General features: G+C 47.4%; 199 protein-coding genes, 4 tRNA genes, 3 rRNA genes and 3 pseudogenes (1 of these 209 only partly in view). 96 read left to right on the forward strand and 113 right to left on the reverse strand.

Going from position 1 to position 230,686, the window contains the following annotated elements; genetic code table 11:
• The 8 genes and pseudogenes from ACO6V5_RS18810 to ACO6V5_RS18845 all read left to right on the forward strand — a co-directional run.
• Positions 1-92, forward strand: the 3' portion of a protein-coding gene (locus tag ACO6V5_RS18810) for a hypothetical protein (RefSeq protein WP_422139493.1). The gene continues 43 nt to the left of window position 1, outside the view; 92 of the gene's 135 nt are visible here — the last part of the coding sequence; its start codon lies off the left edge, out of view; its stop codon occupies positions 90-92.
• A gap of 129 nt (positions 93-221) precedes the next feature.
• Positions 222-347, forward strand: a complete 126-nt coding sequence (locus ACO6V5_RS18815; protein ID WP_422136249.1) for a hypothetical protein — start codon at positions 222-224, stop codon at positions 345-347.
• 72 nt (positions 348-419) lie between these two features.
• Positions 420-770, forward strand: a pseudogene (gene rhuM, locus ACO6V5_RS18820) (RhuM family protein); the annotation flags it as partial.
• 163 nt (positions 771-933) lie between these two features.
• On the forward strand, positions 934-2,211 hold the full coding sequence (locus ACO6V5_RS18825) for an AhpA/YtjB family protein (protein WP_422136248.1): 1,278 nt from the start codon (positions 934-936) through the stop codon (positions 2,209-2,211).
• 91 nt (positions 2,212-2,302) lie between these two features.
• A complete protein-coding gene (locus ACO6V5_RS18830; protein WP_422411931.1) occupies positions 2,303-3,091 on the forward strand; it encodes a hypothetical protein in 789 nt (262 codons plus the stop codon).
• Positions 3,045-4,898, forward strand: a complete 1,854-nt coding sequence (locus ACO6V5_RS18835; RefSeq protein ID WP_422411944.1) for a TrlF family AAA-like ATPase — start codon at positions 3,045-3,047, stop codon at positions 4,896-4,898. The genes ACO6V5_RS18830 and ACO6V5_RS18835 overlap by 47 nt, the downstream gene beginning before the upstream one ends.
• Complete coding sequence (locus ACO6V5_RS18840) at positions 4,877-6,031, forward strand: RNA-binding domain-containing protein (protein WP_422411929.1); 1,155 nt, start codon at positions 4,877-4,879, stop codon at positions 6,029-6,031. The genes ACO6V5_RS18835 and ACO6V5_RS18840 overlap by 22 nt, the downstream gene beginning before the upstream one ends.
• A 17-nt stretch (positions 6,032-6,048) precedes the next feature.
• A complete protein-coding gene (locus ACO6V5_RS18845; protein WP_422136245.1) occupies positions 6,049-7,059 on the forward strand; it encodes a hypothetical protein in 1,011 nt (336 codons plus the stop codon).
• Between the two features lie 50 nt (positions 7,060-7,109).
• Here the strand turns inward: ACO6V5_RS18845 and hisF are convergent, their stop codons facing one another.
• The 5 genes from hisF to ACO6V5_RS18870 form a co-directional block, all read right to left on the reverse strand.
• Positions 7,110-7,883 carry an imidazole glycerol phosphate synthase subunit HisF gene (gene hisF, locus ACO6V5_RS18850; RefSeq protein ID WP_422411927.1) on the reverse strand — a complete coding sequence of 258 codons (774 nt, stop codon included), beginning with the start codon at positions 7,881-7,883 and terminating at the stop codon, positions 7,110-7,112.
• 41 nt (positions 7,884-7,924) lie between these two features.
• On the reverse strand, positions 7,925-8,281 hold the full coding sequence (locus ACO6V5_RS18855) for a DUF4870 domain-containing protein (protein ID WP_422136243.1): 357 nt from the start codon (positions 8,279-8,281) through the stop codon (positions 7,925-7,927).
• A 66-nt stretch (positions 8,282-8,347) separates the two neighbouring features.
• On the reverse strand, positions 8,348-8,992 hold the full coding sequence (hisH, locus tag ACO6V5_RS18860) for an imidazole glycerol phosphate synthase subunit HisH (protein ID WP_422136242.1): 645 nt from the start codon (positions 8,990-8,992) through the stop codon (positions 8,348-8,350).
• Between the two features lie 113 nt (positions 8,993-9,105).
• The gene (gene hisB / locus ACO6V5_RS18865) at positions 9,106-9,699 is read right to left on the reverse strand and encodes an imidazoleglycerol-phosphate dehydratase HisB (RefSeq protein WP_422136241.1); all 594 of its coding nucleotides are present in this window, start codon (positions 9,697-9,699) and stop codon (positions 9,106-9,108) included.
• 146 nt (positions 9,700-9,845) lie between these two features.
• Positions 9,846-10,589, reverse strand: a complete 744-nt coding sequence (locus ACO6V5_RS18870) for a hypothetical protein (RefSeq protein WP_422136240.1) — start codon at positions 10,587-10,589, stop codon at positions 9,846-9,848.
• 248 nt (positions 10,590-10,837) lie between these two features.
• Between ACO6V5_RS18870 and ACO6V5_RS18875 the strand changes: the two genes are divergently transcribed.
• The 5 genes from ACO6V5_RS18875 to ACO6V5_RS18895 all read left to right on the forward strand — a co-directional run bounded on the left by ACO6V5_RS18875 (position 10,838) and on the right by ACO6V5_RS18895 (position 17,913).
• Positions 10,838-12,580, forward strand: a complete 1,743-nt coding sequence (locus ACO6V5_RS18875) for an SPOR domain-containing protein (protein WP_422411924.1) — start codon at positions 10,838-10,840, stop codon at positions 12,578-12,580.
• A 108-nt stretch (positions 12,581-12,688) separates the two neighbouring features.
• Positions 12,689-14,785 carry an AsmA family protein gene (locus ACO6V5_RS18880; RefSeq protein WP_422411922.1) on the forward strand — a complete coding sequence of 699 codons (2,097 nt, stop codon included), beginning with the start codon at positions 12,689-12,691 and terminating at the stop codon, positions 14,783-14,785.
• A 218-nt stretch (positions 14,786-15,003) separates the two neighbouring features.
• Positions 15,004-16,242 (forward strand): hypothetical protein, encoded by a 1,239-nt coding sequence (locus ACO6V5_RS18885; RefSeq protein WP_422411920.1) that lies wholly within the window; start codon positions 15,004-15,006, stop codon positions 16,240-16,242.
• The gene (locus tag ACO6V5_RS18890) at positions 16,226-17,140 is read left to right on the forward strand and encodes a metal ABC transporter substrate-binding protein (RefSeq protein WP_422411918.1); all 915 of its coding nucleotides are present in this window, start codon (positions 16,226-16,228) and stop codon (positions 17,138-17,140) included. The genes ACO6V5_RS18885 and ACO6V5_RS18890 overlap by 17 nt, the downstream gene beginning before the upstream one ends.
• Complete coding sequence (locus ACO6V5_RS18895; protein ID WP_422139483.1) at positions 17,140-17,913, forward strand: metal ABC transporter permease; 774 nt, start codon at positions 17,140-17,142, stop codon at positions 17,911-17,913. Before ACO6V5_RS18890 ends, ACO6V5_RS18895 begins: the two co-directional genes overlap by 1 nt.
• A gap of 87 nt (positions 17,914-18,000) precedes the next feature.
• Here ACO6V5_RS18895 and ACO6V5_RS18900 read toward each other — a convergent pair whose 3' ends face one another.
• Both ACO6V5_RS18900 and tnpA read right to left on the reverse strand, forming a co-directional pair.
• A complete protein-coding gene (locus tag ACO6V5_RS18900; RefSeq protein WP_422411916.1) occupies positions 18,001-20,055 on the reverse strand; it encodes a hypothetical protein in 2,055 nt (684 codons plus the stop codon).
• A gap of 452 nt (positions 20,056-20,507) precedes the next feature.
• Positions 20,508-20,912, reverse strand: coding sequence for an IS200/IS605 family transposase (tnpA, locus tag ACO6V5_RS18905; protein WP_422136233.1), 405 nt, complete (start codon positions 20,910-20,912; stop codon positions 20,508-20,510).
• 115 nt (positions 20,913-21,027) lie between these two features.
• Between tnpA and ACO6V5_RS18910 the strand changes: the two genes are divergently transcribed.
• Positions 21,028-21,921, forward strand: coding sequence for an IS110 family transposase (locus ACO6V5_RS18910; protein ID WP_422136232.1), 894 nt, complete (start codon positions 21,028-21,030; stop codon positions 21,919-21,921).
• A gap of 356 nt (positions 21,922-22,277) precedes the next feature.
• Positions 22,278-22,760 carry a hypothetical protein gene (locus tag ACO6V5_RS18915; protein ID WP_422139481.1) on the forward strand — a complete coding sequence of 161 codons (483 nt, stop codon included), beginning with the start codon at positions 22,278-22,280 and terminating at the stop codon, positions 22,758-22,760.
• Positions 22,761-23,144: 384 nt separating this feature from the next.
• Here ACO6V5_RS18915 and ACO6V5_RS18920 read toward each other — a convergent pair whose 3' ends face one another.
• From ACO6V5_RS18920 to ACO6V5_RS18930, 3 genes are all read right to left on the reverse strand, one after another.
• Positions 23,145-24,890, reverse strand: coding sequence for a hypothetical protein (locus ACO6V5_RS18920; RefSeq protein WP_422412673.1), 1,746 nt, complete (start codon positions 24,888-24,890; stop codon positions 23,145-23,147).
• Between the two features lie 536 nt (positions 24,891-25,426).
• Positions 25,427-27,499, reverse strand: a complete 2,073-nt coding sequence (locus tag ACO6V5_RS18925; RefSeq protein WP_422412671.1) for a hypothetical protein — start codon at positions 27,497-27,499, stop codon at positions 25,427-25,429.
• Between the two features lie 234 nt (positions 27,500-27,733).
• Complete coding sequence (locus ACO6V5_RS18930; protein ID WP_422139478.1) at positions 27,734-29,830, reverse strand: hypothetical protein; 2,097 nt, start codon at positions 29,828-29,830, stop codon at positions 27,734-27,736.
• 238 nt (positions 29,831-30,068) lie between these two features.
• Here ACO6V5_RS18930 and ACO6V5_RS18935 point away from each other — a divergent pair.
• Positions 30,069-30,215: pseudogene (locus ACO6V5_RS18935) on the forward strand (A/G-specific adenine glycosylase); the annotation flags it as partial.
• Between the two features lie 169 nt (positions 30,216-30,384).
• Here the strand turns inward: ACO6V5_RS18935 and ACO6V5_RS18940 are convergent.
• Together ACO6V5_RS18940 and ACO6V5_RS18945 are read right to left on the reverse strand one after the other, a co-directional pair.
• The gene (locus ACO6V5_RS18940) at positions 30,385-32,469 is read right to left on the reverse strand and encodes a hypothetical protein (RefSeq protein WP_422412669.1); all 2,085 of its coding nucleotides are present in this window, start codon (positions 32,467-32,469) and stop codon (positions 30,385-30,387) included.
• A gap of 222 nt (positions 32,470-32,691) precedes the next feature.
• Positions 32,692-33,675, reverse strand: coding sequence for a TDT family transporter (locus ACO6V5_RS18945; RefSeq protein WP_422136226.1), 984 nt, complete (start codon positions 33,673-33,675; stop codon positions 32,692-32,694).
• Positions 33,676-33,968: 293 nt separating this feature from the next.
• Between ACO6V5_RS18945 and mutY the strand changes: the two genes are divergently transcribed.
• Together mutY and ACO6V5_RS18955 are read left to right on the forward strand one after the other, a co-directional pair.
• Positions 33,969-35,069: an A/G-specific adenine glycosylase gene (mutY, locus tag ACO6V5_RS18950; RefSeq protein WP_422412667.1), complete on the forward strand. Its 1,101-nt coding sequence runs from the start codon at positions 33,969-33,971 to the stop codon at positions 35,067-35,069.
• Positions 35,070-35,150: 81 nt separating this feature from the next.
• Positions 35,151-36,065, forward strand: coding sequence for an acyltransferase (locus tag ACO6V5_RS18955; RefSeq protein ID WP_422139473.1), 915 nt, complete (start codon positions 35,151-35,153; stop codon positions 36,063-36,065).
• Between the two features lie 88 nt (positions 36,066-36,153).
• Here the strand turns inward: ACO6V5_RS18955 and ACO6V5_RS18960 are convergent, their stop codons facing one another.
• The gene (locus ACO6V5_RS18960) at positions 36,154-37,191 is read right to left on the reverse strand and encodes a hypothetical protein (protein ID WP_422412665.1); all 1,038 of its coding nucleotides are present in this window, start codon (positions 37,189-37,191) and stop codon (positions 36,154-36,156) included.
• A 266-nt stretch (positions 37,192-37,457) separates the two neighbouring features.
• On the opposite strand from ACO6V5_RS18960, the gene ACO6V5_RS18965 reads away from it, so the two are divergent.
• The 5 genes from ACO6V5_RS18965 (at position 37,458) to ACO6V5_RS18985 (ending at position 39,831) form a co-directional block, all read left to right on the forward strand.
• Positions 37,458-38,924: a protein adenylyltransferase SelO gene (locus ACO6V5_RS18965; protein ID WP_422412663.1), complete on the forward strand. Its 1,467-nt coding sequence runs from the start codon at positions 37,458-37,460 to the stop codon at positions 38,922-38,924.
• Positions 38,925-38,980: 56 nt separating this feature from the next.
• Complete coding sequence (locus ACO6V5_RS18970) at positions 38,981-39,253, forward strand: oxidative damage protection protein (RefSeq protein ID WP_422136221.1); 273 nt, start codon at positions 38,981-38,983, stop codon at positions 39,251-39,253.
• 20 nt (positions 39,254-39,273) lie between these two features.
• Positions 39,274-39,492 carry a hypothetical protein gene (locus ACO6V5_RS18975; protein ID WP_422136220.1) on the forward strand — a complete coding sequence of 73 codons (219 nt, stop codon included), beginning with the start codon at positions 39,274-39,276 and terminating at the stop codon, positions 39,490-39,492.
• A 146-nt stretch (positions 39,493-39,638) separates the two neighbouring features.
• A tRNA-Phe gene (locus ACO6V5_RS18980) sits at positions 39,639-39,714 on the forward strand.
• Positions 39,715-39,755: 41 nt separating this feature from the next.
• Positions 39,756-39,831, forward strand: a tRNA-Phe gene (locus tag ACO6V5_RS18985).
• A gap of 86 nt (positions 39,832-39,917) precedes the next feature.
• On the opposite strand, the gene ACO6V5_RS18990 is transcribed toward ACO6V5_RS18985, so the two are convergent.
• Positions 39,918-40,577 carry an XRE family transcriptional regulator gene (locus tag ACO6V5_RS18990; protein WP_422412660.1) on the reverse strand — a complete coding sequence of 220 codons (660 nt, stop codon included), beginning with the start codon at positions 40,575-40,577 and terminating at the stop codon, positions 39,918-39,920.
• Positions 40,578-41,193: 616 nt separating this feature from the next.
• On the opposite strand from ACO6V5_RS18990, the gene ACO6V5_RS18995 reads away from it, so the two are divergent.
• Entirely contained in the window at positions 41,194-42,963 is a 1,770-nt protein-coding gene (locus tag ACO6V5_RS18995; RefSeq protein WP_422140061.1) for a DEAD/DEAH box helicase, read from the forward strand.
• A gap of 69 nt (positions 42,964-43,032) precedes the next feature.
• Here the strand turns inward: ACO6V5_RS18995 and ACO6V5_RS19000 are convergent, their stop codons facing one another.
• The 3 genes from ACO6V5_RS19000 to ACO6V5_RS19010 all read right to left on the reverse strand — a co-directional run bounded on the left by ACO6V5_RS19000 (position 43,033) and on the right by ACO6V5_RS19010 (position 47,220).
• The gene (locus ACO6V5_RS19000; protein ID WP_422136217.1) at positions 43,033-44,163 is read right to left on the reverse strand and encodes a hypothetical protein; all 1,131 of its coding nucleotides are present in this window, start codon (positions 44,161-44,163) and stop codon (positions 43,033-43,035) included.
• Between the two features lie 204 nt (positions 44,164-44,367).
• A complete protein-coding gene (locus ACO6V5_RS19005; RefSeq protein ID WP_422411990.1) occupies positions 44,368-45,507 on the reverse strand; it encodes an ankyrin repeat domain-containing protein in 1,140 nt (379 codons plus the stop codon).
• A gap of 78 nt (positions 45,508-45,585) precedes the next feature.
• Complete coding sequence (locus tag ACO6V5_RS19010; protein ID WP_422492140.1) at positions 45,586-47,220, reverse strand: IS1634 family transposase; 1,635 nt, start codon at positions 47,218-47,220, stop codon at positions 45,586-45,588.
• Positions 47,221-47,732: 512 nt separating this feature from the next.
• Between ACO6V5_RS19010 and ACO6V5_RS19015 the strand changes: the two genes are divergently transcribed.
• A complete protein-coding gene (locus ACO6V5_RS19015; protein WP_422136216.1) occupies positions 47,733-48,170 on the forward strand; it encodes a hypothetical protein in 438 nt (145 codons plus the stop codon).
• A 100-nt stretch (positions 48,171-48,270) separates the two neighbouring features.
• On the opposite strand, the gene ACO6V5_RS19020 is transcribed toward ACO6V5_RS19015, so the two are convergent.
• From ACO6V5_RS19020 to efp, 8 genes are all read right to left on the reverse strand, one after another.
• Positions 48,271-49,083: a formate/nitrite transporter family protein gene (locus tag ACO6V5_RS19020; protein WP_317144287.1), complete on the reverse strand. Its 813-nt coding sequence runs from the start codon at positions 49,081-49,083 to the stop codon at positions 48,271-48,273.
• A gap of 271 nt (positions 49,084-49,354) precedes the next feature.
• Positions 49,355-49,470, reverse strand: a 5S ribosomal RNA gene (gene rrf / locus ACO6V5_RS19025).
• A 210-nt stretch (positions 49,471-49,680) separates the two neighbouring features.
• Positions 49,681-53,147 (reverse strand): 23S ribosomal RNA (locus ACO6V5_RS19030).
• 329 nt (positions 53,148-53,476) lie between these two features.
• Positions 53,477-53,552, reverse strand: a tRNA-Ala gene (locus ACO6V5_RS19035).
• 17 nt (positions 53,553-53,569) lie between these two features.
• A tRNA-Ile gene (locus tag ACO6V5_RS19040) sits at positions 53,570-53,646 on the reverse strand.
• A 152-nt stretch (positions 53,647-53,798) separates the two neighbouring features.
• Positions 53,799-55,354: ribosomal RNA gene (locus ACO6V5_RS19045) — 16S ribosomal RNA — on the reverse strand.
• Together the 16S, 23S and 5S rRNA genes with 2 tRNA genes alongside form the textbook arrangement of a ribosomal RNA operon.
• Before the next feature lie 598 nt (positions 55,355-55,952).
• The gene (epmA, locus tag ACO6V5_RS19050) at positions 55,953-56,942 is read right to left on the reverse strand and encodes an EF-P lysine aminoacylase EpmA (protein ID WP_422492141.1); all 990 of its coding nucleotides are present in this window, start codon (positions 56,940-56,942) and stop codon (positions 55,953-55,955) included.
• A 116-nt stretch (positions 56,943-57,058) separates the two neighbouring features.
• Positions 57,059-57,628: an elongation factor P gene (efp, locus tag ACO6V5_RS19055; protein ID WP_252177617.1), complete on the reverse strand. Its 570-nt coding sequence runs from the start codon at positions 57,626-57,628 to the stop codon at positions 57,059-57,061.
• 29 nt (positions 57,629-57,657) lie between these two features.
• On the opposite strand from efp, the gene epmB reads away from it, so the two are divergent.
• The 3 genes from epmB to ACO6V5_RS19070 all read left to right on the forward strand — a co-directional run bounded on the left by epmB (position 57,658) and on the right by ACO6V5_RS19070 (position 60,870).
• Positions 57,658-58,713 (forward strand): EF-P beta-lysylation protein EpmB, encoded by a 1,056-nt coding sequence (gene epmB, locus ACO6V5_RS19060; RefSeq protein WP_422139469.1) that lies wholly within the window; start codon positions 57,658-57,660, stop codon positions 58,711-58,713.
• Positions 58,714-58,806: 93 nt separating this feature from the next.
• Positions 58,807-60,483, forward strand: a complete 1,677-nt coding sequence (locus ACO6V5_RS19065) for a hypothetical protein (RefSeq protein ID WP_422136213.1) — start codon at positions 58,807-58,809, stop codon at positions 60,481-60,483.
• A gap of 132 nt (positions 60,484-60,615) precedes the next feature.
• Positions 60,616-60,870, forward strand: coding sequence for a hypothetical protein (locus ACO6V5_RS19070; RefSeq protein WP_317144109.1), 255 nt, complete (start codon positions 60,616-60,618; stop codon positions 60,868-60,870).
• A 76-nt stretch (positions 60,871-60,946) separates the two neighbouring features.
• Here the strand turns inward: ACO6V5_RS19070 and ACO6V5_RS19075 are convergent, their stop codons facing one another.
• Positions 60,947-61,810, reverse strand: coding sequence for a YicC/YloC family endoribonuclease (locus ACO6V5_RS19075; RefSeq protein WP_422136206.1), 864 nt, complete (start codon positions 61,808-61,810; stop codon positions 60,947-60,949).
• Between the two features lie 317 nt (positions 61,811-62,127).
• On the opposite strand from ACO6V5_RS19075, the gene rph reads away from it, so the two are divergent.
• Both rph and ACO6V5_RS19085 read left to right on the forward strand, forming a co-directional pair.
• Positions 62,128-62,847, forward strand: coding sequence for a ribonuclease PH (rph, locus tag ACO6V5_RS19080; RefSeq protein ID WP_422136205.1), 720 nt, complete (start codon positions 62,128-62,130; stop codon positions 62,845-62,847).
• A 359-nt stretch (positions 62,848-63,206) separates the two neighbouring features.
• The gene (locus ACO6V5_RS19085; RefSeq protein ID WP_422411974.1) at positions 63,207-64,574 is read left to right on the forward strand and encodes a hypothetical protein; all 1,368 of its coding nucleotides are present in this window, start codon (positions 63,207-63,209) and stop codon (positions 64,572-64,574) included.
• A 190-nt stretch (positions 64,575-64,764) separates the two neighbouring features.
• Here ACO6V5_RS19085 and ACO6V5_RS19090 read toward each other — a convergent pair whose 3' ends face one another.
• Positions 64,765-65,541 carry an exodeoxyribonuclease III gene (locus tag ACO6V5_RS19090; protein WP_422136203.1) on the reverse strand — a complete coding sequence of 259 codons (777 nt, stop codon included), beginning with the start codon at positions 65,539-65,541 and terminating at the stop codon, positions 64,765-64,767.
• Between the two features lie 912 nt (positions 65,542-66,453).
• Between ACO6V5_RS19090 and pyrE the strand changes: the two genes are divergently transcribed.
• The gene (gene pyrE, locus ACO6V5_RS19095) at positions 66,454-67,098 is read left to right on the forward strand and encodes an orotate phosphoribosyltransferase (protein ID WP_422411971.1); all 645 of its coding nucleotides are present in this window, start codon (positions 66,454-66,456) and stop codon (positions 67,096-67,098) included.
• A 144-nt stretch (positions 67,099-67,242) separates the two neighbouring features.
• Here pyrE and slmA read toward each other — a convergent pair whose 3' ends face one another.
• From slmA to ACO6V5_RS19120, 5 genes are all read right to left on the reverse strand, one after another.
• A complete protein-coding gene (gene slmA / locus ACO6V5_RS19100) occupies positions 67,243-67,833 on the reverse strand; it encodes a nucleoid occlusion factor SlmA (protein WP_422136201.1) in 591 nt (196 codons plus the stop codon).
• Between the two features lie 119 nt (positions 67,834-67,952).
• On the reverse strand, positions 67,953-68,858 hold the full coding sequence (argB, locus tag ACO6V5_RS19105; RefSeq protein ID WP_422136200.1) for an acetylglutamate kinase: 906 nt from the start codon (positions 68,856-68,858) through the stop codon (positions 67,953-67,955).
• A 105-nt stretch (positions 68,859-68,963) separates the two neighbouring features.
• Positions 68,964-69,419, reverse strand: coding sequence for a dUTP diphosphatase (gene dut, locus ACO6V5_RS19110; protein WP_317144117.1), 456 nt, complete (start codon positions 69,417-69,419; stop codon positions 68,964-68,966).
• Positions 69,416-70,660 (reverse strand): bifunctional phosphopantothenoylcysteine decarboxylase/phosphopantothenate--cysteine ligase CoaBC, encoded by a 1,245-nt coding sequence (coaBC, locus tag ACO6V5_RS19115; RefSeq protein WP_422136198.1) that lies wholly within the window; start codon positions 70,658-70,660, stop codon positions 69,416-69,418. The genes dut and coaBC overlap by 4 nt, the downstream gene beginning before the upstream one ends.
• 281 nt (positions 70,661-70,941) lie before the next feature.
• Positions 70,942-71,163 (reverse strand): hypothetical protein, encoded by a 222-nt coding sequence (locus ACO6V5_RS19120; protein WP_422411968.1) that lies wholly within the window; start codon positions 71,161-71,163, stop codon positions 70,942-70,944.
• A 177-nt stretch (positions 71,164-71,340) separates the two neighbouring features.
• Between ACO6V5_RS19120 and ACO6V5_RS19125 the strand changes: the two genes are divergently transcribed.
• The 8 genes from ACO6V5_RS19125 (at position 71,341) to ACO6V5_RS19160 (ending at position 77,874) form a co-directional block, all read left to right on the forward strand.
• The gene (locus tag ACO6V5_RS19125) at positions 71,341-71,907 is read left to right on the forward strand and encodes an RING finger protein (protein ID WP_422411966.1); all 567 of its coding nucleotides are present in this window, start codon (positions 71,341-71,343) and stop codon (positions 71,905-71,907) included.
• 423 nt (positions 71,908-72,330) lie between these two features.
• Positions 72,331-73,335 carry a hypothetical protein gene (locus ACO6V5_RS19130; protein ID WP_422139459.1) on the forward strand — a complete coding sequence of 335 codons (1,005 nt, stop codon included), beginning with the start codon at positions 72,331-72,333 and terminating at the stop codon, positions 73,333-73,335.
• Between the two features lie 252 nt (positions 73,336-73,587).
• The gene (gene radC / locus ACO6V5_RS19135; RefSeq protein ID WP_422136194.1) at positions 73,588-74,283 is read left to right on the forward strand and encodes a RadC family protein; all 696 of its coding nucleotides are present in this window, start codon (positions 73,588-73,590) and stop codon (positions 74,281-74,283) included.
• Between the two features lie 404 nt (positions 74,284-74,687).
• Complete coding sequence (gene rpmB, locus ACO6V5_RS19140; RefSeq protein ID WP_422136193.1) at positions 74,688-74,924, forward strand: 50S ribosomal protein L28; 237 nt, start codon at positions 74,688-74,690, stop codon at positions 74,922-74,924.
• A 20-nt stretch (positions 74,925-74,944) separates the two neighbouring features.
• Complete coding sequence (gene rpmG / locus ACO6V5_RS19145; protein ID WP_034834535.1) at positions 74,945-75,112, forward strand: 50S ribosomal protein L33; 168 nt, start codon at positions 74,945-74,947, stop codon at positions 75,110-75,112.
• A 52-nt stretch (positions 75,113-75,164) separates the two neighbouring features.
• Positions 75,165-76,637 (forward strand): AAA family ATPase, encoded by a 1,473-nt coding sequence (locus tag ACO6V5_RS19150; RefSeq protein ID WP_422411962.1) that lies wholly within the window; start codon positions 75,165-75,167, stop codon positions 76,635-76,637.
• A gap of 53 nt (positions 76,638-76,690) precedes the next feature.
• Positions 76,691-77,149 carry a hypothetical protein gene (locus ACO6V5_RS19155; protein WP_422411960.1) on the forward strand — a complete coding sequence of 153 codons (459 nt, stop codon included), beginning with the start codon at positions 76,691-76,693 and terminating at the stop codon, positions 77,147-77,149.
• Positions 77,150-77,163: 14 nt separating this feature from the next.
• Positions 77,164-77,874, forward strand: a complete 711-nt coding sequence (locus tag ACO6V5_RS19160; RefSeq protein WP_422136190.1) for a DUF47 family protein — start codon at positions 77,164-77,166, stop codon at positions 77,872-77,874.
• A 38-nt stretch (positions 77,875-77,912) separates the two neighbouring features.
• Here the strand turns inward: ACO6V5_RS19160 and ACO6V5_RS19165 are convergent, their stop codons facing one another.
• The 11 genes from ACO6V5_RS19165 to ACO6V5_RS19215 all read right to left on the reverse strand — a co-directional run bounded on the left by ACO6V5_RS19165 (position 77,913) and on the right by ACO6V5_RS19215 (position 96,391).
• On the reverse strand, positions 77,913-78,344 hold the full coding sequence (locus ACO6V5_RS19165) for a hypothetical protein (RefSeq protein ID WP_422136189.1): 432 nt from the start codon (positions 78,342-78,344) through the stop codon (positions 77,913-77,915).
• 48 nt (positions 78,345-78,392) lie between these two features.
• Complete coding sequence (locus ACO6V5_RS19170; RefSeq protein WP_422136188.1) at positions 78,393-79,061, reverse strand: epoxyqueuosine reductase QueH; 669 nt, start codon at positions 79,059-79,061, stop codon at positions 78,393-78,395.
• Positions 79,062-79,566: 505 nt separating this feature from the next.
• Positions 79,567-81,285, reverse strand: coding sequence for an F-box/WD repeat-containing protein (locus ACO6V5_RS19175; RefSeq protein ID WP_422411957.1), 1,719 nt, complete (start codon positions 81,283-81,285; stop codon positions 79,567-79,569).
• 237 nt (positions 81,286-81,522) lie between these two features.
• Positions 81,523-83,364: an F-box/WD repeat-containing protein gene (locus ACO6V5_RS19180; protein WP_422136186.1), complete on the reverse strand. Its 1,842-nt coding sequence runs from the start codon at positions 83,362-83,364 to the stop codon at positions 81,523-81,525.
• 596 nt (positions 83,365-83,960) lie between these two features.
• The gene (locus tag ACO6V5_RS19185) at positions 83,961-85,811 is read right to left on the reverse strand and encodes an F-box/WD repeat-containing protein (protein ID WP_422139452.1); all 1,851 of its coding nucleotides are present in this window, start codon (positions 85,809-85,811) and stop codon (positions 83,961-83,963) included.
• Positions 85,812-86,048: 237 nt separating this feature from the next.
• Entirely contained in the window at positions 86,049-87,890 is a 1,842-nt protein-coding gene (locus tag ACO6V5_RS19190; protein WP_422136184.1) for a hypothetical protein, read from the reverse strand.
• Positions 87,891-88,119: 229 nt separating this feature from the next.
• Positions 88,120-89,967: an F-box/WD repeat-containing protein gene (locus ACO6V5_RS19195; RefSeq protein ID WP_422139450.1), complete on the reverse strand. Its 1,848-nt coding sequence runs from the start codon at positions 89,965-89,967 to the stop codon at positions 88,120-88,122.
• A gap of 215 nt (positions 89,968-90,182) precedes the next feature.
• Positions 90,183-92,033, reverse strand: coding sequence for a WD40 repeat domain-containing protein (locus ACO6V5_RS19200; protein ID WP_422413656.1), 1,851 nt, complete (start codon positions 92,031-92,033; stop codon positions 90,183-90,185).
• 234 nt (positions 92,034-92,267) lie between these two features.
• Positions 92,268-94,118 (reverse strand): F-box/WD repeat-containing protein, encoded by a 1,851-nt coding sequence (locus ACO6V5_RS19205; protein ID WP_422413658.1) that lies wholly within the window; start codon positions 94,116-94,118, stop codon positions 92,268-92,270.
• 193 nt (positions 94,119-94,311) lie between these two features.
• Positions 94,312-95,874: an FAD-dependent oxidoreductase gene (locus tag ACO6V5_RS19210; protein ID WP_422413660.1), complete on the reverse strand. Its 1,563-nt coding sequence runs from the start codon at positions 95,872-95,874 to the stop codon at positions 94,312-94,314.
• 337 nt (positions 95,875-96,211) lie between these two features.
• A complete protein-coding gene (locus ACO6V5_RS19215) occupies positions 96,212-96,391 on the reverse strand; it encodes a hypothetical protein (protein ID WP_422136178.1) in 180 nt (59 codons plus the stop codon).
• Between ACO6V5_RS19215 and ACO6V5_RS19220 the strand changes: the two genes are divergently transcribed.
• Positions 96,378-96,728, forward strand: a complete 351-nt coding sequence (locus ACO6V5_RS19220; RefSeq protein WP_422442045.1) for a hypothetical protein — start codon at positions 96,378-96,380, stop codon at positions 96,726-96,728. The genes ACO6V5_RS19215 and ACO6V5_RS19220 overlap by 14 nt on opposite strands.
• Before the next feature lie 281 nt (positions 96,729-97,009).
• Positions 97,010-98,527: an IS1182 family transposase gene (locus ACO6V5_RS19225; RefSeq protein WP_422132798.1), complete on the forward strand. Its 1,518-nt coding sequence runs from the start codon at positions 97,010-97,012 to the stop codon at positions 98,525-98,527.
• Between the two features lie 125 nt (positions 98,528-98,652).
• Here ACO6V5_RS19225 and ACO6V5_RS19230 read toward each other — a convergent pair whose 3' ends face one another.
• Positions 98,653-99,786 (reverse strand): glycerate kinase, encoded by a 1,134-nt coding sequence (locus tag ACO6V5_RS19230; RefSeq protein WP_422442044.1) that lies wholly within the window; start codon positions 99,784-99,786, stop codon positions 98,653-98,655.
• 306 nt (positions 99,787-100,092) lie between these two features.
• Between ACO6V5_RS19230 and ACO6V5_RS19235 the strand changes: the two genes are divergently transcribed.
• Positions 100,093-100,788 (forward strand): endonuclease, encoded by a 696-nt coding sequence (locus ACO6V5_RS19235; RefSeq protein ID WP_422410142.1) that lies wholly within the window; start codon positions 100,093-100,095, stop codon positions 100,786-100,788.
• Between the two features lie 87 nt (positions 100,789-100,875).
• Positions 100,876-103,161, forward strand: a complete 2,286-nt coding sequence (parC, locus tag ACO6V5_RS19240; protein WP_422410140.1) for a DNA topoisomerase IV subunit A — start codon at positions 100,876-100,878, stop codon at positions 103,159-103,161.
• Between the two features lie 93 nt (positions 103,162-103,254).
• On the opposite strand, the gene ACO6V5_RS19245 is transcribed toward parC, so the two are convergent.
• The 5 genes from ACO6V5_RS19245 to trxA form a co-directional block, all read right to left on the reverse strand.
• Positions 103,255-103,905, reverse strand: coding sequence for a TetR/AcrR family transcriptional regulator (locus ACO6V5_RS19245; RefSeq protein ID WP_422139444.1), 651 nt, complete (start codon positions 103,903-103,905; stop codon positions 103,255-103,257).
• A 169-nt stretch (positions 103,906-104,074) separates the two neighbouring features.
• Positions 104,075-104,809, reverse strand: a complete 735-nt coding sequence (locus ACO6V5_RS19250) for an NAD(P)H-flavin reductase (RefSeq protein WP_422410138.1) — start codon at positions 104,807-104,809, stop codon at positions 104,075-104,077.
• A gap of 314 nt (positions 104,810-105,123) precedes the next feature.
• Positions 105,124-106,590 (reverse strand): 4-hydroxy-3-polyprenylbenzoate decarboxylase, encoded by a 1,467-nt coding sequence (ubiD, locus tag ACO6V5_RS19255; protein WP_422410136.1) that lies wholly within the window; start codon positions 106,588-106,590, stop codon positions 105,124-105,126.
• A 65-nt stretch (positions 106,591-106,655) separates the two neighbouring features.
• Positions 106,656-107,915 carry a transcription termination factor Rho gene (gene rho / locus ACO6V5_RS19260; RefSeq protein ID WP_257276489.1) on the reverse strand — a complete coding sequence of 420 codons (1,260 nt, stop codon included), beginning with the start codon at positions 107,913-107,915 and terminating at the stop codon, positions 106,656-106,658.
• A gap of 591 nt (positions 107,916-108,506) precedes the next feature.
• On the reverse strand, positions 108,507-108,830 hold the full coding sequence (gene trxA, locus ACO6V5_RS19265; protein ID WP_422136170.1) for a thioredoxin TrxA: 324 nt from the start codon (positions 108,828-108,830) through the stop codon (positions 108,507-108,509).
• Positions 108,831-109,318: 488 nt separating this feature from the next.
• Between trxA and ppx the strand changes: the two genes are divergently transcribed.
• On the forward strand, positions 109,319-110,815 hold the full coding sequence (gene ppx, locus ACO6V5_RS19270; protein ID WP_422136169.1) for an exopolyphosphatase: 1,497 nt from the start codon (positions 109,319-109,321) through the stop codon (positions 110,813-110,815).
• Here ppx and ACO6V5_RS19275 read toward each other — a convergent pair.
• Positions 110,801-112,645 carry a Na/Pi cotransporter family protein gene (locus ACO6V5_RS19275; protein ID WP_422136168.1) on the reverse strand — a complete coding sequence of 615 codons (1,845 nt, stop codon included), beginning with the start codon at positions 112,643-112,645 and terminating at the stop codon, positions 110,801-110,803. The two genes, ppx and ACO6V5_RS19275, sit on opposite strands and share 15 nt — an antisense overlap.
• A 265-nt stretch (positions 112,646-112,910) precedes the next feature.
• On the opposite strand from ACO6V5_RS19275, the gene ACO6V5_RS19280 reads away from it, so the two are divergent.
• On the forward strand, positions 112,911-113,105 hold the full coding sequence (locus tag ACO6V5_RS19280; RefSeq protein ID WP_422136167.1) for a hypothetical protein: 195 nt from the start codon (positions 112,911-112,913) through the stop codon (positions 113,103-113,105).
• Between the two features lie 81 nt (positions 113,106-113,186).
• On the opposite strand, the gene ACO6V5_RS19285 is transcribed toward ACO6V5_RS19280, so the two are convergent.
• Entirely contained in the window at positions 113,187-114,446 is a 1,260-nt protein-coding gene (locus ACO6V5_RS19285; RefSeq protein WP_422410133.1) for an FAD-dependent monooxygenase, read from the reverse strand.
• Positions 114,447-114,879: 433 nt separating this feature from the next.
• Between ACO6V5_RS19285 and ACO6V5_RS19290 the strand changes: the two genes are divergently transcribed.
• On the forward strand, positions 114,880-116,139 hold the full coding sequence (locus ACO6V5_RS19290) for a hypothetical protein (protein ID WP_422410131.1): 1,260 nt from the start codon (positions 114,880-114,882) through the stop codon (positions 116,137-116,139).
• Here the strand turns inward: ACO6V5_RS19290 and ACO6V5_RS19295 are convergent.
• On the reverse strand, positions 116,136-116,414 hold the full coding sequence (locus ACO6V5_RS19295; RefSeq protein ID WP_422136164.1) for a hypothetical protein: 279 nt from the start codon (positions 116,412-116,414) through the stop codon (positions 116,136-116,138). The genes ACO6V5_RS19290 and ACO6V5_RS19295 overlap by 4 nt on opposite strands.
• Before the next feature lie 573 nt (positions 116,415-116,987).
• On the opposite strand from ACO6V5_RS19295, the gene ACO6V5_RS19300 reads away from it, so the two are divergent.
• Positions 116,988-118,775, forward strand: coding sequence for a hypothetical protein (locus ACO6V5_RS19300; RefSeq protein ID WP_422410129.1), 1,788 nt, complete (start codon positions 116,988-116,990; stop codon positions 118,773-118,775).
• A gap of 148 nt (positions 118,776-118,923) precedes the next feature.
• Here ACO6V5_RS19300 and ACO6V5_RS19305 read toward each other — a convergent pair whose 3' ends face one another.
• The gene (locus tag ACO6V5_RS19305; RefSeq protein ID WP_422136162.1) at positions 118,924-119,412 is read right to left on the reverse strand and encodes a DUF29 domain-containing protein; all 489 of its coding nucleotides are present in this window, start codon (positions 119,410-119,412) and stop codon (positions 118,924-118,926) included.
• 52 nt (positions 119,413-119,464) lie between these two features.
• Between ACO6V5_RS19305 and ACO6V5_RS19310 the strand changes: the two genes are divergently transcribed.
• Positions 119,465-119,809, forward strand: a complete 345-nt coding sequence (locus tag ACO6V5_RS19310) for a hypothetical protein (protein WP_422410127.1) — start codon at positions 119,465-119,467, stop codon at positions 119,807-119,809.
• Here the strand turns inward: ACO6V5_RS19310 and ACO6V5_RS19315 are convergent.
• The 3 genes from ACO6V5_RS19315 to ACO6V5_RS19325 are packed head-to-tail and all read right to left on the reverse strand — an operon-like array spanning position 119,806 to position 121,274.
• Positions 119,806-120,294, reverse strand: a complete 489-nt coding sequence (locus ACO6V5_RS19315; protein ID WP_422410125.1) for a DUF29 domain-containing protein — start codon at positions 120,292-120,294, stop codon at positions 119,806-119,808. The two genes, ACO6V5_RS19310 and ACO6V5_RS19315, sit on opposite strands and share 4 nt — an antisense overlap.
• Positions 120,287-120,784 carry a DUF29 domain-containing protein gene (locus ACO6V5_RS19320; RefSeq protein WP_422410123.1) on the reverse strand — a complete coding sequence of 166 codons (498 nt, stop codon included), beginning with the start codon at positions 120,782-120,784 and terminating at the stop codon, positions 120,287-120,289. Before ACO6V5_RS19320 ends, ACO6V5_RS19315 begins: the two co-directional genes overlap by 8 nt.
• Complete coding sequence (locus tag ACO6V5_RS19325) at positions 120,777-121,274, reverse strand: DUF29 domain-containing protein (protein WP_422410121.1); 498 nt, start codon at positions 121,272-121,274, stop codon at positions 120,777-120,779. Before ACO6V5_RS19325 ends, ACO6V5_RS19320 begins: the two co-directional genes overlap by 8 nt.
• A gap of 52 nt (positions 121,275-121,326) precedes the next feature.
• On the opposite strand from ACO6V5_RS19325, the gene ACO6V5_RS19330 reads away from it, so the two are divergent.
• The 3 genes from ACO6V5_RS19330 to ACO6V5_RS19340 all read left to right on the forward strand — a co-directional run bounded on the left by ACO6V5_RS19330 (position 121,327) and on the right by ACO6V5_RS19340 (position 123,923).
• Positions 121,327-121,515, forward strand: a complete 189-nt coding sequence (locus ACO6V5_RS19330) for a hypothetical protein (RefSeq protein ID WP_422410119.1) — start codon at positions 121,327-121,329, stop codon at positions 121,513-121,515.
• A 20-nt stretch (positions 121,516-121,535) separates the two neighbouring features.
• Complete coding sequence (murI, locus tag ACO6V5_RS19335; RefSeq protein ID WP_422139436.1) at positions 121,536-122,357, forward strand: glutamate racemase; 822 nt, start codon at positions 121,536-121,538, stop codon at positions 122,355-122,357.
• A 177-nt stretch (positions 122,358-122,534) separates the two neighbouring features.
• The gene (locus tag ACO6V5_RS19340) at positions 122,535-123,923 is read left to right on the forward strand and encodes a hypothetical protein (RefSeq protein WP_422410117.1); all 1,389 of its coding nucleotides are present in this window, start codon (positions 122,535-122,537) and stop codon (positions 123,921-123,923) included.
• Positions 123,924-123,996: 73 nt separating this feature from the next.
• Here ACO6V5_RS19340 and ACO6V5_RS19345 read toward each other — a convergent pair.
• Positions 123,997-124,107 (reverse strand): annotated as a pseudogene (locus ACO6V5_RS19345) (IS701 family transposase); the annotation flags it as partial.
• Positions 124,108-124,140: 33 nt separating this feature from the next.
• On the opposite strand from ACO6V5_RS19345, the gene ACO6V5_RS19350 reads away from it, so the two are divergent.
• Positions 124,141-124,572 carry a hypothetical protein gene (locus ACO6V5_RS19350; protein WP_422410115.1) on the forward strand — a complete coding sequence of 144 codons (432 nt, stop codon included), beginning with the start codon at positions 124,141-124,143 and terminating at the stop codon, positions 124,570-124,572.
• A gap of 165 nt (positions 124,573-124,737) precedes the next feature.
• On the opposite strand, the gene uvrD is transcribed toward ACO6V5_RS19350, so the two are convergent.
• Positions 124,738-126,891 carry a DNA helicase II gene (gene uvrD, locus ACO6V5_RS19355; RefSeq protein ID WP_422139434.1) on the reverse strand — a complete coding sequence of 718 codons (2,154 nt, stop codon included), beginning with the start codon at positions 126,889-126,891 and terminating at the stop codon, positions 124,738-124,740.
• Between the two features lie 280 nt (positions 126,892-127,171).
• Between uvrD and ACO6V5_RS19360 the strand changes: the two genes are divergently transcribed.
• Both ACO6V5_RS19360 and znuA read left to right on the forward strand, forming a co-directional pair.
• Positions 127,172-127,351, forward strand: coding sequence for a hypothetical protein (locus ACO6V5_RS19360; RefSeq protein WP_317144168.1), 180 nt, complete (start codon positions 127,172-127,174; stop codon positions 127,349-127,351).
• A gap of 698 nt (positions 127,352-128,049) precedes the next feature.
• Entirely contained in the window at positions 128,050-129,021 is a 972-nt protein-coding gene (gene znuA, locus ACO6V5_RS19365) for a zinc ABC transporter substrate-binding protein ZnuA (protein WP_422136152.1), read from the forward strand.
• A 68-nt stretch (positions 129,022-129,089) separates the two neighbouring features.
• On the opposite strand, the gene ACO6V5_RS19370 is transcribed toward znuA, so the two are convergent.
• The 5 genes from ACO6V5_RS19370 to ACO6V5_RS19390 form a co-directional block, all read right to left on the reverse strand.
• A complete protein-coding gene (locus ACO6V5_RS19370; RefSeq protein WP_422136151.1) occupies positions 129,090-129,359 on the reverse strand; it encodes a hypothetical protein in 270 nt (89 codons plus the stop codon).
• 136 nt (positions 129,360-129,495) lie between these two features.
• Complete coding sequence (locus tag ACO6V5_RS19375; protein ID WP_422410112.1) at positions 129,496-131,145, reverse strand: hypothetical protein; 1,650 nt, start codon at positions 131,143-131,145, stop codon at positions 129,496-129,498.
• 32 nt (positions 131,146-131,177) lie between these two features.
• Positions 131,178-131,765, reverse strand: a complete 588-nt coding sequence (locus ACO6V5_RS19380; protein WP_422139431.1) for an FGGY-family carbohydrate kinase — start codon at positions 131,763-131,765, stop codon at positions 131,178-131,180.
• Complete coding sequence (locus ACO6V5_RS19385; protein WP_422139430.1) at positions 131,737-132,180, reverse strand: FGGY family carbohydrate kinase; 444 nt, start codon at positions 132,178-132,180, stop codon at positions 131,737-131,739. The genes ACO6V5_RS19380 and ACO6V5_RS19385 overlap by 29 nt, the downstream gene beginning before the upstream one ends.
• Positions 132,177-132,458 carry an FGGY family carbohydrate kinase gene (locus tag ACO6V5_RS19390; protein ID WP_422136147.1) on the reverse strand — a complete coding sequence of 94 codons (282 nt, stop codon included), beginning with the start codon at positions 132,456-132,458 and terminating at the stop codon, positions 132,177-132,179. The genes ACO6V5_RS19385 and ACO6V5_RS19390 overlap by 4 nt, the downstream gene beginning before the upstream one ends.
• Before the next feature lie 160 nt (positions 132,459-132,618).
• Here ACO6V5_RS19390 and def (ACO6V5_RS19395) point away from each other — a divergent pair, with 160 nt between their 5' ends.
• Complete coding sequence (def, locus tag ACO6V5_RS19395) at positions 132,619-133,227, forward strand: peptide deformylase (protein WP_422139429.1); 609 nt, start codon at positions 132,619-132,621, stop codon at positions 133,225-133,227.
• A gap of 5 nt (positions 133,228-133,232) precedes the next feature.
• On the opposite strand, the gene ACO6V5_RS19400 is transcribed toward def (ACO6V5_RS19395), so the two are convergent.
• From ACO6V5_RS19400 to ACO6V5_RS19430, 7 genes are all read right to left on the reverse strand, one after another.
• Positions 133,233-133,574 (reverse strand): hypothetical protein, encoded by a 342-nt coding sequence (locus ACO6V5_RS19400; RefSeq protein ID WP_422136145.1) that lies wholly within the window; start codon positions 133,572-133,574, stop codon positions 133,233-133,235.
• A gap of 10 nt (positions 133,575-133,584) precedes the next feature.
• Positions 133,585-134,166, reverse strand: a complete 582-nt coding sequence (locus tag ACO6V5_RS19405; protein WP_422136144.1) for a hypothetical protein — start codon at positions 134,164-134,166, stop codon at positions 133,585-133,587.
• A complete protein-coding gene (locus ACO6V5_RS19410; protein ID WP_422410108.1) occupies positions 134,156-134,770 on the reverse strand; it encodes an NUDIX domain-containing protein in 615 nt (204 codons plus the stop codon). Before ACO6V5_RS19410 ends, ACO6V5_RS19405 begins: the two co-directional genes overlap by 11 nt.
• An 8-nt stretch (positions 134,771-134,778) precedes the next feature.
• The gene (locus ACO6V5_RS19415) at positions 134,779-135,342 is read right to left on the reverse strand and encodes an adenylyltransferase/cytidyltransferase family protein (protein ID WP_422136142.1); all 564 of its coding nucleotides are present in this window, start codon (positions 135,340-135,342) and stop codon (positions 134,779-134,781) included.
• Positions 135,339-136,211 carry an endonuclease/exonuclease/phosphatase family protein gene (locus ACO6V5_RS19420; protein ID WP_422410106.1) on the reverse strand — a complete coding sequence of 291 codons (873 nt, stop codon included), beginning with the start codon at positions 136,209-136,211 and terminating at the stop codon, positions 135,339-135,341. Before ACO6V5_RS19420 ends, ACO6V5_RS19415 begins: the two co-directional genes overlap by 4 nt.
• A gap of 65 nt (positions 136,212-136,276) precedes the next feature.
• Positions 136,277-136,972 carry a thiol:disulfide interchange protein DsbA/DsbL gene (locus ACO6V5_RS19425; RefSeq protein WP_422136140.1) on the reverse strand — a complete coding sequence of 232 codons (696 nt, stop codon included), beginning with the start codon at positions 136,970-136,972 and terminating at the stop codon, positions 136,277-136,279.
• Between the two features lie 318 nt (positions 136,973-137,290).
• Entirely contained in the window at positions 137,291-137,899 is a 609-nt protein-coding gene (locus tag ACO6V5_RS19430; protein WP_422410104.1) for a c-type cytochrome, read from the reverse strand.
• A 437-nt stretch (positions 137,900-138,336) separates the two neighbouring features.
• On the opposite strand from ACO6V5_RS19430, the gene yihA reads away from it, so the two are divergent.
• Positions 138,337-138,960: a ribosome biogenesis GTP-binding protein YihA/YsxC gene (yihA, locus tag ACO6V5_RS19435; RefSeq protein ID WP_422136138.1), complete on the forward strand. Its 624-nt coding sequence runs from the start codon at positions 138,337-138,339 to the stop codon at positions 138,958-138,960.
• Between the two features lie 709 nt (positions 138,961-139,669).
• On the opposite strand, the gene polA is transcribed toward yihA, so the two are convergent.
• Positions 139,670-142,408 (reverse strand): DNA polymerase I, encoded by a 2,739-nt coding sequence (polA, locus tag ACO6V5_RS19440; protein WP_422410102.1) that lies wholly within the window; start codon positions 142,406-142,408, stop codon positions 139,670-139,672.
• A gap of 158 nt (positions 142,409-142,566) precedes the next feature.
• Here polA and ACO6V5_RS19445 point away from each other — a divergent pair, with 158 nt between their 5' ends.
• The 5 genes from ACO6V5_RS19445 (at position 142,567) to znuB (ending at position 147,191) form a co-directional block, all read left to right on the forward strand.
• On the forward strand, positions 142,567-142,977 hold the full coding sequence (locus ACO6V5_RS19445; protein ID WP_422136136.1) for a DUF2782 domain-containing protein: 411 nt from the start codon (positions 142,567-142,569) through the stop codon (positions 142,975-142,977).
• A gap of 172 nt (positions 142,978-143,149) precedes the next feature.
• A complete protein-coding gene (locus tag ACO6V5_RS19450; RefSeq protein ID WP_422410099.1) occupies positions 143,150-144,847 on the forward strand; it encodes a C2H2-type zinc finger protein in 1,698 nt (565 codons plus the stop codon).
• 229 nt (positions 144,848-145,076) lie between these two features.
• Complete coding sequence (locus tag ACO6V5_RS19455; protein WP_422136134.1) at positions 145,077-145,562, forward strand: Fur family transcriptional regulator; 486 nt, start codon at positions 145,077-145,079, stop codon at positions 145,560-145,562.
• Positions 145,563-145,636: 74 nt separating this feature from the next.
• Positions 145,637-146,416 (forward strand): zinc ABC transporter ATP-binding protein ZnuC, encoded by a 780-nt coding sequence (znuC, locus tag ACO6V5_RS19460; protein WP_422137055.1) that lies wholly within the window; start codon positions 145,637-145,639, stop codon positions 146,414-146,416.
• Positions 146,409-147,191, forward strand: a complete 783-nt coding sequence (gene znuB / locus ACO6V5_RS19465; RefSeq protein WP_422136133.1) for a zinc ABC transporter permease subunit ZnuB — start codon at positions 146,409-146,411, stop codon at positions 147,189-147,191. Before znuC ends, znuB begins: the two co-directional genes overlap by 8 nt.
• 42 nt (positions 147,192-147,233) lie before the next feature.
• Here the strand turns inward: znuB and ACO6V5_RS19470 are convergent, their stop codons facing one another.
• From ACO6V5_RS19470 to ACO6V5_RS19510, 9 genes are all read right to left on the reverse strand, one after another.
• Positions 147,234-147,896: an SCO family protein gene (locus tag ACO6V5_RS19470; RefSeq protein WP_422136132.1), complete on the reverse strand. Its 663-nt coding sequence runs from the start codon at positions 147,894-147,896 to the stop codon at positions 147,234-147,236.
• A gap of 92 nt (positions 147,897-147,988) precedes the next feature.
• Positions 147,989-148,906 carry a heme o synthase gene (gene cyoE / locus ACO6V5_RS19475; RefSeq protein WP_422136131.1) on the reverse strand — a complete coding sequence of 306 codons (918 nt, stop codon included), beginning with the start codon at positions 148,904-148,906 and terminating at the stop codon, positions 147,989-147,991.
• Entirely contained in the window at positions 148,903-149,988 is a 1,086-nt protein-coding gene (locus ACO6V5_RS19480; RefSeq protein WP_422136130.1) for a COX15/CtaA family protein, read from the reverse strand. The genes cyoE and ACO6V5_RS19480 overlap by 4 nt, the downstream gene beginning before the upstream one ends.
• A 16-nt stretch (positions 149,989-150,004) precedes the next feature.
• Complete coding sequence (locus tag ACO6V5_RS19485) at positions 150,005-150,610, reverse strand: SCO family protein (protein ID WP_422410095.1); 606 nt, start codon at positions 150,608-150,610, stop codon at positions 150,005-150,007.
• A gap of 27 nt (positions 150,611-150,637) precedes the next feature.
• On the reverse strand, positions 150,638-151,846 hold the full coding sequence (locus ACO6V5_RS19490) for a diacylglycerol/lipid kinase family protein (RefSeq protein WP_422410093.1): 1,209 nt from the start codon (positions 151,844-151,846) through the stop codon (positions 150,638-150,640).
• 194 nt (positions 151,847-152,040) lie between these two features.
• A complete protein-coding gene (locus tag ACO6V5_RS19495; RefSeq protein ID WP_422136127.1) occupies positions 152,041-153,219 on the reverse strand; it encodes a diacylglycerol/lipid kinase family protein in 1,179 nt (392 codons plus the stop codon).
• Between the two features lie 152 nt (positions 153,220-153,371).
• Positions 153,372-154,709 carry a diacylglycerol/lipid kinase family protein gene (locus tag ACO6V5_RS19500; protein ID WP_422410091.1) on the reverse strand — a complete coding sequence of 446 codons (1,338 nt, stop codon included), beginning with the start codon at positions 154,707-154,709 and terminating at the stop codon, positions 153,372-153,374.
• A gap of 154 nt (positions 154,710-154,863) precedes the next feature.
• Positions 154,864-156,024: a diacylglycerol/lipid kinase family protein gene (locus tag ACO6V5_RS19505; RefSeq protein ID WP_422136125.1), complete on the reverse strand. Its 1,161-nt coding sequence runs from the start codon at positions 156,022-156,024 to the stop codon at positions 154,864-154,866.
• Entirely contained in the window at positions 156,021-156,803 is a 783-nt protein-coding gene (locus tag ACO6V5_RS19510; protein WP_422136124.1) for an SURF1 family protein, read from the reverse strand. Before ACO6V5_RS19510 ends, ACO6V5_RS19505 begins: the two co-directional genes overlap by 4 nt.
• A gap of 139 nt (positions 156,804-156,942) precedes the next feature.
• Here ACO6V5_RS19510 and ACO6V5_RS19515 point away from each other — a divergent pair, with 139 nt between their 5' ends.
• Entirely contained in the window at positions 156,943-157,158 is a 216-nt protein-coding gene (locus ACO6V5_RS19515; RefSeq protein ID WP_422136123.1) for a twin transmembrane helix small protein, read from the forward strand.
• A 50-nt stretch (positions 157,159-157,208) separates the two neighbouring features.
• On the opposite strand, the gene ACO6V5_RS19520 is transcribed toward ACO6V5_RS19515, so the two are convergent.
• Genes ACO6V5_RS19520 through coxB form a run of 4 tightly spaced genes read right to left on the reverse strand, consistent with a single transcriptional unit; the run spans position 157,209 to position 161,482 of the window.
• Positions 157,209-158,105 (reverse strand): cytochrome c oxidase subunit 3, encoded by an 897-nt coding sequence (locus ACO6V5_RS19520; RefSeq protein WP_422139418.1) that lies wholly within the window; start codon positions 158,103-158,105, stop codon positions 157,209-157,211.
• A 10-nt stretch (positions 158,106-158,115) separates the two neighbouring features.
• Positions 158,116-158,745 carry a cytochrome c oxidase assembly protein gene (locus ACO6V5_RS19525; protein WP_422442043.1) on the reverse strand — a complete coding sequence of 210 codons (630 nt, stop codon included), beginning with the start codon at positions 158,743-158,745 and terminating at the stop codon, positions 158,116-158,118.
• A complete protein-coding gene (gene ctaD / locus ACO6V5_RS19530) occupies positions 158,685-160,286 on the reverse strand; it encodes a cytochrome c oxidase subunit I (protein ID WP_422136120.1) in 1,602 nt (533 codons plus the stop codon). The genes ACO6V5_RS19525 and ctaD overlap by 61 nt, the downstream gene beginning before the upstream one ends.
• An 11-nt stretch (positions 160,287-160,297) precedes the next feature.
• Positions 160,298-161,482, reverse strand: a complete 1,185-nt coding sequence (gene coxB, locus ACO6V5_RS19535; RefSeq protein WP_422411755.1) for a cytochrome c oxidase subunit II — start codon at positions 161,480-161,482, stop codon at positions 160,298-160,300.
• Positions 161,483-162,744: 1,262 nt separating this feature from the next.
• Between coxB and ACO6V5_RS19540 the strand changes: the two genes are divergently transcribed.
• Positions 162,745-163,395: a hypothetical protein gene (locus ACO6V5_RS19540; protein WP_422136119.1), complete on the forward strand. Its 651-nt coding sequence runs from the start codon at positions 162,745-162,747 to the stop codon at positions 163,393-163,395.
• 135 nt (positions 163,396-163,530) lie between these two features.
• Here ACO6V5_RS19540 and ACO6V5_RS19545 read toward each other — a convergent pair whose 3' ends face one another.
• Together ACO6V5_RS19545 and prlC are read right to left on the reverse strand one after the other, a co-directional pair.
• Positions 163,531-163,788, reverse strand: a complete 258-nt coding sequence (locus ACO6V5_RS19545; protein WP_422411752.1) for a YheV family putative zinc ribbon protein — start codon at positions 163,786-163,788, stop codon at positions 163,531-163,533.
• A 116-nt stretch (positions 163,789-163,904) separates the two neighbouring features.
• Positions 163,905-165,953, reverse strand: coding sequence for an oligopeptidase A (prlC, locus tag ACO6V5_RS19550; protein ID WP_422136117.1), 2,049 nt, complete (start codon positions 165,951-165,953; stop codon positions 163,905-163,907).
• 277 nt (positions 165,954-166,230) lie between these two features.
• Between prlC and ACO6V5_RS19555 the strand changes: the two genes are divergently transcribed.
• From ACO6V5_RS19555 to oppF, 10 genes are all read left to right on the forward strand, one after another.
• Positions 166,231-166,521 carry a DUF2442 domain-containing protein gene (locus ACO6V5_RS19555; RefSeq protein WP_422411750.1) on the forward strand — a complete coding sequence of 97 codons (291 nt, stop codon included), beginning with the start codon at positions 166,231-166,233 and terminating at the stop codon, positions 166,519-166,521.
• A complete protein-coding gene (locus ACO6V5_RS19560) occupies positions 166,518-167,057 on the forward strand; it encodes a gamma carbonic anhydrase family protein (RefSeq protein ID WP_422411748.1) in 540 nt (179 codons plus the stop codon). Before ACO6V5_RS19555 ends, ACO6V5_RS19560 begins: the two co-directional genes overlap by 4 nt.
• A 119-nt stretch (positions 167,058-167,176) precedes the next feature.
• Entirely contained in the window at positions 167,177-167,398 is a 222-nt protein-coding gene (locus ACO6V5_RS19565) for a hypothetical protein (RefSeq protein WP_422136114.1), read from the forward strand.
• A gap of 66 nt (positions 167,399-167,464) precedes the next feature.
• On the forward strand, positions 167,465-167,896 hold the full coding sequence (locus ACO6V5_RS19570) for a hypothetical protein (protein WP_422136113.1): 432 nt from the start codon (positions 167,465-167,467) through the stop codon (positions 167,894-167,896).
• A gap of 159 nt (positions 167,897-168,055) precedes the next feature.
• Positions 168,056-168,646 (forward strand): YhgN family NAAT transporter, encoded by a 591-nt coding sequence (locus tag ACO6V5_RS19575; RefSeq protein WP_422136112.1) that lies wholly within the window; start codon positions 168,056-168,058, stop codon positions 168,644-168,646.
• 663 nt (positions 168,647-169,309) lie between these two features.
• Positions 169,310-170,956: a peptide ABC transporter substrate-binding protein gene (locus tag ACO6V5_RS19580; protein WP_422411745.1), complete on the forward strand. Its 1,647-nt coding sequence runs from the start codon at positions 169,310-169,312 to the stop codon at positions 170,954-170,956.
• A gap of 176 nt (positions 170,957-171,132) precedes the next feature.
• Complete coding sequence (gene oppB, locus ACO6V5_RS19585) at positions 171,133-172,059, forward strand: oligopeptide ABC transporter permease OppB (protein WP_422139414.1); 927 nt, start codon at positions 171,133-171,135, stop codon at positions 172,057-172,059.
• Positions 172,060-172,101: 42 nt separating this feature from the next.
• Positions 172,102-173,022 (forward strand): oligopeptide ABC transporter permease OppC, encoded by a 921-nt coding sequence (gene oppC, locus ACO6V5_RS19590; protein ID WP_422137053.1) that lies wholly within the window; start codon positions 172,102-172,104, stop codon positions 173,020-173,022.
• 1 nt (position 173,023) lies between these two features.
• Positions 173,024-174,019 (forward strand): ABC transporter ATP-binding protein, encoded by a 996-nt coding sequence (locus ACO6V5_RS19595; protein WP_422411742.1) that lies wholly within the window; start codon positions 173,024-173,026, stop codon positions 174,017-174,019.
• Positions 174,016-175,041: a murein tripeptide/oligopeptide ABC transporter ATP binding protein OppF gene (oppF, locus tag ACO6V5_RS19600; protein ID WP_422411740.1), complete on the forward strand. Its 1,026-nt coding sequence runs from the start codon at positions 174,016-174,018 to the stop codon at positions 175,039-175,041. The genes ACO6V5_RS19595 and oppF overlap by 4 nt, the downstream gene beginning before the upstream one ends.
• Positions 175,042-175,084: 43 nt before the next feature.
• Here oppF and ACO6V5_RS19605 read toward each other — a convergent pair whose 3' ends face one another.
• Positions 175,085-175,567, reverse strand: a complete 483-nt coding sequence (locus ACO6V5_RS19605) for a DUF29 domain-containing protein (RefSeq protein WP_422411739.1) — start codon at positions 175,565-175,567, stop codon at positions 175,085-175,087.
• Between the two features lie 78 nt (positions 175,568-175,645).
• Between ACO6V5_RS19605 and ACO6V5_RS19610 the strand changes: the two genes are divergently transcribed.
• Positions 175,646-175,801, forward strand: a complete 156-nt coding sequence (locus ACO6V5_RS19610; RefSeq protein WP_422136106.1) for a hypothetical protein — start codon at positions 175,646-175,648, stop codon at positions 175,799-175,801.
• Positions 175,802-175,830: 29 nt separating this feature from the next.
• On the opposite strand, the gene ACO6V5_RS19615 is transcribed toward ACO6V5_RS19610, so the two are convergent.
• Positions 175,831-177,135, reverse strand: a complete 1,305-nt coding sequence (locus ACO6V5_RS19615; protein WP_422411738.1) for an ATP-binding protein — start codon at positions 177,133-177,135, stop codon at positions 175,831-175,833.
• Positions 177,136-177,601: 466 nt separating this feature from the next.
• On the opposite strand from ACO6V5_RS19615, the gene speE reads away from it, so the two are divergent.
• Genes speE through speB form a run of 4 tightly spaced genes read left to right on the forward strand, consistent with a single transcriptional unit; the run spans position 177,602 to position 182,315 of the window.
• Complete coding sequence (speE, locus tag ACO6V5_RS19620; RefSeq protein ID WP_422411737.1) at positions 177,602-178,480, forward strand: polyamine aminopropyltransferase; 879 nt, start codon at positions 177,602-177,604, stop codon at positions 178,478-178,480.
• Positions 178,473-180,455, forward strand: coding sequence for a biosynthetic arginine decarboxylase (gene speA / locus ACO6V5_RS19625; RefSeq protein WP_422136103.1), 1,983 nt, complete (start codon positions 178,473-178,475; stop codon positions 180,453-180,455). Before speE ends, speA begins: the two co-directional genes overlap by 8 nt.
• Positions 180,455-181,384: an adenosylmethionine decarboxylase gene (locus ACO6V5_RS19630; protein WP_422136102.1), complete on the forward strand. Its 930-nt coding sequence runs from the start codon at positions 180,455-180,457 to the stop codon at positions 181,382-181,384. The genes speA and ACO6V5_RS19630 overlap by 1 nt, the downstream gene beginning before the upstream one ends.
• A gap of 4 nt (positions 181,385-181,388) precedes the next feature.
• Complete coding sequence (speB, locus tag ACO6V5_RS19635) at positions 181,389-182,315, forward strand: agmatinase (protein ID WP_422411736.1); 927 nt, start codon at positions 181,389-181,391, stop codon at positions 182,313-182,315.
• 12 nt (positions 182,316-182,327) lie between these two features.
• Here the strand turns inward: speB and ACO6V5_RS19640 are convergent, their stop codons facing one another.
• From ACO6V5_RS19640 to ACO6V5_RS19690, 11 genes are all read right to left on the reverse strand, one after another.
• Entirely contained in the window at positions 182,328-182,993 is a 666-nt protein-coding gene (locus tag ACO6V5_RS19640; protein ID WP_422136100.1) for a YiiX/YebB-like N1pC/P60 family cysteine hydrolase, read from the reverse strand.
• A gap of 159 nt (positions 182,994-183,152) precedes the next feature.
• Complete coding sequence (locus ACO6V5_RS19645; protein WP_422411735.1) at positions 183,153-183,494, reverse strand: type II toxin-antitoxin system ChpB family toxin; 342 nt, start codon at positions 183,492-183,494, stop codon at positions 183,153-183,155.
• A complete protein-coding gene (locus tag ACO6V5_RS19650; protein WP_422139407.1) occupies positions 183,491-183,718 on the reverse strand; it encodes an AbrB/MazE/SpoVT family DNA-binding domain-containing protein in 228 nt (75 codons plus the stop codon). The genes ACO6V5_RS19645 and ACO6V5_RS19650 overlap by 4 nt, the downstream gene beginning before the upstream one ends.
• Before the next feature lie 235 nt (positions 183,719-183,953).
• Positions 183,954-184,277, reverse strand: coding sequence for an RING finger protein (locus tag ACO6V5_RS19655; RefSeq protein WP_422136097.1), 324 nt, complete (start codon positions 184,275-184,277; stop codon positions 183,954-183,956).
• Positions 184,278-184,800: 523 nt separating this feature from the next.
• The gene (gene aroE, locus ACO6V5_RS19660; RefSeq protein WP_422136096.1) at positions 184,801-185,637 is read right to left on the reverse strand and encodes a shikimate dehydrogenase; all 837 of its coding nucleotides are present in this window, start codon (positions 185,635-185,637) and stop codon (positions 184,801-184,803) included.
• 31 nt (positions 185,638-185,668) lie between these two features.
• Complete coding sequence (gene hemF, locus ACO6V5_RS19665) at positions 185,669-186,649, reverse strand: oxygen-dependent coproporphyrinogen oxidase (RefSeq protein ID WP_422442041.1); 981 nt, start codon at positions 186,647-186,649, stop codon at positions 185,669-185,671.
• Positions 186,650-186,706: 57 nt separating this feature from the next.
• Positions 186,707-187,252, reverse strand: coding sequence for an L-threonylcarbamoyladenylate synthase (locus ACO6V5_RS19670; RefSeq protein WP_422411734.1), 546 nt, complete (start codon positions 187,250-187,252; stop codon positions 186,707-186,709).
• Positions 187,253-187,329: 77 nt separating this feature from the next.
• Entirely contained in the window at positions 187,330-188,469 is a 1,140-nt protein-coding gene (locus tag ACO6V5_RS19675) for a 5-(carboxyamino)imidazole ribonucleotide synthase (protein WP_422139403.1), read from the reverse strand.
• 4 nt (positions 188,470-188,473) lie between these two features.
• Complete coding sequence (gene purE / locus ACO6V5_RS19680) at positions 188,474-188,959, reverse strand: 5-(carboxyamino)imidazole ribonucleotide mutase (protein WP_317144230.1); 486 nt, start codon at positions 188,957-188,959, stop codon at positions 188,474-188,476.
• A 312-nt stretch (positions 188,960-189,271) separates the two neighbouring features.
• On the reverse strand, positions 189,272-190,402 hold the full coding sequence (gene dprA / locus ACO6V5_RS19685) for a DNA-processing protein DprA (RefSeq protein WP_422413502.1): 1,131 nt from the start codon (positions 190,400-190,402) through the stop codon (positions 189,272-189,274).
• Positions 190,403-190,408: 6 nt separating this feature from the next.
• Positions 190,409-191,437, reverse strand: a complete 1,029-nt coding sequence (locus tag ACO6V5_RS19690; protein ID WP_422136090.1) for a LysM peptidoglycan-binding domain-containing protein — start codon at positions 191,435-191,437, stop codon at positions 190,409-190,411.
• A gap of 297 nt (positions 191,438-191,734) precedes the next feature.
• On the opposite strand from ACO6V5_RS19690, the gene ACO6V5_RS19695 reads away from it, so the two are divergent.
• On the forward strand, positions 191,735-192,169 hold the full coding sequence (locus ACO6V5_RS19695) for a DUF29 domain-containing protein (RefSeq protein ID WP_422413500.1): 435 nt from the start codon (positions 191,735-191,737) through the stop codon (positions 192,167-192,169).
• Positions 192,170-192,260: 91 nt separating this feature from the next.
• On the opposite strand, the gene ACO6V5_RS19700 is transcribed toward ACO6V5_RS19695, so the two are convergent.
• Positions 192,261-193,169: an SPRY domain-containing protein gene (locus ACO6V5_RS19700; RefSeq protein WP_422413498.1), complete on the reverse strand. Its 909-nt coding sequence runs from the start codon at positions 193,167-193,169 to the stop codon at positions 192,261-192,263.
• Between the two features lie 169 nt (positions 193,170-193,338).
• Between ACO6V5_RS19700 and ACO6V5_RS19705 the strand changes: the two genes are divergently transcribed.
• The 10 genes from ACO6V5_RS19705 to ACO6V5_RS19750 all read left to right on the forward strand — a co-directional run bounded on the left by ACO6V5_RS19705 (position 193,339) and on the right by ACO6V5_RS19750 (position 205,928).
• On the forward strand, positions 193,339-194,772 hold the full coding sequence (locus tag ACO6V5_RS19705; RefSeq protein ID WP_422413504.1) for an extracellular solute-binding protein: 1,434 nt from the start codon (positions 193,339-193,341) through the stop codon (positions 194,770-194,772).
• Between the two features lie 280 nt (positions 194,773-195,052).
• Positions 195,053-195,562 (forward strand): peptide deformylase, encoded by a 510-nt coding sequence (gene def, locus ACO6V5_RS19710; protein WP_422136086.1) that lies wholly within the window; start codon positions 195,053-195,055, stop codon positions 195,560-195,562.
• A 126-nt stretch (positions 195,563-195,688) separates the two neighbouring features.
• Positions 195,689-196,636, forward strand: coding sequence for a methionyl-tRNA formyltransferase (fmt, locus tag ACO6V5_RS19715; protein ID WP_422136085.1), 948 nt, complete (start codon positions 195,689-195,691; stop codon positions 196,634-196,636).
• Entirely contained in the window at positions 196,636-198,012 is a 1,377-nt protein-coding gene (rsmB, locus tag ACO6V5_RS19720) for a 16S rRNA (cytosine(967)-C(5))-methyltransferase RsmB (RefSeq protein ID WP_422413496.1), read from the forward strand. Before fmt ends, rsmB begins: the two co-directional genes overlap by 1 nt.
• A complete protein-coding gene (gene trkA / locus ACO6V5_RS19725) occupies positions 198,009-199,382 on the forward strand; it encodes a Trk system potassium transporter TrkA (RefSeq protein ID WP_422136083.1) in 1,374 nt (457 codons plus the stop codon). The genes rsmB and trkA overlap by 4 nt, the downstream gene beginning before the upstream one ends.
• Positions 199,383-199,728: 346 nt before the next feature.
• Positions 199,729-201,177 carry a TrkH family potassium uptake protein gene (locus tag ACO6V5_RS19730; RefSeq protein ID WP_422136082.1) on the forward strand — a complete coding sequence of 483 codons (1,449 nt, stop codon included), beginning with the start codon at positions 199,729-199,731 and terminating at the stop codon, positions 201,175-201,177.
• Positions 201,178-201,397: 220 nt separating this feature from the next.
• The gene (glyQ, locus tag ACO6V5_RS19735; protein WP_422413029.1) at positions 201,398-202,363 is read left to right on the forward strand and encodes a glycine--tRNA ligase subunit alpha; all 966 of its coding nucleotides are present in this window, start codon (positions 201,398-201,400) and stop codon (positions 202,361-202,363) included.
• Entirely contained in the window at positions 202,363-204,480 is a 2,118-nt protein-coding gene (gene glyS, locus ACO6V5_RS19740; RefSeq protein WP_422136080.1) for a glycine--tRNA ligase subunit beta, read from the forward strand. The genes glyQ and glyS overlap by 1 nt, the downstream gene beginning before the upstream one ends.
• 130 nt (positions 204,481-204,610) lie before the next feature.
• Positions 204,611-205,171, forward strand: a complete 561-nt coding sequence (gene gmhB / locus ACO6V5_RS19745) for a D-glycero-beta-D-manno-heptose 1,7-bisphosphate 7-phosphatase (protein ID WP_422136079.1) — start codon at positions 204,611-204,613, stop codon at positions 205,169-205,171.
• Between the two features lie 16 nt (positions 205,172-205,187).
• The gene (locus ACO6V5_RS19750) at positions 205,188-205,928 is read left to right on the forward strand and encodes a lysophospholipid acyltransferase family protein (protein WP_422413026.1); all 741 of its coding nucleotides are present in this window, start codon (positions 205,188-205,190) and stop codon (positions 205,926-205,928) included.
• Positions 205,929-205,999: 71 nt separating this feature from the next.
• Here the strand turns inward: ACO6V5_RS19750 and lpcA are convergent, their stop codons facing one another.
• From lpcA to dnaA, 5 genes are all read right to left on the reverse strand, one after another.
• Positions 206,000-206,578 carry a D-sedoheptulose 7-phosphate isomerase gene (gene lpcA / locus ACO6V5_RS19755; protein ID WP_422136077.1) on the reverse strand — a complete coding sequence of 193 codons (579 nt, stop codon included), beginning with the start codon at positions 206,576-206,578 and terminating at the stop codon, positions 206,000-206,002.
• A gap of 145 nt (positions 206,579-206,723) precedes the next feature.
• The gene (gene gyrB / locus ACO6V5_RS19760; RefSeq protein WP_422136076.1) at positions 206,724-209,138 is read right to left on the reverse strand and encodes a DNA topoisomerase (ATP-hydrolyzing) subunit B; all 2,415 of its coding nucleotides are present in this window, start codon (positions 209,136-209,138) and stop codon (positions 206,724-206,726) included.
• On the reverse strand, positions 209,131-210,285 hold the full coding sequence (gene recF / locus ACO6V5_RS19765) for a DNA replication/repair protein RecF (RefSeq protein WP_422413023.1): 1,155 nt from the start codon (positions 210,283-210,285) through the stop codon (positions 209,131-209,133). Before recF ends, gyrB begins: the two co-directional genes overlap by 8 nt.
• Before the next feature lie 121 nt (positions 210,286-210,406).
• Positions 210,407-211,510, reverse strand: a complete 1,104-nt coding sequence (dnaN, locus tag ACO6V5_RS19770) for a DNA polymerase III subunit beta (RefSeq protein WP_422136074.1) — start codon at positions 211,508-211,510, stop codon at positions 210,407-210,409.
• 85 nt (positions 211,511-211,595) lie between these two features.
• Positions 211,596-213,131, reverse strand: a complete 1,536-nt coding sequence (gene dnaA / locus ACO6V5_RS19775; RefSeq protein WP_422413021.1) for a chromosomal replication initiator protein DnaA — start codon at positions 213,129-213,131, stop codon at positions 211,596-211,598.
• Between the two features lie 869 nt (positions 213,132-214,000).
• Between dnaA and rpmH the strand changes: the two genes are divergently transcribed.
• From rpmH to mnmE, 5 genes are all read left to right on the forward strand, one after another.
• A complete protein-coding gene (gene rpmH, locus ACO6V5_RS19780; RefSeq protein ID WP_252177766.1) occupies positions 214,001-214,135 on the forward strand; it encodes a 50S ribosomal protein L34 in 135 nt (44 codons plus the stop codon).
• Between the two features lie 13 nt (positions 214,136-214,148).
• On the forward strand, positions 214,149-214,517 hold the full coding sequence (gene rnpA, locus ACO6V5_RS19785) for a ribonuclease P protein component (RefSeq protein WP_422136072.1): 369 nt from the start codon (positions 214,149-214,151) through the stop codon (positions 214,515-214,517).
• A gap of 250 nt (positions 214,518-214,767) precedes the next feature.
• Positions 214,768-215,013 (forward strand): membrane protein insertion efficiency factor YidD, encoded by a 246-nt coding sequence (gene yidD, locus ACO6V5_RS19790; protein WP_422492210.1) that lies wholly within the window; start codon positions 214,768-214,770, stop codon positions 215,011-215,013.
• The gene (yidC, locus tag ACO6V5_RS19795) at positions 214,989-216,668 is read left to right on the forward strand and encodes a membrane protein insertase YidC (protein ID WP_422139390.1); all 1,680 of its coding nucleotides are present in this window, start codon (positions 214,989-214,991) and stop codon (positions 216,666-216,668) included. The genes yidD and yidC overlap by 25 nt, the downstream gene beginning before the upstream one ends.
• A 124-nt stretch (positions 216,669-216,792) precedes the next feature.
• A complete protein-coding gene (gene mnmE, locus ACO6V5_RS19800; protein ID WP_422136070.1) occupies positions 216,793-218,169 on the forward strand; it encodes a tRNA uridine-5-carboxymethylaminomethyl(34) synthesis GTPase MnmE in 1,377 nt (458 codons plus the stop codon).
• A 20-nt stretch (positions 218,170-218,189) separates the two neighbouring features.
• On the opposite strand, the gene ACO6V5_RS19805 is transcribed toward mnmE, so the two are convergent.
• From ACO6V5_RS19805 to ACO6V5_RS19840, 8 genes are all read right to left on the reverse strand, one after another.
• Positions 218,190-219,074 (reverse strand): sterol desaturase family protein, encoded by an 885-nt coding sequence (locus ACO6V5_RS19805; protein WP_422410701.1) that lies wholly within the window; start codon positions 219,072-219,074, stop codon positions 218,190-218,192.
• Positions 219,075-219,160: 86 nt separating this feature from the next.
• Positions 219,161-219,601: a DUF1499 domain-containing protein gene (locus ACO6V5_RS19810; protein WP_422136068.1), complete on the reverse strand. Its 441-nt coding sequence runs from the start codon at positions 219,599-219,601 to the stop codon at positions 219,161-219,163.
• A 104-nt stretch (positions 219,602-219,705) separates the two neighbouring features.
• Entirely contained in the window at positions 219,706-220,305 is a 600-nt protein-coding gene (locus ACO6V5_RS19815) for a nucleotidyltransferase family protein (RefSeq protein ID WP_422139388.1), read from the reverse strand.
• Positions 220,292-221,293: an XdhC family protein gene (locus tag ACO6V5_RS19820; RefSeq protein ID WP_422136066.1), complete on the reverse strand. Its 1,002-nt coding sequence runs from the start codon at positions 221,291-221,293 to the stop codon at positions 220,292-220,294. The genes ACO6V5_RS19815 and ACO6V5_RS19820 overlap by 14 nt, the downstream gene beginning before the upstream one ends.
• A gap of 116 nt (positions 221,294-221,409) precedes the next feature.
• Positions 221,410-223,671 (reverse strand): molybdopterin cofactor-binding domain-containing protein, encoded by a 2,262-nt coding sequence (locus tag ACO6V5_RS19825; protein ID WP_422410698.1) that lies wholly within the window; start codon positions 223,669-223,671, stop codon positions 221,410-221,412.
• Positions 223,668-224,207: a (2Fe-2S)-binding protein gene (locus tag ACO6V5_RS19830; RefSeq protein ID WP_422136064.1), complete on the reverse strand. Its 540-nt coding sequence runs from the start codon at positions 224,205-224,207 to the stop codon at positions 223,668-223,670. The genes ACO6V5_RS19825 and ACO6V5_RS19830 overlap by 4 nt, the downstream gene beginning before the upstream one ends.
• Before the next feature lie 350 nt (positions 224,208-224,557).
• Positions 224,558-225,616 (reverse strand): ABC transporter ATP-binding protein, encoded by a 1,059-nt coding sequence (locus ACO6V5_RS19835; RefSeq protein WP_422136063.1) that lies wholly within the window; start codon positions 225,614-225,616, stop codon positions 224,558-224,560.
• On the reverse strand, positions 225,613-227,331 hold the full coding sequence (locus ACO6V5_RS19840; protein WP_422139386.1) for an ABC transporter permease: 1,719 nt from the start codon (positions 227,329-227,331) through the stop codon (positions 225,613-225,615). Before ACO6V5_RS19840 ends, ACO6V5_RS19835 begins: the two co-directional genes overlap by 4 nt.
• Before the next feature lie 184 nt (positions 227,332-227,515).
• Here ACO6V5_RS19840 and ACO6V5_RS19845 point away from each other — a divergent pair, with 184 nt between their 5' ends.
• On the forward strand, positions 227,516-227,788 hold the full coding sequence (locus ACO6V5_RS19845; protein WP_422136049.1) for a type II toxin-antitoxin system Phd/YefM family antitoxin: 273 nt from the start codon (positions 227,516-227,518) through the stop codon (positions 227,786-227,788).
• A gap of 380 nt (positions 227,789-228,168) precedes the next feature.
• The gene (locus tag ACO6V5_RS19850; RefSeq protein WP_422410694.1) at positions 228,169-230,685 is read left to right on the forward strand and encodes an ATP-binding protein; all 2,517 of its coding nucleotides are present in this window, start codon (positions 228,169-228,171) and stop codon (positions 230,683-230,685) included.
• Position 230,686: the final 1 nt, after the last annotated feature.

Consider the following 230,686-nt stretch of genomic DNA (forward strand, 5'->3'; position numbering starts at 1 on the left):
TACCCCGAGAAATTGAGCTGCGCCAAAAGCAGTACGAATACTACCGTGACCTGCTGCTAAGCTTCCCAAAGCCAGAAGAGAGGGCAGCCTGACATGAGCCATAAAAACCTGAGCCTGCAAGACCAAACCACCAAATTCCTGCTTTATACCGCTCCCGGTGGAGATGTAAAGGCAGAGAGGTCCTGCTGAACAATGAGACCCTATGGCTAACCCAGAAGCGTATGGCTGAACTGTTTGGCGTGGGTGTTCCAGCTATTTCCAGGCATCTGGAGAATATCTACTCCAGTGGCGAATTGGATCAAAAAGCAACTATTTCCATTTTGGAAACAGTTCAACAGGGAGGGTAAGCGGGAGGTAAAACGCAAGCTCGAGTACTACAACCTGGATGCCGTCATTTCCGTAGGCTAACCCAAGCCACACAGTTCCGCATTTGGGCGATAGCCTTAATCAAGGAATACATCATCAAGGACTTTGCCATGGATGATGAACGTTTAAAAAATGGTCGGTATTTTGGTAAGGATTACTTTAAAGAGCTGCTGGAGCGGGTGCGTTCCATCCATGCCAGTGAGCGGCGTATTTACCAGCAGATTACCGATATCTTTGCCGAGTGCAGTATCGACTATCATCCCAAATCAGACACCACTCGTTTGTTTTATGCCCATGTGCAAGACAAATTTCATTTTGCTATTACCGGTCATACGGCAGCGGAAATCATCGCTTTAAAAGCCGATGCCGACCAACCGCTGATGGGCACTAATGACCTTATTTAAACAAACGTGCGTGTTTGAAAGTCAGGTTTTAACCACATTCTCTGTTAGAATCGTGCCTATTGGCACCCAATGCGTACTTCAATGCACAAAGCTCCGCGTGATCGGCACTCTGGCAGAACAGTTCAATGGAAGCGCCTGACATAACACCTTAGGAGGTTCGGCCTTGTCATTGCCGAAAAAAATCATCACCCTGTTTGCCAGACAATCAGAAGCTCTGTCCCTTCGCCAACAACTATTGTTGCTGTTTGGCGTGCTTTTCACAGCCCTGACTCTGTCTACCGGCTTTCTGGTCAGCAGCGAGCTGGAGTCTGCCAGCCGTCATCAGGCTGACTCCATCGGAAGCCTGCTGAGTGCCCAGACAGCCAGTGCGGCCACCGATATGCTGGTCACAGGAGACAGGCTCAGTCTCAACGTATTGCTGGGACAGCTGGTGCAAAACCCTTACGTGGCCAAGGCCGCCATATACAGCATTGATAATCGTGAAATAGCCTCTTCAGAGAGCGATGAGGTCGGTGAGAAGGGTGAAACTTATTCGTCACCGATACACTATCAGGACGTAATTGCAGGCTATGTCCGCCTGCAACTGGACAGTGAGTTACTGACCCGAAATTCCGGCGATGCTCTGACACTGATCATTACGATCAGCATCATTCTCCTGATCAGTGGATTGTTGTTGCTCTCCTTTTTCGCCTCCAATATCACTTCCCGACTTAAGCTTATTGAAAGGCAGTTGCATTCTATTCTGCAATCCCCGGCCAATCCGGTCTCCTTTAGAAATGAAGTACTTCGACTCTCTGGTTTTGTGGAAAAACAACTGACTGAAAAACTGATGGACTCCATTGAGCCGGAACCCGAGGAAGAGGAAAAAGAGGAAATCTCGGCCATTATCAGTGTCCGCAATAAAAACCTGTCCCGATTGCGGCAACTGCTGGCCCCCCACGATCTGATGAACATTATTGAGACTCAGAGCGAAGCGCTCAGGTGTGCCACTCAACATTACCAGGGCGAGTTAAGTTACACACCAGATGGCACCGGGTATATTCACTTTTCCAGTCTGGAAAGTGCTTCTTTTGCCATGGATGCCCTGAGTTGTGCCCTGTTAATACAAAGTCTTAACAGGGTGGTTGGCGAGCAGAACATCGCTTCGCTGGAGATGGGATTGGGTATCTGTATCAGTGACGGTATCTGTGATTTCCCCGGTAGCGAGCATCCCTCACAATCCGACAATGCCGCCAGTCATGCGTTGATGCTGGCGAGTCTTCCTGACTCGGAAGGTATTCACATGTTTCGTGATCAGCTCAACTGGCTGCCAGCCGGAGAGCCCGAAATAAAACTCAGTGAACAGGGCGAAGATATTGTGGAGGTCACCGGTTTACCTGCAGAACAGCAGCAAGCCATTGCACAGGAGGCTTATTCCATCAGCCGGGAGCTGGAGCGATAGTCAACGCCTACTGTTTTCTTCGCTCATAGCTGTTTAGAATCTACTCAGGAGGGTGGTCAATGACTCTAAACCGATTTCAAAATGGCAGTCAATGGTTTTAAAGGCCGATTTTCATCTGCACACACGCGCAGATAAAGAATTCAGCTATAAGGGTGAAGATAATGATTATCTTAATCAATATATAGAAGCCCTGCTGGTTGCAGACATTGGTCTTGGAGTCATTACCAACCACAACAAATTTGATCTGAATGAATTCAAAGCTCTGCGCAAAAAAGCCAAAAAGTCCGGCATTGGTTTATTGCCGGGTATTGAGCTGTCAGTCAAAGATGGGCAATCAGGTGTACATACTCTGGTCGTATTTTCTGATGAGTGGTTTAACAACAAGGAGCAAACTAACCATATACAAAGTTTCTTAAGCCTGACGTTTGCGGGTATTGCCAACTTTGAAGATGAAAATGCTCGCTCTAACCATGACTTGGTAGACACTGTTCGGGAATTGGATAAATTCCAAAAAGACTATTTTTTGGTTTTTGCTCATGTCGAAGCACCCAATGGTTTGTGGGGTGGACTATCACCCGGGCGTGTTAAAGAATTATTTGATACTACTGCTGTTCAGCACAGAGCCCTGGCTTTCCAGAAGGTTCGGTCCCGCGATACTCGAGATAAGATGAAGCAAGCATTGGGTAAGCTCTATCCAGCGGAAGTCGAAGGAAGTGATGATAAGCAGCTGGCGGATATGTCCGCCAGAAAAGAGTCCTGTTTTTTAAAGCTGGGGGCTTTTAGTTTTGAAGCAGTCAAGTGCCCTCTGGGACAAGGAAGCCAGGGTTCGCCCTGTGCAACCAGGATACACTCACTCATATATCCGGAAAGTCAGCTTTGAAGGTGCTGGCACCTTGGGTGGTACAGAGATATTTCTTTCTCCTGAACTGAATACTTTGATAGGCATTCGAGGTAGTGGGAAGTCATCCATTCTTGAAGGAATTCGTTATGCGCTGAACATTTCCTTTGGAGCAAAAGCATCCGATATTGATTACAAGGAAGGACTGGTTAAGCACCTGTTACATAGTGGTGGAAAAATCACTATTGATGCCATCGACCGTCGCGGACAGCCCTACCAAGTTCGCAGAATTCTAGGTGAAAGACCCGATGTTTTTGTTAACGGGCAATTACAACCGGGAGTCTCTATCCGGGAAACCGTCCTCCATCAGCCTATCTATTTTGGTCAAAAAGATCTTTCCAGTACTGGAGCAGGATTTGAAAAAGATCTGATAGAAAAACTGGTAGGTGATGCTCTCGTACCCGTGCGTGAAAAAATTAAACAGGGTCAACACAATGTGCTGGATGCAATTCACCAGATCAAGAGGCTTAACCGGGCGGTATCTCAAAAACAGGAGTGGACACAAAAACAACAAGATGCTCAGTTTCAACTGAAATTTTATCAGCAGCACGGTGTGGAAACCAAACTACAAAAACAGATTGATTTTGACCGTGATGAACGAAAAGCACAACAAGTTATTGTTGGTGCTGATAATTACTTATCTGAATTGAACCGTTTTATAGCCGACTTTGAAGATGAGCTTAAAAATCAGACTCTGTATAAGTCACCACAGAACCAACCGTTTTTTGATGACTTTTTTACTAGCTATCAAAACCTGTTAACTGGCTTTGATGGCATAAAGCAGGTAGTTACCGATAGTCAGGCTACGTTGCAACAATTACGAGAAAAACTTTCCGGCTTTAGTCAGCAAAAACTATCTCTGAAAGAAGAGTTTGCAGAAATAGAACGAAAGCTTGCGGGAGAACTCAAGCAAGCTGGTGCACAGGCCATTAGTCCACAGGAGTTTAAAAAACTAAAATCTTTGCTGGATCAGGCAGAGCAAATGCTCCAAGTGTTAGCCAAGAGTGAGCAACAATACAGCGATCTTGGTGAAACTCTTGGGAAGGAGCTGGACGGCCTGGATAAATTATGGTCAGAGGAATATCGTGCCATCAAACAGATCCTCGATAAGATCAACCTTGTTGACTCACCTTTGAAAATTCGATCCGATTTCAAAGCCAATAAAGCCGCCATGCTTGAGCACATTCAGGGCTTGTTCCGTGGGAGTCGTATTCATGAGATAACGCTGCAAAGCGTTGTTGATGAGTTTAAGGATTTTGGCGCTATGTGGCGCGAAAAAGATAAACTGAAATCCATTCTGGGTGGCTCGTTTGATAGGTTCTGGCAGTACTTTGAAGATAAATTAGATAGCTTACTTACCTGGCAGGTGCCTAATACTTACACCATTGAATATCACAATAAGCCTTTGGCTCACCACTCTTTAGGTCAGAGGGCTTCTGCGCTCATGCTCTTTGTTCTAAGCCAGCGAGAAAACGACGTTGTTATCATAGATCAGCCAGAAGACGATCTCGATAACCAAACTATCTATGATGATGTCATCAAGTTAATACAGGAGTTAAAACCAAAAACTCAGTTTATCTTTGCAACTCACAACGCAAACATACCCGTATTGGGGGACGCCGAACTGGTCATTGCCTGCGAATACCTCGATGATAAAGTCCAGCCCAATAGCGGAAGTATTGACTGCTGCAACATACAGCAACGAATTGTTAGCGTCATGGAAGGTGGAACAGAAACCTTTGAGAAACGTAAACAGGTATACGAAGCATGGAAACCGCAGAACTCTTAGGCATTATTGCCAATGGTGAAGATTCCAGACACCAGTTTAAAGCAACTATAAACAACGTTAATTCGTTGGCATTAGAAATGGCCGCTTTTAGCAACTCAAAGGGCGGTCATATTATTATTGGCGTCAATGATGATGGCACAATAACAGGGCTCTCTGATGCTCAGTTACGAAAAATAAATCAAGATATTGCCAATGCGGCAACAAACAACGTAAAGCCAGCAATCAACCCAATTACCCAAAACTTTTCCCTTCCTGGTGGAAGGGTATTGGTATTAATTGTAGCGGCCGGTTTAGTCAAACCCTACATGGACTCAAATGGTTACATTTGGGTAAAAAACGGTTCTGATAAGAGAAGAGTCACAGCCCGCGAGGAGCTTCAGCGGATGTTTCAGGAAGCAGGGTTGGTACATGCTGATGAATCATCGGTGCAAAACTCTTTTACAACTGAGATTGATGAAGAATTTTTTGATACTTTCTTTGAACGAGAATACGGAGAGTCTGCAGATAAACAGCACATTTCTCGTTCACAGTTATTAGAAAACATGAATCTTGCAAAAGATGACTTGCTGAATATTGCAGGTACATTACTGTTTTCCACTCGCCCACAAGTTCGACTGCCTGTTTTCATTGTCAAAGCGGTTGCCTTCCCTGGAAAAAATATTGAGGACACTCAATATATTGATAGTCAGGATGTTAAGGGCAAACTAACCGATATTTTTCAGCAGTCTCTGGGGTTTGTGCTGTCGAACATCAAGCACATTCAAAAAGATCAAGGGTTTAACTCCATTGGTGAGCCTGAAATACCACGTATTGTTCTTGAAGAACTCATCGCCAATGCGTTAATACACAGAGACTACTTTATCTCGGCACCTGTAAAATTATTGGTGTTTACTGACCGCATTGAAATTATAAGCCCAGGACATCTGCCGAATAACCTGACGGTAGAGAACATAAAAATGGGCAACTCTAATGTTCGCAACCCCGTCCTTGCATCATTTGCCCCCAGATTGCTGCCATACCGAGGTCTTGGTAGTGGCATCAAGCGAGCAATCAAAGCCTACCCAGATATAGATTTTATTGATGATCGAGACTCAAATATCTTCAAGGTAACTATTTTTCGTAAAGGGTGCTGAATACTTACGGAGAGATCATGAAGTCCAATCTAGCCATAGTTAAAACAGCGATAGCGATAGCTATTAGTTTGAGTTTATACGCCTACGGCAGCGGTAATTACTCACAAAACACGACGCAGACGACAACGCTTGCTCCAACTCCTATATCTGAAAACCAACAAACTCTGGCTATGGTGTTTCCAAAATACACGACTGTGTTTGGTATTAAAGTTCGGGGCACAGAAAAAGTACCCGATGAAAAGCTGCTTCATGCTGCGAAAATCCTGGCTGAATACCTCGATAACAATGACGATGGCCTTATCGACAATCAGCAAGTGGTAGATATGTTAGTTGCACAAAAAGCCACTTTGGCAATGATAGCTGACGATTCCGAACTACAGCCTGTAAGGGATAAAGTCGGAAATAAAAAGAAACTACCCAATCTGCAAGACCTGAAAGCAAGCGAAACACACCCAAATGGCGCGGACAGAGGTGTATTTGATGGCGCCCTCGAAGAAGTACTGCATTTGATCACCCATCTTGGCTACAGCAAAATTTATCCTGAAGTGTTTGGCGAGCGACACGGTTCATTGATTGCCGATGCCATGGACAAAGCTCGTGGTGGTCGGTTTGATACAATCCCGGACAGTTACCCTAAACACGCCTGGTTCACTTATGAGGATGAAAGCTGTAACTACAGTTGCATGATCACTGAATATACTTATTTTGCACTGACTTCGATGCTCGGCGGTCAAGAGTTTCCCGGTCGATTGGAAAAAATCCAAAATGAATGGACGTTAAACACCAGAGCTAAAGTACAATCAGGTGACCCTGATGTTTACAAAATTCTGACTAATCGGGCCTATTCACTGCCCAGTGTATTACCAGACGGTCAGTACAACTCGGCCCATTTCGAGATAAAAATGGGTGCTGATGAGTCAACAGTGGTCAGCACAGAAGCCCATGATTCTGCGACAAAAGCAGAACAAACGTCAGTCGTGCTGCTGGTCGCTGTAATGATCATTTTTGGAAAAGTGATGCTGTACTGACTCTAAAAATGCGGGAAGGAAAAAGTTTAATTTCTTTCCTTCTTACTATTTCAGACTCTCATCTCAATGCCATGCCTGGCCATGTAAGCTTTGGCCTGGGGAATAGAGTATTCAGCAAAGTGAAAAATACTCGCAGCCAGAACAGCATCGGCCTTACCTTCCTTCACAGCTTCAACCAGATGATCCAGATTTCCGGCACCACCCGAGGCAATAACAGGAATGTCCAGAGCATTGGATATGGCTCGGGTTACGCCAATGTCGTAACCGTTCTTTACTCCATCCTGATCCATACTGGTCAGAAGAATTTCGCCAGCTCCCAACTGTTCCATTTTCCTGGCCCACTCAATCGCATCCAGTCCGGTTGGTTTTCGGCCGCCATGGGTAAAGATCTCCCAGCGTTCAGGCTCACCTGACAGGCTGACCTTCTTGGCATCGATGGCAACAACAATACATTGGGAGCCAAAACGATCGGCAGCTTCCTGAACAAATTCAGGATTAAAGACAGCAGCCGTATTAATACTGACTTTGTCGGCACCGGCATTGAGCAGGGTACGAATATCTTCCACCTTGCGAATGCCGCCGCCTACCGTCAGAGGGATAAACACTTCGCCGGCCATACGCTCAACGGTATGAACCATGGTGTCGCGGTCTTCATGGCTGGCGGTAATATCCAGAAAGGTGATCTCATCTGCACCCTCTTCGTTATAGCGGCGAGCCACTTCAACGGGGTCACCGGCATCACGGATATCAAGAAACTGGACGCCTTTCACTACTCTGCCATTGTCAACATCCAGACAGGGAATAATTCTTTTCGCTAAGCCCATTGAGCGGCCTCTCTATTTTTTGCAATAAACCGATTAAAGACTCAGTTGACCAGACGTAGGCATACCGGATATCGGTACTCATCTCCCCGACTGGCTTTCATGCTGGCCCGGATCACAAAAATCAGGGCAAAAACCACCGCAAACGGAATCAGGGGAAGAAAGAGCAGCCCGATCAGAACAGCATTCAGTAATCCCCAGATGGCAATCACCAGAGTCACCGTGATCTGGAAATTCAGAGACTCTTTGGCATGATGGGCAATAAACATAGACTGATCTTTTTTCTGATACCAGATCAGAAAAGGGATCAACAGGTTCGTGCCTGGCAGGACACAGCCAAACAAGGTCAGAATATGGGAGAAAACAGCCCAATTCTTCTCATTGGAATCGGGCTTTTTCATAAATGGTTGCAAAGCGTCTATGTCCATTTTTTTAAGCTCGAACGTATTTTAAGTGTCGAGCCCCCTCTAAGGATTCCAGTTCAAAAAGTTCTCAAGCAGTTTCAAGCCGCTGTCAGCGCTTTTCTCAGGGTGAAACTGCACCGCAAAGATATTGTCCCGTGCTAAAGCCACATCAAAATCAACGCTGTAGTGACAACGACCAACAGCCATCCCATCGTCATTTGCATGAGCATGATAGCTGTGGACAAAATAGAAGCGGGCATTATCTTCGATGCCTTTCCACAAAGGGTGGTCACGATGTTGCTGAACCGGGCTCCAGCCCATGTGAGGAACTTTCAGTTTTTCACCGGCCTCATCCACCAGCCCCTTGCCAAAAAATTTTACTTGCCCGGGCATCAGACCCAGACAATCAACGCCACCATTCTCTTCGCTGTGATTCAACATGACTTGCATACCAACGCAAATACCCAGAAGCGGGCGCTGGCTTTCGACCACTTCCCGCACCACATCATCTACGCCTTTGGCACGAATTTCTGCCATACAATCACGGATAGCACCGACACCGGGAAGCACCACATGATCGGCCTGCTGAATAATGTTCGGGTCAGAAGTCACCTTGACACGGGTATCGCTGCTGGCCACGTGTTCCAGAGCTTTACTGGCAGAGTGAAGGTTACCCATCCCATAATCGATGACTGCAACTGTCTTCATTTTTTTAACTCACCTGACAGCTTAATGAAAAACATACCGACTGCATCACCCTGTCTGTTTGAAGTGGACTCAAAGCTTTTTTTCGCTCATGGCTGTTTTTTGCTCATGGCTGATTACAGCGATCCTTTGGTGGATGGCATCTGGCCAGCCATACGAGGATCCAGTTCCAAGGCCATTCTCAATGCCCGGCCGAAGGCCTTGAAGACCGTTTCTATCTGATGGTGAGCATTGCGACCGCGCAGGTTATCAATGTGCAACGTCACATTGGCATGATTAACAAAGCCCTGGAAGAACTCGTAGAACAGGTCGACATCAAACTTGCCAATCATGGCCCGGGTAAAATCGACATTAAACTCAAGGCCGGGACGTCCGGAAAAATCGATGACGACTCTGGAAAGCGCCTCGTCCAGCGGTACATAGGAGTGCCCGTATCGGGTCAGACCTTTCTTGTCACCAATGGCTTTGGTGAACGCCTGCCCCAGGGTAATACCGATATCTTCTACGGTATGGTGGTCATCGATTTCGTTGTCACCCACAGCCTTGATATCCAGATCCATCATGCCATGACGGGCAATCTGGTCCATCATATGATCAAGAAATGGCACACCAGTGTCGAACTGGCCTTTGCCACTGCCATCCAGATTGATATCAACCCTGATCTGGGTTTCCAGCGTATTTCTTTCAACACTGGCCTTGCGCTCAGCCATGATAATCTCCAATTATATCTATTCTGTACATAGAGTCTGAGCTGTTATTACTACCAGACTCAAATAAAGACCATTCAAACCTGAATGCTTGCTGACTCCCGGACCTCAATCCGGCCATTATACGGAGCAGCTATCAAGCAGGCGAGCTATTCATCTCGTACTTTTTCGAAAAGTTCTGCTTCCAGCCTCTCAAGCAATCTGTCTATCTCCTTTCGTTTGTTCTGTACCAGCCTGCCACCGGAAGGCCTTTCACGGTCATTGGCCCAGTTCTGCGACCAGCCTACAGTAAAATCCACACATTGTTCAGCAAACTGAGGCAGTGAAAATGCCCTGGACTGTTCCACACACCCGGTAAGGAAATTATCGACATCCGACTGCTGGATTGGGTATTTGCCAGCCGCTCTCTTCATACTCCCGGGCTTGAGGACATAGATCCAGATTTGCCCCTTCCCGGGTAGCTGGCCACCAGCCATTGTCTTGAGTTGTCTGACACTGATGAGGGTTCTGCAGTTCAGAGTTTCATTGCGATCCAGGCTGCTGATCTGATGACCGGATGATGCCAACAACAAGCCATTGAATAACTTCCCTTCTTTTGGGGTAACACCCGGAACGGTCTTTGTCGGTGATTTTTCAACGACTCTGGCAAACCAGCCCCGCTGATAACCGCTGACCCAGACAGGGAACTCAGCCTTGTCTTTGTTGAGCTTCTTCTCCCTGGCTGCTTCCAGCATCAGCATGTCTGAAGCAACAAGGTATTGCTTTTGAGTGGTATCAACCCTCGGGAAACACGCCAGGTCCAAAGCCCATGAAGAGACGGGCAAAGCCAGGCAGAACATTGTTGCCAGCCATCGTTTGACTGACATTATCCCAAAAGCGTCCATTGTCTCCATAACCCGTTCCCAACGTATTCAGGCGGCAGAGGCCGATTTTCCCCAGGCAGAGTCACGCAAACAACCTCACCACCATATTAGTCGCTGAACTGCCGCACCATAGCGAGGGTTGAACATTTCCCGGGGTCATTGCTTGCTGTTCGATGAGCCAGACAACACTTGGCGACTGAAAAATTAATTCAACACAAGACTTGCAATTATTTTTCAAACCTGATTTGTTAAAAGCAATGATCAGAAGGATCTGATTCATGTCAGCTCGAGTGCTGTTTATGGAAAAAAACATCAGGCTCGGAGTTGTTGCTACCCTGGCAACACTCACCGCTTTTTCGGCGGATGCCCTTTTATTGCCTCCAAAACCCTTGACACTGAGTTCATCATGGGATTGTCGCTCCGATCAGAACAGCGACTGGCTATGCCGAAGCAGCCAGACAGATCGTTACGAACAATCTCTGGAAACCGCTGCTTATTCTGCTTCAAATAGAAATAACGGGTACCCGGAAACTATTTCTCAGCAGCACTATGAGCCTGTCAAAGCGGAGCCAGACAACCAGTTCAAACAGGAGTTTGTGCAGCCGGACTATCCTCGGCAGGGTAACAACTACTCCTACACCTATCAACAGACGACTCCAGAACAACAACTCCGGCAGAGAGTCAACGAACTAATGGGCTCGGAACATGGGAGTTTTGTTATCCAGTGGCTCGCAACCCATACCGAAGAACCATTAAGGGATCTACAGCGTCGTTTCCCGGTCCTGCAGCAAGCGACGATTGTCCGCTATCAGCGCAAAAACAAAGATTGGTTTTTATTGCTGGACGGACCATTCAAAGATAGCCAGTCAGCAATGACAGCCCTCAACAGTCCTCCCCGGTTGTTGCTGACCGACAAACTCTATCCCTGGACACGGTCTCTGGCCAGCATTCAGAAGCTCAACCTGATTATGCCAGGTGAACTCAGAGATCCCGGTGACCCCTCACAGCCACTGAACGAACAGCGTTATGCCTACAATAATCCTGTAAAGCCGGACAATAATCGATTGTTTGCCAGTATCGCTCCCGCCTATCCAAAATTGCAGCAACAAGAAACCCATCGGGATTACAACGTCGATTCTCAGCAGACATCTGAGCCACCATTTCACTCGTCCTATCAGTCCGAGCCTTATAAAGAACCAATGGATTTGAACTACAGTGCTCCTCGTTCGCAGCGTTATACCCGGACGACTCCTGAAAAGGAGGACTTTCAGACAAAACTGCACTACCAGCAGAGCTACCTGAATGAGGGTTATTCAACGTATTCGGTCCAGGAAGAGACCAACGAATATCGTCGTCCAAAAGAAGCCAGAGAGTACCAGCAACCGGCCAGACATGACATTCTCAAAGCTTCCCGGCACAGTTACGCTATCCAGTGGCTGGCTGGAACCCGAAGAGATACGCTCGAAAGAGTCCGCAGGCGGTATGCACAGTTGAGTGACACCCAGATCATCCACTATCGGAAAGGATATCAGGACTGGTTTTTACTCGTGGGTCCTCCCTATACCAGCAAAGATCAGGCTAACAGAGCACTTTCCAGCCCGGAGCTGGCCCGTATTTCTATACGCCTCTCCCCCAGAGTCCGATCGGTTAATGAACTACAAAGTCTCATTACAGGGAAGTCAGAAAAGACTCAGCAGATAACCTCCCGAAAGGTTACTCAACCGCAAGGGACAATCATCAGTGGGCCGGGAAACAGCTATACCATTCAGTGGTTTTCAGCCAACAAGCCAGAAGCCATTGAGAAGCTGAAAAAACGATTCCCGGAATTGAAGTCTGCAGTTACGGCGCGATACCGAAAAAACCAGAAAGACTGGTATGTCCTTTTGCAAGGTCAGTTCACCAGCAGTAAAGAAGCTCTGGCTGTTCTCAATTCACCTCAACTGAAAGACGCTGTCCAGGTCCTCTACCCCTGGACCCGCTCGGTAAAATCCCTCAAGAAACTACAGGCCCGGGAAAGTTAGGGGGGGGACAATATTTTCACCCCCCTTACCAACTCCTCAAACACTTGCGGTACACTATCCTGACCAAGGAATAACAATATTTTGTACCCAGAGATCCCGAGGTCTCCAATGAACCGTGCAATTAAACTCATCGCCTTTTTGGTGGCTGGCATCATAATTCTTGTTGTTGCTGCTGCTGCCCTGATTCTTCCGAAAGTGATAGATCCCAACAATTACCGGGATGACATTTCCAAAATGGTTTACGACAATACTGGTTTGACGCTCACGATTGACGGCCCTATTGGCTGGTCGGTCTTTCCCTGGCTGGGACTTTCCCTTGAACAGGTGAATGTTAAAGGGGCAGACAACTCCGAGCTGGCCAGACTGGGGACAGCGGAAGTCAGTGTTAAGCTGCTACCTTTGTTAAGCAAAAAAGTAGAAATGCAAACAGCCAGGCTGATAGGGCTGGATCTTAATCTGGTCAGGAACGAGTCCGGCCAGGGCAACTGGGAGGTTTCCAGAAAAACAGGTAGCGAGCCTGTTGCAACAGAGACCACAACAGTTGTATCGCCCGAAGGTACCACCGAATCTACACCTCTGGAATTGGATATTGCCAATGTCAGTGTTGAAGGACTGGTGATCCGTTATGACGACGAGAGCACAGGTAAAACCTACCTGGTTGATCAGGCCGGGTTGGAAACCGGGGCAATTCGCAACAATGAGCCTTTTGACTTTAATCTGAAAGCTCGTATCAAGAGCAGTGAACCCGATCTGACACTGATGACTGGCATCACGGGTGTTCTGAAGTTCAGCCTCAAAGAGGGCACCTATGATCTGCAGGATCTCAAAATATCGGCCAACCCGGCAGCAGATAATCTTGTCGGGACAAGCACCGAAACCCTGCAAATTGTCGGCGCCCTGAACGTTCAGCAACAACCGTTGATGGTGAAAGGCCACCTGGATGTCACACAGTTCAATCCAGGCAAGTTTCTGAAAGAGATCAAGATCCTGCTTCCCCCCATGGCAGATCCCGGGGCAATGACCCAGCTGGCTTTCAAGAGCAGCTTTAACACCGATGGTAAAAGCTTCTCTGCAGACAAACTGGATCTGACGCTTGATGGTTTCAATCTGGATGGTTTCTTCAAAATCGGAAACCTGCAACAACAGGACATGACTTTTCAGTTCAAGGGCGGTGACCTGAACCTGGATCGCTACCTGCCACCTGCCTCCGAACAGACAGAGACCAAAGAAGAATCAAAAGGCAAGTCTGAAGGTGTGCAGAGCACAGAGCCTCCGACCTTTGCGTCAGGTACTGTGAAAGAGCTTCAGCCCAACCAGGCGCTGCCACTGATTCCGGAAGACTCCCTGCGTCCTCTGAACGTCAAAGGCTCTCTGGAACTGGCTTCCCTGACCGTGGCAAAACTCACTTTTAACAAGCCTTCAGTCCAGCTTACAGCCCTGAACGGACAACAAGATATCAAGCTGGCTTCCGGCTTCTACGAGGGCACCATTGATCTGGACGGCAAGCTGGATGTTCGCAAACAGGGTAATCCTGAAATTCAGACAACAGCAGATCTGAACGCTATAAATCTGCAGGCTCTGGCTCAGCCCATACCGGCTTTGAAATCCATTGAAGGTAAGGTCAATGCAGACATGAACCTGACAACCCATGGCCAGCTTCAGAGTGTCCTGATCAGTAACCTGAACGGAAAGGTTGACTTCAATGTCGATAAGGGAGCCTTTACGGAGGCCAACTTTGACAAGATGGTGTGTGAGGGAATTGCCAGAATACGCAAGAAAGATCTGCAGAAAAAAGACTGGGGTCATACCACCCGGTTCACCCAGCTCGGAGGCAGTTTCACCATCAGCAACGGGGTAGCCAGCAATAAGGATTTGACTGCTGCTCTGACCAACCTGAATCTCAAGGGTGACGGCGATATCAATCTGGTCAAACAGACTATGGATTTTCATGTCGGCCTGAACATCAGTGGCGACCGTGCTCCCGATAGTGACCCAGCCTGCGAGGTCAACGAAGACTACGTCAATGTCGCCTGGCCGGTTCGTTGTCAAGGCAAGCTGGGACAGCAGGAGTGTGGTATTGATACCAAACGTCTGGCCGACACCATTGCTTCACTGGCCAGACAAGAAGTGAAAAAGCGTGTGGAAAAAGAGATTGAGAAGAAAGCCGGGCACCTGAAAGATGCCCTGAAAGGTCTTTTCAAATAAAAAAACCGTTTTTCCAATGCTTCCTGCTCTATTGCCCCCCGCTCATCCGTGTCGGTATCAGTGGGGGGAATGCGAGAAGCTGTCAGCCGAAGGTGGATTCACAGAAGTAATAGAACTTGAGAATGCAAATCGTTATGTTATAACATTTACAAAATAACAAGCATTGACTAGCTTTATATCACCCAACGCATTGAGCATTTTCACACTAGGAGCCTTCTGTGCCTGCAGTCAACCCGCCGATTATTTTTACTGACTTCCACTCTCCAGCAACCAAAGTTACTCCCTTTAAAGGAGCTATCCGCAAAAGATCAGCTTACAGCCAAATGGCAAAAGCGCTGATTCTGCTAGCAGCGTCAGCCACCGCAACTGTTCATGCTGAAGGATTCAGTCCAAATTTCAGCCTTATTCTGGACGGCCATTACAAGTCAGCTGACAGCGCTCTCAGCGAATATGAAAAGGGCTTTGGTCTGGGTCATATTGAACTGGGTGTCAGTGCGGCTATTGATGATCTTTTCTACGGCAAGTTCACCGGTGTTGTGCATGATCACGACGGCGAAACCGAGTTCGAAACAGAAGAGGCATTTATCCAGACTCTGGCTCTGCCTGGCGGTTTTAGTGTTCGCGCTGGTCGATTTCTGTCTGACATCGGCTACCTGAATAGTCAGCACGCTCACACGGATTCATTTGTTGAAAGGCCTGCCGCTTACCGGGCAATGCTGGGGTCACACTACTATGACGACGGTGTACGCCTGAGTTATGTAATGCCTACCGATACGTTCTGGACGATCGGTACCGAAGCTTTTAGTGGTAAAAAGATGCAGGCTGCAGATTTAACCGATCCAAAATCAGTGGGAGTCTACACCGCCTTCACCAAAATTGGTGGTGATTTTAATGAAGAGCACAGCTGGCAGCTGGGTCTGAGCTATCTCAGAAATGACAACGGTGCCAGCATCAGCAATCATGACCATGAGCACGAAGACGATGAAGATCACGGACATGAAGAAGATGAGGGCCACAGCCACTCTCATAACGCCCAATTTACCGGCAAGAACACCTATATTGCCGATGCCGTATGGAAGTGGGCTCCTGATGGTAACTTCAAGTACCGCAGCCTGACCCTGACAGGGGAATATCTGCAAACACAGGATCTCAGCGACACCTTTGAGGGTAATGAAAAGAATAAAGGCTTCTACCTGAGTGGCGTTTATAAGATGACGCCTCAGTGGGCAGTGGGTGCTCGTTACGGGGAGTTCAGGGGCTTCGAAGCCCACGAGGACCATTTCGACGAGAAGAAGCTGCAAGAAACTGAACTTATGGTGTCCTGGAGCCAATCTCACTTCTCCACAGTCAGACTGCAGTACACTCATCAGACAGGTGACGGTTTCGAAAACACCAACAACATAGTAACCCTTCAATATGTTATGTCCCTTGGAGCTCACGATGCACACACTTTCTAAACTGTTGCTGGCATCCATCCTGGCCTTTCCGGTATCCAGTCATGGGGCATTGACCGTATTTGCCTGTGAGCCTGAGTGGGCTGCATTGTCTGAAGAGCTCGCTACTGATACAAAGGTTTACACGGCAACAACGGCCAGACAGGACCCTCACCACATTCAGGCTCGTCCGGGACTGATCTCGAAAATAAGAAAGGCAGACATAGTCGTTTGCTCAGGTGCTGAGCTGGAAACCGGCTGGCTGCCGGTTCTGCAAATGAAGTCAGCCAACCCAAAAATTCAGACCGGAGACAAAGGGCTGTTCTTTGCTGCTGATCAGGTAGAGACCATCGGTAAGCTTGAAAAAGTAGATCCAACCATGGGCGATGTTCATCCGGAAGGAAACCCTCACCTGCATCTTGATCCTTATCGACTGCAGAAAATCGCCCTGGCCCTGGCAGAACGCATGGCAGAGCTTGACCCGGGGAACAGGGATGAATATCTGGCAAACGCCAAAAAGTTCTCAGAAGTCTGGGAGACCAATATCAAGCGCTGGGAAAAGGAAGCCGCTCCACTGAAAGGTAAAAACCTGGTGACCTATCACAGCAACTTTGACTATCTGCTGGAGTGGCTGGATGTGAATGTTGTTGGTGACCTGGAACCCAAACCTGGTCTGCCACCTTCAACCAGACACCTGGCATCCTTGTTGGAGCTTTCTAAAAAGACGTCTATCGATGCCGTCGTGTACGCCTCCTATCAGGACAAAAAAGGTGCGGACTGGTTAAGTCAGAAAGCCGGTGTGCCCGCCACAGAGTTGCCGATGACGGTCGGTGGCAGCAAACAGAGTAAAGACCTGATCAGCTTGTATGACGATCTCATTCAAAAGCTGCTGAAAGTGACAGGCAAACCGGAAGATTCATAATGGAATGGGCTCTTCTTGCAATCATGATGCCTGCCCTGGTGGCAGGCATCATTGTTTTCAGTACACACCTGGTCCTGGGAAGACAGGTTCTGAAGCGTGGTATTGTCTTCATGGATCTGGCTATTGCCCAGGTCGCGGCTATGGGTGCCATCGTCGCTCATATCCTGACGATGACACAGGCTCACCGTCATGTTCCCCACGATGGCTCCGCAGGATTAGGAGCTTTAATGCCCTTTGCCTTTTCCATTGGTGGTGCTGGCCTGATTGCATGGCTGGCCAAATACTCAGAGAAAGAGCTGGAAGCGATTATTGGCTGCATTTATGTGGTCTCTGCTGCTTCTATCACTCTTCTTATGTCCAGTGATCCCCAAGGCGCGGAGCATATTTCCAGAGCCCTGAACGGTCATATCCTCTGGCTTGGCTGGCAGGACATGGTGGTTCCGGGATTGGCAAGTTTGGCTTTTCTTGCAGTGACAATCATGAGACCAGAAATCCTTGATGGCAGACTTTTTTACCCGCTCTTTGCCCTGATGGTCACACTGAGCGTCAAAATGGTGGGTGTCTATCTGGTATTCAGCGCCTTGATTATGCCCGCTCTGGCTGTCAATCAGTTGTCTGGAAAGAAAGCTCTTGCTTTCGGCTATCTGGCAGGATTAGCAGGTGTGATTCTGGGATTGGTGCTATCGAGTCTTTATGACTTTCCTGGTGGAGCAACAATTGTCGTCAGTTTGACGACTGTCTGTGTACTGTTCAGAGTATTGAGCAGGCGCTGATAGCCAATGAAAAAGCGCCAGAAGGACTCACCTTCTGGTAGCCTGACTTTTTAGCCCATAACCTGAGGTCGGCATAAATAAGGCCACTTACGGAAGATCCCGTACTTCGCCCCAAAAACAGCGATAATCCTTCGGATTCAGCCCTAATTTCCTGAGGTAATCTATGGTTTTAAGCTGAACTTCAGCTGCCGTATAGTCTTTGGAGGACTTAATATCTTCAGGCACAGACTGCAAAGGAATTTTATCCTTTCTGCACTGATGAAGGTAGCCAAACCAGGCCTGTAAAAATTGGTTAATCAACTTAATTTCCTGTACCGTTTTCGGGCAACGGAAAAACCGAAATTCCAGTGTTGATAACTTCTCGACTTTTTCTGCTCCGGTAATATGCAATAAAGACATAGCCATATACTTTTCCATACAATAATTACCAATTGGACCTAGCCCCATTTGTATGGTCGTCATATGAACAAGTTGGCTATAAAAATGGGCAAATTGATCAAGCCTGTCTTTTTTTTCCGAATCAGTGCTCGCTTTATGGCTTGTTTTTTCAGTATGATTTTCTTCTATTCTTTTATTGTAACGGTCAACAATTCTATTTAACCGCTTTACGGCAAATGGTTTTGTGTCTGGATTATAATCAGCAAATGTTTTATACCATTTAGCTTCATCCTGCTGTAAGATTCGATCATTATTTCCAAACGCCCTCAATAGAAAAGGATTTCGCTGGATCTCAGATTCCATCGCCAGAAGCACACCAGTGTCACCCTGAGTAGCACTCATCGCATCGACGTGTTTATGTCCGGAGCTATAATCAATGAATCCTTCGTTTCGCATTGAATCAGTTACTTCAATCACCTTCTCAAAAGATAACTCCGCGAGTTGATCATCAGAATGATAAGGCGTGCAGTTTATTTCAAACCACCGCCGTGAGTCATAAAAAGGGATCACTGTAAATTTACTGTTAAATCCATAGCGTACACGACGTTGTACGTCAGTACCTTGATCAGTTAACTTTTTTTCTGATAATCGAGATAAAAAAATCTTACGATGATCACCATAACGAAGAGAACAATCATCTTTTAGATCATATTCAAGCTCTTCACCAAATTTAAGGTTTGGTCTGTTTGCCAAATCCACTCCATTGTCATTCGGTAAAGAGCAGTTATCAAACAGGGTATCGACAATGCCATCACAGCGCCGCAAAAAAATAAAATCCATAACATCTCGATTAAAAAACTCTCTTAAATCACTTTTGTTTCTGCGTAAAGCAATGGTTAACAAGTTTCTGTCTTTGTAATCTCCAGAACCACTATCAATAATTGTCTGCCTGAATTTCACAGCAAAATCAAAGATAATACCCAGCTCAGAAAAAAGGCCTCTTGAAGCAAAAAGGGTTTCGAAAAATGGAAATATATCCTTCATTAATTGCTGGTAGGTAAATTTATGATTGCAATACCCAATATATGGAGTCACATCGTCCGATAGATTCTTTTTTTTGTTGAGATAATCAACTAACATGTCCACCAGACTATAACATAATCCACGCAAATCTCTTTTTGATTCCGCTGCTGCCCCTTCGGTAAAAATAGTAGTCAGGAAAGACTCTATCTCCTCAACCCGCCCCAAGCTAATGGTTTTACCCGCCACGTATTTATCGGGGCTGCTTTTAACAGTAAAACACCGATCATGGACAAGCCCCTCCTGGTATAAAATAAAATCGATAAAAATCCCTATTAATTCGTCTCTTTGATCACCTCTACAGCTTTCTTTTTCGATTACGTTGTATCTCAGTGTATGTATGAGGTTTTCAATAGTATTTCTAAAATGCCCAGCCACTGCCTCAGCTGTAAACTTCTCGCTGACTCTGGCTACATTCATTACCTCAGCACTATCCGTAGTAACGCAATGGGAAACTTTTCGCTCGGGAATAGTCTGATTGACGATCTGGTGACTGCAACCTGGCGCAATAGAGCCAAGCCTGCTTATCTTATTTACCTGTGCAAAGGATTCATCATCAAACTGCAAATTTCTTGAAAAACTTTTAAATACTTTCTGTTCTGAATCAAAACAATCATCATTCTTTTCATCAGGACTGCTTTCATAAAGTCCGCAAGCATCTGTTCTGTTAGAATTTATATTCATTGTTCACTCCATTGAACGTATTTGATTTCTTAGCTATGTAGATTTAGACTATTAATTCTTGAAAAAGTTCCAGAACGATAATTCATATTACTCAATGCCGATCCGCTGCATGAGGCTGATGAGCTGCTTCACCCCAAAATCAGGGAGCGCTCTTATCTAACCAGACAATCAATTTACTGATGTTGTCATGCTAACCAGATCGTGATGCTGCTATCTAAAGCATTCCCATATAGTTGCAGGCGCCACCCCTCATCTCCGAACACAATATAATACAAGAAGCCCAAAAATAAACATTGAACAGAAAGCGATTGTTAAGTTATCAAGCTGAGTTTTTTTGCTGTCGCAACTCATTTCTAACGAGTTCAAGTTCAGAATTAGTTTGCTGACCGGAAAGAGCGTCAAGCCCAGTACTTCTAGTGCTGGGAAGGATAGCTCGGAGTCCAATAGGACTCCTAATGCGGTCTATCCTGTTGTTCGATGTATTGTTTAAGAACTTCAATCGGTGCACCACCTACGGAACCCGCAAAGTAGCTTGGACTCCATAAAGCATTTTTCATATATGCAGGCTTTATCAACTCTGGATGGTATTGCTTCAATCTTCGACTTGAAACACCTTTCAGACTGTTTACCAGTTTTGATACTGCTACTTTTGGTGGGTAGTTTACCAGAATGTGTACGTGGTCTTGCTCGCCGTTAAATTCTTCCAGTTCTACTTCAAAATCAGAACATACGCTTTGGAATATTTTTTCAAGTGTTTTCAGGTTTCCGTCTGTAAATACTTTGCCTCTGTACTTTGTGATAAAAATTATGTGTGCATGCAGCATAAAAACGCATCTTCTACCCTTTCTTAATTTCATTAGACCAACCTTGGAAATAGCTATTAAAGTCTTTATAACTGCCTTTCACCACCCCGATTGATATTTGCCTAAAATCTGTTGTCAAAGAAATAAACAGACATTCAGGTGCACCAACATGCCTCAAGCTCAATACCAGTCTAAGAACCTCAACCACCTTGGCTTGGTTGCCGCTATGTGTCGGGAGTTAAAGAACTATGGGCATACTGTCAAGCTGATTTCACCTCAATTTGTCAAGCCTTATGTCAAGACCAACAAAAATGACTACAACGATGCTGAAGCGATTGCAGAAGCAGCTTCACGGCCCAGCATGCGTTTTGTACCTGTTAAAACGTCAGAGCAGCAGGCCTGGCAACTTCTGCACCGCTATCGTCAACAAGCGGTTGATCAGAGAACTGCCCTGGTTAACCAGATCCGGGGGTCACTATTGGAAGAAGGTATTGTGGTTGCCCAGGGTATTGGTAAAGTTCGTGCACAGCTTCCACGAATTCTGGAAGATGCTGAAAATGGACTCCATTCGCTGACTCGTGAGCTGCTACATGGTTTATCAGAAGAGTTGGCCAGTCTTGACAAGCGTATTCAACAGTATGACCAGAAAATTCAGGAGCTGGCTGAAAACGACGACGAATGTCGTCGAATGATGACTATGCCGGGTATCGGAGCCATCACTGCCACAGCATTGAAGGCAGCCGTTGGTGATGCGACGTATTTTAAATCTGGTCGACACCTTGCCGCATGGTTGGGATTAGTTCCAAGACAGCATTCCACAGGCGGTAAGTCAGTCCTGCTGGGCATCAGTAAACGGGGTGATAAATACCTGCGCACATTATTGATACACGGCGCACGTTCGGTACTCCACTGCCTCAAAAATAAGGATGACCGCTGTAAAAAATGGGTTAGCCAACTTAATGAGCGCAGCAATCACAACGTTGCCGCCGTTGGTCTGGCTAATAAAATGGCTCGGATTGTCTGGGTCATCATGACCCGAAATGAAGTTTACAAGGCTGCATAATGAGGTAAAGGCGGCAGCGGCAAAGTAAAGCATAAGCTTAATCAAAGGGGAACCCCCCCGCAGATTGCGATGAGCATGTACAGTTGATGGCAAACAGGTAAAAACCGGCAACCTGAAACCTGATAGGAGTCTTGGCCCTTGAGGCCGTCGGACTGATAAGGCCAGGTTGCGCGGATACCCATCAGGGCCAGAGGGTTAGACCTCATGAATAGGCCGTATATATGATTGCAGTTATCTTTGTTTGCTAATTAACAAAACAGGCTCTTGCAAAACGGGGCGGACCATATAAGGCTCCTAGCAAAAACACCAGAGTGTCCTAGTATAACTATTGTCGTTACACGGCAGTAGGTTCGATTATGTTGACGCAAAAGACAAGCCAAAGCTTTATGCCAGCGTTGTTGATGGTTGTGTTCTTACTATTTCCCCTGGATGCTTTCTCCGATGGTATCAGGCAAATAGAATTCTTACAGAAAATCGGGACTGATAAGGATCCCTATGTAGTTACGGCAAAGTGGGATTCATCGGGGATGTGCGTTGACTATGTCTTGCCGCAGTATATTCAGACGATTCCGGGCTATGAGAACGGACAAACTATGAATATTCATTACCTGGATACGAGTTACTGTAGCGAATTGTCGGGCGCTGCACAGCTGTTCGAGGTGAAAAGCAAAGATCATTCCGGGAGATCGGCTCGACTTTGGTGGGAGAAAGAGATTGGCAAGGATCCCCGTGCAAGGGTAGACGAAGGTGCAGATCCAAACGGATTAGTATGGATTGACAATACCGATAGCAACAAAATTAAAGTCTGGGTCAGTTATGATCGCAAGGAGACTGACTGAGAATAGACTGCCCTGCGTGGCAACTGCTCCTGCGTTGCTCTAGCTCCAGCATCCATGCAGTCGGTGGCGGCAGCAAATTGGTCTGAAAATCTGCTTTTGTTCGTCAAATAGTTCTCTATTCTCCTCACGAAACCAAATTTTCATCCTCAACTAACTGCCGTCCTCGCTACGGTGTCGCCTGTTATTACGCAAAGCTGTTGTTAACAAATTGCTGATCTTATAAAACGCATCACCACTATCAATTGAATCGCTGACCCACTACGTAAGGCTGTTGATCGAGATGGAATGATTCAGCAGAGATGGAATAAATGAAGGGGTTGGGAGCCAATAACCCCCACGCCAGCGTTAAAACTGACTTTAAAGCTCATAACCTGAGTTTTACATTCAATCGGTCGCTGACGGAATATCCCTTACTTCACCCCAAAAGCAGCGATACTCCTCCGGATTCAGCCCTAATTTACTGAGGTATTCAATGGTTTTAAGCTGAACTTCCTCTGCCGTATAGTCTTTGCAGGATTTAATATCTTCAGGGACAGGCTGCAAAGGGATTTTATCCTCCCTGCATTGATGAATGTAGCCAAACCAGGCATGTAAAAATTGGTTAATCAACTCAATTTCCTGTACCGTTTTCGGACAACGGAAAAAACGAAACTCCAGCGTTGATAACCTGTTGACTCCGCGTGCTCCGGTAATATGCAACAAAGACATAGCCGTGTACTTTCCCATTATTTCGGGATCAATAGTCGTCATATGAACAAGCTGGCTATAAAAACGTGCAAATTCCTCAAGCCTCTCTTTTTTTTCCGAATGAGTGCCCCCTTTATGGTTTGGCTTTTCAATATAATTTTCTTCTATTTTTTTATTGTATCGTTCAATGATCCTGTTTAACCGCTCTACGGCAAATGGTTTCATGTCTGGATTGTAATCAGCAAATGTTTTGTACCATTTCGCTTCATTTCTCTGCAGGATACGATCATTATTTCCAAACGCCCTCAGCAAAAAAGGATTTCGCTGGACCTCAGACTCCATCGCCAGAAGTACACCAGTATCACCCTGAGTAGCACTCAAGGCATCGACGTGTTTATGCCCGGAGCTATAGTCAATCAATCCTGAGTTACGCATTGTATCAATCACTTCAATCACCTTCTCAAAAGATAATTTCGCGCGTTCATCATCAGGATGGTAAGGCGTGCAATTTATTTCAAACCACGCCGACGTGTCATAAAAAGAGACTACGGTAAAGCGATCATCAAAACCATGGCGTACACCACGTCTGTCAGTGATAGTGCGACTACTCATCCCTGTTTCTTTTAGTAGAGATGAAAAAATATGACAAAGCCGACCCTCTGTATCGGAATCTTCATTTTTAACATCATATTCAAGCTCTTCACCCAATTTAAGGTTTAATCTGTTTGACGGCTTCGCTTCATTGTCACCCCCAAAACAGGAGTCATCAAACATGGCATTGACAATAGCATCACAGCGCCTGGAAAAAATAACATCCATAACATGTCGATTAAAATACTCTCTCATATGACTTCTGTTCTCACGCAGACCAATGGTTAACTTGCTAGTTCTGCAAGGTTCACGCGCACTTTCAACCAGTTCCTGCCTGAATTTCACGAAAAATTGAAAGACAATACAGAACTCAGAAAAAAAGCCTGTTCCATTAAGAAGGTTTTGAAAAAATGGGTATATCTGCTTAAGCAATTTCTCGAACCTGATTTTATGCCAAGAGTTATCAAAAGACACAATCTTTGGCTTAACATCATCCAGTTCGTTTTCCTTTTTTTTAAGATAATCAACCAGCATGTCCTCCAGACTATAAAGCGTTCTAGGGCAATAAGCTTTTGATTCCTCTGTTGCCCATTCGGTAAAAATAGCATTCAGGTAAGACTCTATCTCTTCAGCCCGATCCTGGCTCATGGTTTTACCCATCAGGTATTTATCTGGGCTGCTTTCATCATTAAAACGCCGATCATGGACCAGACCTTCCTGAAATAAAATAAAGTCGATAAAAATCTCTGTTAATTCGTCTACTTGAAAGAATGCATAGCCTTCACTTGTGATTTTTTTGTATATCACTGAATGTATAAGGTTTTCAATGCTAGTCCGGAAACGCTCAGCCACTTCCTCTGCGGTAAACGTCCCGTTGACTCCGGCTACATTTATGGCTTTACAATCATCAGAAGTAACCCAGTGAGAAACTTTTCGCTCGGGAATAGCCTGTTTGGCAATCGGATGGCTGCAGCCTGGCGCAGTAGAGCCGAGCCTTCGTATCTTATCAACCGGTGCGGAGGATGTATCCTCAACCTTTAGCTTTCTTGAAAAACTTTTGAATACTTTTTGTTCAGAATCAAAACTTTCATCAGTCTTTTCAGCAGGGCTTCTTTTATGAAATCCGTAAGCATCTGCTTTGGTAGTGTCTATATTCATAAATTCCTCTATTGAACACATTTAATCCTTTAAAGCTTGAGTGCATTAGACTATTAATTACTGAAAAAATTCCGGATCGATGATCAATATTACTCGCTGACCCGCTACGTGAGGCTGTTGATCGAGATGGAATGATTCAGCAGAGGTGAAATAAATGAAGGGGTTGGGAGCCAATGACCCCCACGCCAGCGTTATAACTGACTTTAAAGTTCATAACCTGAGCTTTGCATTCAATCAGGCGCTGAAGGATTATCCCTTACTTCACCCCAAAAGCAGCGATACTCCTCCGGATTCAGCCCTAATTTACTGAGGTATTCAATGGTTTTAAGCTGAACTTCAGCTGCCGTATAGTCTTTGCAGGATTTAATATCCTCAGGGACAGGCTGCAAAGGAATTTTATCCTTTCTGCACTGATGAATGTATTTAAACCAGGCTTGTAAAAATTGGTTAATCAATTCAATTTCCTGTACCGTTTTCGGACAACGGAAAAAACGAAATTCCACCGTTGATAATTTGTTGACTTTGTTTGCGCCGGTGATATGCAACAAAGACATAGCCATATACTTTTCCATGATATCAACATCAATATAACCAAGCCCTTTCTGTATGGTCGTCATATGAACAAACTGGCTATAGAAATGGGCAAATTGCTCAAGTCTCTCTTTTTTTTCCCAATCAGTACGCCCTTTATGGCTTGGCTTTCCAGTATGATTTTCTTCTATTTTTTTATTGTATAGGTCAATGATCCTATTTAACCGCTTTACGGCAAATGGTTTTGTGTCCGGATTGTAATCAGCAAATGTTTTGTACCATCTGGCTTCATTCTTTTGCAGTATACGATCATTATTTCCAAACGCCCTCAGCAAAAAAGGATTTCGCTGGATCTCAGACTCCATCGCCAGAAGCACACCGGCATCACCCTGAGTAGCACTCAAGGCATCGACGTGTTTATGCCCGGAGCTATAATCAATCAATCCTTTGTTACGCATTGTATCAATAACTTCAATCACCTTCTCAAAAGATAATTTCGCGCGTTCATCATCAGGATGGTAAGGTGTACAATTTATTTCAAACCACGCCGTCGAGTCATAAAAAGAGACTACGGTAAAGCAATCATCAAAACCATAGTGCACACCACGTTGGTCGGTGATAGCCTGATTACTCATCCCTTTTTCTTTTAGTAGAGATGAGAAAATATTACAAAGCCGACCCCGTGTACGGGAAAAATCATTTTTAACATCATATTCAAGCTCTTCACCTAATTTAAGGTTTGATCTTTTTGACGGCTTCGCTTCAGTGTCAGTCTCAAAAGAGGAGTCACCAAACATGGCATTAACAATGCCATCACAGCGTCTGGAAAAAATAACATCCAGAACATGTCGATTAAAATACTCTCTCATATGACTTCTGTTCTCGCGCAGACCAATGTTTAATTTGTTGGTTCTACAAGGTTCACGCGCACTATCAACCAGTTCTTGCTTGAATTTTACGAAAAAATTAAAGACAACACCGAACTCAGAAAAAAAGCCTCTTCCATCAAGAAGGGTTTGAAAAAATGGATATATCTCCTTCAGTAATTTCTCGAACCTGATTTTATGCCAAAAATTACCAGAGGACACAATCTTTGGAGCAACATCATCCTGTACGTTTTCCTTTTTTTTAAGATAATCAACCAGCATGTTCTCCAAACCATAATCTACTCTAGGCCAATAAGTTTTCGATCCCTCTGCTTCCCATTCGCTAAAAATAGCATTCAGGTAAGACTCTATCTCTGCTACCCGCCCCTGACTCATGGTTTTACCCGCCACGTATTTATCAGGGCTGCGTTCAACAGTAAAACACCGATCATGGACCAGACCTTCCTGACATAAAATAAAATCGATAAAAATCTCTGTTAATTCCTTTGTTTGATCATATTCATAGCTTTCCCTTGCGATTTTTTCGTTTATCGGTGAATGCCTGAGGTTTTCAATGGTAGCTCGGAAATGCCCAGCCACTTCCTCAGGCGTAAACGTCTCGCTGACTCCGACTGCATTTGTGGCCTCACAATCATCAGAAGTAACCCAATGGGAAACTTTTCGCTCGGGAATAGTCTGATTGGCAATCTGATGGCTCGAACCTGGTACAATAGTACCGATCCCTCGTATCTTCTCTACCGGTGCGGAGGATGTATCCCCAACCTGTAGCTTTATTGAAAAACTTTTGAAAACTGTCTGTTCCGAATCAAAACTTTCATCAGTCTTTTCAGCAAGGCCGCTTTTATGAAATCCGTAACTATCTGTTTTCGTTGTATTTATATTCATAAATATCTCTAATGAACACATTTAATTCTTTAAAGCTCTAGTGCTTTAGACTACTAATTTGTAAAAAAATTCCTGAACGATGATTCATATTACTCAGTGCTGGCCTGCTGCATGAGGCTGATGATCGGGATGGAATGATTCAGAAGAAGTGAAGTAAATCAGGAGGTTGGGGGCCAATCACACCAGCGCCAGCATTAAAAACTGAGACTATAGTTCATAACCTGGGTTTTACATTCAGTCGGTCGCTGGCGGAATATCTCTTACTTCGCCCCAAAAACAGCGATAATGCTCCGGATTCAGCCCTAATTTAGTGAGGTAATCAATGGTTTTAGCTTGAACTTCCTCTGCCGTATAATCTATGCAGGATCGGATATTTTCAGGAACAGGCTGCAAAGGGGTCTTATCCTTTCTGCACTGATGAAGGTATTGAAACCAGACTTGCAAAAATTGGTTAATCGACTTGATTTCCTGTACCGTTTTCGGACAACGGAAAAAACGAAATTCCAGCGTTGATAATTTTTTGACTCCTCTTGCTCCGGTAATGTGCAGTAAAGACATAGCCATAAACTTTCCGCTGACATCGGCATCAATATAACCTAACCCCTCTTGTATAGTCGTCATATGAACAAACTGGCTATAAAAAGTTGCAAATTGCTCAAGCCTCTCTTTTTTTTCCGAATCAGTGCTCTCCTTATGGCTTGCCTTTTGAGTATCGTTTTCTTCTATTTTTTTATTGTATCGGTCAATCATCTTATTTAACCGCTTTAAGGCAAATGGTTTTATGTCTGGATCGTAATCAGAAAATGTTTTATACCATTTAGCTTCATCGTTCTGCAGGATACGATCATTATTTCCAAATGCCCTCAGCAAAAAAGGGTTTCGCTGGACCTCAGACTCCATCGCCAGAAGTACACCGGTATCACCCTGGGTAGCACTCAAGGCATCGACGTGTTTATGCCCGGAACTATAATCAATCAACCCGTCGATGAGCATTGAATCAGTCACTTCAATCACCTTCTCAAAAGATAATTCTGCGAGTTGATCATCAGAATGGTAAGGCGTGCAGTTTATTTCAAACCATCTCATTGAGTCGTAAAAAGGGTATACGGCAAAGCTATTATCAAAACCATAACCATAAGATGCATCAGGTCCGCAAGCATTAGCATCGTGATAAATCATACCTTTTTTTTGGAGTCGACATGTAAAAGTAGCAACAGGCCGATACTTTGAGCCAGTAGGTTGATTTTTTATATCATATTCAAGCTCTTCACCGAATTTAAGATTTAATCTGCTTGCCGGTCTCACTTCATTGTCAGTCCCAAAAGCGCAGTTATCAAACATGGCATTGACTATACCATCACAGCGCCTAGAAAAAATAACATCCATAACATCTTGATTAAAATGCTCTCTTATATCATTACCATTGAGGCGTAGAGCAATGGTTATAACATTATTGGTTTGACACGGTTTACATGCACTATCAATGATTTCCTGTCTGAATTTTTTGACAAAATCAAAGATCACAACCAGCTCAGAAAAAAAGCCATTTCCAGCAAGAAGGGTTTGAAAAAATGGAAATATAGCTTTCAGCAATTTCCCGTAAGTAAATTCAATGAGGCAAAAGTCATTTTTACAGTCAGTCTTTGGGATAACATCATCCGATACGCTTTCTTTTTTGTTAAGATAATCAACCACCATATCCCCAAAACTATAATACATTCGAAGTTCATAAAATTCTGATTCCTCTGCTGCCCGTTCGGTAAAAATAGCATCCAGGAAAGACTGTATTTCTTCAGCCCTCCCTTGGCTTATGGTTTTACCTGCCAAGTATTTATCGGGACTGCTTTCAATGGTAAAACAGCGATCATGAACCAGGCCTTCCTGGCATAAAATAAAGTCAATAAAAATTGCTGTTATTTCTTCTCTTTGATCAATTTCATGATATCCCGTTGCGATTTTCTCGTATCGCAGCTTATGTATGAGGTTTTCAATGGTATTGCGAAAACGTTCAGCCACTTCCTCTGCGGTGAACGTCTTGCTCACTCTGCTTCTTGCTTCGTCTAAGGCCTTAAAACCATCAGTAGTAACCCAATGGGAAACTTTTCTATCGGAAGAAGTCCGACTAGTCTCTCGATCACAAAAATGTGGCTGATTACAAGCAAGTACGCGCATCTGCTTTATCAATGCAGAAGATTTATCTTGAACCCATCGCTTTCTTGAAAAGCTCTTGACTTCTCTCTGCTCTGAATCATAACTCTCATCAACATTTTTTTTAGCAAAACTGCTTGCATAAAGTCCATATGCATCTGTTCTGTTAGAATTTATATTCATTGATCACTCCATTGACCGTATTTAATTTTCTTAGCTATGCGTTTTAGACTATTAGTTTCCAAAAAAATTCCACAACCCTGCCAATAATGACAGATTTCGTGTTTGATAACGGTCTTCGGGGATTAACAGCCAAACCTGAATACACTCCGGAACTGGCCGTTGAAAGAGGATCATACTCCTGAAAAAAGACTGGCAGAATACAAGGATCAAAACCAGTCATTTTCTGTTCAGGTTAAATGCTGATTACACTCAGGCGATGATGGATCTGGGCGCAATGATTTGTACCCGAACCAAACCTTCCTGTCTGATTTGCCCGTTAGAGCAGAATTGTCTGGCCCATAAAGCCGGGGAAGAAACCCGCTACCCAGAGCCAAAACCTAAAAAAGACAAGCTGGAACGATGATTCATATTACTCAGTGCTGGCCTGCTGCATGAGGCTGATGATCGGGATGGAATGATTCAGAAGAAGTGAAGTAAATCAGGAGGTTGGGGGCCAATCACACCAGCGCCAGCATTAAAAACTGAGACTATAGTTCATAACCTGAGTTTTACATTCAGTCGGTCGCTGACGGAATATCTCTTACTTCGCTCCAAAAACAGCGATAATGCTCCGGGTTCAGCCCTAGTTTACTGAGATAATCAATGGTTTTTAGCTGAACTTCAGCTGCCGTATAGTCTTTAGAGGATTGAATATCTTCAGGGACAGGCTGCAAAGGAATTTTATCTTTCCTGCACTGATGAATGTATTGAAACCAGGTTTGTAAGAATTGGTTAATCAACTCAATTTCCTGTACTGATTTCGGGCAACGGAAAAAACGAAATTCCAGCGTAGATAACTTGTTGACTCCGCTTGCTCCGGTAATATGCAACAAAGACATAGCCATAAACTTTCCCATTATATCGCCACCAATGAAACCAATTCCCTTCTGTATAGTCGTCATATGAACAACTTGGCTATAAAAATGCGCAAATTCTTCAAGTCTTTCTTTGTTTTCCGAATCAGTGCTCACTTTATGGCTTGGCCTTTCAGTATAATTTTCTTCTATTTTTTTATTATATCGGTCAATGATTCTATTTAACCGCTTTACGGCAAAAGGTTTTGTGTCTGGATTATAATCAGCAAATGTTTTATACCATCTGGCCTCATCGTCCTGCAGGATACGATCATTATTTCCAAACGCTCTCAGCAAAAAAGGATTTCGTTGGATCTCAGACTCCATCGCCAGAAGCACGCTGGTATCACCCTGAGTGGCACTCATAGCATCAACGTGTTTATGTCCGGAGCTATAATCAATCAATCCTTCCTTGCGCATTGAGTCAGTAGCTTCAATGACCTTCTGAAATGATAGTTTTGCGCGTTGATCATCTGTATGATAAGGCGTGCAGTTTATTTCAAACCAATCCTCTGAGTCATAAAAAGAGACTACGGTAAAGCTATTATCAAAGCCAAAGTGTGGGCCACGTTTGTCATTGGAAGCTTGTAAAACCATCCCTTTTTCTTTGAGTAGAAATGAAAAACCATTACAAAGCCGACCCCGCGTACGAGAAAATTTATTTTTTACATCATATTCAAGTTCTTCACCAAATTTAAGGTTTGGTCTGTTTACCGGTTCCACTTCATTGTCAGTTTGAGAACAGCCTTCAAACATGGCATTAACAATACCATCACAGCGCCCTGAAAAAATAACATCCATAACACTTCGATTAAAATACTCTCTCACATCACTTTCGCTAAGCCGCAGACCAATGGTTAACATATTGCCGGTTTTACACGGTACACAAGCACTATCAATCAATTCCCGTCTGTATTTTGCGGCACAATTAAACACCAAAACTAACTCGGAAAAAAAGCCTCTTCCTGCAAGAAGGGTTTGAAAAAATGGATATATCTCTTTCAGCAATTTCTTGTAAGTAATCTCATAAATATGAAAATCATATGTAACCTTAATCTTTGGGGTAACATCATCCGGTACGTTCTCTTTTTTGTTAAGATAATCGACCAGCATGTCACCCAGACTATAACGTAACCTGGGCTTATTAAATTTCGATGCCTCTGCTGCCTGTTCGGTAAAAATAACATCCAAGTAAGACTCTATCTCTTTAATCCGCTCCTGGCTCGTAGTTTTACCCGCCACATATTTATCGGGACTGTTTTCAACGGTAAAACACCGATCATGGACCAAACCTTCCTGGCATAAAATAAAGTCGATAAAAATTCCTGTTATTTCTTCTCTTTGATCATCTTCATGATATTCCATTGCGATTTCGTCGTATCGCAGCCTATGTAAAAGGTTTTCAATGGTATTTCGAAAACGCTCAGCCACTTCCACTGCGGTAAACGTCTCGCTCACTCTGCTTCTTGCTTCATCCGGGACTTCAAAAGCATCAGTAGTAACCCAATGGGAAACTTTCCTCTCGGGAATAGTCTGACTAGCCTTTCGATGACTACTATCTGGCAGAATACAAGCAAGCCCTCGTATCCGCTTTGTCAATGCAGAGAATTTATCTTGAACCCATCGTTTTTTTGAAAAGCTCTTGACTTCTCTCTGCTCTGAATCAAAACTCTCATCAACATTTTCTTTAGCAAGACTGCTTTCGTAAAGTACGTGAGTATTTGTTCTGGTAGTGTTTATATTCATAGGTCACTCCATTGACCGTATTTAATTTTCTCAGCTACATATGTTTTGGACTATTAATTTCCAAAAAAATTCCACAACCATGCCAGTAATGACAGATTTCGTGCTTGATAACGGTCTACGGGGATTAACAGCCAAACCTGAATACACTCCAGAATTTGACCGTTGAGAGAGGATCATACTCCTGAAAAAAGACTGGCAGAACACAAGAATCAAGCCAGTCATTTACTGTTCAGGTTGTGCCATTTGCGGCCTGGGCTTCAGGTAAAACAGGGTATAGCGAATAACAACATAAGCCACAATGGCAGTAGCCACCCAGAGTTCCATGAGCCCCAGCTGAAAAAAGAGATCAGCAAAGACACCATTTACCCTGCCTTCCAGCTTAAGCAGCGCTGTGGCACCAATCACCATTGGGAAGGTGAAGGCTGCATAGCCCGGTGAAAATGGCAATCTCAGCAGCTTGATAAAAGCCATATACACCATTGCCGTCATAAAAATAGCCAGTGGCGTCAGAATACTGATCATAATCAGGCTGGGGTTATCAGTGATGGTCAGGTATCCCGCCAGAGACAGACTGGCAGGTGCCCCCATAATGGCAAAAGTAGGCAGCGCCGCATCAGGAATAGCGTTCTTGAAGATCAGGCGATAGAACATGATGGGCAGCTTTACGAAATAGCAGAACATTCCAAAGATAAACAGCAGCCTGACCAGCGACTCAAAACCCATACCCGTACTGGTGACCGCAGCCACTATGATACCAACGGGTGGTACAAACCAACTGGGCACCATATGCTCAATATCAAAGTCCCGAATCCTGTGAGTCACAAAACCTGCCAGTAATATCAGATGTGTCAGCACGGCTGCCACCCAAAGCAAGCGTGCCGCAAATTCGGAAACGGGCATGAGTGCAGAGGCGATCACCATAGTCGCCATGGCGCAGGTTGGCATAACACTGCTGATGACGGGATGTGAAAGATCTTCACGAATCAAATGCGGGTGCAAAATAAACTTCAGCATCACCTTGAAGACCAGAATAGCGGCGATAACCGCAGCGGTCAGCTTCAGCCCCTGGGACTGGTCGGGCATGACCAGAGACCAGGCAGCACCAAGGCTGGCAATGCCTAGAGCCAAGCCTCCAAGAGGAGTGGGTACACGGCTTAGTCTTGTTACCAGACCAGCCGTGCGGCCTGGATTTGCAGTCTTATTCATCTTGCTTATTACCGAGAGTGTCTGTCATCGCACATGGCTGTTTGAGCAGCTTTTAAAAGGCATGTGAATAAAATAACCTGTTTGGTGAATAAGAAAATTCAAACTTTTAAATAATTAAGATCAGTAAGTCTTATACTTAAGAAGGCCATATACTTCCGATAAAAACAGCCTGCGCCAGAAAAATGATTAGGTTAAAGTGCAGAAGATCATGTTTCCCTCTTCGCAGTGCAAGCAGATACAAAAACTCTTTGAAATCAGATTGAGCGGCATTTCATTGCACTTTTCATAGTAGAATGCACGACTCAATTTTCAAACCCAGACTCCCTGATATGTCGCCAGATAGCAATAATGAAGCCTTCAGCCTGCAAATACTCCAATGGTTTGATGGTCATGGCCGCAAGAACCTGCCATGGCAGAAAAACATCAACCCCTACCGGGTCTGGATCAGCGAAGTCATGCTGCAACAAACCCAGGTCGCTACCGTTATTCCGTACTTTGAAAACTTTATGGCGCGATTTCCCAAGGTTGCAGACCTGGCTTCAGCGGAGATCGATGATGTACTCCATTTGTGGAGTGGGCTGGGGTATTACAGCAGAGCCAGAAACCTGCATAAGGCGGCCAAAATGGTCATGGACACTTTTGCCGGTGAGTTTCCACGTTCTGTTGCTGAATTAACTCAGTTACCAGGGATTGGTTTATCCACTGCCGGAGCGATAGCATCTATCAGTATGGGTATTCGTGCTCCGATTTTGGACGGCAATGTCAAAAGGGTTCTGGCCCGTTATCAGGCCATTCCTGGCTGGTCCGGACAGTCCGCTGTCGCAAAACAACTCTGGAGTATTGCTGAAGAGTATACTCCACATCATCGCAATGCTGATTACACTCAGGCGATGATGGATCTGGGCGCTATGATTTGTACCCGAACCAAACCTTCCTGTCTGATTTGCCCGTTAGAGCAAAATTGTCTGGCCCATAAAGCCGGGGAAGAAACCCGCTACCCAGAGCCCAAACCTAAAAAAGACAAGCCGGAACGATCGGTAAGAATGTTAATGGTAATTAACGAGTTTGGAGAGGTTCTGTTGGAAAAAAGACCTCCTACGGGTATTTGGGGAGGACTTTGGGGGTTTCCGGAAATCCAGATCGAGGAGGTGCTGTCTGAAGCTGCTCAAAACATGACCGGATTGAGTCTGCAAGATTTTGAAGAGTGGCCGTCATTTCGACACACATTCAGCCATTATCACCTGGATATCACCCCCATCAAATCTTTTACTGCCAAAGCCTCTGCAGTAGCGGATGGCGATCGATGGCACTGGTTTCAACCTGATCATCCGTCCGAGCTGGGGCTGGCAGCTCCGGTCAGCAAACTGTTAAGTAAAATCATGAGGAGCCTGTAGGAGGCTGAAATTACCGGGTTAGAGTTGAAAAAAATTTCGAGTTAAACTACGCAACCCCAATGAAACAATGCCAAGTCCAACATGATCCGTAGATTTAAAGAATACGTCACAGGGTGTTTATCTGTCTCCCTTTTGATCATCAACACCCTTTTTCTCAGCCTGCCGCTGCTCTGTTTTTCTCTCTTAAAACTCGTCGTCCCTCTAAAAAGCTTTCGTCGCCTTATGGGACGCATAGCCCACTCTGTGGCGGAGCTGTGGATCAGCATCAACTCTCTCTGGATCAGAGCGCTATCAGGAACCCGTCTGAATATCAGCGGCCTGAAAGATCTGAACCCCAATGGCTATTATCTGGTCACTGCCAACCATCAAAGCTGGGCTGATATTTTGCTGATGCAACATCTGCTCAACAGAAAAATCCCCTTGATGAAGTTTTTTCTCAAACAGGAGCTGATCTTCGTTCCGGTCATAGGTCTCTGTTGGTGGGCTCTCGACTTCCCGTTTATGAAGCGTTACAGCAAAGCCTATCTTGAAAAGCACCCGGAAAAGCGTGGTAAAGATCTGGAAAATACCCTTAAAGCCTGCGAAAAATTCAAAACCATGCCGGTATCCATCGTCAATTACCTTGAAGGCACCCGTTTTAGCGAAGCAAAGCACCAAAAGCAGTCATCACCTTTCAAACATTTACTGAACCCCCGTGCTGGCGGTATCAGCTACGTGATCGGAGCACTGGGTGAGCAGGTGAGAACCCTTTTGAATATCACCATTGTTTATCATCAAAAAGACCAGCTGGGCTTCTGGGACTTCCTGTGTGGTCGAATTAAAAGCGTCAGTATCCATTTTGAACAACAAACGATCCCGGAATCATTCATAGGTCGAAGCTACCAGCAGGATGCTGAATTTCGAAATGACTTTCAGGCATGGGTCAATCATCTCTGGGTAGAAAAAGATCAGCTCATGCTGGAAATGAGTCACCGTCAGGAAGGTGTTGTTAAATGACAATCGTTGAAGCTGGTAAAAAAAGCTAAAACATAGTCGTATAATACAGCCTTCATCCTGACTCCGAGGCCAAAAAATTCTTTTTGGCCTAGAGTTTACGCTTGCTTTCAATATGTGACGAAAGCAACTTTCCAAGTCTATTTTCCAGAACGTATGAATTTATGTAAGCAACAGTTTCTGACTCATCCTCTGATTCAGAATCATCCTTTGTCAAAAGTGACTGATATACAGTTCTCAATAACGAAACCATTTGCACTCTTATTTTTGAATCACACTCGTTATATTGGATTTCAGTAAATAAACTACAGTAGCCATCTATAAAATTAGTAACGAACTCTGGAAAAGCACTTATCCAATCAGATAAATCAGGGTCATCAAGTAATAACACCGCCCCCGGTAAAACTTGAAGTATCACTGTGTTAATATCAATAACTATCTGCTGTGGTGATTTTACTGATTTGTATAAACCATCTGTATCTACAAAGAGCACAGAATTATCAGATTTGACGATTATATTTGAGCTATGCAAATCTCCATGCACTAAGCGCGATTTCAATAAAATAAAATTGTTTTCACCATATTTATTGATTATCCCTGAGCTATGCAAAGTACCGAGAGTCATTCCAATTTTTCTATACAATATATTTAATTTTTTTCGATCTAAACCATTTGAATACATTTTTTCTTTTATTGTACTTAGTGTTTTTCCTTCTACATAAGGAAAGACAGAGTAATAAAAGGGTTCTGAATCACTTGAAAGGGAAACTTCTCTCACTGGTTTTACTAACATTGAGCAAAATTCAGATATGCAGTTTGTAGATAAGTAGTCATTGATAAGTGTATTTTCTTGATAATTGCTATTTCGTGACTCTTTTATAAAAAATCTATCCGACGGGCATATTAAAGAATAGAAAGCGTCTTTAGTGACAGAGCCTTTTTCAAAATTAAGGTTTTTCAACTCACAAGCTTCATAATTCTCAATACCGAGAGAATTTGAAATATCAAATACGCAGTCCTGAATACTTCTGGAGTTACAGGATACCCTTTCATATGCCTTAGCAATTGAAGACAATGGCATAAGCTCGACCAACAAGCAGATCATTAAAATATTTATTGTGGTTTTCATGTTAATACAAAAAATTTGATTAATAATGTTTAGACTGCTTTTTTTGAAGAAAGTTCAAACTTTATGTTCCGACCGCCATCTAACAAATGCTTCCTGCTCTTTCTGGTGTCTCGTCTCTTGAGCCGACGTTTTTTATATAAGCATTTCTGAACAGCTCTCCCCTACAGGACGATTTCCTAGTAAAATACTAAGGTATTATTTGAACGTAGCAATGCCGTCGAAGGGAGTGGTGGCATTTCCGTCCTCTGATGTATGGAAAATCCTGAATGAGAACAAGCCTGGATCAGCTCAACTTTAACAACCGCTTTGGCCAGCTGCCTGACGTGTTCTACACCCGTCTTCAGGCCACGCCTCTGGATAATCCAAAGCTGGTAGCCGTCAGTCAGCCAGCCGCTGATCTGTTAGATCTTGAGCTGAGTGACACCTGCAAAGAACAGTTGGCCCAGGTGGCTGGAGGCTTAAAAACTCTGGAAGGTTCCGATCCTCTGGCAATGATCTACTCCGGACATCAGTTTGGCAGCTACAATCCACAGCTGGGTGACGGACGAGGCTTGCTTCTTGGAGAAGTGACCAACAACCTGGGTGAAAGCTGGGATCTCCATTTGAAAGGGGCAGGTATGACGCCTTATTCCCGATTTGGAGATGGTCGGGCCGTTCTACGTTCCTGCATTCGAGAATACCTGGCCTCTGAGGCTCTGTTTCACCTGGGCATCCCGACCACCCGCGCCCTTTGTGTGGTGACCAGCGACACTCCGGTTTACCGTGAAACTGAGGAACGCGGATCTACCCTGCTGCGAATGGCAAAAACTCATATCCGTTTCGGTCACTTTGAGTATTTCTACTACAGCAAACAATACGATGCCCTTGAAACTCTGGCCGAATTTACCATTGAGAACTACTTTCCCGAGTGTTCCGATAAAAACGACAAATACAGTTTATTTTTCAAAACGGTGGTAGACAAAACCATTGAAATGATTGCCCTTTGGCAGGCTAACGGTTTTGCGCATGGGGTGATGAACACCGACAACATGAGTATCCTCGGCGAAACTTTTGATTACGGACCTTTCGGCTTTCAGGATGATTTCAACTGGCACTTCATCTGTAACCACTCTGATCACTCCGGTCGCTACGCCTTCAGCCAGCAACCTGATATCGGTTACTGGAACTGTGGCCGACTGGCACAGGCCCTGGTGCCTCTGCTCGACGATGTATCCGCTCTGCAAAAAATACTGGACACCTATCCTGCACTATACTCAGCCAGATATCTGTCATTGATGAGTGAAAAGCTGGGACTCCTGGAAGAAGACCCCAAAGACTCAGATCTGATCAAGGATCTTCTGCAGTTGCTCCATGAACAACATGTGGACTACACCCTGTTTTTCCGAACCTTGTCTGATTACCATGTGGGTCAGGGAGTATCCGCATTCGTTGCTTTATGCAGCGAATCTGAGCCGCTCGGACAATGGCTGCAACGCTATGATGAAAGAGTTTCTCAAAACTCCGAGCCAGAGCAGCTACGCCACCAACGTATGAAGCAAATTAACCCCAAATACATTCTGCGAAACTATCTCGCCCAGGCTGCTATCGAGAAGGCAGAACAAGGGGATTATGTCGAGATTGAACAACTGATGACAGTGTTGCAGTCCCCCTATGATGAGCACCCTGATCTGGAACATTATGCTCAAAAGCCCCCTGAGTGGGGTAAAAAGCTGGAAGTCAGCTGCTCGTCCTGACGGATAGTTTGCTATACCATTCCAACCTGTTACTGATTAAGAAAATGAGGATACCCATGGCCCGTACCGTACATTGTGTAAAACTCAAAAAAGAAGCCGAAGGTCTTGCTGTACCACCTCTGCCCGGACCCAAAGGCCAGTGGGTTTATGAGAACGTTTCCCAGACAGCCTGGAGCGAATGGCAAGCCCACCAGACTCGCCTGATTAACGAGAAACACCTCAACTTGCTGGACCCTGAAACCCGCAAATACCTGACCGAACAGATGGATAAGTTTTTCGCCGGTGAAGATTATGATACCGCCGATGGTTTTGTGCCTGAGCAGAAGTAAACTGATTAGGAGCCTCTACCATGAACATCAAAGACATTTCCATCTCTAACAACAAAAAGAAGCAGATCCTCTCTGCTATCAGCGACCACTCCGTCCTCTTTCAGGAAGAAAATGGCGACATTGTTGTAGATACCCGGGCCTATCAGACTTACAAGGAAGAAAAAGGGCAGGCACCGATTGAAGAAATAGCGGAACTGGACTCTCTGGAAGAATTGGCAGACTATGTCGTTTTTCAATGACAAAGCAAGCTCTGTCTGCTGCGTTACATCTCTAATCTATTGATCCAACCCAATTTTTTTGTTCAAAAGACCGAAAATCGTTGTAGCCGACTTGACTCAGAGGGGTGAAATCCGTTTAATACGCCTCGCACATGATTGCATGAAACGCCTGGGTAGCTCAGTTGGTAGAGCAGCGGATTGAAAATCCGCGTGTCGGTGGTTCGATTCCGCCCCTAGGCACCATTGATCTTCACGATGGTGCTATTAAGTCGAAAAGCAGTCTGGCCTGGGTAGCTCAGTTGGTAGAGCAGCGGATTGAAAATCCGCGTGTCGGTGGTTCGATTCCGCCCCTAGGCACCATATATCAAAGGGTTACGAGAAATTGTAACCCTTTTTTTGTGCGCCGAAAAAATTTACAGATTAATAGTGTACCTCTGAAGCGCTACTCAGACCGCCCTGGCACACCAGATGACCTTGCCCACAACTGGATTCTCTTCCACCTTTTTCAGATCCATATTCCAACGGGGATATTCAGGGTTATCACTGGTTATTTTCAGTTCATGCTGCACCTGTTTTACCCGCTTGGCCATCAAACCATCTTCGGTTTGAATAAGGTAAACAGCTTCACTATGGACTGATCTCCGGGACAGATCCACCAACACCTGATCTCCGTCCTGAAAGGTGGGCAGCATACTGTCACCGCTGATGGTGACAAATGCCAGACTTTCACCGGAAACGCCCAATTGTCGGCTCAGAAAGGTTTTATTGAAAGCAAAATAATCGCTGACTTCTTCACCCTGAACAGCTGAACCCATTCCTGCACTGGCCTCTACATCAAACATAGGAGCGAAGACAATTTCTTTACTTTCTTTAGTATCAGATATTTGTCCACTGTCGTTTTGATTGCCAGTCAGCAACCAGTTCAGGTCGACCCGAAACTCATCATAGAGACTTTCCATATAGGCCATGGAAGGGCGGCTTGTACCCCGACAGATTTTATAGATGTGAGAGGCGGATTTGCCTGTCATTTCGGCAAACTGCTTTTTGTTTCCCTTTGCCAGACGATCAACTATCAACTGGAATCGACGCGCGAAAGCGTTTGCCATACTCTGTTTTGTCCTGAAATAAGAATGAAAGAGCAATTATACAACAGCAGATCTGATTAAACGTACACAGTTGACATCCTCCCCGCCCTGAAGAGTGTGTCGCAAAAGGGTATGGTCAGCAGGATATATCAAGATCGTCGTTCCCGCGTAGGCGGGAACCCACCACGAACAGTGGATCTCCGCCTTCGCGGAGATGACGGTTTGAAGCTTGAAGCGTTTTAATTGACCTTTTGCGACACCCTCAATCGGGCGGGGATATAAGACGGGAACGCAGAGCGTTGCGGTTGAGTATTTGTACGTAGTTGGTTATATTTTCCATCGGTCTGTCTCTATGCAGAGACTCACGGTGACGAAAACCAAGCACTGTTAACAAAAAATCAAGGCAGAGACAACTGCCCAACCGCCCTTGAAGAACCAGACGAGCCCATACCTGAGTGACCCGTTAAGGCTGCGACAAATCAAACAAAAGACCAATAAATAACCGAGGGGCACCCGGTTACTGCTGATGGAGGCTTCTGTGTAAGTCCAGTCGCTATAGGCTGGCTGTAGCCCGTGAAGTCAGAAGCCTCGCCTGACAAGGCGGGGAGTGTCACCAAAGGACCGATATAATCAGCCAATGACTTTCCAGCTACGCCCTTATCAACAAGACGCTGTTTCCAGAGTGATACAGCACTTTCGCAACAGTGACGACCCTGCCCTTGTGGTACTGCCCACAGGTGCTGGCAAGAGCCTGGTCATCAGTGAGCTGGGACGCATTGCCCGTGGCCGGGTCCTGGTTCTGGCTCATGTCAAAGAGCTGGTTGAACAGAATCATGTCAAATACGAAAGCTATGAGCTGAAAGCTTCCATATTCAGTGCCGGGCTGGGCAAGAAAGAGGCTACTGAGCAGGTTGTATTTGGCAGTGTTCAGTCTGTCGTTAAAAACCTGGATCAGTTTAATGACGAGGACTTCACGTTGCTGGTCATAGATGAGTGTCATCGGGTTTCTCTGGAGAAAACCTCCAGTTATCACAAGATTATTGAGTACCTTCAAAAGCTCAATCCAAAGCTGAAAATACTGGGATTAACGGCAACGCCCTACCGGCTTGGCATGGGTTGGATTTATCAGCATTACCTGCCCGGAAACCAAAAAGGCACCCTGCGAACGGCAGAAAAGCGATTTTTCAAAAGCTGCATTTATGAACTTCCGTTGTCGTACATGATCAAAAACAACTATCTGACACCGGCAACCTTGATTGATGCTCCTGTTGTTTTTTACGACTTCAGTCTTTTATCAAGGGACCGTTTTGGTCGCTACAGCGAAGCTGATCTGAACACGCTGCTCAAGGGCGAAGGGCGGGCGACACAACAGATCATCAATCAGGTTCTGAAAGCGTCGGAAAACAGAAAAGGTATCATGATCTTCGCTTCTACCGTGGACCATGCCCGGGAAATAATGGGCTATCTGCCAGAATCTGAATCCGCTTTGATCATTGGTGACACGGCTACTCAGGAACGCGATAACCTGATTCAGGCTTTCAAGGCTCAGAAGATCAAATATCTGGTCAACGTCTCGGTCTTAACCACCGGCTTCGACGCCCCCCATGTTGATCTGATCGCTATTCTTCGCCCCACCGAATCTGTCAGCCTTTATCAACAGATTGTGGGCCGTGGGCTTCGTCTGGCAGGAGGCAAGAAAGATTGTCTGGTTATAGATTTTGCCGGCAATCGCTATGATCTGTTTAGCCCTGAAATAGGTAGTCCAAAGCCAGACTCCCAATCCGTTGCGGTGACAGTTCCCTGCCCTGCCTGTGGCCATGAGAACAGCTTCTGGGGCATTGTCGATGATGACGGTGATCTGATCGAGCACTATGGTCGCCGTTGCCAGGGCGTTGAAACGTTTGAAGGTCAAATCGTTCGATGCGACTTCCGCTATCGTTTCAAGGAGTGTCAAGAATGCGGTGCAGAAAACGACATTGCCGCGAGAAAATGTCATCAATGCAGAAAAACACTGGTTGATCCGGATCAAAAACTGCGAGATGCCCTTAACCTGAAAGACTGTATGGTGCTTCGTTGCTCCGGTATGACGATGGAATCTGACTCCGGAGGAAATCACCCCAGAATCAAAATCACCTACTACGATGAAGACGGAGCTGAAGTCAGCGAGTATTTCCGTCTGGACACCGCTGCCCAACAAGGTGCTTTTTATCATCACTTTGGCAAACATGCCCTGATTAATCGTGCTGAGCCCTTCAGGGCAAAGTCAGTCGACTCCGTTATCAGTCAACAAAAGAAATTTCGCAAACCAGACTTCGTGATTGCCAGAAAAGAGAAACACTACTGGTCGGTCGTTGATAAGCTCTTTGATTATGAGGGTCATTACCGAAAGGCTTATGAGGCTGAATAACTCCTCCTCATACTCTAGACCTATTATGAAGGTGCCTGAAGCAAGACATTTATGACAGCAATAATCAGACTAAACCTCTCTTTCGACAGATTCTCTTATGTCATATTGAGAGAGTTCATGTCTGATGCGCGTGTTTAATTCATCGCGATTAAGCCAAATAAGTTCTTCGATGTGTTGGATATTCCTGCTTTTGAAATCCATAGATAAGAGTAAGATGAATCGTCTCTTGGCTAACAATGAGTCACAGTTCAGGATCTGCCTGCGAAATTCTTCGGATGCAATCATTTTTTTTCTCAGAGGATCTCCCAGATTATAAAACAAGCCCTTTGCTAATTTATTAAAGAAAATAATCAGCAGGTTTTCGACTGTTCCATCGGGTTTACCGGGATCCAGATCCGGACGGTCAAGTAGTGTAAGTGCTAAATGAGGGTTATTTAACAATATGGCCTGACCGATAAGGCTAACAGGGATCTTTCTTTCACCCGTTTTTTTATAAAATGAAAACTCAGGAGGAAATTTAATATGAAAGGAAGATTTAAAAGGCCCTGAGTACTCAAATCCTATTTTTGTATTTACCCGGGTTCTGGGATCGCTGGCCAGTAATTCACTGATTACGCCTCTGTTTTTGGCTCCTACCTGGCTGTTTACTAATTCCGTTGGTGTCATGTACATACTTCCAGTAAAATCTTGAATACAATTGACGCTATTAACGTTGGTATCATTGTTTTCCAGTAACACCTTCATTATTTTTGATGTGAAATCAGCAGGCGAATAACTAGAGTGCCTGCCACTGCGAACAAATAGTCGGGGGAGGTTACCTTCTCCTTTTTCATAGCTTTCACTCGCCAATACTGTATCCGGTAATGCTCCATAGTTAATTAACAATTGGAGTGCTTCCGTTTTACCATGAACTGCCGCCTGAATGGCCGGATTTCGATTTTTTTGCTTCAAGCAAAGTTGTAAAGAGGTCGGGTGCCTGTCAATGATATAGCTGATCAGCTTAGTATCGTTGTGTTTGGCTGCTTTCATTAATGCTGAATCTGGTCCTCTTAATTTCAGATGCAATTTGTTAACTTTATGCTGAGCCCAGGAACAGGTCCGTGTCTCACTGTTCTGTTGTCCTTGAGCTGAATTGCTTCTACCAAGCAGGCTGTGATTCTCAAGAATATTGCTATTGGGTGCTCCTCCAGTGGCTATCATCTGTCTTCTCCATTTTTTAATTTCATATAACCCTTGGATTATTATTTTTTTATAAAGTTCAACGGTATCCTTACTTTTCTTGGTGAACTACTCGCCCCTAAAGGAGCGAGCTTCCAATACTAGGCACCTACCAGAGTAAATGCCGTTCCTTTCTTTTTTGACACTTCTCTGCCACTTGCAGGAGAGGGCTTACACTCTCTTGACTTAAGATTGGCTCCACACCCATTGAGAGAGTTCATGTCTGATGCGCGCGTTTAATTCATTGCAATTAAGCTGACCAAGTTTATTGATTTCATCGATTTCGTCGATTTCGTCGATTTCGTCGATATTCCTGCTTTTGAAATCCCTAGATAAGAGTAAGATGAATCGAATTTTGGATATCGATGAGTCACTGTCCAGGATCTGCCTGCGAACTTCTTCGGATGCAAGCATTTTTTCTCTCAGAGGAGCTCCTAAATTATAAAACAAGCCCTCTGCTGATTTATAAAAGAAAATAGCCAGCAGGTTTTCGACTGTTCCTTCGGGTTTACCGGGATCCAGATCCGGGCGGTCAAGTAGTGTAAGTGCTAAATGAGGGTTATTTAACAATATGGCCTGACCGATAAGGCTAACATGGATCTTTCCTTCACGCGTTTTATAAAAATAACATTCACGAGGAAATTCAATATGAAAGGAAGATTTAAATAGTCCGTTATAGAAAAACTCTATTTCTGAATTTACCTGGGTTCTAGGATCGCTGGCAAGTAATGCACTGATTTCACCTCTGTTTTTGGATCCTACCTGACTATTTACTAATTCCGTTGGTCTCATGGACATTTGATTATATAAATCACCAACAAGATTGATGCTGTTAACATTGGTTTGATTGTTTTCCAGTAACACCCTCATTGTTTTTGATGTGAAATCAGCAGGAGAATAACTAGAGTGCCTGCCACTGTATGAAAATAGTAGGGGGAGTCTACCTTCCCCATTTTCATAATTCTTACTCGCCAATACTGTATCCGGTGATACTCCATAGTTAATTAACAATTGGAGTGCTTCCGTATTACCATGGACTGCCGCCTGAATGGCCGGATTTCGATTTTTTTGCTTCAAACAAAGTCGCAAAGAACTCGGGTGCCTGTCAATGATATAGCTGATCAGCTTAGTATCGTTGTGTTTGGCTGCTTTCATTAATGCTGAATCTGGTCCTCTTAATTTCAGATGCAATTTGTTAACTTTATGCTGAGCCCAGGAACAGGTCCGTGTCTCACTGTTCTGTTGTCCTTGAGCTGAATTGCTTCTACCAAGCAGGCTGTGATTCTCAAGAATATGGCTATTGGGTGCTCCTCCAGTGGCTATCATCTCTCTTCTCCTTTTTTAATTTCATATTCCTTAGATTATTATTTTTTTATAAAGTTCAACCGCCTTTCACCACCCCTATCAGGAATACATGGACTCGTAAAAAATGCCCAAAATTTGAATGATCGTCCACTGCCTTTCCTTCAAGCCAATCACATGTTCCTCCTGATTATTGACCGTTAATACACTAAGCCCCTGGAAACAGAAAAATACCCATCTTGCTGTTGGGTTCTGGCAGGGCTTTTTTTTCTGGTCTGGAAATACACGACTTTGCTTTTTCAGTTCCTGCCTGATTCTGTGCTGGATAGCAGCATAGACCATCAGGCACAGAGTCATCACCATTAACAGGGCTTCAATACGTTCCGCTTTCTTCAAATAGAGCGAAGAGACCAGAAAGTCCGGGCTCTTCAGGAACCGAAAGCCGCCTTCAACTTTTTGTTGCGACTTATAGATAGACAACAGCTCAGAGGCATTCAAACTATTTTTATCCAGCTCATTGGTGCTTAGGATAAAACAACCCAGTGAGGCCTCTGCATGCTCCCTCTTCTCGCAGGAAACAAAGCATTCAGCCTGCACAAAGTACTCGAAGTGATCAGGCTTGCTATCCGGCGATGGTCTTCCTTTGCCCGAATAGCAGGGTTTACAGATAACCTCAGGCTCTGTTTCGCTTTGGCAAAGTTTCGATTGTTTCTGCCACAAGGCAAAAGCCTTCAATGCATCGTCCCGGCACAAAAAGGCCTTTTTGCTCAGCTTCTCCAGATCACGGGCCTCTTTCAATGACTGTTTTTGCATCTTTCGGGTCAGTGTTTTCCGTTCACTAAGCCCGCGCTTTTTGTTGAGAAACAGGAACCATCGTTGTTGAACCCCTCCGTAGCAGGAAGGCACTTCAGCTGAGTAATAATCTTCATAGCCTTCAACAGGCTCCAGCGACATGGTTGGCGCTTTGCAGACCAGCTCCTTTGCCTCCTTGATGTTCAGGGGTACCCGGGAGATAAACAGCTGCTTTTGCTCATCAAGCGACTGAAGGGTTTCTGCAACATACATGGCAGCATCAGCAACCAGATAGCGGCTATTCAAAGCAGCCTTAAAACATGACAGATGATTTTTGATAATTTCCTGAAAACAGGTTTTGTCGTTTACATTACCGCTGGCAGGGGCCATAAACACAGGGATGCCCGCCTGGTTTTCAGTCATTAACTGTAAGACTACCTGGTTCAGGTCAGGCCGGTGGTCACGGCTGTAACCTTGGCAGATATGAATACAGTTCAAGTCGTCTGGATTGTCATGACTGTTATAGACTCCATCCACATGAAAGCTGGTGCCATCCAGATTTAATGCCTTGCAAGGAAGTTTCAGATGATTGACGACCTTGACGGCCAGATTGAGATACAAGTCGCTAACACCAGCGTCGTACAAACTGTCGAGAGCCCGACCAAGTACCTTATCGTTCAAGTGTTCAGCCTGTATACCTTCCCCGATAAGGCGGTCAATCAGCTTATCCTCAAAAAACTCAGGGAGCATGTATAGAGTTTGCCCCGTAAAGCCCAAGCCATTGATGATCATTGCAACTACAGCTTGTCCAATAGTGACATTACGAACATCGGAGTCATTTGTGATACGGGCATCAATGTATTCGGCTATCTTTAACTCCCGACACATAGCGGCAACCAAGCCAAGGTGGTTGAGGTTCTTAGACTGGTATTGAGCTTGAGGCATGTTGGTGCACCTGAATGTCTGTTTATTTCTTTGACAACAGATTTTAGGCAAATATCAATCGGGGTGGTGAAAGGCAGGTTCAACGGTATCCTTACTTTTTTTACTTCAATCCGGATAATGAATCATATCCGCTGATAGGGCTCACAGCTGGAGTAATTGTAGATACATCAATCTATTATCAAGCTCCTGAATCTGATTTAATCGCCTCTGTCCGTGATACAGAACACAGGTGGGACTTACTGAACATAGGTACAAATCAGTCCTGCTGCTGGTCAGTAACTACTTTTAATTCCTTATGGTATTATCCTTGTCCATAAACATTTGCTTAAGGCATTAAGTACTCAGCCATACGGAATCGAATATTTCTGGCTTATTGGGCAGGTGCTCTGCAAGGCACAACGACGGGAACATAGCAAGCTATATGACCAGGGTTGCAACGCAGTCAGAGTGCCTGAACAATGAGTCAGAAAATATGATTTCGTATGGTTGAGTACTTACAGTAGAATAATGACATGATCTGGATCATCGCACTCATTGCTCTGATTATTATTGGTAACTTCATGTGGCTCCTGCCTTCCAAGTCAGACAGGCGTCGTATGAAGCTTAGAAACAAAGCCATCTTGTCTGGCTTTACCTGTCGGGAAATCAAAGACAAAGATCTTTTACCTGAATCTGCCATTATCGAGCAGAGCCCATGGCTTGAGTATTCCACTGTGTCTTTGACTGAAGATAATGATCCCGTTATCGTTCTGGAAAAAGCCGATGGATGCTGGCCTGAAAACACTAGAGTCGGCTCTGAAAAGCTCTCCAAATTACCTGCTTCCGCTGTCAGAGTGAGCTTCCGGGCAGGTTCCATCGCAGTACTCTGGAATGAAGAAGGTGAACTGGAGGATGTTCAGACTATCATGGATTTTCTTGAGAGCGTTGCGGTTACAGAGCCCCGGCAATAAACCTGAGCCACCACGTAAAATTCCTTCCGTTCTTTTCTTTTTTCTCAAGACAACTTTTGTGACTACCTCTTTATGTAAGAGAGGCAGTCACTCTGATACGTTAAGCCAGTCCTCGCTCCGGGCTGGTTCTTACATGGGTCAAATAAAGTGGCAGGCCAACCAAAAGGAAACCTCCTACCAAATTCCCCAGAGCGGTAGGCAGTTCATTCCAGATCAGGTAATCCATCACAGTAAACTCACCACCCATGATCATTGAGAAGGGAAAAAGGAACATATTGACAATAGAGTGCTCGAAGCCCATGAAGAAAAACAGCATAATAGGCATCCACATGGCCACCATCTTTGCACCTGCAGACGTTGAGATCATGGCGCCGACAACCCCCATTGATACCATCCAGTTACAGAGCATTCCCCGAACAAAAATCGTTAACCAACCTGCAAGACCATGCTCCTGATAGCCCAATGTTCTCGACTCACCAATGGCGGAGACTTTCGCAGCTATGGCTCCACCATCAATGCTGTAGCCATAGGTCAAAATAAACGACACAAAGAAAGCAGTAGTCAGTGCTCCGGCAAAATTCCCTAGAAATACCAGACCCCAATTCCTGAGAAGCCCTCGCATATCCACACCAGGTCGTTTATCAATTAACGCCAGAGGAACCAGGGTGAAGACGCCGGTCAACAAGTCAAATTTCATGAGATACAACATGATAAAACCAATCGGGAACAACAGAGCTCCGATCAGCGGTGAGCCAGTATTGATAGTCACTGTAATGGCAAAGATAGCCGCCAGTCCCAGAATAGCTCCTGCCATGAAGGCTCGAATAAAAGTATCTTTGGTTGACATAAAGATCTTTGACTCACCGGAGTCCACCATTTTTTTGACAAACTGATCGGGTTCGATATAAGCCATATAATTCCATCTCGCTAATTTTATTATTCGTCGAGTCCTGCACAGCAAAAAAGATGCCTGTCTTTTGATTTATCACTTAACAATTTGATTTTTAATAAGTTAACTATTTACAGGATGGCAAGTACCTGAAGAAAATAGTTGATGGGAAAGAAGTGAATCGGTGCATTTTGTGTGAACATGCACCAAAGAAGGAAAAAGTTTTGAGAGTAATGGGATACGATTAAACAAAAACCCCGGTCAATCTCTCAACCGGGGTTTTGCTTTATTCAATGCCTGGCGATGACCTACTCTCACATGGGGAAACCCCACACTACCATCGGCGATGCGTCGTTTCACTACCGAGTTCGGGATGGGATCGGGTGGTTCCAACGCTCTATGGTCACCAGGCAAAACTGGTCGAGCCGTTGGCTCTCGAGCTGGAAGCTTTAAGCTGGAGGCTTGAAGCTGTTTCTCGAAAGCGGAAGGCTCTGGAATCCAAATCTCGTTTAAGCTGTGTGTCTATTCTTGCTCAACACTCTCGTTCACTGTGTACGGCTTCAAGCTTCAAGCTTCCAGCTTTTGCTGGCAGCTTCGCTGCGCAAATCGCTTTGGCGTTATATGGTCAAGCCTCTCGAGTCATTAGTACGGGTTAGCTCAACGCCTCACAACGCTTACACATCCCGCCTATCAACGTCGTAGTCTTCAACGTCTCTTATGGGCCTTGCGGCCAGGGAAGTCTCATCTTGAAGGGGGCTTCCCGCTTAGATGCTTTCAGCGGTTATCCCGTCCGAACTTAGCTACCGGGCAATGCGTCTGGCGACACAACCCGAACACCAGTGGTTCGTCCACTCCGGTCCTCTCGTACTAGGAGCAGCTCTCCTCAAACTTCCAACGTCCACGGCAGATAGGGACCGAACTGTCTCACGACGTTCTAAACCCAGCTCGCGTACCACTTTAAATGGCGAACAGCCATACCCTTGGGACCGGCTTCAGCCCCAGGATGTGATGAGCCGACATCGAGGTGCCAAACACCGCCGTCGATGTGAACTCTTGGGCGGTATCAGCCTGTTATCCCCGGAGTACCTTTTATCCGTTGAGCGATGGCCCTTCCATTCAGAACCACCGGATCACTATGACCTACTTTCGTACCTGCTCGAGATGTACCTCTCGCAGTCAAGCTGGCTTGTACCATTACACTAACCGCACGATGTCCGACCGTGCTTAGCCAACCTTCGTGCTCCTCCGTTACTCTTTGGGAGGAGACCGCCCCAGTCAAACTACCCACCACACAATGTCCCCGATCCTGCTAAAGGACCTGGGTTAGAACCTCAATATTGCCAGGGTGGTATTTCAAGGTTGGCTCCATGCAGACTGGCGTCCACACTTCAAAGCCTCCCACCTATCCTACACAAGCAACATCAAGATCCACTGTGAAGCTGTAGTAAAGGTTCACGGGGTCTTTCCGTCTAGCCGCGGATACACTGCATCTTAACAGCGATTTCAATTTCACTGAGTCCTGGGTGGAGACAGCGTGGCCATCGTTACGCCATTCGTGCAGGTCGGAACTTACCCGACAAGGAATTTCGCTACCTTAGGACCGTTATAGTTACGGCCGCCGTTTACCGGGGCTTCGATCAACCGCTTCTCTTGCGATAACAGCATCAATTAACCTTCCGGCACCGGGCAGGCGTCACACCGTATACGTCCACTTACGTGTTAGCACAGTGCTGTGTTTTTAATAAACAGTCGCAGCCACCTGGTATCTTCGACCCCCTTCAGCTTACGGAGCAAGTCCGATCACCAAAAGGGGCGCACCTTCTCCCGAAGTTACGGTGCCATTTTGCCTAGTTCCTTCACCCAGGTTCTCTCAAGCGCCTTGGTATTCTCTACCTGACCACCTGTGTCGGTTTCGGGTACGGTCCCTCTTGACCTGAAGCTTAGAAGTTTTTCCTGGAAGCCTGGCATCAACCACTTCCCCACCTTGGTGGGTTCGTCATCAGTTCTCGGCTTTATGAACCCGGATTTGCCTGAGTCCACAGCCTACGACCTTAAACAGGGACAACCATCGCCCTGCTGGCCTAGCCTTCTCCGTCACTCCATCGCAGTCAAAAGGGGTACAGGAATATTAACCTGTTTCCCATCGATTACGTCTTTCGACCTCACCTTAGGGGCCGACTCACCCTGCGCCGATTAGCGTTGCGCAGGAACCCTTGGTCTTCCGGCGAGGGAGCCTCTCACTCCCTTTATCGTTACTCATGTCAGCATTCGCACTTGTGATACGTCCAGCCCACCTCCCGGTGAACCTTCAACCGCTTACACAACGCTCCTCTACCGGTTCAGTTGTCAGTTTGCAGTTGTCGGTTGTCAGTTTGAACTGAGTTATTTAAAACTCTTGTGCAAACTAACCAACATCTTACTGACTTGGTTGTATTCGGTTTTGAGGTCTTGCCATTGCTGATCGTCAATGTAATTGAGATCAAGGCAGTACCTTAACCAAACTCTCATTTCGTCAGATGATCCGATAGCCATCAATATGAACCTTCGAAACTCTGCTTTTGAGATGATCAGTTTCCCATGTCCTTCAGCAATATTTGCACAGATTCCTTTACTGGCTCTGCGCATCTGATCAGCAAGTCCATGCATTTGTTCAATTCTCGGAAATTCCAGCGAGAGCTTGTGAACTTTCAAAGAAAGCTTATAGGCCCGTTGAAATACTTCTAAATCTTCAAATCGCTGCATACTTACTTCTCATACTGCCAACTGACAACTGTAAACTGACAACTGAACCCCGTAGCTTCGGTGAATAGTTTGAGCCCCGTTACATCTTCCGCGCGAGCCGACTCGACCAGTGAGCTATTACGCTTTCTTTAAAGGGTGGCTGCTTCTAAGCCAACCTCCTGGCTGTCTGGGCCTTCTCACATCGTTTCCCACTTAACTATTACTTTGGGACCTTAGCTGACGGTCTGGGTTGTTTCCCTTTCCACGACGGACGTTAGCACCCGCCGTGTGTCTCCCGTGATTGCACTCATCGGTATTCGGAGTTTGCATGGGGTTGGTAAGCCGGGATGGCCCCCTAGCCCAAACAGTGCTCTACCCCCGATGGTGAGACACGAGGCGCTACCTAAATAGCTTTCGAGGAGAACCAGCTATCTCCGGGCTTGATTAGCCTTTCACTCCTATCCACAAGTCATCCCCTGGCTTTTCAACGACAGTGGGTTCGGTCCTCCAATCAGTGTTACCTGATCTTCAACCTGCTCATGGATAGATCGCCCGGTTTCGGGTCTATTCACTGCGACTGGACGCCCTGTTAAGACTCGCTTTCGCTACGGCTTCCCTATACGGTTAACCTTGCCACAGAAAATAAGTCGCTGACCCATTATACAAAAGGTACGCAGTCATCAGTGGCCAGTTGTCAGTTGTCGGTGGTCAGTTTTGTTCAGCGTCAATTTCAACACCTCTGCAAATCTGCCCGTATTTTCCAACTTGACGACCTGGTAATCAGTCATCTGCTGTCGCTTGCCTACTGGCAACTGACAACTGACAACTGACCACTGACTCCCACTGCTTGTACGTACACGGTTTCAGGTTCTATTTCACTCCCCTCAACGGGGTTCTTTTCGCCTTTCCCTCACGGTACTGGTTCACTATCGGTCAGTCAGGAGTATTTAGCCTTGGAGGATGGTCCCCCCATGTTCAGACAACATTTCACGTGTGCCGTCCTACTCGATTTCACAATCAATGGCTTTTCGCGTACGGGGCTATCACCCACTATGGCCACACTTTCCAGAGTGTTCCGCTAAACCAAAAATTGCTTAAGGGCTACTCCCCGTTCGCTCGCCGCTACTGGGGGAATCTCGGTTGATTTCTTTTCCTCCGGGTACTTAGATGTTTCAGTTCCCCGGGTTCGCCTCCTAAACCCTATGTATTCAGGTAAAGGATACTCACTTGTGTGAGTGGGTTTCCCCATTCGGACATTCCTGGATCAACGCCTGTTTATCGGCTCCCCAAGACTTTTCGCAGATTACCACGTCCTTCATCGCCTCTGACTGCCAAGGCATCCACCGTGTACGCTTAGTCACTTGACCATATAACCCAAAGCGATCTCTTCGAGATCTCAGTTGTCAGTTGTCGGTGACCAGTGGTCAGTCGATTCGTGGCAACTGATGGTTATAGGCAATAACTACCTTTAACGATCTTCAGTAACCGGCAACTGTCAACTGACAACCGGCCACTGATACGCCCTACACTTGAGAGTGTCTCAGCAAGAATTTCATTAAAAGACCAAAGTCTTTTAAATCAACTCAGCTTAATTTAAGTTTGGATTCCACATTGTTAAAGATCGCATTGTCCGCTTTCTGTTAAAGAAGGGGACAATGAAGCAAAATACGCTTAATGAATGAGTCGTTCGGATTAATGGTGGAGCTAAGCGGGATCGAACCGCTGACCTCCTGCGTGCAAAGCAGGCGCTCTCCCAGCTGAGCTATAGCCCCATATTCCGAATCATGATTGGTGGGTCTGGGCAGACTCGAACTGCCGACCTCACCCTTATCAGGGGTGCGCTCTAACCAACTGAGCTACAGACCCAATCCTGCTGGTTCAGCGCACCGCCAAAACAACCGATTCATTAAACACACTTTTTTAAAGAACAAAACTAACAACTGCCAACTGACCACCGTCAACTGACAACTGATAATCAAACAATTCGTGTGAACGCTTATGGAAGGTCGGTCTTCGTTTAAGGAGGTGATCCAGCCCCAGGTTCCCCTAGGGCTACCTTGTTACGACTTCACCCCAGTCATGAATCACTCCGTGGTAACCGCTCTCCCGAAGGTTAAGCTAGCTACTTCTGGAGCAACCCACTCCCATGGTGTGACGGGCGGTGTGTACAAGGCCCGGGAACGTATTCACCGTGACATTCTGATTCACGATTACTAGCGATTCCGACTTCATGGAGTCGAGTTGCAGACTCCAATCCGGACTACGATGCACTTTCTCAGATTAGCTCCACCTCGCGGCTTGGCAACCGTCTGTATGCACCATTGTAGCACGTGTGTAGCCCTGGCCGTAAGGGCCATGATGACTTGACGTCGTCCCCACCTTCCTCCGGTTTGTCACCGGCAGTCTCCCCAGAGTGCCCACCCGAAGTGCTGGTAACTGAGGATAAGGGTTGCGCTCGTTGCGGGACTTAACCCAACATCTCACGACACGAGCTGACGACAGCCATGCAGCACCTGTCACTGCGTTCCCGAAGGCACCCCTCTATCTCTAAAAGGTTCGCAGGATGTCAAGGCCAGGTAAGGTTCTTCGCGTTGCTTCGAATTAAACCACATGCTCCACCGCTTGTGCGGGCCCCCGTCAATTCATTTGAGTTTTAACCTTGCGGCCGTACTCCCCAGGCGGTCTACTTATCGCGTTAGCTGCGTCACCAGAAATGCAAGATCCCCGACGACTAGTAGACATCGTTTACGGCGTGGACTACCAGGGTATCTAATCCTGTTTGCTCCCCACGCTTTCGTACCTCAGCGTCAGTGTCAGACCAGAGTGTCGCCTTCGCCACTGGTGTTCCTTCCTATATCTACGCATTTCACCGCTACACAGGAAATTCCACACTCCTCTTCCGCACTCTAGCTTGCCAGTTTTGGGTGCCGTTCCCAGGTTGAGCCCGGGGCTTTCACATCCAACTTAACAAGCCGCCTACGCACGCTTTACGCCCAGTAATTCCGATTAACGCTCGCACCCTCCGTATTACCGCGGCTGCTGGCACGGAGTTAGCCGGTGCTTCTTCTGCGAGTAACGTCACAGCTCAAGGGTATTAACCTTGAACCTTTCCTCCTCGCTGAAAGTGCTTTACAACCCTAGGGCCTTCTTCACACACGCGGCATGGCTGCATCAGGCTTGCGCCCATTGTGCAATATTCCCCACTGCTGCCTCCCGTAGGAGTCTGGGCCGTGTCTCAGTCCCAGTGTGGCTGATCATCCTCTCAGACCAGCTACGGATCGTCGCCTTGGTAGGCCTTTACCCCACCAACAAGCTAATCCGACGCAGGCTCATCCGATAGCGCAAGGTTCGCTCCTTATAAAAGAAACGGGTCCCCTGCTTTCCCCCTTAGGGCGTATGCGGTATTAATCCGGATTTCTCCGGGCTATCCCCCACTACCGGGCAGATTCCTACGTGTTACGCACCCGTCCGCCGCTCGTCAGCAACTAGCAAGCTAGTTCTGTTACCGCTCGACTTGCATGTGTTAGGCCTGCCGCCAGCGTTCAATCTGAGCCATGATCAAACTCTTCAGTTTAAATCGTTTTGTCAGCTGCCCCGAAGAACATGCTGACTGCTCAATCTTTGCAATTAAACGTACATGTTAGAATTAACGAGTATGTTCGCTTGCTTGATCAGCATTTAAATCATTTCAGAGCAAAGCTCTGTTGACCGATGCCATTCGCACAAGCGCCCACACGAATTGTCTGATAATTTGTTAAAGAACTGGATTAAAACAAGAAGGTTTTAATCGGCTGATTCAGCGGTCAGCGCTGTTCAGCGAGGCCGCTATCTTACCGCGACCGTTTTTGTTGTCAAGCCTTGTCTTCGCCAAGGAGTCAAAGCGGCTTTCCAACCCGCTAAACTGACAAACACTTATGATTGATCAGTGTTGTTTTTCCTGTTCAGCGGCGGCGCATTCTACATCGCCAAACCAGACTGTCAACCAATATTTTATTGATTGCAATGCCGTCTGCCAGTAATGGAATATTGCGCCGGATAAGTAGAATGAATTATACGTCTGAAACCGACTATGGCAACAGAGGATTAATACCTAATACTCAATAGTGCTATTCAGGCACCCAATCATTCCAACGACAAATGTCGCTTGAAAACCGGCTTGACGATCTGTTTGCTCAGGCCCTGAAGAAATCGAACGCAACGACATCTGCAATTTTCTTTTTGTTCAGCATTAACATCAGGAGGCGATCAAGCCCCATAGCGACACCAGCGCAATCGGGCATACCTGACCTCAAGCCTTCAACAAGATGATGATCGTAAGGGTAAACTGGTCTGCGCAGTTCTCTACGATTAGCCTGCTCCGTTTTGAAACGCATCTGCTGCTCTTCAGCATGGGTCAGTTCGTGGTAACCATTGGCCAGTTCAACACCGTTAACAAAAAGCTCGAATCGTGCTGCCACCCGGTCCCCTTGATCATTTGTATGAAGCTTCGCCAGAGCAGCCATACTGGCTGGGTAGTCGTAGACGTAAACGCCATTGAGCTCACCGGCCTCACCGACACCGAGCTCGGGTTCAATCTTCTTTGAAAACAACAGATCAAGACAATCATTTCTTTCCAGGCCTGAGAGTGCCTCATCGACATGCTTTTTAACCAGATCAGAAAGCGCCTCATCTGTTGCCCCATGAGGATTCAGTCCCAGTTTTTCCTGAAAAATGCCCCCATAACTGACTCTCTCTATCTCTTTAAAAGCTGTCACTGAAGACAGGAGTGAGGTCATATCATCCATTAACTGGTGCGGATCCATTCCGAGTCGGTAATATTCAAGCATCGTGAATTCAGGATTATGGCGCCCGCCTGCCTCTCCATTACGAAACACTCGACCCAGAGAATAAATATCACCACTTCCCGCAGCCAAAAGCCTTTTCATTGGAAACTCGGGTGATGTATGCAGGTAGCAAGTTTGCTCACTACCTCCACCGATAGGTAAAAAGCTAGTGACAAAACTATCGATATGAAGATCTACAGTTGCGCTGGCAGAAAGCATGGGCGTATCCACTTCCATCACTTGCTGCTCGTCGAAGTACTGCCGGATTCTGGCGAACAGCCGGGCTCTTTCTTGCAGTGTCGAGATTGAGGCAGAGGGCTTCCAGTTGTCGGATGACATGTAAGTCATACTCCATTTGCCAAATGAGTCACATGTTAGCCCTCAGAGGGACGCAATCAATTAAAGCGGCGGACGATGCTAAAGCCCTCCAGCCAAAGGCTGGAGGTAACGGTCAATTACTTCACACGACCCACATACTCACCAGTTCGGGTATCGATTTTCAGAACTTCACCTTCAGTGATAAACAAAGGCACCTTCACGGAAGCGCCAGTACTTAGCTTGGCTGGCTTGGAGCCGCCCTGGGCAGTATCACCTTTCAGGCCCGGATCGGTTTCAATGACTTCCAGCTCTACGAAATTAGGTGCGCTCACAGAAAGAGGAGATCCGTTGTAAAGGGTTACGGAGTATACTTCCTGCTCCTTGAGCCAATCGAGAGTATCCCCCACGGCTTCCTTGCTGGCAGCGTGCTGCTCGAAAGAACCGTCAGTCATCATGAAGTGCCAGAATTCACCGTCGGTGTAGAGGTACTCCATGTCATAGTCCATCACGTCTGCCGCTTCGATGCTTTCACCAGACTTGAAGGTACGCTCCCAGACACGGTTGCTCATCAGGTTGCGGAACTTGACGCGGTTAAAGGCCTGACCTTTACCCGGTTTTACAAACTCGTTTTCAATGATGACGCAGGGATCACCTTCCAGCATCACTTTGAGACCTGAACGAAATTCGTTGGTACTATAACTAGCCATCGGACACTACCAGCAAAATGAAAACCCCTATGATAACCCGTTACGAGGACGGTGTGCATACTGACAAGCTATCAACCCGTTTTATGCTTCCTGAAGAGCAACCAGACAACTGGAAAAAAGTGCTGGCTGATTCAGTCACCGACCCTGAAGTATTGCTCAACATTCTGAATCTTCCAGACACTTTGTTGCCGGGGGCCATCAAAAGCGACAAGTCTTTTCGTATGCGGATTCCACGTCCTTTTATAGATCGGATGACCCGGGGTGACCAGTACGATCCGCTGCTCAGACAGGTTCTGCCTCTGGGTGAAGAGTGTGAGGAAGTCAGTGGGTTCAGTCTCGACCCTCTGGCAGAACAGTCTCAGAACCCGACCGAGGGCATTATTCATAAATATCAGGGAAGACTGCTTCTGATTATCAGCGGAGCCTGTGCCATAAACTGCCGCTTCTGCTTTCGGCGACATTTCCCTTATGAGGACAACCGGCTGGGCGGAGACAACTGGATGCAGGCGATAGAATACATTCGCACTCAGAACAGTATTCATGAGGTCATATTAAGTGGCGGAGATCCACTGGCTACCACGGATAGTCGCCTTGCTCGTATGGTAGAGGCACTGTCCGATATACCCCATGTGAAAACGCTTCGAATTCATACCCGACTGCCTATTGTTATTCCCCAGAGAGTCACCAAAGAAATGCTTCATTGGTTTTGTAGCGGAAGGCTGAAACCCGTTATGGTGATTCACTGCAACCACGCCAATGAGATCGATGAACAGGTTGAACGAGCGCTGCAAAAGCTGAGACAAGCGGGTGCAATAGTATTGAACCAGACGGTGCTGCTTAAAGGCATCAATGATGACTCCGGATCACTGGCCGATCTGAGTCACACCCTGTTCAATGCCGGAGTTCTACCCTATTACCTGCATCTTCTGGACCGGGTTCAGGGTGCCGCCCACTTTGACGTAACGGAAGAAAGAGCCAAAGTGCTCGTTAACGAGCTGATGCAGAAATGTCCGGGTTACCTGGTCCCCAGGCTGGTCAAAGAAGTAGCAGGAGAAGCCAGCAAAACCCCCATACCGGTTAATTAGCCTGTCTGTCACGCTGGATTCTTTAAGCCCGTGATCTTAATATAAGAAATGGTCCTAAAGGATTTTTAACAGGCAGACAATCAGGATGATTTCATGGACGCGCAGAACGAAAGGATTCCGCTGCAGCTCCCGTCTCAGAGCCTGAACACTTTATCGTTCAGCCAGACCGATGTGCACGGAGTTCATCAATGGCTCAGTGAGCTGCCTAAAATTGATAGATCTTTGTCGTTTAAATCAATAGGGCAGGCACTGGAAGAGCTGGCTCGCCTCAAAGTACAGCCTTCTCTTCAGTGGTCTCTGGTTGAGCAATTCAGACCCGTCGTTTATTTTCTGGTTCATCAGAGTCAGAATCAGGTTCTGAAAGATATCATCACTTTTAACGATGCTCAGCAGGTAGAATACGATAATTGTCTGAAACTGCTGCTCAGACTGCTGAGAGTCTACAAAGTGATTGTGCGCAGCAGCCAGAACCAGGAGGATGCTTCCAGCCCTCTGGGCGCCGCATTGCATCGCTCACTGACTGAAAGTGCCTCCATTCTGCTCTTTACCTGTGAGTATTATCGACCTGCTCCCGAGCGGGTGTGGCTGGAAATGCACACCCTGTACTTTACTGCCCGCACACAAAATCTGGACACTTTCAGCCTAGAGGATGCCATCACTACCAAGGCCAGAAAACTGTCTCTTTCAGATCTGTATAAGCGTGCATTGCTACTCAGTCGTTCCCGATCCAACCAGCTGAGACCTCAGGAAATCCGACAGATTTTCAAGGCCCTCTGTCTCTGGGCACCGCACAGCAAACTCGAGCCGGTTGAAAACAGCCGGTCGCACTTTGTGGTCAATCTGGATTCCGATGAAGGGCTGCTCTACAGCTCTCTATTGGAAGGAGAAAAAAATGATCACCTTATGGCTCTGGATTCCAGGCTGCTGACCGCGCACCTCAAAAAGCTGAGCGAATCGGTCTCGGAAGAAAAACCCGGAGCTCTGACAAAACGGGTCATTGATCATCTGGCAGCTGCATGGAGCCTTCCCGGGCAACGAAAACACCAACGTCAGACAAGCTCAGACAGCTGTGAAATCTGCTTTGGCTTCAGCGCTGTTCATTATTTCCTGCACGGCCAGCAGTCGTTTGATGAAATGGTTTCCAGACATATAGCCCATAACCAATCCGGTATGAGTAGCTTCTCTTCCAATGACAGTAGTGATGCCTGGTCCGAAGCCCATGACACCCATACGGATGAAGATACAAAGATGTCCACGAGCACTTCATCCATTCAATTTACCCGCTCAGGCAATCAGGGCTCTCTCTATCCCGTCTATGATTGCTCGATCATCAATACCTGCGCAGGGGGTTACTGCCTGAGCACCAGTGGTGATCTTGAACGCCAACTGCGAACCGGGGAGCTTCTGGCCGTCAGGGAAACCGGCCAGAAAAACTGGTTACTGGCCGCAGTCCGTTGGGTTCAGGTGAATAATCAAAAAGATCTGCTCATAGGTTTGGAACTTCTGTCTGCCTCAACAAAACCCTGTGCGCTTACGCCTCTGAAAAAAAACATGGACACCAGTCACTATCAGAGAGCTTTCCTTCTACCGGTCATGCCAGCCGTGAATGATATGCCCACCCTGATAACGCCCAGGGTCTCATTCAAAAGTGGACTGAAATTCACTCTGCTTCAGGGAGACAAAATCCGAAAAGGTCAACTGCTGGAATGCATCTCCAGTTCACCAGGCTATAGACAGTTCAAATTTCGGCTGCTGGAAGATCAGTACTGATCGCTTCTATACTTTCTTCGATTCAACCCTGAAGATCGAAGCAGGGGCAATAAAGTGTTCAGCAACCATTGTTTGCAATATGTACTACCATTCATCTTCCTTCTGACAGGCTGTAGCACCACTCAGGAGGTCATGGATTCCTGGCACGGCCACCACGTAGAAGAAGCCATCAGTAACTGGGGAGCCCCCAGTTCCATGCTGGAACTGAAGAATGGTAATAAAGTTTATAGCTGGGTCTCTAACTGGGGCTCAGCCTACCTGATGAGCACTTGTCGACAGTCGTTTACTACTTCTTCCAAAGGCGTCATTCAAAACTGGCGATACACCGGTTGCCCGTACTGGCAATCGATATCGATGGATAAAATTAAAAAGATGTCGTCTGAGTGACACTTCCACCGTCGCCAGAACGCAGGAGGCGCCATGGTTAGCACTTAACGATGTTCAAAACTGATACCAGAACAAATCACTCGATATTCTGAATCTGCTCCCGCATCTGCTCAATCAACACCTTAAGATTAACGGCACTTTGTGTCAGACCTGCGTTGATGGATTTTGAGGACAGCGTATTGGCTTCCCGGTTGAGTTCCTGCATCAGGAAGTCAAGTCGGCGCCCGATAGCTCCTTTCTTGCCCAGGGTGTGTTTAACTTCAGAAACATGGGTCGACAAACGATCCAGCTCTTCATCAACGTCCATTTTCTGAGCCAGAAACACTAATTCCTGTTCCAGTCGATCCGGGTCCAGTTCAGCCTTGGCTTCTTTCAGACGATCCATGATTTTTTGTCTTTGGGACTCCAGCAAATCAGGGAGAACAGAACGCACGCTCTCTACTTCTTCGGTCACGCCTTGCAGCCTTAAACGGATGAACTTCTCCAACTCGCCCCCTTCTCTGCGACGGAAATCCGACAGCTGTATCAGAGCCTCTTCAAAGGCTTTGATAACCGCCGCATGAACCGGAGCCATATTGGTCTCTTCATTGTCCATAATGCCGGGCCATTGCAAGACCTCCAGAGGATTTACGCCGGAAGCATTGATGAAGTAGGTTTCAACTTTGTTGACCACTGACTGCAGAGCTTCCAGGGCCGATTCATTGACGTTCATCTGCTGCTGACCTTCTGCCAGTTGCAGCTTTAATGAACATTCGACCTTACCCCTGTGCAGATGCTTTCTCAATGCTTCTCGCAATGCAGGTTCTACTTCCCTGACAGCTTCTGGCAGACGAAAATGAGGCTCCAGGTAGCGATGATTGACTGAACGAATTTCCCACACCAGACTGCCCCAGCCCTCCTGGACCTGAGTGCGGGCAAATGCCGTCATACTGGAAGTCATAAGTATCCCTGTTAAAAGAACCGTCAGCCACATCGGCTGAGCATAAATTACTGCACTGAAAAGCAACCGCCCCGAGTGCCGCCTTTGAAGATGTCGGAATCCTGATCAACCCGGATCAGGAAGCAGAACGGGAACCACCCAATCTTTTTCAGAGCGAAAGTTTGTGGTCCGGTGTTGCAGGATACATCAACAGCAAGCAGTATCAAGCCTCGATCAACTTCCGGCCATTAATGGTTATTTTATGGCAAACATAGAGCCCAACGTCGGCGTTGGTTATAATTCCGCTTTTAATATTCCCGGCGGTAGAAGGTAAGACAATGCGGCGTCCTAGTGGAAGAACTGCGGATCAGTTACGCAACATCAAAATCACTCGTGAGTACACCATGCACGCTGAAGGATCAGTGCTGGTTGAGTTTGGCAACACCAAAGTGATCTGCACAGCGTCTGTCGACAGGTCAGTCCCCCGATTTCTGAAAGGTTCCGGACAAGGCTGGGTGACCGCCGAATACGGTATGCTGCCCCGATCAACCACAGATCGCATGGGCCGCGAAGCCGCCAGAGGCAAGCAGGGTGGCCGCACCCTGGAAATTCAGCGTCTCATTGGCCGCTCACTGCGTGCTGCTGTTGACCTGAAAAAACTGGGCGAGAATTCCATCACCATCGACTGTGATGTTATCCAGGCAGACGGTGGTACCCGTACAGCCTCTATTACCGGTGCCTGCGTGGCTCTTGTTGATGCGATCCGCCATATGCAAAGGAAAAAGATCATCAAGAATGATCCATTCCTTCAGTTGATTGCTTCTGTTTCTGTAGGTATTTACAAAGGCAGCCCGGTTCTTGATCTGGATTATCCGGAAGACTCCAACGCTGAAACCGATATGAACGTTGTCATGACAGAAGAGGGTGGTTTCATTGAAATTCAGGGTACCGCTGAAGCAGCACCGTTCAGTCAAAACGAGATGACAGCCATGTTAGCTCTGGCTAAAGCAGGCATTAATGACCTGATTAACCTGCAGAAAGAGGCTCTGGCAGAATAAACCGCTTGATCCAGACCGCCTGCCGGTCTGGCATAACCCGATGGGACGAAAGGATATTGATAACCGACAGCCTGGCAGCTATCTGTTAAATGCGAGACAGTCTGCGAGAATGCAAAAATCCTGTCGAATCACAAAAGAGCACATCGAAAGGGCAAGACCTTTTGATGTGAACCGGGATGATTTCCCAAGCCCTGCGACTGACATCTGCCCTTTCATGAGTGAAGACACAAAAAACACACTTATTTTCTTGATCTATCCTTCCTCTCTGTAAACCAGAAGGCAAAGATAGAACTATTAAACACTTACTCTTTTTGGCACTGCTGTTACTGACGTTGTCTGCCATCTGCCAGGCTAAACCCTTGACAAAACACTTTGTTATCGAGCTTGAACGGAATGCAGATTTTTCAAACCAGAACTTTTTGATAAAGCTTGACCGACGAACATTGTCAGGCAACCCGCCTGAGATTGCCGACACAAACGGCTATACAGAACCCGATTCACAGACTGATAACAAACGACACAAACCTGACAGTTACTGGATAAAAAAAACCTCCCAGTGCCCAACCCCTTATTCATGGCTGCTTCTGGAAGCGGTTATCACTGTCGGCTGGCTTTTAAAAAACTATTGGAACCCCGACTCATCGCTGTTTAACCCAATTGAAGGACAGGAGACGGGTCAAAATCCCCCGTTTGCGATCACCACTATGATGCCTGGCACTGAACAGGACCAACCACAATATCAGTCATCACAATCACCGGGCCAGAATACCTCACAGGCCACTACTCATATTACATGCTATTACAGCGGCCTACTGTATTCTGACACTGGCGGCGGTAATGAAGACCCTGGACAATCCCTCCATACTTTGGGTTTAAATTGTTTTGTCTATCCCTGTGACGACGTTTGTCGATTCCGACAATCTTCCGACCCATCCAATAGTGTAAACGGAGTCGCCTCAAACTCAATGGTTTCAGAGGCAGCTGATACAACTCCCCCTGTCGGACAGGCAACCTGCAACGTGATCCTGATGGGAGATGATGGCCAGCTGCGGCAATGCGGGAAGGTCTTCAAGAATGAAAGAGTACTTATTTCTCACAAAAGCAAATACCACACCGGGCAAAAAACCTGCGACTTAACTTTAGTCGGTGAGGATGGTCAGCTTGGGCCATGCGGAATGGTCTGCCAGAATGCTAAAGCCCTGTCGAACCACAAAACCCAATATCACACCACGCAAAAAATCTGTGGCGTAAGAGTCGTCGGAGAACTTGGCCAGCTTCGGCCATGCGGAACGGTCTGCCAGAATGCACAAGTCCTGTCGAATCACAAAAGATACGCCCACACCAGGCAACAAATCTGTGGTGCAACCGTTACCGGGGAAGATGGCCAGCAGCGACTGTGCGGGAAGATCTACAAGCATAAGCTAGCCCTGTCGTATCACAAAACCAAATACCACACCGGGCAAAAAACCTGTGACGTAATACTAGTCAGCGAGGATGGCCCGTCAAGGCCGTGCGGAATGGTCTGCCAGAATGCTAAAGCTCTGTCGAATCACAAAAGAACCCACACCAGACAAAAAACCTGTAACCTGACAGTAATCGGGGAGGATCGCCAGCCACGGCCATGCGGATGGGTCGGTCAGAATGCTAAAGCCCTTTCGAATCACAAAAGAATTCATCGAAAACGCAAGCCTGTTGATGCGAACCAGGATAATGACCTCATCCCTTGAACTGATACCCGCCCTTTGATGAGAAAGACAAAAAAACACACTTATTTTCTTGATCTATCCTTCCTCTCTGTAGATCAGGAGGCAAGGATAGAATTATTAAACACCCACTCTTTGCGACACTGCTGTTACTGTCATTGTCAGGCAACCCGTCTGACATTATCGACACAAACTGCTATTAAGAAGGTGCAGATCAGCTCTCCAGTTCCCAGTCAAAATCGATGATGACCGGCGCGTGGCTGGAGAAAGCCTGGTTTTTGTAGATGCCGCCATTCAGGACACTGTGACGCATCCCGGCCGTAATGATCTGATAATCAATACGCATGCCCAGATTATCGTGACGCAGAAACTCATCCTGCCACCAGCTGTATTTGCCAGACTCACGATCCACTTCACGATAAGCATCAAAGAAGCCCATATCACCCAGCAGACCTTCCATCCAGCCACGTTCAGCAGGCTGAAAACCGGAAACTTCTTCAGAATCGCGCCAGTTGGCCACATCAATCTTGCGATGAGCAATGTTCCAGGTACCCGCCATAATGAATTCACGGCGCTTGCGACGCTGTTTGTTCAGATGATGGGAGTAATTGTCCAGAAAGCGATACTTGAAGTTCTGGCTGGCAGCATCATGACCTTCAGGCACATGCATGCTGGCAATACTGATCTTGTCAAAGTCAGCCTGAATATAACGCCCTGTTTCGTCCGCCTCGGAAAAACCAAGCCCGCTGATAATAGCTTTGGGCGCCTGACGTGTATAAATGGCTACACCGCCACAATCTTTCCTGTCATAACCACCGTGTGCATAACAGAAATATCCATTGAGCTGATACTGGTCTTCTTCCATTGCAAACTCATCTTCTCGAATGTCCTGCAAACAGATGACATCGGCATCCTGGTCCATCAACCAGCCAAGCAGACCTTTTTCACGCGCGTTTTTTATGCCTTCGCAATTAAAGCTGATAACTCTCATTATTGACTACACCTTACCTGAACCAGACCTGGCCCGGCATAAAGCAAACTACCTGATTGAACTGTCGACCTGAGTCAACAGTCATTAAAACAGGCTTAATCCTGCATCTGCCTCAGGCCAATGAGGGTGTTGCAAAAGCAGCGACAAAGCTGAGACAGGGAAAAAAGTGGCAAAAAGCGAAGTTTACAAGGAGTAAATGAGCATTTTGAATCACCTTTTAACGCAGTATCAGTCAGGCACAGCACCTTTGCGACGGCCTCCAATGACTTGGGAATCGACTCATAACCTGAATAGTCACAGGTCTCTCTCCATAACCAGAGCATTGCTTCCCGGATCCGGGACCAGCCTTATACAGCCCTGATTAAACCCTGGAAATGACTTAATAGTTAAAAGTGCTGCATTTCCAAGGTAAAAGTTCAACTACACAGAGTACAGGAAAAGAGGGAATTTTAACTGAAGAATGATACAGGGTTGTCGCCGATATGTTTATCCGCATAAATGCTGCAACAGCTTCTCAAAATATCAGAGCAGTGCACTGTCGTCAGGCATCAAAACATCACTTTGGCTTTTTTTCATTTAAAGACACTACTTTCGAGGATAGCTGCACCCATGGATAGTTGGCAAAGGTATTTTCAAAATTGAGGGTTCCCATACAGTTTACTGACCTTCTTACTCAAGGCTAAACACAGAATTACAAACTCACTGTCGTAAGAATAGCGTTCAGCATTTCCGATCCATTTTATGGGGTTTTATAAAAGCCTCCTACAGGTTGACGGTTCGTCCTGCTGCAAGCGGCGCCAGTGACCCAAACTTTATTTGACCGGAATCATGTAAATCGCTTCAGAGCCTGCATGAGAAGAATTTTCGCGGTAAAATAAAGCTACCTTTTTTCGAATAAGCACTTGATAGATCATGCTCGATTATCAGAGAGAATTTCTAGACTTCGCCCTGCAAGAACAGGTGATTCGCTTCGGTGAGTTTACCCTCAAATCTGGCAGAAAATCGCCCTACTTCTTTAATGCCGGCCTTTTCAACACTGGCGAAGCCATCAGCAAAATGGGGCAGTTCTATGCTCACGCCCTGGTCAATTCTGGTATTGAGTACGATATTCTTTTTGGTCCGGCCTACAAGGGCATCCCTCTGGCCACTACCACTGCAGTTGCATTATCTGAGCATCACGACCTCAATACGCCCCTGTGTTTCAACCGCAAGGAAGTTAAAGAACACGGCGAGGGAGGCAATATCGTCGGAGCCCCCCTTGAAGGTCGTGTCATTATTGTGGATGACGTGATCACAGCAGGTACTGCTGTTCGTGAAGTTATGGAAATTATTAATCAGAGCCCTGCCAGTCCGGCGGGAGTCATGGTTGCTCTGGACCGTCAGGAAAAAGGCAAGGGCGAACTGTCAGCCATCCAGGAAGTTGAGAGAGATTTTTCCATCCCTGTGGTCAGCATTGTCACACTGAATGACCTTTTGTCGTACGCCGAAGAGAATAAAGATATAAAGATGCATGCCCCTGCCATCAGGGAATACAGGGAACGTTACGGAGTCTCATAACAATCTCTGGCATCAGAAATAAGCGGCTCTCTTCGATCATGTCGGCCTGTTTCGCTGCTCTGACAGTCTCTTGCGCCAGTCTAAACGCAGACGGCTGTCAAAGCAGCAAGGGCGATCACTGAGTCGCCCACTGACACATCGTGCTTATCTGAAGACGACGGTTGCAAGCACTTCCCATTGTGCGAGCCACTGCTCAGTTGGCTTCCGTTTGAACTCACTGCGCACGTACTGACAAATACGTCCTTCAGCAATGGAGAGCAACATATTAGCCATAGCACCCGGAGTAGCTTGAGGTCTCAGCCCCTCACTTAATTCAGCACCTCTCAGGACCTGCTTGATCTGGGTTTCCAACCGGTCAAACAGTTTGAAGACTCTCTGTCTAAGGCGATCAGGCTCTCCAGCCAGAGCATCGCCTGTGAGAATACGAGTCAAACCAGGGTTTTTCTCACAGAAACCCAGCAGAAGTTGCAGCATCATGCCGCAGCGCCGCAAAGCCTGTTGCTCTTCTTCCATTATCAAATTAACCCTTGAGAACAGAGTATCTTCTATGAACTCTATCAGTCCTTCAAACATCTTGGCCTTGCTGGGAAAGTGGCGGTAAAGCGCTGCTTCAGACACCCCCACTTCTCTGGCCAGAGACGAGGTAGTAATCCTCTCCCCGGGGGCATTTTCCAGCATATGAGCCAGTGCCTGCAGAATTTGATCCTTTCGGGAAAACTTTCTGGTTTTATCCATTACTTCTCGACACACTCTTACTATGTCCGTGAAAAATTTTCAGCCTCCAAACAGCCTTGAGCCGAAAATGCCGCTGACCTCTGACTGTAAAGATCACTGTCTCTTTTCTCAGAGGCTGTTCACGCATGACCGCCAGTAATCAGGGTACCCACACCCTGATCGGTCAGAAGTTCCAGTAGCAGAGCATGGGGAACTCTTCCATCAATGATATGAGCCCGGTTTACCCCATTACTGACTGCACTCAGGGCACACTGGATTTTTGGCAGCATACCGCCATAAATCGTGCCATCAGCAATCAGCTTCTCAACTTGCACGGAATCCAGTCCGGTCAACAATTCACCTTCTTTACTGAGTAGCCCCGGAGTATTGGTCAGCAATAACAACTTTTCCGCATTCAGAGCTTCTGCAAGATGACCCGCTACCAGATCGGCATTGATATTATAAGACAGACCCGAATCATCACCACCGATAGGTGCAACTACAGGAATGAAGTCCGAGTTCTGTAGCATCTCAACAATACCGGTATCGATGGACTCCACTTCACCCACATGGCCAATATCTATGATTTCCGGTGCAGACATTTCCGGTGTCTTATGAGTCACTTGCAGACGACGTGCCCGGATGAAGCGACCATCCTTACCTGTGACACCCACTGCACGACCACCGTTGTTATTTATCAGCGTGACTATTTCCTTGTTGACCAAACCACCGAGCACCATCTGGACAACATCCATGGTACTGGAGTCTGTCACTCTCATTCCCTGCACGAAGCGGGTTTCCAGATTCAGGCGTTTCAGCATGGACCCAATTTGAGGGCCGCCCCCATGAACAACAACAGGATTGATGCCCACAGCTTTCAGCATGACGACACCCTGGGCGAAGGCATTTTTAAGCTCTTCACTCTCCATAGCGTTGCCACCGTACTTGATGACTATGGTTTTACCTGCAAAACGCTGTAAATAAGGCAGAGCCTCTGTGAGCACCCGGGCCCGATCATGCAATGGCAGTTGGGTTGCTTTATCCATCAATACTCCTCACAAAACACAATCAGCCGAAAAAATACCAGAGCAAAAGTTCGACTCTTTATGACACTTCCGGTTCAGGCACTGGCTCGCATTGCCGACACTGATTTATCGAGTTCCAGAATGACCAAAGCCACCGACACCGCGATCAGTTTCATCAAAGCTGTCAACAATATCCAGTTTGGCCTGAACCACCGGCACTAGCACCAGCTGAGCAATGCGCTCACCGGGCTCGATGGTGAAAGTCGAACGACTCCGGTTCCAACAGGAAACCATCAGCTGCCCCTGATAATCAGAGTCAATCAAGCCCACCAGATTACCCAGGACAATACCGTGCTTATGTCCCAGCCCGGAACGAGGCAGGATCATGGCAGCCAGAGCAGCGTCTTCAATATGAATGGCCATACCGGTAGGCAGCAGCTCGGTCTGCCCCGGCTCCAGTGTTAGCGGCTTTTCCAGCATAGCTCTGAGATCAATCCCTGCAGAGCCGTCCGTCGCGTAGGCTGGCAAAGGGAATTCAGAGCCCAGTCGTGTATCAAGAATTCGGGTTTTCAGTGCTTTCATTGGTCACCTGACGTGTTTTTGTATTCTCTTTCCCATTTACCAAAACGACGCGCGACAATTTTCAGAATCTTTCTGGACAGAACGGTCTTGGAAGCTCTTGGTATGGGCTCTTCAAAATCTTCACCCAGAATGGTCACTTCATTATTGTCACTACTGAAACCTATTTCATCATCTGACACGTCGTTGGCAACAATCAGGTTCAGTTTCTTGCGACGCAGTTTATCTATTGCATAACCCAGAACATTTCGGGTTTCTGCCGCAAACCCGATAACAAAAGGAGGTTCTTCCAGATCGGCCACCGATGCAACGATATCCGGATTCTTGACCAACCTGATCTCCAGCGTTTCAGAAGGATCGTCAGGGTTCTTCTTGATCTTGTCTTTCTCGATTTCAACAGGACGATAATCACAGACCGCTGCACAGCCAATAAAGATATCAACCCCTTCGATGTTATCCAGAACAACCTGTTGCATATCTCTGGCACTGATGACATCAATGCGCTCAACCCGGTCGGGTGTTTCCAGGGCAACCGGGCCACTGACCAGTTTGACCGATGCACCGGCTTCCACGGCTGCGGCCGCCAGAGAGTATGCCATTTTTCCAGAGCTGTAGTTGGAAATAAACCGCACCGGGTCCAGAGCTTCCCGGGTAGGTCCGGCGGTAATCAGAACATTCAGGCCACTCAATACATCATGTTCAAACATTTCAGCGGTATGCCGGGCAATCAGTTCGGGGTCCAGCATTCGGCCCGGACCAATATCACCACAGGCCTGACTGCCATCGTCAGGCCCGAAGATGCTAACGCTGCGCTCTTTTAACAGTTCTATATTCTGCTGTGTGCTCTGGTCACGCCACATGCCCTGATTCATGGCAGGTGCCAGACAGATAGGCGCACTGGTTGCCAGACACAGTGTAGTCAGCAGGTCATCGGCCTGACCGCTTGTGAGTCGGGCAATGAAGTCGGCTGTGGCCGGAGCCACCAGCACTACGTCAGCCCAGCGGGCCAGTTCAATATGACCCATTCCGGCTTCAGCCCTGGCATCCAGCAGATCCAGGTGGACCGGATTGAGGGAAAGGGCCTGAAGCGTCAGAGGCGTGATGAATTCACAGGCAGCTTTGGTCATGACCACCCGGACATCCGCATCCCATTTGCGAAGCATGCGAATCAGCTCAGCACTCTTATAGGCAGCAATGCCACCTGTTACACCGAGCAAGATCCGTTTATTTCTTAAACGTTGCATAGTAGGCCTATGTTCGATAAATAAAGGGGATTTCTCAATTCCTTTAAACCTTTGGGTCTATTTTCGGGCTATTTTAATTTATAAGGCAGGCATTAGATAGATGACCTTGATCAGTCATTGTCTGCCAGATTCTTCTGGACTCATCTTTAGACTTTGAAGGCATCCATTTTGCGTAAACTTCATTGATCATTTTTGTGTTCTTGTGGCCAAGCTGAGTCGCCAGCGGTAACTTTCAAGCCTGTTTGAAGCAGACATGTTTTTTACCGGAAGTGACTCCTTGGTTATCGAACTATGCGATCAAGCTGACCATCTTCCCTCTGTCGCCTAACGACGACCAGGTAGACAGCACCAGTCAGTTTCTCAAGTGGACCCATGAGAACCATGAGAACCATGACCCGCTTATGCTTTGCTGCCAGTGGAAAAAAACGTTTGGGAGCTGAAGCCTTGGGCGACAACAGAATCAATTCCAGAACATTAAAGGTATGCCCTATCCGAAGTAGCATAAGATTCAGCATTTATGAAATTTGATCTGGACGAACATGACACTGGCCACTATAAGTAGTGCACAAATCTGAAAGTAGCACTTAATAATAAATTCAGAGACTGTGAAGTAGATGCATTCCTTAAGAAATTTTTTAATGCTTGTTCTCTTGATTCAAATCAAAATGGTGTAGCTCTTTATGCGCTTGTTTATTTTTTTAGTTTTCAACTTAAGTTTAATAATCAGCACAGGATACGCTGACGTATGTCCAATTTGTCTGCATGAAATTAACAGTAGTCAGCAAAGTACCAGCCTTTGCTGCGGACATGATTTTCATAAGGATTGTATAGATACATTACGATCAACTCATCAGGATCTATTATGCCCGGTTTGTAGGCGGCGAGCACGAGTACATCATGGTGCAAGTTCAGCAGATCATAAAACTTGTATTGAGCAAGAACCTCTGTCACAGGCACTTACCAGACCAGAGTCTCAGGCATCAATGATTGTTGCACTACAAAGGGGTCCGGCAAGTCCGAAATTTTTAGTTTTTGCAGCTCCATTCGTAAAATCACAAGAACATTACCCAGCAAGAAACGATATCAGCAGAGAATTATACCAAAAATTATCTACTTTGTTTTTTCAGCGTTTATCAGAGTTAAGCGAAGACGATCATTCGAAATTTGAAAAAGGTCTTGAAGAGCTCACGGATTTTCTAAATGAGCCAACAGAGACTCAGATTGAGCCAAAGACGGAAACACAATAACAGCTGGTTTTATTGAGAGTATGCTGCCTGATTAAGTCGAGCCGCCAAAGGTGGTGTCGGGTGAGCGTCAGCGAGTCCGAGACAATGCTGTTATTATGTTGCATTCGCACTGAGTTAAAAGCGATGTGCTTAGAGACGTACACTGGCAGAGTGTTACTGGAATTCTTAGATAAACATGTAAATGGGAACCCGTTTTTTTACATGAAATTGGGCTGGATGAAGGATGAGCCCAGATCTTTTTGGGGACAGAAATTTAATAACCCTGCTCACTTGCACGGAAGACTGACCAGACTCGATTCAGCGGCACCGAAGACATCTGCTGGAATTTTTTGTTATGCATTCTTTCAATACTGTTTTCTTTACTAACAAATCATAGAAACTTATTCCACATAAGAAGCTCTAAGTATTTATATGGAAATCACTATGGATAGTTTGATTATGAAAAGTTTGTTTTTTTTGTTCATCACTTTTATTACGATAAACTCTGCATTAGCCCAAAATGATATGGTTTTAGTTATTTCTGATACTAGTTATGCATCTTTACTTGAAAAAGAACTAGAGGTTTACAAAAATGACCTTGAATCAGAAGGTTGGAATGTTAATTTTCTTTTTAAAGATAAAAAATATTATTCATATAGTGAATTCCATAAAGAATTAGTCTTACAACATTCAATGCAAAAAATGAAAGGTGTAGTCTTAATTGGCAATTTCCCATATGAAGATGATCATTTAATTAGTTGTAGTGAGTGCACTTTTGCTAATTCATTTTTTTTCTCGATAAAACCAGATTTTTGGGTGAGCCGTATCGATCCTAGCCTGGTAACAAATCTAGATAACGTAGCGCTGCTTAAGAATTACTTTAAGCGGAACCATGAATATCGAAAAAGCAACTATTATTGGAATAACCATATCAATGCAATATCATCAATTGAGTCTTACCATGATACAATTAATTACTATATACATGCTTTATATTCTTTGGGAAGTTATTTACCCAATGTTGTTTATAGTACGGATGATTTTTGGAAAGCTGTGAATGAATCTAACGCAACCATAACTGAAATTAACGTTCATGGTAATAGGGATTTAATTTCTGTAAATAATCAGATTATTAAAGCTGAAGAAATCCTTTACAACTCCCATTCTAAAAGCAGATTTATTGATCTTTATTCTTGTTACGGCGGATTTCCAGATAAGAACAATATTGCCTCTGCATTCCTTTTTTCCCCATTTAGTAGAGTGTTAGCTGTTTCAGCAAGATCTGATCTTGCAAGCATAAATAGCCAAGTACATGCACATTATGTGAACTCAATGAATGTGGTCATAGGTGAAAGTTTCATAAAAAATTATTCTTGGGCAAACCATGCTCTTCCGTACTATAACGGTAGAATTTTATTAGGTGACGGAACTTTAAAGTTGAAAAAATAATTATTTTATGGCGCTGAATGCATAACCGCAGAACTGACCGGCAGCGGCTGTCCCCGTCAAGTGGGATCTTGCGGGCGAGTGAGCCAATGACCACAAAGCCCTCTGGTTTCAGAGATACGGTAACGGAAATGGCTCGTTCCCATACTTTTAGGCCCTGTGGGTCCAAGTGTGGGAACGAGATAAATCAGGGAATTTTTCGGGTTTTCTTGTGTCTGAAATAACACCAACTTAACAGTCGATACTTCAGACCTTATGACTCATCAACCTCAGGACACAGCCATTAAAGCACTTCCGGTAGAGGAACGCCCCAGGGAAAAGTTGATCTCCCGGGGGCCTGCCGTATTGAGTGATGCCGAGCTACTGGCCATTCTGCTGCGTACTGGCTACAAAGGCACTCATGTGCTGACTCTTGCTAACCAGCTGATTCAGCGCTTTCAGTCGTTAGATGGTTTGCTTTGTGCAACACCTGCGCAATTACAAGCTTTAAAAGGACTTGGGAAAGCGAAGGCGACTGAACTCAGTGCCATTCTCGAAATCTGCCAGAGAGTACTCTCAGAAAAAATGTCTGAGCAGAGCACGATCAACTGCCCGGATGCCACCCGTCAATACCTTCAGCTCCATTTCAGGGGCTGTCAGAGAGAAGAGTTTGCCTGCCTGTTTCTGGACACCCGTCACCGGGTTCTGGCTTTGGAAACCCTCTTTCAGGGCACACTCGATGCAGCGCCTGTCTACCCCAGAGAGGTGGTAAAAAGAGCCCTTGAACTCAACGCGGCGGCGGTTATAGCCAGCCACAATCACCCATCAGGTGATCCGCAGCCCAGCCAGGCTGATATAAGAATTACCGAAGCCCTTAAGAAAGCACTGGCCCTGGTGGATATCAGGCTACTGGACCACATTATTATTGGCAAAGGCGTATCGGCTTCTCTGGCCGAGCAAGGCCTTATGTGAATCTGGCAAGCGATGGGTATAACGATGGGTATAATGCTGAAGAGATCCAATAGACTTCCTGCAACACAAATACGTGATAATCAGATACCCTGACACCACAAATATCGATTTTTACCACTACAGATTCTGTTCAAATCCGTGGATAATTCAGACCGCGTCCCTTGAAGAACTGACTCTTTCAGTTTTTCAGGAGCCAGTAAGGAGAAGGCTTTCGAGCCAACAGGCGGAAACGCTTACAGCGCCCAACTTGCACCAAAGCCTTGACTTTGGTATAAAGCGCGGTCTTTGTATATGGGTAGCTGCTGAGAGTTCTGACTCTTAACATTGGGCAGACCTGCCCGAAAAAGAATAACGGAATCCTCCGGCCTCATGGCTGGGTTTTTTTGGTTTGAGAGGCCACTACTATGTCCAAAGTTTGTCAGGTTACCGGCAAGCGCCCGGTTACCGGAAACAACGTTTCCCATGCGCACAACAAGACCAAGCGTCGTTTCGTGCCAAACCTGCACCACAAGCGTTTCTGGGTAGAGAGCGAGAAGCGTTTCGTTCGCCTGCGTATATCTGCTAAAGGCATGCGCATCATCGACAAGAAAGGTATCGACACCGTTCTGTCCGAAATGCGTGCTAACGGTCAAAAAGTTTAAGATAGCGGGAGCAATAAGTCATGGCTAAAGGTATTCGTGAAAAAATCAAGCTGGTTTCATCGGCTGGCACAGGTCACTACTACACCACGACCAAAAACAAGCGTAACACTCCAGACAAGCTGGTGTTCAAAAAGTACGACCCGGTTGTACGCAAGCACGTTGAATATAAAGAATACAAGATCAAGTAAGATCCTGAGTTCTTTCCGGCCCGATGCTCTGTCGGGCCCACTTTTCTTCCTCATGTTCTTCTTACGTTCAAATACATTACGATTTAATATAACCTGCAACTGCTCTGTAACTGAGTTGTCTATTTTGGACCAGTTTGGTCAACCCTCAATCCACCATTCATTCCAAACGTTCCAACACTTACTATCTGGAGTAGTGTCAAAAGAAAAAGACAAGAAAGCCTTTCTCCCGGCAGATCAAGCAAACGGTAGCTTTATGATAAAAGAAATCCGAGTAGAAGACTGGAAAAGCTTCGAAAGCTCGACCCTTTACATAGACCCTCTCACAGTTCTCATCGGCACCAATGCCAGTGGTAAGTCCAATGTAATGGACGCCTTACTATTTCTGAACCTCAGTGCATCAAGCGTGCCTTTGAATGTTATTCTTCAGGGAGACAGTAATTTCCCGGGATTGCGTGGCAGCATAGACTGGGTATGTCGTTCGGGTACAAAACAGTTTGCCTTGGAAGTAAAAGCCTCTGGAAGCAATGAACTCATTGATTATATTTACAGGCTTGAAGTCAATATTGAGGGCTTACCACAAATTGCCTCAGAAAGCTTGAGACGAGTGAAGTACAGACCAGGAGCCCAAGCCATCTCCTCAGATATATTTTTATTCAAAACTGATGATTGCGGACTGGATGCACCTGCTATTACAGCCCGTCTCTACAACAGAAAACAAGGTAAACCCAGACCCTCGGCACGACAATCCACTATTTTGAGTCAGCTACACCCGGAAGCATTCTCTCAAAATCTGAGTAAAGATATTACCGAGGGGGTTGAAGCCGTTATCGGGGCACTAACAAGTATTTTTATTCTTGACCCTATCCCATCTCACATGAGGAATTATGCCCCCTTGTCAAAAGATCTCGATAGCGATGCAGCCAACACGGCGGGAATCATTGCGGCTCTTGATGTACAACAAAAACAGCACATTGAAGAGACATTGACAAAGCATGTCAGTTTATTGCCAGAAAAGGATATTGGTCGGATATACTCTGAAACTGTTGGCCGTTTCAAATCCGATGCCATGTTATATTGTGATGAGTTGTGGGGCGACAAGAAGATTTCCGTTGATGCCAGAGGTATGTCAGATGGTACATTGAGGTTTTTGGCCATACTGGTTGCCTTACTCACCCGCCCCGAGCACAGCCTTCTGGTAGTAGAAGAAATTGATAATGGTCTTCATCCTTCAAGATTCAATGTCCTTTTGAGCGTTTTGAGGTCTATTGGAGAACAACGTCATATCGATATCCTGGTGACCACACACAATCCAGCACTATTGGATAGCCTGGGACCGGAAATGACGCCTTTTATCACGATAAGTCATCGTGATAGTGAGACAGGGCACAGTCGCCTGACTCTTCTGGAAGATTTATCGAAACTCCCCAAACTGCTTGCTATAGGTCCTGTTGGCACTCTTTCAAGCCAGGGAAAGCTTGAACAGGCGCTTCGTCAGGAGCAAGTGTCCGGAGGTATAGGTCAGTAATGAGCAGTAAAGTCATTATCTTTGATACATCTGTACTATGTTGCTGATTGCAGGTGCCAGGAAAAGATACTTGTGGCCCGGAAGGTGATCGTTGGTACTTTGAACGCATAGAACAAAAAGTTTCAGAAGAGTTACAAGCAGGCAGTACGTTTGTATTACCTTTGGCCACTATTATAGAAACTGGAAATCACATTGCTTTTGCATCAGGTGACAGATATTCATTAGCAAAAAGCCTTTCAAAATATATTCGCAAAGCGGCTACCGATACAGACCCGTGGGCAGCATTTGGCCATCAAACGGAGCTATGGGGAGCAGACAAGCTGATACAACTGGCCGAAACTTGGCCAGATCTCGCTATTCAAGGGTTAGGTATTGGCGATACAACGATAAGAGATGTCGCCGATTATTATGCCAGGACCAACGCCATAGCAGTGGAAATCTTAACTGGAGACAAAGGCCTAAAAAGCCAACAACCTCATAGCCCGGCTATCACACCTAGAAGAAGACGCTGATGAAAGTGAGGCCGATGAAGGGACAGTTAAGTTCGTCAGACTCCTGGCCGATAAACGGCCTTATGGATCTTGAAACCTTTGCCAGCCTCTTCTCAGGCTCACCGTTCAAACCCTTGTTACGACATCGTAATGCCGTGTTGAATGCACTTTTGCACCTCAACCGACAACTTCAAGGTTTTGTGTATGAAAACACGCCGACCCCTTCCAGCAAGCCCTGGATCAAAGAACTCCCACATCAGCTTGAAGCCATGGAGCAAGAAGTGCTGTCCCGGCTGCAAAAACCATCGCTGACAGCTCAACCCAGGGAAGTAATCGCAGATACACTGCAGGCACAGAGCCAGCTCGCCCATCAGATCTTTCGACTTTCAGAACGACTGAGCTACCGCCCCCTTCGATTGCCAGCCGAAATGATTGTTCCGCTGAATAACCTGACCGGGCACTTTGGCAAGACGGCGTATCAATTAAAGCAGGCCGCCATCGAATTAGATGAACTCAGCAAGGGCGGATTCAGAAAGCAGCACAACAAATCTCAAGGTTGCTACAGGAAAAGTCTGGCCTGTGATGTCGATGAGCTCAGTAAGGTCTGTCACGAGATTCGTGAACAAACCTGCCTGACGGAAAGCGAAATAGACCCTGTGGATGTCGCCCTGCTGTTTCTGATTCTGGACGACATCAGTGATCTGTCTTTATGGATGCGTTCTCTGATAACTCATCTGCAAGCCTGATAAAACCCGCTGGCAGACACTATTACCATCATCAACAACTACTCACTTTCAACAACACATTCAATCCGCTTTTTACCGGTACGATCCAGATAGTCCTGAAAATCTTTGGGCAGGCGCCCTGTTGTTGAACCGAACCAGCGCACCGTGTCTCCGGAGTTTGTCTGAAACTCAAAGTTATGTTTGGAGACGTTTCTCTTACGCTTGCCTTCCTTGCCTACCTCTTGCAAAAGATTCAGGTCAGACATCGAGAGGCCTTTGGCCTCCATAACTTTCTTGATCTCTTCTACGCTCTGAAGCTTTTGTTTTCTTTTTATATCAGCGGCTTCTTTTTCCTGATTTTTTTCTTCCAGCACCTCATTCAACCGGTTAATGATGCGCTCCATCTCATCCATACCCATATCCTTGAAGAGAGAACGGATTCTGGTTTTACTACCCAGACGATGCAGAAGTTCATCAAATATATTCATCATCAGACCTCAGTGTATCAAACAAATGCCGTCAGCTTGTGAAGGCACCATTCAGCGTTCACCATAAAACTTGATAAGTCGTTTAATTCTAGGGCGACCCCGACTCATTCGCCATCGATTAGTATCTCTCAGGCTATAGACACAGCCACAATACTCCTGTTGATAGAAATGCTCATCTTTGGAAATTTCAATCATTCTTGAGGCGCCACCCTGTTTGCGCCAATTAACAGTCCAGTACGTCAGGTCCGGATACCGACCGGCAGCTTCAACGCCGCAGCGATTGATTTGCTCAAGGTTCTTCCAGCGAGAAATACCCAATGTACTGGAGATGAGATTAAACCCATGTTCAAAAGCATACAACGCTGTTCTCTCAAAACGCATCGAAAAGCATATTGAACATCTTTCTCCACGCTCCGGCTCGTCCTCGTAACCCTTAACACGATCAAACCAGTTTTCAGTATCATAGTCGGCATCAATAAAGTTGATGTCATTTTTTTCACAGTAACGCTTGTTCTCTTTTTTCCTTAACTCATATTCTTCCAGAGGATGAATGTTAGGATTATAAAAATATACCGTCTGCTCAAAACCAGAGGCTTTAATGGCACTAATGATTTCGCAGGCGCAAGGTGCACAACAAGAATGCAATAAAATTCTCCTTGAGCCGTTGGGAGACTTCAGGACAGGCCTTTGATAGTTATCTGCAGAGTAGGGTGAATTCATAATATGGATACCTGAATCCAGTCGTAATCATCAGTTAAATAGCAAACGCGTCAATTGAGAAATGCTTTTTTCTTATATCCATGAGTTAAGGTGAGTTCAACGCAGAAAACCTCCAGACATCTTGGCTAACGTCAAGATACCAAACCATAGACAACTACCAAAGGCTTCGTGTCTATGACCAGTGTATTCCGTGATGTCGATGATTTCTGCCTGAGTTTTGCAACCGGGCAGCATAAGCAACTCGTCTGCGATGCCAATAGCGCAAAAGTGATATATCAAAACTGTCGCTCAGTGAAATAATGACCATCATATTCTATTTCCATCAAGGTGCCTTTCGGGAGTTCAGGCATTACCAACAGGTTTGTCATTTATTGATTCAAGGCCAATCATCAATCGAAGACCTGTACCTGGCCTTGTTGAGGAGTCCAATAAAAAACATCTTTATTCAGATGGCCTGAACAGGAGAGTGGATACCCATGCACAGCCTGGACGCCAGAACCACGGATCAAAAGAGGCGGCATATACCCTCACGCAGGGGTTCACCTTCCACCCTAAGTTCGGTGATTTTCACAGTTTGACCACCAACATCCTGATCATTATCAGAGACGGTCATCACATAGTCGCCATCAGCGCTGAAGCTGGCTGACAAGACTTGACCGTGATGGGAAATGATCGCTTTTACTAACCAGGATCCATCGGGCATCTGACCACAGATTTTCGCCGTGCCGTCATCACTGGCAGTCGCCACATGCCGACCATCAATGCTGAAGATCGCTGAATAGACCCTGCTCTTATGAGAAATGGTCACTTTCTCCTGCCATGTTCCATCGTCCTTCAGGCCATAGATCTTCGCCATACCATCATAACCGGCAGTCAACACATGGCCGCTATCAGTGCTGATGATAAGTGATAGAATCGAGTGAACATGGGAAATGGTGCCTTTTTCTTCCCATAACCCATCGTCATTCTGACTAGAGATTTTCGCAAAATTATCGACAGCAGTGACCAGGTGGCGGCTATCGGGGCTAAAGCTGGCTAACTTGTCTGACCTCCTGTGGCGGATGCTGGCTTTTGGTTGCCATGATCCGTCAATCTCCAGGCCATGGACTTTCACATTTTGATCTTTACTGGCAGTCACCACAAGGCGGCTATCGGCGCTGAAGCTGGCCGACCTGATTGAATAATTGTGCCGAATGATGGCTTTTGGTTGCCATGAGCCATCGTCCTCCAGGCCGGAGATTTGCGCTGTCTGATTACGATCGCCACCGATGGTCACCATATGGCGACCCTGGGCGCTAAAGGTCGCTGGATGAAAGAAATTCTGATTGGGAATCATGGTTTTTTTTACCCATGTACCATCGGCTTCCAGACCGCTGACTATCGCCATGTCATCTTGACTGTTGGTTACCAAATAGCAACCATCAGGACTGAAGGCGGCTGAATGAATAGCGTCCTCATGAACAATAATGGCTTCTCGCTCCCATGAACCATCGGCCTTTTGACCATAGATTTGCGCTCTGCCGTCGTAATCGAAAATAACCACACGGCGGCCATCGGCGCTCAAGCTGGCATCATATGATGTATCCTCCTGATTAATGACGACTTTTGGTTTCCATGATCCGTCGGCCTCCAGGCCAAAGATTCTCGCCGTGCCATCCTGACTGGCAGTCACCGCGTGGCTGGCATCAGCGGTGAAACTGGCCGAGTTGACGCGGCTATCATGTGAAATAGTGGCTTTTGTAGCTAATTTGAAGGTTCTGGATTGAGACTTTCGTTCGGTATTAGTGAAATGAAGCAGAGCAGGAAAATGAGGATCGCTTCGGTGTTGTATCAGTGATTCGATTAAATCTTTATCGTTTATAAACCGCTCCATCCAACAACGGAGCTGATCGTCATCTTTTGAAGTGATGATTGTCTTAAGCTGAAGCTGGTGTGATGAAGGAAAACGGCGATACCACCCCTTTGCCAGCGCATTATCTTCTTGAATCACTTCTCGAAAGTGGGTAGATACCTGTTTTAAACGGGCAATATCTCTAAGCCTCAAACAGCCAATAATTTTCAAATGCTTGTCGACGGACAAATCGAGTAGTGAAGGTTTACTCTCGTCAGATACACTGATATTTCTGCCCTCACTGACACCCGTCGGAGCTTGCGCCAATATAGACTGATAGCGTTCTGGTGGAGGTGAACCACCGGTGGTGCCGTTATTTTCTAGTCCATTCATGTTCGGAATCCTCAAAGTCAGTATTTGTTCTTGATTAGAAAGAAAATTCAAAATTAATGCGGTAATGTAGAGTTGGGTTAAGGATGAAAGTTCATAACATGTTGTTAAGAACAACTAACAAAAATGCCGCCATGCATTTTCAGTGTTTTCTCCGCAACAAATGATAAACAGAACGGATGGATGTTGCTCAGGGTCGTAGGACCACCGTGCACAGCGTGGAAGCCAGAGTGTCATAGATCAAAAGAGGCGGCATATACCCTCACGCAGGGGTTCATCTTCCACCCTAAGTTCGGTGATTTTCACAGTTTGACCACCAACATCCTGATCATTATCAGAGACGGTCATCACATAGTCGCCATCAGCGCTGAAGCTGGCTGACAAGACTTGACCGTGATGGGAAATGATCGCTTTTACTAACCAGGATCCATCGGGCATCTGACCACAGATTTTCGCCGTGCCGTCATCACTGGCAGTCACCACATGTCGACCATCAGTGCTGAAGGTCGCTGAATAGACCCTGCTCTTATGAGAAACGGTCATTTTCTCCTGCCATGTTCCGTCGTCCTTCAAGCCATAGATTTTCGCCGTGCCGTCACCACTGGCAGTCGCCACATGCCGACCATCAGCGCTGAAGGTCGCTGAATAGACCATGCTCTTATGAGAAATGGTCATTTTCTCCTGCCATGCTCCATCGTCCTTCAGGCCATAGATCTTCGCCATACCATCATCACTGGCAGTCAACACATGACGGCTATCAGTGCTGATGATGAGTGATAGAATCCCATGATAGGAAATGATGCCTTTTTCTTCCCATAATCCATCGTCATTCTGACTAGAGATTTTCGCAAATAAATCGTCAGCAGTGACCAGGTGGCGGCCATCGGGGCTGAAGCTGGCTAACTTGACTGACCTCCTGTGGCGGATGCTGGTTTTTAGTTGCCATGATCCGTCAATCTCCAGGCCATGGACTTTGGCATTGCTATCGTTACTGACAGTCACCAGAAGGCGGCTATCGGCGCTGAAGCTGGCCGAACTGATTGAATAATTGTGCCGAATGATGGCTTTTGGTTGCCATGAGCCATCGTCCTCCAGGCCGGAGATTTGCGCTGTACGATCGCGACCGATGGTCACCATATAGCGACCCTGGGCACTAAAGGTCGCTGAATGAAAGCATTTCTGATTGGGAATCATGGTTTTTTTTACCCATTTACCATCATCTTCCAGACCGCTGACTATCGCCATGCCATCTTGACTGTTGGTTACCAAATAGCAACCATCAGGACTGAAGGCGGCTGAATGGACAGCGTCCTCATGAACAGTAATGACTTCTCGTTCCCATGAACCATCGGCCATTTGACCATAGATTTGTGCTGTGCCGTCGTAATCGAAAATAACCACACGGCGGCCATCGGCGCTCAAGCTGGCATCATATGATGTATCCTCCTGATTAATGACGACTTTTGGTTTCCATGATCCATCGGCCTCCAGGCCAAAGATTCTCGCCGTGCCATCCTGACTGGCAGTCACCGCGTGGCTGGCATCAGCGGTGAAACTGGCCGAGTTGACGCGGCTATCATGTGAAATAGTGGCTTTTGTAGCTAATTTGAAGGTTCTAGATTGAGACTTTCGTTCGGTTTTAGTGAAATGAAGCAGAGCAGGTAAATGAGGACTGCTTCGGTGTTGTATGAGTGATTCGATTAAATCTTTATCGTTTATAAACCGCTCCATCCAACAACGGAGCTGATCGTCATCTTTTGAAGTGATGGTTGTGTTAAGCAGAAACTGGTGTGGTGAAGGAAAACGGCGATACCAGGCCTTTGCCAGCGCATTATCTTCTTGAATCACTTCTCGAAAGTAGGTAGATACCTGTTTTAAACGGACAATATCTCTAAGCCCCAAACAGCCAATAATTTTCAAATGAGTGTCGACGGACAAATTGAGTAGTGAAGGTTTACTCTCGTCAGATACAGTGATAATTCTGCCCTCACTGACTCCCGTTGGAGCTTGCGCCGATATAGAGTGATAGGGTTCTGGTGGAGGTGAACCGCCGACTGTGCCGTTATTTTCCAGTCTATTCATGCTCGGATCTTCGAAGTGAGTATTTGTTCTCGATTAGAAAGAAAATTCAAAATTAATGCGGTAATGTAGAGTCGTTTTAAGGATAAAAGTTCATAACATGTTGTTAAGAACAACTAACAAAAATGCTGCCAGCCCATGGATTTTCCTTCTCTTTCTCCACAACAAATGATTAACAGACTGGATGACACATACTGAAGACATTTTTTGTTCAATTACCCTGAACAGAGGTATGGATAACCGTGCACAGCGCGGGAAACCTAGCAGCCTGTCGGACTTAAGCGTCCGTAGCGAGGATTGCAAGAAATTGAGGATAAAAATCTCTGTTTCTGAGGAGAATAGCGAGCTATTTGACGAAGAAACAGGGATTTTTAGACCAATTTATTGCAACCGCAGTAGGACAGTCTTAAGTCCGACAGGCTGCTAGGAGGCCGACCGAGAATAGACTGCCCTACTGCGGCGGCAGCAAATTGGTCTGAAAATCCGCTTTTGTTCGTCAAATAGCTCGCTATTCTCCTCACAAAACCGAATTTTCATCCTCAATTTTCTGCCGTCCTCGCTACGGGCGCTATTCTCGGTCGGCCTCCTAGAGTCATAGATCAAAGGAGGCGACATATATCCTCAAGAATGTCATCTTCCATAGAAAGCTTGGTGATTTTCACGGTTTGACTAGCACGATTGTCCCAATCATTGTCAGCGACGGTCATCACATACTCGCCATCGGCGCTGAAGGTGGCTGATCTGACGCGACCAGCATGGGAAATTGTCGCTTTTACGAACCAGGATCCATCGAGCATCTGACCACAGATTTTTGCCGTGCCGTCTTTACTGGCAGTCACCACATGTCGGCCATCAGTGCTGATGGACGCTGAATTGACCCTCCCCTTATGAGAAATGGTCACTTTCTCCTGCCACGATCCATCGCCCTTCAGACCATAGATCTTCGCCTTATCGCCACCGAAAGTCACCAAATAGCAGCTATCAGAACTGAAGATCGCCGATTTGATCGTATCTTCATGGAAAATAGTATCCTTTTTCTCCCATGACCCATCGGCCTTCAGGCCATAGATTTTCGCCGTTTTATAAGCACTGGCAGTCACCACATGGCGGCTATCAGCGCTGAAGATAACTGATAGAAAACTTTTACGAGGAATGGTGGCTTTTTCTTCCCATCCATCGTCCTTCAGACTATAGATTTTTGCAAAATTATGTCTGGCAGTGACCAGGTGGCGGCTATCGGGGCTGAAGCGACCAAAGGGGCTGAAGTGGATTGATGAATACGAAAGATCATGGTACAGGGTGGCTTGTTCTTGCCATGATCCGTCTATATCCTGGCCATGGACTTTCGCATTGCGATCGCCACTGACAGTCAACACAAGGCGGCCATTGGGGCTAAAGCTAGTTGACACGACTAAACTATTGTGCCGAATGATGGCTTTTGGTTCCCACGATCCATCGTCCTCCAGACCGTAGATTCGCGCTGTCTGATCGTTACTGATGATCGCCACATTGCGACCGTCGGAGCTAATGATCGTTGAATACAAGCCTTGCTGATCGGGAATGCTGGCTTTTATTTTCCATTTACCATCGGTCTCCAGGCCATAGATTCTTGCCCCACTCCTAGAGCTGGTTACCAAATAACAACCATCGGGACTGAAGGTAGCTGAATAGACAGCGTCCTCATGAACAAGAACGGCTTTTCGTTCCCATGAACCATCGGCCTCTTGACCATAGATACGCACTGTGCGGTCGTAACCGGAGACTGCCACACGGCGGCCATTGGCGCTGAATCTGGCTGAACATCTTAGATGGCTTTGATGACTGAGGACTTTTGGTATCCACGATCCATCGGCCTCCAGGCCAAAGACTCTCGCCACGCCGTCTTGACCGGCAGTCACCATGTGGCTGGCATCAGCACTGAAACTGGCTGAGTTGACAGGCCTATCGTGTGAAATAGTGGCTTTTGTAGCTAAGTTAAATCTCCAAAATTTTGACTTTCGTTCGGTATTAGTGAAATGAAGCAGAGCAGGTAAATGAGGACTGCTTCGGCGTTGTATGAGTGATTCGATTAAATCTTTATCGTTTATAAACCGCTCCATCCAACAACGGAGCTGATCATCATTTTTTGAAGTGACGATTGTGTTAAGCAGAAACTGGTGTGATGAAGGAAAACGGCGGTACCACGCTTTTGCCAGCGCATTATCTTCTTGAATCACTTCTCGAAAGTAGGTAGATACCTGTTTTAAACGGACAATATCTCTAAGCCTCAAACAGCCAATAATTTTCAAATGTGTGTCAACGGATAAATTGAGTAGTGAAGGTTTACTCTCGTCAGATACAGTGATATTTCTGCCCTCACTGACCCCCTCTGGTGCTCGCTCCGATATAGATTGATGAGGTCTCAGGGGAGCTGGACTGCCAACGGTGCCGTTATTATTTACTCTATTCATGTTCGGAATCTTCGAAGTGATTATTTGTTCTCGATTAGAAAGAAAATTCAAAATTAATTCGGTAATGTGAAGTCGGTTTAAGGATGAAAGTTCATAACATGTTGTTAAGAATAACTAACAAAAATGCCGCCATGCATTTTCAGTGTTTTCTCCACAACAAGTGATAAACAGAACGGATAAATGTTGCTCAGGGTCGAGGGACCACCGTGCACAGCGTGGAAGCCAGAGTGTCATAGATCAAAAGAGGCGACATATGTCCTCACGCAGGGGTTCATCTTCCACCCAAAGTTCGGTGATTTTCACGGTTTGACCACAATTATTACTATGATCATTGTCAGCGACGGTCATCACATAGTCGCCATCGGCGCTGAAAATGGCTGATCTGACGGGACCAGCATGGGAAATGGTCGCTTTTACGAACCAGGTTCCGTCGAGCATCTGACCACAGATTTTCGCCGTGCCGTCTTTACTGGCAGTCACCACATGTCGCCCATCAGTGCTGAAGGTCGCTGAATTGACCCAGCTACTATGAGAAATGGTCACTTTCTTCTCCCATGACCCATCGTCCTTCAGGCCGTAGATCTTCGCCTTACCATCACAACTGGCGGTCAGCACATGGCAGCCATCAGAGCTAAAGGTCGCCAATCTAACCCCATCTCCATGGAAAACGGTCTCTTTTTTTTCCCATGATCCATCGGCTTTCAGTCCATAGATTTCCGCCGTTTTATCAGCACAGGTGGTCACCATATGACGGCTATCAGAACTGAAGGTAAGTGATCGAATCGAACGATTATGGAAAATGATGCCTTTTTCCTCCCATAATCCATCGTCCCTTTGACAATAGATATTCGCAACCCAATCGTCACGAGTCACCACGTACCGACTATCGGGGCTGAAGCAGGCTGATGCAGCCGAGTGATAATGGTGTAAGGTGGCTTGTTGTTGCCATGATCCATCTATCTCCTGGCCATGGACTTTCACATTGCGATCACCACTGACAGTCACCACAAGGCGGGCATCTGGGCTGAAGCTAGCAAACCTGACTAAACTGTTGTGCCGAATGATGGCTTTTGGTTCCCACGATCCATCGTCCTCCAGACCGAAGATTCGCACTGTCTGATTGTTGCCGATGATCGCCATATTGCGACCGTCGGAGCTAATGATCGGTGAATGCAAGCCTTGCTGATCGGGAATGCTGGCTTTTATTTTCCATTTACCATCGGCCTCCAGGCCATAGATTCCCGCCCTTCTCCAAGAGCTGGTTACCAAATAACAACCATCGAGACTGAAGGTAGCTGAATAGACAGGGGCCTCATGAACAATAACGGCTTTTCGTTCCCATGAACCATCAGCCTCTTGATCATAGATACGCGCTGTGCGGTCGTCACCGAAGACTGCCACACGGCGGCCATTGGCGCTGAATCTGGCTGAACATGTTTCATCGCTATGATTTAAGACCTTTGCTATCCACGATCCATCGGCCTCCAGGCCAAAGACTCTCGCCGCGCCGTCTTGACCGGCTGTCACCATGTGGCTGGCATCCGCGCTGAAACTTGCTGAGTTGACAGGCCTATCGTGTGAAATAGTGGCTTTTGTAGATAAGTTAAATATTCTAAATTTTGTCTTTCGTTCAGTGTTAGTGAAATGAAGCAGAGCAGGTAAATGAGGACTGCTTCGGCGTTGTATGAGTGATTCGATTAAATCTTTATCGTTTATAAACCGCTCCATCCAACAACGGAGCTGATCATCATCTTTTGAAGTGACGATTGTGTTAAGCAGAAACTGGTGTGATGCAGGAAAACGGCGATACCACGCCTTTGCCAGTGCATTATCTTCTTGAATCACTTCCCGAAAGTAGCTAGATACCTGTTTTAAACGGGCAATATCTCTAAGCCTCAAACAGCCAATAATTTTCAAATGCGTGTCGACCGACAAATTGAGTAGTGAAGGTTTACTCTCGTCAGATACATTGATGTTTCTGCCCTTACTGACTCCCTTCGGTGCTCGCGCCGATATAGATTCATGAGGTCTCAGGGGAACTGGACTGCCAAGGGTGCCGTTATTATTTACTCTATTCATGCTCGGAATCTTCAAAGTGAGTATTTGTTCTCGATTAGAAAGAAAATTCAAAATTAATGAGGCAAAATTAATGAGGCAATATAGAGTCGGTCTAAGGATAAAAGTTCATAACATGTTGGTAAGAACAACTAACAAAAATGCTGCCATGCATTTTCAGTGTTTTTCTCCGCAACCAATGATAAACAGAACGAATGGATGTTACTCAGGGTCTATTGAGGAGTGTCATGAATCATAAGAGGCGACATATATCCTCAAAGGGATCATCTTCCACCCAAAGTTCGGTGATTTTCACGGTTTGACCACGAGTATCGTCCCAATCATTGTCAGCGACGGTCATCACATAGTCGCCATCGGCGCTGAAAGTGGCTGATCTGACGCAACCAGCATGGTAAATGATCGCTTTTACTAACCAGGTTCCATCAAGCACCTGACCACAAATTTTCGCCGTACCGTCACGACTAGCAGTCACCACATGTCGGCCATCAGTGCTGAAGGTCGCTGAACTGAGCCACATCCTATGAGAAATGGTCACTTTCTCCTCCCATGCTCCTTCGGCATTCAGGCCATAGATCTTCGCCATACCATCAACACTGGCAGTCACCACATGGCAGCCATCGGGGCTGAAAATCGCTGAAATGACCCAATTCCTATGAGAAATGGTTACTTCCTCCTCCCATGACCCATCGTCATTCAGGCCACAGATTTTCGCCGTTTTATCAGCACTGGCAGTCACCACATGGCAACTATCAGCGCTGAAGTTAAGTGATCGAATCGAACCATTGTGGGAAATGATGCCTTTTTCTTCCCATAATCCGCCCTCCTTCAGACTAAATATTTTCACAAAATTATCGTCACCGACAGTCACCACGTGGCGGCTATCGGGGCTGAAGTGGGCTGATTTGACCGGGGGAACATGGGGTAGAGTAGCCTCTTCTTGCCACAGCCCGCCTATCTCCTTGCCATGGACTGTCGCATTGTGCTCTCTACTGACAGTCACGACATGACGGCAATCGGCGCTAAAGCAGGCTGACCTGACTGTATTATTGTGGCGAATAATGGCTACCCATTGCCATAATCCATCGTCCTCCAGACCTAAGATGTGGGCTGTGTGATCTTCAGCGATCATCACCAAATAGCGACCATCGGCACTGAAATTCACCAAAGCATTGGAATTGTGACCGAGAATAATGAGTTTTTTTACCCATGAACCATTACTCTCCAGACCGGAGATTATCGCCTTTCTATCCCAACTGCTGGTTACCAAATAACAACCATCGGGACTGAAGGTGGCTGAAGAGACAGTGCTCCCATGAACGATAATGAGTTTTCGTTCCCATGAGCCATCGGCCTCTTGACCATAGATACGCGCTGTGACGTCGTAGCCGAAGATTACCACACGGCGGCCATTGGCACTGAAACTGGCTGAACAGCCAAAATCGCTTTGATGAGTGAGGACTTTTGGTATCCACGATCCATCGGCCTCCAGGCCAAAGACTCTCGCCACGCCGCCTTGACCGGCAGTCACCACGTGGCTGGCATCAGCACTGAAACTGGCTGAGTTGACAGGCCTATTATGTGAAATAGTGGCTTTTGTAGCTAATTCAAATGTCCAAAATTTAGACTTTCGTTCGGTATTAGTGAAATGAAGCACAGCAGGTAAATGAGGACTGCCTCGGCGTTCTATAAGTGAATCGATTAAATCCTTATCATTTATAAACCGCTCCATCCAACAACGGAGCTGTTCATCATCTTTTGAAGTGACGATTGTCCTGAGTAGCAACTGATGTGATGAAGGAAAACGGCGATACCACGCCTTTGCCAACGCATTATCTTCTTGAATCACTTCCCGAAAGTAGGTAGATACCTGTTTTAAACGGGCAATATCTCTAAGCCTCAGACAGCCAATAATTTTCAAATGCGTGTCGACCGACAAATTGAGTAGTGAAGGTTTACTCTCGTCAGATACATTGATGTTTCTGCCCTTACTGACTCCCTTCGGTGCTCGCGCCGATATAGATTCATGAGGTCTCAGGGGAACTGGACTGCCAAGGGTGCCGTTATTATTTACTCTATTCATGCTTGGAATCTTCGAAGTGAGTATTTGTTCTCGATTAGAAAGAAAATTCAAAATTAATGAGGCAATGTAGAGTCGGTCTAAGGATAAAAGTTCATAACATGTTGGTAAGAACAACTAACAAAAATACTGCCATGCATTTTCAGTGTTTTTCTCCGCAACCAATGTTAAACAGAACGGATGGATTTTGCTCAGGGCCTATTGAGGAGTGTCATGAATCAAAAGAGGCGACATATATCCTCACAAAGGGGTTCATCTTCCACCCAAAGTTCGGTGATTTTCATGGTATGACTAAGGAAATTGTTCCAATCACTGTCAGCGACGGTCACTACATAGACGCCATCGGCGCTGAAGGTGGCTGATCTGACGCGACCATTGTGGGAAATGGTCGCTTTTACTAACCAGGTTCCATCAAGCATCTGACCACAGATTTTCGCTGTATAGTCATAACTGGCAGTCAACACATGTCGGCCATCAGTAGTGAAGGCCGCTGAATAGACCCATCCACTATGATAAATGGTCACTTTCTCCTCCCATAATCCATCGTCCTTCAGTCCGTAGATCTTCGCCATACCATCGTCACTGGCAGTCACCAGATGACAGCCATCGGGGCTGAAGGTCGCTGATCTGACCCAATCTTTATGGAAAATAATCTCTTTTTCTTCCCATGATCCATCGGCTTTCAGGCCATAGATTTTCGCCGTTTGATCTGCACTGGCAGTCACCAAATGGCAGTCATCGTGGCTGAAGTTAACTGATAGAATCGAATCATCATGGGAAATGATGCCTTTTTCTTGCCATGACCCATCGTCCTTCTGGCTATAGATTTTCGCAAAATGATCCTTACCGGCAGTCACCACGTGGCGGCTATCGAGGCTGAAGCTGGCTAACTTGACTGAACGATTGTGGCGAATGATGGCTTTTGGTTGCCATGATCCGTCTATCTCCAGGCCATGGACTTTCGCATTGCAATCGCGACTGAGAGTCACAACAAGGCGGCCATTGGCGCTGAAGCTGGCCGACCTGACTGAACTATGGTGGCAAATGATGGCTTTTGGTTGCCATGATCCATCGTCCTCCAGGCCGAAGATTCGCGCTGTCTGATCTCTACCGATCGTCGCCACATAACGACTGTCGGCGCTAAAGGTCGCTGAAACAGAGCAATCCTGATGGAAAATGATGGTTTTTTTTATCCATGCACCATCGGCTTCCAGACCATAGATTCTCGCCTCGCCATCTGCACTGATGGTTACCAAATAGCGACCATCGGAACTGAAGGTGGCTGAAAAGACAGCGTCGTCATGGACAATAACGGCTTTTCGTTCCCATGAACCATCGACCTCTTGACTATAGATACGCGCTGTACCGTTGTAACTGGAGACTACTACATGGCGGCCATGGGCGCTGAAGCTGGCTGAACATGATGAATGGCAGTTAAGAATGAGGACTTTTGGTTTCCATGATCCATCGGACTCCAGGCCAAAGATTCTCGCCGTGCCGTTACTACTGGCAGTCACCATATGGCGAACATCAGCGCTGAAACTGGCCGATTTGACAAGGCTATCATCTGAAATAGTGGTTTTTGTCGCTAATTTAAAGGTTCTAAATTGAGACTTCCGTTCGGCATTAGTGAAATGAAGCAGAGCAGGTAAATGAGGACTGCTTCGGCGTTGTATGAGTGATTCGATTAAATCTTTATCGTTTATAAACCGCTCCATCCAACAACGGAGCTGATTATCATCTTTTGAAGTGACGATTGTGTTAAATAGAAGCTGGTGTGATGAAGGAAAACGGCGATACCACGCCTTTGCCAACGCATTATCTTCTTGAATCACTTCCCGAAAGTAGGTAGATACCTGTTTTAAACGGGCAATATCTCTAAGCCTCAGACAGCCAATAATTTTCAAATGCGTGTCGACCGACAAATTGAGTAGTGCGGGTTTACTCTCGTCAGATACATTGATGTTTCTGCCCTTACTGACTCCCTTCGGTGCTCGCGCCGATATAGATTCATGAGGTCTCAGAGGAACTGGACTGCCAAGGGTGCCGTTATTATTTACTCTATTCATGCTCGGAATCTTCAAAGTGAGTATTTGTTCTCGATTAGAAAGAAAATTCAAAATTAATGAGGCAATGTAGAGTCGGTCTAAGGATAAAAGTTCATAACATGTTGGTAAGAACAACTAACAAAAATGCTGCCATGCATTTTCAGTGTTTTTCTCCGCAACCAATGATAAGTACCTACCAGTTACTTAAACAGAACGGATGGATGTTGCTCAGGATCTATTGAGGAGTGTCATGAATCATAAGAGGCGACATATATCCTCACACAGGGGTTCATCTTCCACCCAAAGTTCGGTGATTTTCACGGTTCGACGACCATCATGGTCCCAATTATTGTCAGCGACGGTCACTACATAGTCGCCATCGGCGCTGAAGGTCGCTGATCGGACATAACCATCATGGGAAATGGTCGCTTTCACTAACCAGGTTCCATCGAGCATCTGACCACAGATTTTTGCCGCGCCGTCGTCACCGGCAGTTACCACATGTCGGCCATCAGTACTGAAGGCCGCTGAATAGACCCACCCACTATGAGGAATGGTCGCTTTCTCCTCCCATGACCCATCGACCTTCAGGCCGTAGATCTTCGCCATACCATCGTCACTGGCAGTCACCAGATGGCAGCTATCAGGGCTAAAGGTCGCCAATCTAACCCAATCTTCATGGAAAACGGTCTGTTTTTCCTCCCATGACCCATCGGCTTTCAGGCTATAGATTTTCGCCGTTTCATCAGCACTGGCAGTCACCACATGGCAGCTATCAGCACTGAAGTTAAGTGATTGAATCGAACCATTATGGGAAATGATGCCTTTTTCTTCCCACAATCCACAATCCTTCTGACTATAGATTTTTGCAAGGTTATCGTCACCGACAGTCACCACGTGGCGGCTATCGGGGCTGAAGCGAGCTGATGCGACCGCGAGATCATTGGGTAAAGTGGCTTGTTCTTGCCATAATCCGTCTATCTCCCGACCATGGACTTTGGCATTGCGATCGCGACTGACAGTCACCACAAGACGGCTATCGGCGCTGAAGCTGGCTGACCTGACTGAAGTATTATGCCGAATGATGGCTTTTGGTTGCCATGATTCATCGTCCTCCAGGCCGAAGATTTGCGCTGTGTGATCTCTACCGACGGTCGTCACATAGCGACCATCGGCGCTAAAGGTTGCTGATACATAGTGATCCTGATGAAAAATGACGGTTTTTTTTACCCATGCACCATCAGCTTCCAGACCGTAGATTCTCGCCTCGCCATCTGCACTGATGGTTACCAAATAGCGACCATCGGAACTGAAGGTGGCTGAATAGACAGAGTCCTCATGAACAATAACGGCTTTTCGTTCCCATGAACCATCGACCTCTTGACTATAGATACGCGCTGTACCGTTGTAAGTGGAGACTACTAAATGGCGGCCATGGGCGCTGAAGCTGGCTGAACATGATGAATGGCAGTTAAGAATGAGGACTTTTGGTTTCCATGATCCATCGGACTCCAGGCCAAAGATTCTCGCCGTGCCGTTATAACTGGCAGTCACCATATGGCGAACATCAGCGCTGAAACAGGCCGAGTTGACAAGGCCATCATCTGAAATAGTGGTTTTTGTCGCTAACTTAAAGGCTCTAAATTGAGACTTTCGTTCAGCATTAGTGAAATGAAGCAGAGCAGGTAAATGAGGACTGCTTCGGCGTTGTATGAGAGATTCGATTAAATCTTTATCGTTTATAAACCGCTCCATCCAACAACGGAGCTGATCATCGTCTTTAGAAGTGACGATTGTACTAAGTAGAAACTGGTGCCTTGAAGAAAAACGCCGATACCACGCCTTTGCCAGCGAATTATCTTCTTGAATCACTTCTCGAAAGTAGGTAGATACCTGTTTTAAACGGGCAATATCCCTAAGCCTCAAACAGCCAATAATTTGCAAATGTGTGTCGACGGACAAATGGAGCAGTGAAGGTTTACTCTCGTCAGATAGAGTGACATTTCTGCCCTCACTGACCCCAGTTGGTGCTTGCGCCAATGTAGATTGAAAAGGTCTCTGGGGAACTGAACCGCCAACGCTGTTGTTATTATCTATTCTATTCATGCTCGGAGTCTTCGAAGTGAGTATTTGTCCTCGATGAGAAAAAATGTTCAAAATTAACGCTGTGAAGTAAAGTCGGCTTTAGAGTAAAAGTTAAGAACTTCTTGTTAAGAACAACTAACAAAAATGCCACCGGCCCATGCATTTTCTTTGTCTTTCCCCACAACAAATAATGAACAGGCTGGACGGTTGTTGCTCAGGGTCTATCGAGAAGAGCTTCTTGCGCTTCCATAATCAGGATTTCCTCCAGTGCCCGCAAGCCGGCAAGGTAGCCAGAATAAGAGGCCGTTATTGCTTGTCTGGGCAGGTCGTGCTGGACAGCAACATCCCCGGCAGTCAGCACGCCGCTCTGACAGGTATGGCTCCAACGGTATTCGTTATCCAGACTCTCGGGCGCTGTTGAGCCAATTCCCAGGCTCTCCGGCTCGTATTCCAGTGTGTTTGCAATGACGCCATCCACCACGATGGAACGGCTGTCAGCCTGAACATGGTAGAGATTTTCTAAAGGCGTCAAGGTAATGGTATCTACGGTTGTTGCAGAAACGGATAACTTGAGAAGCTGCTTATCCAGACTTGTGAGCAGGCTGGATTCATTGTCGGGGACTGGCCAGAAGCCTTTCAATGACTTTCTGTTTCGGGTATCAATGAGAACAACATCAAATCCCGATCGACTGGCATATAAAGCAGCGGTTTTTCCGCCAATCCCTGCGCCAAGAATAGCGACCCTCCTTTTCGGCCAGATACTTTTTGTCACCATTTTATTCAGCCACTGGGCAGTGATGGTTCCCCTGGCAGCAGCCATCAGGAGAGTAACAAAGGGGCTATCAACAGAACCCAGTGTCAGTATGCTGCTCTTCATCAAGGGCTGGGACCATGGGGTTTGGTTGAGATCATAACGTTGGATATAGTCCTTGTTATTCAGACAAATATCAGGATACATACTGGATTGAGGTTTCTGTCCGATGGCTGAGAACACGCCAGAAATGGGAAGACTCAGCTTGCGCCTGCCACCCTCAAAACTCAATGTAGTGGCATTTAACAAGCCATCCTGATTGATGTAAACAGACTCCAGATTATGTTCGAAATAGAGAAAAAGAGCCTTCTTTCTTCTCTCCAGTGCATTGTAGAGAAGATCAATCAAGATGCTTTCTGCCTTGAAGCTACTGCCTTGAACGGCCAGATGCACCTTGTTGGCATTGAGGCTGAGCAGGCTGATGGCCTGTTCAATGGCTGAGGCTCCTCCACCCACCACCAGAACATCTTTTTCCGCAAACCTGGGACCATCACAATCGGTACAGGTAAATACTCCGTTGCCTTTGTAGGGCTCCAGAATCGTCGGCAGGTTCGGTTTTGCCCCCGATGCCAATATAACAAGGGGCGCATAATAGACGGAGCGCTCCCCCTGTAAAATCTTCATTTTTCCCTTCAGTTGAGTGGCAACGATATGATCTTCAATGATTTGGACATTAGGACTGCTCCTTGCCTTGTCTTCCATCAACTGTTGCAGGCCTCTCCCTGTGATTGTCAGGCTACCTGGCCAGTTCTCAATAGTACCCGCCCCTTCAAGCTGCCCCTGACTCTTATGACTTTTTATCACCCGTATCCTGACCATTGGGTTGTATCTGGCAATCGTCTGGGCGGCCGTCATGGCTGCCGGCCCACCACCTACGATCACGACTGAAGGCGTCAATGCCCGGAGTGTCGGACTCAGGAATAAGGTGAGCAGCAGACCTACCTTAATGATATTTTTAGACTTCATTCTTAAAAGTGTTCAGCAATAGGCAATTCGTTGCAGAGTATTTTTCTTTTAATACCAATCGAACTGTCTAACTCCCTATTGCGCTGAAGATTTTAGCCTTAATCCTGCGTTGGCGATCGTCGCCATAGCTAAGGCTCAAATCTCCACGCTCATCATGGGAGTTAGAAAATACGACTGGTATAACTCTTATTGTTCTTTACCGGCCTGATTCCGATCAAGCTGTCGGATTTCCGGAACGCCTGGAAAATAGATCAGGTTACGACTTACTCAGGCCAATGGGTAAAAATAGATCAAATTATTTGTTTGTGAATGCGATTTCCAAAATTTCAGGTCTTTCTCACGCTATTGGAGGGTGTCGCAAAACTCTCTCCAGCGTGGGAACGAGTTGACTCCCGTCATTCCCGGCTTCATTCTCGTCATTCCCGAGAAGGCAGAGATCCACCGTTGGCGCTGGATTCCCGCCTTCGAGGCTGTCGCAAAAGCCTCTCCAGCGTGGGAACGAGTTGACTCCCGTCATTCCAGACTTCATTCTCGCTATTCCCGACTTCATTCTCGTCATTCCCGCGAAGGCGGGAATCCACACTGACTCACCACCAGAACCATCCTGCCCGGTGCCCCCTGGCCTTGTCATCCCTGAGAAGGCGGAGTCCCACTGTTGGGGCTGGATTCCCGCTTTCGCGGGAATGACGACTTCCTTAACAACTCGTTCCCACGCTGGAGCATGGGAACCAGAGTTTTGCGACAGCCTCCTTCGCGGGAATGACGACCTCAGAGCATGGGAACAAGCTGTTGGAGTTTTGCGACACCCTCTATTGCCAGGGACTGAAGGATTAAAAAATCAAAGACCGCGTTAAACCCTGATGCCTGATTGCAACTCTCGCGCTAGTCTTGTAAATCACAGTTTTAAACTATGAGACTGTCAAAAAACTCTAACAATTCGCTCCCACACTCTTGAGTGTTCTAGCAGCCTGTCGGACTTAAGACTGTCCTACTGCGGTTGCAATAAATTGGTCTAAAAATCTCTGTTTCTTGCAATCCTCGCTACGGACGCTTAAGTCCGACAGGCTGCTAGGAGCCTGACCGAGAATAGGCTTATCTGTTATGATAAGCCTTAAACCAACTCTGATTATGCCAAATGTCACCACCACCAAAGTTTAAGGACAGTCCTGTTGAGTTTGATCAGCATCTGCTGTTCCCAACCAACGTTTTCGATTTGCTTCCCAAAGATCATGATTGTTTTATTTATGAAAGCATTTTTCAGAACATTAATACGTCTGAAGTCGAAAAAAAATATCACCACCTTGGTCAGCACGCATACCCTCCAAAGCTCATTGTCGCTATTCTGATCTACGCATACAGCCATGGTGTTTTCAGTTCCCGTGAGATTGAGCGACGGTGTCGACAAGACTTGGCGTTCATGTATATCTCACAAATGAACTGCCCGAATTTCAGGGTTCTTGGTGACTTTCGTAAGGATAATCTGTCGTTTTTCCATGACTGCTTCAAACAGTCAGTCAAACTGGCCATTGAACTCAAAATGGCATCACTGGGTCATATCAGCCTGGACGGCTCCAAGTTCAAAGCCAACAGCTCAAAACACAAGGCCATGAGCTACGGGAGGCTCAAAGCGAAAGAGGCAGAACTCAGTGCCGAAGTGGATGAGCTGATCAAAAAAGCCAGTCAGTGTGATCAGGAAGAAGATGACGCCTACAAAGCAACCAATGGTTACAGCATTCCTGAAGACCTCCAGTTTAAAGAAGAGCGCCTGAAAAAAATCAAAGAGGCCAAGAAAGCACTTGAAGAACGTGAAAAAGCTTTAAATCCAGACAAACCAATAGACGACAAAAAGCAGATCAGTTTTGCAGATCACGATGCCCGCGTGATGAGCAAGAAGGGGTATTGTGAGTACAGCTACAATGCTCAAATTACAGTTGATTCCGATAACCAGATCATTGTTGGCCAGCATGTCAGCCAACACGCCAACGATGTACAGGAAGTGGAGCCGGCGCTGAGGGCATTATCAGGAGCCACTGATGGCGCGGCTGTAGATAAGTGGAGTATGGATAATGGTTACTTCTCAGGGTCAAACTTACATACAGTCGAGCGACATGAGATTGATGCCTATATCGCAACCGACAAGGCGGAGAAGCCTGCCGCTGACGACCTTGAAAGCTCTGACAGGAAGTTTGTCAAAGCGGATTTTGCGTATGATTCCGAAGCTGATGTATTTATCTGTCCGGCAGGGGAAAAGCTGGTAACGAACCCGGCCAGCAAAAGCAAAAGAAAAAGCTACCGGGCAAACAAGACGGTATGCAGGGAATGCCCTTATCGTCGGAATTGCAGTGATTCAAAGAAAGAGGCTGGCAGGGTTATCCGTACCGATAAGTTTGAAAAAGCACGTCAGGCTATGAATAAGAAAATGGAGACAGCCGGTGCGAAAGCCATATATGAGCGTCGTAAAGTTATTGCGGAGCCACCATTTGGACAGATAAAAGAATCTGGTTTCCGAGGGTTCAGTCTCCGCGGCAAAGAAAAAGTTTCAGCGGAATTTTCACTGGTATGCACTGCGCATAATATCAAAAAATTTGTAAAAGCGGCTTCCACGAGGTCAATCCGTCTTGAAGATTTGAAAGAGGCTAAAAAGGCAGCATAGAGGCTGTGAGAAGGCATAAATATGCAAAAATGAGCAAAATCCCACTAATAATTGGATATTTTTTGCTCATTTTAAGATTTGGGAAAACTTCTGTTGGTCTGGTTGCGCTATTCTCGGTCAGGCTCCTAGAGCTTCATTGTCAAAGCTACAGCCAGATTTCTGGCAGCCCTGATCAGGTTTTCTTCTCCTTTCATCAGTGCCTGCTCAAGAGTCACCGCTCCGTGAACTACAGGAAACAAGGCATCGATCCCCTGAGCATAAACGGCCTCTGCCCCTTGCCCAACTGAACCGGCCAATGCCACTACCGGAAGATCCAATGATTTGGCAATACGGGCCACACCCACTGGGGTTTTTCCCTGAGCAGTCTGACCATCAATGCGGCCTTCACCTGTAATGACCAGATTGGCCCCTTTGACTTTTTCAGCCAGGTCAACAGCAGCCATGACGATTTCAATACCTGGCTCCAGCCGGGCATTGAGAAAACCCAGTAATGCCGCCCCCATGCCACCCGCTGCTCCGGCACCCGGCCTGTCACAGACAGAGACACCCAGGTCGCGTTCCATAATCAGGCCAAAATGGCCAAGGGACTGATCCAGAACTTTGACCATATCGGGTGTTGCTCCCTTTTGCGGACCAAAAATAGCGGAAGCTCCATTGTCACCGGTCAGCGGATTATCAACATCACAGGCAGCAATAATCTCTACTGATTGCAGGCGCTGATCCAGGTTAGAGGTATCGATCTTGCTCAGGCTTGATAACTGCCCACCACCGCATTGCAGCTCCTTGCCCTGGTCGTTCAATAAACGAACCCCCAGAGCTTGCATCATACCGGCACCACCATCATTGGTTGCACTGCCACCGATCCCGACAATTATTTTCTCGACGCCCCTGTCCAGCGCACTCAGGATCAGCTCACCGGTACCCTGTGTGGTCGCAATCATCGGGTCACGGTGATCAGGACTTACCAACTCCAGTCCGGACGCCCTGGCCATTTCAATGACAGCGGTTGTGCCGTCACCCAGTATGCCAAACTCAGCCTGAATCTGATGACCCAGAGGGCCTGTGACGGGCACTTCTATAAAATGTCCACCCGTGGCATCAACCAGTGACTGAAGTGTTCCTTCGCCACCGTCAGCAACAGGTACTTTGACGCACTGTGCATCAGGAAGAATTTCCTTAAAGCCGGTTTCGATCGCAGAGGCTACCTGGGCAGCCGTTAGACACTCTTTAAAGGAATCGGGGGCAATGACAATTTTCATCGGTTTCTACTCTTCCGTGTCAGCCAGTCTTTATGATGCCGCAATACGTAAGTACCTAACCAGTTGGTTTCGCATATTCTGGACGGCGGCTTTTTCCATCCTTCTGCGTTCCAACTCTGGTTGCGTAGCTATGGCTACGCGCCCGTCGTTGCGCCTTGAAGGATGAAAAAATCCACTCGCCAGAATATGCGAAACCAACTGGCCAGGTACTTAGTAGACGTCAGGGCTATTCTGCAACATATATGGAATTACAGGGCTAATTTTTAATAAAATAAGACCTGTGTCTTTTATGTCCGAGTCTGATTCGTGTCCATTGCTTCTCGTTTATTGGTTGTATTTTCCGTTGCTCTGCTTCCTTTTTCTGCCTGGTCTGCACCCGCCAGTTTTTCTCAGGCCAAGCGGGAAGCGGTGAAAATCTATTCCGATCACCTCACCAGTTTTTATTGCGGTTGCGATATAACCGTCCGCGGCAAGAAACTGGTGCCTGACCTGGAATCCTGCGACTACAAGGTACGAAAACAACCAAACCGTGCTTCAAGGATTGAGTGGGAACATGTTGTACCGGCCTGGGAATTTGGTCATCAGCTCCAGTGCTGGCAGGAAGGGGGCCGTAAGCTCTGTAGAAAGAATCCCGATTTTCGCAAAATGGAATCGGATCTCCACAATCTGGTGCCCGCCATAGGAGAGGTGAATGGCGATCGATCCAACTACCGCTTTGGCTTTCTGCAAGATACGCCCAAAATGTATGGCCAGTGTGACTTTAAAGTCAATTTCAAGGAGCGAAAAGCACAACCACCGATAACAAAACGAGGCAAGATTGCCCGTATCTATCTGTATATGGCAAGCCGTTACGCCTTCAGAATCAGTAAAAGTCAGAAAAAGCTCTATGAGTCCTGGGATCGGCTCTATCCGGCAACCGCCTGGGAAATTGAGCGTAATGCTCGTATTGCCGAGGTTCAGGGCTGGGAGAATCCATACGTTTCAATATATTCAGAGGGATGAATGAGCCCATTCCACTGTCCTATCTGCGATCAGGGTATTATCATATCCCGATTAGCTCATTTTTAAAGCTCCCAAGGTTTATAGAGAATGGAACAGACCTTCATAGGTGATGATGGAATAGAACGTCAGTCACTGAGGGCCTATACAGAAAGCGCATACCTGAATTACTCCATGTATGTCATTCTGGATCGCGCTCTGCCCCACATTGGCGACGGCCTGAAGCCAGTACAACGTCGTATTGTTTATGCGATGAGTGAGCTGGGACTGAAAAATACCGCCAAGTTTAAAAAGTCAGCCCGTACGGTGGGTGATGTTCTGGGTAAATTTCATCCCCATGGCGACTCTGCCTGTTACGAAGCCATGGTATTGATGGCGCAGCCCTTCTCATACCGCTATCCGCTGGTAGATGGTCAGGGTAACTGGGGGTCGCCGGATGACCCCAAGTCTTTTGCCGCCATGCGCTATACCGAGTCCAGACTGACTCGTTATTCTGACGTTCTGCTCAGTGAACTGGCACAGGGCACGGTAGACTGGGTACCTAACTTTGACGGAACACTGGAAGAGCCATCCATCTTGCCTGCCAGATTGCCCAATCTGCTGTTGAACGGTACCACCGGTATCGCGGTGGGTATGGCGACCGACATCCCTCCTCACAACCTGAGAGAAGTCGCAAACGCCTGTATTCATCTGCTGGATCATCCGGGGGCAACCACTGCCGAGCTTGTTGGGCATGTTCAGGGGCCTGACTTCCCCACCGAAGCTGAAATCATCACACCCCGCGAAGAAATTCTGAAGATTTACGAGCAGGGACGAGGCTCTCTGAGAATGAGAGCCGTCTATCAGCAGGAAGGCGGAGAAATCATTGTTACAGCGCTGCCCTATCAAGCTTCCGGAGCCAAAATTCTGGAGCAGGTAGCCGCCCAGATGCAGGCCAAGAAGTTGCCCATGGTCGCAGACCTGAGGGACGAATCAGACCATGAGAATCCTACCCGACTGGTGGTTGTTCCCCGCTCCAACCGTATTGATGTCGATGGTTTGATGAACCATCTGTTTGCCACAACCGATCTTGAGAAGACCTACCGGGTCAATATGAACATGATCGGTGTCGATGGCAAGCCTCAGGTCAAGGCTCTGGATACCCTGCTGAAGGAGTGGCTGGTCTGGAGAACCGACACCGTCAGACGTCGTCTGCAGCACCGTCTGGATAAAGTACTGGCCAGACTTCATATTCTTGAAGGTTTACTGGCAGCCTTCCTGAATATTGATGAAGTCATCGAAATTATCCGCAATGAGGACAAACCCAGGGAAGTCATAATGACTCGATTTGGCCTCTCCGAGCTTCAGGCCGATGCCATTCTGGAAATCAAGCTGCGCCAGTTAGCCAAACTGGAAGAGATCAAGATTCGTGCTGAACAGGAAGAGCTGGAAAACGAACGCAAAAATCTTGAGCTGACCCTCAGTTCCGAGCGTCGACTGAAAACCCTGGTCAAAAAAGAGATCAAGGCCGATGCCGAAGAGTTTGGTGATGATCGTCGTTCACCCTTGAAGGTTCGACAGGAAGCCCAGGCTCTCTCGGAAACTGACCTGATGACATCTGATCCAGTGACTGTCGTGCTGTCTGAAAAAGGCTGGGTGCGATGTGCCAAAGGACATGAGGTTGACCCCGCCAGTCTCAACTACAAGGCAGGGGATAGATATCGACTGTCTGCCAAGGGCAAGAGTAACCAGTCTTCGGTATTTATAGACTCTACTGGTCGTGCATATTCTGTTCTAACTCATACTCTTCCCTCTGCGCGAGGCCAGGGTGAGCCGCTGTCCGGGCGTGTCAATCCACCTTCCGGGGCGACCTTTGAAGGGCTGTGTGTCGGTGACAATGATGACTGTTATTTGCTGGCGAGCGATGCTGGTTATGGCTTTGTCGTTCAGCATTTTGATATGGTCAGCAAGAACAAAGCCGGTAAGGCTCTGCTGACTTTGCCCAAGTATTCCCGGGTCATGTCACCTATACCGGTAACGGGCGAAGACCAGGTGCTGGCTGCCATTACCAACGAAGGGCGTATGCTGATCTTCCCGCTATCTGAATTACCCAAGCTGGCAAGAGGCAAAGGTAACAAGATCATTAATATTCCTGCGGCACGGGCATCGGATCGAATCGAATTGATGGTTCATCTGGCGGTGATGAACTCGAGCGATGCTCTGGTTCTCTACGCCGGCAAACGGCATGTGACTCTGAAACCGGCAGATATTGAGCATTACCACGGAGAGAGAGGTCGCAGAGGCAATAAGCTGCCCCGAGGCTTCCAGAAAGTGGACAGTGTTGAGGTTATTCGGGCGAACAAGGAGGAGGAGGAGGAGGAGGAGGAGGATTGTTAAGCTCGATGCCTGAGTCATCCGGTCACAGGTTTTTATAGCCGTCGCTGACGACCGTTAAAAACCCATGACGGTCTTTGCACCCAGTGACTGCGATCAGCGACTTCTGATCCCACACCCCTTGATGATGAGGTTGCAAAGATGCTCTGTCGCAGCCTCTAAATCCTCATCGGACAGAGCCTCCTTACCAATAACACAGGCTACCTGTGGGCTGTAATCCACATAATATTGGGTGGTAGCCCAGATGGTAAATAACAGGTGCAAAGGGTCGACAGGGTCCATTTTGCCTCGCTCTATCCAAGATTCAATAACTCGTGATTTCTCTTTGATCCATGACTTGAAGTACTCAAAATGTTCTTTAAGATGTTGCCCACCATGAATGATCTCACTGCTGAATATACGGGAAGCGTTGGCGTGAGCCAGACAGTATTGCATTTTTGCCTGTATGTACTGACGAAAGGCTGAAGCCGGATCATCCTCTATGTTCAAGCCGGAAAAAACCGCTTCCCAGAGTTCCATAATATGGCCAAGAACAGCACCATACAGATCGACCTTGCTGTTGAAGTAATAATGAATATTGGCTTTTGGCAACCCGGCTCTGGTTGCAATATCCCTGATTGAAGCTCCTTTGAAGCCACTAAGAACGAATTCGTCCTCTGCAGCTTGCAATATGACCTTAATATTTTTCTGGCGCACACGACTGCTTCTCACAGCCGTCTGCTGAACTTTGGCAGCGGAAGATTGCATAAAATCTCCGTATATTGATTGGGTGTTATGACGATCGACTATGAATATAGACAAGAGTTGCGCAATTACCATTCGTTGCACATAAATTACGGCAGTGTTTTTTATTACTGTGCTAATGGGTCAGGGTTTATATTTGCAATTCAGAAGGGTAGCAAGATTCGTGACGATATTATTTTCTTGGTGCGTAGTCAAAAACGTCAGAGTGCAGGTTTTTTTCCGGGAATCCGTCTCCAATCATTACGTCATATGTCGTATAAACCATTTGTGGTGAGCCACTGATATAGGTCTGACAATCGAGCAGCTTTTCGCGATCGACCAGAATCGCTTCATACAGCAGCCCATGGCGCCCACACCAGTCATCTTCATGATGGGTTTCACTGACTACCGGATGATAATGAACGCCCTGGCCAGACCATTGCACAGGGAGGTTGGGCAGATAGAAGTCTGCAGGTGTTCTGGCTCCCCAGTAAAGATGCATCTCACCGTGATGATGGTGACGCAGGCAATACTCAATCATGCTTTTCATTTGGGAGAAGCCTGTGCCGGCGGCAACGAAAAGCAGGGGCTGCTGTTTGTCGATTGAGTCAGGGAGATGGCAATTCCCTAGAGGCAAACTGACGTTCAGCACACCTTCTTTTATTTCCCGAAAGAGCTGTTGAGAGTTTGGACTGCCTTTCAGCTGTTGAATATGCAGCTCCAGATGCTGCTGGTTTTTTTGCGGCGCTGAAGCAATAGAAAAACAATTGTTTTCATTATTCTGAAGGTGAACAACAAGATACTGACCCGGATAATAGCCAGGAAAGCAGTCTGACTCAGCAGTCAGTTTGATACGGTAAATGTCGGAACTGAGAAGCTGAGTATCGGCAACTGAGCACCGCAGCCTGGAAGACTCGCTTATCTGCACAATACCTCCCTCCCGAATATCACAGCCAGCAGGAATGCCCGGGGTTTCCCTGATGACCGTATTAAGAAGTAACTAGCAGCCTGTCTGCCCTACTCGGCAACTGCTCCTGCGTTGCTCTAGCTCCTGCATCCGTGCAGTCGTGCGGTTGCGATAAATTGGTCTAAAAATTCCTGCCTCTTCGTCAAATAGCCCCGCTATTCTCCTCAGAAGCAGAAATTTTTATCCTCAATTTCTCGCAATCCTCGCTACGGGCGCTTGAGTCCGACAGGCTGCTAGCTCGGGTAACCGAGTGATAATCAAGAGCTGTAATTGTTTCAGTCTATACCCAAATCACCCCAGAGTGCATCAACCCGTTCCTTGACTTCCTGCGTCATGGTTATGGTTTGCCCCCATTCCCGATCGGTTTCTCCGGACCATTTATTCGTAGCATCAAAACCCACCTTGGAACCAAGACCTGCAACGGGTGAAGCGAAATCCAGATAATCAATGGGAGTGTTTTCAACAAAGACGCAGTCCCGCTTGGGATCCATTCGAGTCGTCATGGCCCAGATGACATCGTTCCAGTCTCTGGCATTGACATCATCGTCGGTGACAACAACGAACTTGGTATACATAAATTGTCTGAGGTATGACCATACACCGAGCATGACTCGCTTGGCATGACCCGGGTATTCCTTACGCAGGGTCACCACCGCCATTCGGTAAGAACAGCCTTCCGGAGGCAGATAAAAGTCCACGATTTCCGGAAACTGCTTTTTCAGAATGGGAACAAATACCTCATTCAGGGCCACTCCCAGGATAGCGGGCTCATCGGGAGGCCTGCCTGTGTAAGTGCTGTGATAAATGGGATCTCTTCTGTGAGTAATACACTCTACGGTAAAGACCGGGAAACGCTCCACTTCGTTGTAGTAACCGGTGTGATCACCGAACGGGCCTTCGTCCGCCATCTCTCCCGGATAGATATGCCCTTCCAGAACAATCTCGGCACTGGCAGGTACCTGAAGATCGTTGGTGATGCTTTTAACCAGTTCGGTTTTACTGCCTCTTAACAGGCCCGCGAAGGCATACTCTGAAAGACTGTCAGGCACAGGGGTCACTGCCCCCAGGATGGTAGCCGGATCAGCACCCAGAGCTACGGTTACGGGGAAAGGTTTATCAGGGTATTGCTGTTGCCAATCCCTGAAGTCCAGAGCACCGCCACGATGAGAGAGCCAGCGCATGATCAGTTTGTTTTTACCAATCAGCTGTTGGCGATAAATTCCGAGGTTCTGTCGATCCTTTCCAGGGCCTTTGGTGATGACCAGAGGCCAGGTGACCAGAGGGCCCGCATCGCCGGGCCAGCAGGTTTGAACAGGAATCCGGTTCAGATCTATCTCATCACCTTTGAGCACGACTTCCTGACAGACGGCTTTACTGACCACTTTGGGCCCCATGTTCAACACTTGTCTGAAGACAGGCAGCTTTGTCAAAGCATCACGGAAGCCCTTGGGTGGATCGGGTTCCTTAAGATATGCCAGGAGCTGACCTACCTCCTTCAGCGCACTGACATTATCCTGCCCCATACCCAGAGCCACCCGGCGCTCTGTGCCAAACAGATTGGCCAGTACCGGCATGTCATAACCTTTTGGATTTTCGAACAGCAGTGCCGGCCCTTTCTTGCGAAGCGTTCGGTCGCTGATTTCGGTCATTTCCAGATACGGATCGACTTCGGTCTTGATTCTGACGAGTTCACCCTGCTTTTCCAGCAGCTTGATGAAGTCCCGTAGGTCCCTGTATTTCATTGGAAGTTAAAGCTGAGGCTGAGAGAAGATGGGGACAGGCTGACCTGTCCCCGGATAATGATGGATTACTTCCGCTTCATAGACTGGAAGAATTCTTCATTGGTCTTGGTGTGCTTCATGCGGTCCAGCAGGAATTCAATGGCGCCGATTTCGTCCATTGGGTGCAGGATCTTGCGCAGAATCCACATGCGCTGCAATTCTTCTTCTGTGGTCAGGTAGTCTTCACGACGAGTACCGGACTTGTTGAAGTTAATGGCAGGGAAAACGCGCTTTTCAGCGATGCGACGGTCGAGGTTCAGTTCCATGTTACCAGTACCTTTGAATTCCTCGAAGATCACTTCGTCCATTTTCGAGCCAGTGTCCACCAGGGCGGTAGCCATAATGGTCAGACTGCCACCTTCCTCGATGTTACGGGCAGCACCAAAGAAACGTTTGGGACGCTCCAGAGCGTGGGCATCAACACCACCGGTCAGAACTTTACCGGAAGAAGGAATAACTGTGTTGTAGGCACGAGCCAGGCGGGTAATGGAGTCCAGCAGGATCACCACGTCTTTCTTATGCTCAACCAGTCGCTTGGCTTTTTCCAAAACCATTTCAGCCACTTGCACGTGTCGTGACGGAGGCTCGTCAAAGGTCGAGGCCACCACTTCACCACGCACGGAACGAGCCATTTCGGTCACTTCTTCTGGACGTTCATCAATCAACAGAACGATCAGGTGGCATTCGGGGTTGTTACGGGTGATATTAGCTGCAATATTCTGCAGCATCAGGGTCTTACCAGCCTTAGGGGGGGACACGATCAGACCACGCTGACCTTTACCGATTGGAGCCACCAGGTCGATAATTCGGCCTGTTAAATCCTCGGTGGAGCCGTTACCCATTTCCATGACCAGACGATCCTGTGGAAACAGCGGGGTCAGGTTTTCAAATAGAATTTTATTACGGGCGTTTTCTGGCTGGTCAAAATTAATTTCATTGACTTTTAGCAGTGCGAAATAGCGTTCACCCTCTTTAGGTGGTCGAATTTTACCCGCAATGCTATCACCGGTTCTCAGATTGAATCGACGAATCTGACTGGGTGAAACATAAATATCATCAGGACCTGCCAGATAAGAGCTGTCGGAAGAACGCAGGAAGCCGAAGCCATCCTGCAGGATCTCAAGAACACCATCGCCATAGATGTCTTCCCCGCTGCGGGCGTGGCGCTTCAGGATTGAGAAGATTACGTCCTGCTTCCGGGAACGGGCCAGATTTTCAAGGCCCATTTCATTAGCGATCGCCAGAAGTTCAGGAACAGATTTTTTTTTCAGTTCGGTAAGATGCATAAGAGTTCGCGAACGTTAAATTGAAAGGTAATGGCCGTCGTAGTTGCAGGAAGATCAGATATTATTGAGATTATTATTTTCAGCATCGTTTAATATCGATGCCTGCCTAAGCTCATAAAAACGGCTTTCAAGCTGTAACCACATCGTAAAGGCAAGCTCGAAACAAACGTGGCCGGAGTATCCACTACTGCTGTTCAGAAGGACCTTCAAAGCTCCAGAAAAGCATCCAACAGGCTTACCTGAAACAAGCAGATCTAATAACTCCCGAATTAACAGTCTATATCCTTTTCTGGAAAATAATCAAGAACTCCTGCTACGTCAACTTTTCAGAAACTTTTTGTTGAGAAATATTTCCCTTCGGAGCAAGCATGAAAACAGCTATTTCGTATCTGTGTTTTTGATTTTCATCAGCCTCATTCTGACGATGATGGATGGGCGCCGGACTATCCTGACTCATTGCTTTGTGATATCACACAATGCTGTGAAACCAGCTGGATGATTCGACTTCATCCGGCTGATTTTTTCCAGAAATCTCCTGGCCGGGAGTATCAGAAAGCTTCTGAAATCTCTAAAGCCGTAAGATTGATTCTGTTACAGGTTGCTATCAAGAAATGCTGTCAGCTGAGACTTGGACAGGGCTCCAACCTTGGTCGCTTCAACATTGCCACCCTTGAACAGCATCAGTGTTGGAATGCCTCGAACGCCATACTTTGGAGGTGTGGCTTCGTTGTCATCAATGTTCAGTTTACAGATTTTCAGCTTGCCGTCGTAGTCCAGTGCGATTTCGTCCAGTACGGGCGCGATCATTTTGCAGGGACCACACCATTCAGCCCAATAGTCGACCAGTACAGGACATTCTGCCTTCAGCACGTCCTCTTCGAAGGAAGCGTCTGTCACATTGACAATTTCGCTCATGGAATGGATCTCCTAGCCATTTTGCTTAATGTCAGAGCACGAATCATAGCAAAGGGATGAACCCGGAAACAAATTCGATCACTCTGATTTTATTGTGGGTGGTAGTTTACAGAGTTATGATTATTTGTATACGGCTGTCAGCATGAATCAGATTTTGCAGCCGAATTTATGACTCATGGGATGTTTATTTTTCATCATCAGAAACTTGAAAGTATGGCTTTTTTCCTTTCACGAAATCTCTGCCAAAACCTGTAAACAGAAGCTTTAAGCGCAAGCAGCCCGGTATACAACAATGTGCGGCTGACAGTAAATGTGCTGTAACCAGAGCCTTCTGTTATATTGCTGGTTTATGTTAGCCAGCACCATGATTTGCATGACAAAAACTGATTGTCTGGTCATGGCCTGATTATTCAACCAACCGTCAGCTCAACGGGCCCCGGGTGAAAAAAACCGGACTGATTGCTGCGGGAGTGTCGAAGAAGAACATTATGACAGACCAGGGTCGTATTGAGTCCAACAGCCAGCCTCTCGTGGCAGCTATTGATCTGGGTTCCAACAGTTTTCACATGATTGTCGCCAGAGTGGAACAGGGGGAAATCAGGCCAATTGAACGACTTGGAGAAAAAGTACAGTTGGCTGCCGGTCTGAGTGAGGATGATTGTCTTTCTGAGCAGGCCATGAAAAGAGGACTGAATTGCCTGGCACAGTTTGCCCAGTATATGTCCGGAAGGCACTTTCAGGCACTTAGGGTCGTTGGCACCAATGCCCTTAGAAAAGCGAAGAACAGCAGCGATTTTGTCGAAAAAGCTGAAAAAATCCTCAATCATCCTGTTGAAATTATTGCCGGTCGGGAAGAGGCCCGTCTGATCTATTTGGGCGTAGCCCAGACTCAATCAGACGACAATGATCGTAGAGTTGTGGTCGATATTGGTGGTGGCAGCACCGAGCTGATTGTAGGTGAGCGCTTCGAACCCAGACTGCTCGAGAGTCTTCATATGGGTTGTGTTGCCTATACCGACCGGTTTTTTCCCGGCGCAGAGCTGTCCCCCGAGCGCTTTCAGTCGGCTTATTATGCGGCGCGCCTGGAACTCCTGAATATTGAACAAGCCTACAAAAATCTTGGTTGGGTGGATGCGGTGGGCTCCTCTGGCTCTATTCGGGCAGTGAGTTCGATTCTCTCAGCCATGGGCCATGGTGAAATTATTACCCATGAAAAAATGGACATGCTCAAAAGTCAGGTTCTGGAATTCAGTCACACTGGCAGAGTCCGTTTCCCTGGCCTGAAACCGGATCGGCAGGCTATCTTCCCTGCCGGGCTGGCCATTTTGATGGCCTGTTTTGACGCTTTCGAGATAGAAAGGATGCAATACTCAGAGGGTGCTCTTCGGGAGGGCGTTCTTTACGACATGCTGGGTCGGGACCATCATGAGGATGTCAGGGGCCGGACCCTGTCGGCATTGATGAAACGCTATCATGTTGACCTGACCAATGCAGAAGGGATTAACCGTTACTCACAGGCCTGTTTTGATCAGGTCAGAAAGAGCTGGGGACTGGTGGCTTCTGATCGGGAGTTATTGAACTGGGCTTCACTGGTGTGCGAGGTAGGCCTGGATATTTCACATGCACAATACAACCGTCATGGCGCTTATCTGATCCAGCACTCGGATCTGATGGGGTTCAATAAAGAGCAGCAGAGAAAGCTGGCTCTGCTGGTGCATGGGCATCGCAGAGCCATTCCGAAAGGCTTGCTTGAACATTCAGACAGCAACCTGCTGTTAAAGCTGACTGTGCTCCTGCGTCTGGGGATTGTGCTCAATCATATACGGGACGGGGCTTTCTCCCATTATGATTTAAAAGCGGGTCACCGTACTCTGAATGTTAGCTTTGAATCAGGTTGGTTAGGAGATCACCCCCTGACAGCAGCCGACTTTGAACGAGAAAAAATGTATCTGAATAAGGTCGGCTTCAAATTAACTGTGAACTGATGGATCGGGGGGCTGTTCGGAAGACATATCAAATTCCTGATACTCTTCCCTGTCCCTTGTGAGCATGATGACGGCACCGTCAATCAGGTTTGTGCAGGCATCGTGAACATGAGCGCTGTCGTTCAATAGTGAGCTTGCAATAAATGGGTCGACCTGTCCGGAGCGAATCAGTTCGTTCAGAGTCTCGTTGGTTTGCCCGTCTCTTTCCCTGAGTTCTTTCTTCAGTTGTTCCGCATGTTCACGGATATGGCTGTAACTGCGACGAACGCCCAAAATGTCAACCAGCTTGAGAACGGAAGCCAGACAGAGCCTCAATTGATTGTACTGTTCCCGAATCTGCTCATTTTCCGACTGGGTGTATTTGCCCATGTTCTTGTAAATATGCTTGACGTGCTTGATGGCCTGAACAAAATCACGACAGGCCACTTTCAGGGCAAACAGCTCCTGAGCTTGCTGCCTGGGGAGTTTACCTTCCAGGGCACCAGAATACTGGACAATATCCGCATAGATACCCTTTATGTGGCGAATATAAAGTTCCTTGATCGTCCAGGGCTGGTCATCCCTGCGCCAGCTCTGAACCAACTCTTCGAGGTTGTCAGACTCACGAAGCTTTTCACCGCTGAGATAAATGCCATAACAGATCAACTCAAGAGTATTGCGATAGAGATGTCCACACTCCTTGGTAATGGCTCTCAATGCGGTATCGGGATAACTGAGAGTGACCGGGTTCAGGTAAATAGCTCTTTCAACCTTCAAAGATTCATCCCCCGCAAGATTTAATGGAACCTGCGGAGTGCTCTCGGTAAAGAGCATCTGTAGCCAATGCACCATTTTATTGAGGAAGGGCAAAAGGGTCACGATACCAATGATGTTGAACAGGCTATGAAAGATGGCCAGCTTCAAGGTGTAATTATTCGCGGCAATACCATAAACAGAAGCCAGATAGTCCACTGCGCCCATCAGAGGTTTGAGAGCAGCAATAGCAATGGTGGCCGTGACGACATTAAAAGCAAGGTGGGCAACAGCCAGCCTTTTACCTTCTGCGTTGGCACTGATGGCTCCAAGGATGGCCGTAATCGTGGTGCCAATATTTGAGCCGATGGCCAGGGCCAGGGCATTCTCATAGCTGAGCTGACCTGCAGCAAGAGCCGAGAATGTCAAAACCATTGTTGCGTTGGTTGACTGCATAATGATGGTGGCCAGCATACCTAACCCGGTATACACCAGCACCCCCGAAAAGCCCTGCATGGCAAATTCAGCCAGGTCAATGGAGCTTTTGAAGGCATCAAAGCCCACCTTCATGAAGTGGATACCGAGGAACAGAAAGCCTATACCAAGAAGGATGTAACCTAATCCATTAATATTCTTGTACTTGTTGGATTTCAGGAGCACTCCTATCACTAAAAGGGGCATGGCATAGGTTGACAATTTAACCTTCAAGCCAAAAACAGCTACCAGCCAGGCACCGGCTGTACTGCCAAGATTTGCACCAAAAATAATCCCGATTCCTGCCGTCAGGCCTATCAGTCCGGCACTGAGAAAGGAAATGACGATAACCGAAACCAAAGAGCTGGATTGCAAAAAAGCGGTGGAAATCACACCAAAGGACAGGCTTTTCCAGACCTTATCGGTAGTCTTCTTGAGCAGAGCTTCAAGAAGCCCTCCGGTATAGACCTTAAAGCCCTGCTCCAGATAAACCATGCCAAACAAAAAAATAGCAACACCAGCCGCTATCTCACGAAATTCGGGGCTGACCCAGAAACCATAGATCAGCATTACAATGATAGAAGGTAAAAAAAGTCGGCTTAACATGCCTGATTGAAAGCTCATAAACATTCCGAACGCTGACTTCATTACCGTCCTTATCGGCGCTTTGGTTCGGACTTTTCAATTAATTTATCTGTAGCAAAACTGTCACTAAAGAGTCAGGACTAAGGCCCGATAATATGGGTTCCCGAGATTCTAATGCCTGATCAGCAGTATGGAATAGCCTCGCGGGTAAAGATGACAGAGATGAGAAACATTCAAAGAGCTGTGACGGCAAGTTTCATAACAGGGAACTTCGTTCAGATGGTTGAGTAACAAGGTTAGGAAGATGGCCGGAAATCTGATAGTTAAAGATCGAATCACCTGCGAGCAGGGGCGATTATATCAATGCCTGCGAAATGGTCGGATCAAGGTACTGATGGACACTGGTGAGGTCAGAGAGTACTTTGCTAAAGATCTGGTGGCTACACTGGCCTCCAGTCCGGCGGCAGAGCTCTCCAAAAGACGTTGTCTGAAGCAGTGACATAATGGACTAAAGTGCACTAATAAATGAAGGCCTGTTTTTTCAGGCCTTTTTTCTGACACTTCCTACCCTGTCAAAAATTTACGACGATTTTGCTAATTCAGCCTGTCGCCCGGAAATGCCCATGGCATATTTCATGACTTCCTTCACGGCAGGCTTTGATTTAGCGGCAAGACTCAATGCAACGTTTCTCAAAACCTTCAGGGGCAAACTGTTGTTGCTGAAAGCAAGGTAGAAAGCATCCATAGTACTCATCATCAATTGATTGTCTCTGCGACGAGCTTTTTCGTAACGCGATAGCACTTTCTGGCTACCCAGTGACTCACCCGCTTGAAAGGCATCAGTCAGTACCTCTGCCAGCCAGGCAACATCCTGAAAGCCCAGATTGACCCCCTGACCCGCAAGAGGGTTGATGGTGTGTGCGGCATCGCCTGCCAGTACTACTCCATTAGTGAAATAGTTCATGGCATGACGACGGGCCAGCGGGAACGAGCCTCTCCCGTGCAGCTTAAGCAACGGTGGTAACTCTTTGGGAAAAGTCGATGACAGCTCTTCCAGAAAGTCAGTGTCCGAAAGTTTCATGAGTTTCTGGACATTCTCAGGCAAGTTATACCAGACAATAGACGCATAACTTTTGCTGTCGATATCGGGCAGTGGCAGAAAGGCTTCCGGTCCGGTAGGCGTGAAAGCCTGCCAGGTAATGTCCTGCAAGCCGCCTTCAATCTCTACAGTAGCCACCAGACACTGTTGCTCATATTCACGAGTGTCAAGACGAATATTGGCTTGCTCCCTGACTCTGGACTGGGCACCGTCAGCCCCGATAAGCAGATCCGCTTTAAATACACTTCCATCCTGCAGCATGATTTCAGGCTTTTCACCCTTTAGATTCATACTTTCAATAGTTGCCGGGGCGAACAAGGATACCGACTCTACATCTTTGAGCCTTTTTAAAAGACCCAGCTGAGTGATGCGATTCTCGACAATAAAACCCAGCTGGTCGTGCCTGATATCTGCTGCGTTGAATACGGTTTGATTAGGACGCTTATCCGTTTCACTGCCGAGCGGAAAGTGCAATTTCTCCCATACAGCCATGCGTCGGTATGGGCACATTCTCATGGTTTGCAGGTATGGCCAGACTCCCAGGTTTTTCAGAATCTGCTCTGATGCATAGCTCAGTGCCGACACTCTCAGGTCCGGCAACTGATCAGGTTTGAATGCTGACGGTAAGGCCCGGTCAAAAACTGCAATACGAATACCTTTGAGACCCAGAGCACAAGCAATTGCGGCACCCACCATACCTGCGCCAACCACCAGTACATCGTAGTTTTCTGATTTCACCATAGCCTCACTTCCCATTAACCCAATCTGTGCAGATAACCGGCCCATATGACCACAGGGCCGCTGAATGCTCAACTACCCGAATCAGGAAGGATGTCGCAGCATCTAACAAATAAAAACCAATTTTCTTGCATATCAATCAACTACTGCTAAATACATTGTCATCATAAATAAAATTTATTAAGTGAGTATTCAAATGCAGTATCGGTTTCTTCCGATAGTCCCACTCCTTGTGTCATTTTACAGTGAAGCAGGACAATGGCCTAACTTAGCCCAGTATTCAACTTCTTATTATTACAACCAACCCAAAATAATAATGGACCGGAATCTTCCACATTTACTTCAATTGTCGGAAGCTCCCAAAGTACCATGGACCGATGAATTATTTTATCATCCCGAAACACCCCCCCTGAGTGGAACAAAAACACTTTTTCAATTGAACATTGCTACAGCTGGTGCTTCCTGTGTTGAGATTTCTGAAGCCGATGGCGGTGTTTTCGTCAGTGCATTTAAAGACGCAGAAGGAACTTCCAAAACAACACCTGCATTAGAGCAGGTCTATCTGAATCAACTGGATATTCTCAGACTGAACAGAATCAGTCTTATTTTTGACTCTCAGGTCAACACCATGAAATTTTCTTTTCATGGAAAAACCTTCATTATTTCCGAATTCAGCGATTCTGAAATTTTCGAACCCTATCACTCATACCTGGTCCCGGCTATCTTGTTAATGCCCGAAGTCCTGCAACTGGTTGTCAATCTGGTCCAGCACCTGAATGAACACCCTTATGGTATAGAGGGAGAAGAAGCTTTCCCCGGGGGAATGCTCGAACAGGCTGACGAGAATGAGTATTTCATTTTTCCCGACATGACTCTGTTTCCCACTCAGCCCAACACAGGCTTCTGCAGGGGCAGCAGTCACTGTGTTCCCCTGAGTCAATATGCCTGGCTGGTCTATTCAGGGCATGGGAAAGCAGCCATTATCAGTGATCCTTATTCCTCCGATGAGCCTATGGATGGAAAAAAAGGAAAAAGAGGTAATGGCGATAGAGGGAAAAAAACGGTCTATAGACCAGCACCTGCCGGATTGACTAACTTCCGGGTCGGTAATGTCCGAAATGGATACGTCGGGCTTGGCTCAGGCGGTGAAGAAAATGATCCACCTGAAAGAGCAACAGATTATTCCAGAACACCTCCAGAAGACAGAAACGAATTTGAAGATGACGAAACCTCTTTCCTACTACCTGAAGATGATGAAGCTGACGAGCGAGATGCTCAATCAAGGTCTGACCTGGAAAGGTCTACAATTGCCAGACTGAATCGTAATGCATCAAAAGACAGACGCATCGAGACTGTCCAGATAGAAAAATTCGCAAATTTCAGAGGCCGTTTTTATCGTATAAATCATGGTAAAAGAAGCTGGAAGAAGCTGACGAATGACCAAAGCGTTCAATTCGATGACTCAAAGGAAGCGTCCCAGAAACCATCCACACCACCACCTGAAGCACCTGCAACTTCTGATCAGGAATCAGCTGAAACAGAGACAACAGTCGTGCCTCCTGACACAGCTCCATTGCTGGTAGCGAAGGATGAAGAAGAGCCCGTAGTCAGTTCTGGCCCTTCAAAAAACAGAGAGCTGCGCAAAGGTATGTCATCCAAAGAAAGGAGGTTACTCATCAACATTGATGAGATTTAGACATCAGACTCGCTGCCATTTTGATACTCGTCTTTGTCTTTTTGACGGGCCCGACGCTCAGAAAGTTTTCGGGCCCCACGCTTCTTATTGCGTTTTTTTGAAGCTTTTCGGGATCGCAGATTTCGGGCAGAGTTGAGCCCCCGCTCCTTTTGAGGGACTTTAGGCTGATACTCATCGCCACCCTGTTGAGAACCTTCACCCTGATCGCCTGAGCTTTTGTTTGGGTTTTCACCATAGTCCAGTGCAGTCGAAGTAGAAGACGGATTGATTTTCATCAGTTGCGCTTCCTTGCTGACCTATTGAATGAGTGTATCCTGAAAAATATTTACCTCCAAGCGTAATCAGCTAAATCGTCACAAACCTTGAAAGCAGTTCTGCCAAATGGCTGGAAGACAAATAAAAAACAATTTTTTTGCATATCGATCAACTACTGCTAAAAATAACCTTTGCATAAATAATGTTGATTAATTACCTGGCCAGTTGGTTTCGCATATTCTGGCGAGTGGATTTTTTCATCCTTCAAGGCGCAACGACGGGCGCGTAGCCATAGCTACGCAACCAGAGTTGGAACGCAGAAGGATGGAAAAAGCCGCCGTCCAGAATATGCGAAACCAACTGGTTAGGTACTAAAGTGGAGTATACAAATGCAGTATCGGTTGCTTCCGATAGTCCCTCTCCTTGTGTCATTTTACAGTGAAGCAGGACAATGGTCTGACCTGGTCCATCATTCGATTTCTTATAACTACCAACCCAAAACAACGGACTTATATCTATCACCTATAGAAGTATTGGGACTTCCTGAATCACAATGGACTGATAATTTGTTTTATCAACCCGAAGCGTCCCCTTTGAGTAAAACAAAAACATTTCTTCAATTAAATGTTGCCACTGCCGGTTCCTCCTCTATTGAGATTTCTGAACCTGATGAAGGTGTTTTCGTCACTGCATTTAAAACCGCAGAAAGAACTTCCAAAACAACATCTGCATTAGAGCAGGTCTATCTGAATCATCTGGATATTCTCAGACTGAACAAGATAAGGCTGGTGTTTGATTCTCAGTTCAACACCATGAGATTTTCTTTTCATGGAAAAACGTTCATTATTTCTGAATTCAGCGATTCTGAGATATCCGAACCCTATCACTCATTCCTGGTCCCGGCTATCTTATTAATGCCGGAAGTTCTTCAACTGATTATCAACCTGATCCAGCACCTGAATGAACATCCTGACGGCTTGGAAGGAAAAGAAGCTTTCCCTGGGGGAGTGCTGAAACAGGCTGAAGTAAATGAGTATTTTATTTTTCCCGACATGACTCTTTTTCCCACTTATCCCAACACAAGCTTCTGCAAAGGCAGCAGTCACTGTGTTCCCCTGAGTCAATATGCCTGGCTGGTCTATTCAGGACATGGTAAAGCGGCCATTATCAGCGATCCTTATTCCTCCGAAGAGCCTATGGATGCAGATAATGGAAAAGAAGGTGAGGGAGGTGAAGTGAAAAAGCCTGCCGATGCACCTCTTGCTTCCGGGTCCACTGACTCTCGGGCAGGTAATATCGGCAGTGGTGGAGGTATTGGGGCTGGCTCAGGCGGTGAAGACAATGACCCACCGGAAAGAGCAACCGATTATTCCCGAACTCCTCCAGAAGACAGAAACGAGTCTGATTATGTTTATATCTCTTTAATGAATGACATCTCTTTGCTTTTAGCCAAGGTCAGTGAAGTCTACGAGCGACAAGGCTGGACCTTCTCTGACAGGGAAAAGGCTACAGCAATTTATGCATCTGAAGGCGTAACATTTAGTGCATTTTCTTTTAGTGCACATTCTGGAGAAGAGATTCCGAAAGATATGCCACAGGAAGAACTCGAGAAGCTGCGATACGCTTTAGTGCTCGCCCAGGATGCTATTGGTGATAAATTTAAAGTTATAGGCATAAGACATCTTATACAGAAGCTGGAAAACCTCATTGGCAAATCCGATGATTCAGGGGAAGCTTCGCCAGAAGCACCTGTCACTTCTGCTCAGGGATCTTCTGAAACAGAAACAACCGTCACCACTCCTGACACGGACGCCGGGGCTACAAGTGGTGCAGGTGGTGGCTACCGTCACTGGATGTTCCTGAAAAATTATGGCACGCTGTACGGTCGCGGTTATATTTTTGAAGACGTAAAGATGCAGCCAGATGATTCCCACACCAGCATGTCAGATGGCTCAGGGAAAGCTTCGCCAGAAGCGCCTGTCCCTTCTGCTCAGGGATCTTCTGAAACAGAAACAACCGTCACCTCTCCTAACACAGACGCCGGGGCTACAAGTGATGCAAGTGGTGGCTACCGTCATTGGATGTTCCTGAAATCTTATGGCGAGCTTTACGGCGTCGGTTATATTTTAAAAGACGCAAAGATGCAGCCAGATGATTCCCACACCAGCATGTCAGATGGCTCAGCTAAAGCTTCGCCAGAAGCACCTGTCCCTTCTGCTCAGAGATCTTCTGAAACAGAAACAACTGTCACAGATTTTGACACGGCCTCCTTGCTGACGAACGATCAAGAACAGTCCGTCGTCGATCCGGACTCTGCAGACAGAAGAACACACCCGGAAGCTAGTCCAGACACAGGATTGGACTTAGTTGATCAGCATTAGTGATTTGCATGACTTGTAACGGATACTTTGGCAAGGAGAGCTGATTATGTGTTTTGGAGGCAGTGGCGGTTCAGCAGAGTGCCCGGAACCAGGGTGGGTTCTTTGGCACCATTTGGACGGTGGCGGGGATTGGAGCTGCTGAGCTGTTTTAGTCGTCGGGCAGCCATCCCATTTGTGTAACCTGCTCATAGCTCCATGGGCATTGGTCGGGAAAGCTTTTTTTGTTCAGCCGTTTGCTATTGATCCTGATATAGCGGTTTAGTTCTTCAATGGCGTATCGTTTAGCCTTCGGATAGGCTTTTTCGAGTGATTCGTCAAAACGGTTGCTCAGGTGGGGATATTCTTCGACGTGCAGCTCAATCTGTTTTCTAGGGTTGCTGATACTGGGCATCCATGACTGAATAACCTTGTCTTCCACCCAAGGGTCTTTCAAAATCCGCTTCTGGTAGTCGTATTTCAGCAAGTGAACCAGCAATATCACCAAGTGAGAGCGTAATTCCTTAACCTCATCGCCCATACGTCGTTCCATCGCCTCCAGAAGATTGTCAATGTCGAGCTGGTCAAACTGTCGCTGAGCCAGTAACTCCCGTTGCTTGCTGAGCCATTGGGTGTAATCGGTTTTGTATAGGTTTTCCATAAAATACCTCCATTGCCCTTCCAATGTAGGCAATTAACAGAAGGGAATCAAAATGAAATGGTCAGGTGGATCGTCAACTGGCAGGGTATGGTGCCGGGCTGACAGGGGCACAGAAACAGGCCCGGGAGCGCATGAGGTCTCTGAGCCGGAGCGGTTCCCGGATGGTCGCCGCCAATACCGTGCGGGAAGGGCAGCACAACGTCAGCACAGTCTGAGGACAGACTTGTTGAATCTTGGCAGAAGCGCACAGGGTCAGGGTTTGCAGGGGATTAACTCGGCAGCCGCATTGGAAAGCCAGCGCAATCAGCCGACGGTTCAGCAGAGTGCCCGGAACCAGGGTGGGTTCTTTGGCACCATTTGGACGTTGGCGGGGATTGGGGCTGCTGCGCTGTTTTAGTCGTCGGGGAGCCAGTCTTCTGTCATAATCTGGTTAAACGTCCATGGGCATTGGTCTGGAAAGCTGTTGTTGTTCACAAGATAACGTTTGTTGGTTATGAATAGGTTCATCTGCTCGATAGCTCTTTTTTTAGCTTTAGGGTAACTGTTTGATAAAGACTCGTCCTGCCGGGGTTGTAGGTGTGGGTGTTTTTTAATTAAATCACTAATGTCGTTACGTGCATTGGAAATACTGATCAACCAGCTTCTAAAAGTCTTGGGTTCATACAGGTTTGGGTTAATAACAAAGGTTTGGTACTGATACTTGAGTAAGTGCAATACCAGAGTAACAAGATGAGATTCCAGATTATCGGCATAATCCCCCATTCGTAGCTCCATAGCCTCCAACAAATTGTCGATGTCAAGCTGGTCAAATTGTCGCTGGGCTAGCAAATCCCGTTGCTGTCCTAGCCACTTGTGGTAGTCAGTTCTGTATAAATCAGCCATTGTCTGTCTCCGGTAGCCAGTCTTCTGTCATAATCTGGTCAAACGTCCATGGGCATTCCTTGGGAAAACTGTTATTGTTCAGGCGTTGTGCTTCGCTTCTGGCGTGAACGTTCATCTCTTTAACGGCATCTTTCTTAGCGTCTAAGTACGCCTCAGCTAATGACTCACCAGTTATAGACTGAAGGTGAGGATGTTTTGAAATCTGCTTTTTAACCTTGGAGCGGGCATTAATGACGCTAACCTTCCAAAGATGAGCCACTCTGTCCTCTACCCACGGGTCTTTCAGAATTCGTATCTGATAATCGTATTTGAGAAGATGTAAAACCAATACCGACAAATAGGACTCCAAAGTCTCAGCAGGATTACCCATCTCATACTCCATGGCCTCCAGCAAATTCTCTATGTCGAGCTGTTCAAACTGCCGCCGAGCCAATAACTCTCGTTGCTGCCCCAGCCACTTGTGGTAGTCAATTCTGTATAAATCAGCCATTGTAAACCTCCGGCAGCCAGTCTTCTGTCATGATCTGTTCAAAGGTCCACGGGCATTGGTCTGGGAAGCTGCTTCTATCAAGTTTCTGGCTTTCACTACGGGCGTGTTGATTCATCTCCTTAACTGCAAGCTTTTTGCTATCTTGATAAACGTCGGTTATCAGCTCATCAGCCTTGGATTCCAGACAGCGGTCACCTTTTAAATGGCGATTGATCTGAACTCTTGATTGCCCAATACTAGTGACCCATAAATGGGCTACCATACTTTCCACCCAAGGGTCTTTTAACACTCGTTTCTGATAATCGTATTTGAGTAGATGCAGCAACAAGATAGTTAAATGAGACTCAAAAGCCTTGATACTGTTGCCCATCTCGTACTCCATCGCCTCCAGAAGATTGTCTATGTCGAGCTGGTCAAACTGTCGCTGAGCCAGTAACTCCCGTTGCTTGCTGAGCCATTGGGTGTAATCGGTTTTGTATAGGTTTTCCATAAATCACCTCCATTGCCCTTCCACTGTAGGCAAATAGCAGAAGGGAATCAAAATGAATTACCAAAACACAGATGCCTTTGCCGGAGGCTCTGCCCGTGGTTTTGGGCTGGTCAATTCGGCCATTGATGCCAAGGAGAACCCTCAGTATCGAAAACAAATGATGGGGATGCAGAAACTAAGTTTAAGCAACTATTTTCAAAGAGAAACAAAGGCTCTAGTCTATGCTGTTTATTTTCATTGAACCGGTACCTCTGTCATCTTATGCAACAGAAGCCTATCGTCATTTTTGACTCCGGAGTCGGAGGTCTCAGCATCTACCAGAAAGTCAGGGAGAAACTGCCGTCTCTGTCCGTGATTTACTGCTCTGACAGTGAAGGTTTTCCCTATGGCCCAAAGTCTGAAAATGATGTGGTTGACCGAACTCTTCATTGTCTGTCACGGCTGGTTAATAACTTTCAACCCTCCCTGGCCATCATCGCCTGCAATACAGCCAGCACTATTGCTTTGCCCAGGGCCCGCCAGCTGCTCGAAATTCCTGTTGTTGGCGTTGTGCCAGCCATCAAACCTGCCAGCCAGTCTTCAAAAAAACGCTGCATTGGCCTTCTGGCCACGCCGGGAACCGTTGAAAGAGAATATACCAGTCAGCTGATCCATGAGTTCGCAGGAGACTGTGAGGTGATTCGGGTAGGCAGTAGTGAACTGGTACACCTTGCTGAACAACATCTGCGCGGTGAAAAAATAAACCCTGATGATCTGAAAAAAATTATTGAACCGCTGTTCAAAAGCACTAACTGGCCAGACTGTATCGTTTTGGGTTGCACCCATTTTCCATTGGTTCAGGAACTTCTGGATTCTGTCGTACCCACCCCCGTTACCTGGATTGATTCCGGTGAAGCTATCGCCCGCAGAGTGGCCTCTTTGCTGGAGGTGCATTATTCCCATCATGAAGGGCCTGTTGAACATCGCTTCCTTTATACGGGCTCAGACAAATCGGTCACGTCATTGCTACCCGCTCTGGAAGCCATGAATTTTTCGGAAATAACCTGTCTGGACTGCCTGATCGGGATTACCCCGTCAGGCTGACAATCAAAGTTCTCAGGAATGTTGTAATACTCAGCGGCATGCATCAAAGGATACATGGGTCTGTTTTGCCTGCCTGCTGTGATCCGGATTCTCGTCTACGCTCAATGCCATGATTTCATTATCTGTCAAAAACCAATCAGCAGTTTTCAATCCATTTGATACCTGAAAGGCGATGTTATGTTTATTCAAAAATTAAGATATTCAAATTACAGTCTGGTGTTGATGCTCATCATGCTGCCACTTGTTTCACCTTATGCCCGTTCTTCTCCATATTTAAACTCTAATTCCTGGCTACAATCTCTGGCAACCATGTTTGTTCTCCACTCCGCTATTAACCGTCCTGATAATCAAAATAGCGGCTTTGCAGATGCCAAAAATCTTAAAACTTGCGAAGGTAGCTGTCAGTTTGAGCCACAGTTGCATGAATATTTTAAAGGCACAGTTGTTCTTTTTGTCAGGATTGATCATGGCCCTTGCCCGACAGGGAATTTTGATGAAAAAGAGGAGATTTGGTTTGGGCTCTGGAATCGTCAATATAAGTGGGTCGATTTTTCTATGATGAAGTTAGAAAATCATACATTGGATACAGAAAAAGGTTACGAAGGACGGTTTTCTTATTCTTACAAAGGAGATGCGGCAGGCGCTAATCTGAAAATCTTTTTTAAGGATGTACAGCCAGAAGAGGCCGGATTTTATGGCGCACGCATCCGTTATGACTCCTTCCCACCAGTTATATTCAGATGCGATCTTGAACTAAGACACATTCATCATGGGCCAGTGAATCCAAACATTGCTGTTCTTCAGGGCAATGAAGCCAGATTCCAATATAGATTCAATCCCACTGTTGATAATGAGATACCATCACTGGATTCGGTTCGCTTTGGCCCCCAGCAAAAAAATGGCAGTATCGAAACCTACCTTTATTGGCAGAAAGACAAGGTAGAAAGTATTTCCTATCAAAATGCCGAAAGACAAGTACCGATGAATTTTTCCAGTCCGGGAAACACATCGCTGAGTTTTTCCAATCTGAGAAATATTTCACTGGATCTTTCCAATCTTAGGAACTATACCTTCACTGTGACTATGCACGGAGTCAATGTAACTGATACTGGTCGTTATCTTTGTGATATAGAAGTGACACGTTCTCTAAAAACTCTCCACACGCTAACCACAGACCTGGTTGTCAAAGCAAATCTCTCCGACCCTGAGGTGATAGAAGCATCCACTCAAAGCCCATTTTCGCAAACACATACTTTCTATCCCGGAGATACCAGAACCCAAAAAGCAGATCTTGCCAATAGACTCAACTCGCCCATCGCTATACATCAAGAACCGCCTCAACAGGAGTGTCTTTATCCCAACCCCGACTGGAAAAAATTATCACGAGATTACAGTAAGGGAATAGAGACAGGAATCGCCGTTGGAATCCCCGTGGGGTTCGTTTTAACTACTATAGCTGCTGGTATTATCTATTATGTTCGCAATTTGCGAAAAAACCATAACCATCATCTTATTGAGGGCGAGTTTATTCCTAATTATGATGTAATTATCCTTGACACTAAATGATCATTAAGACTTGTAAAAGTCTCCTCAGTTACTGATGAATCAAACTACACAGTTGACAGTTCTCTTGACTGCCTCTGTTTGTAAAGACCTTGCGGTATAGCAGAATGGGGAAATCCACACCTGCTATACACGCTTGTGTAGATCTATTTTCTGAAAAATCAACAGTATCTATACGTTGTGAACGGGTTAGAATCACTAACCAACTGGCCAGGTACTTATGAACAAAATTTTAACCCTATTCATGCTGCTATTCACTGCAATAACTTATGCAGAATGGATAAAAGTAAACCCGGGCAAATACTCTGACTATTATCATATGCAATATGAACTGAAGTCTGGCGAGTACAGGGTTAACGAGCACTATGGTTTTAACCAGGGTGGTCAATTTGAAATATTGGTGCCCAAAAAATACTTTCCTATACCTGCACCAAACTGCAAAAAAAATATCATTATACGAATGCCAGCTTCAGAGAATGAAGGGCGAAAACGAGCACTGTACGATAAGCTGCTGGCGGGAGAGTCAGTAGTAGTCACATTGGAACTTAACCCTTATGTCAATGTCACCAACGAATCGCCATTAGAATTGGAGTTACAGTACTGTAACGTGTTTTTCAGACAAAAGTGGGGGGATTACTACGACGCACTGTGAATCACGCTACAAAATCAATTGCGGCACTCCTCACCTGAATTAAGGCTGTCGCAAAGCTCTCGTTTCCATGCAGGGACCCACAGGGTCTGAAAACTTGGGAACCAGGGTTTTGCGACACCCTCTTTAGACGGGGGAAGATCCAGGTCGCTGACCAGATGCTTATACCTACAACGGACTCAGGTTAGCGTAAGCCATCATCAACCATTTTGAACCTTCCGAATCAAAGTTGACCTGAACCCGGGCCTGGCCGCCTTCACCCTCATAATTCAGGACCACCCCTTCACCAAAGACATCATGATGAACACGCTGGCCTAAAGCCAATCCATGGTCAGATGTTTGAACAGAAACCGGACGAGTAATTGATCCACCCAGACGCACTTCCTGCAGCAGCTCGCCGGGAATTTCCCGAATAAAGCGGGAAGGGCGATTCATGGTGTCACTCCCGTAGAGTCTGCGATTCTCTGCATAGGTAAGATAGAGCTTTTCCATAGCCCGGGTAATCCCGACGTAACAGAGTCGTCTTTCTTCTTCCAGGTTACCTTCTTCCAGAGACATCTTATGGGGGAACAGACCTTCTTCCAGACCGGCAAGAAAAACCAGCGGAAACTCCAGACCCTTAGCTGAATGAAGGGTCATCATCTGAACGCTGTCTGTAAATGGGTCAGCTTGATTGTCTCCGGCTTCCAGAGCCGCGTGGGCCAGAAATGCTGCCAGCGGAGACATGGGCTCTGTCTCTTCATCCTGATCGAAGTCTTCAATATCAAATTCGCTGCAGGCGGTGACCAGTTCCTCCAGGTTTTCTACCCTGGCACGACCTTTTTCCCCTTTCTCTTTCTCATGATGATCAATCAAACCAGAGACGGATATTACATGGTCGGCCAACTCCCCCAGATTCAGCTCATCACCTGAAGCACTCAGGCTTTCTATCAAGTCAACAAATTCACCCAGAGAACGACCGGCTTTGCCACCAATGGCACTGGCGGCAACAACAGTTTTGACGGCACCCCATAAACTCAGGCCCTGTGAACGGGCTGTTTCACGGAGTTTTTCAACGGTTTTTTCACCAATACCACGAGTAGGAATATTGATAACCCTTTCGAGGGAAGTGTCGTCATCAGGTGAGCTGACCAGTCTCAGATAGGCCAGAGCATTCTTGATTTCCGCCCGTTCAAAAAACCGCTGACCACCATAAATTCGGTAGGGAATGGAAGCCCTGAGCATGGCTTCTTCGAGAATACGGGACTGGGCATTAGAGCGATAAAGTATCGCTATACCACTGCGAGCCATGCCCTGTTCAGAAGCCTCACGAATACGATCGGTGATAAATCGGGCTTCATCCATTTCGTTAAAACCGGCATAAAGCTGGATGGGCTCTCCTTCATAACCGCTGGTCCAGAGCTCTTTACCCAGCCTGTCCGGGTTATTGGCAATCACTGCATTGGCTGCACGCAGGATGTTACTGGTAGAGCGATAATTTTGCTCAAGACGAATGGTTTGGGCTTTCGGAAAGTCTTTTGAGAATTGTCGTATGTTTTCAATACGGGCACCACGCCAGCCATAGATCGACTGATCGTCATCACCGACGATCATCATTTTGTCCTGATCACCGGTCAAGATCCTCAACCAGGCATACTGAATGGCGTTAGTATCTTGAAATTCGTCCACCAGCAGGTAACGGAATCGCTCTTGATAGTGCTGAAGAATATCCGGTCTTTTCAGCCAGAGCTCATGTGAACGTAGCAGCAGCTCACCAAAATCAACAACACCTGTTTGGTTGCAATAGTCATGATAAGCCCGGTAAACATCCAGCATGGTTCTTTCAAAAGGATCATAACCCGGATCGATATAGTCAGGTCTGAGCCCTTCATCTTTCTTGCTGTTGATGTACCATTGGGCCTGACGGGGAGGCCACTTCTGTTCATCAAGGTTCATGGCCTTCATCAGACGTTTGATCACCCTCAGCTGATCATCGCTGTCGAGTATCTGAAAGTTCTCAGGCAAGCCTGCATCCTTAAAGTGAGCCCTCAACAACCGGTGTGCCAGCCCGTGGAAAGTTCCAACCCACATGCCACGAGGTGGAATCCCGAGCAGTTCTTCGATACGGCTTCGCATCTCTGCCGCTGCCTTGTTGGTAAAAGTCACTGCCATAATGGAGTAGGGCGACATGCCTTCAGCCTGAATCAGCCAGGCAATACGATGCACCAGTACCCGGGTTTTACCACTGCCAGCTCCTGCCAGAACCAGCAGTGAACCCGGAGGACTTGTGACCGCCTGTCGCTGGGCATCGTTCAGGGAGTCAATGATAGGGGTTACGTCCATAGACAGCATTCTTTCCAGCTAGATAAAAACCATGCAGTCCGGCTGCTCAATGCGCAACCAGAGCCGTTAAGGAATTGTACAAGGTTTTAGCAACATCGTCGTAAACTCTCGTTTGGACGAAGGTTTAAGACAATTCTGCTAAAAATCACTACCGTGAGACATATCTCACACACTTTGTCGTATTTTTCTCTTGTTCTTCTCAAACATTTTTCATAATTTCGTAACTGTCAGAAAGCATCATAAAAACAATAAAAATCAAAAAGAACAAAGAGGTGCCGCCATGGCTAACAAAGATATACAGCTTAAGAAAGATTATCTTCAGGAAGAAGAAATTGTTCGAGACGATTTACCTAATAAAGGTTCAAAGCGCGCACTGCAGATTCGAAGGGCCCTGGAAGACAGAAAAGAAACCAAAAAACTCAGCTCGTTCTTCGGCGACAGCTACTGGGGTGATGTTTGACCATTCATTTTTTCAGCCCCTTATCAAGGGGCTGAGATTTTGCTGACCATTCCAGATTTTACTTTCCCACCGCTTTCCCTCATACGATCCTTATATCATCCGACTCTGTGACACTCCCCGCCTTGTCAGGCGAGGCTTCTGACTTCACAGGCTACAGCCAGCCTATAGCGACTGGACTTACACAGAAGCCTCCATCAGCAGTAACCGGGTGCCCCTCGGTTATTATTGGTCTTTTGTTTGATTTGCCGCAGCCTTAACGGGTCACTCAGGTATGGGCTCGTCTGGTTCTTCAAGGGCGGTTGGGCAGTTGTCTCTGCCTTCCCGTCTTATATCCCCGCCCGATTGAGGGTGTCGCAAAAGGTCAATTAAAACGCTTCAAGCTTCAAACCGTCATCTCCGCGAAGGCGGAGATCCACTGTTCGTGGTGGGTTCCCGCCTGCGCGGGAACGACGATCTTGATATATCCTGCTGACCATACCCTTTTGCGACACCCTCGATTGGGCGAGGGTTTATGACGATTTTGCTAACCGCCGAGTATTCAGTAGCTGTTCGCAATCCTATTGCCGGCGACAGTCAGACAACAAACCAATTTGTTAGAAAAACTCGAGCATTCACTCTCAGAATCGTTATAATATAACGTTTATTTTTGATACCGATAAAGTTGTCTAACTATGATTTTCTCAAGAAAACCAAAGATAATGCTCTGGCTGTCTGGCCTTTTACTCCCTCTGACCTTGTCGGCCTGGAGCAAAGAACCACCCAAAGTACTGACTTCTATTAAGCCTTTGCAGCTGATTGCTGCTTCCATCACCGAAGGTGTTACTTCTGCTGACGTGTTACTTCCTGCTGGTGCTTCTCCCCACAGTTACAGCCTGAAGCCTTCAGACGCCAGAAAGCTTTATGAAGCCGATTTTGTTTTCTGGGTCGGACCCGATATGGAAGTCTTTCTGGATAAAACCCTGTCAGGTTCAATAAAAGCGACCTCCGTGCCTTTAATGCAGGAAAGTGAGTTAAAGCTTCTGAAAATTAATGAAGGCGAAGAAGAGAACCATGATAATCATGGTGGAGAAAACCACGATGATCATGCCGGAGAAGATCATGATGATCATGAGAACCATGATGACCATGCCGGGGAAAGCCATCATCACCACGGCGAGTATGACGTCCACATCTGGCTAAGCCCCGATAACGCCATAGCGATAGCCAAAACCCTGTCAGAGAAGCTGAGTGAGCTGGACCCTGGGCATAAAAAGCAATACACGGATAATTACAACGCATTCAAAAAAGCGGTACAGGCAGCAGATAAGCGCAACATCAGCAAACTGACTGACTACCATAATCAGCCCATGTTCGTTTTCCATGATGCTTATGGTTACCTTCAGAAGCATTACGAGCTGAATATTGTCGATCATTTCACTGCAAACCCGGAACAGCAGCCGGGTGCGAAACATCTGACTCATCTGCAAGAGAAGCTTAAAAAAGCCGGTAATAGCTGCGTTTTCCGTGAACCGCAGTTCCAGCCTGCTTATATTGACAGGATCATTGAAGACACCAACGCCCATGTTGCTGTGCTCGACCCTCTGGCCACAGATGTCGCTGTCGGCCCTGATGGTTATATCGAGTTTATGGACAGTTTGACCAACACCATCGTCAGCTGCCTGAAGCAGTAATTACAATTTAACAAGAGCCCCGTTAAAAAGAGCCCCGTGAACCTGCAATTGACAGGTGATCGGGGTATTTACTGAAGCCTGAGCCCCATAAAACTGCCACCAAGAAACGCGGCTACTGCCAGAAAAGGCAGCAGGGAAGCCAGCAGGGTTACCCACATTTTCAACTTTGAACGCTCCAGACGCAGATTCCATCGTTCTTCCGAAAAGGTCTGGTCATCATCCAGCTCTGTGGATAACCCGCAGCTTGAACAGGTCACCTGCCACATTTCAGTGTCCCCAACCATCATGCTGGCCAACTCTGCTTCGCCCAGACAACAGGGACACTTTTCCAGTTTCATAACGCCTCCTTGCATTTATGCACACATCAATGACAGTTTTTTCCACACCTTTTAACAGGTTATCCACAGATAAAACCTTTATTCAAGGATTATCTTATTCATTAGCTGGCCCTAATGTCACACCTCTGCCAGAGTTTCAAATGGCAATATCGCCAGCTAAATGAACACGTATGTTTTGAGTCAGGGCTTGTGTGGCAAATGCCTGAATCACTTGTTTCAGATTTTCTTGCGGCACATAGGCAATAGAAATATGGTTGCTCTGGTGACCCGCCATCAGGTCGTCACGACCCACTCCGTCCAGTACACAGTTCATCAAAGGCCACTCTTTGCAGGTTGCATTAAGACGACGCTGAAACTCTTGCTGAGGCAGTTCGAAGGCCGTACCGGTACCGATATGCATGTGAACGTCTGTACCCTCATAGTGCGCTCGAGCCCACACAAACCTGCCTGCTTTACTCTGGCCGCTCAGCGTAGAGCCGCCTAAGGGGAAGTACATGGCAGGCTGTCGGTGACCGATAGCACCGCCGATTCCCCCCTTGATGTGTTCGAAAGGTACAGAGCCGGAAATTTCGAAATCCCAATAAAATGTACCTTCAAACTCACTGCCCCAGCGAATATCGTGCAGCGTTGTCTCCGATGGCAGACCCAGACTGTCGAGCAGGCGAAACAGCATGGTTTGTGGAATAGCGGTCCCCATGTCTACCTCGTTAATGCAGGGAATGGGCTTGCCTTCGGAAATCACGTCTCCATTGTCGTCTTTAATCGGAAAGCGGGCGGTTGAGCCGATGGCACCTTCTGCAAAGTCCGAGGCAGCACAACTGTCTTTCAAACCCTGTTGATACTGAACCCCAACGCTTGTCAGGCCAAAGCGTTTGGTCGCACGAGCCATGGCAATCATCATGGCGCACTGCTCTTTTACCTGCTCGCGGGTCAGCTCGGTGGCAGCATCGCTACCAAATTTGAAGGCCATACCGCGATCGATATACCATTGCAAACACTCCTCACGCAGCTCTTCTGAAACAAGACTCATGTCGTGCAAAAGCGCGGACTGGGATAATGCCTCAATGGGCATTCCAATCCTGACGAGGCATTCCTGTGGGAATACGCCGTTCATCATGCCCATGCAGAACATGTCGTAAAGTCCCATAATTTCCTTGTTTTCGAGAATGTATTCTCCCACCTGCTGACCTATTTTACCGGCTTCAGTGCCAGTCACAGGGTGCTCTTTGGTGATTTCTTTCAGGTAGGAGGTATCGTGTTCAATCTGTCCGCTTTCCAGCCAGGTTTGCAGACCCATGTAAAAGAAATCATCATCAAAGTTTTCGGACCACAGACGGCTGTAGTCTTTGCCGAGACTGGTCAGGGTGCCAGCCATGCACAATGCACCCACCAGACCGGGCCATGTGCCATCGAAGTTAGCCAGCAGCAGGATAGGGCCCCTGTGATGAACCAGGGAGGGTGCTATGTGATGCGAGTATTGCCACGCGGTCATCAGCACAATTACCGGGGCCTCAGGACTAATGGAGGCGAGAACATCAGAGCCTTCACGCTGGTTGCTGATAAACCCGTGTCCCTGATCCTCTTTTACGGGATGAGCACGACGGGCACTGAAATCAAACTTCTCTTTCAAGGCCGCCTCCAGTTTTCTCTCAAAAGACTGCTGAACATCCCAGCATGTCTGATTCGCAGTATCCCTGAGATCGCCATTTGCAATAACAAAGACTTCTTTATTTTGCAGGGCAACAGGTTGTCTTTTCTCAGGCAGGGTCAGGGTTAAAGCAGTCACAATTTAAACCTCCTTAGGCCGTGTTTGTCTGATTAAAATTCACCCATAATGTTTTTGTACTTCATCTGGTCTTCGAACATTTCTTGAAAAACCTTGTACTTGGCATCATGAAAAGCCCGGGTTGATGTTTGGGGTTTGATGACCTTGCCTGTGGATGACATAGCGGACATGGCATCCTTTAACCCGGCAAAATCACCGCAGGCCGTTGCCGCCAGCATGGCAGAACCAAGGATCACCGCTTCGTCCTCTTTACTCAGGATGATTTCGCAACCCGTTGCATTAGCGTGCTCACGAAGCCACAAGGGATTTTTTGTGACTCCGCCACACATATGTATGCGATTTATTTGATGCCCGGCATTGTTCATTGTCGCAATGATATGACGTGTGCCGTAGGACACTGATTGAATAGCAGCCATGTAAATTTTAGCCAGTTCGGTCAGGTCCTCATTTAATGACAAGCCTGAAACCATGCCTTTTAAATAAGGGTTAGCCCGAGGTGAACGGTTGCCATGATGGTAGCCCAGCAGATGGAAATGGGCGGTAAAATGGGGATTTTCAGACTCAAGGCGGGCCACCTCTTGGTTCAGAATCTCATATGTACTGCGCTTTTGCTGCTTCATCAGTCAGCTGTCCAGCAGGCGAACCGGGATCAATGATTGTCTGACCGATTTTTTCATCGACAATCAGGTCTTCCAGATCCAGCTGCTGAAACAGAGAGGTATCCCAACGTTGGTCGTGGGCAAGATAAGTCCATTTGCACACCTTGGTACAAGTGCTCCGAAGGTCCTTGCCACTGGAGCGGTAAACCAGGTAATCCGACAGGTCGAAAAAACGTGCAGTGCGTTCATAATGCTTCGGCAGGTGACGTTTTAACCATTTCAGTTTAGGCAGTCCCATTTCGGGGCTGACTTCGCCACCGACAAACTTCAGAACCTCACTGTTGGTGGCATTGATTTCGGCTGCCTCGGTTAATGCCCGGTGATCCATCCACATGATGATATTCTGATCATCCCGTTCTGTGGGCGAAACGGTCACAGGGTTATTATTTGCATCAACAGAGACCAGGGAACAGGTTGCGTCAAACCCGATGCCTTTACCTGTTCCGGATTGATAGCTGAATCCTTCAAAACGGTGCTTACAACCTTGCAGACCTGTTCCCAGATATCAGACGACGATTGTTCAACAAAGTCTGCGGCAGGGCGAAACTGCCTGATTGGACTGACGGCCAGGGCAATTTTCTCTCCCTTTGCATTGAACAATCCCGCCCGGGCACTGCCGGAGCCGACATCGACGCCTATGTAGAAATGTTGCATAAATTGTTGTCAGAGAACCCTTACAGATGACTTTGGGGATGATGAATGTTTGGCGCGTATATAGGTTCCTGACATAGACACACAGCTCCTCGGGCTATTTTGCTGCATCAATATTAGGCTATAAAACAGACAGCGTATTTTTATTACGGAATCTATTGTGATGAGACTGAACCAAGATCCAAATGTATTACTCATGGGCCACCCTCTGCTGTTTCAGGAACAACCCCAGGTCGACGTCAGAGAAATAACTTCAGATGACTTTCAGCACAACCTTGAGATTCTCAAGCAGAAGCAATTAAGTACCCTTGGAGTGGGACTTGCCGCTCCCCAGATAGGTTGGCCCGCCCGTGTTCTCAGTGTTGGTATTTCAGAACTTAACCGGTTCAGATATCCACAGGCTCCGGACATCCCTTTTGCATTCTGGATCAATCCACAAATCACCGATTTCAGTAAAAATACCTGCTGGACCTGGGAAGGCTGCCTTTCAGTTCCGGGCATGAGAGCCTGGATTGAGCGCCCTGAAAGCATCACAGTGGTTGGATATAACGAACACGGAGAGCGGCATGAAAGCAACCTTTCAGGTTTTACTGCCAGGATAATGCAGCATGAACTGGATCACCTTAACGGGAAGCTTTTCCCTGTGAGGGTGGAAGATAAAAGTCTGATAATTCCCAATCAGTCGATTGAGTATCAGGAAGAATGGGCAGAAGGCTGGCCAACAGAAAATGCCCGCAAGACGACGCGCGGCCAGATTTCTAATAGGCGCTGATAAAACTAGAAGATCTCATCGTCGCCATCAATCAGATGGGTCGTATCATCCTGATCACGTAACTCTTCACGATACCGGCGTCGGTTCAGTAGTTTATTCTGTACCGGATCTGGCAGCTCGGTAAACTGAATGATCTGCTTATCAATGAGCAGGTCGATCAAATCTTCAAGTACCCGGATAAAATCGGCATCCGCCGCCTGCATGACCTTGCCACCGATGGTCGGGTTTCGTTGCAGGAAGTTATGGACGGCTTCATCTTCCAGATTGACGATTTCCCAATCGTCAGTCAGCGGCTGGTCAGCAACCGCCTGAATTTCACCTTTCTCATCTTTGAGTGCGTATAGCATCCTGCTGCTCCTAAATACGCCGGTTGATAGGTAAAGACTCTAGCAAATCGGATATCAAACCCCGGCTGATATCAAACAGATCGTCACCCTGCAAGCCTTCACTGGCACCGTTTATATCCCAGATCACTTCACCACTGCGGATATCAATAACCGTCAGTCCCATAGAAACATTGGGCCTGCCACTGTCATCGTAGTACCACTCGAAAATCTCACCGGCAATTGCAAAGCTGATATCATTTTGCATAGCCCACTGTTTGCCATTCTGATAGCGATGAGCCGCTTCCAGCGATTTTGAGGCAGTCGTCACTTCTGACTCAGGATACAAGCGGGCTTCTTCAATACCCCGTGAAGGCAAATTAACCATCAGTATTCTTTCTACCTGAGTAGTGATACTGGAGTCTTCGCTGTGATTGATAAAAGGCAGGACAGCCCAGTTAGCGGTACCTGGCAGACCTTCACGATACAAACCTGAGGAAGCGGCCGTACCGCCCAGACCACCCGAGTTATTAAAACCTGTGTACTGACAGCCTGTCAGAGCCAGCACTGCAGTTAAAATCAGTATTAAAAATCCGGGCCTGGCTTCATTGAACATAATCTTTAAGTTCTCCATGGTTCAACCTTAACCATTGCAGGGCAACGATAGCCGGAGCGTTGGAAATACGACCATCTTCAACCATCTGCCAGGCATCTTCTACTGCCAACACATGCACTCTGATATCTTCACCTTCTTCCGCCAGCCCGTAAACCCCACCTGCCGATGAGGCATCAACAATGCCGCAATAGAGCATGAAACGTTCATTGGTTGCGCCGGGGCTGACGTAAAAATTGGATACCGGTAAAAGATGCTTCACTTCACAATCGGCTTCTTCTTTCACTTCACGAATGGCAACCGATTCCAGAGATTCTCCCGGCTCGGATATGCCTGCAACAATTTCCAGCAACCAGGGGTCATCATCGCTCATCAGAGGGCCTATGCGAAACTGTTCGACCAGTACGACTTTTTCCAGAACAGGGTCATAGAGAAGTACACCCACAGATGGCACTCGCAAAACCGCTTCCCGAACCAGTGTCTTACTCCACCCCCCCTGAAAAAGGGCATGCCTGACTTTATATCGGCATAGCTTCAGAAATCCAGACCAGACTCGCTCTTCACTTTCAACATGAGCGTCTTCGACTCCCAGACCAGATAATTTCATGGCACACCTTATTGATATAAATGATGCTGAAGAATGTAATCATGAACCGAAGGCAAGAGCAAAGCAGCCACGGCTTCCTTGTTGTTATCGTCAGAACTTCCTGAAACTAACAGCTCTCTTACCTGAGTGCTTCGAATATTCTGTCGTTCCAGTGCAGTAAAGACCTGCCAGCGTTGTTCAATCTCTTCAGACCGATAGAAGCGTTTCCAGATCCGGGGATCGGCATTATCGGGCCCTCTGATAAAACCCAGCTGATCCCTGGGGTATTTCTGCTCCAGGAGTTCCAACAAATCAAAGGTATATACCGGTTTTTCGGGATTATCTGCCAGCATTTTCTGCTCAATGTCTGAGACTTCTATCTGACATTGAGGCAGTTGTACCGCATTCACCAGCTGCTGGCACATGGCCACCCGATGATGAAACGGTAACATCGACTTGGAAAAAGCATGGGCAGCATTGGGCACCAGCAATATCAGGTCAAACTGCTGTCGGGCCTGTTCCAATACATCCAGATGCCCCAACGTCGGCGGATTAAAAGCAGAACCCAAAACTCCTATTTTCCTGGCGGTCATGATGTTGTTTCCAAAATGACACTCTTCGGTACTTCCACTTCGACTGCGATGGGCAGATGATCTGAAATTGGCAGATTCAGTACACCGACCTGATGCACTGTCAGGGAAGGACTGACCAGAATATGATCCAGTGAACGACTGGGACGCCAGCTGGGAAAAGTGTTCAGTTCTGAGTGAACAGCCTGCAAGTCAGTATCTTTCAGGGGTGAGTTGTTTAGCAGTTGTTCAGCGTGGGTATTCATATCGCCCATCAGGATCACATGATTGTAAGTTCTGACCAGATCCCTGATATAAGAAAGCTGATTATTTCTGGCCCTCTGGCTGAGAGCCAGATGCATCATCGCCACAACTAAAGGATCCCCCTGGTCACCAAACTGGGCAACGATAGCTCCCCGTCCGGGAATCAATCCGGGCAGTTTATGATCCTCAAGAATGATGGGTTTGTATCGGCTCAGCAATCCGTTACTGTGCTGCGCCAGTTTTCCGAGATTCCGATTCAACTGGTGATACCAATAGGGAAACTGGCATTTCAGGGCAAGGTATTCGGTTTGATTGATAAAGCCACTTCTGAGGCTGCCACCATCGGCTTCCTGAAGAGCTACCAGATCAAAATCAGGGAGGGCGGCAGCAATCTGATCCAGTGTTCTTGCGCGTCTGGAATGAGGCAACAGATGTTGCCAGCTGCGAGTCAGATAGTGACGAAATTGCTGGGTGTTGATGCCTACCTGGATATTAAAACTCAGTAGACGAATGTGTCCGGGCTTTTGTGATCGGGGGTTATAGACCAGCTCACTGCAGTGAACAGATCTCGGAGCTCTGTCCCTCTTCAAGCGAGAAGACAAGGCCCCCTTCAAAGCTCTAATCGGCATCAGTTAAACCTGAATTCTGGATGCTGGTCAGCCCGGCATCCATTTTGTCGAAGAGGTCAAAATGTTCAGCTTTTTGCCTTTGACTCTTCCTTAACCTTAGGCTTTAGCTGGGCTGCACGCTCATCACGCACTTTCTTGATCAGGAAGTCAGCAATAACGGGCATGTTTTCCAACCCAACTCTGGGCTCAATTACATATCGGCCATCGACTACCAAAGCTGGAACACCATTGAGATGATAACCTCTGATTTTTGCCCCCCCCTGATTCATCAGGTTAAGAACTCCGAAGGAATTATAGAAGCTTGCAAACTGCTTGGAATTAATGCCGTAGCGCTCCTGAAGAAAATTACTCATAGTTTTTACGTCGCCAAGACGGTTATTTCTATTCTGGATTTCAACAAAAATACTTTTGTGTATCTCGTTCAGTTTTTTCTCTTCAGGTATCATGGTTTCCAAGGTGTAGTAAAGCTGGGCATGGGTTTTCCAGATGTTTGGACCAAAGAAACCGGGCGTACGAAGAACGCGGGTGTCTTTTTCCAGAGAAGGCTTCCAACGCTCAACAATGGGTTCCAGAGTGTAGCAGTGTGGGCAGCCATACCAGAAGACTTCAGCCACTTCGATCTGGCCTTTCTTCACTGAAGTCTGAACCGGATCAGGCAGTACCCGATAGTCCTGACCTTCCTTATATTTGTCTTGCACAGCAGCCTGCGCCATTAATGGCAAAACCAGAGCCAACCATAAAAATTTCAGTTGTTTTGGCATCTAAAAACACTCCAAGGCTTTTATAATGATCTATCAGAGTGACAAGTTAACAGAAGTCTGGGCAGTGAGTCCAAGCAGAGGTAACCCTCTCTGTTATCCTATCGTATCGATCAGGAAAGATAAGGTATTTTCAAGGCAAATTCTTGTTGAATGTCGGACTATTGATAAAAAAATTTTTACGTTAAAAAGCCCATACAAAGAAAAATTTTTCTACCTTTCTTCCAATCATAAAAAAACGGTTTACAACTTATCATTGCAAACCGTTTTTTGTGCTTACGGCTGAATCGCCAGACATCAGTTCTGCTCAACCGGCCGCCGCTATTGCCGCAGACCACTGATGTAACTCGACAGAGCGTCTACTTCTTTGTTGCTCAGTTTTTCAGCGATGCTTCTCATCACTTTGGTATCACCGTCATTAACACGCTCACCTTCTCGGAAATCACGCAACTGCTTGGCGGTGTATTGAGCGTGTTGACCACTGATTTTCGGGAAGCCTGCCAGGGAATTACCCTGACCCGTTGGAGAATGACAGGCTGCACAAGCAGGAATGCCTTTCTTCTGATCACCAAAGCGGTACAGCTGTTCACCCAGCCCCACCTGTTGAGGATCGGCTATCCCCTTTGGCGCAGGCTGGCCCGCATAGAAAGCAGCAATATCTTCGATATCCTGTTCTGTAAGCTGCCCTACAAAAGGCGCCATTTCCGGAACATTGCGGTTACCGGCTTTAATGTCTGAAATCTGTTTAACCAGATAGCGTTCGCCCTGTCCTGCCAGATTGGGGAAATTGGGCGCCAGGCTTACACCTGTTGCTCCATGGCAGGCGGTACAGGTTGCCACTTTGGCTTTTCCAGCATTTGCATCCCCCTTCGCAAATGCCACACCTGATACCCCCAAGGACACTACCAGACCGAAAATAACTTTTTTCATTAACCTGACCCAGCTACGGCACTTGCCATGAGTGACTGTTATTATCCCAACCCTTCCAGTCAGCTGCTCAGCGTCTGATTGTAAAGGCGGAGACCCCTCTGTCTTTACAAACATCCTCTTTATTCAGCTACTTTTTTCGACCTGTGCTCGGCCTCTATTCTGAAAAAGCTGGATTAAAATGGCTGCATATGCCTCAAAACGATGGCCATTATATACCTTAATGCTATTTTCCGATAGGTCGTTGAGCCCAGTAAATTCGCCAGTGTTCAGACAAACTGTTTTTTTTGGGGGCATTTAGCCTGCGACCAGCGGTTGCCAATTGTCGGCAAATACTTCGCGGCTATTCCATTTGCCCCACAAGTCAAGCAAAATTGCGCCAACTTTTCATTTCTATAGCGAAACTCCCGGACCAGGGAGCTTCCTGACAGGTCTGACACATGAGTGAAACCAGAACCGGTTTAAATTATCGCAAGGCCAAATTTCTGACCAGCGCTCCCAAGCTGAAACTGTGCCCGCCCGACAATGGCAGGGAAGTTGCCTTTGCTGGTCGCTCCAATGCAGGTAAATCCAGTGCGCTGAATACCCTGACGGGCTCAAAAATTGCCCGTACCAGTAAAACTCCCGGGCGCACCCAACTGATCAACTACTTCAATATCGAAGAGAGCATCCATCTGGTTGATCTTCCCGGTTACGGCTACGCCAAAGTACCGGAAGCTGTGAAAATCGAATGGCAAAAACATCTTGATGATTATTTAACCAACCGGGAATCTCTGGTGGGTCTCGTACTGTTGGTTGATATCCGCCACTCTCTGAAGGAATTTGACCGAATGATGCTCCAGTGGAGCATTGAATCCAGAATGCCACTGCATATTCTTTTAACCAAAAGTGACAAATTGAAGTCCGGTGTCGCAAAACAGGCCCTGAACAACCTGAAAAGAGAACTCTCGGAATATCCGCAAATTTCGATACAACTTTTTTCTGCCCTTAAGAAAACCGGTGTTGATCAACTGGCACAACGTCTGGATACCTGGTTGCTGTTGGATGACGAAGCGCTGGAATAAAAAAAGCTCCAGCCAACGGGGGAAGATGGCTGGAGCGCCAAGCTCCTTGACAAGGAGAGATCAAACACACAGATTGCAGCGAGAGAAAAGGGAGGGGAATTTCTCTCACATCGGACTATCGACCCGAACAGAAACCTTACAGTTGTAACTCCAGCTTCCAAACGAGACTCGTCCAATGCCTGACGCTCTTCGAGGCAAAAAAAAACCAGTTACCAAAGGGGGGGCGGTAACTGGTTCATTGCAGGCTCAGTCGGGGAACACAGCACTGCTTTAAATACCAACACTAAACACACACAACATACACACAACATACACACAACATACACACAACATACACACAACATACACACAACATACACACAAGGACTTGGTAACAAGGTTTTGCCTCGCTATACAACTTTTGACAACTGAATTTTTAAAAAGTTCCCGATAGATGAAAATATTTTTGATTTTTTTTCTGACAGGTCATCAGGCAAAAAAAACCGGCTACCAAGGGGGGAGGTAACCGGTTCCTCGCAGACTGTGTCGGGAAACACAGCGTTGCTTTTATTGCCAACACTAAACACACAAGGAGTTTGCAGAAAGGCTTTTCGCCTCCCTACATATACTGAGACAATCAAAATTCAAAAAAGTTCCCGAAGATGTGAAAAAAATAATATTTTTTTCACATCTTCAAATCTTTCGTGGAAACATTACCCTCATTGATGCATCAGTGAGCTTCATCCCAGTTGTATCCGGAGCCCGCTTCTACCACCAGGGGAACCTTCAGGTCTGCAGCCTGGGACATTTTTTCCACAACACCGGCTTTTACGATCTCCAGCTGATCCTCTGCTACTTCCAGCACCAGCTCATCGTGGACTTGCATAACCATTCTGGCATCCAGTTCACTCCCTGAAAGCCACTGATCCACATGAGCCATCGCTCTTTTTATGATATCTGCCGCCGTTCCCTGCATGGGGGCGTTGATCGCAGTCCGCTCCGCTGCCTGACGACGCATACCATTGCGAGCATTGATTTCGGGAAGGTAGAGCCTGCGTCCAAACAAGGTCTCAACATACCCTTTTTCTTTGGCAGACTCTCTGGTTCGGTCCATGTAATGAAGCACACCAGGGTAACGATCGAAATAAAGGTTGATGTACTCTTGTGCTGACTTTCTGGAAATACCCAACTGTTTGGCCAGTCCGAAAGAAGACATTCCGTAGATTAGACCAAAATTAATCGCCTTGGCACTTCTGCGCTGCTCTGAAGTGACCTCATCCAGCGCAACGCCGAAGACTTCCGCAGCTGTGGCTTTGTGAATATCCAGACCCTGCGCAAAGGCTTCCAACAAACCGGCGTCATCAGAAAGATGAGCCATGATTCTCAGCTCTATCTGTGAGTAGTCAGCAGCAATCAATTGATAGCCTTCAGGAGCGACAAAGGCCTGGCGAACCTTGCGTCCTTCCTCGGTACGAATAGGAATGTTCTGAAGGTTAGGATCAGAGGAGGACAAACGACCGGTTGCTGTCACCGCCTGATGATAAGAAGTATGAATTCGCCCAGTGGCCGGATTGATCATCTGGGGCAGCTTATCGGTGTAAGTCGACTTCAACTTGCTAAGGCCACGATGTTCAATCAGAAGTTTTGGCAGGGGATAATCCAGTGCCAGCTCCTGAAGCACTTCTTCAGCGGTGGAAGCTTGCCCCTTCGGTGTTTTCTTGATGACCGGCAGACCCAGCTTCTCAAACAGAATCGCCTGCAATTGTTTGGGAGACGCCAGGTTGAAAGGCTCTCCCGCTGCATCATGAGCCTGCTTTTCAAGCTCATGTAGACGCTCGCCAATCTCCATACTCTGCTGCGCCAGCAGGTGGCCATTAACTCGGGCTCCCTGCCTTTCCATCCGCGACATAACAGCTACCAGGGGCATTTCTATATCACGAAATACAGAGTACAGAGACGGCTCATGCTCCAGTTGAGGGGCAATCGTTTCATGCAGTCTCAGGGTAATGTCGGCATCTTCCGCCGCGTAGGGCGCCGCTATTTCAAGATCAATCTGGTTGAAAGTGAGCTGCTTTTTACCTTTGCCTGCAATCTCTTCAAAAGAGATGCATTGATGGTCGAGGTACTTCTGAGCCAGGCTATCCATATCATGGCGGGTAGCGGTTGAGTTCAGCACATAGGACTCAAGCATGGTATCCCAATGGATACCTTCCAGACTGATATCATAGTTAGCCAGCACACTTTTATCGTATTTCAGGTTCTGGCCTACTTTTTTCTTTTCAGGATTCTCCAGTAGCGGTTTTAGCTGCTCCAGCACCCAGTTTCTATCCAGCTGACCGGGTGCGCCAACATAGTCGTGGGCCACCGGAACGTAGGCGGCCTTACCCGCTTCTACAGCGAAAGAGAGTCCAACCAGTTCTGCTTCCATATAATTCAGACTGGTGGTTTCGGTATCAAAAGAAAACAGCTCCGAGTCATTCAATATTTTCTGCCAGCGGCCAAAAGTCTCTTGATCGAGAACCGTCTCATATTCAGCGTGTACAGCTGGCTTGGCCGACCCAGTTTCTGCGCCTCCGTCCATGTCTTTTTCCAGTTCAGCGATCATGGAACGGAATTCATACTCTTTATAGAGAGTCAGCAAAGCATTTTTATCTACCGGTTCCGCTTTCAGGTCCTCAATTGCAACAGGCAGCTGGACATCGGTTTTGATAGTGGCCAGATCCCGGGAAAGCCACACAAGATCCTGGTGCTCTTCAAACTTGGGAGCAAAATTTTTGCTGCCCCTGAAGCCCAGGGCAGGGACTTCATCCAGACGTTTGGCAATCTCGTCAATACTGCCAATCCCCTGTAACAGAGCCAAAGCGGTTTTCTGACCAACCCCGGGCATGCCGGGAATATTGTCACTGGAGTCACCCATCAGGGCGAGATAATCAATAATCAGGTGCGCTGGAATACCAAACTTGTCCACAACGCCATCCAGATCAGTACGGGTATCGTTCATGGTGTCGATCAAAGTGACATGCTCAGAAACCAATTGCGCAATATCCTTGTCACCGGTTGAGATGACGGTAGCAATTTTTTTCTCAGTGGCTTCTCTTGCCAGAGTGCCAATGACATCGTCTGCTTCCACACCCTCAATCATCAACAACGGCATACCCAGGGCTCGAACCATTTCGTGAATCGGTTGGACCTGTGAGCGCAGATCGTCCGGCATAGGCTTGCGGGTTGCCTTGTACTCCTCGTACAGATCATGCCGGAAGTTTTTCCCCTTGGCATCAAAGACGACCGCTACAGGACTGCCCGGATACTCCTTAAGCAGACTCTTCAGCATGTTCGTCATCACACGGATAGCACCTGTTGGACGACCGTCTGATGTTCTCAGGTTCGCTCGTTCTGAAGCATGGAAAGCCCGATAGAGGTAAGAAGATCCATCTACGAGCACAAGGGGCGGATTGGCTTGGTCTGACATTGCTGAATTGATCTCTGGTTAAAGAGACTGTCGCAAAAGTAGCATTCAGACATTTATATAACTGAACACCATCGGCTACAGCCTCCCAAATATTGGAGTAGACTGCTATTTTAATCTCTTTTTGCAAACGGACACATGGTTATTACTTGGGGCACGCTATGAAATCAGTAACAGGTTCAATGGCTTTTGCTGCAATCATGTCTTTATTTCTTCTCGGCTGTGCCAACTCTCCACCGTCATCCAACCCGACAGAAGCTGCTCTGGAAAAGCCTCCCAAAGTCGTTCAACCTGAATCGACAACGATCAGCAAGGAAGATTTTGAAAAAATTCCTAAAAACCTGCGTCCGGAAGATCTTGAGCAAAGGGATGACACTACCGTAGTCATTCGTCCCGGCAGCCAAGGAATCATAAAGGAATACCGAATTAATGGCTTTCTTTACGGGATCCATGTCACCCCCGAGTTTGGCGAACCTTACTATCTGGTCGCAGCGGATCATATGGGTAACTTTATAGATCCCACCAAACCCGAAATGCTGATTCCATCCTGGACTATTTTTAAATGGGAGTAGATGGCTGAGCCTTTACTCTCAGTGGGTGCGGGATTCCCGTCAGGCTGCTACCTGTTCACGATTTTGCAATGATTTCTGCTTAAAACGCCTCACTATCACCAAGATTGTCTAACCTGAGTTTTCAACTTACATTCAAAGGAAAACTCGAACATTGCAAGCTGTAAAAAAATTCTTGCTGATTTGGATCGCGGCCTTCAGCAAAGTCAGCTCAAATTGCTACAGCATGGACGAATATCTTGCCTTTTTTATGGCGCACGGCAGAACACTTTTGACCACCCAACAACTTTTTGTTGAGGTCACATCCACGCAAGCAATATACCTCAAAGAAGCGAATGTCCTTCCATTCTCTGACACACATTGCATAACTACGAAAATCCAGGGAGAACAGCTGTGTTTCGGGAACAAGGATCCAGCCCGTGTCCGGCTCCAGCCCACCAAAAGCATCAAGCTCGGACTATCTCCCCAGAGTATTTCACAACTGAAATTCAACGCATCACTCCCATCATCAACTTCAGTGTCCCTTGCCGGGCAGAGTGTATTCCCTGAGTTTGACTCGGGGACTGAAGCTTACAAACAGGGCAGATGGCCGAAGTTATTTCGCAGCTACTGGGAATGCACAGATGGGCCGGTACGTGAGGGTAAACAGGACGGAGAGGATGAAACTATCGAGTGGTATGTCTTTGAAGAGAGTGGGAATGAGCCTGATGACTCCAATGATGCAAATATTCGATATGAAGAGCCAGCTCACGAGGAGACACCCTTAAAGCCTGATACCCGCTACTGCCTGCCGCTCTGTTCCGATGATCAAAGCCAAATAAGCAGAGCCTCGCCCGGTGATGGAAACAGTGAAGGAGCGACAGGCAATGAAGGCCAATCAAGTCCTGAGAATACCAAGAATCAGGAAAATGAGGATGAAGGCACGAGCGAAGACACATCAGAAAACGCGGAGACAGAAGAAAACCATCATGAAGATATCGAGCCTTGCCGAACTTGTGGTGAATCATTTTGTGAGCACCCCGAATTCTACTTTGATACCCCTACAAAAGCCAATTTCCCCGAAGCCGCCTCAGAAACAGCAAAGCCCCATACCTGCATCGCTCCAGACTGCAATCGCCGGTTCACTTCTGTTTCCAACCGAAATGCCCACGCTCGCAGGATGCATGGCAGGGAAAAGCCTCATGCCTGCACCGATTCAGACTGTAATCGTCAGTTCGCTTCTATTTCCAACCGTAACGCCCACGTTCTCAGGAAGCATACTGAGGTAAAACTCTATCCCTGCACCGATCCTTACTGTAATCGCCGGTTCGCTGTTATTTGCGACCGCAATGCCCACATTCGTAGGATACATGCCAGGGAAAAGCCTCATCTCTGCACCTATCCAGACTGTAATCACCGGTTCGCTTCTGCAACGGAGCGTGATAGACATATTCGCAGGATGCATACTATGGAAAAACCCTATGCCTGCAGCAATCCAAACTGTGGTCGCCGGTTCATTTCCAATTCCGACTGCAACATGCACTTTCGCAGAATGCATAATAGGGAAAAGCCCCATGCCTGCATCGATCCAGGCTGTGATCGTCGATTCGCTTTTATTTGCGACCGTGATGCCCACATTCTCAGGGTGCATGCCAGTGAAAAGCCTTATGCCTGTAATGAGCAAGACTGTGATCGCCAGTTCGTTACTGCAACCGAGCGTGATACCCACACTCGCAGTAAACATACTATGGAAAAGCCCTATGCCTGTGACAAACCAGACTGTAATCGCCGGTTTGCTTCTTCTGCCAGCCTTAATGCCCACGGTCGCAGGATGCATAGCGAGGAGCCAAAACGCAAACGCCAGAGAATTGAAAATCAGGGTGATCGGAAGTAAATAAAATGACTATGATGTAACAGCCGTTAAGGAACGATTCCTCACAATAATCGGATAAAGCTACACTTCGAAGGGCTTTCTCTGCATCAAGGAATACATCGAGAATCAGGATCAGCCCGTCAGCTCTGACGAAATTGACCTCCCGCCCGGTTCGAAATGAATACTCTTTCGATTATGGATAGAAGTTTGGTTATAATATAACATCGTTCACCAACTACCTTTCATTGTCATGATCAGTGTCCACCAGCATCACGACCATCATGTGTGTATATCAGAAGCCTTGCAGGAGGCTCGTATACTCTGTCAACAGAGGGGAGTCAGGCTGACCCATCTCCGTGAGAAAGTACTGGAACTGGTCTGGCAGAGCCATCAACCCGTTGGAGCCTATGAGATTCTTGCCCAACTGACGAAGCAGGAAGAGCGGGTAGCTCAACCCCCCACAGTTTATCGCGCCCTGGACTTCTTGTTGGAGCAGGGCCTGGTTCACCGTCTCTCCTCTCTTAACGCTTTTATTGGCTGCCCGCATCCCGGCATAAAACATAACAGCTGTTTTCTTATCTGCGAGAAGTGCCGCGTGACACAGGAAATCGATCATCAGGCCATTAACCAGTCGATTAGCTCCTGTGCCTCTGATCAGGGATTCAAGATCGTTGACACTGCGATTGAACTCACAGGTTTGTGCTCAAGCTGCCAGAAATTCCAAGAGTCATTATGAGTTCAGACCAAGCCTCTGCCTGTAAAAAAACGTCTGGCCATAAAACAGTAACCACAAAGGATCTGAATGCCCCTATGTCTGAAGAGACGTTAATCAGATTGAACAACATCCATGTTGCGTTTCGCGAACGAGAAGTCGTTTCCGATATTTCTCTGGACGTAAAAGCGGGTGAAATCGTGACCCTGATAGGACCGAACGGGGCCGGTAAAACGACACTGGTCAGAGTTGTTCTGGGCCTGCAGACACCTGATTCCGGTAGCCGGACCATGAAAGAAGGCCTGCGTATCGGCTATATGCCACAAAAATTACATGTTGACGAAAGCATGCCCCTGAGCGTTAAACGCTTTCTTTCCCTGACCGGACAATCAGGAAAACAGATTCGTTCGGCACTGGCAAGAACCGGAGTAACCCACGTCATCAACTCACCGGTTCATTCGCTTTCAGGCGGAGAGCTTCAGAGAACATTGTTAGCCCGGGCACTGCTCAACAAACCTCATCTTCTGGTGCTCGATGAGCCGGTTCAGGGAGTAGACGTCAATGGTCAGAAAGAGCTTTATCACCTGATCACCGAACTCAGAAATGGCAATAACCCTGAGCTGAAAGACGGCTGCTCTGTCTTAATGGTCTCCCATGACCTTCATCTTGTGATGGCCTCAACAGATCGGGTCATTTGCCTTAACCAGCACCTCTGTTGCTCAGGTCACCCTCATCAGGTTCGTCAACACCCGGCCTATCTGAAACTTTTTGGTGGAGAGTCCGAGGAACTGGCTGTTTACGCTCACCACCATGACCACGAACATACTGTTGATGGTCATATCATTCACAAGAAAAACACCGGGAGCACTCATGTCTGAACTGCTCCTTACCGCACTGCTGGCAGGATCAGGGGTTGCTATAGTGGCAGGGCCTCTGGGTTGTTTTGTCGTCTGGAGAAAGATGGCCTACTTTGGCGATACCCTCTCTCATTCGGCACTGCTGGGCGTAGCCCTGGGGCTGCTGCTCGATGTTGATCTTAATCTGGCCATTGTAGTGTGCTCGCTGTTTCTTGCGGTTCTCCTGGTCTCGCTGCAGGAACAACAAAAAATGGCGTCCGATACACTCCTGGGGATTCTTGCCCATAGCAGCCTTTCTCTGGGTCTTGTTGCGATCAGTTTTTCCGAGAACGTCCGGATCGACATGATGTCCTACCTGTTTGGAGACATTCTGGCAACCTCACCCACAGACCTGTTCTGGATATACGGCGGCGGCGCACTGGTTCTCATCACTCTGGCCCTGCTGTGGCGACCTCTTCTGGCCATGACTATTCATGCAGAGTTGGCCCAGGTTGAAGGTTTTCCGGTGCGAAGAACCAAACTGATTCTGACCCTGCTGATGGCCCTTGTGATTGCTGTGGCTATGAAAATTGTTGGTGTGCTTTTGATCACTTCACTGATGATTATTCCGGCCGCAACAGCCCAGAGGTTTTCCCGAACACCGGAACAGATGGCTATCATCGCTGGCATCATTGGCCTGTTGAGCGTGGCAGGAGGATTGACTGCATCCTGGCAACTGGATACACCGTCAGGACCTTCCGTTGTCGTCTGTAGCTTCCTGATTTTTGTTTTGGGTTTGAGCTTCAAACGCAGCTGATCGACGGGCCAGTCTTTCTGGCCCCGAAGCCTGATAACCGAGTTATTCCTGATAAAGCTCATCAACACCCACCATTACCCGTGTCAGTTTTTCTGAATCCAGAGGCGGGCGGATAAAGCCGTGGTAGTCCCCCTTTGGATTGATGATGACCAGGTTAGCGCCATGATCCACCAGATAGTATTCATCTTCCGGATCGATGACCGGTGTGTAGGGGATGTTCATTTGCACGGCCAGGTTATGGATAGCTTTCTGGGAGCCCGTCACACCCACAAAATCAGGGTTAAAATGTGGGACATAGCCATTAAGCTTCTCTACTGTGTCCCTGCGTGGATCTACTGTCACCATGAAATAATGCATTTTCTTTGCCATTTCAGGGTTATCGTTCTTCAACAGCTTATCCATCTGGTTCAACTGACCCAGCGTAGTAGGGCAGATGTCCGGACAGAAGGTGTAACCAAAGTACACCAGGGACCATTTGCCTTCGAGATTGGCTTGGGTAAAAGGTTGCCCCTTGTTATCCACCATACCCTTCATTTCAAAGGTGCGTGGCTTGTCGAAAACCACTGTACCCATTCGCTGTAACTCTTCCAGTGTCAACGATGGCTTGTTTGTGTACTTGTAGAACGTCAGACCCATAATGACCGCAACAATGGCCACCAGAATCAATACTGTTTTATTCACGTTGTTTCTGATCCCAGATTCCATGGACAATCCTCTGGAGCCCTAAGCTCATAAAAAAAGCCCTCGGCTCGTATACAGCTCGAAAAAAACTGTGGCTGCTTTCAAGCCTATGCCTGTTAAAGCCACAAATAGAACGTGTAATGATCCACCAGCAATACCACGAAGAGCAACATCAAATAGGTAATGGAATACTTGAACGTCTTGATGGCGGCATGGGGCCTGCTTTCTCGCAACAGAGCAATAGCCCAGTAAAGAAAGCGCCCCCCGAGAATCAATGCACCCGCCAGATAAACAGTACCACTCATGCCAGTCAGGAAAGGCAGAACACTGACCAGAATCATGATCACTGTATACAGCAAAATATGCAGTTTGGTGTATGCCTCTCCATGAGTCACCGGCAACATGGGAATGTCCGCCCTGGCATATTCAGCTTTGCGATGAATAGCCAAAGCCCAGAAGTGAGGAGGCGTCCAGGCGAAAATAATCAAGACCAGCAGCAGGGCGTGTCCTTCAAAGTGTCCGGTCACTGCCGTCCATCCCAGCAGGGGAGGGGAGGCACCGGCAATCCCGCCAATGACAATATTCTGTGGAGTAGCACGCTTTAAAATCAGAGTGTAAATCACGGCATAACCCATCAGTGAGGCCAGTGTCAGCCAGGCGGTCAAAGGGTTGACCAGAAACACCAGAATCCCTATGCCCAGCACACCCAGAGTAAAGGCAAACAACAAAGCCTGAAGTGGCTCAACACGCCCTGTGGCTACCGGTCTCTTGTGGGTTCTGGCCATAACCGCATCAATCTGTCGATCGACCACATGATTGATCACCGCAGCGGAAGCGGCCGAGAGAGCAATGCCCAGATTACCAAACAGCAGAATATCCAGGGGCACCATGCCCGGCGTTGCCAGGCACATACCAATCACTACCGTCAGAACCATCAGGGCGACCACCCTGGGTTTGGTCAGCTCAAGATAATCACGCCAGTGAGCGGATTCCTGCAGGGATGCACTACTGCTCTTTTGAATGACCTTACTCATGATTGAACCTCACTGAATCCTTCAGATATGTTCATACGGAAGTTGAGAGCCACCAGTGTCAACAGCAAAGCAGCACCTCCCAGATTATGAGCCACTGCCACTGAAAGTGGCAGGCTGCCCAGGATGTTACTGACCCCCAAAATGACCTGTACCAGCAGAGCCAGAAGCATCAAAGTGGCCAGCACTCTCAGGCTGTTTCGGTTATTAGACAACTGTGTATTACTATATCGAAGTACCTGTACAAAAAGGAACAGCAGAAACACCGTAGTCACAAGTGCCCCTAATCGGTGTAAAAGATGTATAGCAGTCCGGGCTTCAGAGTCCATTTTTCCACCCAGATAATTCGGACCAATAGACTGGCTGACATTCAAACCGTCGGCAAAATCAGCCTCAGGCAGCCATTGCCCCTGACACATAGGAAAATCAGGACAGGCCAGGGCGGCGTAGTTGGAGCTGGTCCAGCCTCCCAGTGTGATCTGTAAAATCAACACCAGCAGTCCGACAGCGGCTAAGCCTCGCAGCCGATCTCTCTGGCCAGAGGAGGGGAGTTTTGGCCAAACCAATCCGGATAAACGAAGGGTCAGTAAAAACAACAAACTAAAGGTAGCAAAGCCACCCAGAAGATGAGCGGTCACCACCTGGGGCCAGAGCTTTAATGTCACAGTCCACATGCCGAAAGCCGCCTGCAGAATAATCAGCCCCAGAATCAATAAAGGCAGTTTTAATGGCTGTCCCGGCTCTTTCCGGTTCCGGACGGCCTGAATGGCGATCATCAAAACCAGCAGCAGCAGGGAGCCTGCGACATACCGATGCACCATTTCAGCCCAGCCTTTGTCGACCTCTACCGGGGCATGGGGAAAGAGTGTTTCCGCTATGGCTATTTCCTGCGCTGTTTCAGGTACTGTCAGGAAGCCATAACAACCTGGCCAGTCAGGACAACCCAGTCCTGCGTGAACCAGTCGTGTATAAGCCCCTAACCCGACAACCACAGCGGCCAGCAAGGTTGCAAACAGGGAGAGATAAAAACCCGTTCTCTGTCGTTTTGTCTGGCTTCTTGTTTTTTTAATAGACGCTGTCGTCATAGAACACCTTTCAATGTCAGCCGATGTTTGATGCTTTAAGCAACTTCCTTAAGTCTTTTAATAAATCTCCACCGTACTGCCCTGGCTGATACTTCATCATGATATTCCCCAGGGGGTCAACGATGTAAAAGCCATTGGTTGGCCATTCTCTTTTTTCACCCGGGTTTTTACCCAGAGCGTTCAACACCGATTCTTTACGACTGCCTAACCAGATCAGATCAGGGTGTTCGCTGAGTAAACGCTTGTTTAATTCAGGATTCGATGAGGACGAAATGAACAGCCGAACGACCCGGTCACTGTCTCTACCCAGCGCCAGATGCGCCTGACGGGTTTGATAGAGCGCTTCCTGACAGGCCTGATCAGAACAGGCATCGTCACCAAACACCAGAACCCCCCAACGTCCCTCCAGCCCTTGCAGATCAAACATTTCATTATTTTTCTCAAGCGTCATACTCTGGAAGCTGGCAGGGGGTAACAACAGTTCACCTTTGTTCGTACGACCATCCGGCACAAACTGTGTTCCAAAGAAATAAAAGTACCAAGCCAAACCCATTGCCAGAGATGGCATGAGAATAACCAGAGCCAGTTGCCAGCGACTTTTTGTTTTCTTTACTCTTTTCATTCTTATAATACCCGGTTGATTAGATAGTCACATTTCTGCACTCAAAATATAAAAGGAATCCGGATCATCCCCGGCCCCGTCAAGGTCCATGAGGGCATAACCGAGTTCTCCATATTCGGGAGGTCTCATAAACCGGAACGCTGACGACAACCAGGTTATTTGTGCCGGTGTTTGCAGTGAAATATCACCATCGACCTGAATAGACAGCGGTGTCTCATCCTGATGTTGAATGCCCAGTTGAGTAAAAACAAGCTCCCGTTGACCTGACCACTTGCGTAATTTCTGCATATTCGTCCGAGTCAGACCTGACCAATTGAGTAATCTCTCCATAGTCATCTGAATAAGTGTCCAAATGGGATGCGTCCTCTGATGACTATAAAGCAGCTTTCCCCGCGTACAGATCGGGAGCATGTAATTAAAAAGGGCGATTCCACCTCCGAACGTTGGCCCTGTACTTGCGGCCAGAAAATTCAATGGAATATTGAACCTGCCATTATCAGTAGTGCACCTGACTATGGGTGTATTCCATCTCATGGCTGAACTGATGGCTAACATTGCAGAGGCCATACTTCTGGGTGAGTATCTGAGCAGTCGGCTTGGTCGCTCACCACTGTTGTGATCGTCTTTCTTTTTTTTCATCTGGGTCACCATACCCAGATCAAACTCGCTCACTGCCAGAACCGTTTTCTTCTCGCAACTGCCTCTTTCACAACCTTCAATTTTGTAGGCACCAAAGCGCATAGGAGTGCCATATACCAATGTCCGAAGGGCATGCATCGGTTTACCCAATCGGAGTGTATTCGCAATGTCGTTTCCCTTACCCGCCGGTATAACACCGATAACAACTTGTGGTTTACCTTCAAGACCCTGAACCACCTCGTGGATAGTGCCATCGCCACCAACAGCAACAATCAATAACTGATCTTCCTGATCGTGTTGCACCTGTTGCCAGTCCAGATATGCCTGCATTGCCAGTTCCGTTGCATGACCCGCATGTTCTGTAAAAAAAACGTTATATGTCGCTTGTACCGCAGCTGCAGCCTGGTCTTGTGAGCCGACTGCTGTATAGTGCTGGTCGACCGCTTCTTCAATTCTGTCCCAGACCCTCCAACCTTTACCATTATTACTGGCAGGATTGACGATAAAGCAGGCGTGACGAATCGTTGCAAATCCATATACAGGAATAAGAAACACAAAAAGCAGCAGGACATATAAATAAAAAACTCGACTACTCACAGTAAACCATCCCCTTTTCTGTCAGTCACGGATACCTGTTTTTGTTGGCATTGATCCGGGCCTGGCGGTGGTAATTGCCATAGATACAAACCCAGCCATTAAAAACCATTGGATAGCTTAGCTGAGGTTTTTCTGAGAAACAGTCTGATAGCCACACTGAAAATTTAAATGGAACCCTGCTTTTTCCTGGCTCTTTAATCCTCCACTTCATCGAGATACATCAGGGCATGACCGAGTTCTCCATGTTCGGGAGGTCTCATAAACTGGAACAACCCCCTCAGCCAGGTTATTTGTGCGGGTGTTTGCAGTAAAATATCACCATCGACCTGAATAGACAGAGGTGTCTCAACCTCGTTTTCAATATTCAGTTGAGTAAAGCAAAGCCGCTGCATACCTGGCCAGTGGAATAATCTCCCAATGGTCATCTTGATAAGTCTCCAAATGAGGTGCGTGCTTGTCTCCATGTTAATCTGAATAAGTGTCCAAACAGGATGAGTCCTGTGCTGATTATAAAGCAGCTCTCCAAAGAATCTGGACGGTCCCATATCGTTATAAAGGGTAAGCCCGCCTCCTACCGTCGGCCCTGTCCCTGCTGCCAGAAAATTCAAGGGGATATCATGATAGCTTCCACGATCAAAACGACACCTGACATTGGGTGTATTCCATCTCATTGCTGAACTGAAGGCTAACATTGGATAGGCCATACTTCTTGGTGAATATCTAAGCAGTCGGCTTGGTCGCTCACCACTGTCGTGTTCATCTTTCTTTTTTTTCATCTGGGTCATCACACCCAGCTCAAACTCATTCACTGCCAGAACCGTTTTCTTCTCGCAACTGCCTCTTTCACAACCTTCAATTTTGTAGGCACCAAAAGGCATAGGAGTGCCATAAACCAATGTCCGAAGGGCATGCATCGGTTTACCCAATCGGAGTGTTTTCGCAATGTCGTTTCCCTTACCCGCTGGTATAACACCAATAACAACTTGTGGTTGACCTTCAAGACCCTGAACCACCTCATGGACAGTGCCATCGCCACCAACAGCAACAATCAGTAACTGATCTTCCTGATCATGTTGCCCCTGCTGCCAGTCCAGATATGCCTGCATTGCCAGTTCCGTTGCATGACCCGCATGTTCTGTAAAAAAAACGTTATATGTCGCTTGTAGCGCAGCTGCAGCCTGGTCTTGTGAGCCAACTGCTGTGTAGTGCTGGTCGACCGCTTCTTCAATTCTGTCCCAAACCCTCCAACCTTTACCATTATTACTGGCAGGATTGACGATAAAGCAGGCATGGCGAATCGCTGCAAATCCGTTTACAGGAATAAGAAATACAAAAAGCAGCAGAACATATGAATAAAAAACTCGACTATTCACAGTAAACCATCCCCTTTCTGTCGGTCACGGGTAACTGTTTTTGTTGGCTCTGTCCGGGCCCGACTGAGGCATTTACCGAAGATACAAACCCAGCCATTGAATAGCGTAGCCGAGGTTTTTCTGAGAAATAGTCCCACTGCAATACCCAAAATTTACATGGAATCCTGCTTTTTCTTCGCTCTTTCGTCCTCGGCTTCTTCAAAGTACATGTCGAAATAATTGTAATCACCATATACGGGAGGTCTCATAAAATGTAACACTCCCGGCAACCAGGTTATTCGTGCCGGTGTTTGCAGTAAAATATCACCATCAACCTGAATATCCGGAGGTGGTTCCTTCACGTGCTCAATGTCCAGTTGATTAAACTGAGCCCGTTTGAGGCCTGACCAATTGAATAATCTCTGCATAGCCACCTGAACAAGTGCCCAAAGGGGTGGATCCCACTTCTCACCATAAAGCAGCTCCCCCTGCGAACTGTCTGCTCTGACACCATCCTGAAGGCCAAACTCGCCTCCGATTATAGGCCCCGTGACCCCTCCGGCCAGTATATTCAGAGGGATATGGAATCTGCTACCCCCATTAATGCTGCACTTGACCATAGGTGTATTCCATCTCATTGTTGAAGCGAGGTCTGAGAGTGGATAGATCATATTTCCGGGTGAGTAACTCATCAGTCGACCCGATCGTTCACCGCTCCCGTAATCATTTTTCCTTTTTGTTAACTGATTCGTCACGCCCAGATCAAACTCATTGACTGCCAGAACCGTTTTCTTCTGGCAACTTCCTCTTTCACAAGCTTCAATTTTATACGCACCTAAAGGTTGAACGGCTCCATAAACCAGTGTCCGAAGGGCATGCATCGGGTCACGCAATTGAAGTGATCTTGCTATATTGTTTCCCGTACCCGCCGGTATAACCCCAATAATAACTTGTTGTCGATGAGCTTCTAAACCCTGAACCACCTCATGAACAGTGCCGTCTCCTCCCACTGCAACAATTAACAACTGATTCTCTAATAACTGCCTGGCCGAGGCGGACTTCAACGCCTTCCTCCCGGCTTCTTTATAATGTAATAACTTCTTCTTTAATAATTTATGCTCGTCCCCCTGCAGCTCCTGCTCCTGTTGCTCCCGCTGCTCCTGATGCTCCTGCTGCCAGTTCTGATGAGCTTGGGTTGCCAGATCCGTTGCATGACCTGCATATTCCGTAAAAAACACTTCAAATGTCGCTCGATCCTGAGCAGCAGCCTCGTCCTGTGAGCCTACTGCTGTGAAATAATGATTGACAGCCTGTTCAATACTTTCCCAGACTCTCGCACCCTGTCCATTATTACTGGCTGGATTAACGATAAAGCAGACGTGGCGGATATCTGCCAATATGCTTTTCGGAATCTCTGGATATGGGTTTCCCGGAATCACCGCAAATCCGTTTTTCGGAACAAGAAATACAAAAAGCAGCAGTCCATATAAATAAAAAATTCTGCCAGTCACGTTGAGCCATCCTAATTTCTGTAAGTACCGGAACTTTTTTATGCGGTTTTTGCCAGCTTCCAGAAGACTGATGTCTCCATCTGCCATAGGACCCAGCATTAAAAACCATTAGACAGCTTAGACGAAGTTTTTCCGTGTAATGTTCAAGCCCTGCTTAACGTTTAAAAAATTCAAGTAAAGTCAGCTCTTCTTCACGACGCATTGCCTCATAACCGAAATCACCGGGTTCAGGGGGTCTCATAAACTGGAATACTTCTGGCACCCAGGTTACTCGTGCCGGGGTTTGCAGCAAAATATCACCGTCAACCTGAATATTCTGAGGTGCCTGACCGTGCCCAATGTCCATTTGAGTAAACCAAGTCTGTTGCAGAGCTGACCGATTGAATAATCTCTGCATGGTCATCTGAAAAAGTGTCGAAATCGGGTGAGCCCTCCGCTGATTGTAGAGCATCTGTCCCTGGTCACTGTTCGGACGCATACCATTAAAAAGTCTGACTCCACCTCCAATCGTTGGCCCAGTTCCCGCTGCCAGCAGATTCAGGGGGATATTGAAGCTGCTACCGCCATCAATACTGCAATCGACTGTAGGTGCATGCCATCTCATTGCTGAACTGAGGGCTGACATTGTATAGACCATTCTTCTGGGAGAGCATCTCAGCAGTCGGCTTGGTCGCTCGCCACTGTCGTGTTCGTTTTTCTTTTTTGTCGCCTGAGCCGTCACACCCAGATCAAACTCGTCCACTGCCAAAACCGTTTTCTTCTCGCAAGTTCCTCTTTGACAACCTTCAATTTTGTAGGCACCAAAGGGGGCAGGTCTTCCATAAACCAGACTCCGAAGGGCATGCATGGGATTACCCAAACGAAGTGTTCTTGCTATATCATTCCCCGTACCTGCCGGTATAATCCCTATAACGACTTGCGGCTGTTGATTTTCTAAACCCTGAACCACCTCATGGACAGTGCCATCCCCGCCAACGGCAACGATCAGTAACTGATCTCCATGAGCGTGTCGCCCTTGCTGCCAATTCCGGTATGCCCGAAGTGCCAGTTCCGTTGCATGACCAGGGTGCTCCGTAAAAGACACTTCATATGTCGGCCCTAACGGAGAAGCAGCCTGGTCCATAGAGCCGCTTGCTGTATAGTATTGGTAATGGTCGAGGGCTTCCTTAATACTGTCCCAGACTTTTTCCCCCTGGCCATTATTACTGGTGGGATTAACAATAAAACAGGCGTGGCGAATTTCTGCAAATCCATTTTCCGGAATAAGGAATATAAAAAACAGCAGGCCACATAAACAAAAAATTCTGCTAATCACAGTGAATCATCCTCTTTTGCATCAGCTGCGGACACCTCTTTATGGTGCTTTTGTTGGCTTTGACCCAAGCCTGAACATAGCATCTGCCAGAGATAGAGAAAGAGCAGGACCAGAGCCATCAGGAACCATTGAATAGCGTAGCCGAGATGTTTCTGAGAGGTAGTTTTCATTGTCAGGGGGCGTATCAGATAAGCGCCGGGCTGATTCTGTTCCAGCTTCAGAATATATAGAGGTAGCGTCTGCCCCAATGCTTCCCCCATTCGGTCAAAGTGGATGGCCTGAATACGTTTGGGCCACTCTTCATGCCAGATATCTTCACCCAGCGTGAACGGATTCCCCAATAACCGATAGAGTTTGCCCGTTAACTCAAGTTCTCCATCAGGTGTCTTGATTTCCGGCAAACTGTCTCTGGATTGAGCAGGTATCCAGCCTCTGTTGACCAACAAGTACTGACCATCATTGGCCAGAAAAGGCATGATCAGGTCGTAACCGGCACGACCTTCGTGAATCTGGTTATCGAGAAAAAAAGCCCGACCGAAAATAAAACGACCACGGACGTTTATCGGCAGATACATGGCATCAGAGTAGCGGCTGATATCAGACAGGCTGAGAGCGGGCATGGTCTGTCGTTCTGCCAGGGTCTGCTCAAGCTCAAGCTTCTCCTGGTATCGGGACATCTGCCAGAACCCCAGTTTGATCAGCAGGGGCAAAAGCAGCAACACCAATAGCGACAACTTAACGCGATAGCTCTTAAGGGATCGATAGCTATACTTCAACATCGGGTGCTCTACCAAACTCCGCTGTTATTCTGATCTGAATGCCTTTAACGTAAGAAAAAACATGTGCGACACAGATTGATTTAACAATCGGTTAAGCAAACCGTTTTTCATCAACTCAGGCATCAGCAGGGAGCGTAATATGTGGTTAAAAATTATTATTGTTGTTCTTTTTCTTGCCGTACTCTTCTGCCTGGGCAGAGGCATGTACTTTCTACTTAAAGGTGATGGCGGTTCCGCCAAACTGGTAAATTCACTCACCGCCCGGGTTGGCCTGACCGCCCTGATCATGTTGATCATTGTGGTGGCCTGGCTGTTTGGAGATGTTCACAGTAACGCTCCCTGGCTGTACCGCTAAACGACGAAAGTCGTTAGTTTCCACCTCTTCCCGGAAATGTCGGGCTCTCCTCATATCAGATAAACAAAGATAAACAGGCCGAGCCAGACCACATCAACAAAGTGCCAGTACCAGCTGGATGCCTCAAAAGCAAAATGGTTATCCGGCTTAAAATGCCCTTTATAGATACGAATCAGCATGATCAGCAACATTATGGCACCCAGGGTGACATGTGCCCCGTGAAAACCCGTCAAAATAAAGAACGTTGAGCCGTAGATACCCGCGCTCAGGGTCAACCCGAGCTCATTGTAGGCTTCGGCGTATTCTTCAGCCTGAAAATAAAGGAAAGTAAAACCCAGAATCAGGGTGAGAATCATCCATACCTTCACCTTGGTTCTCTCTGCCTTTCTGAGGGCATGGTGTGCAATCGTCAGGGTAATACTGGAAGCGACCAGTAACAGGGTGTTCAGCAGAGGAAGATGGAATGGATCGATGACCCCTCGGGCTCCCGGGAATGTTTCATTATCCGGGTTGGTCATCAGCGGCCAGTCCGCTTCAAACTCTGGCCAGAGGTGTTCATGAGTAGAAGCACCGTCTCCCTCGCCGGCCAACCAGGGAACGGCAAAGTAACGGATATAGAAGAGCGTTCCGAAGAAAGCCGCAAAGAACATGACTTCGGAGAAGATAAACCAGCCCATACTCCAGCGGAAGCTGCGGTCCATCTGGTCACTGTAAAGACCTTTGCGGGACTCTTCGATGACATTACTGAACCAGCCAAAGATCATGTAGGCCATGATCAGGGAGCCGCCGAAAAACACATAATGTGCAAACGAATCTTTTACCCCGGCAGACATGTCGTTCATCATCATGCCTGCACCCAACAGCATGGTAAAAAGACCTATCGAGGCAATGATCGGCCACTTGCTCTGGGCCGGAACATAATAGGTACCTTCACCTTCTTGAGCCATCAGAATCTCCTCAGGACGGCAGTGTCCTCTCTCCCATTGTCGTCACATCAAACAAGGTGTACGACAACGTTAGTTTGGTGATATGCCGGGGTAATGCCTGATCCACAATAATTCTAAGCGGCATGATTTTTTCTTCGCCTGCTTCCAATGTCTGGGTGGTGAAGCAGAAACACTCTACCTTGTGCAGATAGTTGGTAGCCTGAAACGGTGAAACACTGGGAATGGCCTGACCGATCATTCGTTCGCCGGTCGGGTTGCGGGCAAAGAACTCCAGCTCGCCAACCTGCCCGGGGTGAACCACCACTTCTGTGACGCTGGGTTTGAAGTCCCAGCTCATCTCAGCATTGTTGGTTGCCACAAACTGCACTTTCACCTTCCGGCTGGTATCCACCTCAGCCGTTTCGGCATTGTAGCGGTATGGATTCGGATCGGTTTTGCCATTGAGTCCCGTTACCTTACAAAACACGTCGTATATGGGAACCATGGCAAAGCCGAAACCAAACATACCGCCAGCCACCAAGCCAGTCTTGATGACAGTTCTCCGCGACAGGTCGGCCGGGGTATCATCCTTCTCACTCATTACTTCACGTCCGGTGGTGTGGTGAAGGTATGGTAAGGTGCTGGCGAAGGCAGGCTCCATTCCAGACCTTCTGCACCTTCCCAGCTTTGAGCCTTGGCTTTCTCGCCGCCCCTGATGCATTTGATCACGATAAACAGGAACAGCAGCTGCGTGGTTCCAAACATAAAGCCACCGATACTGGCAATCATGTTGAAGTCGGCAAATTGCAGGGCATAATCCGGAATACGGCGAGGCATACCCGCCAGCCCGATAAAGTGCATCGGAAAGAAGGTCAGGTTCATACCGATAAAGGACAGCCAGAAATGCGTCTTGCCCAGCGTCTCGTCATACATATGACCTGTCCATTTGGGCAACCAGTAATAGACCGCAGCAAAGATGGCAAAAATTGCACCGGGTACCAGTACGTAGTGGAAGTGAGCCACGACAAAATAGGTGTCGTGATACTGGAAGTCAGCAGGGGCAATAGACAGCATCAGTCCAGAGAAACCACCGATAGTAAACAGCACCACAAAAGCAATACTGAACAGCATGGGGGTTTCAAAGGTCATGGCGCCCCTGAACATAGTGGTAACCCAGTTAAAGACCTTCACTCCGGTAGGCACAGCAATCAACATGGTGGCGTACATAAAGAACAGTTCACCCACCAGCGGAATACCTACGGTAAACATATGGTGCGCCCAGACAATAAACGACAAAAAAGCAATACTTGCGGTGGCATAGACCATTGACGTATAGCCGAAGAGGGGTTTTCTGGCGAATGCTGGCAGAATGGCTGACACGATCCCGAAGGAAGGCAGGATCATGATGTACACTTCCGGATGTCCGAAGAACCAGAAAATATGCTGGAACAGAACAGGGTCGCCACCACCGCCTGCATTAAAGAAACTGGTGCCAAAGTGGATGTCCATCAGCATCATAGTCACAGCACCGGCCAGTACCGGCATAACAGCAATCAGCAGGTACGCTGTAATCAGCCAGGTCCACACAAACAGCGGCATCTTCATCATGGTCATGCCGGGTGCCCGCAAGTTCAGAATGGTGGCGATAATATTGATCGCCCCCATGATGGACGAGATACCCAGCATGTGGATGGCAAAGATAAAGAAGGTGGTTGACGGCGGTCCATAGGTGGTTGACAGCGGTGCGTAGAATGTCCAGCCAAAGTTTGGACCGCCGCCTTCCATAAACAGCGTACTGATCAGCATCACGGCTGCAAAAGGCAGAATCCAGAAGCTCCAGTTATTCATTCTTGGCAGCGCCATGTCTGGCGCACCGATCATCAATGGAATCATCCAGTTAGCCAGGCCGACAAAGGCAGGCATGACCGCACCGAATACCATGATGAGACCGTGCATGGTGGTCATCTGGTTAAAGAAGCCGGGATCAACGATCTGCATCCCTGGTTGAAACAGTTCCGCCCGGATAACCATCGCCATAGCACCGCCGGTCAGGAACATAATAAAACTGAACCAGAGATACATGGTGCCAATATCTTTATGGTTCGTGGTTAGCACCCAGCGCATCAATCCCCTGGCAGGACCGTGATGGTCATGATGCTCGCTTGGCTTGTCATTTGCGCATGTGTCTGTCACAGCAGTCATGGTTGCATTCCTCACAGTCCAGCCTGATGTGTATTAGTATTCGGCTCATTCACCGCTGGCTTACTGACGGCAGCAGACCCGCCTGAAGCTTCAGCATCCGTCGCTTTGTACTCCCCGGTATTCTTGTATTCCAGAATTTGCTTCGGCGTGACCAGATCACCGGTATTATTACCCCAGGCATTTCTTTCGTAGGTAATGACTGCCGCCAGATCGACTTCGCTCAACTGGGCAGCAAAGGCCTGCATGGCGGTACCCTTCTTGCCGTTCAAGACAATATCGATATGCGCTTTGACCTGATCTTTCTCAACAGCCATTTTTGATCCTTTGAGAGCAGGAAACAGGGGCGGCATACCCTCACCATTGACCTGGTGACAGGCCGCACAGACTCTTTCGTAGGTGTTTTTTCCGCGCTCCATCAGCTCGGCCATAGTCCAGTTTTTACTGGTTAACTCACGCTCTTTAGCGGCCAGTGTTTTCTTCTCTGACAACCAGTCTTCATAGTCATCCGGTGACCTGACATCCACTACAATGGGCATAAAGCCATGATCCTTCCCACACAGTTCTGCACATTGACCACGATAAATTCCGGGACGTTCGACGTTGGTCCAGGCTTCGTTAATAAAACCCGGAATAGCATCCCGTTTAACGGCGAATGAAGGTACCCACCATGAATGAATAACATCTGCGGCAGTAACCAGGAAACGGATCTTTTTACCCGCAGGTAATACCAGTGGTTCGTCAACCTCCAGAAGATAGTTGGGGTCTTTGTTGCGAACGTTATAAATCTGTTCCGGTGTAGTTTTGAGATTACTGAAGAAGGACACTCCTTCTCCCAGATACTCATACTGCCACTTCCATTGATACCCGGTAATTTTGATATCAATTTCAGCTTCATCCGTATCGTAAATATCAATCAGTGTCTTTGTTGCCGGAATCGCCATGCCCACCAGAATTAATAGCGGGATGGTCGTCCACAGTATTTCTACAATCGTACTTTCATGGAAGGGATGGGGCTTAACGCCTCTTGATTTACGGTGCATGAAAATGGAGTAAAACATAACACCGAATACCAGAATGCCAATGACCACACAGATAATAAATATGGTCATGTGCAAGTCGTAAACCGAACGACTGACTGCCGTAACCCCCTCGGTCATATTGACTTTCCAATCAGCCAACAGACGGCTGGGCATCATAAAACCTGATAGTGTGGTCAGAAAAACCAGAAAGTATTGACCGACTCCCCCGGAAACAATAGAAGAGGGTCGTTTTCTGGAAGTTAAACAAGTGGAAGAAACCAGAACTTTTCCTGATCCGAGCGACAATAACGACCGGACTATTCGAAAAATGGCACCATACCGGAACCCCGCCACTGGCACCATCCGGGATGGGCGATATTTACCGCTCATGCTTTTCGTCCCGTTCATGGCAGTTTTTATCAAAAGAAAGAGAGCTAGTGCGTGCTGCATCATTCCCTTACATCCCCTGACTGTCCGCCCAGACAAGGCGGTGACTTATTATTATTGTTCAGCAGACCCAAGTCTTGCTTTCAGAGGCGACGGGGCAGCAAGCATCCGGACATCCCCGAGCAATGCTTACTGACTTGACTAGTTGTCGTTACCGGACAGGAGCCACACAGCATCTTGCCAGAAAAACTGCAATACACTTTAACTATCAGAGCTAACTACCAGAGCTGCTGATTTACAGAGATTTCAGCCAACCGTCTACCTGTTATTTCTTTTTCGCTGTGGAGAAAGAAATAACCCGGTTCAGGCTATCTGCGGAAAGTCAAAGTGCCAATATTCAATCGCAAGAGAGCGCTAAGTAACCGACAACGTCATACTACTTCGGACCCGACCTGCAAAACCTACTGCACAGGAACACCCTGCAAATAACAATACCCGTGAGACGCATTGAGTGATTCATTCAACCTGACAATGATCGCTCATCAAGTATAGTCCCAGAACCTCATTAAACAACATGATTGCACAAAATGAAAAGAGTCTTGTCAAAAAATACCTTTAATAAAAAATTGCCACTTGTCGTTTAAAATAAGGTAACGTGAATTCAATGGAAAGAATACCTGTTTAGACTTTTTTCGATCACTCTTATTGAGTCAGCACAACTTTGTAACGCCTGTCACAGATACAAACATCCATTCATCTTCTTTATGATATTTTTGTTACACCTCGAAATGGGTGGATCAGAACCAACTTTCAGAGCCTGTTTAAGCATATGTAGTGTGTCATTTTTTTGACTGCACAAGTGCTTGCACTTTTTCATTTTTGTCGTAATTTACAGTCTTTTTTAAATTCTAATTTAATGAATAAAAGATCTTTGTATTATGAAAAAGAGGTATTTAAAAAAGCTTGAGTTCTTGTTGGTACTATGGTCTTTTTAACACCTTCACGGTGACGTTGCAGTACCCAAATTAATAGCAACCGCAACGGAGACAATCATGGACGTAGTGGCAATTAATAATCTGATCGATTGTGCCCGAAAGCATGAAGAGGGCTCAAGCCACCTTCAGTCGCTTGTCTGTCAACAGGTGGAGCAGTTGCACCACACAATCGAACTTCCCGACGACATGGCCAGTGAGACACTGCTGAAGTTTGCAGTTGAATACATTGATCATGTACCTGACTTTCTTGAAGCGCTGGATCAGGCTTCAAAGGAACTGGACATTGAGGCTTTCATTTCCCCTTTTCTAAGCATTGCCGAAGAGAACTTTCTGGCACCGGTTTTGCAGTCCCAAAATAATGTGGGGCTGTTTGATCTGCTGGATAAAGCCTACTTTACGCATCGACTGATTGAGGAAGTAAACGACAGTTACCTATCTCGAATCGGCTCTCCCCTGATCCCGATGAACATGACCTGGGCCAACCTGATCATTCATGCCATTCTGGGTGAAGAGTTTGGCAATGAGCTGGACAAAATCGTTGAGCAGACGGTCAGGCACATGATTCGTTCGCAGGAGCTTTATAACGATCGCATGTTCAAGGATTTCGTCAACAACCGCAATCCGGAGCAGTGGGTAACGACCTGGTCAAAATGGAATTGCCTGTCCAGCCGTATGGGTATTGAACTGAAGTTTACGTCAGCAGCCTGATCCGGGGCACTGACGATGAAGTAGACGTTAATGCAGAGGACTGTATTTGAACATCGCTTGTTAAACTCCAATAGCCATGGCGCATTTGCAAAGCAGCACAGCTGTGAGGGTTTATCATAACATCTGATTTCGAACTCAGGGTTGTTGATCCAGTATTCTTACGATCTGAACAGCGCTTTCCTTTTTAGCATCATCATCCGACTTCCTGTCTTCTGGGGAGACCCTCGTCACTGGTGGTTTCCCCGCAAGAGAAGGATCTTTTTCCATCACATCCGAATAATGGCATTCCACGCACTCGCGATAGTTTTCACCGTTCTCGGCGTACATCCTCACCGAATCCTGCTGACCACAGGATGGACAGACGGCTCCGGCAATAAATCTTTTCGTTGTCATAGCTCTGAGGCCTACAGCAAACAGGTGCCACAGCGCATAAATGCCTATAGCACATAAAGAAATACCAAGACCCCGAGATCCCATGATCTCAGAGCCTTTCATTCAAAATTCTCTTTTCAGACAGAGATACCCGAATGGCGCAACAGAGCATCCACTTCTGGCTCCCGGCCCCGGAAATTTACAAACAGCTCCATGGGCTCCGCAGAACCGCCTTTTTCCAGAATTTCATGCAGGAAAGACTCACCGGTCTGGCGGTTGAATATACCCTCTTCTTCAAATCGGGAGAAGGCATCCGCAGACAATACCTCAGCCCATTTGTAGCTGTAGTAGCCCGCCGCATACCCTCCAGCAAAGATATGGCTGAAGCCATGCTGGAAACGATTGAAGGCCGGAGGCATAACCACAGAGACCTGACTGCGAACTTCATCCAATACCGCCTGAACCGTTTTCCCTTCACTCACGCTTTTTGAAAAGTCTTTATGCAGTTTGAAATCAAACAGTGAGAACTCCAGCTGACGCACCATCATCATGGCGGACTGGAAGTTTTTAGCGGCCAGTAATTTATCCAGTTTATCTTCAGGCAGAGGCTCGCCCGTTTCAAAATGGCCGGAGATCAAAGCCAGACCTTCTTCTTCCCAGCACCAATTCTCAAGAAACTGGCTGGGCAGCTCGACTGCATCCCAGGCTACGCCATTGATTCCGGATACGGCAGAATAATCGACCCGGGTCAGCATATGATGCAGACCGTGACCAAACTCATGGAACAGGGTCACAACTTCATCATGGGTCAGCAGGGCTGGCTGATTACCAACGGGTGGCGTGAAGTTACAAGTCAGGTAAGCCACTGGCAGCTGAACTTTGTCGCCAATCCTGCGACGCACCCGGCACTCACCCATCCAGGCACCACCGCGCTTGTGTTCACGGGCATAGAGGTCGAGGTAGAAACGACCAATCACTTCGCCATCGCGAATAACATTGAAAAAGCCAACATCTTTGTGCCAGGTTTCAACGTCGGTGACCTTGTCAAAGGTAATTCCAAATAGGCGTTCCACGACAGAGAACATGCCATTCACTACTTTTTCTGACGGAAACCAGGGACGCAACTCTTCCTGAGAAATAGCGTAGCGCTGCTGTCTGAGTTTCTCGCCATAGTAGCCAATGTCCCAGGCCTGCAAATCTTCAGCACCGTGTTCTGCTTTGGCAAAGGCTTTCAGTTCATTCAGTTCTTTTTCTGCCTGAGGCTTGCTCTTACTGGCCAGATCTTCCAGAAACGCAACGACCTTGTCAGTGGAGTCAGCCATTTTGGTCGCCAGTGAGTATTCCGCATAGTTATTGAACCCCAGCAGTTCGGCCAGCTCCTGACGTAGCTTGAGGATTTCATTAATATTGCCTGAATTATCAAATTCACCCGCATTCGGACCCTGGTCCGATGCCCGGGTACTGAACGCTGTATAAACCTCTTCCCGCAACTCACGATTGTCTGCATAGGTGATCACCGGGAAATAGCTCGGAAAATCCAGATTCAGCATCCAGCCTTCGCTGTGACCTTTGGACTCAGCCAACTGTCTGGCGCCTGCCAATGCGGATTCAGGCAGGCCGACCAGCTCTGATTCATCGGTAATCAGTTTGGACCAGGCCATGGTGGCATCCAGAACATTGTCAGAAAACTTACTGGTCAGTTCAGAAAGACGTTTTTGAATGTCGCCATAACGAGCTTTTTTCTCTTGCGGCAGGGCAACACCCGCCAGTTTGAAATCCCGCAGATTATCGGTAATGACTTTTTTCTGAGCCTTATCCAGATTCTCGAACCCCTCTGACTCGGACAGCGTCAGATAGGCCTGATAGAGATCCTGATTCTGACCCAGCCATGTTGAATATTCGCAAAGCAGGGGAAGACAGGCATTGTAAGCATCTCTTAGCTCATCGGTATTGACGACAGCATTCATATGACCCACCGGTGACCAGGCCTGATTAAGCCTGTCTCCCAGACTGTCCATGGGTTCCTGAAGCGTCTTCCAGCTGAAGGTTTGATTTTTATCTGCCAGAAGTGCGTCTACCGCTTGCTCACTTTCGGCAATAATGGTCTCTACAGCCGGTTTTATATGCTCTGGTTTAATCTTGGCAAAAGGAGGCAGTTCGCAGGTTTCCAGCAGTGGGTTGCTCATAATTCAGATGCTCGCTGTTTATTGTCCAAACTGATGGTTCTTTTTATGTCTATGGGTGCAGGATTATCGGTTTTCAAGGACAATGCAATACTTGAAAGCGTTCTGCTTCGCGACAATAGTTGTCTAAAAGGCATTACTTTCTTTCAGTTTGAGCAATTGTTGTTCTAACTTTCCCTGTCTGAGAAACTATTGAGGCATGAGATGAGTCCAACTGTATTCAAGAAGAAGGGGTATCGTTTTTTCTGAGAGATTGAGAAACTGATCAAGGAGAAGCACTATGCCATCATCAACGCATGGAATATGCACTTCCGGAACTGAAGTGACAAATATCTCATCTCATGGCATCTGGCTAATGACCAGTGGCAAAGAGCTGTTCATGTCTTACGAAGATTTTCCATGGTTCAAGGACCAGCCAGTTAGCGCAATCATCAACGTTGAAGAACTCAGAAAAGGTCACTCCTATTGGCCAGATATTGATGTTGATCTTACTGAAACAATGATTGAATCTCCTGACCGTTTTCCTCTTAAAGCCCAGACAAAGAGCAAGCAAAGAAGTCAAACATCATGACAAGCCAATCCATCAGAACCTTCAGAGGTCATACCCCAGCACTGGGTGACCGGGTATTTATTGACGAAACCGCCCTGGTCCTGGGCGACGTAGAAATTGGTGAAGACAGCTCCGTCTGGCCCATGGCGGTGGTGCGCGGAGATATGCATCGCATCCGCATAGGCTCACGCACCAGTATTCAGGACGGTTCGGTGTTGCATATCACCCATGCCAGCGCGTTTAACCCCGATGGTTATCCGTTGATTATTGGTGATGAAGTGACGGTCGGTCACAAGGTCACCCTGCACGGTTGTACGATCCACAATCGCTGCCTGATTGGCATTGGAGCCGTGGTGATGGATGGCGTAGTGGTCGAGGAGGAAGTGATTGTCGCTGCGGGCAGCCTGGTGCCACCGGGAAAGCGACTGGAAAGCGGGTTTGTTTACAAAGGCAATCCAGCCCAGAAGGCTCGCCCGATCAGTGAAAAAGAGAAGGCCCTCTTCTCTTACGGTGCGGACAACTATGTGAAGTTGAAAAACGAATACTTGGGCCTTTAAAAGGTTATTAAAAATAAATTTAATATAATTAAAGTTTACTTTCGCCCAAAGTATTACAGACGCTTGAACTATCCAGACCTAATCTTCCCATATCAGCAAATGATTTGGGGAGATTCACCATGAGCGAAGCCATTAAGCCCATCAACACAGCAGCCACTCAACAGTCCCACTGGATCGCAGACAGCCAGATGGATAAGCAGGAAATCTACAACGCTGAAAAGCAGGCTGAGAAATTTCATGAAAACCTCAGCGCCCAAACCGCTGAACAGCATTCTGGATATATGAAAGATAAACAGGCAAGACTCGCATTATTGCTGAGCCAAAAGAATTTTGTTATTTGAGCCTATGCAGATTGACTGGGGCTGCTATGCTGTCAGCTCCATTCACGTAAACAGGTTCCATAATTCATGTCCCTAGAAGTAAGACTTGAAAAGCTTGAAACCCAGCATAGAAACCTTGACGCAGATGTGCACAGTCTGGCCAGGGTGTGTGCAGATATAAAAAACATCGCACTCACTAATCAGCATGATATTGCCGGATTGAAGTTAGATGTTTCCGGGGTGAAGACGGATCTCGCTGGTGTGAAAGCCTGCATAGCTGCATTGACAGAAGCCACCCACGCAGGGTTCAAGAGGGCGGATGAACAACACAATGAGTTCGTCAGGGAAACCCGCCAACGCTTTGATGAACATGACAAGCGCTTTGATGAACATGACAAGCGCTTTGATGAACATGACAAGCGCTTTGACGAAGTCGATCGGCGCTTTGACAAGGTCGACGAGCGTTTTGATCGGCTCGAGTTACTCATTCGTCAGAGAATTCCCAATACACAAAACTAATCACTTCCGAAAACTTACCCTTCCACAAAAAGCCCGCCAGATTTTAATGGACGGGCTTTGCCGTGCAAAATCGACAAATCAGGATTGGTTTTTTTAAAGGCCAGATGTTATAAGCCCGCTCAATTTTTTTTATTCTAATTCTGAGTTTAAGCTGAACCGATGGAAATCTACTCCACAGCCATATTGCTGTTCCTGATTATGGATCCGCTCGGCAATATGCCAATCTTTATCTCTGTTCTAAAAGCTGTGCCCCCCAGGCGTCGGGTCAAAATTCTGATGCGGGAAATGCTGATCGCCCTGTTGATTCTGGTGATTTTCCTGTTTGTCGGCGATGCCATGCTACGGGTACTCCATCTCAGGCAGGAAGCGGTCAGTATTGCAGGGGCGATTATCCTCTTTATTATCGCCATCAAGATGATTTTCCCTCCCAGCCGAGGGGGTGGCATCATGGGTGACACTCCCGATGGCGAGCCTTTCATCGTACCTTTGGCCATTCCTTTGATTGCCGGTCCTTCTATCCTGGCCACCCTGATTCTGTTGGGTAATCAGCACCCGGGAGAACAGGCTAAACTGGTGACGGCGTTGCTGATCGCCTGGGCTGCATCCGCCGCCATCCTGATGTGCTCAAATCAATTTATGAGAGTATTGGGCAACCGTGGTGTATTCGCTATTGAGCGACTGATGGGGATGATTCTGGTGATGCTTTCTGTGCAAATGTTTATGGATGGTATTGCCAAGTATCTGGGATAATTCCTAATCGTTTGGAGGCTGCAAAAAGTCAGCCTCCAATCTCAAAAGCCGTAAAAGTATCCTTAATTTATATCTTCCATACAAAATACTTATCGCCTGATGCGCTGCAAAAAAGGTGTAACTTTGCCAGCATAAAAAAACTGCATAACCCTTATGAAAAAAACTTATAACCATAGATTAAGGAAAAGTCAGTTTATTCACCTGTATTTTTATAAATTTCAACAAGTCTAACTTTTTTGAACGATTCAATTTTTACGCACATACGTTCAAAAACCTTCTTGATCCTTTTTACAACTTTTAGTTATATTCGGTTACCCGACCACTGTGATTCGGTTTTTCTGTATTAAAAACACATAATCCGAATAGTCGATGATCAGGGTCGGGGAAGATTTCCGTGATCTGTTTTTCGGGATCAATGCTACACCCGGCGGAATTGACGACAGTAGTCCATCAAATAAAAACAACCACCCAGTAGATGACTCTTTACTCAAGTTGAGAACATTGAACAAGGTGTTATAAAACGGCAATACACAGGATCGTGTGTTACTCGTCTTGCTCTGACACATCCGTCAGCAGCAACAGCACCCGCCCATTACCATAACTCCAATCAGAATTATGCGTTGACCGTTATCAGACCGGTCATCGAATGAAGGGGATAACAATATGAAGAAGCCATTCAAGGCTCTGACGCTTGCCGGCATTCCGGCTTTGACTCTGGCTGCCAGCATCATGGCCACCTCCAGCGCCAACGCCGCAATCGTTCCGGCAGGCACACAACTGGCACAGGTCCAGGAGCTGGTTCGCGGGAACGGTGCAGAGCCTGCCTCTCTGGATCCACAGAAAGTAGAAGGCTCTCCAGGCAATAAAGTTGTTAAAGATTTGTTTGAAGGTCTGGTAAACCAGGATGCTGAAGGCAATGTTATTCCCGGTCAGGCAGAAAGCTGGTCAATTTCCGACGATAACAAAGTATTTACCTTTAAGATTCGAGATACAGCAAAGTGGTCCAATGGAGACACTGTAACAGCCCATGACTTTGTTTTTGGTTTCCGAAGAGCTGTAGACCCAGTCACTGCGTCACGCTATTCCTGGTATATGGAAATTCCCACTATCGTTAATGCTTCTGAGATTATCAAAGGTGAACAGCCCGTTGAAAGTCTTGGAGTCAAAGCTCTTGATGATAAAACCTTTCAGGTAACGCTTGAAAAACCTGTACCTTACTTTATCAAAATGCTGGCTCACTACACTATGTTCCCTGCACCGGAGAAGGTTATAAAAAAATATGGAAATAACTGGACCAAGCCGGAAAATATAGTATCAAATGGCGCATACAAGATGGAAAAATGGGTTGTGAATGAACGAATTACATTGTCTCGCAATGCCCAATATTGGAATAATGAACAAACCGTCATTGACAAAGTCACTTTCCTGCCAGTCTCTGGCAATATTGAGCTTACACGCTACAAAGCAGGTGAAATAGACTTTACCAACGGCATAACACCTATTCCCGTCCAGCACTTTGCCAGCTTGCAGAAAAGCATTCCTGATGAAATAAAAATCACCCCAAGGCTCTCCACTTATTATTATGAGTTTAATGAGAAGGTTAAGCCTTTTGATGATGCTCGTGTCAGAAAGGCCCTTTCCTATGCAATCAATCGCAACGCTATTGCCAAGTATGTAATGAAACAAGGTGAAACACCTGCTTATACTTTCACACCTAAATCTGTAGCTGGTTTTATTCCACCTGAAATAGATTACAGCAAGATGACTCAAGCTGAGCGTGATAAAGAAGCCAAGCGCCTCCTGACAGAAGCCGGTTTCGGTCCTGATAATCCATTAGAATTTGATCTCCTCTACAACACTGATGAGGCACACAAACAGATAGCTATTGCCATCTCGCAGATGTGGAAGCCTTTAGGCGTTGAAGTCACACTGGAAAATCAGGAATGGAAAACCTTCCTCGATAGTAAAGATGAAGGTAAGTTTCAGGTTGCCAGAGCAGGGTGGGCAGGAGACTATAACGAAGCGTCGACCTTTCTTGATTTAAAAACATCCACTCATGGTCAAAACGATGGCAAGTTTAATAGTCGTGAGTATGATGCCTTAATGGAAAAATCCAGAACTGTTACTACAGACGAAGAGCGCGCCGAACTTTATCGCAAAGCAGAAGAAATACTTGCAGAGGATATGCCTTTAGCACCTATCGTTGAGTACACAACAAGCCGACTGGTTAAGCCATACGTCGGTGGTTACCCAATGAGCAATGTTGAGGACAACGTTTACACCAGAGATTTGTATATCAGGAAACATTAATCTCTCTGGCGTGGAAAACCCCTGGTTCCCACGCTCTTGAGGGATGTCACAAACCCTCCGGTTTCCGGACTGAAGCCCGGCAACCGGAGGGTTGGTAACAGCCTCTCCTGCATGGAAACAAGTTTTACATACAGTCAGGGACACATAGTCGTCTAAGACTAACAAAGAGTGTACCTATGTTTATATTTATTCTGAAACGCATCGGCGTTGCCATTCCGACACTGTTCATTCTCGTACTTTTGTCGTTTTTTCTGATGCAGATGGCTCCGGGCAGTCCTTTCACGGGCGATTTCAATATGCCACCGGAGATCCTGGCCAACCTTGAAGCCAAGTACCACCTCGACAAGCCGCTCTGGCAACAGTTTGCCTATTACCTGAAAGACCTTCTGCAGGGCGACCTGGGACCGTCTTTCAAGTACAAGGATTACACCGTTAACGAACTGGTGGCCCAGAGCTTCCCGGTTTCCCTGACCATTGGCTCACTGGCGTTTTTATTCACCGTTATTGTGGGAGTTGGACTGGGAACTCTGGCAGCCCTGAAGCAAAATTCCTGGATCGACTACACCATAATGACGTTCTCCATGGTGGGCGTTGTACTTCCTTCTTTTGTGATTGCGCCACTGATGGTACTGATCTTTTCCATCAGCCTGAAGTGGTTGCCTGCGGGTGGCTGGAACGATGGCAGCTGGCAGAACATGATTCTTCCTGTCGCCGCCATGGGTATTCTTTATGTAGCGGCAATAGCCCGAATCATGCGTTCCAGCATGATTGAAACCCTGAACAGCAACTTTATTCGTACTGCCAGGGCCAAGGGTTTGCCAAAGCATCACATGATTCTCAAACATGCCCTGAAACCCTCATTGCTGCCTGTTGTTTCTTATCTGGGTCCGGCTTTCGTCGGCATTATCACCGGCTCTGTGGTGATTGAAACCGTGTTTGGCCTGCCGGGCATGGGCCAGCATTTTGTCAACGGAGCACTGAACCGGGATTACTCGCTGGTATTGGGACTGACGATCATCATTGGTTCACTGACCATCCTGTTCACCGCTATCGTCGATATTCTCTATGGGCTGATCGATCCAAAAATCAGAGTGGGGGGTTAAACCATGGCGTCTATTTCCATGAAAACCGGCACTGTGAATAACATGGTGAAAAAAGAGAGCCAAAAGGCTGTGGAAAACTTCTCCGAACAGCTTGCCAACGAGCGCTTGGAGATTGAAGGGCGCAGCCTCTGGGCCGATGCCCGCCGACGCTTTCTGAGTAACAAGGCCGCTGTCGCCAGTATGATTGTTCTGGCAGCGGTCACCTTGCTGATTATCTTTGGCCCTGCGGCCAGTCAGTTCACTTATGAAGAAATTGACTGGGCCAATATGGCTGCACCACCCTCTATGGAAACCGGACATTTCTTTGGTACCGACCACCTCGGTCGGGACCTTTTCGTACGGACCCTTGAAGGCGGACGAATCTCCTTCATGGTAGGTGCACTGGGGGCTCTGGTGGCCGTTATTATCGGAACCATTTACGGTGCCATGGCGGGCTTCCTGGGTGGCCGTGTTGATAACCTGATGATGCGGGCCCTGGAAATTCTTCAGTCTTTCCCGTTTATGTTTCTGGTTATTCTGATGATCACTTTCTTCGGACGCTCCATATTGCTGATCTTTATCGCCATAGGGGCGGTCTCCTGGCTGGATATGGCGCGTATCGTCAGGGGTCAGACCTTGAGCCTGAAGAGCAAGGAGTTTGTCGAAGCGGCCATCATCAGTGGCGCCAATTCCAGCCAGATTATTTTCCGTCACCTGATTCCTAACCTGCTCGGTATTGTGGTGGTTTACGCCTCCCTGCTGGTGCCCGGAATGATTCTGTTTGAATCCTTCCTGAGCTTCCTGGGACTGGGTGTACAGGAACCCATGACCAGCTGGGGTGCACTGGTCAACGAAGGCGCCATCTCTATGGAAGTGGCGGTCTGGCAGCTGGCCTTCCCGACCACTTTTCTGGTGATTACCCTGTTCTGTTTCAACTTTATTGGCGACGGGCTCCGTGATGCCCTGGACCCGAAGGATCGTTGATATGCAACTATTAGATGTCGATAACCTGCGGGTTCGATTTACGACACCCGACGGAGATGTCACAGCCGTAAACAATATGACCTTTTCTCTGAAGGCTGGTGAAACACTGGGCCTGGTAGGAGAGTCCGGGTCAGGTAAAAGTCAGACTGCTTTTGCTCTCATGGGGCTGCTGGCCAAAAACGGCATTATTGAAGGTTCCGCCAGGTTTGAAGGACAGAATATTCTGGCGCTGAGTGAGACTGAGCTGAATCGTATTCGTGCCCAGAAGATCGCCATGATCTTCCAGGACCCCATGACCTCGCTGAACCCTTACATGAAAGTAGGGCCTCAGCTGATGGAAGTTCTAAAGCTGCATAAAGGCATGAGTAAAAAAGAAGCCTTTGAAGAATCCGTAAAAATGCTGGATGCGGTAAAAATTCCTGAAGCTCGCAAGCGAATGAATATGTACCCCCATGAATTTTCAGGCGGCATGCGCCAGCGGGTTATGATTGCCATGGCATTGCTGTGTCGTCCCAAACTGTTGATTGCTGACGAACCGACCACCGCTCTGGACGTCACCGTTCAGGCCCAGATCATGGAGCTGTTGAATGAACTGAAGACCGAGTTCAACACCGCCATCATTATGATCACTCACGACCTGGGGGTGGTGGCCGGCATCTGTGACAAGGTACTGGTAATGTACGCCGGTCGTACCATGGAATATGGCACGACCAACGAGGTCTTCTATGATCCTCGTCATCCATATTCCCGAGGCCTGCTGGGTGCGATTCCACGACTGGATACACAGGGTGATTCGCTGCCCACTATTCCGGGCAATCCTCCGAACCTGTTGAGCCTTCCACAGGGCTGTCCTTTCCAGGAACGTTGTCCTCATGTCATACCACGTTGCCAGCAGGAAGCGCCGCCACTGGAGAGCTTTGGCGAAGGTCGTCAGAAAGCCTGTTTCTGGACACCCGACAACCCCGTTAATACTTCCGGCAGGGAGGTGGCAGCATGAGCCTTCAGCGATTTATAAAAAGCCCTCAGCGAGCTATAGAAAGCCCTCAGCCTATTTTGAAAGTTCGGGATGTTAAGGTTCATTTCCCGATTCATAAAGCCAAAAACTGGCCCTGGGAGAAATCCCCGGTCCTCAAAGCCGTTGATGGTGTCAGTTTTGATCTCTTCGAAGGAGAAACCCTCGGTGTCGTAGGTGAGTCCGGTTGCGGCAAATCAACACTGGCCCGCTCGATCATTGGTCTGGTGAAGGCTACGGAGGGTAAAATTCTCTGGCAGGACGACAATATTGCCGGGCTACCGGAAAAAGCCATGAAAAGTATCCGCAAGGATATCCAGATGATTTTTCAGGACCCTCTGGCGTCACTGAACCCGAGAATGACCGTAGGCGATATCATTGCCGAGCCTCTTCACAACTATTACCCGGATCTCTCGAAAGATGAGATTCTTTCCCGGGTTCGTGAAATGATGACCAGGGTGGGCCTGCTGCCTAATGTTATTAACCGTTATCCCCACGAGTTCTCTGGTGGTCAGTGTCAGCGTATTGGTATTGCCCGGGCACTGATTCTCAAGCCGAAACTGGTGATTTGTGATGAGCCGGTAAGTGCTTTGGACGTGTCCATCCAGGCACAGGTGGTTAACCTGCTGAAAGAGCTTCAGCAACAGATGGGACTGTCACTGATCTTTATTGCCCACGACCTGAGCGTAGTCAAGCACATCAGTGATCGGGTACTGGTGATGTACCTGGGTAATGAGGTAGAGACCGCCAAGGCCGAGCCAATGTATGATGCCCCCCGTCATCCTTACACCAAAGCTTTGTTGTCGGCGGTGCCTGTCCCTGATCCGAAAATGGAAAAAGAGAAGGAGATTGAACTGTTGGAAGGTGAACTGCCATCGCCTATCAACCCACCCAGCGGCTGTGTCTTCAGGACCCGTTGCCCGATAGCAGAAGCCAGCTGCGCCGAGCATCGTCCAAGACTGATGGATGTAGGCAACCAGCATTTTGCGGCCTGTCCCAAGGCCTGATTAACTTCTCACCTGTCTAATGGCAGGTGAGTCGTCTTGCCGTTTAGCCTTCCGGCAACCAATTCTCTGTCATGATTTGCTCAAAATCCCAGGGACAGCTCTCTGGAAAACTGCTCTCATCCAGTCTCTGATGGGGCTGGACGTAATCATTCATGGCCTGAATAGCCAGTTTCTTACCACTGGCGTAAGCGTCGTCAAATACCTCACAGACTTTATGATTCAGGTGGGAACGGTCCTGAAGCAGAATGACCAGCTGTTCCCTCTGTTCCCGGATAGTGCCTTTCCAGCTACGGCAGTTATATGGCTCTGGAGGCACCGGATTAATGACTTGAGTCTGGTACTGGTATTTGAGCAAGTGCAGCAAGAGAGTCGTTAGCCTGGATCGAAGGGTGTTTCGATCATTGCCCATATCATCAAACTCCTCAATGACTCTCTCCAGATCAAGTTGATCAAAGCGCCGGTTGATCAAGTGATCTTTCTGTTGCTCTTTCCAGCGATAAAAGTCAGTTTCGTACAGGTTTTCCATAAGCTACCTCCATTGCTCTTCCACTTTAGGCAAAAACAAAAAGGGGAGCAAAGGCGAACTGAAGAAAGATTCCTACAGATGGGGCTGTCACTGATCTTTATTGCCCATGACCTGGGCGTAGTCAAGCACATCAGTGACCGGGTACTGGTGATGTACCTGGGTAATGAAGTAGAGACCGCCAAAGCCGAGCCGATATATGTCGCCCCCGTCATCCTTACACTAAAGCGTTGCTGACGGCAGTGCCTGTCCCAAGGCCTGAATCTTTACTTCTTGCCATATCTGCTGACGCAGATATGGCTCCCTTTCTCACCTGCAGAACAAAGCAGGTAACTGACTGGCACAGCCACTAGCTGATCCGAGAAGGGCAGTACCCTGTCTCCGTTATAGACGATAACACCTCGTTGAATACATCCTGTTTTTATCAGCATTTCCTGAGCCGCAAACATTTCCTTCTTAATCGTTAAGCCTGCTTTCACTTCAATACCTGTCGCTCGTCCGCTACGTCCGGACAAAATAAAATCCACCTCTCGCTTGTTTTTGTCACGGTAATGGAACAATTGACAGTCCTCATCACTGACAACGATAGCTTTCAGCAATTCTGAGCAAACCCAGGTTTCCATCATTGGACCCATCAGATTTTTATCAGCCTGAAGCGAATCTTCATTGATACCTCTCAGCGCACAAAGCAGTCCAGTGTCCACAAAATGTATTTTGGCCTGCTTGACACTTCGTTTCAGCTCATTGCGATGCCAACCGGGAATTCGCTTCACCAGATAAAGATTTTCCAATGCCGAAACATACTTCTGTACCGATTTAATATCCATCTGCACAGCCTTTCCAAGACTGGCATAGTTCAAAGCATTTGATGAAATAGAGGCTAACCGTTTCAGTAGTTGAGCCATTTCATCCAGCTTTTGCAGCTGGAACACTTCTTTGATATCTCGCCGAACAATGGCATCGCTATAGGAAAGATGCCAACGAGCCCTCCGTCTTGGTGAACGTTGCTGAACTTCAGGATAACCGCCGCAGACAATCGCCGAGATAACGTCATCGTATCCAAAAGAAATCAAGGGCTTTGGAACAAAATCTGGAGACAAGAGTTGTTTAATAATATCGTTTTCATCACTACTGAATAAAGACTGTTGCAGCTCAGGTTGACTGAACGGATACAGGGTCACGAACTCAACTCGACCAGCCAGAGAATCTGCCAGTGTGGGCAGCGTCATAAGATCAGCAGAGCCGGTCAGAATAAAAGAACCAGGCTGACGATCTTCATCTACTAACAATTTGATAGTACGTACCAGTTCAGGAGCCCTCTGAACTTCATCAATAATGACAGGGCGTAATTGATGACGCAGCAAGCCAATAGGATCATCACGGGCAATGGATAGAATATTTTCGTCATCCAAAGTTAGATAACTACCCTTTTCTATTAGCTCGGGTAGCTCCAGAAGATGCTTGCTCAGAGTAGTCTTTCCAGACTGTCTTGGGCCGGTTATCACCACTACGGGTGTATCAGTCAGACATTCCTGAAGGTACCGTTCAAGAGCTCTGGTAATGTAGGGCATATTTTCGACCAAAATGGATTTTAAACCCGACTATTATGGATTTTAGTTAAGACTAAAATGGATTTCATTTAAGACTATTATGGATTTTAGTTAAGACTAAAATGGATTTCCAATAAAGACATAATGAATTTAAATCACTCAGTCATATTGCCTGTCAGCTGGTTTGGGACGAAGCCCATGGCTCCGCAAGCCGGTCAGACTGAATGACTGAAAACCCGACATCACCCCTGAAGCGTACTGATTAATTATGTTTCAGGGGTTGTCATCTGGGCATTTCAAGGGTTTAATTCGCGCATTCTAAACAGCCCTGAGCTTGATCAACGATCGAGCCTTCCGGCAGAGTGAAACGCTTAATAAGTGCTTCCCATTCACTGTTGGTTCTTAATTTCCAGTTTCTCTATCCCTGTCCTGACTGGCTGGTTGGACCTTCCCGTTATTGAAGGTTGGTTTTAAAAGGAAAGGCATCATGCTAAAAGACAACACATACCTTGAGACCCTCTATAATGGCTACGGCCAGAGCTTTTCCGTCGATGAGATGTTGTTCGAACAAAAAACCGAACACCAGCATCTGGTCATATTCAACAATAAGATTTTTGGTCGCATGATGGCACTGGACGGTGTTATCCAGACTACAGAAAAAGATGAGTTTATCTATCACGAAATGATGACCCATGTGCCGATCCTGACTCACGGTAACGTCCGTCGTGTTCTGATCATCGGTGGTGGTGACGGTGGTATCCTGCGTGAAGTGCTCAAGCACAAAAGCATTGAACACGTCACTATGGTTGAGATTGATGGCGCAGTGGTCGATATGTGTAAAAAATGGCTGCCTGATCACTCCGCTGGCGCTTACGAAGACCCACGGGCCCAACTGGTGATTGACGATGGCATCAACTTTGTCAGTGACTGTGAAAAAACACCTGACGGCAGCTTTGACGTCATCATTTCTGACTGTACAGACCCCATCGGTCCCGGTGAAGTGCTGTTCTCTACAGAGTTTTATGCTGGCTGCAAACGTCTGCTAAAAGAAGGTGGCATCTTTGTCGCTCAGAACGGCGTCTGCTTTATGCAACTGGATGAAGTAGAGACCACCAGCCGTCGTCTGGGCCATTATATGAAGGACTGCTACTTCTACAGTGCCGCTGTACCCACTTATGTAGGTGGTATCATGACCTTTGCCTGGGGCTCCGACAATCCCGAAGCCCGTCACGTTTCTCTGGCAACGGTGACTGAACGTTTTGAAGCCTGCGGTGTCGAAACACATTATTACACTCCCGCTATCCACAAGGCAGCTTTTGCTCTGCCCGGATACGTAGAAAAGGCGATACAGAAGGTCAATGACTAACCCAGTGATGCCCGGCTTTCCGGAAGGCCCGATAAACAACCCTGACGCGGTGATCAGAGAAAGCGGATGGAGCGTTGAAGCCTCACGCTCCACCTACAACGCCCGCTATTGGAGCCAGGGATACTTCGATATTAACGACGATGGTGAAGTCGTTTATCTGCCCAGGGGCAGACCGGCAGTCAGTCTCAATAATATTGCCGCCCAACTGGTCCGCAAAGGTGCATCATTACCGATCCTGGTACGTTTCCCGGAGATTCTCCACGATCGGGTTAACACACTGTGTGACGCCTTTAACCAGGCCATTGGAGAATATGGCTATCGCAATGATTACCTTGCGGTTTACCCCATCAAGGTGAATCAGCAGCGAGCCGTGGTTGAAGAGATTCTGGAAAGCCAGGCCGCCAGGCAGGATCGCCAACTGGGTCTTGAGTCTGGCAGTAAACCTGAGTTGCTGGCGGTATTGGCCATGGCCAAGCGTGCCAGCTCTGTCATTGTCTGCAATGGCTACAAAGACAGGGAATACATTCGTCTGGCACTGATTGGTGAAAAACTGGGGCATCAGGTCTATATCGTTCTGGAAAAAATCACCGAACTGGAAATGGTTCTGAAAGAAGCCAAAGAACTCGGTGTCACCCCAAGACTGGGGCTTCGTGTTCGCCTTGCTTCCCAGGGTAAGGGAAAATGGCAGGCCAGTGGTGGCGAGAAATCCAAGTTTGGTCTGTCTGCCAGCCAGGTACTGAATGTCATCAAGCGACTAAAAGACAATGGCAACATGGACTCTTTGCAGCTGCTGCATTTCCATCTGGGCTCCCAGATGTCGAATATTCGAGATATACGCAAGGGCATCAGCGAATGCGCGAGAGTTTATGCAGAACTGTATCGCCTGGGTGCACCGATCCATTGTCTGGACGTGGGTGGCGGTCTGGCTGTGGACTACGAAGGAACCCGAAGCCAGAGTAACTGCTCCATGAACTACAGCCTCCAGGAATATGCGAACAATATCGTTTATACCCTGGGAGACCTTTGCGCCGAACAGGCCATTCCTGTACCCAGGATTATATCCGAGTCGGGTAGAAACCTGACGGCTCACCATGCCGTCCTGATCACCGACGTAGTGGGTGTTGAAAGCTACGAGCCGGAAGAACCTGATGCACCGGGCAAAGAGGCCCCACAACTTCTCCATAACATGTGGCGCTCCTGGCAAGATCTGGTGAAAGGTGTTGAGCAACGGGCACTGGTTGAGCTGTTCCACGACACTCAGAGTGACCTTTCAGAGGTTCATACACAGTTCGGAATCGGTCTGCTGGATCTTGAGCAAAGAGCCTGGGCAGAAAGTATTAATTTGAGAATTTGTTATGAGCTGTCCAGACGTCTGTCTCATAAAAACCGCTCTCACAGACCTCTGATTGATGAGCTGAGTGAAAAACTGGCTGACAAATTCTATGTCAACTTTTCACTGTTTCAATCTCTACCCGATGCCTGGGGGATTGATCAGGTTTTCCCGGTGCTGCCACTTTCCGGCTTGAACCGTCCGCCGGAAAAGCGGGCCGTTATGCTGGATATTACCTGTGACTCCGATGGCACCATCGACCAGTACGTTGATGGTCAGGGCATTGAAACCACTCTGCCGGTACCTGAGTGGCACCCGGATAAGCCTTATATGATTGGTATTTTCCTGATCGGCGCCTATCAGGAAATTCTGGGTGATATGCACAACTTATTTGGCGACACCGACACGGTATCTGTTCGTGTCACGGAACTGGGATTAGTCGAGATGTTTGATTTCCAGACCGGAGACACAGTGGAAGATGTTCTTAAGTACGTCAATCTGAAGCCGGAAAGCTTCCTGCATACCTACAAGAAACTGGTGGAAGAGTATCTGCCGGAATCCAGCCGGGCCTCTGTGCTGGCAGAGCTGGAAGCGGGCTTGAAGGGTTACACCTACCTTGAACACCTGGGAGGAATTGAGCTGTGATGTTCTTCGAAGGCTCTGAAAAAAAAGTAGAAGTCATTATAGCGACTGAAGCCGGTTCGCTGCGTGGGCTGGGCAAAAACTTCTGGTCCGATATGGTAGCCAAGGCTCAGGCGGACATTCTGACGACCCTGAGCAATGACTACTGCGACGCTTACCTGCTGTCTGAATCCAGCCTCTTTGTCTGGGAAGACCGCTTCCTGATGCTGACTTGTGGAACCACAACTCTGGTCGATGCCTTCCTGTTTTTTCTGGAACATGTGGCTGACGAACACATTCTGTTTGCCAGCTTTCAGCGCAAAAATGAGTACCTTTCACATCTGCAGAAAACCTCTTTTGAAGAGGATATTCACCGGATTCAATCTGATTTGAAAGGTAGTGCTTTTCGTATTGGCAGTCTGGACAGTCATCACAACTATATCTTCCATCTGAATCGTCCCTACCAGCCCAGGGCCGATGACCAGACCAGTGAGTTACTGATGTATCACATCAAAGGTGAGAGCGCTCAATATCTGCGCGGTGAAGGGCAAACGATTGAAGGTATCCGAAAACTACTCAGACTGGAAGAAATATTGCCCGGTTTTGATCTGAGTGACTGGCTTTTTGAACCTTTTGGTTATTCTCTCAACGCCATCAGAGGTGATCGTTACGCCACTTTCCATATCACACCTCAGGAAGACAGCTCCTATGTCAGTTTTGAGACCAACCTGAATATGGAAGACGCTGCTATTCTGGAAAGTCTGCTGGAAGCCCTGCGCCCGGGCAGTTGGGACTTGATTGGCTTTAATGCACCAGCTCCCCTGCGGGAAAATGGCGAGTTCAGCTGTCTGACAGAATGCCTTCTGCCTTTGGCCTGTGGCTATGAAATGAGTTTTAATCATTACCAGCACACAGAACAGCGCTCACTGCAGGCCGTGGAGCTGACGGGATAAGATCATGACTACGCTGACAAAGAAGGAAGACCACTCCCTTTACGCTAATGCCTTTGGCTTTCTGCGGCTGCCAATGGATTTCAACCCTGTTCAGTCTGGTACTGACCTGATCATTACCGGTGTTCCGTTTGATCTGGCGACTACAGGGCGCAGCGGCGCTCGCTTTGGTCCTGAGGCTATTCGCAAGGCTTCAGTCAACCTGACCTGGGAGGGCAAGCGCTGGCCCTGGTTCTTCAGCCTGAAAGATCATCTTTCTGTGGCTGACTGCGGTGATCTGGTCTTTGAATGCGGCAATGCACAGGATATGAGCGATACCCTGTTCCAACATGCCGACCGGTTATTGTCTGTTGGCAAACGTATGCTGACGTTTGGCGGCGATCACTTTATTACCCTGCCTTTGCTCAGAGCCCACGCCAAACATTATGGACCTCTGGCACTGATTCACTTTGATGCTCATACCGACGACTATGACCAGGGTGGTAAATTCGACCACGGAACCATGTTTTATCATGCCCAGGTTGAAGGGTTGATTGATACCTCGGCTTCGACCCAGGTCGGTATTCGAACCAATTACGATCACAAGAACACCTCCTTCAATATTCTGGATGCCAGTTACGTCAACAGTACCCCAGTGGCAGAGATAATTGACAATATACGTAAAAGAACAGGTAATCGCCGTGTTTACCTGACCTTTGATATCGACTGCCTGGACCCGGCTTTTGCTCCGGGAACCGGAACCCCGGTTTGTGGCGGCCTGACCTCGGACCGGGCTTTACAGCTGCTCAGAGGTCTTGAAGGTCTGGATATTGTGGGCATGGATGTGGTTGAAGTCGCGCCGGCTTACGATCACGCCGATATTACCGCTCTGGCTGGTGCTACGATTGCTCTCGAGATGCTTTATCTTCAGGCAGCCCAATCAAAAGCCACCTGACAACCATCCGGCTCAGGCAAGCTGCCCGTTGGTGCTTTGCCTGGCAGGGAGTTGTCCTACCACTCTGACCACTTCAAGCTTATCGGAACATGACAGCAGGGCAGGGTGTGAACCCGGCTCGCCTTCCGGTATCGGCTGTCCCATCTTCTGATAGAAGTCGACCCAGTAGGGGAATATTTCTCCGGTTTCCAGATCACGAAACCCCATGGGGGTTTCCGGAAATACCGGCTCTCCCTTGTTGGCAGACCTGAACGCTTCCAAAACAAGAGCACTGCAGTACCAGGCTCGGTCACTGATATCGGATTGAGCATGACCCTCCGGAGAGAAGTTTCTGTTATAGGGCGAGTGCAATTGCTCATCAGCAAAGGCCAACGCTTCATCAACTAAAGCAAGCCATGGAGACTTGAGACGAGCCATCAGAATGCAAGGCCGCCCCAGTCCATCACATACGGATTTGTCGATAAACTGATTCAGGCTTAATGTCTGAACCTTTGGCATGACCGCTTCAACCAGCTCCCCGCCTTCCATAGCAATGGCGACATGATTCAGAGCCATGCCGTTGTAACCGGCAAACAGTCTGCTGATAACCCACTCCAGCTCTCCTCCCTTGCGCAGTTGAAACAGAAGGTCGCCTTTTTGCAGTTCTGGAATGGAAATTGCGTTTGGCTGCTCAGTCATTTATCAAAATCCTCATAAAACCTGATGAGAGATTTCTGGAAATATTCAGGTTTTCTGCAGCCTCAGCCGCCGAAAGATTCATAGGCTCCAGAACACAGAACCTTACAATTTCCCTGGATGATCCGTCCTTCTATTTCTGATTCGTTTTGTCACAGGACGCTACTCAATAACAGTTTGAAGCTTTGCCAGGACTTCATTAACCAGTGTTTCAGGGGCGCTCTCAACCTTCCTTGATGGCCTTGCCCTAAGATCAATCATCCTCACACCATTAATGAGCACCACTCCCGGAGTCTCTGTTCCCGTTCCCATCAATGGAACAGTAAAACCCTGCACACGGGAATAATTACCTTCCTGGGTAATTGGGGCAACCAGCATAGAGCCCAAGCGATTAAATGCGTTTACGGAGAGTACAAGACAAGGTCGGCTCTCTCCCTGCACTTCAGATCCCGACACTGGGTTTAGATTCACCCGGACGATATCGCCACGGTCGTAAATACTCAAAGTGCTTCATCCCCAACAGGCGGGATAGAATCCCATTCGGTTAACTCTTCCGGCATGGCCGCTGACAGATCGCACTGGGCCAGCAACTCATCCATTGAATAGCGTGGCCGCTTGGTGGCCTTGGTAATCACCAGACTGTTTTTCACTTCCTCAATAACGATACTGTCACCATCCTTCAAATTCAGCCTGCGCAGAAGCTCTGACGGTATGAGTTCAGGTGGCAACTTGAATATAAGCAGCACTGGTCGGGTGGTGATGTTATGTCAGTGAAACCTCAATCCACCAGAAAGTAGCAACCCTGGCCAGGTGCCCCCATAGAAATACCTAACTGACTTCTTTTGGTCATTGTTAATCCACAATGTTTCACCAGATTGCACTTCCAGCCATATACTGCCAGACCTATCTGGAGAGAACTCCCCCATCTGGAGAGAAATAATCATCCACAGGACTCCTATAAAACTAAAAATTTTGCCGTTCATCAACTGAATGCGTAACCACATGTACACCATCCCCATACAAATTGTTATTGCCCCTAAATTGAGAGAATGGCGTGGCGGGCATTGGTTGTACTTCCCTTTCCCCGAGACTTCTGCACATGGGACAGGTTCTATTATTCACTAGCCAGGTCGCCAGGCATCTTTCATGAAACATATGGGTGCATGGTTCGAAAACCTTGACTTCACTTTCGGCAAAAGGTGCATAACAAATAGGGCATTCTTCGCTCAGCTCTTGATAACGTGCTGACTGATCATTTGGGCTGTTGGGTGGTGTGGTTCCGTTCATATCTCTTACTCCTATCTCTGTTTTTCAAATAACCTGTAGCGTTAGATCATTGTCTATCCATTTAGTTCCCAGTGCTTATTTTTTTGGTACGCCCGGCATGGGCATGAACTTATGGGCTGAAAGTCCCTTGTGGAAGAACCTACACAGGATTCTGCCTTAAAAATTGCAATGCTTTGCAGGTTCTTATAATCAGGCACTACGAATGTTCATCTCTGGCTTTATGGCGATAGCAGGGTATTTTTTTAGCAGCTTTTTATCGTGGATTAGTTTTTACCATCAGAGGCGCCCTTCGTTTCGCCACTCGCTCGTTTCTTCGTGATGAGTTTCCGGTAACTGGTTCCATCGGTTTTTTGATGCGTTCAAGGGTATCCAGCTTTTTCGGGTAATGGGTTTCCAGTAATTCCCTTACTTCTTGCTCCATAGAACGGTTAGCAAAATCGTCGGGGGGTCATTTCTTTCGAGCTTACGGATCGCCTGTAACCTTCATGATCTCGCCAGCCTCGGAGTTTGGCTGCTCAGTCGTTTAACCCCCAGAGAGCTCATTTCTGAGCATTTCCAGAACAGGAATGGTCTCCGGACGGACACCTCTCCAGATAGCAAACTGCTCTGCGGCCTGTTCTACCAACATACCCAGACCATCAATCACGGTTCCCGCCCCCTGATCCAATGCCCAGCGGTTGAATACTGTATAAGAAGCTGAATACATCATGTCATAACAACAGGTCGAAGCAGCAATGACTGATGGTGGAACTGGAGGCAGATCGCCATGCAAACTGGCAGAGGTTCCATTGATGATAATATCAAAATGACCTTCCAGTTCTGAAAAACCGGAAGCTTTTACGGGTTGCTCCGGAAACAGGTCTGCCAGAGCCTCGGCCTTGCTGACAGTGCGGTTGGCAATCACCAGTTCGGACAGCTCCTGTGCAAGGATCGGCTCAAGGATACCTCTTACCGCACCACCAGCCCCAAGAACCAGCACCCGCGCTCCTTTGATTGAAACACCATTGTTGACCGTCAGGTCCTGAACCAGACCGAGTCCATCGGTATTGTCTCCGTTGAGAGCACCTTGTTCATCCAGCCAGAGGGTATTAACTGCCCCGGCTTTCTGAGCCCTCGCCGTTCGCACAGTTGATAGCTGCCAGGCCTGCTCCTTGAAAGGAACCGTTACACTCAGACCCAGGTAACCGCCATTTTCAAAAAAGCGTTTAACGGCCTGTTCAAAATCATCAACCGGAACCAGTTGGGCGTTGTAAGTCAGCCTGTGCCCCACAGACTCGGCAAACATGGCATGAATTCTGGGCGACTTACTGTGCTCAATGGGGTTTCCCATCACAGCGTAATGATCAACAGGTATGGCCATTGTTTTTTCTCGGGGAGTGTCACTTTAAATATCAGACCCAGTCTCTGGGTTTCAGAAATTCATTATACAAACGGGCCTCTTCTGTCCCGTCTTCAGGGTGCCAGTTGTAATCCCAGCGCACAACAGGCGGTAGAGACATCAGGATAGACTCGGTGCGGCCACCGGATTGCAGACCAAACAGTGTGCCACGGTCGTATACAAGATTAAACTCAACATAACGCCCGCGCCGGTACTCTTGAAAATAACGGTTCTGTTCTGTGTATTCAGTGTCCTTACGCCTCTGAACGATGGGCAGATAAGCGTCGATATAACTGTTGCCTACCGCCTGCATAAACTCGAAGCAGCGTTCAAATGGCCACTCGTTAAGATCATCGTAGAACAGACCGCCGACACCACGGGGCTCGTCCCGATGCTTCAGGAAGAAGTATTCGTCACACCATTTTTTGAAGCGGGGATAGACCTCTCCGCCAAAAGGTTCGCATGCGGATCTGGCCACCTGATGCCAGTGTATGCAGTCTTCTTCGAAACCGTAATAGGGTGTCAGGTCATAGCCACCGCCGAACCACCAGACCGGATCAGCCCCCTCTTTTTCGGCAATCAACAGACGAACATTGGCATGAGACGTTGGCACAAACGGATTCCTGGGATGAATCACCAGAGAGACCCCCATGGCCTGAAAACTCCGGCCTTCCAGCTCGGGTCTTTTTGCGGTGGCGGAAGGGGGCAGTTTATCGCCTTTTACGTGGGAGAAGTTCACTCCCCCTTTTTCAAACAGAGAACCATCTTCAATAACCCGGGCACGGCCACCACCACCACCATGGTAATCCCAGGTTTCTTCACGAAAAACAGTACCAGTGTCTTCTTTTTCCAGGGCGTTACAGATAGCGTCCTGCAATGACAGCAGGTATCGCCTGACCCTCTCTACCTGTTCATGGCTGTCTAGAGGCTCGACATCTAGAGGCTCGCTGCTGTTTTCCGGACTTGTGGCTTTTCCGGTTTGGGCATCGGTCACCATAATACTCCCTGGGCTGGCTGGATAAAAAAGAGATGCAGTTTAACAGAGCCGGAATCAACCGGCCCGAATCAGTTGTCCTGTCTGAAGATCACGAATTTCAGAAGGTTCGGTCTGTGGGCCCGTTTCACCGGAAACAATCAGAGATACCAGGTTTCCCATCTGTTCCTGAACCTGCTGCTCAGTCATTAGAGGAGATTCTCCTGCCCGGTTGGCAGAAGTGGATACCAGTGGCTGCCCGGCCTGTTCACAGAGCTTTTTAACCACCGGGTGAGCACTGACCCTGACAGCGACCGTATCGAACTTTCCACGAACCCAGTCCGGTGCCCATCGCTCAGTATCAGGCAGTAGCCAGGTATAAGGCCCCGGCCAACTGGCTGATAAGGTTTCAAGCTGTGCTTCGGTCAGGTTGGAAAGCAGGGGAGCAATCTGTTGTTGAGATGAGGCAACCAGTATCAACCCTTTTTCAACAGGGCGATGCTTAATAGCCAGTACTTTGTAAACAGCTTCCCGATTCCAGGGGTCGCATCCGAGCCCCCAGACCGCTTCCGTAGGGTAGGCTATGACCCCCCCCTGTTCGATAACAGCCTGAACTTTAGACATAGCGTTTCATCAACTTGATCAGCGAGTAGCGGAGTTTAGCAAGGCTGTAAAAACGCCGCTAGCTGATCAGGACTGACTCAGGCTTCTGTTGATGACTTTCCGACACGTTCATGCAGCGCAGGGTAGGCTGCCTGATCGAGCCATTGCGTCAGCTCACAGAGCTTGTTTTGCACACTGACGGTACTCCCACCACAAACATTGATGTGGCCCATTTTGCGACCAGGCCGTTTTCCTTTGCCGTACCAGTGAATATGAGCCCCCTCCATTGCTATCACAGCATCGGGAAGCGTGTCTTCACCCAAAATGTTGATCATAGTGGTTTCACGGATAAGACGGGTACTGCCCAAGGGCATTGCACAAATAGCGCGCAGATGATTTTCAAACTGACAGGTTTCAGCTCCCTGCTGAGTCCAGTGCCCGGAGTTGTGAACCCTTGGCGCTATTTCATTGACCAGCAGGGAGCCATTGACATCAAAGAACTCCAAAGCCAGCACTCCGACGTAGTCCAGACTCTCTGCTACTGCAATGAACATCTGCTTTGCCTGTCCCTGCAAAGCCTGATCAGTGATCGCAGTAGAGAGACTCAACACTCCGTTGGTATGTACATTCTCGGCCAGAGGGTAGACCGCAACTGTTCCATCTGCGCTTCGGGCACCGACCAGTGAGACTTCACGATCAAAAGGGACAAACTCTTCGGCAACAATAGCCTGATGCTCTGTGGCTGCAATGCAGTCGGCCATTTCTGCCCAGATGGCATCAGCCTGATCCGCCTCTTTTAACCGCCACTGCCCTTTACCGTCATAGCCGCCCAGAGCACTCTTGAGCACCATGGGCAGCCCCACGTGCTCAATGGCTTTCCGGAAGTCTTCGTATGACTGAATGACAAAGTATCGGGCATTTTGAACGCCTGCATCGTCCAGCCGTTTTTTCTCGATTCGGCGGTCGCCACCGGCCTCAATAGCTTCTGTAGATGGCAGGAATTTACCGCTTTTCTCGCAGATAGCCAGAATATCGAGGGGAATGTGCTCAAATTCTGCGGTAACGACATCAGCCTGCCTGATTGCCGATTCCAGGTCATCACCAGTGGTCATTTGAGTCAGTGGGTGAACCACTGTTTCGCTGCTTACATCATAAGCACTGATTTGAATGTTCAGCGGTGCGCCAGCCAATGACATCATTCGCGCCAGCTGACCGGCCCCCAGCACTAAAACCTGCATCAGATTAATCCTCAGCCGGATTGGGATTAGCCAGAACCGTGTCCGTTTGTTCTTTACGGAAAGCTTCTACTTTAGCCATGACCGCTTCGTTGTGGGTACCAATGATTTGAGCGGCCAGAATACCGGCATTGGCTGCACCTGCCTCGCCAATGGCCAGAGTTCCTACGGCAATCCCTTTGGGCATCTGGGCGATGGACAGTAATGAGTCCATACCCTTCAGTGCTTTGGACTGAACCGGCACACCCAGAACAGGCAGGCTGGTGAAAGCTGCAGCCATACCGGGCAGGTGAGCCGCACCGCCTGCGCCTGCGATGATGACTTTGAGGCCGCGCTCTTTTGCACCAGTGGCGTAATCAGCCAACAGCTGGGGAGTCCTGTGTGCTGAAACCACTCTGGTTTCATAGCGGACTCCAAACCGATCCAGCATTTCTGCTGCCAGTTTCATCGTTGGCCAGTCTGACCTGGACCCCATGATAATGCCGACTTCCATCTCAAACTCCTGTAAGCCGTGTAATGGTCGGTGGATGATTCGGGGTAGATTATAAGAAGACTTGTACGTTTGAGCGAATAAGCATTAGAAAATCTTGCAATAAAATCTCAATGGTCGGGAAAATGATTGTTTTTTGTTCAGATTGAGAACTAGGAGGCCGACCGAGAATAGCGCCCGTAGCGAGGACGACAGAAAATTGAGGATGAAAATTCGGTTTTGTGAGGAGAATAGCGAGCTATTTGACGAACAAAAGCGGATTTTCAGACCAATTTGCTGCCGCCGCAGTAGGGCAGTCTATTCTCGGTCGGCCTCCTAGCCCGTCCGGATATAACCACCAGGCACCGACTCAATAAAACCTTCCAGCTCCATTTCAGTCAGAATGACAGAGACCTGGTCAAACGAGAGCCCTGATATCTGGCAGATCAGATCCACACTGACGGCTTCACCGTTCATGCTTTCCAGAATGACTCTTTGTAACCCTGACAAGTCAGAGCTGGCCGATTCAGGTTTATGAGAGGGTTCAACAAAAGCCCGGAGATAGCTCTGCAACTCAATCAGGATATCCTCAGCCGATTCAACCAGAACAGCCCCTTCCTTTATGAGCTTATGACAGCCACAGCTGAGAGGATTTAACACAGAACCCGGTACAGCAAAGACTTCGCGCCCCTGCTCGGCAGCCAGTCTGGCTGAAATCAGGGATCCGCTGTTCAGTGCTGCCTCAACCACCAATACACCCGATGACAAGCCACTGATGATGCGGTTTCTTCTTGGAAAATGTCCGGGGTTTGGTGTCGTCCCCAGGGGAAATTCGCTCACGAGAGCGCCCTGGATTGCTATAGCCTGATACAGGTCGCCATGGCTTCTTGGATAAACCACATCCACCCCGGTTCCCAGAACCGCTATGGTACTGCCATAACTGCCCAGCACTCCCTGATGCGCAGCTGCATCTATCCCCAATGCCATACCACTGGTAATAACCAGTCCTTTTCGAGACAGTTCCTTAGCCAGCTCCTGAGCGAGTCGACGCCCCTGGGGAGTCGGTCTGCGGCTGCCGACAATGGCGAGCTGAGGCTCATTCAAGAGATCGATATTACCGATCACGTAAAGCAGGGGAGGGGGGTCACTTAACTCTTTGAGAGCAACAGGGTATTGAGGCGATTGCAGGGTAATTATGTGATGAGCCTGGCTGGATTCCAGCCAGAGTCGACAATGGTTCAGACGCTCAAGAATATCGGGGGTCTCAGGATTCCCTGATAATTGCGCCGCCAGTTTTTCCGGCAGCCCCATTCTCAATGTCTGATAAGAGGCTGACAGAATAGCGTCTGCAGAACCAAACTCCCGGATCAGACCATTGAAGCGAACCGCACCTAATCCGGGCTGAAAGGAAAGCAGCAGCCATTTGCGTAAAGGCTGCCAGATGGAATCATGGATTTGCTGAGTCATTGCACCTCAGGGGCTTTTCAGAGTGTCTCCTACACCTATTTCTTCATAGGCAGTCAGCACAATACCATAGCTCACTTTTTCAAAAGTACGATAAATCATGATCATACCGGCTCTTTCAGGAGGCAGATTGACCATTTCACCACTGATCTGATCCTTAACCTTCAGGTTCTTGTAGGCATTGAGTATATCGCCCTGACGCAAACCTTCCCGGATACCCCGATTGATAATAACGCTGTTGAACTGACCGACTTTTTTCACCCCATCAACCACAGAAACAATTTTACCTTCCACCGGTGCATCAGGTGCTCTGGGGAAGAAGGTAGTTTGAAGGCTGAAGGTGTCTGCTGGCACCACTTTATCACCAGGCCTAACCTCCTGCTGGCTTGTCTGGATTTTCAGACTGGCAATGCCATTGTCGACTTTTTGCAGGGAAGCATCGGCCACTTGATGGCCAATAATACCCAGTACTTCACCGCTGTCAGGATCTTTCAGAACGTCTCCGGCTCGGAGAATGTCGAGACTCTTGTCCAGAGAGCCTATTTGTCCCCGGACATAAACCTTGTCTCCCGCGCCGGTTATAATTCGTTCCTGTCTGGAAGCAAATATATAAGGAGCACTTTCTAAAGCCCGTTTAGAGGTAAATACCCGGCTGCTCTTGAGAAAGGCATCGATTGCGCTGAGCGGGATAGCAGGAATTGCGGATTCAGCAGGCAGTGTTCTTACTTTCGGGCTGAGCTTGATGGTTCTGCCACTCTCGCCACGACGGACAATCGTCAGCCTTGGACGACCATCGATGTAAACCAGGCTCACCAGATCACCGGGGAAGATAAGATGAGGGTTATGAATCTGGGGGTTTGCGTGCCAGATTTCAGGCCATAGCCAGGGACTTTTCAGAAAGCGGTTGGAAATTTCCCACAGCGTATCCCCTTTTTTTACCATGTAATCCCGGGGAGAATCTGACTTGATCGGACTCTCGTAAGCTATCCCTGATGACGACAGGCAGAGCAGAAGAACGCCCAGTACTATGCTTCTCATTGGTTACCGATCCCTTGCACTTGTTGTTGGTTTTATTCCAGCAGTTTATCAACGGGTCCTGTCATCGGGCAATCAAACCCTTCAATATGAAGAAAATCTGCCCACAAAATTGTGACTTATCTTTTTTATTCCACTGCACCCATAGCCGATAAAACAAAAGCTCAGGGACAAATCTGAGTCACTATTGTTCTCGACCGGCAACGGCCTTTCTGTACTTCAGAGCAAATCAGGTAACTATCCAAAGCAGTGATTTTTGCCTACATTAGGAAGGCTGGAAGGCAGCTAGGGAGGTGATATATGGAAAACCTTTATAAAACTGATTATTACCAATGGGTCAAACAACAAAAAGAACTTTTGATAAACCGTCAGTTTGACCAGCTTGATCTGGAACATCTCATTGAGGAAGTTGACGATATGGGTAGGCATGAGCCCCGGTCACTCACCAGCCACCTGAAGCAACTACTTATGCATCTCCTCAAATGGCAGTTTCTACCAGAGCGTCGATCAAGAAGCTGGCAGGACTCCATTATTCTCCACAGGGAGGATGTTGAAGAACTGCTTGAGGAGAATCCAAGTCTGGGGCTGAAAGTACCTGAACTTTTCAGCAAGGCCTATAAAAGGGCGGTTGTACTGGCGGTTAAGCAAACCGGCCTCCCCACCAGAACTTTTCCAAAAGAATGCTCATGGACCTATGAGCAAGTGATGAAAGATGGCTGGTTGCCTGAGGAATAGCAGGGCTTGAAACTGTCGGCAGGGGACTTCAATTAGTCGAAAATAAAGTAATGAAAATACCTGTTAAAGCAGCCAGCAAAGGTTATATGCTTTACTGGCTACTATTGCTATCGTTACCCTCAACGTCGTCTGTCATTTCTTTATCAGCAATGAATCTCTTTAATGGTGGAGCGGTAGGAAGGTGGGCAATCTGCTCTTCAAATTGAACCCGACTTCTGACTGACAACTTTGACAGTTCTTGTAGCGAAAGGGGGGTATTTGAGCCTTTGATATATTTGACAGAGATTGTTGCGTATGACCTGACAACGTTCACAGCCAGAAAAACGGTTTTATGTTTTAGCCCCGAAAACGCATCTCCCAAATATTTCCCGTTGGTTTTGAAGCCTATCGTTCCAGCATTCATATCTATTATGCAACTTATCTTTTCAGGCGCATTAAATGTACTGTTTGATTCGTCTTTGGGGTAATTGCCTATCGTTTGGCCATTATGAATCAGTTTGTTGTTTTCTATGTTCCAGCCCCATGAGGACTCCGTGCTACCAAGAAGGTTTGTGTAAGCTTTTCCATGCTTAGGAGTTCCTTCCAGTGCAACCCCAATCACCGGATGAGAGCCTCGCCTCAATGTCGGCCATTCAATGTCCAGAATATGAATGCCTTTTGAAAAGCCGGTATCCGACATGGCAATATCTGTACTCGATCCAGAGTCAAAGCGTACTAGTTTTGTTGGCTCATCACTTAAGATATCAAGATTGTCACCACTTTTGGCTCGATCCCAAATGGTGGGAATGAAGAGATTAGTATCATCCTGACATTCCAGGGCTTTTAAAGATAGTGATGTATAACTACACACCTGCAATGGGACCATTTGATCGACTTTCCTTCCTTCCCAGTATGCATTGCCATGTCCAGCTGTGGTTGCTTGACTGGTCTGAGAGTTGGAGCTTAGACACGATATTGGCAAACACGACAAATATTGTGAAATACGGCTTGATGGATTCATAATTACATTCCCTTGAATTAATATTTATTTAGATAGCTTTAAATTGAAAAAGTTCCTTTTTTGCCCCAATTTTCACCACTCCATCGATAACATTCCGATTTCAAAAAGTTAATAAGTCGTGCCAACCATTAATTCGAATGTGATATATATTTGAAAATCACATGATTGCATCTTATTTCGCTCCGAAGCCCGTTTCCATGACGGGCATGAGATCACCTCGGAAGATGTCATCTTTTCATTCAAAGCCCTCAGTGAAAAAGGAAGCCCCCGATACAAAATGCAGCTGGACTCCATTGCTTCGGTGGAGGCACTGGGCCGGAGAAAAGTCCGCTTTAACTTTAAACAGTCGGGTTCCCGCCAACAGTTATTCCACGCAGCGGAGCTTCCCGTTCTGCCAGCCCACTTCTGGAAGAACAGGGCCATCGATAAATCAACCCTCACTCCACCTCTAAACAGCGGCCCCTACAGAGTCAGTCATGTGGAACCCGGCAAGCTGATTGTGTTCTCAAGGGTCGAGGATTACTGGGGCAGGGACTTACCCGTTAACAAGGGAAAATATAATTTCGACACAGTGAACATACATTTCTATCGCGATTTTCAGGTAGCCCTGGAAGCCTTTAAATCCGATGGACACGATCTGCATCTTGAAGTCGTCGCCAAGAACTGGCAGTTCGCCTACGACTTCCCCGCTGTCATCGACGGGCGTATAAAAAAACGAACCATTCCCCATCAGATGGCTTATGGCAGCAGCTTTTTCTTTTTCAATACCCGTCGTCCATTATTCAGGGATATACGGGTTCGCCAGGCCATTACCCTGATGTTTGATTATGAATGGACGAACCGGGTGATCTTTCATAATGCCTACCGTCGTTCTCACAGCTACTTTCCCAACAGTTCTCTGGGAGCTATTGATAAGCCAACCCCCGCAGAGCAGAAGCTACTAGCGTCATTAACTCCTTCATTACCGAACCCGATTGTCAGTCAGGCATTTCTCCTTCCCATAACGTCAGGAGATGGACAGCTAAGAACACAAAAGAGGAAAGCCCTTTCCTTATTGAAAGAGGCAGGCTGGACCTTGAAAAACAATCAGCTGATCAACAACATCACTCAACAACCTTTTGTTTTTGAGTTTATTGAAACCACTCACGCTACTGACCGCTATCTCTTGCCTTTCAAGAAAAACCTCGAGTCCATAGGAATCACCATGAAATACACGGTCATGGACTCCAGCCAGTATTACGCCAGAATGCGATCCCGGGACTTTGATATGATTGCACAATTACTGCCGCAGACACTCTCGCCAGGCCTGGAACTGTTCGATTATTTCCATTCAAGCCGGGCCCATGACAACAGCTCCAGAAATTTTGCCGGCATTGACCATCCGGTCGTAGATCAACTCCTTCAGAAACTGACTGAAGTGAATTCACAACAAGAACTCCAAACCCTGACACGCTCACTGGACCGGGTGCTACTGTGGAACTACTATGGCATCCCGAAGTGGCACTCCACTTACATGAGGGTGGCTCACTGGGACAAATTTGGCTGGCCTGAGCAACTGCCGGAATACACCACCAGCTTCAGCACCTGGTGGCAAAAGCCCTGAGCACCGGAATTTAACATTGCTTGCCGATATCTGACTGATTACCAGCCTCCTGGCACGGTCATGGAAATCACACTCCGATGCCACACTCCTGCTAAGCCCGCAGTCATCTAATCATTTCTCCTGATAACGGCGCTCAAAACACAGATAGCTCCTCCTTAAGTTCATCGCCTATCCGTCAATAAGCACTTAAAAAATGGAACATTCGCACTTAAAACTACCTATATACCTAAAAGAAATTTAAAATTACTTTTTAATTTAATGAAACAGCTTGAGAATCCCCATGGCGCTTCTGGAAATCCTTCAATACCCTGACGAAAGACTTCGCACTATTGCTGAGCCCGTGGCCGAGGTAAACGACGATATTCGTAAAATCGTCGATGACATGCTGGAAACTATGTACCAATCCAAAGGCGTTGGTCTGGCAGCCACTCAGGTCGATATTCATCTGCGCATAGTGGTGATGGACTTTTCCGATGATGGCAACGAACCAATGGTTCTGATCAATCCAACATTCGAACCTCTGACCGAAGAGTTGACGGATCTGTCTGAAGGCTGCCTGTCCATCCCGGGATTCTTCGAGCTGCTGGATCGCCCGGCTGAGATTCGTCTGACCGCACTGGACAGAGACGGAAACGAGTACTCAAAAGACCTGGATGGTCTGGCTGCTGTCTGCGTACAGCATGAGCTGGATCACCTGAATGGCAAACTGTTTGTGGACTATCTGTCCCGACTGAAGCAAGAACGTATTCGCAAAAAGCTGGTGAAGAACAAGCGCCTTGCCACAGCTTAATGACTCTGATGATCTCCCGGATAATGCAGGAAAAGCCGCTCCGGGGGACTCAGATTTTACTCAGGCCCTTACTTTATCTATCATCGCCGCCATCCCAATCGTTCTGTCGAGCCTTTAGAAAACCTAATGAAAAGTCTTCGTATTGTCTTTGCCGGTACTCCGGATTTTGCCAGCGCCCACCTTCAGGCGGTTCTGGACAGTCAGCATGAAGTCATTGCCGTATACACCCAGCCCGACAGACCGGCGGGACGAGGCAGAAAACTCAAGCCCAGCCCGGTGAAAGCGCTGGCGTTGCAACATGACATCCCGGTGTTTCAGCCACAATCTCTGAAAAAAGATGACGCAGCCCGGGAACAACTCGCTGCGCTCAAACCCGATCTGATGATTGTAGTGGCCTATGGTTTGATACTTCCGAAAAGTGTTCTGGAGATTCCAACCTTTGGTTGCATCAATGTGCATGGATCAATTCTGCCACGCTGGCGTGGAGCAGCTCCTATTCAACGGGCTATTGCTGCGGGTGATGAAGAGTCCGGTGTCACCATCATGCAGATGGATGAAGGTCTGGATACTGGCGATATGCTGGTTAAAGCCCGCTGTCCGATTCACACAACAGACACATCTTCCGATTTGCATGACCGTCTGATCGAAGTAGGGCAGCCGGCTCTGATTGAAGCCGTCAATGCTATTGCTCAAGGCACTATCCGTGCAGAAAAGCAGGATGATGGTAATGCTTGTTACGCCCATAAAATGAGCAAGGAGGAAGCCCGTATTCAATGGAACAGATCAGCAACTGATCTTGATTGTATGATACGGGCATTCAACCCTTGGCCAGTGGCGACAACAGAGCTGGAAGGTAATGCCATTCGGGTCTGGGAGGCAAAGCCTGTTACAGGAAACCATGATTTGGCACCCGGCACCCTGATCAAGGCTGACAAATCAGGCCTGGATATTGCTACTGAAGAAGGCATACTGCGTCTCACTAACGTGCAATTGTCTGGCAGCCGTGCCATGCCAGTGCAGGACCTGCTCAACAGCCGCAGGGATATGTTTGTACCCGGGAAAAAATTCAACTGATGGCCAAGCAATCTTCCGTTCGACTGGCGGCAGCCAAAGTAATCAGCCGCGTTGTTTCCGGTGAATCCCTGAGCCAGGTATTACCTGAATATCAGCAAGCCCTGCGCAAGAAAGACCAACCGCTTCTGGCAGAGCTCTCTTACGGCACACTGCGTTACTATTTTCGACTGGATAGCTGGCTCAGCACCCTGATGGACAAACCGCTGAAAGCAAAAGAGCAGACGATTCACAGTCTGATTCTGGTAGGGCTCTACCAGTTGTTCTACACCCGCATTCCGGCACACGCCGCTATTGGGGAGACCGTTCAGGTCACCCGCATGATGGGTAAAGCCTGGGCCCGAGGTCTTGTGAATGGTGTTCTGCGCTCTGCACAGCGTCAGGAAGAAGCGCTCAATGCACTGGCTGAATCCAACGACATTTGTCTTACAGCTCACCCCCAATGGCTGGTCGGCAAAATCCGCAATGCCTGGCCCGGGCACTGGCAGGATATCACCCGGGCCAATAATCAGTCTCCACCTATGACCTTGCGGGTCAATGAGCGGCATTTAAAGCGTGATCGATACCTGAAAAAATTACTGGATGACTGCATTCAGGCTTCGTCTTCTCGGGTGTCTCCCCAGGCAATAACCCTGACGCGGGCTCTCCCGGTGGATCAGCTGCCCGGCTTTTCGGACGGTGTGGTCAGTGTTCAGGATGAATCTGCTCAGCTTTCCGGAAACCTGTTGCCTGTCAAAAAAGGTGACAAGGTTCTCGATGCCTGCTGTGCTCCGGGAGGCAAAACCTGCCAGCTGCTGGAAATGTTCCCGGGCATTGAACTCGATGCTCTGGATATAGATGAGAAGCGACTGGCTCGTGTGCAGGAAAATCTGGATCGTATTGGCCTGAAGGCCCGACTCATGACAGGTGATGGTGCTCAGCCCGAGCAGTGGTGGGATGGACAGAGTTACGATCATATTCTGCTGGACGCCCCCTGCTCGGCAACCGGTGTCATCCGCCGCCATCCGGATATTAAACTGCTTCGCAAACCCGAAGACATTGATGCATTGGCTGAGCTTCAAGGCAAGATTCTTAATACCATGTGGTCGTTGCTCAAGCCCGGTGGCACACTGCTCTACGCAACCTGTTCCATCATGCCTGCTGAAAACAGCAAACAGATTGCCGCCTTCCTCGAACATCAGGAAGACGCCGTACTGCAACCCTTTCCAGGAGAATGGGGACTGGATACCGGCTTTGGCCGACAGATTCTGCCCGGTTCAGGTGACGGTTTTTTCTACAGCCTGCTGAAAAAAGTGGACCATGATTCTGACGAAACCATTGAGCACTCTGAGCAGACAAACAGCCTTCAGCCAATAAAAAGCCATCAGGAAAGTCTATGAAAATCATCATTCTCGGTGCCGGACAAGTAGGCGGAACCCTGGCTGAAAACCTGGCCAGTGAAGAGAACGACATCACGGTAGTGGATGCCAACGGAGAGCTTCTCAGAGAGTTGCAGGATCGTATTGATATCCGGACTATTCAGGGTATGGCCTCCTTCCCCTCTGTACTCAAACAGGCCGGTGCTGATGATGCTGACATGCTGGTGGCGGTAACCAACAGCGATGAAGTGAACATGGTGGCCTGCCAGATTGCCTATACCCTGTTTCACACACCTTCCAAGATTGCCCGTATTCGTCAGGCGGCTTATCTGAACAGGGATAAACTGTTTGGCGATGATGCTATGCCCATCGACGTATTGATCAGCCCCGAGCAGGTGGTGACCAACTACATTCGACGCCTTCTTGAACGTCCCGGTGCTCTTCAGGTTCTCGACTTTGCCGATGGCCGTGCCCAGCTGGTGGCCATGAGAGCCTATTATGGCGGTCCATTGGTCGGGCAGGAGTTGCGCTACCTGCGTGAACATATGCCCAACGTTGACACCCGTGTGGCTGCAATTTTCCGCCGTGGCAAGGCCATCATGCCCAAGGGGACCACAGTGATCGAGGCCGACGATGAAGTATTCTTCATCGCCGACCGCTGTCATATCCGGGCTGTCATGAGTGAACTGCAGAGGCTGGATGATGATTACAAACGCATCATCATTGCCGGTGGCGGTAACATTGGTTTGCGCCTTGCTCAGTCGGCTGAAAATGATTTCAAGGTAAAAATCATTGAGCAGAATATGGAGCGCTGTCAGTTCCTGTCTGAGACGCTGATCAAAGCCATGGTTTTCAATGGCAATGCATCCGATAAAGAGCTGCTGATTTCTGAAAACATCGAAGAGACGGATGTCTTTTGTGCCCTGACCAACGATGATGAAGCCAACGTCATGGCCGCTATGCTGGCTAAACGACTGGGCGCCCGAAAAGTCATGGCCCTGATCAATAACCCTGCCTACGTTGATCTGGTCCAGGGCGGCGAGATAGATATTGCGATTTCTCCACAGCAGGCCACCATCGGCAGTCTTCTTAAACACGTACGAAGAGGGGACGTTGTCAATGTTCACTCACTTCGTCGTGGTGCAGCAGAAGCCATTGAAGCCATTGCCCATGGCGATGAAAATTCATCCAGAGTCGTCGGTAAAACGGTTCAACAGGTCGTGCTGCCCCCCGGAACAACCATCGGAGCCATAGTCAGAAACGATGAAGTGTTGATTGCGCACGACACTACTCGTATAGAGTCCGGGGATCATATCATTCTGTTCCTGACCAACAAGAAACGTATTCACGAAGTAGAACAACTCTTTCAGGTTGGACTGGGGTTCTTTTAAACGATACATTTCGACATTAGAGTCAGCGGTTTATTTTTTACCAGACTTGAAAAATGACACCCATGACTAGGAGCCTGACCGAGAATAGCGCCCGTAGCGAGGACGGCAGAAAATTGAGTATGAAAATTCGGTTTTGTGAGGAGAATAGCGAGCTATTTGACGAACAAAAGCGGATTTTCAGACCAATTTGCTGCCGCCGCAGTAGGGCAGTCTATTCTCGGTCAGGCTCCTAGGAGGTATTACCGCATCTGGGGGGTCCGATGGGGTGGTACCAGTCTTGTGTACTTATTGATAATTGAATCAGACGGCATGGCCGTTGTCTGTATAACTAGAAAAACAGGGTCTTATGCAGTTTTCTGTCGTTTTGCCCGTCCTGGGTATTCTCTTGATGCTATTCAGCTTCTCCAGTCTTCCACCTCTGGCAGTGGCGATGATCTATGGGGAATCTGAAATTTCACTGTTTTTATATACTTTTTTTCTGACTTTTCTTATCGGTTTCTTATTTTGGTTTCCCTTCAGAAAAATTAAATCGGACCTTCGCCCCCGTGACGGCTTTATTATCACTGTTCTTTTCTGGGTGGTCCTGGGAGGCATGGGTTCCCTGCCACTTTTATTAATGACAGACCCGGGACTCAGCGTCACTGATGCCCTATTCGAGTCCATGTCGGGCCTGACCACCACTGGCGCTACGATACTGACGGGCATCGATCACCTGCCCAAATCGATCCTCTTTTATCGCCAGCAACTGCAGTGGCTGGGAGGCATGGGGATCATTGTTCTGGCTGTCGCTATCATGCCTATGCTGGGCGTCGGAGGGATGCAGCTTTATCGGACAGAAACGCCGGGACCTATAAAGGACAACAAGCTGACGCCCCGAATTAAAGAAACCGCGAAAGCACTCTGGCTGCTCTACGTGACATTAACGGCAGTGTGTGCCCTGGGTTACTGGCTGGCAGGTATGAACCTTTTTGATGCTGTGAGCCATAGCTTTTCGACCATAGCCATTGGTGGATTCTCAACCCACGATGCCAGTATTGGCTATTTTGAATCACCACTGATTAATGCCACGGCTACTTTCTTTATGCTGGTAGCCGGTATTAACTTTGCCCTCCACTTTTTCGCCTGGCGCAATAAATCTACTTACCATTACTGGAAAGACCCTGAGTTTCGCACTTACCTGCTGATCCTTCTGGTGGTTTCATTGATTACAGTGGCAGGGCTCTACTTCTCTGCCACTTATGATCTGGCAGACTCCCTCGATTACGGTATTTTTGAGGTGGTTTCTGCTGCCACGACGACCGGTTATGCCACCAGCGGTTTCTCAGCCTGGCCAACATTCCTGCCACTTCTTCTCTTTATGACCAGTTTTATCGGGGGATGTGCAGGCTCGACGGCAGGAGGGATTAAGGTGATTCGTGTACTGCTGATCTTCAAACAGGGTGTAAGAGAACTTCGTCGTCTGGTTCATCCTAACGCCGTTTACTCCATCAAACTCGGTGGCAAGGCTGTTCACAGCCGAGTCGGTGAGGCGGTCTGGGGGTTCTTTGCCGCCTATGTATTCCTGTTTGCCGTTATGATACTGGCTGTGATGGCAACGGGTGTTGATTTGACTACCGCTTTTTCTACCGTCGCTTCCAGCATGAATAACCTGGGCCCCGCCCTGGGAGAAGCCGCCGAAAACTACAGCACGCTTCCTGATACCGCGAAATGGATTCTCTGTTTTGCCATGCTGCTGGGTCGTCTGGAAATCTTCACACTGCTGGTACTATTCACACCCACATTCTGGAAATACTGAGACGGGAAAAGTTATTCACAACAGCTAACAGCTTATCCACATTTTCTTCAGAACTCCATGATCCTGTCCCGTGGAGTTTTCCGGATATTATTACCCTCTTATTCACAACGACCTCATTTCCAGAGGGATACAACGGTATCCGCTCCAGAGCCAAAACGTTATAATCCGCTGCTGTTTCCAGAAAATTAAAGCCTAATTTGAGCCTCCATGAGGTAGTACTGTGACTTCTCAAAGCACGCCTGATATCAAGACATTCCAGGGCCTTATTTTGGCCCTTCAGCAGTTCTGGGCTCGCCAGGGCTGTGTCATTATGCAGCCGCTGGACATGGAAGTGGGTGCAGGCACCTTCCATCCAGCGACGTTCCTTCGCGCTATCGGTCCGGAAAACTGGAATTCTGCCTATGTGCAGCCCAGCCGTCGTCCAACAGATGGTCGTTATGGTGAGAACCCAAACCGTCTTCAGCACTACTATCAGTTTCAGGTGGTAATGAAACCTTCTCCGGATAACATTCAGGAACTTTACCTGGACTCCCTGAGAGAGCTGGGCATTGATCCACTGGTGCATGACCTTCGCTTTGTAGAGGACAACTGGGAATCCCCCACACTGGGCGCCTGGGGTCTGGGCTGGGAGGTTTGGATGAATGGCATGGAAGTCACACAGTTCACCTACTTCCAGCAAGTGGGTGGTATTGAGTGCTATCCGGTGACTGGTGAGATCACCTACGGTCTTGAGCGTCTGGCCATGTACATTCAGGGTGTTGATAACGTCTACGATCTGGTTTGGACTGGAGGCCCACAGGGCACAGTATCTTATGGCGACGTCTTCCATCAGCAGGAAGTAGAGATGTCTACTTTCAACTTTGAACATGCTGACACTCAGGAACTGTTCCATCAGTTCGATTTTTATGAAGGTGAATCAAGACGTCTGGTCGAAGCTGGCCTGCCTCTGCCTGCCTATGAGTACGTCTTGAAAGCTTCCCATACATTCAACCTTCTGGACGCCCGCCACGCCATCTCGGTGACAGAGCGTCAACGCTTTATTCTGCGAGTCAGAACGCTCGCCAGAGCTGTAGCCAAAGCCTACTTTGACGCTCGCCATAACCTCGGCTTCCCGCTGGCCAGTGAGGATATCCGCTCAGAAGTTCTGGCCAGTCTGAAAGACAGCAAGACACAGGAGAAGAAGTAATGAGTCAGAAAGATTTCCTGGTCGAGCTGGGAACAGAAGAGCTGCCTCCAAAAGCGCTTAAAAGCCTTTCCAATGCTTTCACTCGCGGCATTGTTGATCGCCTGAAGAGTGCTCAGCTGTCTTTTGACAGTTATGAAGCCTTTGCCGCACCTCGTCGTCTGGCTTTGCTGATAAAAGGGCTGGAAACGGCTCAGCCTGATCAGCAGCTTGAGCGCCGCGGCCCTGCTATAAAAGCCGCCTTCAACGCAGAAGGCAAGGCCACTAAAGCAGCCGAGGGTTTTGCCCGTTCTAATGGAGTGTCTGTCGACCAGCTGGAGAGGCTGGAAACCGATAAAGGTGCCTGGCTTGTCTATCGTGGGGTTCAGCAAGGTTCCGACACCACTCAACTGCTGCCAGACATGGTCAGTCAGTCTCTCAATGAACTGCCTATTCCCAGGAGAATGCGCTGGGGTGCGCAGCGCACCGAGTTTGTTCGCCCTGTCCACTGGTTAGTCATGCTGATGGGTGGAGAGGTAGTCAATTGCGAAATTCTGGGCCTGAAATCAGGTAACCAGACTCGAGGCCACCGATTCCATGGGAACCAGCCTCTGACCATTAACCAGCCTGCCGATTATCAGAACCTTCTGAAAGAGCAGGGTAAGGTGATGGCTCTCTTTGAAGAAAGACGCAGTCTCATTAAAACACAGGTAACGGAGCTGGCTGCCGGATTAGGTGGCGAAGCGGTTATCGATGAAGACCTTCTGGATGAAGTGACCGCTTTGAATGAGTGGCCTGTGGCTCTGTCCGGTCGTTTTGATGAAGAATTCCTGGAAGTCCCTGCTGAAGCCCTGATTTCTTCCATGAAGGAGCATCAGAAGTATTTCCACGTCCTGTCAAAAGAGCTATCTCGGGAAGGAACATTGCTTCCCCATTTTATAACCATTGCAAATATCGAGAGCCTGAAGCCTGAACACGTAGTATCCGGTAACGAACGGGTAATAAGACCTCGCCTCGCAGATGCCAAATTTTTCTTTGATACAGACAAAAAAAACACGCTTGAAGCACGCAGGGAGACCCTGAAACCCATCGTTTTCCAGGCACAGCTGGGATCGCTGTTCGATAAGAGCGACCGCATTGCAAAACTGGCGGGTTTTATCGCTAAACAGGAAGGTGGGCAGGAACAGCTGGCTGTCCGAGCCGGAGAACTCTGCAAATCAGATCTGACTTCAGAAATGGTTTTGGAATTCCCGGAGCTGCAGGGCATCATGGGGCAATACTACGGTGCAAACGATGGTGAACCACAAGAGGTATGCCTCGCTCTGAACGAACAGTACATGCCACGCTTTGCAGGTGATGAGCTACCCTCTAGCCTGACAGGTTGTGCCGTAGCGATTGCTGACAAAATCGATACCATCACCGGCATCTTTGGCATCAATCAGCCACCTTCAGGCAATAAAGATCCGTTTGCTCTGAGAAGGGCCACCCTGGGTGTCCTGCGAATTATTGTTGAGAAGAAGCTGGATCTGGACCTGCGTGATCTCATTAATCAGTCTGTCGAAGGTTATCAATCACAAGGGGTTGAGCTGCCAGCAGCCAGCGGAAAAGCTTTAGCAAATAATGAAGAGCTGGCAGAAACTGTTCTGGATTTCATGCTGGAGCGTTTCCGCTCCTGGTATCATGACGAACAGATTCCTGTTGAAGTCTTCCTTTCTGTTAAGGCCCTGAAACCATCCCGCCCCTTCGACTTTGATCAACGTGTCAAGGCAGTGCATCGCTTTAGTCAGATGGTCGAAGCCGAAACCCTTTCTGCAGCCAACAAGCGTGTTTCCAACATTCTGGCAAAAGCCGGAGATCTGGTCATTCCTGACTCCGTTGACCCTGCACTGATGACAGAAGCCGCAGAAAAGGCTCTGGCCACAGCGCTGGCCGACAGTAAAGAAAAAGCTGCACCGATTCTGGAACAGAGACAATACACAGTCGCTATGGAAAGTCTGGCGCCACTGAAGGACTCTGTAGACCGCTTCTTTGATGAAGTATTGGTCAATGCTGAAGATCAGCAGGTTCGTTTGAACCGCTATGCTCTTTTGAAACAATTACGCAGCCTTTTCTTACACGTTGCGGATATTTCATTACTGTAGGTTGCACTCGGGACTGCCTTTGTTGCAGAAATTCTGACTAAAGCTTGATAAAGTGGAGTGCGGCATTTATGCCGCACTTTTTCTATCTTTTGGAAAAGTTTTTCAGGTATGAAGCCTGCTGACTGAAATTATGAGTAAACTGATCATTCTTGACCGCGACGGAGTCATCAATAAAGACTCCGATCACTACATTCGTTCGGTGGCTGAGTGGATTCCTCTACCAGGCAGTATTGAAGCCATCGCCAGACTGAGCAGGGCAGGGTATTCCATTGCCATTGCAACCAACCAGTCAGGCCTTGCCAGAGGTTACTTTACTCAAGAAACCCTTGAGGCCATGCATCAGAAAATGCTGGATCTGTTAGCCTTGGAAGGAGGCAAGATAGATTGTATTCGATACTGCCCCCATGGCCCTGACGATCAATGTCGCTGCAGAAAGCCTTTGCCTGGCATGATTGAACAGATCGAAGAAGCCCTGAACATACCCGCATCATCTGCCTGGGTGGTCGGGGATTCTCTCAGAGACCTTCAGGCAGGGCAGGCAATGGGGTGCAATGTAGCTCTGGTGAAAACCGGCAAGGGTGTCAGAACGATGAATAAAGGGGAAGGCCTCCATAATGTACCAGTATTTGAAGACCTGGCTGCATTTACCCGCTTTATTCTCGAACCGTCACAGGTCAGTATTCAAGGATAAACAAGATAGGTTTTAAATGACATTCGTCGTTCAATATATAAGAACAGCGTTATTTTATTTTCTGCTGGCCACCTTCACCGTTTTCTGGTCCATTTTACTGTTTTTTGCTATTCCTTTTGTTCCTGTTAATAGACGCCACAAATTATTGGTGAAGTACTGGGCGATGATGGCTATGGGACTGGCCAGATTTATCTGTGGGATAAAGTATGAAGTGCACGGGAAGGAAAATATTCCTGATACACCCTGTGTCATGATCAGTAATCACCAGAGCACCTGGGAAACCTTTTTCCTGCAGATGCTTTTCAGTCCTCAGGCTCCGGTTCTTAAAAAAGAGTTATTTAAGATTCCATTCTTTGGCTGGGCAATCAGACTCATTAAACCGATCGCTATTAATCGCGATGACCCCAGGGCCGCATTAAATGATGTAGTAGAGCAGGGTACTGATGCCTTACACAACGGTCGTTGGGTTCTTATTTTTCCGGAAGGAACCCGCACCCCTAATGGTCAGTTAGGCAAATTTTCAAGAGGTGGTGTCAATCTGGCAAGAAAGGCCGGGGTTAATGTACTACCCATTGCCCATAATGCTGCTGCTTGCTGGCCTATGAACAGCTTTCTGAAAAAGCCCGGTACCATTCAGCTTCATATAGGAACGGTCATAGAAACCACAGACAGGACGGCGCTGGAGATTAATAATGAGGCTCGGAACTGGATTGCCAATACACTCGACAACATGAACGGGAAATCGAAACAGGTTTAAACAAAAACATCATTCATCACCGGGTATAGGGTAACAGGTGATGAATGATTTAGAGCCTTATCAAATGAGTATCAGGCAGCCATGTGTTTTTCAATCAATTGAATTATGATATGAATGACTTTGATGTGAATTTCCTGAATCCGGTCTGCATAACCAAAGTGGGGCACCCGGATTTCTATATCCGCCAGACCGTCCATTTTCCCACCATCCTTACCCGTCAGAAGAATCACTTTCATCCCTTTTTTTCGGGCTGCTTCAATCGCTTTTAAAATATTGCCAGAGTTACCACTGGTACTGAGCCCGAACAGTACATCACCTTCAAAGCCTACACCTTCAAGATAACGTGAGAATACATAGTCATAACCGTAATCGTTGGAGACACAGGACAAGTGACTGACATCAGAGATAGCAATGGCCGGGTAGGCAGGGCGGTTATCACGATAGCGACCAGTCAACTCTTCAGCAAAGTGCATGGCATCGCAATGGGAGCCTCCGTTACCACAGGAGATAACCTTTCCACCCTGCTTAAAGGATTCCGCCAACAGGCTCGCCGCACGGTCTATGGCATCAATACAGGTTTCATCATTGAGAAAACGCTCCAGAACCTGCTGGGCTTCTTCGAGTTCTGCACGAATTACTGAATGGTTCATGGCTATCAACTGTCGAATCAGAGGCCTAAAGTATACTGCTGATACATTAACGGCGCAGCATAACTTTATTTGCCCGGAAGAGGATTAATAGATTGGGCTCAGAGCCACTTTTCATGGCCCCCTGAGACCCTGTGAGGATGAGGTATTAAATGTCGAGATTAGCCACGTTCAACGCATTAGACTCAATAAAGTCTCTTCGAGGCTCAACCTGATCACCCATCAATGTATTGAAGATCTGGTCAGCTGCAATAGCATCTTCAATGGTCACCTTCAGCATTCTTCTTACTTCCGGATCCATGGTGGTTTCCCAAAGCTGTTCGGGATTCATCTCACCCAGACCCTTATAGCGCTGAATGTTGTGGCGTTTGGTCGATTCAGTCATCAGCCATTCCAGACCTTCCTCAAAGCTTTCTATCGCTTTTTTGCGCTCACCTTTCTGGATGAATGCGGTCTCTTCCAGCAAGCCTTGTAGCTTGGCTCCCAGGGCTTTGATAGAGCCGTAGTCTCCGGAACCAAAGAAGTCGACATTCCAGATATATTCAGTTGGCACACCGTGAGAAATGATAGTGACCTTGGGCAACCACACCTGATGCTCACGGTCTTCAAACAGCTCAAAGCTCATCTCACGACCAGCCAGCTTCAGCTCCTGAATGCGAGTATTCAGGGTATCCAGCCAGGACTGCATTTTTGTCTGGTCTTTCAAGTCTTCCTGGGAAACTGCATCCAGATAAATCATCTCTTTCATGATTTCAGAAGGGTAAATGCGAGACAGACGCTCAATGGTTGCAATGACTTTTCTGTATTCTTTTACCAGAGATTCCAGAGCTTCATCACCAATACCCGGTGCATTTTCATTGACATGCAGTGTGGCATTTTCCAGTGCAGACTGGGTTAAATAGTCATCCAGTGCAATATCGTCTTTCAGGTATTGCTCCTGTTTGCCTTTCTTCACTTTATAGAGAGGCGGCTGAGCAATATAGACATAGCCATTTTCAATCAATTCTGGCATCTGACGGAAGAAGAATGTCAATAGCAGGGTTCGAATGTGAGAGCCGTCAACATCAGCATCGGTCATGATGATGATGTTGTGGTAGCGCAGTTTCTCAATATTGAACTCTGTGCGACCAATGCCACACCCCATTGCGGTAATCAGGGTACCAACCTCCTGGGAGGAAAGCATTTTGTCAAAGCGTGCTTTTTCAACGTTCAGGATCTTACCTTTCAGTGGCAGGATGGCTTGTGTTTTCCGGTTTCGACCTTGTTTGGCAGAGCCCCCCGCAGAGTCACCCTCCACTATGTAAAGTTCGGAGAGAGCAGGGTCTTTTTCCTGACAGTCAGCCAACTTTCCGGGCAGTCCAGCTATGTCCAGAGCGCCTTTCCTGCGGGTCATTTCACGGGCCTTACGGGCCGCTTCACGGGCTCTGGCTGCATCCAGCATCTTGTTTACAACCGCTCGGGCTTCTTGTGGGTTTTCCATCAGATAGTCCGCAAGATAACTGCTCATCTCCTGCTCAACAGCTGTTTTCACTTCAGAAGAAACCAGCTTGTCCTTGGTCTGGGATGAGAATTTGGGGTCTGGAACCTTGACCGAAATAATCGCTGTGAGACCTTCACGAGCATCATCACCGGAAGTGGAAACTTTCTGGTTTTTAGCAAAACCTTCGCGCTCAATGTAGCTGTTCAGGTTTCGGGTCAGGGCGGCTCTGAAGCCGGCAAGGTGGGTACCACCATCACGCTGAGGAATGTTATTGGTGAAGCAAAAAATGTTTTCCTGAAAGCCATCATTCCACTGCAATGCCACCTCTACACCAATGCCATCTTCCCTTGTTTTTGTGAAGTGGAAGACCTTGTTGATATTGGTCTTATTGGTATTCAGATATTCAACGAATGCACTCAGACCACCGTCATAACGGAACTGATCTTCTTTACCTGTACGCTCATCAATCAAGCGGATAAAAACACCAGAGTTCAGGAAAGAGAGCTCTCTCAGTCTTTTTGCCAGAATGTCATAGCTGAACTGAATATTGGAGAAAGTCTCCTCAGAAGGTACAAAATGAACCTCTGTACCGCTCTTTTCAGTCTCTCCTATCACCTTCATAGATTCCTGTGGAACACCGTGAGAATAGACCTGCTGATGAACCTGACCATTCCTGCGAATGGTTAACTTGAGCTCTTTGGAAAGGGCGTTTACCACGGAAACACCAACACCGTGCAGACCACCAGAGACCTTATAGGTGTTGTCATCAAACTTACCGCCGGCATGGAGTACCGTCATGATCACTTCTGCGGCGGAGACACCTTCTTCTTCGTGGATATCTACAGGGATTCCCCGACCGTTATCACGAACGGTAATGGATTCATCCGGATGGATAATGACGGCAATTTCATCACAGAAGCCTGCCAAGGCCTCATCGATCGAGTTGTCTACCACCTCAAAAACCATGTGGTGAAGGCCGGTACCATCATCGGTATCACCAATGTACATGCCCGGGCGCTTACGAACTGCATCCAGACCTTTCAGCACTTTAATATTGGACGCATCGTAATTTTGTTCACTCATACTCTTTCTCCAGCGATTCAGTCTGGCGAATCTCACGCCCAGATTCCAAGTTCACAGATCCCTGTTTCACGTGAAACACTTTCAGATTGATTTCAGGCTCCCAGCAATCCACCAGTGCGCCCGGCTCTACGCAGGTAATAAATACCTGACTCTGCATATTCTGTAATATCTTGCACATAGCTTTTCTGTGAGGAGCGTCTAGCTCTGAAGGTAAATCATCCACAAGAAAAACACACTGGCTACGGGTCATTTTTGAAAAGAGATAACCTTGTGCCAGCTTTAACGCACAAACGACTAATTTCAGCTGACCACGAGAAAGAATATCAACGGCATTACTTCCTTCCAGACGCACCCTTATATCTGCTCGTTGTGGCCCTGATTGTGTGTATCCGGTCTGAAAATCACGAACTGTATTTTCTTTTAACACCTCAGCCAGACGTCGTTCTCTGTCCCAACCCCGGTAATAACTTATCTTGATATCACCCAGCGAGGTCAGCTGGTTTAGAACATCCTGAAAAACGGGTGTCAGTTGATCAAAGTATTGCTGTCTGAGTTGATCTACAGCCTCAGCCGCTTTTACCAGTTCCCCATCCCAGACAGACAGCTGAGATGAATAGGATGAACCCGTTATTTTACCATGCCGAAGCAAACTGTTCCGCTGTTTAAGCACTTTTTGAGTTCGCTTCCAAAGAGGTAAGAATTCATGGTGTTTCACGTGAAACACCCCCCAATCAAGAAACTGTCTTCTTTGCTTGGGTGAACCTTCCAAAAGTTTGAAAGTGTCGGGATTAATAATTTGTAAAGGTAGAAGTCTGGCCAACTCGGACGTTGACTTAAGCGTTTCACCTGCGACCCGAATTTGAAAATTCTCTTCTTCCATATCTCGGGAAACGCCAACCGGTATCAGTCGGTCATTATTGGATTGAATTTGCGCAAATACCGTGCACTTACCCTTTTTATGACGAATGACCGGCTTAAGTCTGGCACTTCGAAAAGATCGAGCCAAACCCAAGAGATGAATAGACTCAAGAATACTGGTTTTTCCACTGCCATTAAGACCGTAGAGAATATTGATATCCGGGGAAGGGGAGAAGGTAGCGGATGCCAGATTCCTGACATCCTTAATCATCAGCTTGTGAATCGTCATCGGCTTGAACAAACCTCAGAGATGAGACTTTTCACAACGGCTTTCAATGATAAGAGGACCTTTTTTTCTGAAAAGACCCAGAACACTAAAAAGGCCTTCAATGATGGTAAAAACACCTTCATTAAAGTCTCATAGGCATAACAACATAACTGGAATCACTGGCGTCAGACTCTTCCAGCAGGGCACTGCTATTAGGATCAGAAAGGGTAATCTTCACGGATTCACCTGAGATAACAGACAACACATCCAGCAAGTAACTGACGTTGAAGCCCATCTCCAGAGTTTCACCGTGGTATGCCAGACTGATTTCTTCTTCCGCTTCTTCCTGCTCAGGGTTATTTGCTATCACCTTTAGCAAGCCATCGGAAAGTATCAGGCGAATACCACGATACTTTTCATTGGAAAGAATGGAAGCACGTTGGAAAGCCTGACGAAGCTCCTGACGATCTCCAATAATAATCTTGTCACCACCACGGGGAATAACACGGTCATAATCCGGGAACTTCCCATCCACCAGCTTGGAGGTGAACATAAAGTCTCCGGTTTTCGCTCTGATATGGTTGGCACCCAAAGTAATATGAACCATCTCGTCTCCTTCTGTCAGAAGACGGGCCATCTCCATAATCCCCTTACGCGGGACGATAACCTGGTGACGGTCTTGCTGATTAATATCAGCATCAACGGTACACATAGCCAGACGATGGCCATCAGTAGCAACAAAACGCAGCGTATTCTGGCTGACTTCTATCAGCATACCATTCAGATAGTAACGAACGTCCTGTTGCGCCATGGCAAAGCCAGAACGATCAATCAATCGGCGCAAACGGCTCTGACCAATGGTAAAGGTCATTGAACCCGGTTCTTCGTCAATACTTGGGAATTCATTGGCGGGCAAAGTCGACAAAGTAAAACGAGAACGGCCTGCTTTCAGTTTGACTCGTTGATCATCCTGGGAAAACTCAATCAAAGCGTTTTCCGGAAGAGACTTACAGATATCCATCAGCTTCCTGGCTGGAACGGTAATTTCTCCGCCCTCAGAGACCTCATCCAGTGTCACTCTACCGACCAGTTCTACTTCCAGGTCAGTACCTGTCAGAGAGAGTTGATCACCGTCCACCACCATCAGGACGTTGGACAATACAGGTAGAGTCTGTCTGCGCTCAACAACACCCGCCACCAGTTGAAGTGGCTTGAGCAATGCTTCCCGATTAATGGTAAATTTCATCGCTTTCCTTTCTCTTGGCTATCTGGAAGTAAGTCACAATGACCTTCTTCCTGAATTCATTAAATATCTGCTGGCTGAATCAAAATCAGCTAGTCAGAGATCTCAAAAGATTTTTGTAATCATCACGGATTTCACCGTCTTCATCCACCAGCTCTTTCACTTTACGGCAGGCATGAAGCACAGTGGTATGATCTCGTCCGCCGTAGGCGTCACCAATTTCAGGCAGACTGTGACTGGTCAGCTCCTTGGAAAGAGCCATTGCAATCTGTCTGGGCCGGGCCACAGAACGACTACGACGTTTAGATAGAATATCAGCTACCTTGATCTTGTAATACTCAGCCACCGTTCTTTGAATATTATCGATACTGACCTGCTTATCCTGCAAGGCAAGCAGATCCTTCAGGGACTCCCTGATGAGATCAATATCAATCTTGCGCCCCATAAAATGAGCACTGGCAATCACCCGTTTCAGAGCGCCTTCCAGCTCACGAACATTGGATCGAATTCGCTGGGCAATAAAGAAAGCCGCTTCATGGGGTAAATCAACTTTTTGCTGCTCTGCCTTCTTCATTAATATGGCTACTCGGGTTTCAAGCTCGGGAGGCTCCACTGCGACCGTCAGGCCCCAGCCAAATCGGGACTTTAATCGTTCCTCCACACCACTGATTTCCTTGGGGTAACGATCACAGGTCAGAATCATTTGCTGTCCCCCCTCAAGCAGGGCATTGAAGGTATGAAAAAATTCTTCCTGTGAGCGCTCTTTACCGGCAAAGAACTGGATGTCATCAATCAGCAGGGCATCGACGGAGCGATAGTAGCGTTTAAAGTCATTGATGGCATTTAATTGCAGCGCCTTGACCATGTCGGCAACAAATCGTTCGGAATGCAAATATACGACTCTGGCATTACGATTTTGACGAACCAGAGAATTACCCACGGCATGCATAAGGTGAGTTTTACCCAGGCCTACACCGCCGTATAAAAACAGTGGATTGTATGCAGCTCCCGGGTTTTCAGACACCTGACGGGCTGCTGCAAGTGCCAGCTGATTCGATTTACCTTCAACAAAGGTATCAAAGGTGAAGTGGGCATTCAGGGAACTGTTATGTTTTATTGAACCCTCGACTTCTATTTGTCGTCCGGAAGAAGGTTCTTCTTTCCTGGCAGGATGACTGCTGGCAGTGTCCTCTTTTGCTTTCAGAGGATTGACTTTCTTGGGTATGGCATGGGGCTCAATACTTTCAGACGACACAGGTTTACTAGTAGAAAGGCCCGATGCTTCACTGAGGCTGGACACCAGCTCCCGGGTCACCGCCTTCTTTTCTTCTACGACAGGCTTGGGTTGTTCAGGGCGTACAGGACTGCTGGCAGGCGAAGCACTCCTTCGGCTGAGAGACTGGGGGCGACGGTTCGAGACGGCCAGTGCCACCGCCGGAGCCTGTCCATCAGTCAGTTCATCAAGTATCTCTTCGATGCGCGGCAGAAACTTCTCTTTCACCCAGTCTGCGACAAAACGATTAGGAGCCAGCAGGCAAAGATCGTGTTCATCACCCATGACTTTCAATGGGCGAATCCAGGTATTGAACTGCTGTGAGGACAGTTCATCTTGAAGCAAGTCCACACACTTTTGCCAGAGCTCTAAGGGCACGGGCGCTCTCCTGAAAATGGGTGAAATGGAAGCCGGTCAGCCTGCCTGCTGGACGACTTCGCTAATGGCAGGAAACAGAATCTGTCCAGAAACACCTATTCCTCCACAGCAGAACAGTGCAGATACGCAAGAAGAACAGGCCAAAAAACAGCTTCAATTGTATCCTTTCAGGGAAAAGTTATCCACACCTTAAATTTGTTGAAAGCATGGCCAGAAAATAATCTTTTTACTTAATTATCAACACTCTATAAGCAAAAAGAGACGAAAAAAGAGACAATCAGTGATGAAAAAATAATGTGGAAAAGGCTGTGTTCACAAAGGCTGATGAAGGATGAGTGAGCTGTGAATAAGTATAATGCATCGACGTACTGTGTATAAGGTACCAAATTATACACAGGCTGTGAGCAGGCAGAGAACAGTATAGTCGCTTATTTTCTACACATTCACACACACGAAAAAACCCAGAGTACAAAAGGCTTTACAGAACTTATCCACATAAAAAGTGTTGCCTAATATTTATTAAAAAAACAAAACACCATCACTCAAGTACATATGTATTATATGTACTTAATTTTCCAGAATGACTCTCAAAAGATTTTTAATTTATAAATGTCATTTGAAATTAGTGGTGTGTTATTTTTCCCTATATATAAGGGACGTAATTTCCCCTATAAAAATGCACTTTTACGATAACCCTACTTAATATCCGCAAAGAGCTGGCTGCCCTCTAAGGATTGAGCCCTGAGCCCAGGTGGCAAACTCTTGACAAATGCAAATTGACGCTTATCCCTCAATTACTTAGAATGCCCGTCTTTTTGTAAATCGATAAAACGAGTAACGTCATGAAAAGAACATTTCAGCCCAGTAATCTGAAGCGCAAGCGCACTCACGGTTTCCGTGCTCGCATGGCTACCAAGAACGGTCGTGCGGTAATCAACCGTCGCCGTGCCAAAGGTCGCAAGCGTCTGGCTGCCTGATTTGGACTGACAGGTGAGCTTCGCTTTTGGTCGCGATCTGCGACTTTGCTCAGCAGCTGATTTTAAGCAGGTTTTCAACCGTACGGATATCAAGGTCAGTAGTCGCCATTTACTGATACTGGCTTGCCAGAATGAGCTTGACCACCCCCGTCTGGGGTTGGTGATCGCCAAAAAAAATATCCGTAAAGCTACCGGTCGCAATCGAGTCAAACGACACATTCGGGAAACCTTTCGCCTCCATCAGGGGGAACTGGGAAACCTGGATATTGTTGTTCTGGCCAGAAGAGGTCTGGGTGAGCTGGAAAGCTGCGATATCAATAAACTGCTCACCCATCAATGGTTTAAACTGGCCAGACGTCGGAACGAGCAGAAGGTTTCCTGAATGGAGACCATTGCCTGAAACAGGCACTCTATGGGGCTGCGTGACAGTGGAGGTAGAAACTGCCTCCAGTCACTCTTCAGAAAGCCAGTCATACTGTCTCCACTCAAATCAGCCGATGCGTTTCCTGTCTATTCGGCACAGACAGAGTAAAGTCGACATGACCAGACCTGTGATTAATTTTCTCGTGCTTTTGCCCAGACGCTCTGCCATGGGATTGATCAAGGTGTACCGTTACTGCCTGAGCCCTATTATGGGCAGGCATTGTCGCTTTTACCCCAGCTGTTCCAGCTATTCACAGGAAGCTCTCCAACATCATGGTTTTCTGAAAGGCAGTTTTCTGACCTTGAAACGACTGCTGCGTTGCCATCCCTGGCATCCAGGAGGTTATGATCCGGTGCCTGCTCCCTTGGACAAGCAACGCCGGTCATCAGACGATCATATTCATCACCAAGACTCTTTGGCTCGGACATCATGGATCTGCAAAGAACACTCTTGATAGGTGCTATAGCCGTTGTTGGTGTGTTTACACTTCAGCAATGGAATGAAGATTACAATCAGACCCGGCCGGCCAGCGATGCTGTTGTGGCTAATGTCTCCACTTCTCAAAGTGGTTCTGATTTACCCACTATCTCACCATCATCTTCCTCTCCGGAAATTCTGGATGACAAGGTTCAGACTTCTGCTCAACTGATCAACGTTAAAACAGACACACTGAACCTTCAGATTGACCCCGCCGGTGGTGACATTGTCGGACTCAGCCTGCCCAAATACCCAGCCTGGCTGCCTGAAGAAGGCGAGAAAGCTACGCCTTTCCAGCTACTGGTTAACAGGCCCAACTGCACACCGGGTGAAGTGACCTGTGTCTACACTGCCCAAAGCGGCCTGATTGCTACTGATGGTCCCACCAACGATCAGAATCAGAGACCCCTCTACAGCACTGCACAGACCAGTTACACCTTGCCAGCCGGTCAGGACCAGCTGACGGTTAAACTGACTCGCAGCACTGGCGAAGTTCAGGTAACCAAAAGTTATACTTTTAAGCCCGGCTCCTATGAAGTCGTATTGGCTTACGAAATCGCCAACAACAGCGACAAGGAATGGCGTGACACCTTCTATGCTCAGCTGAAGCGGGATGGTTCAGAAGACCCAAGCTCAGTAAACTCCAGCGCCCCCATGAATACCTACCTGGGGGCGGCTGTTCGTTCTATTGATGAGCCATACAGAAAGCTGCCTTTCGATGATTTCCGAAAAGAGCCTTTCAAGGAAAGAGTCGAGGGTGGTTATGCAGCCATTCTTCAGCACTACTTTGTCAGTGCCTGGGTACCCGCTCAGGACAAGCCTCACAATTATTACACTCAGGAATCCCGTAACAATGAATACTATAGGGTGGGTTTCTACAACGACCCTCTGGTAGTCAATCCTGGTGAGAAAGTTGTCACCGGTGCAACGCTTTATGCTGGTCCTAAAGATCAGCCTGCCCTGAAGAATCTGGCGGATGGTCTGCAGCTGACCATGGACTTCGGCATGCTGTGGTTCCTGGCTCAGCCACTGTTCATGTTGCTGCAGTTTATCCATTCTCTGGTAGGCAACTGGGGTTGGGCAATTATCCTGCTGACAGTTTGTGTGAAAGCGGTATTCTATCCACTGAATCAGGCCAGCTTCCGTTCTATGGCTAAAATGCGCAAGCTGGGGCCAAAAATGCAGGAGCTGAAAGAAAGATACGGCGACGATCGCCAGAAGATGTCTCAGGCCATGATGGAGATGTACAAGAAAGAGAAGGTCAATCCAATGGGTGGCTGCCTCCCGATTCTTGTCCAGATGCCAGTATTCATTGCCCTCTACTGGGTGTTGCAGGAGGCTGTAGAGCTGCGTCAGGCACCCTGGCTCGGCTGGATTCAGGATCTGTCCCAGATGGACCCTTACTTCATCCTGCCGTTGATCATGGGTGCTTCCATGTTCGCGCAGCAGATGCTGAACCCGACACCTCCTGACCCTGTTCAGGCTAAAGTGATGAAGTTGATGCCGCTGATTTTCACCATATTCTTCCTGTGGTTCCCGGCAGGTCTGGTACTGTACTGGGTAACCAACAACATTCTGTCGATTATTCAGCAATACATCATTACCAAAAAGATCGAGAAAGAAGGCTCCTGAGTCTGAAAATCTCAAAAAAAACGGACCGCAATGGTCCGTTTTTTTAGATCCATGACGGCCATGGCACCAGCAGCCACCTTAGATTAGACTAATCATTTTTCTCATTTCTCAGCCAGTAATTGCTATGTCCGATCTCCGTGCACTCCATAAAGACACTATTGCCGCTCAGGCAACCGCTCCCGGAAGAGGTGGGGTGGGGATCATCAGGGTCTCAGGCCCTGAAGCTTTGTGGGTTGCCAGAGAGGTTCTGAAAATGGAGCCCAAGCCTCGTTACGCTCATTACGGTCCTTTTTACGATGAGCAGGATGAGGTTCTGGACGAAGGACTGGCTCTTTACTTTCCTAATCCAAATTCATTTACTGGAGAGGATGTCATAGAGTTCCAGGGACATGGTGGTCCTGTCATTTTGGACTTACTGTTGAAAAGAATTAATGCCCTTGGGGTCAGGCTGGCCAATCCCGGAGAGTTTTCCGAAAGAGCCTTCCTGAATGACAAGATGGATCTGGCGCAGGCCGAGGCCATCGCAGATCTGATCGACAGTACTTCAGAACAGGCAGCCAGATCGGCATTAAGATCACTGCAAGGCGCTTTCTCCAGAAGAGTCAACGAGCTGGTAGAATCCCTGATTGAACTGAGAATTTACGTTGAAGCTGCCATCGACTTTCCCGAAGAAGAGATTGATTTCCTGGCCGACGGCAAAGTGGCAGGCGATCTCAAAACCATCATCAGCCATCTTGCCCAGGTCATGAGAGAAGCGGGTCAGGGGGCTATTCAACGTGAAGGTATGACCGTAGTGATTGCCGGACGTCCCAATGCCGGTAAATCCAGCCTTTTGAATGCGTTATCAGGACGGGAGTCAGCTATTGTAACGGACATTGCCGGTACCACCCGTGATGTCCTCAGGGAACACATCAATATCGATGGTATGCCCTTGCATGTCATTGATACCGCCGGTCTGCGAGAGACAGATGATAAAGTCGAACAGATTGGTGTAGAACGTGCCTTCAGGGAAATAGAAGACGCTGATAGAGTACTCCTGATGGTGGACGGATCAACCACTGACGCAACCGATCCTCACGACATATGGCCTGAGTTTGTTGATCGACTGCCTTCCAGAGAAAAGCTCACTGTGATCCGTAACAAGATTGACCTGACAGGCGAACAGGCAGGCATAGAGGACGTTGAAGGGGTCCCCCTGATCAGGGCCTGTGCTATGAGAGAACACGGCCTGGACGCTCTCAGAGTGCACCTGAAAGCCTGTATGGGCTATGAGGGCGCCATGGAGGGTGGTTTTTCTGCCCGGCGCAGACATCTGGATGCGCTGCGAAGAGCAGAGGAGTTTCTGGATAACGGTCAGAAGCAGCTTGTATACATGGGGGCAGGTGAACTTCTGGCTGAAGATCTGCGACATGCCCAGAAGGCCCTGGGTGAGATTACCGGCGAGTTCTCCAGCGACGATTTGCTGGGCAGGATTTTCTCCTCGTTCTGTATTGGCAAGTAGGTGAAATTCAGAGGTTCAGTTTACTTTTTTAAGGTTTGCTCTGAAGTTTCAGGCTCTGCCTCCGTGGGTTTATCACCGGGTGGAGCCAGAAAGATCTTCAGGCGCTGCTTTGGTGTCAGGTGTTCACCTTTTGCTTCTCTAAACATATCCCGCCATTCAGAGAAGGTAACCGTTAGAGGGTTATGGCTGTTGACAGGCTTACTGACCCCGTAGCGCACAGTTTCTACTTCTGGTTCAAAGGTACCGAATAGCTTATCCCAGACGATCAGAACACCGGCATAGTTTTTATCGATGTAATGAGCGTTGATACCGTGGTGAACCCGATGATGGGACGGTGTGTTAAAAATAAGCTCGAACTTGCCAAGACTGCGAACCCACTGAGTATGGACAAAGAACTGAAGCCCCAGGTTAAGCAGCACTGCAAAGATAACCCATTTAGGCTCAAAACCAATGATGACTAAAGGAACCCAAAACAGCCACATACCGGCAATTGGGTACATCAGGCTTTGGCGAAACGCGGTGCTGAAATTCATTCTTTGCGAACTATGATGTGCGACATGGGCAGCCCACATCCAGCGTATCCTGTGGCTGGCACGATGAAACCAGTAGTAGCAGAAATCCTGTAAGATCAGCAAAGCAACAAAGGAAGCTGCGTTCATTTCAATCTCTAGTAACTTCCAGCCAAAAAGCCAGAAATAGAGTTTGACGATCACCAGGCCTGTAACGATATCTGCCAGTTGATGCATACCTGCTAATGAGAAATTGCACAGTACTTCTGGCAGTTTATAGGCGGAATTTTCCGGAAGCATTCCGCCCCTTTGGCCGATGAAATATTCTGCCAACATTAAACCAATAAACAGCGGAGCCAGCAGCATCAGCAACCATTCGGGATGGTCAATAATCATTTGAAACTCCATCTTCTGCCTTCGTCAATAAGGGTTAACATTTGGCATAGTGATCTTTACTTTGCCCGGGTAAGTAGCCAAATAAACTAATGCTCTTTTGGGGCTTTAAGAGAGGCTTTCAGGTTGTCGAGCCAGAGCGTGATTCTTTTCTTGTTCGCGCCAAGATCGGAGTAGCCGTAATGTGAGCGAGAGTAAATGGCCAGTGTGCTGGTATCTTCCCCCTGACTATAAAAACGTACGGTAATGGTATCCGGATAGCCCATGAAAGGGGTTCTCTGGACGTAGTCGACCTGCTGACCATCGTCACTTGTCCGCAAGACTTCTACCTTCTCCTGACTTTGGGCAAGGTCTGAAAACCGCTCTTGCAGCTCTGTGACACCAACGTTCAGAACAGGGCTGATCTGATGGGGCTCTGCTAAAAACTTGCCTTCTGGCAAAACCAGATATTGATTGGGCTTTTCGTGTAGTTTTAATGTTTCAAAATCAATGACCCGGTCATCAATCGCTGTGAAAAGGAAGTCCAACATCAGATTTTCTCCGAATCAGTTTTCAGGGCGTCAGTATGACGGATCTGAGTGGAGCCTGAAAGACCCCTGTATGCGTTAAACCTCCCTAAGCTCATTTCAGGGCCTCAAGCATAATCAATATCCCTGATCACACCTTCGTCAGAAGTTTCCAGCAAAATCGGTTTGTGGATTTTGAGAATAGATTTAGCACCTTCATCACCACTGAGCAATGTTAAATCAGATTGCAGAAAAGCCGGAAATAAAACGGGATGAGCAGGGACGGGATCTGAATCTTCAGATTGATAGATTGGCCTGATGATTTTCTTGTACTCATTGTTTTTAAAGCTTTTTATGAGCTGCCTGTAGGTGTCAAATTCAATGTAAGGCATATCTCCCAGGCAGAGAAGGATGTTTTGATCTTCAGGAATATTGTTAATAGCTATAACAATGGATGAGCTCATACCTCTTTCAAAGTCAGGGTTTTCAGTGTAAGCAAGACCGTATTTGTCTAATGAATGTTTAAGAATGTCATCCTGAGGCCTGACGATCACTAAAACCTGATTAACATGGGGCTGGACATTCAACGCACTAAGAATGGCCATTGGGATGCCGTTAATCTCATGCATCATTTTATGGCCATTAAATCGCGAGCCTTTGCCTGCAGCTAAGATAACCGCTGTTATTTTCTCGCAAGGGTTGAATTTTTTGATGTTAGCTGATGTCACAGGCGGTCGTCTGACTTATTTGATCTTCTTTCTTTTCCAGCGCCTTACCAGGCTGTATGCCATTTTTAATGGCAGTGATTTCAGCAAGAATAGAAAGTGCAATTTCTGCGGGGGATTTACTACCGATATTTAATCCAACCGGGCCATGGAGCTGGTTAACCTCAGCATCACTGAAATCAAAGTGCTCCCTGAGTCGTCTGCGACGCTCCTGATTGTTGAGTCTTGAGCCAAGAGCACCAACATAGAATGCATCGCTTTTTAATGCCGTTAGTAAGGCCATGTCATCTACTTTCGGGTCGTGGGTTACTGCGACAATGGCAGTGCGGACATCGACATTTAAATCCTGAATGACATCATCGGGAAAGCCTTTTAATAACGGCAAGTCTTTTAAGGGCCAGTTGCTTCGATAATCAGGTCTGGGATCGCTAACCAAAACTTCAAATCCAAGGCCTTGTGCAAATTCAGCCAGATATCGGCCGGTTTCACCGGCACCAATCACCATTAATCGCCAGATTGGTCCAAAGACGTTTTGCCAGTGGGTTTGTGACAACCCTGGTTCTTGTTGCTTCCAGGGCGTATAAATCACTTGACCCGTTTCAAGGCTTACCTTTCTTAAGCAGGTTTTTCTCGCTTCAATGTGATCAATAAGAAATTTAACGTCTGCTATTTCATTGAGAGGCTCCGCCATGAGTTCCAGAGCCCCTCCGCAAGGTAATCCGAATCGGTGACGTTCTTCAGCAGTTTCTCCGTACATGATTTTTTGCACGAATCTGACAGGGTTTTGGGCTAGCTGTGCAATTAAATCTTCTTCAACACATCCGCCACTGACGCTACCAAAAAAGCGACCAGAAGAACTTACCGCTAAAAGGGAACCTACCGGTCGGGGTGAGGTGCCCCAGGTTTTAGCGACACTGACGAGGGAGATTTCATCACCTTGTTCAAGACAAGATAAACAACCTTTCAGAACGTCTAATTGTGAACCTTGCATAGTGAACCTTTGCTTATACATTCCAGGCAGGATTCCGTCCCTCAGGCAGCCTCTGGGCAGTAAACTGCTGCAATACCTATCCAGCGGTTTGATGCTGAGGGACGAAGCTCGACAAATCAACTGAGTTTAAGAGGCAAGCTTCTTAAACGATTACCTGTTGCTGCAAAGATGGCATTGCCCACAGCCGCTGCAATTGGCGGCAGGCCTGGTTCACCTACACCGCTTGGTGCTTCATCACTGTCAACGATGACTACATCAATTTCTGGTGATTCATGCATTCGCAGTATCGGGTAATCATGGAAGTTACTTTGAACCACTGCACCGTCTTTGAGTGTGATCTCTCCGTAGAGAGCAGCAGTTAAACCAAATAAGATGCCACTTTCCATTTGTTGGATAACTATTTCGGGGTTAACCGCTAAACCGCAATCTACCACACAAGTCACTTTGTGAACTTTGATTTGGCCGTTGTTCACAGATACCTGTGCGATTTCTGTCACATAGGACATGAACGAAGTATGAGCTGCTACGCCATGATAATGACCTTCTGGTAAAGGTTTTCCCCAGCCCGCTTTGTTGGCAGCAATTTTTAGAGTGTTCGCCAATCGAGGATTATTTTTCAAGTGTTTAAGGCGATAGTCGACAGGATCCTGTTTTTGCAAAATGGCGATTTCATCCATCATGCTTTCTTTAAAGAAACCACTGAATGAGTGACCAACACTTCGCCAAAAACCTATGGGCAGTCCCGGATCAACCGTGACATGGTCAACGGATTTATGGTCGGCATCATAGTCTTCGAATAAGCCTTCTACTGAAGTAGGATCTACCGTCCAGCCATCAAACAGGCCGTAACCGGCTTTACTGATCCAGTCGACCATACCGTCAGGCAGGAATGCTGGCATCATGGCATCGGCCAGTTCATCCATGGTATAAGGTATGACGTTTGCACCAGAGCGCTTAACGTTCCAGCTGTCGATATTACCGTCTTTATCTAAGCCAACTTGAAACTTAGCCAGGGTCGCAGGGCGGTAATAGTCGTGTTTTGTATCATCTTCGCGACTCCAGATCAGTTGCACTGGCAGGCCTGATGCCTTGGCTATGGAAACGGCTTCGGCAACAAAGTCGCTTGATATACGACGTCCGAATCCTCCCCCGAGGAATGTACTATGAATCGTGACATCATCTTTTGCTACATCACCATAAAAAGCACCCAGTTTGGCGGCAATTCCGGGGTTTTGGCTTCCTGTCCAAATGTCTAATTTGTCACCCGTGAATTTCGCAGTACAATTCATAGGTTCCATGGTGGCGTGAGCCAGGAAAGGGGCCCAGTATTCTCCAGATACAACGGTGTCGGAAGCTTTTAAGGCATTGCGACCCTCTCCTTCTTCGTGTGCATTATCCGCTTCATCGCTATCCAAAGCTTCTTTAAAGAGTTGTTTACCGTTACCTGCTTCAGTGGCAGCGCTGGAAAAGTTTGAAAGGGTTTCAGGTAATTCCCACTGCACGTCTAACAGAGGTAAGGCCGCTTTTGCCTGATAGTAATGATCAGCAACCACTGCTACACCGTTGAAGATTCTGACAACAGCTTTTACGCCGGGCATGCTTTTCACTTTGCTGTCATCAAAGCTTTTCACAGTGCCACCAAATACCGGGCAACGCTTTAACACAGCCCGGTGCAGGCCCTCAAATTCTACATCCAAACCAAATTCCGCCAAGCCTGTGCTTTTTGCTACAGCATCAAGACGTTTTGAGTATTTACCAATATATTTGAAGTCTGCTCTTTTCTTGATGGGTGTGTCTTCAGGAAGGCTCAATTGAGAAGCCGCTTCGCTGAATGCACCGTAAGGTAGCTTTTTACCTTTGGCTACAATCATTCCATTATCAGTTTGAATTTGATCAACTGACAAATGAAGTACCTTTGCTGCAGCTTGTCGAATAACCATACGAACATTTGCCGCCATTTGGCGAAGTGGAATGAAATGAGTACGAATACTGTTGCTGCCACCTGTTAGTTGCAGCCCATATTCCGGGTTTGCATATTCTTCGCAGGCGCCAACCTGTTTAACCTTGATTTTATCTGGATGAACGTCGAGTTCTTCTGCCAGCACTGTGGTCAGGCCTGTGAATACGCCCTGTCCCATTTCCGAGCGGGGAAGATAAAAATAGATTTCATTATTGCCGGTAATTTGCAGCAAAGCATTGGGTTGCAGATCACCGTTCATAGTATTCGGGGATTTATTGCTGGCACAGGCAGCCAGGGGGATTCCAACGACCAGACCGCCACCAATAATGCCCAGTTTTTTAAGAAAGCTACGGCGAGAGCTGTTTTCTAATGTCTGATCGTTTTTCGTTAGCAATTTGTTTTGTTCAGTGACACTCATGATTGCACTTCCTGTGTTTCCAGTGAAGAAGTTGCCCTTGGATCAAACAGTTGCACGGCGTGCAAATGGCCTTTGCCATTTCTTAAATCTGCTGCTGCATTTTTGATGGCTTTTTTCACATTAGGATAAGTACCGCAGCGGCATAGGTTGCCGCTCATGGCGTTGTCGATGTCACTGTCACTGGGGTTTTTATTCTGGCTTAGTAATGCGGTAGCACTGATGATTTGCCCGCTCTGGCAATAGCCACATTGTGGAACGCCGACTTCTACCCAGGCGTTCTGTAAAGTGGACATCATTTCTGGATTACCAATGCCTTCAATGGTGGTTATATTTCTATTGGCCACGGCCTGAACGGGCATAATGCAGGTTCGGGAACTCACACCATCGATTAACATGCTGCAGGCACCACATAAGCCCATACCGCAACCGAATTTTGTACCTTTCATTTTTAAATGTTCGCGAACCACCCAAAGCAAGGGTGTATCGCCCGGTGCGTCTACATTGACTGTTTGTCCATTGAGTTTAAAGCTAATCACTTGTCCCACCCGGCTGTGCCAGTTTCTTATCTGGCTCATAAGTTTTGATAGACTTTGAGCCATTTATTATTTTTGTGGTTTACAGAAACCACTTTATATCCGTCGTTTATACTGCTTAAACAATTGTCCCGGCAGCCCGGCGAAAGTGGTATCAGTTGTGGGTCATTATACGGAACTCTACCCACAAACATAGTGGGAAATCTGGTCACATTTTCAAAGACGACAATGGCCTGACAGAGAGAGCGGGCATGAATGGTTCGTAGCAGCAGTTCGGATCAGCCTGACAACCTGATTTTGTTTTCAGGATACTCAGGCTTGGCTGCAGCGGGTAAAACATAAACTCTGAAGCATCAGATTGAATCCCCTTTCTGATCAAACAGAAGCAGGTCGTGAGGTCTTACCGAAATATCCACAGGTGTGCTTTCGGGGAACGGGGTTGAGTTTTCGACAACCAGAACATTTTCTTTCAGCTTAACCTCGGTCCTTAATCGGGTTCCCATAAACTGCTGGCTTTTGATCTGGGCAGGATTCACCGGTTTTTCGCACCGACACCTTTCAATCGAAAACATTTGTGGACGGATAAACAGCTCCGCAGTCTGACCGGGGTCTGCTGAAATATCAGTGGATGACTCAACGACACCGACTGGTGTTGAAACGGTGCGACTGTTTATTACTTCACAGGGCAGGAGATTTCCAGACCCCATAAACTCTGCCACAAAACGAGATGCCGGGCGGTTATAGACGTCGAAAGAGTGACCTCGCTGCAGAATATTGCCATTGTGCATAATGGCAACGGAATCGGCAAAGGCAAAACCTTCATCACGGTTATGGGTGACAAACAGTCCAGTGACTTTCTGTTGCTTGAGAATATCCCTGACCTCCCTCACCAGTTTCTGTCTTACCTGACTGTCAATATTGGAAAAAGGTTCATCCAGCAACAACAGGGAAGGGTTGTTAGCCAGGGCTCTGGCAATGGCAACACGTTGCTGCTGGCCGCCGGAAAGTTCATGAGGATAGCGCTTGTCCAGGCCAGAAAGGTTGACCAGCTCCAGCATGGCTTCCACACGCTTACGGGTATCTCTGCGGGAAAGGTTTTTCAAACCAAAAGCAATATTGTGAAACACGTTCAGATGAGGGAACAGAGCGTAGTCCTGAAAGATCATCCCCATTCCACGCTGTTCCGGGGGCAGTGTTCCATGGACTGAACTGACGACCTGACCGTGCAGGGAAATGGTCCCTGCAGAAGGCTGAAGAAGACCTGAAATGGCTTTTAAAAGCGTGGTTTTGCCGCAGCCGCTTCGACCCAGCAGGCAAACAATTTCTCCCTGTTCTACCTCAAGGCTCAGGTTAGAGAGTACTTCTGTCTGTTCATAACGGCAGCTCAGGCCAGCAATTGTCAGGGCGGTCATTTTTGTTCTGCCTCCAGTGAACGGTTCAGAAGTATCAGTGGTATCAGCCCGGCCAGTACCATTATCAATGCTGCCAGAGCAGCCTCTTCCAGTCTTTCATCGGAAACAAACTGGAAAACCCGGGTAGCCAGTGACTCAAAGCCAAAAGGTCTTAAAAGGAGAGTCGCCGGCAGCTCTTTCATGGATTCGATAAAAACCAGCAGAAATCCGGTCAACAAGCCTTTGCGAATCATGGGAATATGAACGCGCCTCACCATTTCTGAAGGTTTGCATCCCAGTGTTCGGCTGGCCATATCCAGAGACGGGGAAACTCTTCCCAGGCTGGATTCAACACTGCCAACGGCCACGGCAGAGAAACGAACGGTATAGGCGAAAACAAGCGCAAATATCGAGCCACTGAAAATAAGGCCAACGGGCGGTAACTCAAAGGCCATAATCAAATCATTCAAACCGTGGTCAGACAGGGTTAATGGGGTTAACACCGCTATCGCCAGAACATTTCCGGGAAGGGCATATCCGCTGGAAACCAGCCGGGAAGGAATATTGGCAAAGCGACTGCCCTGAAGGCGCTGATACAGTCCCAGAAATAAAGCGACCAGTGTTGCAGATGTGGCTGCGGTTAATGAAACCTTCAAACTGTTGAAGCTGTAAGTCAGCCATTCCTGGTTCCAGGAATCACTGAAATATCGGAAAACGTAATCCAGCAAAATAGCAGCAGGTAGAAGAAAGCCCAATATGACCAGCATCCAGCACCAGAACAAGGCCAGGGCCTTTTTCCAACCCCTCAAAACGGAGGCTTTCCTGTGGTCCTGCCCGGTGCTTTTCTGGTACAGCTGTTGTCTCCTGCGACTGAAGCTTTCCAGTGAGATCAGCAGCATCACTGCAACCAGCATGATAGCTGAAAGTTTGGCAGCGGCATTCAAACTGCCATAACCCAGCCAGGTATCATAGACAGCTGTCGTGAGAGTCGGTACAGCAAAGTAATCAACCGTGGCAAAATCACCCAGTGTTTCGATACCCATGAGGGCAAGGCCGGTGACAATAGCCGGTCTGGCCATGGGGATTGAGACCCTCAGAAAACTGGAAACAGGAGAGCATCCGAGCAACCGGCTGGCAAGCATCTGACTCTGGGAATGTTCAAGAAATGCGGTTCTGGCCAGTAGATAAAGATAAGGATAAAGCACTAGCGCCAAAATGATGACTGCGCCACCCAGACTGCGAATATCCGGGAAAAAATAATCCGCAGCACTCTGCCAACCCGTTAAATCCCTCAGCAGTCTTTGCACAGGGCCTGCGTATTCCAGCAGGTCTGTATAGATATAGGCGACCACGTAAGAGGGCATGGCCAGAGGCAGTACCAGAAGCCATTGCAGATAACGTTTACCGGGAATTTCACAGTTTGCCATGATCCAGGCTGCAGGAAGGGCAAGGATCAAACCCAGAATACCGACACCCAGGATCAACAATACGGTGTTGAGGATATAAGTGCCCAGCACAGTATTTCGCAGATGAGCAAAAATCTCACCGCTAGGCGCCGAGGCCTCATAGACCAGAGCCAAAAACGGAGTAAAAAGCAGAAGAGCCAGCAACCAGCTGCCAGCTCTCCAGAAGATCGAAAGGCCTTGTCTTGAATATGACTTATCAATGCCACACTGCAAAGAGAGTGGTGATAAGTCATTTTCCTGTGTTTCTAAGGCGGTAAGCACCTGTTTCATGAAAGTCTGTTTAAATATCTGTCCGAACTCTGCCAAGCGGCCAATTTTACAGAAAACGGAATGAATATCAGTAAAATTTGCATCTCTCTTTCAAACAGCAACGCAATTAGGCGTAGACTTGCCTTTTAAATGCCTGCTCTCAATTGTGTACGGTAATAATGCACACCAAAGGTAGAGGTAATTTATGAAAAGTGTCAGCGTTAATCAGTTCAGGGATAACCTGAAAAGTTTTGTAGAGAAGGTTGTGGGCAACAGCACTCCGCTTAAGGTCACTCGGCGCGGTGGAGAAGACTTTGTGATGATCAGTGCTGATGACTGGGAGCAGGAACAAGAGACTCTTTATGTGCTGCAGAATAGTAGCTTGATGCGGCAGATTGCAGACTCACAGAGTACACATAGCCAGGGTGAGGGCTATCAGCCAAGTGAAGAGGATATCAGTGAGATCATTGGTCTTTGAGGGTAATACTTGGCAGGTATACGAAGCTCTACCCGAGAAAGTTGACATCCTCCCCACCCTCTGAAGAGGGGGGTCGTAAAAGCCAAAATTCAAATCCAGTAGGACGGGGATTCCTGTTAGTTACCTTCAGGTTCCTGTTTCACAGTTCGTTGCTCAGGGAACAAGCGAAGCCGCCCTGGCTTGGTTCTCGCATAAAAGTAGTGAACTAAATCATTTCCTTTCTGTCTAAATATTAGGGCGATAGTACAAGTTACGAATAATTTACCCCTTCTCTTGAGATTGCCTTTAGAACTGTATGAAGCATTAAATTTGCAAGGCAAATGAGCTAACCACAAGGACGGTATTAACAACAGCTACAACTTAATAAAGGACGATTAATTATGGATAATGTAAAAACTTTTGCTACCGGCTACGGCTATAGCTATCTGCCCGGTGTAATAGCTGCTGAAAATAGCTCCCCCACCTCAAGAGCTGTAAAGCCCTCACCAGTAAAAAATGGTGGTGAGATGAGCGTCGCTGACAACCCCAAAGAAATGACGGATTCAAGCGGGCAAACGCAGAGCCTGATGAAAAGGAAAATTGAAAATTCTAAAACTGCTGCAGACGGTGCAGTCATATCTGCACAAGGCTCAGAACAAAATCGTCCCTGCTCTGATAACCCTGACTTCCGATCTGATGATTATATTGTGGCAAATCATTTCGCATCTTTACGTCCGATAACTCCCTATTACGAACGCTTCCCGGTAGGTGACAGTAGTAAGCCCATGAATGAACAATTTGCCAATAAAACGATTCATTGGCTCCAGCAACTTAACACATCATACGAAGAGCGGAGCTCAGTCATGACAAGATTTCGTGAAATACCTAAGACATTGGTCATAAGTTACACCTATTCGAGCAGTGGTATACCCAGTGCAACCTTTACGTACGATTCTTCTCGTTTGCCAGAATTGCTGGAAGAAAGAAAACGTCTGGGTGTTTATTATGCTGAGGATTATAAGGCCTACGAACTTCCCGAGCTGTCAAAAGCCAGCGGCTTGGGATTGCTCTCACTGCCAAAATATTTTGATCATACTTTCAGATCCAGCTTTGTAGCAAAGGATAACGGGCGTACACCCAGTGAGTGTCTGAATGCTTTTTTTCATGGTCCTACCATTTCAGACTGTGCGACAACTATTCTGGCCTGTCAGTATCGAGCCATTGAATCGATCATTGGCACCGACGAATTCAACCGAATCTTTGGTGCACCGGTCTCAAAGTTCAGAATTTCCTGCACGATTATGTCGCATACCAGCAAAAACTCTTCTAGCCTCGCGAATATTGCTGAAAAATTAGAACCGATCGACTTGAGCAACCCTATCTATAATCTGTTTCACGATCTTAACCGCACTGACGATACCTGCCCTGTCAGGAAACTGTCAGAACGGGATATCAAAAAGGGTGATCTCATCTACATTCAGGGCGTAGCGATCTACATGGAGAAACATAAATTCGGTACTGCTATAGGTTTTAATCTGATATGCACCGGGCAAAATAGCAGTGGACAGAATCTCTATCTGGGGTTTGGTCCGGATAAATTTGATGAACCGAAAACCTACGACCAAGTCAAAAAAATACTGATTGATGGTTACAACAAACCACAGAGTCCTGAAACAATCCATGCAATTAAAAGGGGGGGAACGCATTATGCAGACCTGAAAGACAGTATTCTGCCCTATGACTCCCCTATTGTTGGTATCACTCGTGGGCTTCGCTTCAGTAACGAGCGATGGGAAGATTTTTTGTCGCAGTGCGATCAAGTCTGGCATTGCCAGCCACTGTTGCCTGTCACATCGACTATGGAACCAAAGCCGGTGCATCAGGTTTCACCGTTCACCATTGAAAATCTTGATTCTGATTTTGATCAATTCAAAGCCGACTCAAAACAGCAGAAACTGATGAAAAGTACGGCCCTGAAGTTCGCACACACTGTGATAAATAATCAGTGTGAAGCCTCGCATAAAAAGCCCATGGGACTATTCTTGAGCGGATCAGCGGGAATAGGAAAAACACATCTATGTACAGCGGTTGCCAAAAAAGCAGCCGAATATGGTGTTGACACCCTTTATATAGACGATTTTGCAGCAGTTACTCTGTACGATGACTTAGAGGGTGGTGAAACGCTATGGGCTGAAAAGATCGACGAAAAGCTTGCCGGAAAGGAATTGGTGGTCATCGATGATGCCAACGGCTTACTTAGCAAAAAACTTCTGGCAAAAACAATGAAACATGTGATGACTCATAACAAAGCCATCATGGTCAGTTCAAATGTTCATATTCCTGCCAAAGATGCAACCCCCGGCATTATTGATCCCTTAACCATGAAAGCTCATAACTTTCTTTACCTGAGCGATTTGCAGGGAGACAGTCACCGTTCCCAATGGTGGCACAGCCCTGAAGTTCAGACGACTGATGCAATATCGCAACTGGGTCAGTATCATGGCCTCAGGGCGGCAGCAGTCATCACTGAGAGGGCTATATCAATAGACGAAATGGCCAAAATACTCAGTATTCCGGAAGAACAGATCCGCCGGGTGGGTCCCCCTCTTTTGCCCGGACTCCCACAAAAATTAAGCCCCGATTACGATCTCAGCGATTTATCCAAAGCACAGCATCAGGCTGTTTTTATGGAGTGTGATGCTGCTGGTGGTAAAATTAAAATTGAGCAGTTCATAAATATTGTTCAGAGAGTACACGATGAAGGCTTAAAGCTGTTGGTTAAAACCGAAGACCGCTCATTATTGTTAAAAGATGTACTGAATTATTTAGAGAAAGATTTCAGTATTAGAAAGTACAGGATCCGTATTGCTGACCGACTCAAGCATATGTTCCGGGATTTTTCGGAATCCGGACTGTAAA

It is taken from the genome of Endozoicomonas sp. ALD068 (assembly GCF_049310145.1).
Classification (GTDB): domain Bacteria; phylum Pseudomonadota; class Gammaproteobacteria; order Pseudomonadales; family Endozoicomonadaceae; genus Endozoicomonas_A.

Excerpts from the sequence above, each read along its gene's own strand:
- ACO6V5_RS19845 (WP_422136049.1), top strand. The coding sequence starts at position 227,516 with ATGAAAAGTGTCAGCGTTAATCAGTTCAGGGATAACCTGAAAAGTTTT.
- speA (WP_422136103.1), top strand. The coding sequence starts at position 178,473 with ATGACTAACCCAGTGATGCCCGGCTTTCCGGAAGGCCCGATAAACAAC.
- ACO6V5_RS19675 (WP_422139403.1), bottom strand. The coding sequence starts at position 188,469 with ATGCAGGTTTTAGTGCTGGGGGCCGGTCAGCTGGCGCGAATGATGTCA.
- ACO6V5_RS18840 (WP_422411929.1), top strand. The coding sequence starts at position 4,877 with ATGGAAACCGCAGAACTCTTAGGCATTATTGCCAATGGTGAAGATTCC.
- pyrE (WP_422411971.1), top strand. The coding sequence starts at position 66,454 with ATGCTCGATTATCAGAGAGAATTTCTAGACTTCGCCCTGCAAGAACAG.
- ACO6V5_RS19205 (WP_422413658.1), bottom strand. The coding sequence starts at position 94,118 with ATGAATAGAATAGATAATAACAACAGCGTTGGCGGTTCAGTTCCCCAG.
- ACO6V5_RS19160 (WP_422136190.1), top strand. The coding sequence starts at position 77,164 with ATGAAGGGACAGTTAAGTTCGTCAGACTCCTGGCCGATAAACGGCCTT.
- ACO6V5_RS18960 (WP_422412665.1), bottom strand. The coding sequence starts at position 37,191 with ATGAAAACCACAATAAATATTTTAATGATCTGCTTGTTGGTCGAGCTT.
- ACO6V5_RS19090 (WP_422136203.1), bottom strand. The coding sequence starts at position 65,541 with ATGAGAGTTATCAGCTTTAATTGCGAAGGCATAAAAAACGCGCGTGAA.
- ACO6V5_RS18900 (WP_422411916.1), bottom strand. The coding sequence starts at position 20,055 with ATGAATATAAATTCTAACAGAACAGATGCTTGCGGACTTTATGAAAGC.
- ACO6V5_RS19595 (WP_422411742.1), top strand. The coding sequence starts at position 173,024 with ATGCAACTATTAGATGTCGATAACCTGCGGGTTCGATTTACGACACCC.
- murI (WP_422139436.1), top strand. The coding sequence starts at position 121,536 with ATGCAACAGAAGCCTATCGTCATTTTTGACTCCGGAGTCGGAGGTCTC.
- ACO6V5_RS18890 (WP_422411918.1), top strand. The coding sequence starts at position 16,226 with ATGCACACACTTTCTAAACTGTTGCTGGCATCCATCCTGGCCTTTCCG.
- ppx (WP_422136169.1), top strand. The coding sequence starts at position 109,319 with ATGACAGACCAGGGTCGTATTGAGTCCAACAGCCAGCCTCTCGTGGCA.
- ACO6V5_RS19670 (WP_422411734.1), bottom strand. The coding sequence starts at position 187,252 with ATGTCTAAAGTTCAGGCTGTTATCGAACAGGGGGGGGTCATAGCCTAC.
- trkA (WP_422136083.1), top strand. The coding sequence starts at position 198,009 with ATGAAAATCATCATTCTCGGTGCCGGACAAGTAGGCGGAACCCTGGCT.
- gmhB (WP_422136079.1), top strand. The coding sequence starts at position 204,611 with ATGAGTAAACTGATCATTCTTGACCGCGACGGAGTCATCAATAAAGAC.
- ACO6V5_RS19575 (WP_422136112.1), top strand. The coding sequence starts at position 168,056 with ATGGAAATCTACTCCACAGCCATATTGCTGTTCCTGATTATGGATCCG.
- ACO6V5_RS18845 (WP_422136245.1), top strand. The coding sequence starts at position 6,049 with ATGAAGTCCAATCTAGCCATAGTTAAAACAGCGATAGCGATAGCTATT.
- mnmE (WP_422136070.1), top strand. The coding sequence starts at position 216,793 with ATGTCCGATCTCCGTGCACTCCATAAAGACACTATTGCCGCTCAGGCA.
- ACO6V5_RS19430 (WP_422410104.1), bottom strand. The coding sequence starts at position 137,899 with ATGAAAAAAGTTATTTTCGGTCTGGTAGTGTCCTTGGGGGTATCAGGT.
- ACO6V5_RS19165 (WP_422136189.1), bottom strand. The coding sequence starts at position 78,344 with ATGATGAATATATTTGATGAACTTCTGCATCGTCTGGGTAGTAAAACC.
- ACO6V5_RS19580 (WP_422411745.1), top strand. The coding sequence starts at position 169,310 with ATGAAGAAGCCATTCAAGGCTCTGACGCTTGCCGGCATTCCGGCTTTG.
- mutY (WP_422412667.1), top strand. The coding sequence starts at position 33,969 with ATGCACGACTCAATTTTCAAACCCAGACTCCCTGATATGTCGCCAGAT.
- ACO6V5_RS18955 (WP_422139473.1), top strand. The coding sequence starts at position 35,151 with ATGATCCGTAGATTTAAAGAATACGTCACAGGGTGTTTATCTGTCTCC.
- ACO6V5_RS19125 (WP_422411966.1), top strand. The coding sequence starts at position 71,341 with ATGCGCTTGTTTATTTTTTTAGTTTTCAACTTAAGTTTAATAATCAGC.
- ACO6V5_RS18875 (WP_422411924.1), top strand. The coding sequence starts at position 10,838 with ATGTCAGCTCGAGTGCTGTTTATGGAAAAAAACATCAGGCTCGGAGTT.
- recF (WP_422413023.1), bottom strand. The coding sequence starts at position 210,285 with ATGACGATTCACAAGCTGATGATTAAGGATGTCAGGAATCTGGCATCC.
- ACO6V5_RS19445 (WP_422136136.1), top strand. The coding sequence starts at position 142,567 with ATGAAATCAGTAACAGGTTCAATGGCTTTTGCTGCAATCATGTCTTTA.
- polA (WP_422410102.1), bottom strand. The coding sequence starts at position 142,408 with ATGTCAGACCAAGCCAATCCGCCCCTTGTGCTCGTAGATGGATCTTCT.
- speE (WP_422411737.1), top strand. The coding sequence starts at position 177,602 with ATGCTAAAAGACAACACATACCTTGAGACCCTCTATAATGGCTACGGC.
- ACO6V5_RS19195 (WP_422139450.1), bottom strand. The coding sequence starts at position 89,967 with ATGAATAGAGTAAATAATAACGGCACCCTTGGCAGTCCAGTTCCCCTG.
- ACO6V5_RS19005 (WP_422411990.1), bottom strand. The coding sequence starts at position 45,507 with ATGATAGCCACTGGAGGAGCACCCAATAGCCATATTCTTGAGAATCAC.
- dut (WP_317144117.1), bottom strand. The coding sequence starts at position 69,419 with ATGAAAGCACTGAAAACCCGAATTCTTGATACACGACTGGGCTCTGAA.
- ACO6V5_RS19810 (WP_422136068.1), bottom strand. The coding sequence starts at position 219,601 with ATGTTGGACTTCCTTTTCACAGCGATTGATGACCGGGTCATTGATTTT.
- ACO6V5_RS19340 (WP_422410117.1), top strand. The coding sequence starts at position 122,535 with ATGTTTATTCAAAAATTAAGATATTCAAATTACAGTCTGGTGTTGATG.
- ACO6V5_RS19410 (WP_422410108.1), bottom strand. The coding sequence starts at position 134,770 with ATGAAATTATCTGGTCTGGGAGTCGAAGACGCTCATGTTGAAAGTGAA.
- argB (WP_422136200.1), bottom strand. The coding sequence starts at position 68,858 with ATGGATAAAGCAACCCAACTGCCATTGCATGATCGGGCCCGGGTGCTC.
- ACO6V5_RS19315 (WP_422410125.1), bottom strand. The coding sequence starts at position 120,294 with ATGGCTGATTTATACAGAACTGACTACCACAAGTGGCTAGGACAGCAA.
- ACO6V5_RS18925 (WP_422412671.1), bottom strand. The coding sequence starts at position 27,499 with ATGAATATAAATACAACGAAAACAGATAGTTACGGATTTCATAAAAGC.
- uvrD (WP_422139434.1), bottom strand. The coding sequence starts at position 126,891 with ATGGACGTAACCCCTATCATTGACTCCCTGAACGATGCCCAGCGACAG.
- ACO6V5_RS19200 (WP_422413656.1), bottom strand. The coding sequence starts at position 92,033 with ATGAATAGAGTAAATAATAACGGCACCCTTGGCAGTCCAGTTCCTCTG.
- ACO6V5_RS19485 (WP_422410095.1), bottom strand. The coding sequence starts at position 150,610 with ATGAAAAGAGTAAAGAAAACAAAAAGTCGCTGGCAACTGGCTCTGGTT.
- ACO6V5_RS19190 (WP_422136184.1), bottom strand. The coding sequence starts at position 87,890 with ATGAATAGAGTAAATAATAACGGCACCCTTGGCAGTCCAGTTCCCCTG.
- ACO6V5_RS18990 (WP_422412660.1), bottom strand. The coding sequence starts at position 40,577 with ATGGCAAACGCTTTCGCGCGTCGATTCCAGTTGATAGTTGATCGTCTG.
- ACO6V5_RS19825 (WP_422410698.1), bottom strand. The coding sequence starts at position 223,671 with ATGAGTGTCACTGAACAAAACAAATTGCTAACGAAAAACGATCAGACA.
- ACO6V5_RS19525 (WP_422442043.1), bottom strand. The coding sequence starts at position 158,745 with ATGGAGCCTGCCTTCGCCAGCACCTTACCATACCTTCACCACACCACC.
- yidD (WP_422492210.1), top strand. The coding sequence starts at position 214,768 with ATGGGCAGGCATTGTCGCTTTTACCCCAGCTGTTCCAGCTATTCACAG.
- ACO6V5_RS19320 (WP_422410123.1), bottom strand. The coding sequence starts at position 120,784 with ATGGCTGATTTATACAGAATTGACTACCACAAGTGGCTGGGGCAGCAA.
- ACO6V5_RS19520 (WP_422139418.1), bottom strand. The coding sequence starts at position 158,105 with ATGGCTCAAGAAGGTGAAGGTACCTATTATGTTCCGGCCCAGAGCAAG.
- epmA (WP_422492141.1), bottom strand. The coding sequence starts at position 56,942 with ATGTCATCCGACAACTGGAAGCCCTCTGCCTCAATCTCGACACTGCAA.
- dprA (WP_422413502.1), bottom strand. The coding sequence starts at position 190,402 with ATGACTCAGCAAATCCATGATTCCATCTGGCAGCCTTTACGCAAATGG.
- ACO6V5_RS18915 (WP_422139481.1), top strand. The coding sequence starts at position 22,278 with ATGTTGACGCAAAAGACAAGCCAAAGCTTTATGCCAGCGTTGTTGATG.
- ACO6V5_RS18975 (WP_422136220.1), top strand. The coding sequence starts at position 39,274 with ATGAACATCAAAGACATTTCCATCTCTAACAACAAAAAGAAGCAGATC.
- ACO6V5_RS19700 (WP_422413498.1), bottom strand. The coding sequence starts at position 193,169 with ATGAATCCATCAAGCCGTATTTCACAATATTTGTCGTGTTTGCCAATA.
- ubiD (WP_422410136.1), bottom strand. The coding sequence starts at position 106,590 with ATGAAATACAGGGACCTACGGGACTTCATCAAGCTGCTGGAAAAGCAG.
- ACO6V5_RS19615 (WP_422411738.1), bottom strand. The coding sequence starts at position 177,135 with ATGCCCTACATTACCAGAGCTCTTGAACGGTACCTTCAGGAATGTCTG.
- ACO6V5_RS19690 (WP_422136090.1), bottom strand. The coding sequence starts at position 191,437 with ATGAGAAGCATAGTACTGGGCGTTCTTCTGCTCTGCCTGTCGTCATCA.
- ACO6V5_RS18970 (WP_422136221.1), top strand. The coding sequence starts at position 38,981 with ATGGCCCGTACCGTACATTGTGTAAAACTCAAAAAAGAAGCCGAAGGT.
- ACO6V5_RS19640 (WP_422136100.1), bottom strand. The coding sequence starts at position 182,993 with ATGACTGAGCAGCCAAACGCAATTTCCATTCCAGAACTGCAAAAAGGC.
- cyoE (WP_422136131.1), bottom strand. The coding sequence starts at position 148,906 with ATGAGTAAGGTCATTCAAAAGAGCAGTAGTGCATCCCTGCAGGAATCC.
- ACO6V5_RS18830 (WP_422411931.1), top strand. The coding sequence starts at position 2,303 with ATGGTTTTAAAGGCCGATTTTCATCTGCACACACGCGCAGATAAAGAA.
- ACO6V5_RS19330 (WP_422410119.1), top strand. The coding sequence starts at position 121,327 with ATGAATTACCAAAACACAGATGCCTTTGCCGGAGGCTCTGCCCGTGGT.
- ACO6V5_RS19820 (WP_422136066.1), bottom strand. The coding sequence starts at position 221,293 with ATGCAAGGTTCACAATTAGACGTTCTGAAAGGTTGTTTATCTTGTCTT.
- ACO6V5_RS19510 (WP_422136124.1), bottom strand. The coding sequence starts at position 156,803 with ATGTTGAAGTATAGCTATCGATCCCTTAAGAGCTATCGCGTTAAGTTG.
- def (WP_422139429.1), top strand. The coding sequence starts at position 132,619 with ATGAGACTGAACCAAGATCCAAATGTATTACTCATGGGCCACCCTCTG.
- ACO6V5_RS19470 (WP_422136132.1), bottom strand. The coding sequence starts at position 147,896 with ATGGAATCTGGGATCAGAAACAACGTGAATAAAACAGTATTGATTCTG.
- ACO6V5_RS18945 (WP_422136226.1), bottom strand. The coding sequence starts at position 33,675 with ATGAATAAGACTGCAAATCCAGGCCGCACGGCTGGTCTGGTAACAAGA.
- ACO6V5_RS19230 (WP_422442044.1), bottom strand. The coding sequence starts at position 99,786 with ATGAAAATTGTCATTGCCCCCGATTCCTTTAAAGAGTGTCTAACGGCT.
- ACO6V5_RS19350 (WP_422410115.1), top strand. The coding sequence starts at position 124,141 with ATGAACAAAATTTTAACCCTATTCATGCTGCTATTCACTGCAATAACT.
- ACO6V5_RS19015 (WP_422136216.1), top strand. The coding sequence starts at position 47,733 with ATGATCTGGATCATCGCACTCATTGCTCTGATTATTATTGGTAACTTC.
- ACO6V5_RS19610 (WP_422136106.1), top strand. The coding sequence starts at position 175,646 with ATGGGGCTGTCACTGATCTTTATTGCCCATGACCTGGGCGTAGTCAAG.
- ACO6V5_RS19275 (WP_422136168.1), bottom strand. The coding sequence starts at position 112,645 with ATGAGCTTTCAATCAGGCATGTTAAGCCGACTTTTTTTACCTTCTATC.
- fmt (WP_422136085.1), top strand. The coding sequence starts at position 195,689 with ATGAAAAGTCTTCGTATTGTCTTTGCCGGTACTCCGGATTTTGCCAGC.
- ACO6V5_RS19185 (WP_422139452.1), bottom strand. The coding sequence starts at position 85,811 with ATGAATAGAGTAAATAATAACGGCACCGTTGGCAGTCCAGCTCCCCTG.
- rsmB (WP_422413496.1), top strand. The coding sequence starts at position 196,636 with ATGGCCAAGCAATCTTCCGTTCGACTGGCGGCAGCCAAAGTAATCAGC.
- ACO6V5_RS19295 (WP_422136164.1), bottom strand. The coding sequence starts at position 116,414 with ATGAAAATCAATCCGTCTTCTACTTCGACTGCACTGGACTATGGTGAA.
- ACO6V5_RS19370 (WP_422136151.1), bottom strand. The coding sequence starts at position 129,359 with ATGAAACTGGAAAAGTGTCCCTGTTGTCTGGGCGAAGCAGAGTTGGCC.
- parC (WP_422410140.1), top strand. The coding sequence starts at position 100,876 with ATGGAACAGACCTTCATAGGTGATGATGGAATAGAACGTCAGTCACTG.
- def (WP_422136086.1), top strand. The coding sequence starts at position 195,053 with ATGGCGCTTCTGGAAATCCTTCAATACCCTGACGAAAGACTTCGCACT.
- ACO6V5_RS19065 (WP_422136213.1), top strand. The coding sequence starts at position 58,807 with ATGGACGCGCAGAACGAAAGGATTCCGCTGCAGCTCCCGTCTCAGAGC.
- znuB (WP_422136133.1), top strand. The coding sequence starts at position 146,409 with ATGTCTGAACTGCTCCTTACCGCACTGCTGGCAGGATCAGGGGTTGCT.
- trxA (WP_422136170.1), bottom strand. The coding sequence starts at position 108,830 with ATGAGCGAAATTGTCAATGTGACAGACGCTTCCTTCGAAGAGGACGTG.
- ACO6V5_RS19210 (WP_422413660.1), bottom strand. The coding sequence starts at position 95,874 with ATGAAGTCTAAAAATATCATTAAGGTAGGTCTGCTGCTCACCTTATTC.
- ACO6V5_RS18815 (WP_422136249.1), top strand. The coding sequence starts at position 222 with ATGGCTGAACTGTTTGGCGTGGGTGTTCCAGCTATTTCCAGGCATCTG.
- ACO6V5_RS19020 (WP_317144287.1), bottom strand. The coding sequence starts at position 49,083 with ATGGCTTATATCGAACCCGATCAGTTTGTCAAAAAAATGGTGGACTCC.
- lpcA (WP_422136077.1), bottom strand. The coding sequence starts at position 206,578 with ATGAACCATTCAGTAATTCGTGCAGAACTCGAAGAAGCCCAGCAGGTT.
- ACO6V5_RS18940 (WP_422412669.1), bottom strand. The coding sequence starts at position 32,469 with ATGAATATAAACACTACCAGAACAAATACTCACGTACTTTACGAAAGC.
- glyS (WP_422136080.1), top strand. The coding sequence starts at position 202,363 with ATGAGTCAGAAAGATTTCCTGGTCGAGCTGGGAACAGAAGAGCTGCCT.
- ACO6V5_RS18965 (WP_422412663.1), top strand. The coding sequence starts at position 37,458 with ATGAGAACAAGCCTGGATCAGCTCAACTTTAACAACCGCTTTGGCCAG.
- yihA (WP_422136138.1), top strand. The coding sequence starts at position 138,337 with ATGAGTGAAACCAGAACCGGTTTAAATTATCGCAAGGCCAAATTTCTG.
- ACO6V5_RS19455 (WP_422136134.1), top strand. The coding sequence starts at position 145,077 with ATGATCAGTGTCCACCAGCATCACGACCATCATGTGTGTATATCAGAA.
- ACO6V5_RS19285 (WP_422410133.1), bottom strand. The coding sequence starts at position 114,446 with ATGGTGAAATCAGAAAACTACGATGTACTGGTGGTTGGCGCAGGTATG.
- ACO6V5_RS19075 (WP_422136206.1), bottom strand. The coding sequence starts at position 61,810 with ATGACTTCCAGTATGACGGCATTTGCCCGCACTCAGGTCCAGGAGGGC.
- coxB (WP_422411755.1), bottom strand. The coding sequence starts at position 161,482 with ATGATGCCCAGCCGTCTGTTGGCTGATTGGAAAGTCAATATGACCGAG.
- hisB (WP_422136241.1), bottom strand. The coding sequence starts at position 9,699 with ATGGCTGAGCGCAAGGCCAGTGTTGAAAGAAATACGCTGGAAACCCAG.
- ACO6V5_RS18910 (WP_422136232.1), top strand. The coding sequence starts at position 21,028 with ATGCCTCAAGCTCAATACCAGTCTAAGAACCTCAACCACCTTGGCTTG.
- ACO6V5_RS18870 (WP_422136240.1), bottom strand. The coding sequence starts at position 10,589 with ATGGAGACAATGGACGCTTTTGGGATAATGTCAGTCAAACGATGGCTG.
- rpmB (WP_422136193.1), top strand. The coding sequence starts at position 74,688 with ATGTCCAAAGTTTGTCAGGTTACCGGCAAGCGCCCGGTTACCGGAAAC.
- ACO6V5_RS19555 (WP_422411750.1), top strand. The coding sequence starts at position 166,231 with ATGCCATCATCAACGCATGGAATATGCACTTCCGGAACTGAAGTGACA.
- ACO6V5_RS19380 (WP_422139431.1), bottom strand. The coding sequence starts at position 131,765 with ATGAAGCAGCAAAAGCGCAGTACATATGAGATTCTGAACCAAGAGGTG.
- ACO6V5_RS19120 (WP_422411968.1), bottom strand. The coding sequence starts at position 71,163 with ATGCTACTTCGGATAGGGCATACCTTTAATGTTCTGGAATTGATTCTG.
- ACO6V5_RS19515 (WP_422136123.1), top strand. The coding sequence starts at position 156,943 with ATGTGGTTAAAAATTATTATTGTTGTTCTTTTTCTTGCCGTACTCTTC.
- ACO6V5_RS19130 (WP_422139459.1), top strand. The coding sequence starts at position 72,331 with ATGGATAGTTTGATTATGAAAAGTTTGTTTTTTTTGTTCATCACTTTT.
- ACO6V5_RS18995 (WP_422140061.1), top strand. The coding sequence starts at position 41,194 with ATGACTTTCCAGCTACGCCCTTATCAACAAGACGCTGTTTCCAGAGTG.
- radC (WP_422136194.1), top strand. The coding sequence starts at position 73,588 with ATGACTCATCAACCTCAGGACACAGCCATTAAAGCACTTCCGGTAGAG.
- ACO6V5_RS19730 (WP_422136082.1), top strand. The coding sequence starts at position 199,729 with ATGCAGTTTTCTGTCGTTTTGCCCGTCCTGGGTATTCTCTTGATGCTA.
- purE (WP_317144230.1), bottom strand. The coding sequence starts at position 188,959 with ATGGAAGTCGGCATTATCATGGGGTCCAGGTCAGACTGGCCAACGATG.
- ACO6V5_RS19390 (WP_422136147.1), bottom strand. The coding sequence starts at position 132,458 with ATGCAACATTTCTACATAGGCGTCGATGTCGGCTCCGGCAGTGCCCGG.
- ACO6V5_RS19695 (WP_422413500.1), top strand. The coding sequence starts at position 191,735 with ATGGAAAACCTTTATAAAACTGATTATTACCAATGGGTCAAACAACAA.
- rpmH (WP_252177766.1), top strand. The coding sequence starts at position 214,001 with ATGAAAAGAACATTTCAGCCCAGTAATCTGAAGCGCAAGCGCACTCAC.
- ACO6V5_RS19480 (WP_422136130.1), bottom strand. The coding sequence starts at position 149,988 with ATGACGACAGCGTCTATTAAAAAAACAAGAAGCCAGACAAAACGACAG.
- ACO6V5_RS19245 (WP_422139444.1), bottom strand. The coding sequence starts at position 103,905 with ATGCAATCTTCCGCTGCCAAAGTTCAGCAGACGGCTGTGAGAAGCAGT.
- ACO6V5_RS19835 (WP_422136063.1), bottom strand. The coding sequence starts at position 225,616 with ATGACCGCCCTGACAATTGCTGGCCTGAGCTGCCGTTATGAACAGACA.
- prlC (WP_422136117.1), bottom strand. The coding sequence starts at position 165,953 with ATGAGCAACCCACTGCTGGAAACCTGCGAACTGCCTCCTTTTGCCAAG.
- ACO6V5_RS19280 (WP_422136167.1), top strand. The coding sequence starts at position 112,911 with ATGGCCGGAAATCTGATAGTTAAAGATCGAATCACCTGCGAGCAGGGG.
- hisF (WP_422411927.1), bottom strand. The coding sequence starts at position 7,883 with ATGGGCTTAGCGAAAAGAATTATTCCCTGTCTGGATGTTGACAATGGC.
- rpmG (WP_034834535.1), top strand. The coding sequence starts at position 74,945 with ATGGCTAAAGGTATTCGTGAAAAAATCAAGCTGGTTTCATCGGCTGGC.
- ACO6V5_RS19225 (WP_422132798.1), top strand. The coding sequence starts at position 97,010 with ATGTCACCACCACCAAAGTTTAAGGACAGTCCTGTTGAGTTTGATCAG.
- rho (WP_257276489.1), bottom strand. The coding sequence starts at position 107,915 with ATGCATCTTACCGAACTGAAAAAAAAATCTGTTCCTGAACTTCTGGCG.
- ACO6V5_RS19070 (WP_317144109.1), top strand. The coding sequence starts at position 60,616 with ATGGATTCCTGGCACGGCCACCACGTAGAAGAAGCCATCAGTAACTGG.
- ACO6V5_RS19560 (WP_422411748.1), top strand. The coding sequence starts at position 166,518 with ATGACAAGCCAATCCATCAGAACCTTCAGAGGTCATACCCCAGCACTG.
- speB (WP_422411736.1), top strand. The coding sequence starts at position 181,389 with ATGACTACGCTGACAAAGAAGGAAGACCACTCCCTTTACGCTAATGCC.
- ACO6V5_RS19750 (WP_422413026.1), top strand. The coding sequence starts at position 205,188 with ATGACATTCGTCGTTCAATATATAAGAACAGCGTTATTTTATTTTCTG.
- coaBC (WP_422136198.1), bottom strand. The coding sequence starts at position 70,660 with ATGCAACGTTTAAGAAATAAACGGATCTTGCTCGGTGTAACAGGTGGC.
- tnpA (WP_422136233.1), bottom strand. The coding sequence starts at position 20,912 with ATGAAATTAAGAAAGGGTAGAAGATGCGTTTTTATGCTGCATGCACAC.
- oppB (WP_422139414.1), top strand. The coding sequence starts at position 171,133 with ATGTTTATATTTATTCTGAAACGCATCGGCGTTGCCATTCCGACACTG.
- ACO6V5_RS19630 (WP_422136102.1), top strand. The coding sequence starts at position 180,455 with ATGTTCTTCGAAGGCTCTGAAAAAAAAGTAGAAGTCATTATAGCGACT.
- efp (WP_252177617.1), bottom strand. The coding sequence starts at position 57,628 with ATGGCTAGTTATAGTACCAACGAATTTCGTTCAGGTCTCAAAGTGATG.
- ACO6V5_RS19545 (WP_422411752.1), bottom strand. The coding sequence starts at position 163,788 with ATGACAACGAAAAGATTTATTGCCGGAGCCGTCTGTCCATCCTGTGGT.
- ACO6V5_RS19805 (WP_422410701.1), bottom strand. The coding sequence starts at position 219,074 with ATGATTATTGACCATCCCGAATGGTTGCTGATGCTGCTGGCTCCGCTG.
- hisH (WP_422136242.1), bottom strand. The coding sequence starts at position 8,992 with ATGAAGACAGTTGCAGTCATCGATTATGGGATGGGTAACCTTCACTCT.
- ACO6V5_RS19175 (WP_422411957.1), bottom strand. The coding sequence starts at position 81,285 with ATGAATGGACTAGAAAATAACGGCACCACCGGTGGTTCACCTCCACCA.
- ACO6V5_RS19655 (WP_422136097.1), bottom strand. The coding sequence starts at position 184,277 with ATGAACGGAACCACACCACCCAACAGCCCAAATGATCAGTCAGCACGT.
- znuC (WP_422137055.1), top strand. The coding sequence starts at position 145,637 with ATGTCTGAAGAGACGTTAATCAGATTGAACAACATCCATGTTGCGTTT.
- ACO6V5_RS19325 (WP_422410121.1), bottom strand. The coding sequence starts at position 121,274 with ATGGAAAACCTATACAAAACCGATTACACCCAATGGCTCAGCAAGCAA.
- ACO6V5_RS19425 (WP_422136140.1), bottom strand. The coding sequence starts at position 136,972 with ATGCCAAAACAACTGAAATTTTTATGGTTGGCTCTGGTTTTGCCATTA.
- oppF (WP_422411740.1), top strand. The coding sequence starts at position 174,016 with ATGAGCCTTCAGCGATTTATAAAAAGCCCTCAGCGAGCTATAGAAAGC.
- rph (WP_422136205.1), top strand. The coding sequence starts at position 62,128 with ATGCGGCGTCCTAGTGGAAGAACTGCGGATCAGTTACGCAACATCAAA.
- znuA (WP_422136152.1), top strand. The coding sequence starts at position 128,050 with ATGCTCTGGCTGTCTGGCCTTTTACTCCCTCTGACCTTGTCGGCCTGG.
- ACO6V5_RS19000 (WP_422136217.1), bottom strand. The coding sequence starts at position 44,163 with ATGATAGCCACTGGAGGAGCACCCAATAGCAATATTCTTGAGAATCAC.
- ACO6V5_RS19215 (WP_422136178.1), bottom strand. The coding sequence starts at position 96,391 with ATGACGGGAGTCAACTCGTTCCCACGCTGGAGAGGCTTTTGCGACAGC.
- ACO6V5_RS19180 (WP_422136186.1), bottom strand. The coding sequence starts at position 83,364 with ATGAATAGACTGGAAAATAACGGCACAGTCGGCGGTTCACCTCCACCA.
- dnaN (WP_422136074.1), bottom strand. The coding sequence starts at position 211,510 with ATGAAATTTACCATTAATCGGGAAGCATTGCTCAAGCCACTTCAACTG.
- ACO6V5_RS19420 (WP_422410106.1), bottom strand. The coding sequence starts at position 136,211 with ATGCCGATTAGAGCTTTGAAGGGGGCCTTGTCTTCTCGCTTGAAGAGG.
- ACO6V5_RS19570 (WP_422136113.1), top strand. The coding sequence starts at position 167,465 with ATGTCCCTAGAAGTAAGACTTGAAAAGCTTGAAACCCAGCATAGAAAC.
- ACO6V5_RS19360 (WP_317144168.1), top strand. The coding sequence starts at position 127,172 with ATGGCTAACAAAGATATACAGCTTAAGAAAGATTATCTTCAGGAAGAA.
- ACO6V5_RS18880 (WP_422411922.1), top strand. The coding sequence starts at position 12,689 with ATGAACCGTGCAATTAAACTCATCGCCTTTTTGGTGGCTGGCATCATA.
- ACO6V5_RS19010 (WP_422492140.1), bottom strand. The coding sequence starts at position 47,220 with ATGCCTCAAGCTCAATACCAGTCTAAGAACCTCAACCACCTTGGCTTG.
- ctaD (WP_422136120.1), bottom strand. The coding sequence starts at position 160,286 with ATGACTGCTGTGACAGACACATGCGCAAATGACAAGCCAAGCGAGCAT.
- slmA (WP_422136201.1), bottom strand. The coding sequence starts at position 67,833 with ATGGATAAAACCAGAAAGTTTTCCCGAAAGGATCAAATTCTGCAGGCA.
- yidC (WP_422139390.1), top strand. The coding sequence starts at position 214,989 with ATGGATCTGCAAAGAACACTCTTGATAGGTGCTATAGCCGTTGTTGGT.
- ACO6V5_RS19840 (WP_422139386.1), bottom strand. The coding sequence starts at position 227,331 with ATGAAACAGGTGCTTACCGCCTTAGAAACACAGGAAAATGACTTATCA.
- oppC (WP_422137053.1), top strand. The coding sequence starts at position 172,102 with ATGGTGAAAAAAGAGAGCCAAAAGGCTGTGGAAAACTTCTCCGAACAG.
- ACO6V5_RS19150 (WP_422411962.1), top strand. The coding sequence starts at position 75,165 with ATGTTCTTCTTACGTTCAAATACATTACGATTTAATATAACCTGCAAC.
- aroE (WP_422136096.1), bottom strand. The coding sequence starts at position 185,637 with ATGGCCATACCTGTTGATCATTACGCTGTGATGGGAAACCCCATTGAG.
- ACO6V5_RS19415 (WP_422136142.1), bottom strand. The coding sequence starts at position 135,342 with ATGACCGCCAGGAAAATAGGAGTTTTGGGTTCTGCTTTTAATCCGCCG.
- epmB (WP_422139469.1), top strand. The coding sequence starts at position 57,658 with ATGATAACCCGTTACGAGGACGGTGTGCATACTGACAAGCTATCAACC.
- gyrB (WP_422136076.1), bottom strand. The coding sequence starts at position 209,138 with ATGAGTGAACAAAATTACGATGCGTCCAATATTAAAGTGCTGAAAGGT.
- ACO6V5_RS19850 (WP_422410694.1), top strand. The coding sequence starts at position 228,169 with ATGGATAATGTAAAAACTTTTGCTACCGGCTACGGCTATAGCTATCTG.
- ACO6V5_RS18855 (WP_422136243.1), bottom strand. The coding sequence starts at position 8,281 with ATGAAAAAGCCCGATTCCAATGAGAAGAATTGGGCTGTTTTCTCCCAT.
- ACO6V5_RS19305 (WP_422136162.1), bottom strand. The coding sequence starts at position 119,412 with ATGGAAAACCTATACAAAACCGATTACACCCAATGGCTCAGCAAGCAA.
- ACO6V5_RS19170 (WP_422136188.1), bottom strand. The coding sequence starts at position 79,061 with ATGAATTCACCCTACTCTGCAGATAACTATCAAAGGCCTGTCCTGAAG.
- ACO6V5_RS18895 (WP_422139483.1), top strand. The coding sequence starts at position 17,140 with ATGGAATGGGCTCTTCTTGCAATCATGATGCCTGCCCTGGTGGCAGGC.
- ACO6V5_RS18930 (WP_422139478.1), bottom strand. The coding sequence starts at position 29,830 with ATGAATATAAATTCTAACAGAACAGATGCATATGGACTTTATGCAAGC.
- ACO6V5_RS19540 (WP_422136119.1), top strand. The coding sequence starts at position 162,745 with ATGGACGTAGTGGCAATTAATAATCTGATCGATTGTGCCCGAAAGCAT.
- ACO6V5_RS19310 (WP_422410127.1), top strand. The coding sequence starts at position 119,465 with ATGAAATGGTCAGGTGGATCGTCAACTGGCAGGGTATGGTGCCGGGCT.
- ACO6V5_RS19565 (WP_422136114.1), top strand. The coding sequence starts at position 167,177 with ATGAGCGAAGCCATTAAGCCCATCAACACAGCAGCCACTCAACAGTCC.
- ACO6V5_RS19400 (WP_422136145.1), bottom strand. The coding sequence starts at position 133,574 with ATGCTATACGCACTCAAAGATGAGAAAGGTGAAATTCAGGCGGTTGCT.
- ACO6V5_RS19605 (WP_422411739.1), bottom strand. The coding sequence starts at position 175,567 with ATGGAAAACCTGTACGAAACTGACTTTTATCGCTGGAAAGAGCAACAG.
- ACO6V5_RS19405 (WP_422136144.1), bottom strand. The coding sequence starts at position 134,166 with ATGTTCAATGAAGCCAGGCCCGGATTTTTAATACTGATTTTAACTGCA.